This window comes from Salimicrobium salexigens, from assembly GCF_900156705.1.
Classification (GTDB): Bacteria; Bacillota; Bacilli; order Bacillales; family Halobacillaceae; genus Salimicrobium; species Salimicrobium album.
The window spans coordinates 56,752-281,775 of the sequence record NZ_FTOK01000003.1 but is presented as its reverse complement, the minus strand read 5'-3'; the positions used below and the strand labels follow the sequence as shown (position 1 = coordinate 281,775).

Annotated in this window: 230 protein-coding genes and 1 pseudogene (1 of these 231 only partly in view); 68 read left to right on the top strand and 163 right to left on the bottom strand. The window is 45.3% G+C overall.

Annotated elements, in window-relative coordinates:
- Positions 1 to 977 precede the first annotated feature (977 nt).
- The 7 genes from BW931_RS05595 to BW931_RS05565 all read left to right on the top strand — a co-directional run bounded on the left by BW931_RS05595 (position 978) and on the right by BW931_RS05565 (position 7,038).
- Complete coding sequence (locus BW931_RS05595; RefSeq protein ID WP_076570634.1) at positions 978 to 1,916, top strand: ABC transporter ATP-binding protein; 939 nt, start codon at positions 978 to 980, stop codon at positions 1,914 to 1,916.
- A complete protein-coding gene (locus BW931_RS05590; protein WP_076570631.1) occupies positions 1,909 to 3,153 on the top strand; it encodes an ABC transporter permease in 1,245 nt (414 codons plus the stop codon). Before BW931_RS05595 ends, BW931_RS05590 begins: the two co-directional genes overlap by 8 nt.
- A 291-nt stretch (positions 3,154 to 3,444) precedes the next feature.
- Positions 3,445 to 3,792 carry a hypothetical protein gene (locus BW931_RS05585; protein WP_076570668.1) on the top strand — a complete coding sequence of 116 codons (348 nt, stop codon included), beginning with the start codon at positions 3,445 to 3,447 and terminating at the stop codon, positions 3,790 to 3,792.
- A 568-nt stretch (positions 3,793 to 4,360) separates the two neighbouring features.
- The gene (locus tag BW931_RS05580; protein ID WP_076570628.1) at positions 4,361 to 4,870 is read left to right on the top strand and encodes a GNAT family N-acetyltransferase; all 510 of its coding nucleotides are present in this window, start codon (positions 4,361 to 4,363) and stop codon (positions 4,868 to 4,870) included.
- A gap of 122 nt (positions 4,871 to 4,992) precedes the next feature.
- Positions 4,993 to 5,514 (top strand): DUF4269 domain-containing protein, encoded by a 522-nt coding sequence (locus BW931_RS05575; protein WP_076570666.1) that lies wholly within the window; start codon positions 4,993 to 4,995, stop codon positions 5,512 to 5,514.
- 179 nt (positions 5,515 to 5,693) lie between these two features.
- A complete protein-coding gene (locus BW931_RS05570) occupies positions 5,694 to 6,116 on the top strand; it encodes an RDD family protein (protein WP_076570625.1) in 423 nt (140 codons plus the stop codon).
- Positions 6,117 to 6,711: 595 nt separating this feature from the next.
- Complete coding sequence (locus BW931_RS05565) at positions 6,712 to 7,038, top strand: hypothetical protein (protein WP_076570623.1); 327 nt, start codon at positions 6,712 to 6,714, stop codon at positions 7,036 to 7,038.
- Between the two features lie 66 nt (positions 7,039 to 7,104).
- On the opposite strand, the gene BW931_RS05560 is transcribed toward BW931_RS05565, so the two are convergent.
- Complete coding sequence (locus BW931_RS05560; protein ID WP_143541860.1) at positions 7,105 to 7,278, bottom strand: IS3 family transposase; 174 nt, start codon at positions 7,276 to 7,278, stop codon at positions 7,105 to 7,107.
- Between the two features lie 122 nt (positions 7,279 to 7,400).
- Between BW931_RS05560 and istA the strand changes: the two genes are divergently transcribed.
- Both istA and istB read left to right on the top strand, forming a co-directional pair.
- Positions 7,401 to 8,954, top strand: coding sequence for an IS21 family transposase (gene istA, locus BW931_RS05555; RefSeq protein WP_076570620.1), 1,554 nt, complete (start codon positions 7,401 to 7,403; stop codon positions 8,952 to 8,954).
- The gene (istB, locus tag BW931_RS05550) at positions 8,944 to 9,687 is read left to right on the top strand and encodes an IS21-like element helper ATPase IstB (protein ID WP_076570617.1); all 744 of its coding nucleotides are present in this window, start codon (positions 8,944 to 8,946) and stop codon (positions 9,685 to 9,687) included. The genes istA and istB overlap by 11 nt, the downstream gene beginning before the upstream one ends.
- Before the next feature lie 225 nt (positions 9,688 to 9,912).
- Here the strand turns inward: istB and BW931_RS13840 are convergent.
- The 10 genes and pseudogenes from BW931_RS13840 to BW931_RS05505 form a co-directional block, all read right to left on the bottom strand.
- A pseudogene (locus BW931_RS13840) lies at positions 9,913 to 9,963 on the bottom strand (hypothetical protein); the annotation flags it as partial.
- Positions 9,964 to 9,969: 6 nt separating this feature from the next.
- Positions 9,970 to 10,401 carry an IS3 family transposase gene (locus BW931_RS05540; RefSeq protein ID WP_159435669.1) on the bottom strand — a complete coding sequence of 144 codons (432 nt, stop codon included), beginning with the start codon at positions 10,399 to 10,401 and terminating at the stop codon, positions 9,970 to 9,972.
- Between the two features lie 131 nt (positions 10,402 to 10,532).
- Positions 10,533 to 10,850 carry a helix-turn-helix domain-containing protein gene (locus BW931_RS13760; RefSeq protein ID WP_076570611.1) on the bottom strand — a complete coding sequence of 106 codons (318 nt, stop codon included), beginning with the start codon at positions 10,848 to 10,850 and terminating at the stop codon, positions 10,533 to 10,535.
- A 150-nt stretch (positions 10,851 to 11,000) separates the two neighbouring features.
- Complete coding sequence (locus BW931_RS05530; protein WP_076570608.1) at positions 11,001 to 11,591, bottom strand: hypothetical protein; 591 nt, start codon at positions 11,589 to 11,591, stop codon at positions 11,001 to 11,003.
- 88 nt (positions 11,592 to 11,679) lie between these two features.
- Positions 11,680 to 11,931, bottom strand: a complete 252-nt coding sequence (locus BW931_RS05525; RefSeq protein ID WP_076570606.1) for a hypothetical protein — start codon at positions 11,929 to 11,931, stop codon at positions 11,680 to 11,682.
- Positions 11,924 to 12,097 carry a YvrJ family protein gene (locus BW931_RS05520; RefSeq protein ID WP_076570604.1) on the bottom strand — a complete coding sequence of 58 codons (174 nt, stop codon included), beginning with the start codon at positions 12,095 to 12,097 and terminating at the stop codon, positions 11,924 to 11,926. Before BW931_RS05520 ends, BW931_RS05525 begins: the two co-directional genes overlap by 8 nt.
- Positions 12,090 to 12,488 carry a sigma-70 family RNA polymerase sigma factor gene (locus BW931_RS05515; RefSeq protein WP_076570602.1) on the bottom strand — a complete coding sequence of 133 codons (399 nt, stop codon included), beginning with the start codon at positions 12,486 to 12,488 and terminating at the stop codon, positions 12,090 to 12,092. The genes BW931_RS05520 and BW931_RS05515 overlap by 8 nt, the downstream gene beginning before the upstream one ends.
- Complete coding sequence (locus BW931_RS13490) at positions 12,482 to 12,637, bottom strand: hypothetical protein (RefSeq protein WP_159435668.1); 156 nt, start codon at positions 12,635 to 12,637, stop codon at positions 12,482 to 12,484. The genes BW931_RS05515 and BW931_RS13490 overlap by 7 nt, the downstream gene beginning before the upstream one ends.
- A 235-nt stretch (positions 12,638 to 12,872) precedes the next feature.
- Positions 12,873 to 13,439, bottom strand: a complete 567-nt coding sequence (locus BW931_RS05510; RefSeq protein ID WP_076570600.1) for a hypothetical protein — start codon at positions 13,437 to 13,439, stop codon at positions 12,873 to 12,875.
- Between the two features lie 769 nt (positions 13,440 to 14,208).
- Positions 14,209 to 14,640 carry a hypothetical protein gene (locus tag BW931_RS05505; protein ID WP_076570598.1) on the bottom strand — a complete coding sequence of 144 codons (432 nt, stop codon included), beginning with the start codon at positions 14,638 to 14,640 and terminating at the stop codon, positions 14,209 to 14,211.
- Positions 14,641 to 15,113: 473 nt separating this feature from the next.
- On the opposite strand from BW931_RS05505, the gene BW931_RS05495 reads away from it, so the two are divergent.
- From BW931_RS05495 to BW931_RS05460, 8 genes are all read left to right on the top strand, one after another.
- Positions 15,114 to 15,782, top strand: coding sequence for a UPF0489 family protein (locus BW931_RS05495; RefSeq protein ID WP_076570594.1), 669 nt, complete (start codon positions 15,114 to 15,116; stop codon positions 15,780 to 15,782).
- Between the two features lie 236 nt (positions 15,783 to 16,018).
- Positions 16,019 to 16,351 (top strand): YolD-like family protein, encoded by a 333-nt coding sequence (locus BW931_RS05490; RefSeq protein ID WP_076570593.1) that lies wholly within the window; start codon positions 16,019 to 16,021, stop codon positions 16,349 to 16,351.
- A 107-nt stretch (positions 16,352 to 16,458) separates the two neighbouring features.
- Positions 16,459 to 17,316: a GIY-YIG nuclease family protein gene (locus BW931_RS05485; RefSeq protein ID WP_084193857.1), complete on the top strand. Its 858-nt coding sequence runs from the start codon at positions 16,459 to 16,461 to the stop codon at positions 17,314 to 17,316.
- Between the two features lie 159 nt (positions 17,317 to 17,475).
- Positions 17,476 to 19,488 carry a type I restriction-modification system subunit M gene (locus tag BW931_RS05480; protein ID WP_076570591.1) on the top strand — a complete coding sequence of 671 codons (2,013 nt, stop codon included), beginning with the start codon at positions 17,476 to 17,478 and terminating at the stop codon, positions 19,486 to 19,488.
- On the top strand, positions 19,485 to 20,843 hold the full coding sequence (locus BW931_RS05475; RefSeq protein ID WP_076570589.1) for a restriction endonuclease subunit S: 1,359 nt from the start codon (positions 19,485 to 19,487) through the stop codon (positions 20,841 to 20,843). The genes BW931_RS05480 and BW931_RS05475 overlap by 4 nt, the downstream gene beginning before the upstream one ends.
- Positions 20,840 to 23,830: a type I restriction endonuclease subunit R gene (locus BW931_RS05470; protein ID WP_076570586.1), complete on the top strand. Its 2,991-nt coding sequence runs from the start codon at positions 20,840 to 20,842 to the stop codon at positions 23,828 to 23,830. Before BW931_RS05475 ends, BW931_RS05470 begins: the two co-directional genes overlap by 4 nt.
- Before the next feature lie 165 nt (positions 23,831 to 23,995).
- The gene (locus BW931_RS05465) at positions 23,996 to 24,919 is read left to right on the top strand and encodes a Kiwa anti-phage protein KwaB-like domain-containing protein (protein WP_076570584.1); all 924 of its coding nucleotides are present in this window, start codon (positions 23,996 to 23,998) and stop codon (positions 24,917 to 24,919) included.
- 23 nt (positions 24,920 to 24,942) lie between these two features.
- Entirely contained in the window at positions 24,943 to 25,473 is a 531-nt protein-coding gene (locus tag BW931_RS05460; RefSeq protein ID WP_076570582.1) for a hypothetical protein, read from the top strand.
- Positions 25,474 to 25,575: 102 nt separating this feature from the next.
- Here the strand turns inward: BW931_RS05460 and BW931_RS05455 are convergent, their stop codons facing one another.
- Positions 25,576 to 26,139 carry a recombinase family protein gene (locus BW931_RS05455; RefSeq protein WP_076570578.1) on the bottom strand — a complete coding sequence of 188 codons (564 nt, stop codon included), beginning with the start codon at positions 26,137 to 26,139 and terminating at the stop codon, positions 25,576 to 25,578.
- A 391-nt stretch (positions 26,140 to 26,530) separates the two neighbouring features.
- On the opposite strand from BW931_RS05455, the gene BW931_RS05450 reads away from it, so the two are divergent.
- The 25 genes from BW931_RS05450 (at position 26,531) to BW931_RS05335 (ending at position 47,677) form a co-directional block, all read left to right on the top strand.
- Positions 26,531 to 26,809 (top strand): YesK family protein, encoded by a 279-nt coding sequence (locus BW931_RS05450; protein ID WP_084193856.1) that lies wholly within the window; start codon positions 26,531 to 26,533, stop codon positions 26,807 to 26,809.
- Between the two features lie 73 nt (positions 26,810 to 26,882).
- The gene (locus BW931_RS05445) at positions 26,883 to 27,104 is read left to right on the top strand and encodes a hypothetical protein (protein WP_076570576.1); all 222 of its coding nucleotides are present in this window, start codon (positions 26,883 to 26,885) and stop codon (positions 27,102 to 27,104) included.
- Positions 27,105 to 28,064: 960 nt separating this feature from the next.
- Positions 28,065 to 28,196: a hypothetical protein gene (locus BW931_RS13755; RefSeq protein ID WP_268794161.1), complete on the top strand. Its 132-nt coding sequence runs from the start codon at positions 28,065 to 28,067 to the stop codon at positions 28,194 to 28,196.
- Positions 28,193 to 28,492: a DUF4269 domain-containing protein gene (locus tag BW931_RS05435; protein ID WP_076570572.1), complete on the top strand. Its 300-nt coding sequence runs from the start codon at positions 28,193 to 28,195 to the stop codon at positions 28,490 to 28,492. Before BW931_RS13755 ends, BW931_RS05435 begins: the two co-directional genes overlap by 4 nt.
- Before the next feature lie 75 nt (positions 28,493 to 28,567).
- Positions 28,568 to 29,101, top strand: coding sequence for a GNAT family N-acetyltransferase (locus BW931_RS05430; RefSeq protein WP_076570569.1), 534 nt, complete (start codon positions 28,568 to 28,570; stop codon positions 29,099 to 29,101).
- Between the two features lie 118 nt (positions 29,102 to 29,219).
- On the top strand, positions 29,220 to 29,684 hold the full coding sequence (locus tag BW931_RS05425; protein WP_076570567.1) for a GNAT family N-acetyltransferase: 465 nt from the start codon (positions 29,220 to 29,222) through the stop codon (positions 29,682 to 29,684).
- Between the two features lie 193 nt (positions 29,685 to 29,877).
- Positions 29,878 to 30,021: a hypothetical protein gene (locus BW931_RS13605; RefSeq protein ID WP_200802036.1), complete on the top strand. Its 144-nt coding sequence runs from the start codon at positions 29,878 to 29,880 to the stop codon at positions 30,019 to 30,021.
- 219 nt (positions 30,022 to 30,240) lie between these two features.
- Positions 30,241 to 30,453, top strand: coding sequence for a hypothetical protein (locus BW931_RS05420; RefSeq protein ID WP_076570565.1), 213 nt, complete (start codon positions 30,241 to 30,243; stop codon positions 30,451 to 30,453).
- Entirely contained in the window at positions 30,440 to 31,027 is a 588-nt protein-coding gene (locus tag BW931_RS05415; protein WP_076570563.1) for an ATPase, read from the top strand. The genes BW931_RS05420 and BW931_RS05415 overlap by 14 nt, the downstream gene beginning before the upstream one ends.
- Positions 31,028 to 31,972: 945 nt before the next feature.
- Positions 31,973 to 32,461 (top strand): YdhK family protein, encoded by a 489-nt coding sequence (locus BW931_RS13835; RefSeq protein ID WP_084193863.1) that lies wholly within the window; start codon positions 31,973 to 31,975, stop codon positions 32,459 to 32,461.
- Between the two features lie 169 nt (positions 32,462 to 32,630).
- Positions 32,631 to 32,957, top strand: a complete 327-nt coding sequence (locus BW931_RS05405; protein ID WP_076570561.1) for a four-helix bundle copper-binding protein — start codon at positions 32,631 to 32,633, stop codon at positions 32,955 to 32,957.
- Between the two features lie 148 nt (positions 32,958 to 33,105).
- Positions 33,106 to 33,372 (top strand): SHOCT domain-containing protein, encoded by a 267-nt coding sequence (locus BW931_RS05400; protein WP_076570559.1) that lies wholly within the window; start codon positions 33,106 to 33,108, stop codon positions 33,370 to 33,372.
- A gap of 14 nt (positions 33,373 to 33,386) precedes the next feature.
- The gene (locus BW931_RS05395) at positions 33,387 to 34,880 is read left to right on the top strand and encodes a multicopper oxidase family protein (RefSeq protein ID WP_076570556.1); all 1,494 of its coding nucleotides are present in this window, start codon (positions 33,387 to 33,389) and stop codon (positions 34,878 to 34,880) included.
- A 14-nt stretch (positions 34,881 to 34,894) separates the two neighbouring features.
- Positions 34,895 to 36,922 carry a heavy metal translocating P-type ATPase gene (locus BW931_RS05390; protein WP_076570554.1) on the top strand — a complete coding sequence of 676 codons (2,028 nt, stop codon included), beginning with the start codon at positions 34,895 to 34,897 and terminating at the stop codon, positions 36,920 to 36,922.
- Positions 36,923 to 37,122: 200 nt separating this feature from the next.
- Positions 37,123 to 37,857: an urease accessory protein UreH domain-containing protein gene (locus BW931_RS05385; RefSeq protein WP_076570551.1), complete on the top strand. Its 735-nt coding sequence runs from the start codon at positions 37,123 to 37,125 to the stop codon at positions 37,855 to 37,857.
- An 89-nt stretch (positions 37,858 to 37,946) separates the two neighbouring features.
- Positions 37,947 to 38,888 carry a F510_1955 family glycosylhydrolase gene (locus tag BW931_RS05380; RefSeq protein ID WP_076570659.1) on the top strand — a complete coding sequence of 314 codons (942 nt, stop codon included), beginning with the start codon at positions 37,947 to 37,949 and terminating at the stop codon, positions 38,886 to 38,888.
- A 64-nt stretch (positions 38,889 to 38,952) separates the two neighbouring features.
- On the top strand, positions 38,953 to 39,498 hold the full coding sequence (gene resA, locus BW931_RS05375) for a thiol-disulfide oxidoreductase ResA (RefSeq protein WP_076570549.1): 546 nt from the start codon (positions 38,953 to 38,955) through the stop codon (positions 39,496 to 39,498).
- Positions 39,499 to 40,209 (top strand): cytochrome c biogenesis CcdA family protein, encoded by a 711-nt coding sequence (locus BW931_RS05370; protein ID WP_076570547.1) that lies wholly within the window; start codon positions 39,499 to 39,501, stop codon positions 40,207 to 40,209. It begins immediately after the preceding gene.
- Between the two features lie 15 nt (positions 40,210 to 40,224).
- A complete protein-coding gene (locus BW931_RS05365) occupies positions 40,225 to 41,622 on the top strand; it encodes a sensor histidine kinase (protein ID WP_076570545.1) in 1,398 nt (465 codons plus the stop codon).
- A complete protein-coding gene (locus BW931_RS05360) occupies positions 41,597 to 42,262 on the top strand; it encodes a response regulator transcription factor (protein ID WP_076570543.1) in 666 nt (221 codons plus the stop codon). Before BW931_RS05365 ends, BW931_RS05360 begins: the two co-directional genes overlap by 26 nt.
- Positions 42,263 to 42,372: 110 nt before the next feature.
- Complete coding sequence (locus tag BW931_RS05355) at positions 42,373 to 43,686, top strand: APC family permease (RefSeq protein WP_076570541.1); 1,314 nt, start codon at positions 42,373 to 42,375, stop codon at positions 43,684 to 43,686.
- Positions 43,687 to 43,771: 85 nt separating this feature from the next.
- Entirely contained in the window at positions 43,772 to 44,653 is an 882-nt protein-coding gene (locus BW931_RS05350) for a multicopper oxidase family protein (protein ID WP_076570539.1), read from the top strand.
- A 293-nt stretch (positions 44,654 to 44,946) separates the two neighbouring features.
- The gene (locus tag BW931_RS13485) at positions 44,947 to 45,093 is read left to right on the top strand and encodes a hypothetical protein (RefSeq protein ID WP_159435667.1); all 147 of its coding nucleotides are present in this window, start codon (positions 44,947 to 44,949) and stop codon (positions 45,091 to 45,093) included.
- A gap of 1,711 nt (positions 45,094 to 46,804) precedes the next feature.
- Positions 46,805 to 47,344, top strand: a complete 540-nt coding sequence (locus BW931_RS05340) for a histidine phosphatase family protein (RefSeq protein ID WP_076570535.1) — start codon at positions 46,805 to 46,807, stop codon at positions 47,342 to 47,344.
- 96 nt (positions 47,345 to 47,440) lie between these two features.
- A complete protein-coding gene (locus BW931_RS05335; RefSeq protein ID WP_008587621.1) occupies positions 47,441 to 47,677 on the top strand; it encodes an indolepyruvate ferredoxin oxidoreductase subunit alpha in 237 nt (78 codons plus the stop codon).
- 57 nt (positions 47,678 to 47,734) lie between these two features.
- Here BW931_RS05335 and BW931_RS05330 read toward each other — a convergent pair whose 3' ends face one another.
- A complete protein-coding gene (locus tag BW931_RS05330; protein WP_234972578.1) occupies positions 47,735 to 48,007 on the bottom strand; it encodes an acylphosphatase in 273 nt (90 codons plus the stop codon).
- Positions 48,008 to 48,078: 71 nt separating this feature from the next.
- On the opposite strand from BW931_RS05330, the gene BW931_RS05325 reads away from it, so the two are divergent.
- Both BW931_RS05325 and BW931_RS05320 read left to right on the top strand, forming a co-directional pair.
- A complete protein-coding gene (locus BW931_RS05325) occupies positions 48,079 to 49,044 on the top strand; it encodes a P1 family peptidase (protein ID WP_076570533.1) in 966 nt (321 codons plus the stop codon).
- A gap of 12 nt (positions 49,045 to 49,056) precedes the next feature.
- Positions 49,057 to 52,575 carry a dynamin family protein gene (locus BW931_RS05320; protein ID WP_076570531.1) on the top strand — a complete coding sequence of 1,173 codons (3,519 nt, stop codon included), beginning with the start codon at positions 49,057 to 49,059 and terminating at the stop codon, positions 52,573 to 52,575.
- A gap of 29 nt (positions 52,576 to 52,604) precedes the next feature.
- Here the strand turns inward: BW931_RS05320 and BW931_RS05315 are convergent, their stop codons facing one another.
- Positions 52,605 to 53,387 carry a SurA N-terminal domain-containing protein gene (locus tag BW931_RS05315; protein WP_076570529.1) on the bottom strand — a complete coding sequence of 261 codons (783 nt, stop codon included), beginning with the start codon at positions 53,385 to 53,387 and terminating at the stop codon, positions 52,605 to 52,607.
- A gap of 169 nt (positions 53,388 to 53,556) precedes the next feature.
- Between BW931_RS05315 and BW931_RS05310 the strand changes: the two genes are divergently transcribed.
- The 4 genes from BW931_RS05310 (at position 53,557) to BW931_RS05295 (ending at position 57,514) form a co-directional block, all read left to right on the top strand.
- Positions 53,557 to 53,763 (top strand): cold-shock protein, encoded by a 207-nt coding sequence (locus BW931_RS05310; RefSeq protein ID WP_076570527.1) that lies wholly within the window; start codon positions 53,557 to 53,559, stop codon positions 53,761 to 53,763.
- 79 nt (positions 53,764 to 53,842) lie between these two features.
- Positions 53,843 to 55,456 carry an ABC-F family ATP-binding cassette domain-containing protein gene (locus BW931_RS05305; RefSeq protein ID WP_076570525.1) on the top strand — a complete coding sequence of 538 codons (1,614 nt, stop codon included), beginning with the start codon at positions 53,843 to 53,845 and terminating at the stop codon, positions 55,454 to 55,456.
- Between the two features lie 135 nt (positions 55,457 to 55,591).
- Positions 55,592 to 56,416 carry a LysM peptidoglycan-binding and 3D domain-containing protein gene (locus BW931_RS05300; protein ID WP_076570523.1) on the top strand — a complete coding sequence of 275 codons (825 nt, stop codon included), beginning with the start codon at positions 55,592 to 55,594 and terminating at the stop codon, positions 56,414 to 56,416.
- Between the two features lie 105 nt (positions 56,417 to 56,521).
- Complete coding sequence (locus BW931_RS05295) at positions 56,522 to 57,514, top strand: zinc-binding dehydrogenase (RefSeq protein WP_076570522.1); 993 nt, start codon at positions 56,522 to 56,524, stop codon at positions 57,512 to 57,514.
- Between the two features lie 375 nt (positions 57,515 to 57,889).
- On the opposite strand, the gene BW931_RS05285 is transcribed toward BW931_RS05295, so the two are convergent.
- Entirely contained in the window at positions 57,890 to 58,492 is a 603-nt protein-coding gene (locus BW931_RS05285; protein ID WP_076570518.1) for a recombinase family protein, read from the bottom strand.
- Between the two features lie 266 nt (positions 58,493 to 58,758).
- On the opposite strand from BW931_RS05285, the gene BW931_RS05280 reads away from it, so the two are divergent.
- From BW931_RS05280 to BW931_RS05235, 9 genes are all read left to right on the top strand, one after another.
- On the top strand, positions 58,759 to 59,493 hold the full coding sequence (locus BW931_RS05280; RefSeq protein ID WP_076570517.1) for an SDR family NAD(P)-dependent oxidoreductase: 735 nt from the start codon (positions 58,759 to 58,761) through the stop codon (positions 59,491 to 59,493).
- A 108-nt stretch (positions 59,494 to 59,601) separates the two neighbouring features.
- Positions 59,602 to 59,793, top strand: a complete 192-nt coding sequence (locus BW931_RS05275; RefSeq protein ID WP_076570515.1) for a hypothetical protein — start codon at positions 59,602 to 59,604, stop codon at positions 59,791 to 59,793.
- 793 nt (positions 59,794 to 60,586) lie between these two features.
- Positions 60,587 to 60,703 (top strand): DUF3953 domain-containing protein, encoded by a 117-nt coding sequence (locus BW931_RS13665; protein WP_076570513.1) that lies wholly within the window; start codon positions 60,587 to 60,589, stop codon positions 60,701 to 60,703.
- A 76-nt stretch (positions 60,704 to 60,779) separates the two neighbouring features.
- The gene (locus BW931_RS05265; protein WP_076570511.1) at positions 60,780 to 61,064 is read left to right on the top strand and encodes a hypothetical protein; all 285 of its coding nucleotides are present in this window, start codon (positions 60,780 to 60,782) and stop codon (positions 61,062 to 61,064) included.
- A 138-nt stretch (positions 61,065 to 61,202) separates the two neighbouring features.
- Positions 61,203 to 61,523 carry a cupin domain-containing protein gene (locus BW931_RS05260; RefSeq protein WP_076570509.1) on the top strand — a complete coding sequence of 107 codons (321 nt, stop codon included), beginning with the start codon at positions 61,203 to 61,205 and terminating at the stop codon, positions 61,521 to 61,523.
- A gap of 288 nt (positions 61,524 to 61,811) precedes the next feature.
- Positions 61,812 to 62,402, top strand: a complete 591-nt coding sequence (locus tag BW931_RS05255; protein ID WP_076570655.1) for an ankyrin repeat domain-containing protein — start codon at positions 61,812 to 61,814, stop codon at positions 62,400 to 62,402.
- Positions 62,403 to 62,892: 490 nt separating this feature from the next.
- Positions 62,893 to 63,273, top strand: coding sequence for a PadR family transcriptional regulator (locus BW931_RS05245; RefSeq protein WP_008587686.1), 381 nt, complete (start codon positions 62,893 to 62,895; stop codon positions 63,271 to 63,273).
- Between the two features lie 15 nt (positions 63,274 to 63,288).
- Positions 63,289 to 64,293: an LLM class flavin-dependent oxidoreductase gene (locus BW931_RS05240; protein WP_076570507.1), complete on the top strand. Its 1,005-nt coding sequence runs from the start codon at positions 63,289 to 63,291 to the stop codon at positions 64,291 to 64,293.
- Between the two features lie 22 nt (positions 64,294 to 64,315).
- Positions 64,316 to 65,161: a CvfB family protein gene (locus tag BW931_RS05235; RefSeq protein WP_076570505.1), complete on the top strand. Its 846-nt coding sequence runs from the start codon at positions 64,316 to 64,318 to the stop codon at positions 65,159 to 65,161.
- 245 nt (positions 65,162 to 65,406) lie between these two features.
- Here BW931_RS05235 and BW931_RS05230 read toward each other — a convergent pair whose 3' ends face one another.
- The 7 genes from BW931_RS05230 to BW931_RS05200 form a co-directional block, all read right to left on the bottom strand.
- Positions 65,407 to 66,522 carry a glycosyltransferase family 4 protein gene (locus tag BW931_RS05230; RefSeq protein WP_008587692.1) on the bottom strand — a complete coding sequence of 372 codons (1,116 nt, stop codon included), beginning with the start codon at positions 66,520 to 66,522 and terminating at the stop codon, positions 65,407 to 65,409.
- Positions 66,523 to 66,534: 12 nt separating this feature from the next.
- On the bottom strand, positions 66,535 to 67,683 hold the full coding sequence (locus tag BW931_RS05225; protein WP_008587693.1) for an NAD-dependent epimerase/dehydratase family protein: 1,149 nt from the start codon (positions 67,681 to 67,683) through the stop codon (positions 66,535 to 66,537).
- Positions 67,684 to 67,766: 83 nt separating this feature from the next.
- Positions 67,767 to 70,202 carry a DNA topoisomerase IV subunit A gene (gene parC / locus BW931_RS05220; protein WP_076570503.1) on the bottom strand — a complete coding sequence of 812 codons (2,436 nt, stop codon included), beginning with the start codon at positions 70,200 to 70,202 and terminating at the stop codon, positions 67,767 to 67,769.
- 15 nt (positions 70,203 to 70,217) lie between these two features.
- Complete coding sequence (gene parE / locus BW931_RS05215; RefSeq protein ID WP_076570501.1) at positions 70,218 to 72,173, bottom strand: DNA topoisomerase IV subunit B; 1,956 nt, start codon at positions 72,171 to 72,173, stop codon at positions 70,218 to 70,220.
- A gap of 172 nt (positions 72,174 to 72,345) precedes the next feature.
- Positions 72,346 to 72,759, bottom strand: a complete 414-nt coding sequence (locus BW931_RS05210) for a CoA-binding protein (RefSeq protein ID WP_076570499.1) — start codon at positions 72,757 to 72,759, stop codon at positions 72,346 to 72,348.
- Between the two features lie 11 nt (positions 72,760 to 72,770).
- Complete coding sequence (locus tag BW931_RS05205; protein ID WP_076570496.1) at positions 72,771 to 74,297, bottom strand: ABC transporter permease/substrate-binding protein; 1,527 nt, start codon at positions 74,295 to 74,297, stop codon at positions 72,771 to 72,773.
- Complete coding sequence (locus BW931_RS05200; RefSeq protein ID WP_076570494.1) at positions 74,294 to 75,322, bottom strand: ABC transporter ATP-binding protein; 1,029 nt, start codon at positions 75,320 to 75,322, stop codon at positions 74,294 to 74,296. The genes BW931_RS05205 and BW931_RS05200 overlap by 4 nt, the downstream gene beginning before the upstream one ends.
- A gap of 190 nt (positions 75,323 to 75,512) precedes the next feature.
- Between BW931_RS05200 and plsY the strand changes: the two genes are divergently transcribed.
- The 4 genes from plsY to BW931_RS05180 all read left to right on the top strand — a co-directional run bounded on the left by plsY (position 75,513) and on the right by BW931_RS05180 (position 77,636).
- Positions 75,513 to 76,094: a glycerol-3-phosphate 1-O-acyltransferase PlsY gene (gene plsY / locus BW931_RS05195; RefSeq protein WP_076570492.1), complete on the top strand. Its 582-nt coding sequence runs from the start codon at positions 75,513 to 75,515 to the stop codon at positions 76,092 to 76,094.
- Positions 76,095 to 76,181: 87 nt separating this feature from the next.
- On the top strand, positions 76,182 to 77,114 hold the full coding sequence (folE2, locus tag BW931_RS05190; RefSeq protein WP_008587709.1) for a GTP cyclohydrolase FolE2: 933 nt from the start codon (positions 76,182 to 76,184) through the stop codon (positions 77,112 to 77,114).
- Positions 77,114 to 77,344 carry a membrane protein insertion efficiency factor YidD gene (yidD, locus tag BW931_RS05185; protein WP_008587711.1) on the top strand — a complete coding sequence of 77 codons (231 nt, stop codon included), beginning with the start codon at positions 77,114 to 77,116 and terminating at the stop codon, positions 77,342 to 77,344. Before folE2 ends, yidD begins: the two co-directional genes overlap by 1 nt.
- Positions 77,345 to 77,348: 4 nt before the next feature.
- On the top strand, positions 77,349 to 77,636 hold the full coding sequence (locus tag BW931_RS05180) for a HesB/YadR/YfhF family protein (protein WP_008587713.1): 288 nt from the start codon (positions 77,349 to 77,351) through the stop codon (positions 77,634 to 77,636).
- Positions 77,637 to 77,659: 23 nt separating this feature from the next.
- On the opposite strand, the gene BW931_RS05175 is transcribed toward BW931_RS05180, so the two are convergent.
- From BW931_RS05175 to acnA, 5 genes are all read right to left on the bottom strand, one after another.
- Complete coding sequence (locus BW931_RS05175; RefSeq protein ID WP_008587716.1) at positions 77,660 to 77,983, bottom strand: hypothetical protein; 324 nt, start codon at positions 77,981 to 77,983, stop codon at positions 77,660 to 77,662.
- Entirely contained in the window at positions 77,983 to 78,405 is a 423-nt protein-coding gene (locus tag BW931_RS05170; RefSeq protein WP_008587717.1) for an acyl-CoA thioesterase, read from the bottom strand. Before BW931_RS05170 ends, BW931_RS05175 begins: the two co-directional genes overlap by 1 nt.
- 1 nt (position 78,406) lies before the next feature.
- Complete coding sequence (locus tag BW931_RS05165) at positions 78,407 to 80,653, bottom strand: AAA family ATPase (RefSeq protein WP_076570490.1); 2,247 nt, start codon at positions 80,651 to 80,653, stop codon at positions 78,407 to 78,409.
- A gap of 109 nt (positions 80,654 to 80,762) precedes the next feature.
- The gene (locus BW931_RS05160; protein WP_076570653.1) at positions 80,763 to 81,353 is read right to left on the bottom strand and encodes a TlpA family protein disulfide reductase; all 591 of its coding nucleotides are present in this window, start codon (positions 81,351 to 81,353) and stop codon (positions 80,763 to 80,765) included.
- Positions 81,354 to 81,497: 144 nt separating this feature from the next.
- Positions 81,498 to 84,206, bottom strand: a complete 2,709-nt coding sequence (acnA, locus tag BW931_RS05155; protein ID WP_076570488.1) for an aconitate hydratase AcnA — start codon at positions 84,204 to 84,206, stop codon at positions 81,498 to 81,500.
- 204 nt (positions 84,207 to 84,410) lie between these two features.
- On the opposite strand from acnA, the gene BW931_RS05150 reads away from it, so the two are divergent.
- Positions 84,411 to 84,839 carry a DUF2621 family protein gene (locus BW931_RS05150; protein WP_040609069.1) on the top strand — a complete coding sequence of 143 codons (429 nt, stop codon included), beginning with the start codon at positions 84,411 to 84,413 and terminating at the stop codon, positions 84,837 to 84,839.
- A 15-nt stretch (positions 84,840 to 84,854) separates the two neighbouring features.
- On the opposite strand, the gene BW931_RS05145 is transcribed toward BW931_RS05150, so the two are convergent.
- From BW931_RS05145 to BW931_RS05110, 8 genes are all read right to left on the bottom strand, one after another.
- The gene (locus BW931_RS05145; RefSeq protein WP_076570486.1) at positions 84,855 to 85,343 is read right to left on the bottom strand and encodes a CcdC family protein; all 489 of its coding nucleotides are present in this window, start codon (positions 85,341 to 85,343) and stop codon (positions 84,855 to 84,857) included.
- A gap of 11 nt (positions 85,344 to 85,354) precedes the next feature.
- A complete protein-coding gene (locus BW931_RS05140; RefSeq protein ID WP_008587730.1) occupies positions 85,355 to 85,801 on the bottom strand; it encodes a Na(+)/H(+) antiporter subunit B in 447 nt (148 codons plus the stop codon).
- 138 nt (positions 85,802 to 85,939) lie between these two features.
- A complete protein-coding gene (locus BW931_RS05135) occupies positions 85,940 to 86,350 on the bottom strand; it encodes a hypothetical protein (RefSeq protein ID WP_076570485.1) in 411 nt (136 codons plus the stop codon).
- Between the two features lie 238 nt (positions 86,351 to 86,588).
- The gene (locus BW931_RS05130) at positions 86,589 to 86,765 is read right to left on the bottom strand and encodes a hypothetical protein (protein ID WP_200802035.1); all 177 of its coding nucleotides are present in this window, start codon (positions 86,763 to 86,765) and stop codon (positions 86,589 to 86,591) included.
- 150 nt (positions 86,766 to 86,915) lie between these two features.
- Positions 86,916 to 87,143, bottom strand: a complete 228-nt coding sequence (locus BW931_RS05125) for a YneF family protein (RefSeq protein WP_008587736.1) — start codon at positions 87,141 to 87,143, stop codon at positions 86,916 to 86,918.
- 352 nt (positions 87,144 to 87,495) lie between these two features.
- The gene (gene tkt, locus BW931_RS05120; RefSeq protein ID WP_407690198.1) at positions 87,496 to 89,508 is read right to left on the bottom strand and encodes a transketolase; all 2,013 of its coding nucleotides are present in this window, start codon (positions 89,506 to 89,508) and stop codon (positions 87,496 to 87,498) included.
- Positions 89,509 to 89,618: 110 nt separating this feature from the next.
- Entirely contained in the window at positions 89,619 to 89,852 is a 234-nt protein-coding gene (locus BW931_RS05115; protein WP_008587740.1) for a DUF896 domain-containing protein, read from the bottom strand.
- Positions 89,853 to 89,900: 48 nt separating this feature from the next.
- Positions 89,901 to 90,569 carry a YneB family resolvase-like protein gene (locus BW931_RS05110; RefSeq protein WP_076570481.1) on the bottom strand — a complete coding sequence of 223 codons (669 nt, stop codon included), beginning with the start codon at positions 90,567 to 90,569 and terminating at the stop codon, positions 89,901 to 89,903.
- A gap of 300 nt (positions 90,570 to 90,869) precedes the next feature.
- On the opposite strand from BW931_RS05110, the gene lexA reads away from it, so the two are divergent.
- Positions 90,870 to 91,493 (top strand): transcriptional repressor LexA, encoded by a 624-nt coding sequence (gene lexA, locus BW931_RS05105; protein WP_008587744.1) that lies wholly within the window; start codon positions 90,870 to 90,872, stop codon positions 91,491 to 91,493.
- Between the two features lie 134 nt (positions 91,494 to 91,627).
- Here lexA and glnA read toward each other — a convergent pair whose 3' ends face one another.
- The 6 genes from glnA to miaA form a co-directional block, all read right to left on the bottom strand.
- Positions 91,628 to 92,959, bottom strand: a complete 1,332-nt coding sequence (gene glnA, locus BW931_RS05100; RefSeq protein ID WP_008587746.1) for a type I glutamate--ammonia ligase — start codon at positions 92,957 to 92,959, stop codon at positions 91,628 to 91,630.
- Positions 92,960 to 92,977: 18 nt separating this feature from the next.
- The gene (locus tag BW931_RS05095) at positions 92,978 to 93,382 is read right to left on the bottom strand and encodes a MerR family transcriptional regulator (RefSeq protein ID WP_008587749.1); all 405 of its coding nucleotides are present in this window, start codon (positions 93,380 to 93,382) and stop codon (positions 92,978 to 92,980) included.
- A 121-nt stretch (positions 93,383 to 93,503) separates the two neighbouring features.
- Complete coding sequence (locus BW931_RS05090; protein ID WP_076570479.1) at positions 93,504 to 94,724, bottom strand: methionine gamma-lyase family protein; 1,221 nt, start codon at positions 94,722 to 94,724, stop codon at positions 93,504 to 93,506.
- Positions 94,717 to 95,967 carry a GTPase HflX gene (gene hflX / locus BW931_RS05085; protein ID WP_076570477.1) on the bottom strand — a complete coding sequence of 417 codons (1,251 nt, stop codon included), beginning with the start codon at positions 95,965 to 95,967 and terminating at the stop codon, positions 94,717 to 94,719. Before hflX ends, BW931_RS05090 begins: the two co-directional genes overlap by 8 nt.
- Before the next feature lie 191 nt (positions 95,968 to 96,158).
- Positions 96,159 to 96,383 (bottom strand): RNA chaperone Hfq, encoded by a 225-nt coding sequence (gene hfq / locus BW931_RS05080; RefSeq protein ID WP_076570476.1) that lies wholly within the window; start codon positions 96,381 to 96,383, stop codon positions 96,159 to 96,161.
- A 40-nt stretch (positions 96,384 to 96,423) separates the two neighbouring features.
- Positions 96,424 to 97,362: a tRNA (adenosine(37)-N6)-dimethylallyltransferase MiaA gene (gene miaA, locus BW931_RS05075; RefSeq protein ID WP_076570474.1), complete on the bottom strand. Its 939-nt coding sequence runs from the start codon at positions 97,360 to 97,362 to the stop codon at positions 96,424 to 96,426.
- Positions 97,363 to 97,585: 223 nt separating this feature from the next.
- On the opposite strand from miaA, the gene BW931_RS05070 reads away from it, so the two are divergent.
- Complete coding sequence (locus tag BW931_RS05070; protein WP_076570472.1) at positions 97,586 to 97,942, top strand: helix-turn-helix domain-containing protein; 357 nt, start codon at positions 97,586 to 97,588, stop codon at positions 97,940 to 97,942.
- An 85-nt stretch (positions 97,943 to 98,027) separates the two neighbouring features.
- On the opposite strand, the gene mutL is transcribed toward BW931_RS05070, so the two are convergent.
- The 96 genes from mutL to smc all read right to left on the bottom strand — a co-directional run bounded on the left by mutL (position 98,028) and on the right by smc (position 196,660).
- On the bottom strand, positions 98,028 to 99,848 hold the full coding sequence (gene mutL / locus BW931_RS05065) for a DNA mismatch repair endonuclease MutL (protein ID WP_076570470.1): 1,821 nt from the start codon (positions 99,846 to 99,848) through the stop codon (positions 98,028 to 98,030).
- Between the two features lie 13 nt (positions 99,849 to 99,861).
- Positions 99,862 to 102,399 carry a DNA mismatch repair protein MutS gene (mutS, locus tag BW931_RS05060; protein WP_076570468.1) on the bottom strand — a complete coding sequence of 846 codons (2,538 nt, stop codon included), beginning with the start codon at positions 102,397 to 102,399 and terminating at the stop codon, positions 99,862 to 99,864.
- Between the two features lie 187 nt (positions 102,400 to 102,586).
- Positions 102,587 to 103,006, bottom strand: coding sequence for a YlbF/YmcA family competence regulator (locus tag BW931_RS05055; protein ID WP_008587765.1), 420 nt, complete (start codon positions 103,004 to 103,006; stop codon positions 102,587 to 102,589).
- Positions 103,006 to 104,562 (bottom strand): tRNA (N6-isopentenyl adenosine(37)-C2)-methylthiotransferase MiaB, encoded by a 1,557-nt coding sequence (gene miaB, locus BW931_RS05050; protein WP_076570466.1) that lies wholly within the window; start codon positions 104,560 to 104,562, stop codon positions 103,006 to 103,008. The genes BW931_RS05055 and miaB overlap by 1 nt, the downstream gene beginning before the upstream one ends.
- Positions 104,563 to 104,813: 251 nt before the next feature.
- Positions 104,814 to 105,611, bottom strand: a complete 798-nt coding sequence (locus tag BW931_RS05045) for a TIGR00282 family metallophosphoesterase (RefSeq protein ID WP_076570464.1) — start codon at positions 105,609 to 105,611, stop codon at positions 104,814 to 104,816.
- A gap of 69 nt (positions 105,612 to 105,680) precedes the next feature.
- A complete protein-coding gene (rny, locus tag BW931_RS05040; protein WP_076570462.1) occupies positions 105,681 to 107,243 on the bottom strand; it encodes a ribonuclease Y in 1,563 nt (520 codons plus the stop codon).
- 182 nt (positions 107,244 to 107,425) lie between these two features.
- The gene (recA, locus tag BW931_RS05035; protein WP_008587773.1) at positions 107,426 to 108,478 is read right to left on the bottom strand and encodes a recombinase RecA; all 1,053 of its coding nucleotides are present in this window, start codon (positions 108,476 to 108,478) and stop codon (positions 107,426 to 107,428) included.
- Positions 108,479 to 108,635: 157 nt separating this feature from the next.
- Entirely contained in the window at positions 108,636 to 109,889 is a 1,254-nt protein-coding gene (locus BW931_RS05030) for a competence/damage-inducible protein A (protein ID WP_076570460.1), read from the bottom strand.
- Complete coding sequence (pgsA, locus tag BW931_RS05025; protein WP_008587777.1) at positions 109,886 to 110,464, bottom strand: CDP-diacylglycerol--glycerol-3-phosphate 3-phosphatidyltransferase; 579 nt, start codon at positions 110,462 to 110,464, stop codon at positions 109,886 to 109,888. The genes BW931_RS05030 and pgsA overlap by 4 nt, the downstream gene beginning before the upstream one ends.
- Before the next feature lie 116 nt (positions 110,465 to 110,580).
- Complete coding sequence (locus tag BW931_RS05020; RefSeq protein ID WP_076570457.1) at positions 110,581 to 111,474, bottom strand: helix-turn-helix domain-containing protein; 894 nt, start codon at positions 111,472 to 111,474, stop codon at positions 110,581 to 110,583.
- A 15-nt stretch (positions 111,475 to 111,489) separates the two neighbouring features.
- Entirely contained in the window at positions 111,490 to 112,293 is an 804-nt protein-coding gene (locus BW931_RS05015) for a DUF3388 domain-containing protein (RefSeq protein ID WP_008587782.1), read from the bottom strand.
- Between the two features lie 161 nt (positions 112,294 to 112,454).
- Positions 112,455 to 113,150: an elongation factor P 5-aminopentanone reductase gene (gene ymfI, locus BW931_RS05010; RefSeq protein WP_076570455.1), complete on the bottom strand. Its 696-nt coding sequence runs from the start codon at positions 113,148 to 113,150 to the stop codon at positions 112,455 to 112,457.
- Entirely contained in the window at positions 113,147 to 114,433 is a 1,287-nt protein-coding gene (gene yfmH / locus BW931_RS05005) for an EF-P 5-aminopentanol modification-associated protein YfmH (RefSeq protein ID WP_076570453.1), read from the bottom strand. Before yfmH ends, ymfI begins: the two co-directional genes overlap by 4 nt.
- A gap of 1 nt (position 114,434) precedes the next feature.
- On the bottom strand, positions 114,435 to 115,718 hold the full coding sequence (yfmF, locus tag BW931_RS05000; protein WP_076570451.1) for an EF-P 5-aminopentanol modification-associated protein YfmF: 1,284 nt from the start codon (positions 115,716 to 115,718) through the stop codon (positions 114,435 to 114,437).
- 107 nt (positions 115,719 to 115,825) lie between these two features.
- Positions 115,826 to 116,782 carry an ABC transporter permease gene (locus BW931_RS04995; RefSeq protein ID WP_008587792.1) on the bottom strand — a complete coding sequence of 319 codons (957 nt, stop codon included), beginning with the start codon at positions 116,780 to 116,782 and terminating at the stop codon, positions 115,826 to 115,828.
- Positions 116,783 to 117,829: an ABC transporter permease gene (locus BW931_RS04990; protein WP_008587794.1), complete on the bottom strand. Its 1,047-nt coding sequence runs from the start codon at positions 117,827 to 117,829 to the stop codon at positions 116,783 to 116,785.
- Positions 117,829 to 119,355, bottom strand: coding sequence for an ABC transporter ATP-binding protein (locus tag BW931_RS04985; protein ID WP_008587795.1), 1,527 nt, complete (start codon positions 119,353 to 119,355; stop codon positions 117,829 to 117,831). Before BW931_RS04985 ends, BW931_RS04990 begins: the two co-directional genes overlap by 1 nt.
- Positions 119,356 to 119,472: 117 nt before the next feature.
- Positions 119,473 to 120,591, bottom strand: coding sequence for a BMP family lipoprotein (locus BW931_RS04980; RefSeq protein ID WP_076570448.1), 1,119 nt, complete (start codon positions 120,589 to 120,591; stop codon positions 119,473 to 119,475).
- A 108-nt stretch (positions 120,592 to 120,699) separates the two neighbouring features.
- Positions 120,700 to 121,425: a GntR family transcriptional regulator gene (locus BW931_RS04975; RefSeq protein ID WP_076570444.1), complete on the bottom strand. Its 726-nt coding sequence runs from the start codon at positions 121,423 to 121,425 to the stop codon at positions 120,700 to 120,702.
- Between the two features lie 186 nt (positions 121,426 to 121,611).
- Complete coding sequence (locus tag BW931_RS04970; protein WP_076570442.1) at positions 121,612 to 123,828, bottom strand: DNA translocase FtsK; 2,217 nt, start codon at positions 123,826 to 123,828, stop codon at positions 121,612 to 121,614.
- Positions 123,829 to 124,138: 310 nt separating this feature from the next.
- Complete coding sequence (gene dapA, locus BW931_RS04965) at positions 124,139 to 125,008, bottom strand: 4-hydroxy-tetrahydrodipicolinate synthase (protein ID WP_076570439.1); 870 nt, start codon at positions 125,006 to 125,008, stop codon at positions 124,139 to 124,141.
- A gap of 13 nt (positions 125,009 to 125,021) precedes the next feature.
- A complete protein-coding gene (gene dapG / locus BW931_RS04960) occupies positions 125,022 to 126,242 on the bottom strand; it encodes an aspartate kinase (protein WP_008587806.1) in 1,221 nt (406 codons plus the stop codon).
- A gap of 25 nt (positions 126,243 to 126,267) precedes the next feature.
- On the bottom strand, positions 126,268 to 127,314 hold the full coding sequence (gene asd / locus BW931_RS04955) for an aspartate-semialdehyde dehydrogenase (RefSeq protein ID WP_008587808.1): 1,047 nt from the start codon (positions 127,312 to 127,314) through the stop codon (positions 126,268 to 126,270).
- Between the two features lie 413 nt (positions 127,315 to 127,727).
- Positions 127,728 to 129,860: a polyribonucleotide nucleotidyltransferase gene (pnp, locus tag BW931_RS04950; RefSeq protein ID WP_076570437.1), complete on the bottom strand. Its 2,133-nt coding sequence runs from the start codon at positions 129,858 to 129,860 to the stop codon at positions 127,728 to 127,730.
- A 112-nt stretch (positions 129,861 to 129,972) separates the two neighbouring features.
- Complete coding sequence (gene rpsO, locus BW931_RS04945) at positions 129,973 to 130,242, bottom strand: 30S ribosomal protein S15 (protein ID WP_008587812.1); 270 nt, start codon at positions 130,240 to 130,242, stop codon at positions 129,973 to 129,975.
- Between the two features lie 124 nt (positions 130,243 to 130,366).
- Positions 130,367 to 131,137 carry an FAD synthetase family protein gene (locus tag BW931_RS04940; protein ID WP_076570435.1) on the bottom strand — a complete coding sequence of 257 codons (771 nt, stop codon included), beginning with the start codon at positions 131,135 to 131,137 and terminating at the stop codon, positions 130,367 to 130,369.
- A gap of 22 nt (positions 131,138 to 131,159) precedes the next feature.
- Positions 131,160 to 132,035: a tRNA pseudouridine(55) synthase TruB gene (gene truB, locus BW931_RS04935; RefSeq protein WP_076570432.1), complete on the bottom strand. Its 876-nt coding sequence runs from the start codon at positions 132,033 to 132,035 to the stop codon at positions 131,160 to 131,162.
- 53 nt (positions 132,036 to 132,088) lie between these two features.
- Positions 132,089 to 132,442, bottom strand: a complete 354-nt coding sequence (gene rbfA, locus BW931_RS04930) for a 30S ribosome-binding factor RbfA (protein WP_008587819.1) — start codon at positions 132,440 to 132,442, stop codon at positions 132,089 to 132,091.
- Between the two features lie 18 nt (positions 132,443 to 132,460).
- Positions 132,461 to 132,739 carry a DUF503 domain-containing protein gene (locus tag BW931_RS04925; RefSeq protein ID WP_076570429.1) on the bottom strand — a complete coding sequence of 93 codons (279 nt, stop codon included), beginning with the start codon at positions 132,737 to 132,739 and terminating at the stop codon, positions 132,461 to 132,463.
- Positions 132,736 to 134,793, bottom strand: coding sequence for a translation initiation factor IF-2 (gene infB, locus BW931_RS04920; protein ID WP_076570427.1), 2,058 nt, complete (start codon positions 134,791 to 134,793; stop codon positions 132,736 to 132,738). Before infB ends, BW931_RS04925 begins: the two co-directional genes overlap by 4 nt.
- A 4-nt stretch (positions 134,794 to 134,797) precedes the next feature.
- Complete coding sequence (locus BW931_RS04915; protein WP_008587825.1) at positions 134,798 to 135,115, bottom strand: YlxQ family RNA-binding protein; 318 nt, start codon at positions 135,113 to 135,115, stop codon at positions 134,798 to 134,800.
- Positions 135,108 to 135,383, bottom strand: coding sequence for an RNase P modulator RnpM (gene rnpM / locus BW931_RS04910; protein WP_008587827.1), 276 nt, complete (start codon positions 135,381 to 135,383; stop codon positions 135,108 to 135,110). The genes BW931_RS04915 and rnpM overlap by 8 nt, the downstream gene beginning before the upstream one ends.
- Before the next feature lie 21 nt (positions 135,384 to 135,404).
- On the bottom strand, positions 135,405 to 136,511 hold the full coding sequence (gene nusA / locus BW931_RS04905; protein ID WP_040609073.1) for a transcription termination factor NusA: 1,107 nt from the start codon (positions 136,509 to 136,511) through the stop codon (positions 135,405 to 135,407).
- A gap of 17 nt (positions 136,512 to 136,528) precedes the next feature.
- Positions 136,529 to 137,002: a ribosome maturation factor RimP gene (gene rimP, locus BW931_RS04900; RefSeq protein WP_076570424.1), complete on the bottom strand. Its 474-nt coding sequence runs from the start codon at positions 137,000 to 137,002 to the stop codon at positions 136,529 to 136,531.
- 200 nt (positions 137,003 to 137,202) lie between these two features.
- Positions 137,203 to 141,492, bottom strand: coding sequence for a PolC-type DNA polymerase III (locus tag BW931_RS04895; protein WP_076570650.1), 4,290 nt, complete (start codon positions 141,490 to 141,492; stop codon positions 137,203 to 137,205).
- A gap of 57 nt (positions 141,493 to 141,549) precedes the next feature.
- Entirely contained in the window at positions 141,550 to 143,250 is a 1,701-nt protein-coding gene (locus tag BW931_RS04890) for a proline--tRNA ligase (RefSeq protein WP_076570422.1), read from the bottom strand.
- Between the two features lie 90 nt (positions 143,251 to 143,340).
- Positions 143,341 to 144,597: an RIP metalloprotease RseP gene (rseP, locus tag BW931_RS04885; RefSeq protein WP_076570420.1), complete on the bottom strand. Its 1,257-nt coding sequence runs from the start codon at positions 144,595 to 144,597 to the stop codon at positions 143,341 to 143,343.
- A 15-nt stretch (positions 144,598 to 144,612) separates the two neighbouring features.
- On the bottom strand, positions 144,613 to 145,758 hold the full coding sequence (gene dxr, locus BW931_RS04880) for a 1-deoxy-D-xylulose-5-phosphate reductoisomerase (RefSeq protein WP_008587838.1): 1,146 nt from the start codon (positions 145,756 to 145,758) through the stop codon (positions 144,613 to 144,615).
- Between the two features lie 14 nt (positions 145,759 to 145,772).
- On the bottom strand, positions 145,773 to 146,564 hold the full coding sequence (locus BW931_RS04875; protein ID WP_008587839.1) for a phosphatidate cytidylyltransferase: 792 nt from the start codon (positions 146,562 to 146,564) through the stop codon (positions 145,773 to 145,775).
- An 11-nt stretch (positions 146,565 to 146,575) separates the two neighbouring features.
- Positions 146,576 to 147,343 (bottom strand): isoprenyl transferase, encoded by a 768-nt coding sequence (locus BW931_RS04870; RefSeq protein WP_008587841.1) that lies wholly within the window; start codon positions 147,341 to 147,343, stop codon positions 146,576 to 146,578.
- Between the two features lie 133 nt (positions 147,344 to 147,476).
- Positions 147,477 to 148,034, bottom strand: a complete 558-nt coding sequence (gene frr, locus BW931_RS04865; protein ID WP_008587843.1) for a ribosome recycling factor — start codon at positions 148,032 to 148,034, stop codon at positions 147,477 to 147,479.
- A gap of 1 nt (position 148,035) precedes the next feature.
- Complete coding sequence (pyrH, locus tag BW931_RS04860) at positions 148,036 to 148,758, bottom strand: UMP kinase (RefSeq protein WP_008587846.1); 723 nt, start codon at positions 148,756 to 148,758, stop codon at positions 148,036 to 148,038.
- Positions 148,759 to 148,841: 83 nt separating this feature from the next.
- Positions 148,842 to 149,726, bottom strand: coding sequence for a translation elongation factor Ts (gene tsf, locus BW931_RS04855; RefSeq protein ID WP_008587848.1), 885 nt, complete (start codon positions 149,724 to 149,726; stop codon positions 148,842 to 148,844).
- A gap of 95 nt (positions 149,727 to 149,821) precedes the next feature.
- Entirely contained in the window at positions 149,822 to 150,577 is a 756-nt protein-coding gene (gene rpsB / locus BW931_RS04850; RefSeq protein WP_008587850.1) for a 30S ribosomal protein S2, read from the bottom strand.
- Positions 150,578 to 150,737: 160 nt separating this feature from the next.
- Positions 150,738 to 151,184, bottom strand: coding sequence for a hypothetical protein (locus BW931_RS04845; protein WP_076570418.1), 447 nt, complete (start codon positions 151,182 to 151,184; stop codon positions 150,738 to 150,740).
- Between the two features lie 73 nt (positions 151,185 to 151,257).
- Positions 151,258 to 152,031 (bottom strand): FliA/WhiG family RNA polymerase sigma factor, encoded by a 774-nt coding sequence (locus BW931_RS04840; protein WP_008587854.1) that lies wholly within the window; start codon positions 152,029 to 152,031, stop codon positions 151,258 to 151,260.
- Positions 152,032 to 152,062: 31 nt separating this feature from the next.
- Positions 152,063 to 152,782 (bottom strand): MinD/ParA family ATP-binding protein, encoded by a 720-nt coding sequence (locus BW931_RS04835; protein WP_076570416.1) that lies wholly within the window; start codon positions 152,780 to 152,782, stop codon positions 152,063 to 152,065.
- A complete protein-coding gene (locus BW931_RS04830) occupies positions 152,775 to 153,830 on the bottom strand; it encodes a flagellar biosynthesis protein FlhF (RefSeq protein WP_008587859.1) in 1,056 nt (351 codons plus the stop codon). Before BW931_RS04830 ends, BW931_RS04835 begins: the two co-directional genes overlap by 8 nt.
- A complete protein-coding gene (flhA, locus tag BW931_RS04825) occupies positions 153,827 to 155,857 on the bottom strand; it encodes a flagellar biosynthesis protein FlhA (RefSeq protein WP_008587861.1) in 2,031 nt (676 codons plus the stop codon). The genes BW931_RS04830 and flhA overlap by 4 nt, the downstream gene beginning before the upstream one ends.
- A 21-nt stretch (positions 155,858 to 155,878) precedes the next feature.
- Positions 155,879 to 156,961, bottom strand: coding sequence for a flagellar biosynthesis protein FlhB (flhB, locus tag BW931_RS04820; RefSeq protein ID WP_076570414.1), 1,083 nt, complete (start codon positions 156,959 to 156,961; stop codon positions 155,879 to 155,881).
- A gap of 4 nt (positions 156,962 to 156,965) precedes the next feature.
- Positions 156,966 to 157,745 carry a flagellar biosynthetic protein FliR gene (fliR, locus tag BW931_RS04815; RefSeq protein ID WP_040609076.1) on the bottom strand — a complete coding sequence of 260 codons (780 nt, stop codon included), beginning with the start codon at positions 157,743 to 157,745 and terminating at the stop codon, positions 156,966 to 156,968.
- A gap of 4 nt (positions 157,746 to 157,749) precedes the next feature.
- Positions 157,750 to 158,019, bottom strand: coding sequence for a flagellar biosynthesis protein FliQ (fliQ, locus tag BW931_RS04810; RefSeq protein WP_008587867.1), 270 nt, complete (start codon positions 158,017 to 158,019; stop codon positions 157,750 to 157,752).
- Positions 158,020 to 158,029: 10 nt separating this feature from the next.
- Positions 158,030 to 158,695 (bottom strand): flagellar type III secretion system pore protein FliP, encoded by a 666-nt coding sequence (fliP, locus tag BW931_RS04805; RefSeq protein ID WP_008587869.1) that lies wholly within the window; start codon positions 158,693 to 158,695, stop codon positions 158,030 to 158,032.
- Positions 158,688 to 159,179: a flagellar biosynthetic protein FliO gene (locus BW931_RS04800; protein ID WP_159435666.1), complete on the bottom strand. Its 492-nt coding sequence runs from the start codon at positions 159,177 to 159,179 to the stop codon at positions 158,688 to 158,690. The genes fliP and BW931_RS04800 overlap by 8 nt, the downstream gene beginning before the upstream one ends.
- 89 nt (positions 159,180 to 159,268) lie before the next feature.
- Entirely contained in the window at positions 159,269 to 159,631 is a 363-nt protein-coding gene (locus BW931_RS04795) for a response regulator (RefSeq protein ID WP_008587872.1), read from the bottom strand.
- Positions 159,632 to 159,652: 21 nt separating this feature from the next.
- Positions 159,653 to 160,819, bottom strand: coding sequence for a flagellar motor switch phosphatase FliY (fliY, locus tag BW931_RS04790; RefSeq protein WP_076570412.1), 1,167 nt, complete (start codon positions 160,817 to 160,819; stop codon positions 159,653 to 159,655).
- On the bottom strand, positions 160,809 to 161,813 hold the full coding sequence (gene fliM, locus BW931_RS04785; protein ID WP_076570410.1) for a flagellar motor switch protein FliM: 1,005 nt from the start codon (positions 161,811 to 161,813) through the stop codon (positions 160,809 to 160,811). Before fliM ends, fliY begins: the two co-directional genes overlap by 11 nt.
- Before the next feature lie 27 nt (positions 161,814 to 161,840).
- Positions 161,841 to 162,257, bottom strand: a complete 417-nt coding sequence (gene fliL, locus BW931_RS04780; protein WP_076570409.1) for a flagellar basal body-associated protein FliL — start codon at positions 162,255 to 162,257, stop codon at positions 161,841 to 161,843.
- Positions 162,257 to 162,469 (bottom strand): flagellar FlbD family protein, encoded by a 213-nt coding sequence (locus BW931_RS04775; protein ID WP_008587881.1) that lies wholly within the window; start codon positions 162,467 to 162,469, stop codon positions 162,257 to 162,259. The genes fliL and BW931_RS04775 overlap by 1 nt, the downstream gene beginning before the upstream one ends.
- Positions 162,470 to 162,519: 50 nt before the next feature.
- Entirely contained in the window at positions 162,520 to 163,425 is a 906-nt protein-coding gene (gene flgG / locus BW931_RS04770) for a flagellar basal body rod protein FlgG (RefSeq protein ID WP_076570407.1), read from the bottom strand.
- Positions 163,426 to 163,503: 78 nt separating this feature from the next.
- A complete protein-coding gene (locus BW931_RS04765; protein ID WP_076570406.1) occupies positions 163,504 to 163,863 on the bottom strand; it encodes a TIGR02530 family flagellar biosynthesis protein in 360 nt (119 codons plus the stop codon).
- Entirely contained in the window at positions 163,853 to 164,323 is a 471-nt protein-coding gene (gene flgD, locus BW931_RS04760; protein ID WP_234972577.1) for a flagellar hook assembly protein FlgD, read from the bottom strand. The genes BW931_RS04765 and flgD overlap by 11 nt, the downstream gene beginning before the upstream one ends.
- Positions 164,324 to 165,727 (bottom strand): flagellar hook-length control protein FliK, encoded by a 1,404-nt coding sequence (locus tag BW931_RS04755; protein WP_234972581.1) that lies wholly within the window; start codon positions 165,725 to 165,727, stop codon positions 164,324 to 164,326.
- Positions 165,728 to 165,756: 29 nt separating this feature from the next.
- Entirely contained in the window at positions 165,757 to 166,332 is a 576-nt protein-coding gene (locus BW931_RS04750) for a MotE family protein (RefSeq protein ID WP_076570400.1), read from the bottom strand.
- 4 nt (positions 166,333 to 166,336) lie between these two features.
- Entirely contained in the window at positions 166,337 to 166,783 is a 447-nt protein-coding gene (fliJ, locus tag BW931_RS04745; protein WP_008587892.1) for a flagellar export protein FliJ, read from the bottom strand.
- A gap of 54 nt (positions 166,784 to 166,837) precedes the next feature.
- A complete protein-coding gene (fliI, locus tag BW931_RS04740) occupies positions 166,838 to 168,154 on the bottom strand; it encodes a flagellar protein export ATPase FliI (RefSeq protein ID WP_008587894.1) in 1,317 nt (438 codons plus the stop codon).
- Position 168,155: 1 nt separating this feature from the next.
- A complete protein-coding gene (fliH, locus tag BW931_RS04735) occupies positions 168,156 to 168,884 on the bottom strand; it encodes a flagellar assembly protein FliH (protein WP_076570398.1) in 729 nt (242 codons plus the stop codon).
- Positions 168,877 to 169,884 carry a flagellar motor switch protein FliG gene (gene fliG / locus BW931_RS04730; RefSeq protein ID WP_008587899.1) on the bottom strand — a complete coding sequence of 336 codons (1,008 nt, stop codon included), beginning with the start codon at positions 169,882 to 169,884 and terminating at the stop codon, positions 168,877 to 168,879. Before fliG ends, fliH begins: the two co-directional genes overlap by 8 nt.
- 12 nt (positions 169,885 to 169,896) lie before the next feature.
- Positions 169,897 to 171,492 carry a flagellar basal-body MS-ring/collar protein FliF gene (gene fliF / locus BW931_RS04725; protein ID WP_076570396.1) on the bottom strand — a complete coding sequence of 532 codons (1,596 nt, stop codon included), beginning with the start codon at positions 171,490 to 171,492 and terminating at the stop codon, positions 169,897 to 169,899.
- A gap of 49 nt (positions 171,493 to 171,541) precedes the next feature.
- Positions 171,542 to 171,835, bottom strand: a complete 294-nt coding sequence (fliE, locus tag BW931_RS04720) for a flagellar hook-basal body complex protein FliE (RefSeq protein WP_008587903.1) — start codon at positions 171,833 to 171,835, stop codon at positions 171,542 to 171,544.
- Positions 171,836 to 171,846: 11 nt separating this feature from the next.
- Positions 171,847 to 172,302, bottom strand: a complete 456-nt coding sequence (gene flgC, locus BW931_RS04715; protein WP_008587905.1) for a flagellar basal body rod protein FlgC — start codon at positions 172,300 to 172,302, stop codon at positions 171,847 to 171,849.
- Positions 172,302 to 172,688, bottom strand: a complete 387-nt coding sequence (flgB, locus tag BW931_RS04710; protein WP_076570394.1) for a flagellar basal body rod protein FlgB — start codon at positions 172,686 to 172,688, stop codon at positions 172,302 to 172,304. The genes flgC and flgB overlap by 1 nt, the downstream gene beginning before the upstream one ends.
- Before the next feature lie 361 nt (positions 172,689 to 173,049).
- A complete protein-coding gene (gene codY, locus BW931_RS04705; protein WP_076570391.1) occupies positions 173,050 to 173,829 on the bottom strand; it encodes a GTP-sensing pleiotropic transcriptional regulator CodY in 780 nt (259 codons plus the stop codon).
- 16 nt (positions 173,830 to 173,845) lie between these two features.
- Positions 173,846 to 175,240, bottom strand: coding sequence for an ATP-dependent protease ATPase subunit HslU (gene hslU, locus BW931_RS04700; protein ID WP_076570389.1), 1,395 nt, complete (start codon positions 175,238 to 175,240; stop codon positions 173,846 to 173,848).
- A 13-nt stretch (positions 175,241 to 175,253) separates the two neighbouring features.
- Entirely contained in the window at positions 175,254 to 175,799 is a 546-nt protein-coding gene (gene hslV, locus BW931_RS04695; protein ID WP_008587914.1) for an ATP-dependent protease subunit HslV, read from the bottom strand.
- Between the two features lie 11 nt (positions 175,800 to 175,810).
- Positions 175,811 to 176,719 carry a tyrosine recombinase XerC gene (gene xerC / locus BW931_RS04690; RefSeq protein ID WP_076570387.1) on the bottom strand — a complete coding sequence of 303 codons (909 nt, stop codon included), beginning with the start codon at positions 176,717 to 176,719 and terminating at the stop codon, positions 175,811 to 175,813.
- A gap of 147 nt (positions 176,720 to 176,866) precedes the next feature.
- The gene (locus BW931_RS13480) at positions 176,867 to 177,025 is read right to left on the bottom strand and encodes a hypothetical protein (protein WP_159435665.1); all 159 of its coding nucleotides are present in this window, start codon (positions 177,023 to 177,025) and stop codon (positions 176,867 to 176,869) included.
- Positions 177,026 to 177,043: 18 nt separating this feature from the next.
- The gene (topA, locus tag BW931_RS04685; RefSeq protein ID WP_076570385.1) at positions 177,044 to 179,128 is read right to left on the bottom strand and encodes a type I DNA topoisomerase; all 2,085 of its coding nucleotides are present in this window, start codon (positions 179,126 to 179,128) and stop codon (positions 177,044 to 177,046) included.
- Positions 179,129 to 179,225: 97 nt separating this feature from the next.
- Entirely contained in the window at positions 179,226 to 180,086 is an 861-nt protein-coding gene (dprA, locus tag BW931_RS04680) for a DNA-processing protein DprA (RefSeq protein ID WP_008587920.1), read from the bottom strand.
- Positions 180,087 to 180,170: 84 nt separating this feature from the next.
- Complete coding sequence (gene sucD, locus BW931_RS04675; RefSeq protein ID WP_008587922.1) at positions 180,171 to 181,073, bottom strand: succinate--CoA ligase subunit alpha; 903 nt, start codon at positions 181,071 to 181,073, stop codon at positions 180,171 to 180,173.
- Between the two features lie 15 nt (positions 181,074 to 181,088).
- Complete coding sequence (gene sucC, locus BW931_RS04670) at positions 181,089 to 182,249, bottom strand: ADP-forming succinate--CoA ligase subunit beta (RefSeq protein ID WP_008587924.1); 1,161 nt, start codon at positions 182,247 to 182,249, stop codon at positions 181,089 to 181,091.
- Between the two features lie 241 nt (positions 182,250 to 182,490).
- Positions 182,491 to 182,781 carry an EscU/YscU/HrcU family type III secretion system export apparatus switch protein gene (locus BW931_RS04665; protein ID WP_076570383.1) on the bottom strand — a complete coding sequence of 97 codons (291 nt, stop codon included), beginning with the start codon at positions 182,779 to 182,781 and terminating at the stop codon, positions 182,491 to 182,493.
- On the bottom strand, positions 182,778 to 184,736 hold the full coding sequence (locus BW931_RS04660) for a hypothetical protein (RefSeq protein ID WP_076570381.1): 1,959 nt from the start codon (positions 184,734 to 184,736) through the stop codon (positions 182,778 to 182,780). Before BW931_RS04660 ends, BW931_RS04665 begins: the two co-directional genes overlap by 4 nt.
- Positions 184,737 to 184,751: 15 nt before the next feature.
- Complete coding sequence (locus tag BW931_RS04655; RefSeq protein ID WP_076570379.1) at positions 184,752 to 185,510, bottom strand: ribonuclease HII; 759 nt, start codon at positions 185,508 to 185,510, stop codon at positions 184,752 to 184,754.
- Between the two features lie 106 nt (positions 185,511 to 185,616).
- Positions 185,617 to 186,456 carry a ribosome biogenesis GTPase YlqF gene (ylqF, locus tag BW931_RS04650; protein WP_076570377.1) on the bottom strand — a complete coding sequence of 280 codons (840 nt, stop codon included), beginning with the start codon at positions 186,454 to 186,456 and terminating at the stop codon, positions 185,617 to 185,619.
- A 13-nt stretch (positions 186,457 to 186,469) separates the two neighbouring features.
- Positions 186,470 to 187,018, bottom strand: coding sequence for a signal peptidase I (lepB, locus tag BW931_RS04645; protein ID WP_008587932.1), 549 nt, complete (start codon positions 187,016 to 187,018; stop codon positions 186,470 to 186,472).
- 151 nt (positions 187,019 to 187,169) lie between these two features.
- Positions 187,170 to 187,514 (bottom strand): 50S ribosomal protein L19, encoded by a 345-nt coding sequence (gene rplS, locus BW931_RS04640; RefSeq protein ID WP_008587934.1) that lies wholly within the window; start codon positions 187,512 to 187,514, stop codon positions 187,170 to 187,172.
- Between the two features lie 129 nt (positions 187,515 to 187,643).
- Positions 187,644 to 188,369, bottom strand: a complete 726-nt coding sequence (trmD, locus tag BW931_RS04635) for a tRNA (guanosine(37)-N1)-methyltransferase TrmD (RefSeq protein ID WP_076570376.1) — start codon at positions 188,367 to 188,369, stop codon at positions 187,644 to 187,646.
- Positions 188,369 to 188,887 carry a ribosome maturation factor RimM gene (rimM, locus tag BW931_RS04630; protein ID WP_076570374.1) on the bottom strand — a complete coding sequence of 173 codons (519 nt, stop codon included), beginning with the start codon at positions 188,885 to 188,887 and terminating at the stop codon, positions 188,369 to 188,371. The genes trmD and rimM overlap by 1 nt, the downstream gene beginning before the upstream one ends.
- Positions 188,888 to 189,277, bottom strand: coding sequence for a YlqD family protein (locus BW931_RS04625; protein ID WP_076570647.1), 390 nt, complete (start codon positions 189,275 to 189,277; stop codon positions 188,888 to 188,890). It lies immediately after the preceding gene.
- Between the two features lie 58 nt (positions 189,278 to 189,335).
- On the bottom strand, positions 189,336 to 189,563 hold the full coding sequence (locus tag BW931_RS04620; protein WP_076570372.1) for a KH domain-containing protein: 228 nt from the start codon (positions 189,561 to 189,563) through the stop codon (positions 189,336 to 189,338).
- A gap of 15 nt (positions 189,564 to 189,578) precedes the next feature.
- The gene (rpsP, locus tag BW931_RS04615) at positions 189,579 to 189,851 is read right to left on the bottom strand and encodes a 30S ribosomal protein S16 (RefSeq protein ID WP_076570370.1); all 273 of its coding nucleotides are present in this window, start codon (positions 189,849 to 189,851) and stop codon (positions 189,579 to 189,581) included.
- Positions 189,852 to 189,936: 85 nt separating this feature from the next.
- Positions 189,937 to 191,277 (bottom strand): signal recognition particle protein, encoded by a 1,341-nt coding sequence (ffh, locus tag BW931_RS04610; protein WP_076570368.1) that lies wholly within the window; start codon positions 191,275 to 191,277, stop codon positions 189,937 to 189,939.
- Between the two features lie 13 nt (positions 191,278 to 191,290).
- The gene (locus BW931_RS04605) at positions 191,291 to 191,611 is read right to left on the bottom strand and encodes a putative DNA-binding protein (RefSeq protein ID WP_076570366.1); all 321 of its coding nucleotides are present in this window, start codon (positions 191,609 to 191,611) and stop codon (positions 191,291 to 191,293) included.
- 75 nt (positions 191,612 to 191,686) lie between these two features.
- Complete coding sequence (ftsY, locus tag BW931_RS04600; RefSeq protein ID WP_076570364.1) at positions 191,687 to 193,084, bottom strand: signal recognition particle-docking protein FtsY; 1,398 nt, start codon at positions 193,082 to 193,084, stop codon at positions 191,687 to 191,689.
- Positions 193,085 to 193,099: 15 nt separating this feature from the next.
- Positions 193,100 to 196,660: a chromosome segregation protein SMC gene (gene smc, locus BW931_RS04595; RefSeq protein WP_076570362.1), complete on the bottom strand. Its 3,561-nt coding sequence runs from the start codon at positions 196,658 to 196,660 to the stop codon at positions 193,100 to 193,102.
- 146 nt (positions 196,661 to 196,806) lie between these two features.
- Between smc and BW931_RS04590 the strand changes: the two genes are divergently transcribed.
- Positions 196,807 to 197,034, top strand: a complete 228-nt coding sequence (locus BW931_RS04590; protein ID WP_008587955.1) for a DUF1128 domain-containing protein — start codon at positions 196,807 to 196,809, stop codon at positions 197,032 to 197,034.
- A 176-nt stretch (positions 197,035 to 197,210) separates the two neighbouring features.
- On the opposite strand, the gene rnc is transcribed toward BW931_RS04590, so the two are convergent.
- The 9 genes from rnc to sdaAB form a co-directional block, all read right to left on the bottom strand.
- Entirely contained in the window at positions 197,211 to 197,894 is a 684-nt protein-coding gene (gene rnc / locus BW931_RS04585; RefSeq protein ID WP_008587957.1) for a ribonuclease III, read from the bottom strand.
- 83 nt (positions 197,895 to 197,977) lie between these two features.
- Positions 197,978 to 198,211, bottom strand: a complete 234-nt coding sequence (gene acpP, locus BW931_RS04580) for an acyl carrier protein (RefSeq protein WP_008587958.1) — start codon at positions 198,209 to 198,211, stop codon at positions 197,978 to 197,980.
- A 100-nt stretch (positions 198,212 to 198,311) separates the two neighbouring features.
- Positions 198,312 to 199,052 carry a 3-oxoacyl-[acyl-carrier-protein] reductase gene (gene fabG, locus BW931_RS04575; RefSeq protein WP_076570360.1) on the bottom strand — a complete coding sequence of 247 codons (741 nt, stop codon included), beginning with the start codon at positions 199,050 to 199,052 and terminating at the stop codon, positions 198,312 to 198,314.
- On the bottom strand, positions 199,049 to 199,984 hold the full coding sequence (fabD, locus tag BW931_RS04570) for an ACP S-malonyltransferase (protein WP_076570358.1): 936 nt from the start codon (positions 199,982 to 199,984) through the stop codon (positions 199,049 to 199,051). Before fabD ends, fabG begins: the two co-directional genes overlap by 4 nt.
- Positions 199,981 to 200,979, bottom strand: a complete 999-nt coding sequence (plsX, locus tag BW931_RS04565) for a phosphate acyltransferase PlsX (protein ID WP_076570356.1) — start codon at positions 200,977 to 200,979, stop codon at positions 199,981 to 199,983. Before plsX ends, fabD begins: the two co-directional genes overlap by 4 nt.
- Before the next feature lie 15 nt (positions 200,980 to 200,994).
- A complete protein-coding gene (gene fapR, locus BW931_RS04560) occupies positions 200,995 to 201,555 on the bottom strand; it encodes a transcription factor FapR (RefSeq protein ID WP_076570354.1) in 561 nt (186 codons plus the stop codon).
- An 82-nt stretch (positions 201,556 to 201,637) separates the two neighbouring features.
- Positions 201,638 to 203,674 carry an ATP-dependent DNA helicase RecG gene (gene recG, locus BW931_RS04555; protein ID WP_008587969.1) on the bottom strand — a complete coding sequence of 679 codons (2,037 nt, stop codon included), beginning with the start codon at positions 203,672 to 203,674 and terminating at the stop codon, positions 201,638 to 201,640.
- Positions 203,675 to 203,695: 21 nt separating this feature from the next.
- Positions 203,696 to 204,565, bottom strand: coding sequence for an L-serine ammonia-lyase, iron-sulfur-dependent, subunit alpha (gene sdaAA, locus BW931_RS04550; RefSeq protein WP_076570352.1), 870 nt, complete (start codon positions 204,563 to 204,565; stop codon positions 203,696 to 203,698).
- A gap of 13 nt (positions 204,566 to 204,578) precedes the next feature.
- Entirely contained in the window at positions 204,579 to 205,241 is a 663-nt protein-coding gene (gene sdaAB, locus BW931_RS04545) for an L-serine ammonia-lyase, iron-sulfur-dependent subunit beta (protein ID WP_008587974.1), read from the bottom strand.
- A gap of 214 nt (positions 205,242 to 205,455) precedes the next feature.
- Between sdaAB and BW931_RS04540 the strand changes: the two genes are divergently transcribed.
- Positions 205,456 to 206,730 (top strand): NCS2 family permease, encoded by a 1,275-nt coding sequence (locus BW931_RS04540; protein WP_076570350.1) that lies wholly within the window; start codon positions 205,456 to 205,458, stop codon positions 206,728 to 206,730.
- Positions 206,731 to 206,797: 67 nt separating this feature from the next.
- Here BW931_RS04540 and BW931_RS04535 read toward each other — a convergent pair whose 3' ends face one another.
- Together BW931_RS04535 and BW931_RS04530 are read right to left on the bottom strand one after the other, a co-directional pair.
- The gene (locus BW931_RS04535) at positions 206,798 to 208,453 is read right to left on the bottom strand and encodes a DAK2 domain-containing protein (protein WP_076570348.1); all 1,656 of its coding nucleotides are present in this window, start codon (positions 208,451 to 208,453) and stop codon (positions 206,798 to 206,800) included.
- A gap of 36 nt (positions 208,454 to 208,489) precedes the next feature.
- A complete protein-coding gene (locus BW931_RS04530) occupies positions 208,490 to 208,855 on the bottom strand; it encodes an Asp23/Gls24 family envelope stress response protein (RefSeq protein ID WP_008587979.1) in 366 nt (121 codons plus the stop codon).
- Between the two features lie 187 nt (positions 208,856 to 209,042).
- Between BW931_RS04530 and rpmB the strand changes: the two genes are divergently transcribed.
- Positions 209,043 to 209,231, top strand: a complete 189-nt coding sequence (gene rpmB / locus BW931_RS04525) for a 50S ribosomal protein L28 (RefSeq protein WP_008587981.1) — start codon at positions 209,043 to 209,045, stop codon at positions 209,229 to 209,231.
- Positions 209,232 to 209,265: 34 nt separating this feature from the next.
- On the opposite strand, the gene BW931_RS04520 is transcribed toward rpmB, so the two are convergent.
- The 12 genes from BW931_RS04520 to remA all read right to left on the bottom strand — a co-directional run bounded on the left by BW931_RS04520 (position 209,266) and on the right by remA (position 221,249).
- Positions 209,266 to 209,925: a thiamine diphosphokinase gene (locus BW931_RS04520; RefSeq protein ID WP_076570346.1), complete on the bottom strand. Its 660-nt coding sequence runs from the start codon at positions 209,923 to 209,925 to the stop codon at positions 209,266 to 209,268.
- A 12-nt stretch (positions 209,926 to 209,937) separates the two neighbouring features.
- The gene (gene rpe / locus BW931_RS04515; RefSeq protein WP_076570344.1) at positions 209,938 to 210,588 is read right to left on the bottom strand and encodes a ribulose-phosphate 3-epimerase; all 651 of its coding nucleotides are present in this window, start codon (positions 210,586 to 210,588) and stop codon (positions 209,938 to 209,940) included.
- Positions 210,589 to 210,591: 3 nt separating this feature from the next.
- A complete protein-coding gene (rsgA, locus tag BW931_RS04510; protein WP_076570342.1) occupies positions 210,592 to 211,458 on the bottom strand; it encodes a ribosome small subunit-dependent GTPase A in 867 nt (288 codons plus the stop codon).
- Between the two features lie 12 nt (positions 211,459 to 211,470).
- Positions 211,471 to 213,378, bottom strand: a complete 1,908-nt coding sequence (gene pknB, locus BW931_RS04505; protein ID WP_076570340.1) for a Stk1 family PASTA domain-containing Ser/Thr kinase — start codon at positions 213,376 to 213,378, stop codon at positions 211,471 to 211,473.
- Complete coding sequence (locus BW931_RS04500) at positions 213,378 to 214,139, bottom strand: Stp1/IreP family PP2C-type Ser/Thr phosphatase (protein ID WP_076570338.1); 762 nt, start codon at positions 214,137 to 214,139, stop codon at positions 213,378 to 213,380. Before BW931_RS04500 ends, pknB begins: the two co-directional genes overlap by 1 nt.
- A gap of 9 nt (positions 214,140 to 214,148) precedes the next feature.
- Positions 214,149 to 215,492, bottom strand: coding sequence for a 16S rRNA (cytosine(967)-C(5))-methyltransferase RsmB (rsmB, locus tag BW931_RS04495; RefSeq protein WP_076570645.1), 1,344 nt, complete (start codon positions 215,490 to 215,492; stop codon positions 214,149 to 214,151).
- Positions 215,485 to 216,432 (bottom strand): methionyl-tRNA formyltransferase, encoded by a 948-nt coding sequence (fmt, locus tag BW931_RS04490; protein WP_076570336.1) that lies wholly within the window; start codon positions 216,430 to 216,432, stop codon positions 215,485 to 215,487. The genes rsmB and fmt overlap by 8 nt, the downstream gene beginning before the upstream one ends.
- A gap of 16 nt (positions 216,433 to 216,448) precedes the next feature.
- Positions 216,449 to 218,854: a primosomal protein N' gene (gene priA, locus BW931_RS04485; protein WP_076570334.1), complete on the bottom strand. Its 2,406-nt coding sequence runs from the start codon at positions 218,852 to 218,854 to the stop codon at positions 216,449 to 216,451.
- Positions 218,851 to 220,047, bottom strand: coding sequence for a bifunctional phosphopantothenoylcysteine decarboxylase/phosphopantothenate--cysteine ligase CoaBC (gene coaBC / locus BW931_RS04480; protein ID WP_076570331.1), 1,197 nt, complete (start codon positions 220,045 to 220,047; stop codon positions 218,851 to 218,853). The genes priA and coaBC overlap by 4 nt, the downstream gene beginning before the upstream one ends.
- 80 nt (positions 220,048 to 220,127) lie before the next feature.
- Positions 220,128 to 220,355 (bottom strand): DNA-directed RNA polymerase subunit omega, encoded by a 228-nt coding sequence (gene rpoZ, locus BW931_RS04475; RefSeq protein ID WP_076570329.1) that lies wholly within the window; start codon positions 220,353 to 220,355, stop codon positions 220,128 to 220,130.
- Complete coding sequence (gene gmk, locus BW931_RS04470; RefSeq protein ID WP_008589803.1) at positions 220,352 to 220,972, bottom strand: guanylate kinase; 621 nt, start codon at positions 220,970 to 220,972, stop codon at positions 220,352 to 220,354. Before gmk ends, rpoZ begins: the two co-directional genes overlap by 4 nt.
- Before the next feature lie 13 nt (positions 220,973 to 220,985).
- Positions 220,986 to 221,249 (bottom strand): extracellular matrix/biofilm regulator RemA, encoded by a 264-nt coding sequence (remA, locus tag BW931_RS04465; RefSeq protein ID WP_076570327.1) that lies wholly within the window; start codon positions 221,247 to 221,249, stop codon positions 220,986 to 220,988.
- A gap of 216 nt (positions 221,250 to 221,465) precedes the next feature.
- Here remA and BW931_RS04460 point away from each other — a divergent pair, with 216 nt between their 5' ends.
- Entirely contained in the window at positions 221,466 to 223,205 is a 1,740-nt protein-coding gene (locus BW931_RS04460; RefSeq protein WP_076570325.1) for an Rqc2 family fibronectin-binding protein, read from the top strand.
- A gap of 109 nt (positions 223,206 to 223,314) precedes the next feature.
- On the opposite strand, the gene pyrE is transcribed toward BW931_RS04460, so the two are convergent.
- The 3 genes in view from pyrE to BW931_RS04445 are tightly spaced (at most 1 nt apart) and all read right to left on the bottom strand, a layout consistent with a single transcriptional unit that may run on beyond the window.
- Positions 223,315 to 223,923 carry an orotate phosphoribosyltransferase gene (pyrE, locus tag BW931_RS04455; RefSeq protein WP_084193850.1) on the bottom strand — a complete coding sequence of 203 codons (609 nt, stop codon included), beginning with the start codon at positions 223,921 to 223,923 and terminating at the stop codon, positions 223,315 to 223,317.
- A 1-nt stretch (position 223,924) separates the two neighbouring features.
- A complete protein-coding gene (gene pyrF / locus BW931_RS04450) occupies positions 223,925 to 224,611 on the bottom strand; it encodes an orotidine-5'-phosphate decarboxylase (protein WP_076570321.1) in 687 nt (228 codons plus the stop codon).
- Positions 224,608 to 225,024, bottom strand: the final stretch of a protein-coding gene (locus BW931_RS04445; RefSeq protein WP_076570319.1) for a dihydroorotate dehydrogenase. It continues 486 nt past the right edge of the window; 417 of the gene's 903 nt are visible here — the last part of the coding sequence; the start codon falls outside the window, past its right edge; it ends in the stop codon at positions 224,608 to 224,610. Before BW931_RS04445 ends, pyrF begins: the two co-directional genes overlap by 4 nt.

The window sequence follows — 225,024 nt, the reverse complement described above, 5'->3', positions numbered from 1 at the left end:
TTCAGCATACTTTACGAAGATATAAATCCTTCTGCAACTAAGGGCAGTTATCTTGAGACCGAGTCTTCAAGTAAAGGGCAGGATAGTTGAAGACTCAGTTTCGAGGTAAATGGATGATTTAACTTATTTTTGAAACTTCATATAGGTTTATACGTAAATTACATAAAGAGGAATTTCTTCAACTTCTAATTTGAGCTTTTAGGTAGGTGATTAAGTATTTTATTGTTCATTGCATTCCTGTTAATATGTGCTACTTGGGTTTGGTTTGTTTATAACCACAAAAATAAAAAAACTCACTTACTATTAGCTATAGTTACAATTGGGGCACCCTACTTATTTCACTTCGTAGGCTCACGATATGCTGCCTATATTGGTAGTCAAGGTACGGCATTTGCATCAGCATATCTTGTGTTAGTTTTATTCGCTAACAGTGCAATACTAATTATATTTATGGCAGTTAGCACTGCTAAGAAAAATAGAGGAATTCAATAGAGATGTAATCTGAAGTTTATTGATACGAAGTCGTTATCTAATAAAACTTTAATTCAAGAATTATACAATCGGGGGCTATTTTTCAATAGAGAGATTTACTCATGCCACTGGGTACGAATTTTATAAGATAGTCTTCAAAAAATGATTACATTCGTGAAATGGCAATACATAAAGGAAAGAAGGGAACGAATTGCAATTACTGATTTTGTTACTATTATTTGCTGGTATATTTGCGATATATGACGCAATAAAAAAGGTCAACAATAATATTCTTGAGCAGACCGAGGAACTAAAAAAGATACGTGAAGAAGCAAAGGAGAGCAGTGAAAAGTAGATTTTACTATTGATGTACCGGGTGAGTTAGTTAAAGATCAACTACAAAGTGTCACGAATTCGAGTCTTCCTGTATCGGGGGCAATTGTGGAAAATCACATTAGACTCATCACACTTACTAATAGATAGTGACAAAAGAGAGGAAGAGCAGAATGAACCAGACATTACTTACCGTAGAGAAACTCGGCAAGTCTTATAAAGACAAACAGATTGTGAAAGACATCTCTTTCCGTGTGAAGAAAGGGATGATTACGGCGATTCTCGGTCCGAACGGTGCGGGTAAATCGACGACGATCCGAAGTATGATGGGAATCATGCAGCCGGACGAAGGGAGCGTCCAGTATCAGGATCATATGGAACAGGGGGTGCCGCATCAGAAGGTCGGCTATCTTCCTGAAGAGCGCGGCTTGTACAAGAACGTGAAGATCATGGATATCATTCTATACTTTGCGGATTTGAAAGATTATCCGAAGAAGAAGGCGAAAGAGCGTGCTCTGGAGTATTTGAAGAAGTTTGGCTTAGAAGGGAAAGACAAAGTGTCGGTTGAAGAGTTATCCAAAGGGATGGCGCAGAAGGCTCAGTTCATTGCTTCCATCATTCATGAACCGGAGCTCTTGATATTGGATGAACCATTCTCTGGGCTTGACCCAGTCAGCCAAGACGTGTTTAAGCGGGAGATCAGGGAGCTTGCTGATAAGGGAACAGCTATCTTGCTTTCCTCTCACCAGATGAATCTTATCGAAGAGATTGCGGATGACTTGCTACTCATACATAAGGGGGAAACAGTTATTCAAGGCAGTATGGAGGGGGTCAAGGAACAGTATTCGAATTACAAATGCACGCTCATCGGTGAAAATGAGGCCTCTCTTTTCGCAAATCTTCCATCAGTCCAAAACGTCGAGCAGGACGGGAGTAAAACGGTTCTTTATTTGGAAAAGAATGTTCACATTCCGACATGGGTCACATATATGCCCGAGGATTGTATCATTCAAGAGATGACGATCGACCGTATTTCGTTGCATGAAATATTCGTAGGTATTGCTACAGACAAGGATTTGATGAAGAGCGGAGGGGGAGCGGATTATGCGTAATACGTGGAAAGTTGCTAAGTGGGAGTTTAAGCGGAATGCGACGAACAAGTCGTTCATCATTTCCACATTGCTGACTCCTCTCATTTTTCTTTTGTTTGCGTTTCTACCATCTCTGCTTTCAGGATCTGATAGTACGAATGATTCAGAAATGATGAATGTGTATGTGCAAGACGAAGTTGGCGTTGCGCCGCGAATCGAAGCATTTGTGGAGAATCAGGAGTCCCTCAATTGGGAGATTGAAGTTGTACAGGGGGATGATCAGACTGTAGCGAATGCCATCGATGATAGAGAGAATCAAGCGCTCCTGTCATTAACGGAGGATGCGATCGAGCGTGGGGTGATCGAAGTGACAACGAGTGAAGAAGTAACTGAGTCATTCTTTGAGCAGTTGCAGCTTCTGAGTCAACCGATTCAAGCCTATCAATTCGAACAGTTGGGTCTTACAGAGGCTGAGCTGCAGCAAATCACCTCGGGTATTGCTTTTACTAAATCGGAAACAGCAGCTCCTTCATCAGAAGGGGGCACAAGCAATCAATCAAGTATTATAGAAGGAGAACTGATTGTCCCGGGAATCTTTTCCTTGATTGTTCTATTTGCCATTGTCTTCACAGGGATGATGATTTTCCAAAGTGCTTCACAGGAAAAGAAAGAGAAGGTGTCAGAGATCATCTTATCTTCGATGACACCAGGAGAATTGATGCAAGGGAAGATAATAGGTTACTTCGGGCTAGGATTGAGTCAGGTTGTTGTCTGGTTAGGATTTGGAGTGCCAATCGCAACATGGCGACTAGAAGATGTCCCTGTTCTTGATTCTTTGTTGGTGCCTGAGCTGCTGATTATGGTGTTCATCGCCATTCTTGGATACCTACTGTTCGCTGCCTTGTTCGTAGGGTTCGGAGCTACAGTCGAGGACATCAGTTCCTCAAGCAACTTCCAAGGGTTCATTATGATGCTGCCGTTTCTTCCGTTCGTCTTCATCGGACCCATATTGAATGACCCGAATGGTATCGTTGCGACTATCGGCTCGTTCATTCCTTTTACATCACCAGCCGTGTTGATCATGAGGATGGCTATGCTTGGAGAACTGCCATGGGTGGAGATTGTCATCGCGGTTGTCGTGCTTATGATCAGTGTTTGGTTGATGATCAAATTGGCTGGCAAGATCTTCGAGGTCGGCATTCTGATGTATGGAAAGAACGCGACGCCTAAGGAAATTTGGAAGTGGATTCGGGCGTAAGATACAGTGATTTGCTCGTTAGGGTATTGCAATGCGACTTGACTGTTCGTGGTTCCTTACATCTATTCATTTTCTTTTTCTATACGAAGAAATGGGGAAGGTTCTGGATAAAAAGCTTGATAGAAGTCCCTTAAACAAATCAAATCGCCACCCATGTTTATGGATGAATTTAAGTAAATAATAGTAAATAATTGCTACAATTTCCAACTAATGTGCGTAATACTTATTTATTTTGAGTCTCCAACAATCGGAGGAAATAGATGAGGAATGAAGTTAGGTAGGGGGCTGTATTTGAACATAGATACTGATTCATTGGTTACTTTCCTTATTACATGGGGAATACCAACTTTTATGGTTGTTAGAACTTATTTAAAAATGGATTCAGATGATAGGAACTCTGCAAAGAAGGATTTTAAGTCGGTACATTTTGTTTTCACAATCGGCTCACTTGTAATAGGTTATTTTTTCGCTTCTATTGGAAATCTACTGACACTAAATATCATAAAGTTACCTGGAATTTTCTTAATGATCGTAGCAGGTATTACGATTACGGTGGATATGTGGAGAAAAAATAAAGCTAAAAGTATGTTAACACCAATGCTTATTGCAGTTGCAATCTTCTTCTTGATTAAGCCATAGGGACACAGTATTCATTTTTGTGCTAACGGGGCTATGGCATGTAAAACACATTATGTAAAATTATCGAAAAGCGAAATGCATCACGCATTGTCGCTTCTCGTTTTCTTCATACCTAAAGTGAATATAATAATGCCTAAGAATCCTGAGATTAAAAATATGTAGTTAACAGTGATAGTAATGCTTGAGAGTTCATTAGAAGTTAGAGTCCACAAACTTCCTGAAAACAGTAAGAAACTGCAAATAAAACTGATCATGTGTCTAGTGAACTTTTTCATCTGAGAGCCCCTTTCTAATGTATTCAAAAGTGTTAACTTTATTTGAATTTTTAAGTTAACACATTTAGGTTTTTATTCATAGTACGACGATTATGCGCAGGTTATCTTGATTTCAAGTCTTCATGCATCGGGGGCGATTGTTCATTATGGACAATTGCTTTTTCACTAATAGGCAAAATATTGAGAGACTGAGTTTCATTATTTTCTGTGAAGAGTTATTTTATTTTAGGAAATTTAATTTTCCTGTATTACTCTGAGCATCTAACTTATGATTTGTGGAAGGGAGAGAAAGTATGATTGAAGTGAAAAAAGGGAATCTTAGCGATGTTGCTGGAATCTCAAAAGTGTGCAGAGAAGGTTATTGGGCAACATACAGTGAATTACGAAGTGAAGAATATATTGAAAGAGTTATCAAGGAATTTTATAACCATGAAAGAATAGAAAGGGAAGTTATAGAAACGAGTAGATATTGGGGAGGGTATTTTGTTGCAATTGAAAATGCCCAAGTAATTGGCGCAGCGGGTGGAGGTATGATCGATCAAAACATTGGTGAAATCTTTGTTTTATATTTGGACTCGAGCAGAAGAAATGAAGGGATTGGAACCTTACTGTTAGATGCATTAACTCAACAACAAAAAGTAGAATTTGGTGCAAGGGAACAGTGGGTCTCTGTTTCAAAGGGGAATGATAAAGGTATTCCTTTTTATGAAGCAAAAGGATTTATTTTCGATAGTGAGCAAATAGACTATGGAAATTCTGAGGAAGAAAACTATATATCACTTCGATACTTCCGGAAAATTTAAGTGATTATTATTTCTATAAGTATCATATAGATTCAGCCTCTATTGCTAACAGTTGGCTTTTATATCCTATAGTAAACGTGCATTCATAGGTGGCGAATAAATTGTATGATCTTTTCGAAAAGATGAAAAAAGGTAATAAGAAGCAAAAAGATGCTTATCACACTATTAAAGAACTGTGTATATTTGATGAATTGAGTATCTATAACCCTGTGCTTTGTGGGACTATCCCAATTGGTATTGATTTAGATAATTCAGATCTGGATATTGTTATGGATGTAAAAGACTTAAAGCTCTTTGAAAAAAGATTAGATGATCTTTATGGGAACAAGCCTGGGTTTACCATGAAAAGAATAATTATAAGAAATCGTGAAGTTATTAAGGCCAATTTCTTGTCAAACAACTTTGAGGTAGAGTTGTTTGGGCAGGACCAATCTACTTATTGTCAGAACGCTTATTTACATATGGTTATTGAATACGAACTTTTAAAAGATAATCCTTCTCTTAAAGGTAAAGTAATTGAACTTAAAAAACAGGGATATAAAACTGAACCAGCTTTTTGTGAGCTATTTGGTATAACTGGAGATCCTTACGAAAGTTTAGTCCAATATGGACTCAAACAAGGAATTATAAGTTTGGATTGCTGAAGTTTTCAGATGAGATACTTATTGAGAGTGGGGTTGTCTTGATTTCAAGTTTTCCATAAACGGGGGCGATTGTTCAATAAGGGGATACTACAACTTTATTGATATAACGTTCGAGCAGAGATAGTGAGTCGTTTCTGGTTGTGTAATGTTTTGAACTAAGGTTCAGAAGGGGTGGTGAAATGGGGTTTGATTTAGATAGAGCAGGTTTTGGGATGAGATTGTTTGCTGGTGTGTTAGATACATTAGTTATTGTTATTCCAATCGGAGTTTTTGTTTATCTTTCTACAGGTACACCGTCACTAAATTGGACACAAGGTGTCACTTGGAACGTCTTGTATATCATTTATTCCATCATCCTTCCTGTAATCTGGGGAGGCTACAACGTAGGAAAAAGGTTAGTAAACATAAGGATAAATAAAGCTAATGGTAAGCAATTAAATATAGCGGATATGTTTTTTAGAGAATTCATCGGCAAGTTTCTTATAGGGTATTCAACTGTTGGTTTATCCACGCTGGTGAGTGCGTTAATGATTGTATTTCGCAAAGATAAAAAAGCAATTCACGATTTTGTAGCTGGAACTTTTGTTTCAAATGAAGTATGAATTTTCCCTGAGTTTATCTTGAAATCAAGTCTTTCGCTAATGGGGGCGTTTCTTGAAGATAAGATCAAAATAAGGCCACACATTTTAGATATGTCTAATATGTGTGGTTCTTTTAATACCAAGCGTAAAAGCCTCTAACCTAAATATAACATTGGTGAATGCCCAGTACTCCCGGTCGCCGTAGCCGATATCTACAACAACGCGGGGAGCACGATCGCCACTCTGATCTCCGCCGTCCACGTCGATACGTTCATAACCGGAAAACAGATCTTCGTTGGCTTCATTGGAAGATGGTTGGGTTTCGGTCTCCGGGGTTTCGGATGCGGTCGTCGTTTCTTGAGAAGGGGCTGATTCTTCCGTTTCCTTGTTTTCTTCTTGGGTTTCCGGTTCTTCCTCTGTCGTGGTCTCGTCGGCCGCGACTTCTTCGGTTTCTTCAGACTACAAAATTAGAAAAGGGAAAAGGACGTTTCGATGGAATTAATCGATGAAATAAACCGCGTAATTCAGATTATGGTTGTTTTTTTATTTAGTTATTTCCCTTTATATAGTGAAAGGCGGTAATCATCCACCTTTCAAAAAACAAGGAGGGATTTTAATGCCATATCAACCATGTCCGGTGCATGGAACGCACCAAATGTATCCAGGAGGAAGAGCAGAAGTATCCGACAAAACGGGTGAAAGCATGAGTAGTAAATATGATATTATTCAATATTATGAATGTGACTGTGGAGCACGACACGTTACTGAGGGACAGCCTCATGAACAACGCTCTATACTTTATCACATCTACAACGGTTATTTGAAATTCCTTGGCAGCACTAGTGAGCAAGCCGATGTCTATAGCTTTGAAGTAGATGAAGATAATATTTCTTATACTACCGCGACTAGCTTGTCTGGTTTTGAATTTAAAGAACTATACTAATCACCCCCTAGTTAACTTAAGATGTGGTCAAGCCCCAAAACTGTAGACATTGAAAAAACACCGGGGTTATGCAACCGCCTGATTTCTGTATTCAACAGGGGTCAGGCGGTTTAGTTTTCTCTGAGCACGTTGGTGATTATAGAAATAGATATATTCTTCCGTTATTCTTTGAGCTTCATCGATAACTGCGATTGGATAATAGTAGTGTAGACAGCCATCGAATTGATCCAGCCATGCCATCTTTTTGATCCACTTCGGACACAAAATGGACCCAATTAAGACAAAGCTGATCCACCCTTCTATATATAATTAAAGAGTACCTGAACGGTACTACTTTATTATAAAATGGGAGGTCTTTTTGTGTGGTTAAGTATCGAGAAATCTTAAGGCTTCAAGCGCAAGGGGTTACACAGAGGGGAATCGCTTCGAGCTGTGGTCATTCACGTAACACAGTGAGGGAAGTTCTTAAACGAGCTGAAGAAAGAGCTGTCCAGTGGCCGTTAGAAGATGAGGTCACAGATGCTGATTTAATGGGTATATTGTTTCCGGAGAAACAAATCCCTTCTGACCATCGTCGTAAACCGGATGGAGATTATATTCATAAGGAATTGGCTAAATCAGGGGTCACATTGTCCTTATTGTGGGATGAGTATTCGCACCAATGTCGATCGAATGATGAGATTCCTTATAGTTACCGTCAGTTTTGCAGGTTCTATAACGATTATGCAAGAAAAACAAAAGCTACTATGAGGATTAAAAGAAAGCCTGGAGAACAGTTAGAAGTAGATTGGGCAGGAGATACGATGTATCTCACAGATCGTTATACCGGAGAAAAGACACCCGTTTATGTCTTTGTATCTGTACTACCGTGCAGCCAGTATGCTTATGTAGAGGCTTTCTTATCCATGAATATGGAAAGTTGGATTTCAGCCCATATACACGCCTTCCAGTTTTACGGGGGAACTCCAAGAATTATCGTACCCGATAATTTGAAGACGGGAGTAACAAAGTCATCACGCACAGATCCGGTCATTAATAGAGTGTATCAAGAAATGGCTGAACATTATCAGACAACGATAATACCGGCTAGAGTTAGCCGTCCGAAGGACAAGCCAAATGTAGAGCTTGCCGTCAAGCACATATCAACGTGGATTATCGCTTCTCTCAGACACCGAAAATTTTTCACTCTGATAGAAGTGAACGAAGCTATACAAGAGAAATTACAAGAATTCAACGATAAAACTTTTCAAAAAACAAGTGGAAGTAGGCAGCAAGCCTTTGAAGAAGAAGAGAAGTTCGCTTTAGCTCCCTTACCTACTTCCGCCTATGAAATGGCGACTTGGACAACAGCAACTGTCCAACCTGACTACCATATCAAAGCTGATACAAAGTTTTACTCTGTACCCTACGATTATATCAATTGTACCGTAGATATTCGAATAACGAGAAACATCGTAGAGGTTTTTTATAAGCATTCTCGCATCGCTTCTCACAAGAGACTGAAAAAAGGTGAAGGAGAATATCACACAATCCCTGATCACATGCCTGTGAAACATCAACAGTATCTAGAATTTGATAAAGATTATATTCTCAATTGGGGAGAAAAGGCAGGACCTTCCACATCTTTAACTATTGAAAAGATTTTGGAAAGCTACCCTTCAGAAAAGCAAGGTTTGAAGGCAACCTTCGGTTTAATGAAATTAGCTGATAAATATTCCATTGAGCGAATTGAAAGTGCTTGTAAGAGGATTTTAACGTTCACTCCACGACCTAAACTGAAAAGTATTCAAACCATTTTAAAAACGGGTCAGGATAAACTACCAATAGAAACAGAAACCAATAAATCAAATAATGAGAGCACGTACGGTTTCACACGTGGTGCAGCCTACTACGGAGGTAAAAAACATGACAATTGATAACACATTGACTAAGTTACAAGATATGCGTATGACAGCAATGGCAGATACTTTTAAAGAACAGCTGAACAATCCTGACTACCACGATCTCTCCTTCGAAGACCGTTTCGGTTTACTAGTGGACATGGAATGGGCTCGGAAACAAAATAGCAAACTCGAAAGACTGATCAAGGCGGCTGAATTAAGAGACACTCAAGCGTGTATCGAAGATATACATTACCACTCTGACAGAAAATTAGATAAAGCTTTGATCTTACGTCTTGCGACGGGTACTTATATCGAAGAACGCCATAATATCATATTAATGGGTGCTTCCGGGAACGGAAAAACATACTTAGGGTGTGCGTTTGGGAACGCAGCCTGTCGGCAGTTTTATAAAGTTAAGTATACGAGATTGCCGGATTTACTTGATGAATTGGCTATTCCCAGGGGAGATGGGACCTATCGAAAAATCATGAAGAAATATAAAAAGGTCAACCTACTCATTTTAGATGAATGGCTTTTAACATCTCTTAATGATACTCAAGCAAGAGACCTATTAGAGATTGTGGAATCTCGTCATCAACAAGGTTCCACCATTTTCTGTTCGCAATTCGATCCGCGAGGATGGCATGAGAAGATAGGAGAAAGCACACTCGCAGACGCTATCTTGGATCGTATCGTTCACGATTCCTATAGCATTGTCATCGACGGTGAAACTTCTATGAGGGAACGTTTTGGATTAAGACAATAAAAAGGTGAGCCATTATTTATAAGGTAGTGGCTCACTCTTGTCATAAGTGGATCAATTTTATGTCCGATATGGATTAAAAAGATGGCAGAAGTGGATCTGAGCGATGTCTTTCTACAAGTAGAGAGCTTCGAACTTCAAATGGGAAAAGAAGCTTTCGATACAGGCATTATCAAAACAATTGCCTTTACCTGACATACTGGGCATGATGTGGTGGTCAGCCAGTATGTTATGGTAATCTTCAGACGTATATTGGGTTCCTCGATCACTGTGAAGGATCGGGGGTCACATTGCGTCTGTTTCTTTATGAACAGCTTCTTTTACGGTATGCAGCACAAAGGTTAAGTCATAGGAATCACTGATTTGATAAGCAATGATTTCCCTGATGTATAAATCCATAATCGTGGATAAATAACGGTGTTCCCGTCCCACAATAATATAAGTGATATCGGTGACCCGTTTTTCGTTCGGTTTCTCCGCATGGAAATTCTGAGCTAAAACGTTGTCGGCGATATAAGGCTTCATCACTTTTTTCATGCGAAGCTTCGTGCTGCGTTTCCTGCGTATTTTAGCTTTTAAGTTCATTTCATCCATCAGACGATATACTTTTTTATGGTTCACCTTCCATTGATCCTGTCGGATTAATTCATCTTGAATTCGTCGGTACCCAAAACAGTGATCAAAAACTTTATAAAGTTCCCAAATTCGGTTTCGCAAGAAACGATCCTTATCCGGGTGTTTTCTGCATGCACGGTATTTGTGGGATCCACTCCTGGAAACGCTAAGGTAAGCACACAATTCTTCGATCGTGTAGGTTCCCCGTAAAGCATCAATTACTTGATAGGCCGTTAACGCTTCTCCCTTCCTAGAATCTCTAAATATTTTTTTAATACCTCATTCTCTATTTCCAACGAACGGATATACCTTTCTTGATCCGTATATTCCCCATGCTTCTTTGACCCTCGACCACGCCTGTCAACCAAACCATAAGCGCCCTGCGCTCGGTATTTCCTTGCCCAAGCCTTGATTAAGTCCTTATCATGAATATCTAATTTATTGGCAATCCACCGTTTCGTCCAACCTTTTTTCTTTTGACCTTTTAAAAGCCATAAGAATGCACCCCTTAAAAATCGTACGTTGTACCCAGGGGTTTTTTCAACGTCTATTTTAAGGGGTGCACACTAATGACTAGGGGGGGATGAATTTTTCCATTATCAAGCCTAGATGTTAAAAACAATCATGAGAGGTTCTCCCTTTTACCAAGACCAGTAGAGCAGCTTTATGAAGCTGCTCTACTGGTCTTGGTTTTCGTATACTTATTGTTCCATAGCACTTCGAAATTCGTCTACATTCATATACTCAATGCTCGTAAGTTCACCTTGTTCATTTGTATAAGCTGTACCTTCAACATCTATTGTTTTAGTTTCTTCACTTTCTTGATCCGTATAAGCAACTGTGACAGTGAAATTGTAATCACTACCATCTTCTTCAATAACAATTTCCTCAACTTCCATTACGTAGTTAGGTTGAGCGATTAGTAAAAACATTAGTGGACCATTAGTATTCACGAACTTTTCAAAGAAACTTTCACTTAAATGTGGCTCGAAATTTTCTTGACGATACTCGTTGAGTTTTTCTCCTAAATTTTCTACGTTACCCGTCATCAGTTCTTCTTGTTCTTCGCTAGGTCCAGTAAACAGATTCTCCAAAACGGCCTGCACATTTTCTTCCCCCTTGCTTTGACTTTCCTCATCATTTCCATTTGAATTATTATCAGTTTCTCCGGAATTTGAGCAACCTACAGCAAGTAATAAAATTCCTAGAAACATTAAAAGCTTCAAATATTTAATAGACTTTTTAATAATAAACTCTCCCCACTCTCCCCATTTTACTAGTAATTTTAACATATTAATCCAAATCTCTCTAATATATTTCTATAATTTAGATGTACAGTTTCAAACTGATAGACAATTTAGAAATTATTTACAAAAAATACTAAAACTCTTTAATATCATGATGTTCTGAAAGTACAGATATTGTTTTTGCTTCTTCCTTCGAAGAATTTATCATCTCAAAAAAATCTGGCACTTTTTCTACATCTTCCTTTAAAACCTTAATTATGATTTTTTTGTGCAATTCTTGCCGTAAGTCCTCTCTATTTTCAGGAGTAGTTTGGGCAAGAGCATTTGTAATTACTGGTTGTAGTAGTTCTATTAATTCTTCTGCAATTAGTTGCTTATCAACCATCGTTTTCCTCCTCACCTTTTGCTACTTGAACCACTGTTTCAGACAAATTAATTATAGCTTGTTCCAGTTTTTCTAACCGTTTTTCAAACTTATGAAGTAAATAGATAGTCACAGCTATAGGAAAACCTACGTTCCCTACCATTTGAACGATATTTAAATCAGCCATGGTTCATATCTCTCCTTAATTTCTTAATGACCAAACGTCTAGTTTTCGATACTGATTGTTGAGAAATCCCTCTTTTCTCTGCGATTTCACTATCTTTCAAGCATCTAAAGAAATAATCTCTAATAGTATTTTGTTGGTACTCCGAGAGATTTTCTATTAAAGAACGAAGATTATCATTTTCGATTTCATCCTTCCAAGTCTGATAAGGTGATTTTTCAGTGTTCTGTCTCTCATCAATGATGTAATCTTTTAAAATTAAAGAATCATCATTAACAAGAGACGAATCTAAAGTGGCAGGATAACGATTGGCTAGTTTCCTTTTCTTTTTATCGAAATCTTTAGCCTCGTAAACTATCGTTTTAGAAAAATACGAAATATTTTTCGTTAACATATAGTGTCTTCTAAAAGCGTCCCTAACCTTATTTTCATTTTTTTAGAAGGTGTATTTAGATATTCATTAATAATTACTCTTTCTCTTTCTAAAAAATTTTTAATGATAGGATTTTTCAATATTAACTCATCTTGGTTTTTACCTTGCATAGCAAAAACACTCCTTAGAAATAGCTCCCAAAAAAGCAAACATACGTTCCTTTTTCAAGTAAAAAAAATAAGCACTTTTTTCTCCTATTACATATTAAAGGGAACTGAGAAAAGAAAAAAACAACCACTACATGTAAATTTTCTTATTTTTCAGAACTAAGAATGCGATCTAAAAACTTGGTTTCAATTTACAATTTACTTCCACTAAAAAAATTACAAGTTTTCCACACACTAATTAGAACATATGTTCCGACATTTTTCCAAAAAAAGAAAAAAACTGAAGGGCACACACCCGCCTGCCTTTAATAAAAACACATCTTGAATCCACGACATCTTCAAAACGAAACCACAACCCTCGCCTGCGTCGCCTCTGACTCCTTGGGATTTGATGATGGTCCACCACCATCATCAAATCAAGCGAAAGAACCTTTAGATTTTTGTAAGTAAGACAATTACGAAAGTTCAAGGTCAAGTAAAGAGGGGACGACCTAAGTACTAATATAGGGACGACAATTTTTTCCGCTTTTTTTATATACCGAATTTTCTCTTCTCGATAGATGAGATCTTGCCACTCTTCGTAAGCTAAGACATCGACCTTCTCCAATCGAAAAAGTAAAATATCATTACTTTTCTCGACCAGTTCTAAAATCTTTTTGTCCTCTAGCGTTTCTAAGTATTCTTTATGGAAATCTTCACGCTGCACCTGCTCTTCGTCTTCGCTCTTATGTTCCTGTTTCCATTCTTTGAAGTTATCGTATTCGATAGCCTGTTGGAAAGCAGAATATAAACTTTTCGATTCCATGCGAACCCCCTCCCGAGAGAGATTTCACAGAAAAACGGCCAATTCCTCGTCCAGTTCCGAGCGACGCAAAAGAAGAAAAGAAGCAAAAAAAGAAAGAAGTCAGACCCTACCGCGTCTCTGCGCTCCTTGCTTTTCAATTAAAAGAATATCCTCGATACCTCGGAATCTTCGAAATACCAAAAGTCAAAACCACGCCTGCGGCAGCAAGATGCCTTGGGATTGATTATTGGTGCAACCCCACCACCAACAATCAATCTTAACCAACTATTATTTAAGATTCCGGAATGAAGCCTTTTCGTAAGAGGAAGATAAAGTCAAGGTCAAACCAAGAGGGGTTGGAAGACCTTATAGTTCTAATATAGAGGCGAGAATTTTTGCAGCACCTATTTTTTCCAATTCAGCAGTCTACTTACCGTTGATTTGTGTACTTCTAGTTCCTTCGCAAGCTAGCTTAAATTTGCTTCAGGGTGTTCTTGCAGGTGTTTATTTATCTACTCTATTCTCTGTTCCTTCTGTTCCCTTTTGGTTTGCTTCCCTTGTTCGCGAAGCTTCTTCCTATAAGGACTACCGTTATTGTCGTTTCTTTAAGATCCTCAAACTATCGTTTCTGCGGAGTGCTGCCATCGCACCAAAGCTACGCCCTCAAAAGACAAACAAACGTTCCTGTATATTGTTTTACATTTTATACTTATTAAACCCTATATTCAACCATTATTTATTCAATTAATTATGTAAAAAAAAGGGGTAAGTAGCCTTCATAATAGACTGATTACCCAATGGAATAGTATCTTAATTTAACATTCGTGAATGCCCAGTACTCCCGGTCGCCGTAGCCGATATCTACGACAACGCGGGAAGCACGATCGCCACTCTGATCTCCGCCGTCCACGTCGATACGTTCATAGCCGGAAAACAGATCTTCGTTCGCTTCGTTGGAAGATGGTCGGGTCTCGGTCTCCGGGGTTTCGGATGCGGTCGTCGTTTCTTTTTCCTTTTCTGTCGTTTCTTGAGAAGGCACTGGGTCTTCCGTTTCCTTGTTTTCTTCTTGGGTTTCCGGTTCTTCCTCTGTCGTGGTCTCGTCGGCCGCGACTTCTTCGGTTTCTTCAGGTTTCTCAGGGGTCGAGGTCGCTTCGTCCTCCGCACACCCTAACGTAACGAGCATGGTCAGAAGCAAAAGAACGTACATAATCATATTTTTCATGGGAAGGCTCCTCTCGGGATGATAGATGAATCACAGGGACCTCGGGACCTTCCCGGGGTCGTTGTAGTTGTAGTATACCATCTTCGGTTCGGTTGGGGGAAAGAGGGAGAAAAAGGCCCTTTCAACATATGTACGGATGCAGGGGCGTGTCGGACTCTATATCTCTTCGTTCAGGGAAGAGAAAAAATGGAGATCGTTTGGAGGAATAGGGGCGGATTCTTTAGGGGAAGAGAAGCAAAGGAAAGTGAAGAAAAAGATGGCACCTATTGGTGAAGAGAGGGAGGCTGCTACAAATTTTTGTGTCCCTTGAAGGTACCAAAAAGAAATGTGTGCTTCGGGCTGAGTTCTCCCGTTACAATAAAGAAAGGGTAAGAATAGAAATTAGAAGTCTATTCTAAAAATTCTTCATTGCCATTGTAACTTTTAACTTGCACCGATTAATTTTGCTAAAAGGTAACATGGAGGTATATGTAATGAAAAAAGTACAAGATATGGAACATAATTGGAAAATTAAATACCCACGCCGAAATGTATATTTGATGAGAAACCACAATTGGGCTTTTTCGGCGTGGGAAATAGGGAGAATTAATAAAGAAATAAAACCAGGTGCAAAGTTATTGCATGTTGATTTTCATGATGACTATTCTGAACCTTCTCAAAGGTTAAATGAGATTGAAACAAAAGAAGAAGCCATTCGTATTGCTGAAACCTTAACTATTACTGAATTTATAAAAGCAGCTGAAAAGACTGGTACCATAAAAGAAGTGTTTTCGATTGGGGATTATGAGAAACCTTCAGATGAAATTTGTCATTCTTATACTTACAATCAATTTGAATATGAGTATCGAAAAGAATTTTTCAGAACGGAAGGCCAGAGTTTTATATTGGATTTAGATTTAGACTTTTTCAATTTACACGCTCATAGATTTATTGATAACAATCACGATAATAATCCTTATCGATTTAGTGATGAGTTTATTAGAAAGCAATTAGAATTCTTGAAGAATTACGAGGACGAGTGGAGTCTAGTTTCTGTATGTATTTCTCCAGAACATTGTGGTGGTTCTGAAAATGCTCAACAAATACTTGAGATTTTTCTCGATACTTTTGATTTAAATAATGAGGATTATATCTATTGGTAAAGGTGGTTCGGTACATTTTTAAAAGATTAGTGTATTTTTCCGTTAGTTACTACGTATCTAAATTTTATATAACAAGTAGTCAACTGTAACAGAGGGGTTCCAATTAGTTGGATCCTCTCTTCTTGCATAGTGAAGCGCGAAACAAAAGAGGACAGAGTTCTTGTGTTCTTTTCTAATAACAAGTAATAAGTATGTTAATATAAGAACAAATGTTCTTGCATAGTGAGGGAAAAATTATGGGCGAACCGATGGATCGCGGCTCGAAAAAATGGCAGGGCCTAATGCTGCCGGAACATGTGGAGATGCTGAAAGAAGCAGAGCGGGAGCAGTACCGCAAAGAAAAACCCATCCTCGACGAACAGGAATGGGACGAGATTGGACAGAAACTTATGGAAGCCCTGGAGACCGGAGAATCGGTTTGTGTCACCTATTACAACGGTTTTGACTTTACGACGATTCCTCTTCTCGTGAAGGATGTCGATGACCAACGGAAAGTTCTGCATGGAAGGGGTGCTGCTACGAAAGAGTCCTGCACGTTATCCTTTTCCTCCTTGATAGATGTTCAGTAAGCTGAAAAAGATAATCATTTTTTTAACACCCCTTAAATGATCAGAAAGAAATACGTGTTTTTGACCTATGACACCCGTTACAATGAAGAAAAGGGAAAAAGTGGGGAATGAACATGAAACCTGTCGGACGCACCATTCAGATATTCTTGCCGTTTGGATCACCGCGTGGCGTGAAAATCGCAGAAATCACCAATCGCACGGTCCAAGCTATTTACATACCGCGGCATGAACTACATAAAGCAGCGGAACGACCTGAAGTGCAAAACGTCGGTCTGTATTTCCTCTTCGGCCAGAATGCCGAAGACTCGAAGCCGCAAGTCTACGTCGGCGAGGCGGAAAACTGTATGAAACGTCTCGAGCAGCACCACAAACAGAAAGAGTTTTGGGATGCGGCGGTTGTGTTTGTGACGAATAACCATCAGAATCAGTTCACGAAAACAGATGTAAAGTTTCTGGAGCACTTGGCGTACCAGGAAGTCGGAAGGATCGGACGTTATAAAATCGATCAGACGATCCCGACCTTATCTTTCGTACCGGAATGGCGTCAGGTGGACCTGGCGGATATTTTTGATACACTGAAAATCTTACTTTCGACTCTCGGGTACCCGTTGTTTGAGGAAATGCGAAAAACGACGGCTGAAGATGAACAAGACGTGTTTTATTGCAGAGCCAAAGGTATGGAAGCCCGAGGTGAATACAACGATGAAGGATTTGTCGTATTCAAAGGTTCTCGAATGAGTGCGGAAACCACGAACAGTACGCATCAACATTTCAAAGTGATTCGGGAGACCTTGATCAAGGATGGCATCGTAACTCAAAATGTGGACGGGGGCTACGTGTTTGCCGAAGACTATTCGTTTCCGTCTCCGAGTCAGGCGGCCGCCATCGTATTAGGGCGCAATTCAAATGGATGGAAAGAGTGGAAGAGCAAAGAAGGAAAGACATTGGATGAGTTGAGAAGGTAAAATCTATGTAGAGCACAGAGAAGTTGCCTATATGCTATTGCTAATCAATAGTAAAATAGAGAGTGACTCAGGAATATAGGAGTCTTCCGTATCAACCACGAACGTACTTTTGAGCTAGATTATAGAAATTAAAATGTTGTATACGAAGGAGAATAAGACATGGTGAATTTTCAGGATAAAGTAAACTTTTTATGGACCATCGCAGAAATATTGAGAGGCCCCTACAAACCGGAAGACTACGGAAAAGTCATCTTACCGATGGCGGTCTTACGTCGCTTTGATAACGTATTGGAAGATACGAAAGAGGAAGTATTGGAAAGTTACCAGCAATTCAAACACCTTCCGGAAGACGCTCGCGAGGAAATCTTGAACCGGAAGTCCAAGGAGCGTTTTCACAATACAAGTAATTACGACTTCCAGAAGCTGTTGAATGATTCCGATAACATTGCGGAGAACCTTCGGGACTATATCAATGGGTTTTCCAAAACAGCGAGGGATATCATCGAGTATTTCGACTTTGATAAGCAGATTGAAAAAATGGATCGGAATGACGTTCTTTATCTTACGGTGAAACGATTCGCAGAGGTCGATCTTCATCCAGATACCGTATCCAACCTGGAAATGGGTTATATCTTTGAAGAACTGATTCGTCGGTATTCAGAGCATGCCGAGGCCGGGGATCATTATACACCACGGGAAGTGGTGCGTCTGATGGTCGGACTCATGTTCAATGAGGATGACGAAATTCTGACGAAACCTGGGATTACCCAGACCCTCTATGATGGCTGTGCCGGTACCGGAGGTATGGGGTCCATCGCCCAGGAATACCTGAACGAATTGAACGAATCGGCAGAGTTAGAATTTTTCGCGCAAGAGATCAACGAGGAATCATTCGCCATGTGTAAGGCGGATACGTTAATCAAAGGAGAGAACGCGCAAAATATCCGTTTCGGCAATACGCTCACCAAAGACGCTTTCCCTACACAAAAATTCGATTACCTGATTTCAAATCCTCCCTATGGCGTCGAGTGGAAACCATCGGAAAAGGTCGTGAAGGAAGAACATGCAGATTTAGGGATGCAGGGGCGTTTCGGTGCGGGATTGCCTCGCATCGGGGATGGCCAGCTGTTATTCCTGCAGCACCTCGTATCCAAAATGAAGCCAGTGAACGAAGAAAACCCGCAAGGGTCACGCTTGGCGATTATCATGAACGGGTCTCCGTTATTTACGGGAGATGCCGGTAGCGGGGAAAGCGAAATACGAAGGTATATGATTGAAAATGACCTGGTCGAAGGAATCGTTGCGATGCCTCCGAGCCTTTTCTACAATACGGGGATTTCCACGTATGTCTGGATTTTGACCAATCATAAAGCGGCGTGGCGGAAAGGAAAAATCCAGCTGGTGAATGCCGTCGATTATTACGAAAAGATGCGGAAGAGTCTCGGAGAAAAGCGGCATCAGATTTCTCCTGACCAAATCAATGAAATTATCCAGATGTACGGTGCCTACAAAGAAAGTGATAACGTGAAGATTTTTGATAATGAAGACTTCGGTTATCAAAAAATCGTTGTCGAGCGCCCGTTGAAGCTGAACTTTAAAATCGATGAGGAACGAATCGAGCGGTTATATGAACAAAAAGCCTTCCAAAACCTTGCAACATCGAAGAAAAAAGGGGAGGCCGGAGCCCAGGAGGAAGAAGCCGGAAAGAAAAAACAAGAGGCTATCATTGCTACACTGCAGCAACAGAAAGACGGCACGCTTTATAAAAATCGCGAAACGTTCACCGAGAAAGTAAAAACCGCATTTGTGGATGCTGGCATTGATATGAAAGCTCCGTTGCAAAAAGCAGTGCTGGCAGCGCTGTCCGAGAAAGATGAGACGGCCGACGTATGTGTGAAGAACAAGAAGGGGGATATTGAACCGGACCCCGACTTGCGCGATACCGAAAATGTGCCTCTCACAGAGAATATTCATGACTATTTCAAGCGTGAAGTAATGCCACACGTGCCGGATGCATGGATTGATGAAGAGAAGACGAAAATCGGTTATGAGATTCCGTTCACAAGGCATTTCTATAAGTATGAGGAACTGCGATCATCAGAGGAAATCAAGGCTGAAATCCAAGATCTTGAAGAGAGCATCTTAGAGAAGTTGAAGAAGGTGATGGTGTGAGTAGTGTTACAGAAAAATTTGAGGATTCTGGAGTTCATTGGATTGGAAGTGTTCCTGATCACTGGTCCGTGAGTAAAATAGGTTATTTTTATGAAGTGCAATTAGGTAAAATGGTACAACCTAATAAAAAGTCAGAAACTGATAAACTAGTTCCCTATTTAAAAGCAGTGAATGTTCAAGACTCCGGCTTAAAATATAATGATGAGAATAAAATGTATGCCTCATCAACAGATTTGGCAAAGTATGATGTAGAAAAAGGAGATCTGTTAGTTTGTGAGGGTGGAGAAATTGGGAGATCTGCGTTAGTTGACAAAGAGTACAAAGGATTTGTTTTTCAAAACTCACTTCACAGAGTTAGGTCAACTTTTAATAATGTGCAGTTCTTGCATTATATTATGCAAGCAATTAGAAATTCTGGTTATATTGATGTGCTAGTTAATAGGTTAACGATTGCTCATTTGACTAGAGAGAGATTAATTGGGGTCAAGATAGCTATACCTAACAAAGGTGAACAAGATGTAATAGTTCAGTTTTTAAATCATAAAACCTCGGAAATCGACACCTTAATAGCAGACAAACAGAAACTGATTGAACTGCTCGAAGAAAAGCGGCAAGCGGTGATTTCAGAAGCCGTCACGAAAGGGTTGGATCCGGATGTTCCGATGAAAGATTCTGGGGTGGCATGGATCGGGGAGATTCCTGAGCATTGGGGATTAAACAGATTGGGTACTATTACCGACAAATTATCCAATGGTTATGTAGGTCCTACAAGGGACGTTTTAAGAGATCACGGAATTCGCTATTTACAATCCCTGCACATAAAACAAGGGAAGGTTTTGTTTGATAAGAAGCCATATTATGTTGATGAATCTTGGGGTAGTAAACATGAAAAGTCAAAATTGAAAAAAGGTGATTTAGTAATTGTTCAAACAGGAGATATAGGTCAATGTGCAGTTATCACTAGGGAATTTGAAGATACTAATTGTCACGCTTTAATTATTGTTAGATTAAAAGAACATGTAGGATTTGGTGAGTACCTTAATTGGTATTTTCAATCTAATTATGGTTTCTTTTCTCTTCTTTCTTTTAAAACTGGAGCACTACATCCCCATCTGGATCCCGGTAGAATTAAAAATATGAAAATCTTGTTACCTCCAAAAGAAGAACAAGAAAACATAATAAACTATTTAAATAGAGAAATTACTGATATTGAATCAATTATAAATATACAGAAAAAAATCATAAATAGATTTAAAGAATACCGCCAATCCCTTATTTATGAAGCAGTTACGGGAAAGATTGACGTGCAAGAGATGGAAAGGAAGATAGAACAGGAGGAGGTGTCGTCCTCGTGAGTATTGACAAAAGTGAAAAGGGGTTTGAGGAAAACATTGAACAAGAACTCTTGCAGGCAGGGTACAAAGAGCGTGTGCTGACCGGGGAGGCGCTTGCCACATTTCAGAAGTGGGCTATCGATCAGGAGTTGCTGTTCTCCTTTTTCGAAGCGACGCAACCAAAAGCCATGGAACGGTTGAAAAAAGTATATAAAGACGATTATCAATACAAAGTGATGGATCGTATTGATAAAGAACTGAAAAGTCGGGGGATCATCGACTGCTTGCGCCACGGGGTGAAAGACTACGGGGTCACGCTTACTCTTGCTTACAACAAACCGCCGACGGACATGAATCGAACACTCGTCGAAAACTATGAACAGAACATTTTCACGGTGAGTCGTCAGGTCTATTACAGTGCAGCCAACCGTAACTCCATTGATATGATGATTTCGTTGAATGGCCTACCCCTGGTGGTGATGGAGCTGAAGAATCAGTTGACCGGGCAGACAGTAGAACATTCCATGAAGCAATTCCGCAAAGATCGGGATCCTAACGAGCTTCTGTTTCAATTCAAGAAACGCGCGGTCGTGTTCTTTGCCGTGGATACGGATGAGGTGTACATGACGACCCAACTGAATAAAGGGAGCACCTTCTTCCTTCCTTTCAACCGGGGAAATGAAGGAGGCAAAGGGAACCCTCCCATAGAAGGTAATTACCGTACGTCTTACCTCTGGCAGGAAGTACTGGACCCGGATAGCCTTCTGGACATTCTTTTCCGATTTGTTTACGTTCAGAAAGAGAACATTCGGGACAGCAATGGAGACATCATCGATGAGAAAGAGATCGTCATTTTCCCCCGATATCACCAGTTGGATGCGGTACGTAAAATAGAAGCTGATGTCAAAGACCACCGGGCCGGGAAGAATTACTTGATTCAGCACTCGGCGGGAAGTGGGAAGACCAACAGTATCTCCTGGCTGTCTCACCGTTTGGCGAAGACCCATGATGAGGAAGACAATCCCGTCTTCGATAGCATCATTGTTATCACAGACCGTAGGGTATTGGACAGACAACTGCAGGACGCGATTTACCAACTGGAACACAAAGCGGGTATGGTGGAAAAAATCGATGAGGACTCGGACCAATTGGCAAACGCGATTCGCAACAAGACCAAAATCATCGTGACGACCTTGCAGAAGTTCCCGTTTATCCTTGATAAGGTCGGTGAATTTAACCGGGGCACGTATGGCATCATCATCGATGAAGCCCATAGTTCTCAAGGTGGGAAAGCTTCCTCTGCCATGACGGCTCTTCTATCGAATAAGACGCTAGAGGAAGCATATGAACAGAGCATGCTGGAAGAAGAGGAAGCGACGGATGCGGAAGAACAAATGATCAAAGAGATTGCGAAAAGCGGGGATCAATCGAATATCTCTTTCTTTGCTTTCACAGCGACTCCTAAGCCAAAAACTGTGGAGCGCTTCGGGACCCAGAACGAAGATGGCACGTACGAACCGTTTCATCTTTATTCGATGCGCCAGGCCATTGAAGAAGGGTTTATTCATGATGTGCTGCGAAACTATGTGACGTATGAGACGTTCTACCAGGTTGAAAAGAATATCGAGGAAGATCCGGAAGTTGCCAAGAGCAAGGCAAGCCGGCAGATTGCCCGGTATGTAGCTCTTCACCCTCATAATATTGCGCAGAAAGCGGAAATTATGGTGGAGCACTTTCGGAAGGTCACCCGCCATAAAATTAATGGTCGAGCGAAGTCGATCGTTGTCACAGGGAGTCGTCTCCACGCCGTACGGTACAAGCATGCGTTTGATAAATATCTGAAAGCGAAAGGTTATAACGATTTGCAGACCCTTGTAGCTTTCTCAGGTACAGTCGAAGACGGTGGGCTGTCCTATACAGAAGCGGACATGAACGGCATAAGTGAGAACGAATTGCCGGAGAAATTTCATTCCGATGATTATCAGGTATTGATCGTGGCAGAAAAATACCAGACCGGCTTCGATGAACCGTTGCTTCATACAATGTATGTCGACAAGCCTTTGGATGGCATCAAGGCTGTGCAAACCCTGTCCCGATTAAACCGGACATGCAAAGGGAAAGATGACACCTTCGTTTTGGATTTTGTCAATGATCCGGAAACTATCCAGAGTGCGTTCCAAACCTACTATGAAGTGACAGGACTGGGAGAAGCGACGGACCCGAATATCCTATACGATCTTCAACACGAACTGGATGCCATGCAAGTGTATACGGGCGAAGAAGTAAATAGGGTTGCGAACTTGGAATACAGCGATCAGCCTTCGAAGAGTGCTCGCTTCCAGGGGCAGTTGAATGCTGCGTTAGATCCTGGTGTCCAGCGATTCAACAGTGAGTTGGAAGAAGAAAGGCAAGACCATTTTAAATCTTCCGCCATGAAGTTCGTACGGACGTATGCGTTCGTCTTGCAGATTGGTCCTTTCTCCGATGTAGAGTTGCACAAACGGTTTATTTATTTCAGTTCTCTGCTGAAGAAGCTTCCGAAAAAGCCCGAAGACCCGGTCTATCTTTCCGATGACGTGGCACTGGAATACTATCGGAATGAAAAGTCTTTTGAAGGAAGTATTTCGCTTGATTCGACGGGAGGAGAACATCTGTCGCCTTCCCAATACGGGAGTGCCGGGAGCGGAGAAGAAGAGAAAGAACGTCTTTCTTCTATTATTGAACGGATGAATGAACGGTTCGGCACAGAATTCACCCAGGCGGATAAGTTGTCGAGAGACCAGATCATCGAAGACATGAAAGCTGATGAGGAGCTCATACAGAAAGCACAGAACAATACGAAAGATAACTTTAAATTCAGTTTCAACCGGACCTTTATGGATTTTGTCGTGGACCGTATGCAGAGCAACGAAGAGTTCTTTATGAAAATCCTCGAGGACCCAGAGTTCAAGGAATATCTCATGGACGACATGGTGGATGAAGTGTATGAAGGTTTAAGGAAAGAGTGAGGACTATACCTCTAGTTTTAAACAACGGCTTGAGTACTTAACTATTATGAGATTTAGGTATGTGAGTGTGGAGCCTTAATTTAATTAGAGCCGATTGATGATAAAAGCATACAAGGTGGGTTCACACCATTCTGGCAATAAGGTTATTCAAGGGGGAGGGGTAGAATGGAATTACAAGATGTCCAATTATTACTTGAGAGATTCACTGAACCGAATGGAAGACTTACTGCTTTATTTGTAACTAAAACGGGTACAAAATACAGTGCTTTTCAACCACAAATATCAACTAACTTGCAGACTGAGATAATAAGACTTTTTAAAGAGACAATAAATTCTAAGAGGGATGATGAAAATTTAAGTAAAGTTCCTTTTAATCCTAGTGGCCAAGAGCAGGATGAATATTCAGAGTGTAGCACAGACTATGTTGGAAATTATGGAGAGGTTATTAATTTATTTGATAGTGCTAATAGTGAAATTGAACCTGATGATATTAGTTTTATAATTTTTAGACTTAGAGTAAATGACGATACTGAATCGCCGCGGTACATCTACTTTTTTAGAAAAAACCACAAACTCAAAACTATTCGTAAAGGATTTTGGATGAGAAAAGTAGATCATACATTTCGAAAATTAGAAGGCAATAAACTTGTAGCTATAGACGGAGCAATCGACGCGGTTTCCTTAGATGATAGTATTCTATTCTTCAGCCATATTTCTGCTGAAAGAATATTCAATCTTAGAGAAAAGTTCAGGGAGAACGCTTCATTAGTATTGAATGATGACAGGGTGGTTGAAAGGATAGATAACTTTGAGGAATTTCAAGATGACTGTTTAAATGACGCTCGAATTATAAGGCGTCTTACAAAAATTCAATCTAACCCCGCAATAATTGATCTGTTCCATGAACATTTCGGTAACGCCCCTGAAGTTGTAGAATTATTTGACCTAAACATCACATTTAATGACGAAGAGAGCAGTATCATTTACGAAAATAAAGAACAATTAACCCATATTACCATGCTGATGAGAGATGCTTATTATAGAACTATATTGGCCGATAGGAAAGGAATAGACGATTTTAACGTATGAAAGCATAAGGAGGCAGGGTAAGTATGTTAACTAACTTTTATAAAATATTGTTGTTTGTTTCATCATTTATGCCTCTTTATGTAATACTTATGGTTAAATTTTACGATTTTGAAGAAGCCTTCTTTAAAAATATTAAAGACAACAGTACAGCTTTTGTTTTTTTACTTACTTTAATATTGATATCTGTTCTGACTTTTATGTACTTTTACTTCTGTGAACTAAACTCAGAAACAAGTTTTTCACGGATAGAGAATAAGAATAGTGAAATTCTGACTTACTTCATTACTTATATCGTTCCTATTACCACTTTAAATGTAGATGAAATTAATTCCATCATAATCAACTTTTTACTGTTCTTTGTGATAGGGGTATTTTATGTGAAAAGTGATCTTTTCTATTTAAATATTTTATTTACCCTCACCGGATTCAATGTCTATATAGATGTGAACAATAAAGTGGTGTTGTCAAAAAAGAGTGCTGATAGAATCAATGATCAAGGTCCGATTAGTGTAAGAAAAGTCGGAGAGAAAATTTACATTATTAACAAAAAATGAGATACAAACTATAAAATAAATTAATCTGCTTTAATCTTTTATAAAGTAATGTCTCGAAAAACTGATAAATAAGTTGTTACACTTGAGAGAAATTAAACTAGACTATTTTTCACTGTCTTTTGTTCTTTTAGCTCGCTTCAATGTGCTCATACTTATTCCCGTTAACTGCTCCACTTCTCGATAAGATTGGGTTTCCAACAACTGAAGCGCGTGATCAATCTGCTTCTTATTATATTTTTTCGGCCGGCCTTCGCGGAAGTCCGGTCGTTTTTTGGCTAGGGCTTTTCCGTCCTGGGTTCGTTCGACGATCATGTCACGCTCGAATTGGGCGAAGGAGGTCATGATGTTAAAGATCAGTCGTCCGGTCGGCGTATTTTCGATAATCCCCATATTCAACACGTGCACTCGTACCCCTCGCTCGAATAAATCCTCAATGATACTCGTTGCATCATTTGCGGAACGCGCAAACCGGTCCAGTTTTGTCACGGCCAAGGTATCTCCTTCATCTAACCGATCAATCAATTCATTGAACTCTTTTCGCTTTTCTCGTTTCGTCCCCGTCACAAATTCCTGGTAAATTTCTTCGCATCCTTCTTTTTTTAGTGCCTGGATCTGTCCTTCCAAATCTTGGCCTCTCGTTGACACTCTCGCGTACCCAAATTTCATGAAAAATCACCCTCACTTTTGACCATAAGTTATGACACTGTTCTATCTACTGATTTAATCACATCAGCTCATCGGTGTCAAAACTTCAAAGTTTTGACCAATAATTATTCGAAATAGATTACTGAATATTTAATACTCTAATGATCCTTAGTGTTCGAATTGATAAAATGTAATATATAACCATTTGAAAGAATTACATTACTTGCAAGCCAAATTCTTTTTTAATGGGAATTATCTCGAAACTGAGTTTTCAAGTAAAGGGCAGGATAGTTGAAGACTCAGTTTCGAGACAATAGAGAACTTGAAACTAAATTAGATTGTTGTCGTATGTGTATAATGAGCAGCTTTTTTAGTAAAGGGTAAATAGAAATTGAAAGGAGCCATTCTTATCATGCTTAACGGACCTTTATTAGTATCATTAATTCCTGGAATAATTGTATTGGCGCTTACGTGGTGGTTCAGTAGAAGGGGGCTCCCCCTATATATTAGGATTTTACCTGGAGGTCTATTAACTATTGCTGCTGTAATCCTCTTTTATATTGGTTTTGTTAACATTAGGGGGTTTGAAGGTGCAGCTTATGGCATTCTTTGTTTCTTTTTAATCCTTTTCTCTATTACATCTTTTGCAATTGGATTTAAGGTAAACATAGATCAATCAAAAAATAATTGATTAATCATCTTTTCAGGTAACGTTTCAGAATCGAATCTGCAGTATAGGTAATTCTCTTAGGGAGGTGAATTATTTGAACTGGTCAGTAATAAAAGACAAAAGATGGCTGATATTTCAATCAGCGTCGATTCTTTTAGCAATCATTGCAGTAGTAATGGCGGTAAATAATAATAGTTACTGGGTATTATTTGTTGCTCTTTCAATGTTACTAATGGTTGTGGGTACAAACAGAGCGGCTAAAGTAACACATGGGAAACCTGAAATTGCAGAAAATAAACAGCCTCCTAAGAAATAGTGAGTAAATTTGAGTACTTAATTGAGATTAAGTCTTTCGTTATTCGGAGCTAACCTTTAATAAAGGAGTTAAGGTAGATGAAAACTTTAGCGGTGGTGGTATCATCAGAGTAGCAATTCATACAACAAATATTGTATTACTGGCTGGATTATTAGTACTAGGATTTTTTGCGTTCTTAGGATTACATTTCGTCCCTCAACAAGAGCCCTATACAGCCGAACACATACATATTATACTTATTTACATATTATGGGGTTTGGGTTATTACCTACAAGTAAGACAATCAAAGGTAAGAAACTTTATTTTTATTTTGGTTTTTTTCTTAATAATTCAAGCAATGAACTTCTTCCTTGGTTATTACGTCATTACGTTTTTGGAGTTCTTATTAGAATGAAGTCTTCCTAATTTTTCAGAGTTTCACTAACAGGCAAGATAGTATCGAGATAAATATTAGTTTTGAAACTAAATTAAAAATGGTTTCGTATTTTTATTAGAAACGGGGGAGCCTGTGAAAAAGCAATTATTTATAAAATGAGGTGTTCTCTTGAATGAAATTATCTTTAAATCTCTAAATTACTTAGTGTTGATTGTTCTAATTGTTTTTAATTTTCTTGTGTTTATGGGGTATTCCATAGGAGAAGGAGCGATATTATGGAGTGATTGGCTACTTCTAACTCTCCCTTTTGTTTTATGGGGGGCACTTTATTATGTTCAGAAGAAGCAAAAGACATATGGAATGGCATATATCTGGTTTTTTATTATGGTTATATTATTGTATTTTTGGGAGTCTGGGTTTGGAGTACAGTTGATAAGCTATATTTCGTAATTAGTATAATTCAACATCAAGTCTTTCATTATTGGGGGCTTAATAAAGAGAAGCAATCATCCATGGAGTTCTCGTAATAGTACATAATTAGGAAAGTAGATTAAATTAGTTCGAAATTGAGGTGAATGATATTGATGAAATTAAAAATAACTACATTCGTGTTAATCGGTGCATTTATAGGATTGATGACTGATGGAGTAATGATAGGCGTTGGCGCGGCAGCACTTGTGTTTATAGCCTATCAACTGGAAAAAGCTTTACCATGAAAAGAACGATTGTAAGAGATCGTGAGGTGGTTAAGGCGAATTTCTTCTCTAACAACTTTGAGTTAGAGTTGTTTGGTCAAAACCAACCTACTTGTCTTCAGAAAGCTTATTTACATATGATTATTGAATACGGAATTCTAAGAAGGAATCCATCGCTTAAAGGTAAAGTAATTGAACTTAAAAAACAGGGGTATAAGACTGAACCAGCTTTCTGTGAGCTATTAGGTATTAAAGGAGATCCTTATGAAGGCTTAGTTCAATATGGGATTAAAGAAAGAATAATTAATTGGGATTGATGAATTTATGTTGGTTAAACGGAAGCGGGTGAATTCTTAAAAGAGAAATCTCTGCTGCAGAGAAAGGAGTAATTAATGTTTAAATGTATCGTAAACAAAGATACTGAACTTCGTCTATTGGAAGTAAGGCACGCTGAAGAACTATTCCAACTTACTGATGCTTCAAGAAGTAGTTTACGCAAATGGTTACCTTGGATTGATAGTACAAAGACAGTAGCGAACACCAAGGAATTTATTGAGGAGTCACTAAAGCAATTCTGTAACAATGACGGCTTCCAGGCGGGGATTTGGTATAAAGGAGAATTAGCTGGGGTTGTTGGCTTACATACTATAAATTGGCCGAATAAATCTACTTCCTTAGGTTATTGGCTCGGGGATTCTTTTCAAGGAAAAGGATTGATAACAAAGTCGTGTCAAGAAGTCATAAAGTATTGCTTTAATGAACTTGAATTAAAGCGCATAGAAATACGAGCGGCAGTTGGTAATGAAAAGAGTGTAGCTATTCCACACAGGTTAGGCTTCAAAAAAGAAGGATGTCTAGCGAAATCTGAATTACTTAATGGTGAATATGTGGACCATTATGTCTTTGGTTTAATTAACGAAACTTAAAAAGATATCTTGATTCCGAGTATTCATGAATTTGGGCAATTGTTCAGTATATACTATCGCTTTTTAACTAACGGAAGAGAATAATTAAACAATGGGAACAAGACGAAAGGAGATATTTATGACTTATAAGTTTGATAGTATGACTCAGGCTCAAGCAGAGGAAATTGCCTTTAACTGGCACTATGATGGTGAATACTCTTTTTATGATATGGAGGCTGATAAAGAGGACCTAGAAGAATTTTTAGACCCAGAAACACGTGGGGATTCAAAGTATACTGTTTTTAATAATAGTGAATTAGTTGGTTTCTTTAGCGTTAATAAAGTAGACGAGAATACTTTAGATATTGGCTTAGGGATGCGACCTGATCTAACAGGTAAAGGTAATGGGGTAGAATTTCTAAAATTTGGCTTAGAGTTTGTAAAAAAAGAATATAAACCAGAGAAAATAACATTATCAGTAGCCACCTTTAATCAAAGGGCGATAAAGGTATATAGAAATTTGGGATTTCAGGATGTTAATACTTTTATGCAAGACACCAATGGCAGTACATATGAATTTTTAAAAATGGAATACCAATGTTAATGTTTTTTGCTTATTGTGCTAACGGGTACTTTAGTAATTCTGAATGATATCTCGAAACCAAGTCTTCCGTTATTTGGGGCTATTCTTCAATAGCGAACTTAATGATGCCACTGGGTACAAAGTTTATAAGGTAATTTTCAACAAACGGATACATTCGTGAAATGTTAATACATAAAAGAAAGAAGGGAACGAATTGGAATTACTGATTTTGATACTGTTATTTGCTGGTTTATTTGCAATATATGACGCAATAAAAAAAGTCAACAATAATATTCTTGAGCAGACCGAGGAACTAAAAAAGATACGTGAAGAATCAAAGGAGAGCAGTTTAAAGTAGATTTTACTATTGAAGTAACGGGTGAGTTAGTTAAAGACCATCTACAAAGTGTCTCGAATTCGATTCTTCAGGAATCGGGGGCTATTACCCAAGTAAATACCGTCCTTTTTTTACTAATTGAACTACCCTCGTCTCTTTAGCGTAAGAGTTAATGGGAGGTAGTTCAACGTATGATATAATAGAAAGAAGAAAAACAATGAGCTAGGTGGTGTGTTTATTATGCTAGAACATAACGAACGCTCAAGTAAAGGGAAGTATGGTTGGGTTCATCAATGGGCTAAAATGACGGGAGAAAGAGCCAAAATAGATGCAAAAGTAAACAACACGTACATTGTTTATGCGACCAAAAATGGCTTAGTAAAAGAATTTCCAAATGGTGAAGTGAAGCCATATACAGAAGAGGGACAGGAAGACACAAATGAGTTCCAGTGACAAGCCGATCATGTACATTTTTGCAGGTAACAATGGCAGCGGAAAAAGTACAATACGTAATTTAATTATAGACAAAATTGGCATTGAAACGAATATAGATCCAGATGGTATTGCAAGACACTTAGATTCATTTAATCCAGAGTCGAAGAGGGCAGAAGCTGGACGATCAGCGATTAAATTGGCCAGAGATTGCATCAAAAATCAAAGGAGCTTCTCTGTAGAAACGACACTTGCAGGGAAAACATTTTTGAAAAGAATCAAAAAGGCTCGAGAAAATGGTTTCGAAATAACGATGTTTTATCTTGGATTAGAGGATGTTCAACAGAATATTGAACGAGTTGCTTTGCGAGTTCGAAACGGTGGGCATCATATTCCTAAAGAAGACATCCTCAAAAGACATGTAAAGTCAAAAGAAAACTTGCTACAAAATTTGTCATTAATAGACAATTTAATAGTGATGGACAATAGCCATTATAATGGTGAAGTCGTCTTGGAGGCTTATAATAATTCCATTTCGTATGAAAGCAACGAGCTACCGAAATGGGTTGTTCCCATTAAAGAACATTTGAAATAATAATAAGAAGCTCCATGAAACTGGCCGGCATTTGGCCGGTTTTTATATACCTTGAACTCGAATATTCGAGATTAGGGGGTTTTAGTTGAATAAGTCAAATACAAAAAAGGAACTTCCATGAAATTGGAAGTTCCTTTTTTGTAGTAATATCAACACTAAACTTTATCAGAGCATAATTTTAAGAAAAATAATCTCTTTATCAATGTTTTGGTTTAGGCGCCTTCAACATTACAAAAAGATGAGAATCAATATGTTATAAAAATTAAGTGGAACTATTATAAAAACTGCACATTAATTGCACAAGTCATGGGCACATTTTTAGAGCCTATTATGTAAGAGGTGATTATAATGAGCGAATATAAAAAAGTCAGCTCATCTCTGACTGGACTGATTAAATCCATTTCGGGACAAAGGAGGATGTCATGGTTGTAAAAAGAGAGCATGCTTTTCCAAGAAGAGGGATCAATAGAAATTTAGAATGAGTAGAAGGCACTGAGAGATTGAATCACCTACTCTGTTCAAGGCAAATACCTTTCAGAAAAATATAAGGAGGAATATAAAATGAATAACAGATTTATAAAAATAGTTGTTACACTCGCCACCGTTACCGGAATCAGTTTCTCAGTGGGACAAGTCTCGGCAAATTCTATCAATGCAGCTCCCCAAGCCAATGGACAAGCACAAGGGGAAGCAAAAGTTGAAAAGAGACTAGGTAAGATTGAAAAGAAAACTAACGCTGTCCAAACGGAGTTGGAGGCGATTGAAGGATCTATCGAAGGTGCTCCTATAACGGTGGATGAAGTACAGCTCTATAAAGAGTATTTGGACAAGCTAGATTCCTTATTGAATCGTTTAAACGCTACTGAAAACCAGTTGGATGCTGCAGCTAAAAAGTCAGAAAGCCAGGATGCGTCGATTGAAGAAACTGAAGCAGAAATCAGTGATATCCGCGCCAGTGTTTTAGAGGTGCAGGAAACGATTCACTCCATTTTTGCTGAACAGATGGCCAGTACTGGTGTAGTCCCTGACAGTCTGGAAGAGGCAGAAGATCCAACTTATGAAGTGGGCAGCCAAGCCATTATCGAAGCAGATCATATGCCAGGTATGTATGGTGCCGAAGCAACAATTGCAGGTGCCTTTGATACTGTCGCTTATAGTGTCACTTATAACCCCACAACTGGTGGAGACCCAGTGAAGAATCATAAGTGGGTCATCCATGAAGAGTTGGAAGGGTCAGGAGAAGCACCACTGGAGCCCGGAACTGAAGTGACTTTAGATGCGGAGCACATGAAAGGCATGGACGGGGCTACTGCTGAGATAGAATCTGCTGTAGAAACAACTGTATATATGATTGACTTCACAACAACAACTGGTGGAGACACAGTGGAGAATCATAAATGGGTAACAGAAAGAGAATTGTCCTCTGTTGAATAAACTCAGATGATATTATGGTAGAAAATATCACTATCTTTCGTTTAAGAAATCTTTTCTTCACAATTTCTGCACATTTGCTGGGCACTCTACTGCATAAGCGTCCGTTATGATTTTCCACTTATCGTAAGAACTGCACGGACGACATACTATTTTTCAGGAGGTATGAAAGATGGCTCATCAACAACACCAGGAAACATTGAACGTATTGCACGAATGCATGGAGGCTTGTAACCACTGTTTCGACGCTTGTCTCAAAGAAGACGACGTGAAGATGATGGCAGGATGCATCCGTCTCGACCGTGAGTGTGCAGATATCTGTGGGTATCTTGAAGCGGCGATTACACGAGGTAGTGCTTATGTATCTGAACTCGCTTCCGTTTGTGCGAAAATCTGCGATGACTGCGCAGAAGAATGTGCTAAACACGATCATGACCACTGCCAGGAATGTGCAGAAGCTTGCCGCAAGTGTGCAGATGCCTGCCGTAAAATTGCTTAATAAGGAAAAGGTCGGCAAAGAGCCGATCTTTTTTCTTTTTTCCACAGATATTCATAATTTCTGCACAATTCGGGGAACAGGAATAGTGCAGAAAAAATTTTAAGGCAATGAAAACCATACCCGGCATGGGTAAAAGGAGATGAAAACCATGGGTGGAATGATGAACGGAAGTGGCATGGGAGGCGGATTCTTCGGAAATTTTTTCGGATTCGGTCTGATTTTTCTGCTACTTATCGCAGCGATTGTCGTCATCGTGATCTGGATGGTGAAACCCGGGGGAGGGAACTCGAACAATAGGAACACGAACACCTCCTCTCCAGAGAATCACGAAGACACACTGAAAAACCGGCTAGCCCGGGGAGAAATTTCTGAAGAAGAGTACGACCGATTGAAAAAGAAACTGAAGGAAAAGTAGTGGAGGCGAAGAATATGAAACGGTATATAACAGGTTCCATCATGATTCTTCTTCTGCTTGGAATCGGGGGATGGGTCTTTGTCCAGTCCCCTTTCATGCAGGAGTCCGGAGATGGAGAAATCAATACAGATGAAAACGGGAGGAGTATCTTGGATCTGCCGGCTGTCGAAGCGGGGGAGCGTCCGGTAAAGGAATTTGATCTGACGGCAGAAGAGACCTCCTGGACGATAGAAGGAGAAGAGTCCGTCGATGCTTGGACGTACAACGGAACGGTTCCGGGTGAGCCGATCCGAGTAGAAAAAGGGGATTTCGTCCGAGTGGAATTGACGAATGAACTGGATGTGCCGGTGACGATTCACTGGCATGGAGTGGTTCTTCAAAACAGGATGGATGGAGTCCCGGGAGTGACACAGGATGCAGTAGAGCCCGGAGAGTCTTTCACGTATGAGTTTGTGGCAGATAACCCGGGGACGTATTGGTATCACTCCCACCAGCACAGTTCTCTTCAGGTAGATAAAGGTCTGTATGGCCCTCTTGTCGTTGAAGGAGACGGTCCATCGGTTGATGAGGATAAAACGTTCATTCTTGATGAATGGGCCGTGAATCAGGACCGGGAAGACTGGACGAACATGGCCGGAATGATGATGGGATCCATGAACGGGGATGGAGAAGCGGATACGAAACAGATGTATGACACATTCACCGTCAATGGAAAAGCTGGATCGGCTATTGATCCCCTCGAGATGGAAGAAGGAGAAACAGCGAGACTGCGTTTTGTGAATGCGGGATATCAGCTGCACCGCCTCGTTTTTCCTGAAGGGTCGATGGAAATGCTAGCGGTGGATGCCGAGAAGGTGGAGAGTTCATCTGGTCGAAACGTGTTGCAAATTGCCCCCGGAGAAAGGATTGATGTCTTATTCACGAAAGGAGAGGGGGCAGAGCAGATTGCTCATACCACAGACGTGGAACATGCAGCGGATATGAAAATCCCTGTCCTTTCCCCGGGCGGGGAGCAGACAGCCTCTTCTGCTCCAGAGACGGATACAGAAGCTGTGAAAGGTACATCTTATGAAAGTGAAGAACTGCTTTTTGAAGATATACCGAAAGCGGACGTCTCCTACGACATGGATTTGAGTATGGGCATGAATATGGGAGAAGGAATGACGTGGCAGATCAATGAAGAAATTTTCCCGGATACCCCTCCGATCCAGGTGGAAGAAGGAGATATCGTCAAAGTGGAGATAACGAATGAGGGACGACTCAACCATCCGATGCACCTTCATGGGCACCGATTCCAGGTACAGTCGGAATCTGGCGGTGGCGTCGTCAAAGATCTGATTAACGTGAAACCCGGGGAGTCCTACACCATTTATTTTGAGGCGAACAACCAGGGAGAATGGCTATTCCATTGTCATGACAACAACCATGCGGATAGAGGAATGGTGACGATTGTCGACTATGAAGGGGTTTATTCCCCGTTCGAACTGAATGATGTCAATAATCCATAGAAAGGAGTAGAGCTATGGCACATGAACACCACCAACATGAGCATGAAGAACAGGAACATCACGACCATGACGGGCATGATGGCCACGATCATGGGGGACATGACCACGGAGCGATGGTAGATGATTTCAAAAAGCGATTTTATATTTCCCTGATCATCACCCTTCCGATTCTTCTATTGTCACCGATGATCCAGGATCTGTTAGGATTCAGTATTACGTTTCCTTTCGATAAATACGTCCTCTTCGGTCTGGCGACATTCGTATTCTTCTACGGCGGATGGCCGTTTCTTACAGGAGCCATCGACGAAGGGAAGAACAAAAATCCAGGCATGATGATGCTGATAGGTCTTGCCATCGTTGTAGCCTATGTCTATAGTTCCCTGGTCGTGTTCGGCTGGGAAGGACGTAATTTCTTCTGGGAACTGGCGACGCTGATCGACATCATGCTGCTCGGCCACTGGATCGAGATGAGATCAGTGATGGGAGCTTCCAATGCCCTTCAAGAGCTCGTGAAACTGATGCCGGATAAGGCTCATAAAGTAAAAGAAGACGGATCGACGGAAGAAGTGAAAGTGAACGATCTTGACTCCGGAGATAAAGTACTTGTGAAGCCCGGGGAAAAGATTCCGGTGGACGGAACAATTGTAGAAGGAAAATCCGCCATCGATGAATCGATGCTTACCGGAGAATCGGTACCTGTTGAAAAAGGAACGGAAGAAGAAGTGATCGGTGGCTCCATCAACAAAGAAGGAAGCTTGACGATTGAGGTGAAGAAACTCGGGGAAGATTCCTACTTATCTCAGGTCATCACGCTCGTCGAGGAAGCGCAGAATTCCAAATCACGGGCGCAGGATTTTGCGAACCGGGCAGCGAAGTGGCTTTTCTACCTGGCTCTCAGTGCTGGTATCATTACGTTCATTACTTGGCTTGCACTCGGATATCCGGTGGATATGGCGGTGGAACGGATGGTTACCGTGATGGTCATCACCTGCCCGCACGCACTCGGGCTCGCAGCACCGCTTGTCGTCGCTGTCTCCACTTCTTTATCTGCGAAGCAGGGGCTGCTTATCCGGAATCGTACCCAGTTCGAGAATGCGCGGAATGTGGATGCCGTCATCTTCGATAAAACAGGAACCCTCACCAAAGGAGAATTCGGTGTCACGGATATTGTCCCGGAAAACGTGGAGGAGACGGACCTTCTTTATTGGGCAGCGAGTCTTGAACAAAAGTCCGAACACCCGTTGGCACGCGGGGTGCTGGAACAAGCGGAAGAACGAGGGATAACCCTTGGTCAAGTAGAAGATTTCGAATCAGTCACAGGACGTGGCCTGCGCGGCAATGTGGATGAGAAGAACGTTCAGGTCATGAGCCCTGGCTATATGAAAGAAAATGACATCGCGTATGATTCCGAAGCTTTCGGACGTATGTCCGAGGAAGGGAAAACGGTGGTATTCGTACTCGTGAATGATGAATACATCGGAATGATTGCCCTCGCTGACATGGTACGTGACTCCGCCAAAGAAGCTGTGGCGGAGCTGAAAGAACAAGGAATCCGATCTGTCATGCTTACCGGTGACAATAAGAAAGTCGCCGACTGGGTGGCCAAACAGATCGGTATCGATGAAGTATATGCAGAAGTTATGCCGGATCACAAAGCGGATCAGGTGAAGAAAGTGCAGGGAGAAGGACTGAAAGTGGCGATGACCGGGGATGGCATCAATGATGCGCCTGCCCTTGCTACTGCGGATGTCGGAATCGCTATCGGGAGCGGAACAGATGTTGCAGTCGAAACGGCTGACATCGTTCTCGTGAAAAGTGATCCGAAAGATATCGTTTCCGTCGTGTCTTTATCTGATAACACGTATAAGAAAATGGTACAGAACCTTTGGTGGGCGGCTGGCTACAACATCTTCGCCATCCCACTCGCAGCTGGTGTTCTGGCACCTATCGGTATTCTGCTCAGTCCGGCAGTGGGTGCAGTGCTGATGAGTTTAAGTACTGTAGTTGTTGCAGTCAATGCTAAATTATTGAAGGCTTCGTAAGAGAGAGGGGAATCCCTCTCTCTTTTTTTGTCCAGCTCAGCGTATATGGGCACTCATAATGAAAAGACATTAGCTGTTACTGTAAAGGATGACCAGAACCAAGAGACGCATAATTACAAAAGTCGGACTCCCACCACCTCGTATACACAAAATCTGCATAATTCCCTTGTACACTAACAAATAGAGATAGGGGGGGAGGTATGTATCAGTTGTTTAATGAAGTAAGCAGATTTTTTAGTCAACCTTTCATGGAACTGGCAGCCCAACAGGAAGGGGTTCCATTACTAGGAGCTTTTTTTCTGGGACTTGTCGGAGCCGTGGCTCCGTGTCAAATGACGGGGAACGTAGGGGCGATGACCATTTATGGAAATCAGACGTTCAAGGATAAAGTTCCGTGGGGGCATGTCACTTATTTCATGCTTGGAAAGGTGCTTGTCTTCTCTGTTCTTGGCCTGGCCGTATGGCTATTCGGAAAGGAGGTCCAGGGGGAACTATCTTCCTGGTTTCCTTATCTCCGCAAAGCTATCGGCCCGATGCTTATCGGAATCGGACTGTTCATGATAGGAGTCTTTTCTATGAAATGGACGCTATCGCTCGGAAGCAAACTCCTTCCGTCTATAAGGAACAGCAAAACAGGAAGTTTTCTTCTCGGCGTTAGCATTACACTTGCCTTCTGTCCGACGATGTTTGTTCTCTTCTTCATGACATTGATGCCCATGGTGCTCACAACTTCTTATGGGGCAGCGTTACCGCCGATTTTTGCGATAGGTACTTCTATGCCTCTCTTGTTTTTTCTGTTTCTATTTACCTGGTTCGGTATCGATAAGAAGTCATTGATGAAGAATGGAAGAAAAATAGGTGGCCGTATCCAGAAAATAGCCGGAGCACTTCTTTTGCTGATTGGCATCATGGATACGCTCACGTATTGGTTTTAAAAATGATCTGAAATTAGGGAGGATATCTGCAGAAAATCTCGACAATTTTCTGGCAGAGTGGAAGAAGCTCAATGGAGGGGGAATGGACAGTGAAACATAAAAAAACAGCTCTTGCGTTCAGTGGCTTGGTACTAATTTTGGCGGCTTGTAGTGGAGACGAAACGGAAGAGACTACAGAAGAAAATCAAGGAAGCTCAGGGACAGGGAACGTCCAGCTTGAAGAAATGGAAGGCACCATTGAACACGTGCATGGCATCGGTTATACCGATGCGGAAGGGGTGACATTTGCGTCCCATGACGGTTTGAAAGTGTACAAGGATAATGAGTGGATGGAGAGTCCGCACCATAAAAATGATTACATGGGATTCAACGCAACAGAAGAAGGGATGTATGTGTCCGGCCACCCGGGGGCATCTTCAGATTTGCCGAATCCTCTTGGTCTTCAGAAAGGTAAAGTGAAAAAGCAAGAACTCGAATCCCTCAGATTTACAGGAGAGAGTGATTTTCACCTTATGGGTGTCGGGTATGAAAATGAAGCCATCTATCTCCTGAATAGCCAGCCGGATGACAATCTCGATACAGGGTTCCACCGGAGTTTCGATGGAGGGGAAACCTTTGAAGCGATGGCAGCTGAAAATCTTCCTGAAAAATTATTCCAATTAGCTGTACATCCGAGCGATGAGGAGATGGTAGCTGCTGCCGCGGAATCCGGTGTGTTCCTGAGCACCGATGCCGGAGAGACGTTCGAGAGGATTTCTGAAACGGGGCAGGCGTCCGGTCTTACTTTTACAGGTAATCAACTATATTTTGGACTGCTTCAAAACGAAGCATCGTTCCAAACCTATGACCTGGAGTCGGAGACGATCACCGATATCCCCCTTCCGGATTTCGGGCAGGACGCGGTCCTGTATTCAGCTGTACATCCGGAGAAGGAAGAACTTACGATTTTTACGATGAACGGAAGCAGCTACATGACGGAAGATGAGGGAGAAACGTGGAAAAGCATACTCACGGAGGGAGAGCCAGGGTAACGATTCCGCGCAGCTTTTGTCTTTATTTTACGTACATCCTAGTGCTAAGTAAGGGGGAAGCAACATGTCAAAAACTAAGAAAAGGCGTCTGTGGATGCGAACAGCGGTGCTTCTTTTATTCGCTGGACTCGCAGGTTTTGTTGTTTATCAGAGTATTTCCGGAGAATCTGTCGTTGTCGAAGCTGGAGATAAGGCTCCGGATTTTGAATTAGAGACCCTCGAAGGAGAAACGGTTCGTTTGAGTGACTATAAAGGAGAAGGGGTATTTCTGAATTTCTGGGCGACCTATTGCAAGCCTTGCGAAGAAGAGATGCCTTATATAGAAAGGCAGTCTAAAATCTTCGAAGATAGAGGTGTGCAAGTACTTGCGGTGAACGTTGGAGAGACGGAAATGACGACCAGAGGGTTTGTGGAACGGAAAAACATGACATTTCCTATACCTATGGATACAGGAGAAGCTCTCCTGAACACGTATGGCATCGGTCCTATTCCTGTCACTTTCCTCATTGATGAGAACGGATACGTCGTGGACAGAATTACTGCAGGCATGACGGAACAGGAGATAAACGGATACATGGAACGTATCGTCCCAGAAGGGGAGGGCGATTAGATGGCTGATGTGAATATCGTGCTTGCATTCGGTGCAGGCTTCCTGTCGTTCATTTCTCCATGCTGCCTCCCCCTTTATCCTGCTTTTCTTTCTTATATTACTGGAATGTCTGTGGACGACCTGAAAGGGAAGCGAACCTTTTTTCAAAAACAACCGATGCTTCACACGCTATTCTTTTTAATAGGGTTTTCTATCATTTTCATCGCCATCGGTTTTTCGACTTCGTGGATCGGAAGTTGGTTTCTGAGATATGATGACCTATTACGTCAACTCGGAGCTATTTTCATCGCGCTTTTGGGACTCGTGGTTATCGGTTTTTTCAAGCCGAAACTCTTTTTTCGTCAACGACAGGTGACATTGAAGAACCGGCCGCCGGGATACATAGGATCAAGTGCGGTAGGGATGGCATTCGCTGCAGGATGGACCCCGTGTACAGGACCTATCCTGGCTGCTGTCATTGCTCTCGGGGTTTCCTCGCCGGATGAAGCGGTTCTTTATATGGTGAGTTATGTCCTTGGGTTCTCTATTCCGTTTTTTGTGATGGCTTCCTTTATCGGGAAGATGGAATGGCTGAAGAAATATAATCATCGCATTGTCACCTTCGGAGGGTATATGATGATTCTAATGGGAGTATTCTTGTTTTTCGGCTGGATGTCGGATCTTACTTCCTTTCTCACGTATCGTTTCTTTAACGGGTGGACCGGCTTTTAAATTCGGAGGGGTGCTATGAGACGGAAACTTTCGGTGAAACTCGGACTTCTGTTTTTCATTCTGATGCTTTTGATTGAACTATCTTTGTTTTTTATTCTTTATACGTCGATTTCCACTCAGCGAATCACAGAAGTGATGGATGGCCTTCTTGCAAGGGGAGCGGGGCACAAGGACGTTCTGGAAAATAATTTTGACGCTTCAACGCTTCGACACGTCACTCTCATGGAAGCGGAGGCTTCTACCGATGTGATTATTGCGAACACAGAGGGAGATATCATCCATCGTTCGTCGGAAGGGAAGCCTTTTCAGGAGGAAGTGGTGAGACGCACTACTGCTGCTCCGGAGAGCGGGAGTAGAATTATCGAAGACAATTGGAGAGAGAATCCTTATGTAGCCACGCTTTCTCCTATTATGATTGATGGAGAATATAGAGGGAGTGTATATATGTTTTCGCCTTCCGAGACCATCCGGGATATTTTGTCTCAATTGTCGAAACAATTCCTCATAGTCATGGGAATGATCACATTTATTACGCTTGTGCTTGTGTTTGCACTCTCTCAAATCATCACCAGACCCCTCATACGTATGCAGCGGGTCACGGAGAAATTGAGCGAGGGAACGGCGGATATGGAACTTGATGATCGATATAACGATGAACTTGGTACTCTGGCTTTTTCTATTAATCGTTTATCGGAAGATCTGGAGCGGTTGAAGAAGGAACGCAATGATTTTTTGTCTTCCGTGGCTCATGAACTCAGAACTCCTCTCACTTATGTGAAGGGGTATGCGGATGTAGCCTCCAGACGGGGGATATCCGAGGCGGAACGGGAAAAATACCTCACTATTATCCGGGAAGAAGCGGATCAGTTAACCTCGATGGTAAGGCAGCTTTTCCAATTGGCCAAAATGGAAGAGAATGCTTTTGTCATCGAGCCATCTGTAACCCATCTCTCTTCTTTGCTCGAGGAAGTGGCGACCCAGGTCGAACCGTTCATCGAGGAAAAGCAGGCACAACTGACCATTCATGTGCCGGATGATTTATACGTGACTGCTGATCGAACCCGTATGAAGCAAGTCCTGGTTAACATTATTCAAAACGCGCTGCTTTATGGAGGGGAACTTCCGGTTATTCAAGTCGAAGGAGAGAGAACGGAGCAAGGAGTGAGGGTGTGTATTTCTGATCAGGGACCGGGAGTACCAGAAGAGTCTCTTCCTCATTTATTTGAACGCTTATATCGGGTAGATAAAGCGAGGTCCCGGGAACAGGGAGGTTCAGGCCTAGGTCTGGCCATCGTGAAAGAAATTGTCGAGATGCACGGAGGTACAGTGAAAGCATTTAATGAAAATGGATTGACGATTCTTATAACACTGCCGGAGGAAGATGCTAATGACACACATTCTCATCGTGGATGATGAGCAACGAATGCTCGATTTGATCGAATTGTATTTGCTGCCCTATGGATACCAAACAACGAAAGTCCGGAGTGGAGCAAAGGCCCTGGAAGTAGTGAAGACCACCCCTTTTGACCTTGTCATCCTTGATATTATGATGAAGGAGATGGATGGTTTTGAAACGTGTCAACGCCTTCGCACGTTCAGCGATGTTCCTGTCCTTATGCTGACGGCGAAAGACCAGAAAAAAGACGTGATCAAAGGCTTGAAGACAGGAGCGGATGATTATGTGACGAAACCATTCGACGAAGATATTCTTCTTGCGCGGGTTGAAACGCTCCTCCGCCGCAATGCTCCTTCTGCCATGGAGGTCAATGGATTACGATGGGATGAGAGTACGTATGAGTTATCCTATCAGGACTATGCTATCGCACTTACCCCTAAGGAGTTCCGATTGATTGGGCTTCTCTTGAAGCGACCAAACCATGTGTATGATCGCCATGACCTTTTGGACCTTGTGTGGGGGTTCGAATCCGATACAGGGGGGCGTACCGTTGATTCCCATGTGCGTAATATCCGGGAGAAGATCCGACGCTCCGGATTTCCAGTGGATGATCATTTGAAAACAGTGTGGGGCGTGGGGTATAAGTGGATGAAGTAATAGAACATAGAGGTTTTTTTGTGAGAAAAAAGTTTGATAGGTAGCAATCATGCATACTTTCTGCATATTTCCGGGGATACTGTTTTACAGACAAAAAGGAGGTAAGAGCGATGAGTGAATATAGAAAGAACAGCTTGACACTGACTGGTGCTGTCGGTCTTGGTACCGGCGTTATGATCAGCGCCGGGATATTTGCCCTGCTTGGTCAAGTCGCACAACTGGCGGGGGTATGGTTTCCACTTATTTTCATCATAGGAGGAGTGGTCACCGGGTTTAGTGCTTATTCCTACGTGAAGATGAGTCAGCAATACCCATCTGCCGGAGGCGTTGGAATGTTCCTCGTGAAAGCATATGGAAAAGGGACCATCACTGCTTCAGCTGCCATGCTGATGGCGATTTCGATGGTCATCAACCAAAGCCTCGTGGCTCGTACGTTCGGAACCTATACGTTACAGATTTTTGGAAGTGAGTCATCGGGATGGTTAGTAGCTTTACTTGCGGTGGGACTTTTACTATTCGCTTTTATAGTAAATATATCTGGGAATGAGTTCATTCAGACCTTTACATCTATTGTCTCTTTGTTGAAAATTCTTGGCCTTCTTGTGTTTTCCGCCGGTGGGTTATGGGTGGCTGGGTTTACACTTGATCCTGCCGGTACTACAGGAACTAACGCAGCGGATACAGGGATTGCTTCGATTATTGCTGCTGTCGCCCTTACGATTTTGTCATTCAAAGGATTTACGACTATCACGAACAGTGGATCGGAAATCAAGAATCCGAAGAAAAATGTGGGACGGGCGATTGTCGCCTCCATTTCGATAAGTTTGTTCGTCTACCTGATGATCGCCTGGGCCGTTTCATCCAATCTTCCTATCGATCGTATTATCGAAGCAAAGGACTATTCGCTTGCAGAAGCCGCGAGACCTGCGTTTGGAGAATACGGGGTATGGTTCACCGTTGCACTGGCGATCATTGCGACTATTTCAGGGATCATTGCTAGCGTCTTTGCTGTATCACGAATGCTTGCGATGCTGACAGATATGAGTCTTATCCCGCATCGTCATTTCGGAATGCCCGGACGTATTCAGAAGCACACGCTCGTGTATACCGTCGTTCTGGCCATGGCTCTTGCCGTGTTGTTTGATTTAAGCAGAATTGCATCGGTAGGTGCGATATTATACCTGGTCATGGATATGATCGTTCATTGGGGAGTGTGGAAACACCTCAAAAAAGAAACCGGAGCAAACTCAGCAATTGTGGTTACGGCATTGTTGCTGGATGCCATCGTACTTGGAGCCTTTGTTTACGTGAAAATTCAGTCTGATCTATTAATTGTTATTGTGTCTCTTCTATTTATCTTAGCTACTTTCGGTGGGGAACATTGGTTTTTGAAGAGAAATAAAGAAGCAGAGTCTTCCCATTGAATGCAATGAACTTTGCTCATTGTAGAGAGGTTGAGGGTGCCTTGTACGAACTACAAAACATACTTCGAAAGGGAGGAGAGTCAAAATGACAACAGGAGAGGAAAATCAACTTTTTGGCGTGAAGAAAAATGGGAGGAAACATTTTGAATTAATTGCAGAGCCCGTACAGCAAGAAATATTAGAAGGAGTGTTCATAGAAGGGTGGGGATACAATGGCTCCATACCGGGACCTACCCTCGTGGTAAATCCGGGAGATGAAGTGAACATCCGTGTATATAACAATCTACCAGAATCAACGAGCGTGCACTGGCATGGGTTGGATATACCTGAAAAAGTGGATGGCGGAATCAGTGTGCAACCTTCCCCTCCTATAGAGCCGGGGGACTATTATGATTATCAGTTCACCATTATTAACGCTCCTGGGACTCACCTCTACCATACTCACTATAATTCAATGAAACAGCAAATGATGGGGCTTGCAGGTGGATTGGTCATCAAAGAAGAGAATGATCCAATCGATCATGACTATTTTTTATTGTTGCAAGAATTTGCGTTGAAAGATGTAGAGCATGGCAGTGTGGAAAAAGGAAGCTTTCAAGTGGATCCTCACTCTCATGGTTTCAATTATTTTACGATAAACGGAAGATGCTTCCCTGATATTCCTTCTCTTGAAACAACAAAGGGGGATACGGTAAGGATTCGTCTTGAAAGTATTGGCCATAGTCCTCATCCGATGCATCTTCATGGTCACCAATTTGAAATCGAAAATCAGGATGGAAACCCCCTTCCGGAAGCTATGAAAATGCAAAGAAATAGTATCACCTTGTCTCCTGGGGAAACATTTGATGTACTAGTCAAAACCAATAACCCAGGGAACTGGCCTCTGCATTGTCACACTCCTCATCATATTGCGAACAATGGGACAGAGGGGCATGGGGGAATGATGATGTCCCTTAATTACAAGTGAGAGAAAGGGGGAGCCTCCCCTGTTTGATAAACGAACGTAGAAAGTCGGTTCCTGAACGTTACAAAGGAACCGACTTTTCTATGTATTTGCCTTGGTATGTAGGATGGCCACCTTCTATATACATCGTATCAAGCTGGAGTGAATTTTCGCATAATCAACTATGCGTAGTATAATTAAGATAGAAAATCCAAGAAACAAAGAAATTATTTCCTCGTTTCCCGGAGAAAGTGTGTATGTGAAAGAGGGAGAGCCTTAATAATTGTATAAAAGCAACGGTAAGGAGGAATGGGGATATGGCTCAAGGACCTAGGAAAAAGTCGCGCCGTATAGCTATATCTAACAAACGTCAAATCGCCGTCTCGAAAGAATATTACGATTATCTTGAAATAGAGCGCGAAGTAGGGGTAGTACCAGCGAAGCTGTCACCAGGTGCAAAGTAAGTTGGTCAATAAACAATAGGGGGGGATCGTAGACATTCCCGGTATGAAATAAACAAAATCTCATAAAAAATAAGCTACTCCGATTTGATATAAAAAAAGGATATGCCTTAAAGACATATCCCAAATTAACTTATAATTCTCACTTTCTATTGAGTTGAGGATTTTATGGACCGAGTATAAGTTTTCATTTTAAAGGCTACTACTAGTGCAACCAACAACGTTAGAAAACCAATACCATAGAAAACCAGAGCCCACGTGCTATTGAAGAAGACTAATCCCAATGAGTTTGAAGAAATGCTTACAAATATAAAGCTAATTACTTCATTCGATTTTTTCTTTTTGTAATTCTTATTCTTTAAAGTTAAGACACTTACTGCGGCGATTAAAATAATAATAAACGCTAAAAGCGATACTACTAACATTAGACTGTGCCCCCCCTTTATTAGAAGTCTACGTTACCTCCGACATACGCAGCTACAGTACCGGTTCTAACCCTTCAATGCCATTCTTAACAACTCGCTCTCGTCCTATATTATATTCATTATAGAACAGGAGTTCGTTTTATTCAAATATCAACAGAGTTATTTAACCTAGCTTTTATTAAAAGAGCCCTACACAGCTAGGTGACGACCTCGGTATTGAACCGGGGTCATCTTATATAATAACTACTGACATCTCTTGTTATTTTATTTATCTACATAAAGATTAATTTTTTCTTAGGTCTTTCTCAGAACTTATGGTTTGCAACATTTTCCAGGTATTCAAAGAGTGGCTCTATAGAAGTGTTATCCCGAGAGTTTCCTTTTCGGGATAAGCAATGACGTAGGTCAGCTACTTTCTCTTTCAACAGAAAGGGAAAGTAGTAAAAACCTTTGGTCGGAATGAAGCATGTCTTCCTGATAAAAACATTCAACGGTATCTTCAAGTTTATTTAGAGTTCGATAAACAATCTCCATCCCTAAAAGGCTTGGGTAGATAATGAGCGAAAATTCCCTTGGTAGTACTAACTTTGATGTAAGGAAAATAAGCTTATCCTGCACATAGTCCGTATAATTGATATCGGTCAAGAGTACTCTGTCTGCTCGCCGTTAATTTAAGTTATTGGTTTAAATAATTCGGTTTTCTAAAGTGCTTCTAAATATCTTTCATAACCGCTTGCAATGTTTCGTATAAGCAAAAAAATTTTGTGTTTTACAATTTCTCTATAGCTACGTTCAAGTATCGTTTTGTTTTGAATGACTCATGCTTTCCTGATTTTGTATAAAATAGCTCGAATAATTCCTACCTGTTTCCCCATTGCTGTATCTTATCTGTCTTTCAACCCTCTTTTTCTTCTACGAATAAATTAGGTGCCTATATGAGGGTCGCTAGTACAAAATATACAGGTTTTAAGAGTGAAATAATTTTATAAGCGCTCTATTTGTCCGTTTTACAGACTCCAGTGCGTTTTCCGGGCTTTTCTTTCAAAAATTACTTAAATTCAATTTTGAAAAATAAAGCTGATGCGTTTAAACTGTAACCACACAATTTTTTAATTGTGATTTCATCCCGGAGCAGCTATTCTCCCGGGGGATCCAAAAGTGAATGTATGAATTTGCCCGGCACCTTCAGTGAATACTTCAGAAGATTTTGAAAAATAAGCGAATTCACGTGTAAAGATGAAGGATACAGGGAATAACCGAAGTATCCCGAGCAAAGTGAGGTTTTGCAGATGGATCGTGTAATGCTCGTACGACATGCGGAAGCTGAAGGGCAGCACCGTGATTCCCCGTTAAGTCGCCGCGGATTGAAGGAGACTGCTGCTCTTGCTGAGGAGCTTAATAACTGGAGCTGCTGTGAAGCTGTTTTTTCCAGTCCTTTTTTACGTGCGATTGAGACTATCAAACCTTTTGCTGAAGGACACGGACTTTCTATCCGGAGCGATGAGCGACTGGAGGAAAGGGTGTTGAGTGACGTTCCCCTTGAAGACTGGGAAGAGTATATCGAAGACAGTTTCCACGACAGGGAAATGAAAGTCTCCGGCGGAGAGTCTGCCCGTGATGCTAAAGAGCGCGTCCGGGAATTTCTGGAGGACATCGACTCCTTTACGTATCCACTGCTCGTCACCCACGGGGAGATATTAGTATATATTCTTGAACATTTCGGGATGGAAGTATCATTTGAAGACTGGCTCAGTTTCTCATATCCGGATGCCATTCTTCTTGAGAAGGACGGCGATAAATGGAAATTCAGGAGAATTTGGCATAAGTAATTGCCAGGTTTCATTATAGTAGGTATGATGGAAGGTAGTGCTTCTTTCTAATTAAGATAGAGGGAAGAGTTTATCTTATAAAAAGGAGGAATAGAAATGGCATTTGTTATAACGTCTCCGTGTAAAGACGAAAAATCAGGTGAATGCGTAGAAGTATGCCCTGTTGATTGCATAGAAGAAGGAAAAGATATGTTTTATATCGATCCGGCTATCTGCATCGACTGCGGGGCCTGTGAAGCGGTCTGCCCGGTAGAAGCGATATATATCGAAGACGAAGTACCGGAAGAAGAGACGCCGTACATTGAAATGAACCGTAAATTCTTCCAGGAATAGAGGACACATAGGAAAAGCTGCCTGTTCAGAGGCAGCTTTTTTTACTGAAAGGACGTATCATCCTACAACTTCAAAATCCTGAAAATTACCCGGACCATCCAGGTCGGTAACGTCCGTTTTTGTGACGTGCGCAGCCGGAGCAGGACCGTTCTCGATTTCCTCTATGAATTTCTGCATGTCTTCCTCACTCCCCTGGGCGATTATTTCCACCGTTCCGTCCGCTTTATTCTGTACCTGCCCTGTGATGCCATACCGGTCTGCCACCTGTTTGGCAGACATACGGAAACCTACTCCCTGGACTCTGCCATGTACTGTAATCTGTTTAAGCATACGCTCACTCCTTTCCTTCATCATCATTATGTACCTTTTTCCTATCAAATTTAAACGTGGGAGGAATCACTATGAAAAGTATAGATATACGCGAAGTCACTCCTTTCCTTTACGGTCACTGCACAGACGAAGAGAACGGCACAGGAACTACCGTCATTATCCATGAAACAGGCGCTGTGGGCGGTGTGTCCGTCCAGGGCAGGGCTCCCGGGACGAGAGAAACCGATCTTCTGAAATCGGAGAATACCGTACAGAATATCCACGCCGTCACGCTCAGTGGTGGCAGTGCTTTCGGTCTTGAAGCTGCAGGGGGAGTGATGAACTACTTGTCGGAAAGAAAAATAGGTTTCGAACTGCTGGGCAATACAATCCCTATCGTGCCGGGGGCTATTTTATTCGACTTTCTTCCTTTTTCGGGGGATGCCTGGCCTGATTCTTCCTACGGTTATGAGGCAGCACATCAGGCATTTCATCGGGGAAACTTCGCTTCAGGCAATGCAGGGGCAGGGACCGGAGCGGCTGTCGGGAAAATGAAAGGCTACGATTCCGCTATGAAAGGCGGATTCGGGTCCTGCGCCGTAGAGGTCAATGGTTTGAAGGTAGGCGCCTGTATTGCAGTGAACGCGTTCGGTGATATAATAGACCCTGAAACCGGACGAATCATTGCCGGAGCCCGGGAAAACGGTTCCTTCTTAGATACTGCAAAATCTATCCGGGAAATGGATCCTCCGGACGGAGCGGGAGGGATGAATACGACAATCGGCTGTATTACTACGAACGCGAATATCACGAAGTCTGAAGCTAACCACATCGCCTCCGCCGCTCATGACGGCCTGGCAAGATGCATACGTCCGGTACATACGGTGATGGACGGCGATGCTCTGTTCGTCATGGCCGGCGGTGAAGTGGATGTTTCACTCCTGCAGCTGTCTGCGCTTGCCGTACACGTCGTGGAACAGGCAGTACTTACTGCCGTTCGCAAGGCGACAGGCGCGTATCAGCTGCCGGCCTTTCAGGACTTATTTAAACAAGAATAAAGGAGATCGACTATGACTACCGTTCAAACATCTGCACATACGATTAAACAACTGTATACGTTCCTTTTGGAAGAGGGGCTTACCGAACAGGCTGAAAAAGTTCTTGATATATATGAAAAGGAGATTGAACAGACGTTCATCATCGGATTCGCCGGCCATTTTTCCGCCGGAAAATCGTCTCTGATCAACTATCTCGCCGGGACGGATGTACTTCCTTCGAGCCCGATTCCAACCAGTGCCAATATCGTCCGTCTTCAGAAAGGCGAAGAGATGGCGGTTGCTTATAATCAGGAAAAACGACCGATTGCCAAAGAGGCTTCCCGCGATCTTGAGCGTCTGCAGGCTCTCTGTAAAGATAACAGGCAGATCGCTTCCCTTTCCATTTATAAGTCAGATGTCGACTTTCCTGAAAGCATCATGTTCATCGATACTCCGGGCGTCGATTCCACGGACGATATGGATCGTACAATTACGGAAGGATCTCTTCACATCGTCGACCATCTGTATTATGTCGTCGATTATAACCACGTCCAGTCGGAAGTGAACAGCAGCTTTTTGACGGAGCTTGAGAATCAGGGGATTCCCTACACGCTTGTCATTAACCAGATGGATAAACACCAGGAAGAGGAAGTGACTTTCGATGATTTCAGCTCCTCGGTCCGGGTGTGGCTGAATGGTTACGAACTACACCCGCAGGACATCTTTTACACGTCGATGCACCAGGAGCACCTGAACCGTCTTGAAGGGAATGCGCTGCTGGGTGAAGACGTAAAGGAAAGGATAAGGGAGAGGGACGGGGAGAACCACATCCAGTCAGTACTTAAGGAATGCGAACAGGCTCTTCGGCAAAAATATGATATAGATGCTTACGAAGCCGAACTGGAAGCATACAGTACGTCCTCGCTCGAAGAAGCCGGGGAACGGATAGAAACGATCAAGCACAATTTTATGGAAAAGAAGAACTCACTTGAAGAGCAGTATAAGAAAAGAGTACGCGGTTTTCTGAAGAATGCCTATATCACCCCCGCTGTCCTGAGAGATGATGCACAGCAGTATCTGGAATCGATGCAGCCGAACTTCAAGAAGGGACTTATATTCACGAAAGATAAAACCAGTGAAGAGCGGAAGAGACGGCTGGATGTTTTTTATGAAAACCTGTCCGCGATTCTTGAAAAAAACCTGGAGTGGCCTCTGCGTGATCGTATGCGGGAACTTGCCGACACCCATTCGCTGACCGATGAACATCTTGAGAAACGGATACAGCAGTTTCACGTTCAGGTACCGGAGCAGCTGCTTGAAGATGTGATTGCGAGCGGGGCTAACGTTACCGGCGAATATGTACTGAGGTATATGGACGACCTCAGTAAAGAAATATTGAAACTGTACCAGCAGGAGACGGAAGATATCTACAAACAGATGAAAGAACAGCTGGACGCCCAGCAGGAAAATGAGCTCGCTCTTTCAGGTGATGAGGAAGAAGAGCTGAATGAGAAACAAAGGGTCGAGGAACAGCTGAATGGACAAAAAGAAAAATGGGAGGGGAAACGGAAACTTCTGTATCAGGTGCATAACGGAGAGATAGAACAAGATGAACAGCAGGCCGAGGCGGCACTTGCGGCCAGAAAAGAAACCGATTTTGAAAATGATCTGGAGCTGGAATACGACCAGCGACTGCAAAAAGAAGAACAGCCGGAGGCATCGGATAGCGGGCCGTCCGGCTCAAAGACCGAAATCAGAAGAAAAGCCGAAGAAGTGCTGCCGGTGCTTGGGGAGTACGAATTCCTCGAATCCTACGCCCGCTCCATCAAAGATAAATTGAGCCGCGTGGATCATCAGCAGTTTACGGTAGCTTTATTTGGAGCATTCAGTGCCGGAAAATCTTCGTTCATAAATGCGTTACTGGGTGGGGACTACTTACCGACGTCCCCGAACCCGACGACCGCTTCCATCAACCGGGTAGTACCTCCGGAGGATAACCACCCTAATGAAACAGCGACTGTTCACTTTCTTACTGAAAAGGAACTCATCGAATCGTTCGATTTTCTTGACGTTTCCGGTCCGGAAGAAATTTTACGAACGAAAACCGATGAACTGGAAACGAGAAAACGAACGATGGTGCAGGCTTTTCAGAACGGTTATGAGGAACTTAAAGGACACATCGGAAGCCGCCTTGAAGTCTCTCAGAAAGAATTCGTAACATACGTCAGAGATGAATCGCACTCTGTGTTCGTAAAAGCGATAGACTTTTATGTCGATTCCGTTTATGCAAGGGAAGGGATAACATTTGTGGATACTCCCGGAGCCGACTCCGTTAACGACCGCCACACGGACGTATCGTTCGGTTATATAAAAGAAGCGGACGCTATCCTTTTTCTGACTTATTATAACCACGCCTTCACGAAAGCGGACGCCGGCTTTTTGCGTCAGCTCGGCCGGGTAAAAGATTCATTCGCCGTAGATAAAATGTTTTTCATCATCAATGCCAGTGATCTTGCCCAGAGTGAAGAGGATCTTCAGTCCGTACGCTCTTATATCGAATCCCAGCTCACCTTCTACGGAATAAGAAACCCGAGGATGCACGCCGTTTCCAGCCTTAAAGCAAGGCAGGGAGAGAAAGAGGAGAGCAACCTCCCCGCGTTCGAACGCGATTTCCGTACGTTCATTCATGAAGATTTGCAGGCTATGGTCTTTCAGTCGGTCCATTCCGATCTCGAAGAAACCGTGGAAGTGACTTCCCAGCTGCTTGATTTTGCTGCCGGAAATGAAGAAGAGCAGAAAAGACAGTTGGATAAATGGGAAGAGGAAGAGAGACGGATATCCGAAATACTTCTCGAAGAAAAAGGGAAGAAAGAAGCCCCTGCTGTGGGTCAGAAGGTGGACAAGCAGTTCCACTACCTGGAGGAGCGGCAGATTCTGCAGTTATCCGATTTCTTTAAAGAGGAAATCAACCCCGGGTATATACAGGGAGAGAAATCAGAAATAAAACCACAGCTGGTGAGAGCACTGGATCGTCTTTTGAACAGATATGAGAAGGAGCTTTTCGACGAAGTCAGAGCCATCAGTCTTCGTATGGAAAGTTTCGTCGGCGACCTTCTCCGGGAAAGAAGCCGGAAAACGGTGGAACAGGTAAAAGCCGTGACGGACTCCAGACCTTTCAAGGAAGAAAAGGAGGAAGTGTCGGTGGAAACCCCATCGTTCACCGTCGAGATAGAGGAAACGGCCGAAGATCTGGATATCTCGCTGCAACGGTACTCGAGTGCCAAACAGCTCTTTGAAGGGAACAGAAAAGAAGAGTTACGCGAAGAAGTGAAAGAACAGCTACCCGGAATTTTCGGGAAAGTACTTACTCCGGTCGAGGAGAGTTTCGCGGAGTATTACAAGGAAGCCTATCTTGATGCCGTCAGCGATCTGATGGACAGGTATGAAGAGAAGGTGAAAGAGTACTACAGGAAACTCCGTAATAACGGAGAAGATGCCGTAAGTACGGAAGAGCTGCAGGAACTTAAAGAAAAGCTGACATCTTCCATCTAAAAAAACCCCCGGATTTCCGGGGGTTTCTTTTATACATTAACTTTAACGTCGGCTTTCTCACGAAGGGATTCAATGTGTTTGTTGACGGCTTCGCTCTGTTTCTGGGAAGCGAGCTGCTGTTTGATCTGGTCTTTCATCTCTTTGAAAGAGCCGAGTTGCTGCTGCTGTGCTTTCTGACCGTCTTTGTTGCCTTCTTCTTTCTGTGCATCCTGCTGTGCTTTCTGACCGTCTTTGTTGCCTTCTTCTTTCTGTGCATCCTGCTGTGCTTTCATCTGTTCCTTCATTTTCTCATACTGTTCTTTCGCTTCTTTATCCGTAACTTCCGGAACGTCTACGTTTTTGTCCACGTATTTCTGTGCTTTTTGACTTTTCTTCATTTCCTGTTTAATTTCTTCCTGAGACATATCATTTTTTTCAAGGAATTTTTCCCACTGATCGTTTTCTTTGTACTGTTTCTTCATTTCCTCGAACTGCTTGTTTATTTCTTTATCCGATACTTTAATATCCATTTCTTCCGCCTTCTGCATCACAAGCTCTGTGCCGATCAGCTGATTGATGGCGGTTTTATTGATCTGATCTTCCTGCTTGGAAGCGTCCATGCCGAATTGTTTATACTGCTGCTTGACGCTTTCCACATTGGATTCGAATTCCTTCTGGGTAATTTCTTCCCCGTTTACGACTGCTGCCGCTTTGCCTGAATTGTCTTTATTTTCTTTGGAATCCCCGCTGCTGCTTTTTCCGTCATCTCCGGAAGAACATGCTGCCAGAAGAGTGACTGCTGCAACCAGAACGAGTAATAATACTTTTTTCATTGAAAAGCTCCTTTTCGTAAAAACGTTAATTGGAGTGTAGCACACAGGTATGGCGGTGTAAAACCTCCGGCGCGATTTACACATTTGTGCCATATAATTTTGACTTAACCGGAAAAAAGTAGTAAAATTAAAACAATTGTTTATTCTCTAGAATAAGAGGTGAGATAGTATGGCATTCGGAAGACAGAATCAGGAGAAAGCACCAGAGGAAGAAACATCCGTTTGGGAATGTACCGCGGAAGGTTGTAACTGCTGGATGAGGGACAACTTCAAAGATAAACAAGTTCATACATGCCCCGTCTGTGACAGCGAAATGAAACGCGCTACAAGAACGATTCAGGTCGTTGAGAATAAAAGCTTATACTATAATCAGTAGAAACGCGGATGCCCGCGTTTTTTATTTTGTGATTTCCTGATATAATAAATGAGAATTTTTGAATGGAGGATTAGTTACTATGCTACAAGTACAAAACGTAAGTCTGCGTTTCGGGGATAGAAAACTGTTTGAAGATGTGAATATCAAGTTTACGGAAGGGCACTGTTACGGATTGATCGGGGCCAATGGTTCCGGTAAATCGACATTTCTTAAAATATTAAGCGGCGAACTGGATGCACAAAGTGGAGAGGTCGCTCTCGGCAAAGGGCAGCGTCTCGCCGTTTTGAAACAGGATCACTTCGCTTATGATGAATACAATGTTCTTGAAACAGTCATTATGGGATACGAACGACTGTATGAAGTAATGGAAGAGAAAAATGCGATCTATGCGAAAGGTGACTTCACGGAAGCGGACGGTATGCGTGCTGCGGAACTCGAAGGTGAATTCGCCGAGATGAACGGATGGGAAGCGGAATCCGAAGCTGCACGACTTCTTACGGGTCTCGGTGTAGATGATGCTCAGCACGATAAAAAAATGAGGGAACTTCCGGCAAACGATAAAGTTAAGGTGCTTCTCGCCCAGGCACTGTTCGGTAATCCTGATGTACTGCTTCTCGATGAGCCGACCAACCACCTTGACATCCACGCCATCCGCTGGCTGGAAGAGTTCCTCATCGAATTCGAGAATACAGTGGTAGTCGTTTCCCACGACCGTCACTTCCTTAATAACGTATGTACCCACATTGCGGATCTGGACTTCCAGAAAATCCAGGTATATGTAGGGAACTACGATTTCTGGTACGAATCCAGCCAGCTTGCCAGAAAGATGGCAGAAGAACAGAACAAGAAAAAAGAAGAGAAAGTCAAACAGCTGAAGGAATTCGTAGCCCGTTTCAGCGCCAACGCTTCCAAATCGAAACAGGCTACGTCCCGGAAGAAAATGCTTGATAAAATTACGCTGGATGACATCCAGCCGTCTTCCAGGAAATATCCTTATATAGCTTTTCAGGCGGAAAGGGAAATCGGTAACGATTTGTTGACGGTGCAGAATCTTTCCAAGACGATAGATGGAGAAAAAGTGCTGGACAATGTAAGCTTCACACTCAATAAAGACGACAAAGTCGCTCTTGTCGGTTCTTCCGAGACGTCCAAAACGGCCCTTCTCGAAATACTCGCCGGGGAGATGGAACCGGATGAAGGTACGTATAAATGGGGGGTCACGACATCCCAGAGCTACTTCCCGAAAGATAACACGGAATACTTTGAAGGGAACGAGAAAACGCTAGTCGAATGGTTGAGACAGTATTCACCGGAAGACGAGACGGAGACATTCCTGCGCAGTTTTCTCGGCCGTATGCTTTTCTCCGGGGAAGAAGCACTGAAGAGCCCGAATGTTCTGTCCGGGGGCGAAAGAGTCCGCTGCATGCTTTCGAAAATGATGCTCTCCGGAGCTAACGTTTTGATTCTGGACCAGCCGACCAACCACCTGGATCTGGAGTCGATCACGTCCCTGAACAAAGGAGTGGCCAATTTCAAAGGTTCGGTCATTTTCGCCTCGCACGACCACGAGTTCATACAGACGGTGGCGAATCGTATCATCGAAATCACTCCTAATGGAATAGTGGATAAAGAAATGAGATATGATGAGTATCTCGATGACCCTAAAGCTCAGGCGGAAGCTCAACAAATCTAAGCTTTGTAATGTCTGTGCAATGTGAATGTTAATATTGCAAACAAACTGTTAGCTCCTTGTTCTTAAATTATTCTGTACACCTGTTATTATGGATATTGTGCAGATGAGAGATAACCATCAAGGAGGAATTAACAAATGAAAAAACAAATCGTTACACTAGCAACTACAGCAGCCCTTACAGGAGCATTCGCTACTACAGTAAGTGCTGAGGATCACAACGTAAACAGTGGAGATACACTTTGGGGCATCTCCAAACAATATAATGTGTCGGTAAGCCAGCTGAAATCCGTCAACGGCCTTAACTCCAACATCATTTACCCTGGACAGTCGTTGAGCGTGGACGGTAAAGCGGCAGAAAAAACAACAACAAATTCCAACGTCTATACCGTAAAATCCGGAGATACACTTCACAAAATCTCCAGCAGCCATGGCATCAGCGTGTCTCAGGTGAAAAGCTGGAACAATCTATCCAGTAACCTGATCCACCCTGGAGATGAATTGGCGGTAGGAAGTAAAGCGGCAGTTAAATCAGCTTCTGACTCCAAACAGGAAGAGAAAGCGGCTTCCAGTGCAAGCAGCAGCTCTGCATCCGAGCAGAAACAAAGTAGCAGCACAGCATCTGAAAGCAGCAGTGCCAGCTCTTCTGAAAGCAGCTCCCAGGGAGATGTACAGAAGCAGTTCACAGCTGAAGCTACAGCATATACAGCTTATTGTGCAGGATGCAGCGGTGTTACAGCTACAGGTCAGGATTTGAGAGCCAACCCTGGTCAGAAAGTCATCGCAGTCGATCCTGACGTCATCCCGCTCGGTTCCAAAGTATGGGTCGAAGGATACGGAACAGCTATCGCTGGTGATACCGGTGGAGCTATTAACGGCAACCGCATCGATCTCTTCATGCCTAGCCAGGGTGACGCCCTTGACTTCGGACGTCAATCCGTAACTGTCAAAGTACTTGACTAATATATTTTAAAACGAGAGTCCATCCTTAAAAAGATGGACTCTTATTTTATTTTCCACAGATTATTGGTAAGCTGAAGGTAGTCTTAAAAGAAAGGGGACAGTAATATGAAAGCGATTGTACATGAACACAAGCAGGGAATCTCCGGACTTACATACAGGGAGATGGACGTAAGGACGCCCGGTGCCGAAGAAGTGCTTCTGAAAGTGAACGTGGGTGGACTGAACCGGAGAGATGTGGCGGTCGTCGAGAACAAACATGACCCGGAATCAGGACCTTTCATTCCGGGATCCGATGCTTCTGCTACGATTGAAGAGACGGGAGCGGACGTCAAAGATTTTCAAAACGGGGAGGAAGTCATTATCTATCCAGGTCTCGGCTGGAAAGAGAAAAGTGATGCTCCGCCGGAAGGATATGAAATCGTAGGGTTCCCGAAAGACGGGACATTCGCCGAGTATATCGTCATGCCAGCGGAGAACGTGCGTAAAAAACCTGATCACCTTACGCTGGATGAATCGGGAGTGCTTTCTCTTGCAGCATTGACAGCTTACCGGGTAATGTTCACCCGTGGAAATATATCTGAGGAAGATACGATTCTTCTGCCTGGTATCGGGAGCGGTGTACTGACATATGCACTGAAATTCGCAAAAGCAGTCGGCGCACGTGTCATCGTTACCTCACGTTCGGAAGATAAGATGAAAGAAGCTCTTGATATAGGAGCGGACCGGGCCGTTTTCACCTATGATGATTGGAATGAAGTTCTTCATGACGAGACGATTGATGTAGTAGTCGAGAGTATCGGCGGCGAAACATTCCAGAAGTCCATCGATGCCGTAAGAAGAGGGGGAACTATCGTAACGTTCGGTGCTACAACGAAGGACACTTTCGAACTGGATATCAGAAGTTTCTTTTATGGCCAGTATAATCTTCTCGGTTCAACGATGGGGAGTATGGAGGAATGGGTGGACATGCTTCAGTTCATAGAGAAGCACGACATCCACCCTGTTGTAGACAAGATGTTTTCAGCAGAGAACTGCCAGGAAGCCTTTACGTACATTAAGGAGTCCAAAAACTTGGGTAAAATAGGCATTAAATTTTAATCTAGTTCTACTTTAAACTTAGTAGTAACTCCGAAATAAAATTTAATACCGGTTAAACAACCAGAAGAGAGTAATTATCTTATATAGAGAAGGAAGCTGATTTTTTCAGCTTCCTTCTTCTAATTATACGTAGTGCATACTGAGAATGATGATATAGGGACTGATTAAAAGCATGAAACTTAACGTAACTAATTTATAGTTCCGTAATAACAGTGCTACCATCCCTCCGAACAGACCACATATAAATGTAAAAAAAACTGTATAAATCACTCCGTAATCCACAAAGAAAAATTGCCAATAAGAGTGAAGCCCCAAGAGAAAGAGGAACCAATAAACAATATAGGGGAATTTTTCTTTCATTACAGCAGGACTCCTTTACATATCATCTTCTACTTGCCGGACGAGTTTGTAAAAGGTCGTTTTTTTCACTTCCGCCTGTTTCATCGCCTGCGTCGCTGTAATATTTCCTGACTTCCATTCATTGTACGCTTCCAGGAAAGCATCTGTAATCTCAGCTTTCGGGCGACCCAAACGTTTGTAGGAATTGTTCACTTCGCTTTCTTCTTCCTTCTGCAACTCGCTCTCATCGTAATCATTTTTGGCCATCCAGGAAAGCATTTGTGAAACGAGATCGGCAATAAATGTCCCCATGCTGTCTTTATACTTTGTCGTATCCAGAAGAGGCATGTCCAGTACGACAACATCTACTTCAAGCTCTTTCGTAACAGTGTGCCATTCCTGCATAATCTCTTCTTTACTACGCCCCAGATGATCAAGGGAATAAAGGTAGAGAACATCTCCCGGGTAAAGAATCCGTTTAAGAAGCTCATAATTATCTTTTCGCACGCTTTCATCAGTATTCACATCTGTAAAAATGTCCCGCTCCTGAATGTTTTTTTTCTTTAGACCGGTAATCTGTTCATTATTATTTCGTTCATTATTGTCGGTATATATGTATCCGTATTTTCTGTGTTCCATCGTACAGCCCCGCTTTTCTTAAGTATTATTCATTCATATCATAACACAAACGTTCGCAAACTTTCATCACTTAACTTACAAATTATCTTAACCTGAATCAAAGAAAGCGTGCTAAATTATTTACGAACGTTCATTAATTAGTTGGTTGATGGAATACTACCAGTCTTTTTTAGGTTTCGTTTAACATTGCTGTACCTGCTTGTATAATCAGAAGTGACTGTTTCGAAGAGTAACCCACTGGATTGTATGATAAGGAGGTTTTCATTATGAGACGTTTTGAAAACAAAGTAGCACTGGTGACAGGTGGACGAAAAGGAATCGGCCGCGCCATAGCCAGACGCCTGAGTGAGGAAGGTGCAACGGTCATAACTGCGCAACGGAGTGAGGACGAAGCATTCGACTCTATTACCGCGGACTTCTCCGATCCGGAAGCACCGGGGAGAATTATAAAAGAAGCCATCGCCCGTACTGGTCGACTGGATATACTGGTCAACAATGCGGGAATGATGAAGGAGAGTTCCATTGAAGAAATGAGCCTTGAAGATTGGGAGAGGAATCTCAATGTGAATCTGACAGGTCCATTTTTGATGATTCGTGCCGCTTTGCCATATTTGCGCAGGACGAAAGGCAACATTGTCAATATCGGGGCGGTGGAAGGGCTGGCAGCGAACCCTGGACACGCAGCATATAGTTCCACGAAGGCTGCCATACATGGATTGACTCGTGCGGTAGCTGTAGATCACGGACATGAAGGGATCCGTTGTAATGCAGTAGCACCCGGCTGGATTGATACCGAATTGAATCTTGATTTCATCAAAAGCACACTAGATCCTGCAGCATTCCAGCGGGATATAGGAGACATCCACCCTGTGGCTCGCACAGGTACGCCTGAAGAGGTGGCGTCTCTTGTGGCTTTTTTGGCAGCGGAAGAGGCCGGTTTTATTACCGGGCAGGTCTACCAAGTCGATGGTGGACGAACAACAAAACTGAGTTTGCCATAACGTTAAATCGTGTCTGTCGTTTTTTCAGTCCAGTGATCGGTAAAAGACAGTCTATATCTTGAAGAAGTGGATTGTTTTATAGTCTATTCTGTGAAAGGGAGGCTTTCGATGAGTGAAAGACTCAAAAACGGTCTTCTCTCAGCTGTGGTTTTCGCAGTTGTTTCTATGTCCTTTAGTTACTTTGCTGAAGGAGAGATAAGGTGGAATAACTTTATAGGCTTGGCCATAGGGGGATTTGTTTCCTGGTATTTTATTATACCCAGGATTAATAAGAGGAGAGCTGACAAAAAGAAGGGGTGAACCGTAAATTCAAGGCCGGCAAAAGGACAGACACTGTTAGTATTGTTAGGAATTTTAATATTTTGAAAGGGAGGGCCGGATTATCGTTAAGTATTTTTATGGGATACTGGTAAGCATAATCCTATTCACAGGTGTTACAGGTTTAATTTCCGGAAGAGTAGGCGTACCGGGTTTCGTTTTCGGTGTGTCGGCTTTTGTTATTTTAGAATCATTAAGAAGAAGCGGAAAGAAGTCCGACAAAACGGAGGAGTGGGGAGAAGTAAACGGAAAAATTTATAAGGTTTCATTACTGGTCTTTTTGGTGTCGACTATAATATTAACGGTAATTCTGACCATTAATAGTTATTTATTAGGAATGAACACTGTAAAAGCTGATTACATCCTTTTGTATCTTATGGTTACTTTTTATATTGCGTTGTTTTTAGGTCCTTCCATCATAAAAAATAAATAAATATCTGATAGTGGTTAAAAAACAGTCGACAGGTACTACGTGTTCCCGGTCGATCAGTATAAGATAAAACATTTTATATAATACTAAGTAGCTACTCAGAACATAATAATAAACAAAAAATAAGTATAAAAATTCAATAACTATTATAAAGAAGGAAAATCGTATCTTAAAATACAAGCGGAATACTAGTCGGAAGAGTTACCACGTACATATGATGTTACATAGTGGGGGAGCTGTCAGTGAAAATACTTCAAATAGTGTTGGGCGTCGTTGTAACCACCTTGGCCGGGTATAGCCTCATAACCGGAACGGCTGATTTCGGACCTTACCTGCTGTTGTTGATTGAGCGGGTTGGTTATCATATTGGGGATTAACGAATATCAAAACCGAAAACCGGCTGCCTTCACACTCTTTCTTTCAGCCGGTTTTACTATCTTTGTAGCAGTTTATATTTTATAGACCACCTGCACCTTCAGAAGGGAAGTCACACTTTGTAATTGAATAGTTGGAGCCCGTTAAGAAGGAGGATGTTACTTTGAAAAAACTTTATGTTCACATTTTGAATGTAGCTGGCTTGGTTTTGTTAACTGTTTTTAATCTTTTTGCTTATCTTGGATTGAATTTCACTCCGTTAGATGAGCCTCTTACAGCTGAATATACTCATCTGGCCAGTTTTTATGTACTTTTGGGAAGTTTTTATTATTTACAATTACAGCAAATTTCCTGGGTGAAATTTATAGTCATTATCACTATTGAATTTCTTTGTATTTATACGTGGGCTTTGTTTGGGGAAGGTGTACTGGAATCTTTGATTGAGTAGTACTTCCCGTTTTTTTGCCCGGGTATTCTTTAAGCGCTCCATTATGCTGTCAGCCGCTATAGAACCTCTATGCATGGACCGTATGGTATAATCGATTTAGGTCCATACTATTATATCTTTAAAAAGAAGGTGACTACTATGCATGTTTATTCAATTGAAGACGCAAAGCAGTTCAATGATGAACGATTTACCAAAGTCAATCTGATTAAAAATGACCACAGTACCGCATTCGTGCTGAACTTTTTACCTGGACAGCATATGAAAGCGCATAATCATCCCCATCGTGAATTGTATTTGTACGTTATCGACGGCGATGGAATCTTTTTAGTCGACGATGAAGAAATGGCGGTATCAGCTGGTGATGTGATTTATTGTAACTCCAAGCAGCAGCTCGGCTTTACCAACACCAGTGATGCGCGCGTTTCGATTTATGCAACGATGACAAAACTGCAGGATTGAAGAAGCGGGGGGATGCCGCAAAATTAAAAACTGAATTCCATGTATGTTAACTGTTGGAGGTGGAGGAAAGATCCCCACCTCTTTCTTTATGGATATAAAAAATTTCACAACGCAGAAGCTGGCACACTAGTTCAGAGCTGAATAAAGTGATAAAAGAGGAGGGAGAGTAAGGGGGTTATGAAGGTAGGACAAATGTTAGTCAGTCTGCTTCTTTTGTTTTTGCTTACCGCTTGTCACTTAACCTCTGACTCCTCGGTAGACGTGTCAAAAGAAAAGGGGAAAGATACTATGAATCAACAATTAATCGACTCCGCTCAATGTGCGGACACGAAGAACGTCCTGGAGCTTCTGGAAAAGGGTGCAGATATCGATGCTACGAATGAACATGGAATGACCACTGTAATGGCCGCAACCCGTGAACATCACACAGGTACTGCAGATGCCCTTATTCAACGAGGAGCGGATATTGATATACGGGATAACAACCAGGGTAATGTGCTTTTATATGCAGGGGCAGAAGGGTTTCTTGACATTGTAAAACTTGCAGTTGAAGGAGGAGCTGATACGACGCTCACGAACCGGTATGGCGGAACGGCACTTATACCTGCTGCAGAAAGAGGTCATGTTGACGTCGTGAAAGAGCTTTTAAACAATTCTGATACAGATGTTAATCATATTAATAATCTGCACTGGACAGCATTATTGGAAGCGATCATTCTAGGGGATGGCGGCAGGGATTATCAAAAAATTGTACAAATATTGGTGGACTACGGGAGTGATCTCAGTATTAGTGACAGGGAAGGTGTAACGCCTTTGCAGCACGCCAAGAATAATGGATATCAGGAAATTGTAAGTATACTAAAAGAATCGGGAGCCTGATGTGCTCCATTGGAATGAAGCTGCACGATAGAAAAGGGGTCCGTGTTTTTAAGGGTTACTTTACGTATTAAATGGAGAAGGGATAGGTCAAATATGAGTTCCACTTAAGGTGCGGACTTTGAAGCGATGACAGTGTCAACCGGATCTGCCAATGAGCCCGCAGTCAATTTTTATTTGAAACACGGGTTTGTAAAAACAGGGGAGTCCAAAATAACAAAGGATTTTTCAATTACTTCTTTTAAAAAAATGCTATAAGTGAGTTCGTTTTCAAAGTACGTACGTAGAAGAAGCAAGTTTCCTCAAACATTGAAAAGGAAAAGCATATTCGCTTAATACTTAGTAGCAACTCCTAACATAAATTAAAAACCTATTCTCTAAGCAAACTTTTTCAAAAATATACGATACGAAGCACGAGAGATTGAACAAATGTTCTTATTCATTTAATTACCCTCGTCTCTGAGGTAAAATGATAGAGAGGAGGGGTGTTTTCGTGAGTCACAAAAATAATCCTAAAAAATTCGCATTGAATATGAGCGCAGCTCAGTTTACCAAGTTTTATATTATGCATCTGCTTCAGGTGAAACAGCCGATGATCAGCGAACACTTCAAAAAGGAATTCAAAACCTTAACAAAAAACTGGATACCGGCACCTTCCACGCTGCTGGATACTTTACATGAGATGACGGAAGAAGGGCTTCTGGCAAGGAAGGAAGACTATAAATCCCATGACAAGAAGCGGCAGAAGGTGTATTGGTACTATTTGACCGATGCCGGGAGAGAAGAGTTCGAAGTTCTTAAAAAGAGATATAAAATTCTCTTTGAAGAGCAGCAGCAGATTTTAGACAAAATAATGCGGGACGTGTATAAATAAACAGGAGGATGTACAGTGATACTTAGTGTGTTGGATCAATCACCGATTTCGGACGGAGGTTCGCCAGGGGACGCGTTAGCACAGACGACAGAGCTTGCACAGTTCACGGAATCCCTCGGTTATCACCGGTACTGGGTGGCCGAACATCACAATACGAACGGGTTAGCCAGTGCCGCTCCGGAAGTAATCATAAATACGATTTTAAGTAAAACGACGAACATAAAAGTAGGGTCAGGGGGAGTGCTGCTGCCACAGTACAGCCCGTTGAAAGTTGCCGAAGTGTTCCGTACACTTGAAGTCTTCTACCCGGGTCGGGTGGATCTCGGTCTCGGAAGATCTCCGGGAGGAGGCCAGAAGACGAGGGCGGCTCTGACTGATGGAGTGAACAAGCCGCTCAGTTCTTTTCAGCGGCAATTGAAGGAACTGCAGCATTTCCTTTACGACGACCTTCCAAAAGGCCACGATTATTATGGAGTAAAAGCAAAACCGGCATCGCCGACGATTCCTGACATGTGGGTGCTCGGTCTCTCGGAGCGGGGTGCCCGGCATGCGGCGAAGCAGGGGACGGGCTTCACTTTCGGGTATTTTATCAGCCCCGATGCGGTGGAAGAGGCCCTGCAGACTTACCGCGATAAGTTTGAGCCATCTCTGCAGCTCAGCGAGCCTTCCGTGAATATGTGCGTCTTTGCTGTATGCGCGGATACGGAAGAAGAAGCGGAGTATCTGGCCAGGAGTCAGGATATGTGGTTACTCCAGGTGGAAAAAGGACTCGATACGAAAGTATATGCGCCTGATGAGATTGATTTTGATAATCTGACCGGGGACGAAATAGACAAAATACAGAAGAACAGAAAACGAACCATCATAGGCACCCCTGAAAAGGTGGCAAGGAAATTACAACAGTTATCCGAATCGTACCAGGTGAACGAGTTTCTTCTTATAACGAATATTTACGATTTTGAAAAAAAGAAAGCATCTTATCAAAAAATCAAAACGGCTGTCGATCGTCTGTATCAGTAAAACAGCCCGAAAGGAACTAGCTATGAACTTATCTATTATCGGAACCATTCAAAAAGCGGAAGTCACCGGTGACGCTGAGGTTACCGTACACGGAGAGACACTCCCGCTGGAGACGACTGATGGCGCTCCGGCCCTGAATACAGAAATAGAGGTATTCTGCTACTTGAATAAAAACGGGGATCTCGTCACGACGGATTCATTACCGGCAGCTACCGCAGATGCTTACGGATGGGCGGAAGTTGTCAGTATCCTGCCGCATCTCGGAGCATTCGTCCATATTGGAGTGGAAGGCAAAGACATCCTCGTTTCCAAAGATGACCTGCCTCTGATGAAGGCTGTGTGGCCGAAAGAAGGAGACTTCCTGTTTGTTACGCTGGAGACGGACAAGAAAGGAAGACTCGAAGCTAAACCCATTTCGGAAGACGAAGTAATGGCAGAACTTGATAAGGCTCCTGAAGATATGCTGAACAAAGAAGTCGGAGTACGTGTGTATAAAGCTGTAAAAGCCGGTTCTGCTGTACTGACGGAAGAAGGATATCGCGGGTTCATTCATCCGACGGAGCGGATCGCGGAACCGAGGCTCGGGGAAGACTTAACAGCAAGAGTAATAGCCGTTAAAGAAGACGGCACTTTGAATTTGTCCTTGAGACCCGTAAAAGCGGTCAGCCAGAAAGAAGATGCGGAAGTGATCTACGAGTATTTAGAAGAAAATGACGGCGTTATGTTCTTTACGGATAAAAGCGATCCGGAAGATATCCGGGCAACATTCGGCATCAGCAAAGCTGCATTCAAACGAGCATTAGGAAAGCTTATGAAAGACAATAAAGTGATCCAGCAGGAAGACAAAACAGTCATTAAACATTCATGAACAGGACGGGATCAGCGGGGGCGATAGATATTCTGCTGATCTTGTCTGTATATAAAAGAGGGGAGTATTAACAATAAAAAGATAAAACCCCTCTCTTATTAACAAAATTACTTAGTTTACATAATATATATTATAGGAAGTTAAGGGGAATTACTTTTCTATGTCTCATAAACTAAGTATACTTATGATAGTGAGACAAAACATAATTTAACAGCTCCCTGATACATACGTAACGGGAGCTGTTTTTATTTGGCTATAGCAATCGTCTTCTTATAGATCTCAAGAATTTGTTCGGAAGGTTTCTCCCAACTGAAATTCTCAGCTTCTTTTCTGGCGTTTTCGCTGAGATGTTCCAGCAGTTCGGGGTCTTCCAGTTGCTCTACAGCATCTATCATGCTTTGAGTGTTCTCGTTTTCGAACAGTATTCCGGTTTCGCCGTCTACTACCTGTTCTTTCGTAGGACCACTCTCAGCTGCTATTACCGGCAGTCCGGATGCCATAGCTTCCAGTATAACGAGTCCAAGCGTTTCCGTCACCGATGGAAAAATCATCGCGTCCCCACTTGCAAACGCTTCTCTGAATTCTTCTCCGTGCAGATTACCGGTAAATACCGTTTTCGTCCCCTCAAACTCTTTCTCAAGCTGCTGACGGATCGGTCCGTCCCCTATGATGGCCAGAGAGACGTCTTTCCGCTTTTCCAGCAGAGGTTTTATTTTATGGATTTCTTTTTCCGGAGCAAGACGTCCGACGAATACCAGCAGTTTATCCCCCGGATTCCCGTTGGATAATCGTTCTCTCATACTCGTGCTTTCGTGCTTCGGATGGAAATGGTCGATAGCCACGCCCCGTTTCCAGACTTCAAGATTGTGTATGCGCTTTTGCTGCAGTTCTTTCAATATCGTTTGCGATGTACATACGTTTGTATGGGCATAGCTGTGCAGTTTCTTGAAATATGCCCAGAAAATCGGTTTAAAAGGATAAAGGTTATAGTAATCCAGGTATTTCGGCACGTGTGTATGATAGGAAGCCACGAGCGGAAAACCTAATTTGTTGGCATAATATACCCCGGATACCCCTACTAAAGCAGGGTTGACGACGTGAACCACGTCAGGGTTATGTTTTTCCAGCAGGTCCTTTACTTTTCTGCTCGGAAGGGAAAAGTACTTGGAAGAGTAAACGGGTAGCTTTGCGGGTTTTATGCCCTCCACAATCGCTCCGTCGAATTCTTTCACCCCAAGATCAGGGGCTATAATGACCACTTCATGCCCTTTTTTATGAATATAAGTAATAGCCTCCTTCAGACGGGTGACCACCCCGTCTGTAGAAGGCAAAAAAGTTTCTGTAACAATAACGATTTTCATAAAGGTCCTCTATTACTTCCAGGTGACAGACGGAAGAACGTTGTCTTTAATGACACGGTCTTTATGATCAATCACCGTCTGGAGCATGTCTTTGATGACTTCGTCTGTCAGAAGGTGTGGTTCCAGTCCGAGATCACGAAGTTTCGTATTGACTGCACTATAGTAATGGTCTTCTGCTTCCACCCTTGGGTTCTCCATGTTATCAATGGAAACATTGATACCTTCTTCTTTGGCTACCTTCTGAACTTTGTCTGCGAGCTCTTTGACAGAGAACCACTCCGTAAACTGGTTGAATACGCGGAATTCACCCGGTTCGGCAGGGTTTTCGGCCGCAATCTCTACACAGCGGACCGTGTCCTCGATGTTAAGGAAAGCACGCGTCTGTTTACCGGAACCATAAACGGTCAGGTCATGTTCGATGGCTGCCTGGTTGATGAAACGGTTAAGAGCCGTGCCATACACCCCGTCGTAATCCAGTCGGTTGTTCAAAACAGGATCCTGCTTCGTTTCTTCGGTATGTAAACCGTAAACGATTCCCTGGTTCAGATCAGTGGCACGGATACCCCAGATTTTACAGGCGAACTGGATGTTGTGGCTGTCATGAACTTTTGACAGGTGATAGAAGGACCCCGGCTGTTTCGGGTAAGGAAGAGTGTCTTTTCTTCCTTTATGTTCGATTTCAATATACCCTTCTTCAATATCGATGTTAGGCGTGCCGTACTCACCCATCGTCCCGAGCTTAATAAGATGACAGTCCGGTGCCAATTCTTTGATAGCGTAGAGTACGTTCAGGTTCCCCATAACGTTGTTCGTCTGAGTGTACACCGCATGTTCACGGTCGATCATGGAATAAGGCGCAGAACGCTGTTCGGCGAAGTGGACGAAGGCATCCGGCTTGAACTGAGTAAAAACCTGCGTCAGGAAGTCATGATGGTTCAGATCACCCACGAACGTTTTGATTTCTTTACCGGTAAGCTCTTTCCACTTATTCACCCGTTCTTCGAGTGTGGCGATAGGTGTTACCGAGTTCGAATGCAGTTCATTATCGATTTTACGTCGTACTAAATTGTCGAGGATTGCTACGTCATGACCCTGCTTGGATAAATACAAAGCAGTAGGCCATCCACAGAAGCCATCTCCTCCGGCTACAATGATTTTCATAAATATCTTTCCCTCCTAAATCAACATACATCTATAGAATAACATTTTCTTCAGTATAAGCGCTATTATTTTATGGAAGATTATTATTCCAGCGGACTTTCATAGCCCACTTTTCTCCAGGCCCCCGTCACATCCCCGTTCTGTTCGGTGTCTATAACGAATGTTCCGTTGCTGTAACTGTCCTTCGAACGGTACTGCTTCGGTTGGACCTCAATCGCTTCTTTGTCAGTGACGATACGGATATGGCTCTCTTTATCAACGACGAGCATTTGTATGAGTGTATGAGGGTTTTTCTTCAGAGCCCGGAATACGACGTTTCCTTTTTTCGCTCTCGTCGTCGATTCAAATTCCCTGAGATCCATCCGTTTCACCGCACCTCTATGAGATACGACGAGAACAGTTCTTTGAGCTTCCGGGTCGAATACTTCCCCGGAGACAATGACTTCATCCGTTTTTAACTGCATGCCTTTAACACCCGCAGCCCGGGCTCCCACGATATTGACTTCATTTTCCGGAAAACGGAGGCAGTAACCTTTGTTGGAGGCCAGCATAATATCTTTACGGCCGTCGGTGCGGTGAACAGCTACGACTTCATCATCTGCTTTCGTATTTATACCTACGAGAGGTTTGGAGTAGCGCTGCGCCTGATAATCTTTCAGCAGCGACCTTTTCACCATCCCATTTTTAGTGACGAATGTCAGGTAGTCATCCGTTTCGAAATTTCGTACAGGGATAGCTTCTATGATTTTTTCACCGGCTTCGACCGGTACCAGGTTCGTTACGTGCTGACCCAGTTCCTTCCATTTTATGTCCGGTAACCGGTGCACCGGGAGATAAAGATACTTCCCTCTATTTGTAAACAGTAATAAAGTATCCGTCGTATTGAGTTCCATGAGGCTTAAAAGATAATCTCCTTCTTTCAGAGGCGGAGATTCTTCCTGTGAAGCTCCGTAGGAACGGAGACTCGTCCGTTTGACGTAGCCGTCTCTCGTAACAGAAGTCAGTATGTCTTCACTCGGAACCATGACTTCCAGGTCCACCTTCAGCTCCTGAACCTGCTCTTCGATGACCGTCAGTCTGTCATCTTTATAGGTTTTCTTTATGGAGCGGAGATCTTTCTTAATTTCTTTCAGCAACAGTTTCTCATCCGAAAGAATACTCTCAAGGTTTCTGATCGTCTCTTCCAGCTCTTCTGCTTCTTCCTGAAGGGCTGTGATGTCCGTGTTCGTCAAGCGGTAAAGCTGAAGATTGACGATAGCTTCCGCCTGAGCCTCGGAAAACGTATAGGCAGACTTCAGTTTTTCTTTGGCATCGCTTTTATCACTGGAGGAGCGGATCGTACTGATCACTTCATCCAGGATCGAAATAGCTTTAATGAGTCCCTGGACGATGTGCGCACGATTTCTCGCTTTTTTCAGGTCGTGCATCGCCTGGTTCCTTACAATGTTTTTCTGATGACTGATATAGGCATCGAGAATCATCGGAAGAGACATAAGTTTCGGTTTCTGATCGGAGATAGCTACCATATTGAAGTTATAGGATACCTGAAGATCCGTGTGTTTATATAAGTAGTTGAGTATCCCTTCACTGTTCGACTCTTTCTTCAGTTCGATCACAATTCTCAGACCCGTACGGTCCGTCTCGTCGCGGACTTCTGCGATCCCTTCCACTTTCCGGTCGATGCGAAGCTCATCCATCCGTTTCACAAGTGTGGATTTATTCACATCATAAGGAAGTTCATCAATGACGATCTGTTCCTTACCGCCTTTGATCTGCTGGATTTCCGCTTTTCCGCGGACGATGATTTTTCCTTTCCCGTTTTCATAAGCTTCTTTGATGCCCTGAGCACCCTGGACGATGCCTCCGGTAGGGAAGTCAGGCCCCGGTAATTTAGTCATCAGTTTATCTACTGAAGCCTCGGGATTATCGATCCTCATAATAACGGCCTCGATTACTTCCCCAAGCCGGTGAGGAGGGATGTCGGTGGCATATCCGGCCGAGATTCCGGTAGAACCGTTAACGAGAAGGTTCGGGAACCTTGCGGGCAATACGGTAGGTTCTTCTATCGTGTCATCGAAGTTAGGGATATGTTCCACCGTATCTTTCTGGATATCACGCAGAAGTTCCGTGGATATCCCGGAGAGCCTTGCTTCTGTATACCTCATGGCTGCAGGCGGATCGCCGTCAATACTTCCGTTATTCCCGTGCATCTCCACGAGCGGATAGCGGACTTTCCACGTCTGACTTAGTCTTACCATGGCTTCGTATACCGAAGAATCCCCGTGCGGGTGGTAATTACCGATTACCGTACCGACAGTTTTTGCAGATTTCCTGTACGGTTTGTCGGCCGTGTTTTTTTCCTGCTGCATGGCATAAAGAATACGGCGTTGTACGGGTTTGAGCCCGTCCCTGACATCAGGCAGGGCCCGTTCCTGGATAATGTACTTGCTGTAGCGGCCGAATCTGTCTCCCAGTACTTCCTCAAGCGGCAGATCCAAAAGTCTTTCTGTTTCAGACATGAGAACTTCCTCCTGTTAGTCGTGCAATTTTTCATTTTCTAAAATATTTTCGCCTTCATCAAGACCGAAAGTAACGTGCGATTCAATCCATTTCCGGCGTGGAGGCACTTTGTCCCCCATCAGAGTTGTCACCCGTTTTTCGGCGGTTGCGATATCATCAATCGTTACGCGAATCAGCGTCCGGGAAGACGGATCCATCGTAGTCTCCCACAACTGATCGGCGTTCATTTCCCCGAGTCCTTTGTAACGCTGGATGGTATAGCCATTCTTAAATTGTTTCAGTACTTCTTCAAGACCGTCTTCATCCCATACATACTCCTCTTTCGCTTTCTTACCTTTCCCTTTGGAAATCTTATAAAGCGGAGGCAGTGCAATGAATACCTTACCTTCCTCAATGAGCGGTTTCATATACCGGTAAAAGAAAGTGAGCAGCAGTACCTGGATGTGAGCGCCATCTGTATCTGCGTCCGTCATGATGATTACTTTATCATAATTACAATCCTCAATGTCGAAATCGTTCCCGACGCCTGCGCCGATCGTGTGCACAATCGTTGATATCTCTTCGTTTTTAAATATATCATCAATCTTCGCTTTTTCCGTATTAATGACCTTACCTCGAAGCGGGAGGACGGCCTGGAACCGGCGGTCCCTCCCCTGTTTGGCAGACCCGCCTGCCGAGTCCCCCTCGACCAGGTACAGTTCATTCTTATTGGGATTACGTGATTGGGCCGGTGTAAGTTTACCACTTAGGAGGGAGTCCTTTTTCTTACGCTTTTTCCCACTGCGGGCATCTTCTCTGGCTTTTCTTGCCGCCTCGCGAGCAGCCTTGGCTTTGATGGCTTTTTTTACAAGCATAGCAGCCGTCTCCGGGTTCTCCTCGAGAAAGTAAGCAAGGCGCTCAGCAATGACGTTATCTATAGCCGAACGGGCTTCCGGTGTGCCGAGTTTGCTTTTAGTCTGACCTTCAAACTGAAGCAGATCTTCCGGTATACGTACGGAGATGATGCACGTAAATCCTTCGCGTATATCGTTCCCTTCCAGATTTTTATCTTTCTCTTTCAGCATCTGTGTCCGACGGGCATAGTCGTTAAAAACGCGAGTAATGGCCGTTTTTGCTCCGGATTCATGCGTTCCGCCGTCTTTTGTCCGGACGTTGTTGACGAAGGACAATATGTTCTCCGTGTACCCGTCGTTGAACTGAAAAGCGGTGTCCACTTCAATGGACGTATGTTTCCCTTCGAAGGAAATAACCGGGTGGAGCGTCTCTTTCTCTTCGTTTAAGTAGGCTACAAAAGATTCGATTCCATCTTCATAGTAGTATACTTCTTCCTGTTTTTCATCTCCACGTTCGTCTACCAGTTTGATTTCCAGTCCTTTCAGAAGGAAAGCGGCTTCTCTTAAGCGTTCCATCAGCGTCTCGGTGTGAAAGTTGATCGTGGAAAAGATGGACGTATCCGGTTTAAAGGAAATAGTGGTTCCCATTTTCTTCGTATTACCTATCTCCTCAAGCGTGGTGACCGGCAGCCCGCCGTTCTCGAAACGCTGCCTGAAATGGGTACCTTCTCTGAATATATCGACGACGAGCCATTCCGAGAGCGCATTTACAACACTGGCCCCGACGCCGTGCAGACCGCCGCTGGACTGGTAACCTCCCTGACCGAATTTACCGCCGGCATGCAGTACGGTCATTATAACTTCAGGGGTAGGTTTGCCGGTCTGATGAGTCCCGGTAGGCATACCTCTCCCTTTATCACTTACAGAAACGCTATTATCTTTCCGGATCGTAACTGTAATAGTTTCTCCATATCCGGCTAAAGCTTCATCTACCGAATTATCGACAATTTCAAAGACAAGATGGTGAAGCCCCCGGTGATCCGTAGATCCAATATACATCCCCGGGCGTTTCCTTACAGCTTCCAGTCCCTCCAGCACCTGTATGGAACTGTCCGTATAAGTTTGTTTCGACTTCATTTAAATCGTCTCCTTCCGTTCCAATATCACCTTACTATCTATATTAGAACAAACGTTCGTGTTTGTAAATTCAAACTTATTCACTCGTATCATTGTAGCTTTTTTTTTCGTATAAAAAAAGTTATTTATGGACAAACAAGAAAAACCCCCTTGTGAAAAAGGGGGTCCGTTTCTATAGAAGAGTTGCATGAGCGACTTTGATGCAGGAATCCATGATGACTTCCTGCTTACTGTCTTTCAGTTCTTCGTACGCTTCCGGGTGGAAGACTCCCTGCTGAGCCCAGAAAGCTTCGGCATCTATCGCTTTTGCCTCTCTGGCCACTTCCGGGAGAAACTCGGAACGCCGGAATACGTTGATGATATCGATCTTCTCTTCAATATCCTGAAGAGAAGAAACTGCTTTTTCTCCTAAAACTTCCGTCACTTTCGGGTTTACGGGGATGATTTTGTACCCCGCTTTCTGCATCGCCTCACTGATCTGAAAAGAAGTCCTGGCGGGATTGTCAGAAAGGCCCACTACAGCAATAGTCGATGAATTTTTCAAGATTTCTGCGGTCGCCTGTGGACCGGGATTGGTAAAACTCATTGAAATTCCTCCTATTTATCGAGCAGCCCTTCTTCTACAAGATAGTCTCTTGCGACTTCCGAAGGAGCTCTGTCTTTTACATCCACTTCATAGTTCATTTCCCGCATTTGATCTTCGGTAATCTTCCCGCCCAGCTTATTCAGTACGTCCTCCAGCTCCGGATACTTCTCGAGCGTTTCCTGTCTCATGAGCGGAGCGCCCTGATACGGAGGGAACAGATTTTTCGGATCATCGAGAGTCGTCAGATTAAGTTCGACCATATAGCTGTCTGTCGCATACGCATCGATAATATCCACTTCTCCGTTTTTAATCGCTCCCTGGCGCAGACCGGGGTCCATCGTTTTCACTTCGCCGAATTCCAGATTATACAACTCTTTCATCCCCTGATATCCGTCTTCCCTGTCATTGAATTCAAGAGTGAAGCCGGCCGTTACTTCGTCATCTATCGGAGCAAGATCACCGATGGTTTCAAGATTATTTTCCTGTGCATATTCTTTCGTCGTAGCCACAGTGTAAGTGTTGTTATACTTCATCGGTTCCAGGTAAGCCATATCGTACTCTTCGGCCATGCCCTGTTTGGCCTGCTGGTATACCTCTTTCGATTCGTAACTGTCCGGCTGACGATCGAGAAGGGATACGAGTGCTGTTCCGGTAAATTCCGGATAAATGTCGATACTTCCTTCCTGCAGGGCACTGAAGACAAGATCTGTTTTTCCGAGGTTCGGTTCAAGACCTACTTCAAGATCCGTCTCTTCTTCGATAAGCAGTTCATACATATTGATAAGGATTGTCGGTTCAGCGTTCAGTTTGGCACCGATGGTAATATCGTTCCCTGCTTTTCCGGTGAAAATGATCGGAGTAACGACGATCAGCAAAGCTACAATGATAAGGATAAACAAGGATTTCATCCCGGTTTTAGCAGAAGTTCTCTCAAAGAACCGCAGAACGACATCGAGAAGAATCGCAAGAAGAGCCGCAGGAATAGCCCCGAGAAGAATAAGGTTGACGTCTCCTCCGCGGTCAAGTCCGAGAAGAATCAGATCCCCCAGCCCCCCGGCTCCTATTAATGCAGCGATAGTGGTTGTTCCGACAATCAGTACCATAGAGGTACGGATGCCGGCCATAATGACCGGCATAGCCAGAGGAAGCTCAACTTTCGAGAGACGCTTGAAAGAGTTCATCCCCATTCCGGTAGCGGCCTCCAGTAAAGAATTGTCGACTTCGCTGACTCCGGTATATGTGTTCCTCAATATCGGCAGAAGACCGTATGCAATCAATGCGATGATCGCAGGTGTCTGTCCGATACCGAAAAAAGGAATAAGAAATGCCAGAACGGCCAGACTCGGAATTGTCTGAAGGATCGCCGTCACCTGGATGATCGGTTCGGCCGTTCTTTTATATCTGGTTAGTATCAGCCCGAGCGGGACGGCTATCAACGTTGCTATTATTAAAGATATAATGGAAATCTGCAGGTGTTCCCACAGTTTGATCCAGAATTCATCCTGACGCTGCTGGAAGATATCAATAAATTCATTCATTGCTGTACGACACTCCCTTCACGTTCAGCGGATGCTTTTAAGTAATGCACGATATGCTCGTACGTAATGTGCCCGAGAAATATGTTATTTTTCGTTACCGGGAGTGTTTCTTCAGGAGTCGATTCCAGCGTTTCTACAGCTTCTTTTAACGTAGTGCTGTTGCCGAGAACCGGCACTTCCACTTCTCTTCCTTCTTTTTCGGCGTATTTATACTGTCCTTCTTCATCTGTCACAAAAGTCATGCCCGCAGGAGTTGTCGCCTCTTTCTTCATTACGACGTCCACGGCAGTCTGCCAGGGACTCTTTCTCTCGCCGATGAAATTCTTCACAAAGTCATTGGCCGGGTGCAGGATGAGTTCCTGAGGGGTGTCCACCTGTACAATCTCGCCTTCTTTCATCAGGCAAACACGGTCTCCCAGTGCAAGGGCTTCATCCATATCGTGCGTAACGAACACTATCGTCTTTTTAATTTCTTTCTGGAGCGTTTGGATATCTTTCTGAAGCTGTTCTCTACTGATCGGATCAAGAGCACTGAAAGGTTCATCCATCAAAATGATGTCGGGGTCAGCAGCGAGTGCACGCACTACTCCTACTCGCTGCTGTTCACCACCCGAGAGCTCCGAAGGTTTTCTCTTCCTGTATTTCTTCGCATCCAGTCCTACCATGTTCATAAGTTCGTCTATTCTCGAGGAAATATTCTCCTTTTTCCACTTTTTCATCTCAGGTACAATAGCTATATTTTCTTCCACGCTCATATGAGGAAATAAAGCTATCTGCTGCAAAACGTAGCCGATGTTCCATCTCAGTTCATGAATGGAATAATCTTTGACTCTCTTGTCGTTTATGTATATGTATCCATCCGTAGGTTCGATGAGTCGATTAATCATTTTCATCGTAGTGGTCTTTCCGCAGCCACTGGGACCTATTAACGTTACGAACTCCCCTTTATTCACCTGTAAATTAAAATTCTTTACTGCAGTAGTGCTGTCGGGGAAAGTTTTGCCGACATTTTCAAATCTGATCATATAATCCCTTCTTTCTGTAATTAAGAAGTAACTTTTTGACTATTCCCTAATTATATGGTTATAAACTTTCTTTATGTTAATATATTGGAGTTACTACTAAGTATAAAACTATGTACTTTATCCATTCTTTTTTTAATCGACACGTGATAAACTGAAACTATCATTTTTTTTGTGAATGGAGGTCGTGCTTTTGGAATTTATCAAATTTGCTGCTATTGCATACCTTCTGGGTTCTATCCCCACCGGTCTGCTTGTAGGTAAACTCTTTTACAATGTTGATATCAGGGAACATGGCAGCGGCAACCTGGGCGGCACTAATGCGTTCCGTGTGCTCGGTGTCAAACCGGGGCTATCCGTTACCGTCGCCGACATTCTGAAGGGAACCGTCGCAGCTGCCCTCCCCCTGTGGATGGGTACGGAACTTAACGGCGTAATCATCGGTATTTTTGCGGTGATCGGCCATATGTACCCCGTTTTCGCCAGATTCAAGGGCGGCAAAGCTGTTGCGACTTCCGGTGGAATCATTCTCGGAGTGAACCCGCTTCTGTTCGGTATTATGCTCCTCACTTTCTTTGTCACTCTGTATATAAGTAAGTACGTTTCGTTATCCTCCATGGTGACGGGTGTCGTCACCGTGGCCGTTACTATCATCCAGCAGGAGTTCTTACTGACGGCTGTCGTCTCTGTTCTTACAGCATTTGTCATTTATCGGCACCGTACGAACATCATACGCATCAAGAACAGGGAAGAGCCGAAAATAACGTGGATGTAACCGGCACGGGATAAGCATTTAGTTGTAAATTAAAATTTATATAAGGTATACTTCTTGATAGAAAAGTCGTTGAAAGGAGCCACGGTTATGAATAAAATAGAATCTCATATCACTGATACAATGCCTTCAAAAGATGAACGTCACAAATTATTCGGGTCTGTACCTCCCGGACCGAAAACCAAACCAGTGGAAAAGGATCAGATGGCTGATCTTCAGAATTCCAGACAGGATTTTCTTTTCGACCTGGATGTCGTCGGAATCAACAACGTAAAACATCCCATTACTATTGAAAGTTCGATGAAGCCGTCCACTCAGACCACCATAGGAACCTTCACCTTTTCTTCCTCGATTGCCAAAGGAAGCAAAGGAACGAACATGAGCCGCTTCACGGAACAGTTGACCAGTTATTACGAGCAGGGCTTTACGGTCACGATCGAATCGCTGAAGCAGTTTGCAGAAGAACTCGCAGGCCGGCTGAAGCGGGAAGATGCATTTATAAAAGTCGAATTCCCGTGGTTCTTTGAAAGAGAAGGACCTTCTTCGGGTCTAGCCGGCATGAATCACGCGGATGCCTTCATTTCCGTAACATGGTCCAAAGCGGGCGGTTTCGATATTCAGACCGGGCTGACCGGTAAAATCACCACCCTTTGTCCCTGCAGCAAGGAAATCAGCGAATACAGTGCGCACAATCAGCGCGGAAATGTCTCGATGGCAGTAACGCTTACGGAAGATTTCAACGAAGATATGGTGGACTGGAAAGAAGTTCTGCTGGAGGCTGCCGAGAGCAACGCCAGTGCACGCATTCACCCCGTCCTGAAACGGCCGGATGAGAAGATGGTCACGGAGCAGGCTTACGAAAATCCGAGATTCGTCGAGGATATGGTCCGTCTTGTAGCTGCAGACCTGTACGAAACTCCGTTCATTCACGCTTTTGAGGTTTCGTGCCGTAACGAGGAATCGATTCATCTGCACGATGCTCTCGCCTCCCTCCGCTTCGACAAACGTACGGATGAGCGCTGATGCTGAGGAACGCCATGATAGGACTGATCCGCTTCTACCGGAAAGGCATCAGTCCCTTCACTCCTCCGACGTGCCGCTTCTACCCGACCTGCTCGGAGTACGGTCTCGTCGCTTTTCAGAGACACGGGTTCGTAAAAGGGATGTACCTCACCTTGAAAAGAGTACTGAAGTGTCATCCCCTGCACCCGGGCGGTGTGGACGTCGTACCCGAAATAAAAGAAAAGGAGTGATTATGTGAATATCACTGTATCGGAAGAAGCCGCGCAATGGTACAAAGAAGAACTGGATTTGACAGAGGGGGACGCTATCCAGTTCTTCGTAAGATACGGGGGATCCGGAGGACTTCAGCCCGGATTATCCCTCGGTATGAAAATAGAAACCCCCTACGAACCGGTCGTCGAAACGAATGTCGAAGGGATCCTGTTCTTCGTTGAAAAGGCGGACGAATGGTACTTCGATACCTATTCCCTTAAAATTACTTATGACGAGAGCCTGGAAGAAGCCGCTATCGGCTACGAATGAAGACAGTCAAAAAGCAGCCGCGCCTAAAGGTAGCGGCTGCTTTTTTGATGCAGACGGAATCTTTCAATATGATCATTTCTGTTCTCGGCCTTAAGAATGGTGAACTGATGTCTTCCGAAAAGATCGTAATGGGGGAACCCTTCCTTACGGTCGATCCACTCTTTTTTCAATCCGTACTGTTGCCCCCACTCCGCCAGCTTTTCTATGTCGCTGCATCCGACTTTTGTCACCGTGTCACACCCCGGAAATCTGTCATCCAGCCAGTAGTGGGTCAGGATAGCTATATTCCCGGCACGGACGTCCCGCTTCCATTTCCTCAGTTCTTCCTTACCGATGCCGAAAGCCATCAGTGCTGCCCCGCTGCTTCTTTGTACACGGCGTGCCAGGCGGGAAAGGCTTTCCGCAGGGAAGTCGGGCGGAAATCCTCTTTTCTTACAATGACGTGATCGGAGGTGCCGGTTACAGCTACCGTTCCATCCTCATGGACCACTTCGTAGGCATACGTCGTTTTGACTCCCGTGTATGCCTGGATCCACGTCTTCACAGCTACTTTATCCCCGTACCGGACCGGAGTCCGGAACGAAACCTGTACATCCGTAACCGGGGATACCACCCCTGCATCTTCCATATCTTTATAATCGAAACCGAAACTTTCTATTAAAGAAGTCCGACCGATTTCGAACCATACGAGATAATTGGCGTGATAGACGACGCCCATCATATCCGTCTCCTGGTATCTTACCTGTATATCTTTCACATCTAATTTCACTCTAAATCTCCTTTCTTACGGCTTTCCATGCTTCCTCAATATCTTCCCGGGAAAGAACCGGGTCTTTGTATTCCCCTTTATGGTGCCAGGCATGGTACTGAACGGCTTCATCCATCAGGTTTCCGATGAACCTTCCGTTTCCCTGCACCTTCGTTTCCAGCAGCTGCACTTCCAGGTACTCCCGGGCCGCGGGGGACAGAGAATAGTTATATGCCCCTGCAAGCGTGACCATCATTTCCAGCAGCTCTCCGGCCGAATAATCCGGGAAACGGAAAAATTTCTTGAATCTGGAAACGAGTCCCGGATTACTGTCTATCAGGTCTCTCATCTCCCTCTCGTACCCGGCCAGAATGACTACGAGATTCTCGTTGTGCCTCGTCATTTCATCCACCAGTGTTTCCACTGCCTCTTTTCCGAAATCGTCTCTCCCTCCGCTCTGAAGGGCGTAGGCTTCATCAATGAATAAAACCCCTCCGAGGGCTTCTCTTATTTTCTTCTTCGTCTTGATAGCCGTCTGGCCCACATACCCCGCCACAAGATCACTGCGGGAGGCCACTACGACGTGTCCTCTTTTCAGAAGCCCGCATTCTTTCAGTATCGTCGCATACACTTCGGCCACCGTCGTTTTTCCGGTGCCCGGGTTTCCGCTGAATACCGAATGCAGCTGAATGGGAACAATAGGGTCCCCTTCTCTCTTCCGCTGCTGCTGCATCTGTACGAAGGAAGATAGCTTTTCCACCTCGCGTTTCACCGTATCAAGACCGATCAGGGAATGGAGACGTTCCACCCCGGAAATGGCGTCGTCTGCAGAATCTTTATCCCAGTGCAGATCATCTTCCGTAATACGCATGTGATGGAACCAGTCGTCATGAGGTTGTATGACTTCCCGGGAACCCTTGTAAAATATCGTTTTCATGACGATGTTCCGCACGCTTCTCGCGTTCCCGAACGATTCGTCCACCTGTTCCTTCTCAATCAGCGTACCGAGTCGTCTCCGCGCCTCTTTCGTAAAGAAAAAGTCATTGTTCAGCGCGATATATTCTCCGATATCCTCCAGTTCACCGATAGAGTAATCCGGCAGATCGAGGCGGTTCTGCTCCGGTATCCGGCTTCTGAGGCCGGGATTCGCCCACAGAAACTGGCGCATTTCTTCCGGGTACCCCGCCAGTATAAGAGCGAAAGTACCGCCGTGTTCGGTGCTGGTGAGAGCGGAAACGAGCGTATCAATCACTGCCTGTCCGTAATCGTTTCCTCCCTGACCTTCGCGTTTCAGGCTGTACGCTTCATCAATGAATAATATTCCGCCCCGCGCTTCTTTTATATAGTTCATCGTATTTTCCTCACTCTGCCCCATGTAGGACCCGACCAGGTGGGAGCGGTTCACTTCCACCACTTTGCCCGTCGACAAAAGGCCGAGTTCCGTATATATTTCAGCCAGGAGACGTGCGAGAGTCGTTTTACCGGTCCCAGGGTTCCCCGTCATAATCATGTGCAGCGACGGTTCGTCAGGCATACGAAAACCGAACGATTTTCTTTCCTGTTCATACCTCAGAAAGTGATAAAACTGATGGATGTACGTTTTTACGTCACGAAGACCTATCATCTCCTCCAGTTTATCTAGAGCATGACGCCTCTCCTTCCGGGAAAAGGAAGGAGGAAGATAATCCTCCAGTTCCTCTCTCTCCTCGTCCAGTTCCCGCACCGCGGAATTGATATCACTCACCGGCATTTTGATACGTTTGGATTCCCTCGTCTCCAGGGCGTAATCGATCGTCTCCTTCGTCTTCAGAAGATATTCGTACAGCCGCTGGTACGTCCGCCATCTGGAACCGGCGTCCACGACTGTCTGATTGACGTAGTTATCATCAAACAGATGCAGAAGAAGACTCAGTTCTTCCTGAATATCAGATATTTTTTTGACTTTCTGGGTAATGTGATCCGTTTCATGCAGCACGGGAATCCGGCCGGATACGTCTTTCATATAATAAATAAGGCGAAGGACATGCTGCAGTTCCTCCGTCTCCCTGATGAGCTTCAGGGAAGGGTCAAGCATTTTCGCTGTTTCCAGTATGTAGGGAGTAAGAGTATCGCCCTCCGGTACTCTTTTCATTCTGTAATAAACTAAAGCGACCTGGAGCAGGGCCCTTTCTCTGTCCTCCCGCTCCTCTTCCTGCAGCAGACGCAGCACCTCCGTTTCCTTCCACGGCGGCGTCGTGTAGAGAGAGGTCCAGGTTTCGAGCTTATCCATCGTTTCACTTCCTTCCTGTCCCCAGTTTACCACAGCTTTAAGCCTTTAAAAAAAGACTGCTACAGGCAGCAGCCTTTGAACACTTACCAGGAGCGCGGGAAACCGGAGATTATTCAAGTTCTTTCATTTTTTCGATCATGTACTCGTACGTCATAGGTCCGAATTTGCGGGAATGGATCGTCCCGTCGCTGTTGATGAAATAGGACGCCGGTACAGAGAACGTCTGGTACTTTTCGGAAAGCTGGTCGTCACTGTCCAGTACCGTTTCAAAAGTGAAGTTTTCTTTGTCTACAAAGTTTTTCGCATTTTCCGGTGAGTCTTCGGTGGAAGTTGCGTTTACGGCTAGAACCGTGACGTCCTCGCCGTACTTTTCATGAAACTTCTGCATCTCCGGCATTTCTTCCTTGCAGGGCGGACACCACGTCGCCCATATATTTAAAATGACCGGTTTTCCTTTGTAGGCATTAATATCCGTTTTTTCCCCTTTGAGCGTCTCGACAGGCATGTTCGGTGCCTCATCACCGATTTCAATCCCTTGGTGTGCTCCCTCGGGCACGATGGACGTCCCTTCCTGCGATGTATTACCCGAAACATCGTATTCCCCGACTGTCGACTCTTCCTCTCCCGTCAACTCGAACACGCTGTACAGCAGCAGTGCCAGAATCAGGGAAAAAATAGCCATAGTACCGATTTTTTTCATATCCGAGGAATCTCCTTTTTTCATTTCTTCTTTAAGAAGTGTATCACAGAACCCCCTATCTCAGGTATCCCCGGCACCTGAATGTCGTAATAATGACAAAAGAGGCATGCACCCGGGGGTGCATGCCTCTTTCCTGTACATTATTTATTTTTTCAGCTTGTTACGAAGAACCATCTGAAGGATTCCTCCGTGACGGTAGTAATCGATTTCCACATCGCTGTCAAAGCGGGCAATAACTTCAAATTCTTTCTTATTGCCGTCTTCGTCCGTAGCAGTGACTTTAACGAAATCGTGCGGCTTCACGTCTTCGCCGATTTCCACGTCGATCGTCTCCCGTCCTGTCAGTCCGAGGGACTCGATAGTTTCGCCCTCCTGGAACTGGAGCGGAAGTACGCCCATCATAACAAGGTTGGAACGGTGGATACGTTCAAAGCTCTGAGCGATGACCGTTTCGATACCGAGCAGATCGGTACCTTTGGCAGCCCAGTCACGTGAACTTCCCATACCGTAGTCATCACCGGCGATAACAGCAAGCGGCGTATTATCTTCTTTATATTTCATAGCGGCCGTATAGATTGGCATAACTTCTTCTGTAGGCCAGTATGTCGTATAACCGCCTTCTGTACCCTGAGCCAGCTGGTTACGGATACGGATGTTTGCAAACGTACCGCGCATCATCACTTCGTGGTTTCCGCGACGGGATCCGTAGGAGTTGAAGTTTCGCGGTGAAACGCCTTTCTCCTGCAGGTACTCACCTGCCGGCATGCTGCTGGCGATGGCGCCCGCCGGGGAAATGTGGTCAGTGGTGACCGAATCTCCGAATTTACCGATAACGCGCATGCCATTCAATGGTTTGACCGGGTTGGAATCTTTGGACAACCCTTCGAAAAACGGCGGGTTCTGAATGTACGTGGAGTCTTCGTCCCAGTCGTACAGCGGCTCATCCGTTGTTTCGATTTCGTTCCATTTTTCGTTGGAGTTGAACACGTTTTCGTATTCCTTACGGAAGATCTCAGGCGTTACGACGCTTGAAATCTGTTCTTTGATTTCTTCCTGGGAAGGCCAGATATCATCGAAGAAAATATCATTCCCCTGCTGATCTTTGCCGATCGGTTCATTTCTCAGATCGATGTCGACCGTGCCGGCAAGGGCGTAAGCTACAACAAGCGGTGGTGAAGCCAGATAGTTGGCCTTCACGAGCGGGTGAATCCGTCCTTCAAAGTTACGGTTACCGCTCAATACGGAAGAAACTGTCAAATCTTCATCTGCAATCGCCTGTTCGATTTCAGGAAGCAATGGACCGGAGTTACCGATACATGTCGTACAACCGTAACCGACCAGGTTGAATCCGAGCTGGTTCAGGTAGTTCATAAGACCTGAATCTTCCAGATAGCGCGTTACAACCTTGGAGCCGGGAGCGAGTGATGTCTTCACGTATTCCGGTACTTCGAGACCTTTATCCACAGCTTTTTTAGCTACGAGCCCGGCACCAAGCATAACGTGCGGGTTCGACGTGTTCGTACAGGAAGTGATGGCAGCAATCGCCAGGGCTCCCGTCTTCATTTCCGCTGTCTCGCCGTTAGTGAATTCAACTGTCGCTTTTTTGTTGAACTCGGATTTATCGAGACCGAAACCCTGGTTTCCTTCCGGAGCCGTGATGGAGTTATTGAACGACTCTTTCATTTCGGAAAGCGGGATCAGATCCTGTGGACGTTTCGGTCCGGACAGGTTCGGTTCCAGTTCTTCCAGGTTGATTTCGATCAGCTGAGTGAATTCCGGATCTTCGAGTGAAGGATCGTACCAAAGATTGTTCTCTTTACAATATTTTTCGACGAGATCGATCTGTTCTTCCGTTCTTCCCGTAAGTCTCATATAGTCGAGAGACTCTCCGTCTACCGGGAAGAAACCACACGTCGCCCCGTATTCAGGAGCCATATTGGAAATTGTGGCACGGTCTGCCAGCGGCATTTCCTGAAGACCGGGACCGAAGAATTCGACGAATTTACCGACGACGTTCGCTTCGCGGAGGCGCTGCGTCACTTTAAGTGCAAGGTCTGTCGCGGTCGTTCCCTGAGGGAAGCTGCCCTGCAGTTTCACACCGATCACTTCCGGTGCCGGGAAATAGGACGGCTGTCCAAGCATCCCTGCTTCCGCTTCAATTCCGCCAACGCCCCAGCCGAGTACGCCAAGACCGTTGATCATAGTCGTGTGGGAATCGGTACCGACAAGTGTATCCGGGTATGTATCCACACTTCCGTCAGCGTTCTCCGTAGCATGAACGACGTTAGCGATATATTCCAGGTTCACCTGGTGAACGATTCCTGTAGCAGGCGGAACGGCACGATAGTTATCGAACGCTTTCTGTGCCCAGTGAAGGAACTCATAACGCTCCTGGTTCCGTTCGAATTCAAGTTCCATGTTCGCCTGAAGCGCTGTACTTGTACCATACTGATCCACCTGAACAGAGTGGTCGATGACGAGATCGACAGGTACTTCCGGGTTAATCTCCTCCGGCTTACCGCCCATGTCCACCATTGCTTTACGTAGGCTCGCAAGATCCACAACGGCAGGAACACCTGTGAAGTCCTGAAGAATGACACGTGACGGCTTGAAAGGAACATCTTCCTGTTTGCTGTCACTCTGGCCCCATTTAGCGAGACTTTCTACGTGTTCATCCGCTATTACCCGTCCATCGTGCTGACGAAGGAGTGATTCAAGTAAAATACGGATGGAAAAAGGCAGGCGCGAAATCTTTCCGATTCCTGCATCTTCCAGTGATTTCAGATCATAATAGTTGTACGTTTTGCCATTTGATTCAAACTGCTTTTTAGCATTGAATGGATGGTCTGCCATATCTCATATCCCCCTTATCATTCTTGCTGTGAAAGTATTACTTGTTCCTTCACATACTTATAATACTATAATTCGCTATTTACATTGTAAATGAAAACGATTTTAAAGTAAATTCATTATAGTACTTTTTACTAAAGGGAAATTCGTTGTTTTTCCTCCGGTCACCTTTTATAATAAAGGTAATATCAAAGAATAGGTGATGACATGTCTTTAGGGTTTTCGCTATTTATCGTAGGTTGGGTCGTCATTATGGTGGTGCTTATGGGCATCGGAGGTTTCTTCATGTTCCGTAAATTCCTAAAAAGCATGCCGAAAGAAGACGGGAACTCCACCATCGACTGGGAAGAATACTATATTGAACAAACGAGGCACATGTGGAGTGAAGACCAGAAACACTTTCTGGAAGAACTGACCTCCCCCGTACCCGAACTGTTCCGCAGCGTTGCTCAGCAGCGGATTGCAGGCGAAATCGGCAGGATCGCCCTTAAAAGGAAGCTTCGGCACATGACGCAGGATACGATTATCGAAGGGTACATTTTGGCTACTCCCAAACGTGACCACAAGTTTCTCGTGAAGAAACTGAACGAAAAAGAAATCGATATAGATCCGTACAGGGACTACCTGGAGATATAGAAGAAGCACCGCTTTTTATAGCGGTGCTTTTGTCGTTTCCAGACTTTTTTGTATGCGGAGATATTTATAAAGCATAGCAATACGCCAGGATACGATCATTCCGAAAGCAAGAACGAAAAACATCCCGCTCGTCTCCCCGAAAGAAATCGTCTGTCCGATGATCAGCTTAAATACCACCCGGAATGCGAGCAGACCGAACAGAACTCCTATGAAAAGTCTGGACGGTTTAAGATAGATTTCCCCTCCACGTGTTTCAAAACGGGAGGTAAGTATGAGAAAAACCGAAAATACCACTCCGACGCTGAGGGCCTCCAGTACCTGGGACAGACTGATCCGGAAGACCGGAAACAGAAACATCAGCGCCCCCGAGCTCATAAACAATGGAGGGAGCACGATCTTTTTAATACTTGCAGGTCTTTCCGCGACTTTCTTCCGTACGAATATCATCGTTACCGCCATAAAAGCACCGACTATCGTAGAAGCTATTAATAAAAACGTATTCATCGAATAACCCCTTACTCCGAGAGTTCTTCTTTGTGATCCTCAGCGATCGACAAGATGATTGTCATCGTAATCCCGATAACAGTGAGATAAACCCCAAGATCAAACAGCAGTGCCGTGGCCAACTCGGTACGTCCGAGCACGGGAAGCTGAAAGTAGGCGAATGTCTGACTGAGAAACGGTTCATTGAATAAAAACGACCCCATGCCTGTCGCAAGAGCGATCAGCAGTCCCAGTTTAAACAGAAAACGGAAGTTGATCGGCAGGGAGCTCTTCATTGCCTCCTGTCCGTAAGCCATATTCATCAGTACGATGGCAGCGGACGTCATAAGACCGCCGATAAACCCTCCTCCGGGAGCATTGTGCCCGGCAAAAAATAAATATATCGAGAATCCTAGCAGAATAAAAGCGATGATGGAAGTCATCGTTTTCAATATCAAATCATTACTGTTAATTTTCATCGCAAAAAAATCCCCCTGTGACCTTTCAATTACATAGCTGAATACATTCTATCAAAAATTATCATAAAAGACGAACGACATCGTTAATAATTGTTTTTTTAATATTTCGGAGTTGCTACTAAGTTTCAAGTTAGAATGTTAACGCTTCGTATCTTTGATCACTTTTTCACTGTTTTTGAGATATCTGTACTGTTCGCTTGGTGTTTTACCACGTAAGTTCTCATCATTGGAGGCTTCCGCGATCAGTTCACTGCAAATCATCTGGTTCGGATCGTTCCATGGTTTTCCGTATTTAATGCCGTACCAGAAAAACAGTCTGAGATCGTAGCGTTTTTCAATGTGTTTCAGAGCTTTACGCGGGTCTCCTTCCACTTCGAGTACTTTGTAATCTTTCAAATCAAAGTGCCTTATCCGGACGCCTCCCGGAAAACGGGAATCGATAATGTGGTAATCCCCCACTTTAATAGCGTTATGACTCCACTTTCCTTTCGTGAAATACTGAATCAGTCGGGACAAAGGAGATGTGTTGCGCGAGAAATACAGTTCCATCCGGATTCCTCCTTTACGTAGTTTCCGAAAACGTCAACAATGTCATTGGAGATGCAGGCATCATCCCGCTTCAGTTTGAAACTTTACAGGTGTATCATACCACACCCTTTATTTGAAAAGCAGAGATACCTTCTTCATTTTTTATCACTATCCTCCAGTTTAACGAAAACCATAAAACAGGCAGAACCCTCATTTGGGCCCTGTCAGTTTTATCCACCGAGCATTTAGACGAATGTTTTTATTTCTGCTGAAAAAGACTCAGTTTCCCCCGATCATGCACATAAGGAGAGATAATCCCCTGAAGGAGTGTATCAGTAAGCTGTTCTTCGTTAGAAAACATATCTTCGTAAGCTTTTGTGAAAAATCCTTCGATTTCTTTTAAGGATCTATTCTTTTTCGAAGGATGTCCCATCATAAGTCTCCACTGATTTCCCCTCCATCCCCCTCAAGAAGACATTTAAATGTAATTTATGTTACTTGCCAGCGTCTTCTCTGACAAAACACAAAAAAACCTGCCCGCCATACCGGATAACCGGCAGGACAGGCAGGGAAGATGGAGCGGCGCTTACTTGTCCATCTGGTTGTTCATCTGTTTCATCATCTGGTTGATCTTCTTCTGTGAGGGTTTCTGACCCATTTGCATCATCAGTGTCCGCAGCATCTGTTCATTGATTGGAGGGTTTTTCTTCAAATAATTCATCATATATTTTCTGGCGATGAAAAAGCCTAAAGCCGCTCCTGCTATTAACGCGACTAATGCAATCAGAATAATCCATATAATTCCTAATTCCATAATAAGTTTCCCCTTTCATAATATATCCCATAACAGTATAGTAAATTGAAACGGGGATTACAATAGACGGGTGAACAGATGTACACAATATTTATGACTCAATAGTTTCGATCATAATTTCCGGCACCCGCCGATCACGTTTGAAAAATTTCAAAACTGTACCCGGGACCCGTTGCCGGACTGCTGTTCCCCAACGTTTCTCTACCTGTATTATACCATATCGTTCCTCCGGGCTTAAAACTCAAGACCTCGGACACCGGCTAAGTCTTCCGCCCTTAAAACTGCGGAAGTGAAGAGCCTTATGTAATAAACAGGAACTCCGGATAGTTTTCCGAAGTCCCCGATTCTTGTCCTACTTCACATAGCTTTCTACGTGCTTCACAACATTTTCGACAGTAAAACCGAAGTTTTCAATAACGGTCGCTCCAGGTGCCGAAGCTCCGAAGCGGTCAATACCCACTACTTTACCGTCAAGACCGACGAAACGCTCCCAGCCAAAGGAAGAAGCCATTTCAATAGCTACGCGATTACGTACACTGTTCGGCAATACTTCTTCTTTATAGGCATCATTCTGAGCTTCGAAACGATCGAAGGAAGCCATGCTGACAACGCGGGCATCTACGCCTTTGCTCTTAAGCTCTTCTTTGGCTGCCATAGCCAGCTGCACTTCCGATCCGGAAGCCAGAAGAATGGTATCCGGTGTGTCTTTGTCGGAGTCACTGAGTACGTAAGCTCCTTTTTTCACACCTTCATAAGCTTTCTCTTTCGTCCCTTCCAGCGTCGGCAGTCCCTGCCTGGTCAACACGAGAGCTGTCGGGTTGGACGTGGATTCCAGTGCCAGTCTCCACGCCGCACTGGATTCGTTCCCGTCTGCCGGACGAATGACCGAGAGGTTCGGAATAGCCCGAAGTGCAGCCAGATGTTCTACAGGTTCGTGAGTCGGGCCGTCTTCCCCTACAGCAATAGAGTCATGCGTGAACACATAATTCACCGGAAGATTCTGAATAGCTGACAAACGGAGAGACGGGCGCAGGTAGTCACTGAAAACGAAGAATGTGCCTCCGTATACTTTAAGGCCTCCGTGTAAAGCCATTCCGTTCAGAGCCGCTGCCATAGCGTGTTCACGGACACCGAACCAGATGTTTCTTCCTGCATAGTTATTTTTTGAAAAGTCTTCCTGCGCCTTGACCGTCGTCTTGTTGGAACCTGCAAGGTCGGCACTTCCGCCGAAGAAGTAAGGGATTTTATCGGAAAGAGCGTTGATCGCTTCCCCGGACGTTGCACGGGTGGCCGCTTTGTCACTGGACGTGTCGTAAGCAGGGAGAACCTGCTCCCAATCTTCCGGAAGTTCACCTTTGATGGCTTTTTCAAGTTCTTCGGCCAGCTCAGGGTTAGCTTTTCTGTATTCTTCGAACTGCTTATTCCATTCTTCCTCTTTCTTCTCCCCGCGTTTTTGGATCTTTTCCTGGAAGTCTTCATAAACTTCATCAGGCACATAGAACGTTTCTTCATATTCCCAGCCATAGTAGTCTTTCGTCTGCTGCACTTCGTCTTCCCCAAGAGGTGCTCCGTGCGCATCCGCTTTACCCGATTTGTTCGGTGCACCGTAGCCGATGACGGTTTTCACTTCGATCATCGTCGGCTGTTCGGTATTTTTCTTCGCTTTATCGAGTGCATCGGTGATAGCTTTCGTATCATTTCCGTCTTCTACACGCAGAACCTGCCAGCCATAGGCTTCGTATCTCTTCTCTACGCTTTCACTGAACGCACGGTTCAGCTCCCCGTCAAGAGAGATGTCATTGGAATCATATAGTACTATGAGTTTTCCGAGACCGAGGTGACCCGCAAGAGACGCGGATTCCTGAGATACACCTTCCATAAGGTCTCCATCACTGCAGATGACATACGTATTATGATCAATGATTGAATGTTTATCTGTATTGTAGTTGGCCGAAAGATGGGCTTCCGCCATCGCGAACCCGGTAGCCATGGCAATACCCTGGCCGAGCGGTCCGGTCGTCGCTTCCACGCCATGCGTATGCCCCACTTCCGGATGTCCGGGCGTTTTGGAGTCCCACTGGCGGAAATTTTTGATATCATCCATCGTTACGTCATATCCGGAAAGATGAAGCAGACTGTACTGCAACATGGATCCGTGGCCTGCCGAGAGTACAAACCGATCACGGTTGAACCAGTCGGAGTTCTTCGGGTTGTGCTCCATATACTCCGTCCAGAGTTTGTAAGCCATAGGCGCCGTGCCCATCGGCATACCAGGATGCCCCGAACTCGCTTTTTCCACTGCGTCGATCGTCAGTGTACGAATAGTATTAATAGACTTCTGTTCAATATCTTTAGTCAATGCCATTCCCCTTTCTGATGCGGAATATGTAACAAGTATAATCCTATAATGAAATAGGTTTCGTAGCAAGTCAGTAAACCGCTTTCACACAAAAAACCTGCGATTCCCGCAGGTTTTTAATGTTTTTTCTCATTCTGCTGCATACGTTTCACTTTCTCCGGGGTAACGTCCTGTCCTTCCGGATCGATGACCGTCATGCCTTTTAAATGGTTCTTAAAAGATTTTCTCACGTTCTGTAAATATTCCTGACGCAATTCATGCTGTTCGTTCTGCTCTTCAGAAGAAAGGCCCTGCTCTTTTTTCTTATTAGCTAAAGCGTTTATACGATCAAGCTTGTGTTGTGCCAACATGTTTTGTCACCTCTTTACTTACCCTGTATATACTGAAGGGTATTATCTTTACTTATGATAACGCGACGTATTTTCATTTTCAAATGTTTGGCTTTCTTTATATCTGCGATGCACCGTCGCTTTGGAGACATCATACCCCATACCGCGGAGAGTAGCCGCAATTTCCTGAAACGTGAGCTTCTTTTCCCGGAGACGTGCCACTTCCGTCACAGGGAAATCAATACGTTCCCGCCCCCTGGCCTGGTCGATGTTCTTCAAATTTTTGGAAGGGTCATAACCATCTTCCACCGCTTTTTTCATCCCTCGTCGAATTTTCATGTTATGAAGATAACGCTGATACTCTTCCACCACTCCGACGATCTGCAGAACCATGGAATCAGACTCGGAAATCTCCATTTCCCCGCTCCCCGTCACCGTATAGATCGTCACATCGAGCTTTTCGAGCTGGTGTAAAAGGGCGATCTTCGTGTTCCCCCTGCCGAGTCTCGTCTCATCCTGAATCAGGAGTGCTTCCGCTTTTTTCGAGGAGAAAATATCAAGTGCACGAAGTATACCTTCCCTTTCGATGGAGTACCCGCTGGCTTTTTCTTCGATAACTTCCACAATATCCATACTATGGTTCTCCGCAAGTTTTTTAAGTTCTTCCTTCTGTCTCTGTATAGACGTAACCTGGGTTTCTTTTTCCGTACTTACTCTGCAATACAAGACCGCTTTCATCCTTACCACCTCTCCCACAGAGAAATGATACAGGATTTAAACACTGGAAACCATTGCAATGTATAGGAAAACCAGACTCAGAATGAACAGAACGATATGAGTAAGATCCTGCTTGGATAATTTATGAAACATGGAATACCTCCCGATAGAACTATTGTTCCTTAGAACTTATGTTCGTGTAAATATCATTATATACGAACTATTGTTCCTGTCAACACAAAAGTTCGAACGCCTGTTTGTATTCCGGCATCCTACGTGCTACAATATATGTAATAAATTTTCTATACAGGATGTGACATTATGACTAACCTATCCAAACGACAGCAGGAAATATTGAATTTCATAAAACAGGAAGTGATCGACAAAGGATATCCCCCGTCCGTCAGGGAAATCGGTAAGTACGTAGGTCTTGCTTCCAGTTCTACCGTACACGGCCACCTCGCGAGACTGGAAAAGAAAGGTTTCATTCGGAGAGACCCGACGAAACCGCGGGCGATCGAAGTGATAGACCTGGAGGAAGGTACTAAAATCCCTAAAGGGGAAGCGACGTTCGCTCCCGTGATCGGTAAAGTAACCGCCGGTGTTCCTATAACTGCAGTAGAGAACATCGAAGAATATCTTCCGGTGCCGGATACGATAAGCAGCACGGAGGAAGATACTTTCATACTCGTCATCCAGGGAGAAAGTATGATAGAAGCCGGCGTTCTTGACGGAGACAAGGTAATCGTCCGTAAGCAGAACACCGCTCAAAACGGAGATATCGTTGTCGGTATGACAGACGAGGGTGAAGCTACAGTGAAGCGATTCTTCAAAGAAGCGGATCACGTACGCCTTCAGCCGGAAAACTCCTCCATGGAGCCTATCCTTCTCGATGACGTCACCATTCTCGGAAAAGTGGTCGGCTTATTCAGGAACGTACACTGAACCGCTCCCCCTGTATACACTTAAAAATCCTCCATTACCGGCCGGTAATGGAGGATTTTTAATTTAGTTTTATGGTTTTATGGTCATGTAAATCTAAACGTTCTCAACGGAAATTCCCCTGAGAGAGGTTCCCATTAATACGTCTGCAGATACTGCTCCCTCTCCCAAGGGTGTACCTGGGTACGGAACATGTTCCACTCGATTTCTTTCGCTTCGATAAAGTGCTCATACAGGTGTTCGCCCAACGCCTTCACCATCACATCATTCTTCTTAAGTTCCTGAAGTGCATCATACAGTGTAGCCGGAAGATCGGTCACTCCCGCTTCTCTGCGCTCTTCCTCATCCATCACGTAAATGTTGCGATCCACCGGTTCAGGTACCTCCAGTTTGTTCTCGATACCGTCGAGACCCGCAGCAAGCAGAGCGGCCATCCCCATATACGGGTTGGCAGCCGGATCGACACTGCGTACTTCGATACGTGTACTCACTCCACGGGACGTCGGAACGCGGATGAGCGGACTTCTGTTCTGGGACGACCAGGCTACATAAGAAGGAGCTTCGTATCCCGGAACGAGACGCTTATAGGAATTCACTATCGGGTTGGTTATTGCCGTGAAAGCCATGGCATGCTTCAGAATACCGGCAGTAAACTGGTAAGCTACATCCGAGAGCTGTTCTTTGCCGTTCTCATCGAAGAAAGCATTTCCTTCTTCCGTGAACAGAGACATGTTTGCGTGCATACCGGAACCGTTCACTCCGAAGAGAGGTTTAGGCATAAACGTTGCATGCAGACCGTGTTTACGGGCGATGGTTTTAACAACGAGTTTAAACGTCTGGATATCGTCACAGTGCTTCACTGCTTCCGAATATTTGAAGTCGATTTCATGCTGCCCGGGAGCGACTTCGTGGTGGGAAGCTTCAATTTCGAAACCCATCTCCTCAAGCTCCAGTACGATATCCCGTCGACAGTTCTCCCCGAGGTCGGTCGGAGCAAGGTCGAAGTAGCCGCCTTTATCGTTCAGTTCAAGGGTAGGATTCATGTTTTCATCCATCTTGAACAGGAAAAATTCCGGTTCGGTACCAAGGTTAAAAGCGGAGAAACCGAGCTCTTCCATTCTTTTCAGGTTGCGCTTCAGGTTATAGCGGGGGCACCCTTCGAATGGAGTACCATCCGTGTTGTAAATGTCACAGATGAATCGTGCCACTTTCCCTTTCTCGGAAGTCCATGGAAGTACGAGAAAAGAATCGAAATCCGGTACCAGATACATATCGGACTCCTCGATTCGTACGAATCCTTCAATGGAAGAACCGTCGAACATCATCACTCCATCCAGAGCTTTGTCGAGCTGACTGAACGGGATCTCCACGTTTTTAATAATACCGAGCATATCCGTAAACTGCAGACGGATGAATTTGACGTTCTCTTCCTCGATCTTCTTGTAAATTTCTTCTCTTGTTAAGCCCATGCGTGTGCCTCCCATAATTTAGTGAAAGAATCTTGATAATTCTCCCTGTCTGAGTCCAAAATTTCCTTTTCCTGCATCATTCTCAATTTCCTTACGAAGCATTTTCCGTAACTCTTTTTCGCTGAGCTGATGGTAGACTTCCTGTACTTCCCCGGGTTTGTAATCAGGGCGGGGCGTTTCCTGTTTCAAATCGAACACCTGCCTGATACCCGCAAGATTGACCCCTTTTTCTACAAGTGATTTAATCTCAAGAAGCCGGTCTACATCATTAAACGAAAACAGTCGCTGATTCCCTTTGGAACGGGCCGGAGTCACCAGCCCATTCTGCTCGTAATAACGAATTTGCCTCGGAGTGAGGGCAGTAAGGGATTGGACGATTCCCATAGAAAACAGCGGCATGGAACGTCGTACTTCATCACTCACTTCTGCCACCCCCTCCAAGAATTCTTACTATTATTATAATTCAAAACAAACAATTGTCAAGCGATGTCAGGAAAGTTGACATGAAAAAAGCCGGAGTATTCCGGCTTCCTTTCGTAGTTCCCTATGACGTAACAGCATTTACGGCACGCCGCACTGCTATTTTCACGTGTTCCGCCGTTAGTCCTCCCTGGACAAAAGCCATGTAGGGAGGCCGGAGCGGGCCGTCTGCTGTCAGTTCAAGGCTCGCACCCTGAATAAACGTGCCGGCCGCCATAATGACGTCGGAATCATATCCCGGAAGCGGGCCCGGTTCCGGAAGGGCGAAGGCATTTACCGGTGAAGCTTTCTGGATCTCCCGGCAGAAATCGACCATCTGCTCCGCATTGTCGAAGTACACTGTCTGAATCAGGTCCGTACGGTATTCATCATAGGACGGTTTTGTCCGGAATCCGTAACTATCCAGATATTTCGCCGTGTAAACCGCTCCTTTCAGAGCTTCCCCGACTACGTGGGGGGCGATGAATATACCCTGGTACATCTCCTGCAGAACGGAAAGCGTGGCACCCATTTCCTTGCCGAGTCCTGGAGCCGTCAGCCGGTGTGCACAGGCAGTAATCAGTTCTTTCCGCCCGGCTATGTATCCGCCCGTACGTACAATACCGCCGCCGGGGTTCTTGATGAGGGAGCCTGCGATCAGATCGGCTCCCGCTTCCAGTGGTTCCGCTTTCTCTACAAATTCCCCGTAACAATTGTCCACAAAAACAATCGCATCAGGTTTCACTGTTTTTATTTCCTTTACCATTCCTTCAATATCCTCAATAGTAAAAGAAGGTCTGTCTGCATACCCCTTGGACCTCTGGATGGCTACCATTTTCGTTCGTGAAGTGATGACTTCCCGGAAACGCTCTGCATCCACCTCCCCTTCTTTTAAAGGTAAGGCACGATAACTGATGCCGAAGTCGTGCAGGGATCCGTGGTCTGCTCCTTCCCCGGCAGGTACAATTACTTCACGGAGAGTGTCATAGGGTTCGCCCGTCACATACAGAAGCTCATCCCCCGGACGGAGAACACCGAAAAAAGCGGTGGAAATCGCATGGGTACCCGAAACGAGCTGAGGTCTGACAAGCGCATCTTCAGCTCCGAATATTTCCGCATAAACTCCTTCGAGCGTATCTCTTCCTTCATCGTCATAGCCATAGCCTGTCTCCGAATGGAAATGACGATCCGCTACGTTCTGATTTTGAAAAGCATCCAGCACTTTTTCCTGATTATGCAGCACAACGTCCTCGATCTTTTCTTTGTAAGGACGGACTTCCTCTTCTATATTCACAATATCATTCATCTTTATGCTCCTTCGGTATTACTTTATCCCTCAAAGGGTGCAGAGGGTCAATATATCCGTGCACTACGTACTCCCCGCGCTCTTCAAGGAAGTCGCGTACGTAAACGAGCGTGTTAAGCTCCAGTGTTTTTAAGAATTTACCTTCTTCCGCTTTCACATACGTATGGTAGGGATCCCAGTTTTCCGATAGTACTTCTTCAATTGCCGATAATACGTCCCCGACTCCTCTGTCATCTTTAAAGGAAGTCTGGACCGACGGCTTTTCCATCGGTGTAAATGGTCCCTCCACCTTATCCTGCTTATTATAAACGGTAAGCCGTGGCAAATTCTCGGCTCCAAGTTCTTCAAGAAGAGAGAGGACCGTTTTTTCATGCTGGTCATGATCGGAGGCCGAGGCATCCACGATGTGCAGAATGAAGTCGGCTTCCGTCACTTCTTCGAGAGTGGAACGGAAGGCGGCAATCAATGTTGTAGGCAGGTGCTGTATGAAACCTACCGTATCGGACATGAGAACTTCGAGCCCCGATGGGAGCTGGGTCTGCCGCGTCAACGGATCGAGTGTAGCGAACAGCTTATCCTCCTGCAGAGAATCGGCGGAAGTTATTTTATTGAAAAAGGTCGTCTTTCCGGCGTTCGTATATCCGACGATCGCCACCTGAAACGCACTGTTCTCTTTCCTTCGTTCTCTGTATTGCTTCCTGTGCTCCACGACCTGATCGAGTCTCGTCCTTACATCACGGATCCTCCTTCTGATGTGGCGGCGGTCCGTTTCCAGCTTCGTTTCCCCAGGGCCTCGCGTACCTATTCCGCCTCCAAGTCTCGACAACTGAACGCCCTGACCCGACAGTCTCGGGAGGAGGTATTGTAACTGGGCAAGTTCCACCTGCAGTTTACCTTCTTTAGTTTTGGCCCTATATGCAAAAATGTCCAGAATCAGCTGGCTTCTGTCTATTACTCTGACTTCCAGTCGGTTCGTAATGTTTCGGAGCTGAGTCGGTGACAGTTCATCATTGATGATTACCAGTTCAATATCATCTTCCTCTATAACACCTCTCGCTTCTTCCAGCTTCCCGTCGCCAAGATAATGAGCTTTATGAGGTTTTTCCAGCTGCTGGACAAGTACACTCACAACTTCGCCCCCGGCAGTTTTTGTTAAATCTTTCAGTTCTTCCAGTGAATAATCGAATGTTTCTTTTTTTCTCGGGTCTTTTCTTGCTAAAATCAACGCCTTCTCTTTATCCAAAGATAAGCATCCCCCTTTAATAAAAGTCTTTATTACTGCAGTCTTCCCGCTGTGGACCGATTTCATCCCTCCGGGAACGGATTCTTTCTGCCTGATATCCTCTCATACTGTATCATCAGGGAAAAAGGAAGCAAATTAAGTTCGAAAGGCAGACTTTTTTCAATAATAAAACCGGGCCAAAAGCGCCCGGTTTACATGTCTTCTAATGTAACATTTTTATTCGGAGAAAAAGTGGAAATCGCATGTTTGAAGATCAACTGCTGCTTCCCTTCAGTTTCAACGAGCACTGTAAAGTTATCGAAAGCTTTAATAGTTCCCTTTAACTGGAAACCGTTCAGCAGGAACAGCGTCAATGGAATCTTATCCTTACGCAACTGATTCAAGTAATTATCCTGAATATTCACTGTCTGGCTCATAAAATGATCCTCCTCCATTCTATCTCTCTAGCTTAACAGTTTATTTCTCCGGCAACATCAAAAATCCTTCTAAATCTGACAAAATTAAAGAAACTTTTTCTGCAAAATTCTCCTCGGTCACTTCATACCAATCTACGGGAAGCTTATTTTTGAAATACGTATACTGTCGTTTGGCGTATCTCCTTGAGTTTCTCTGCAGAAGTGCTACCGCTTCCTCCAACTCCTCCCCCCCCTCCAGATAAGGGATCATTTCTTTGTAACCGATAGCTTTCATCGCCTGGGTCTCTTTCGGATATTTTTCCAGCAGATTGCTGACTTCTCCCGGAAGTCCGTCTTTGACCATGGAATTGACTCTTTGGTCAATTCTGTTATACAACATACTCCTTTCCATCTCGAGACCGATCATTCTGAAGTTGTAAAATGGAGGCTGTTGCAGTGACTCATGCTCGGATTTCGTCTTTCCGGTGACTTCATAAATTTCTAAAGCTCTAAGTACGCGTTTCGTATTATTGGGGTGAACTCTCCCCGCTTCATCCGGATCGATCAAGGTAAGCCGTTCATGCATCTTCTCTTTGCCTTCCTGTTCGAGTTCACATGCCAGCCTTCCGCTTTTCACAGGATCCCGCGGAGTGTCGGAAAAGGAATAATCATATAGGAGGCCCTGAATATACATACCTGTACCCCCTACTATCACCGGCACTTTCCCTCTCGAAAAAATGTCTTCGATCAGCTCTCTACCCCGGTCCTGAAACTCCGCAGCCGAAAACGTGTCATTGGGGTACTTGATATCGATCATGTGATGAGGCACGCCTCCCGCTTCCGAATGCGTGATTTTCGCCGTTCCTATATCCATTCCTTTATAAATCTGCATGGAATCCCCGCTGATCACCTCCCCGTCAAATGCTTTACAGACTTCTACTCCCAGTTTCGATTTCCCTACCGCAGTGGGTCCCACAATGGAGACAACTTTTCTATTCATTAAAAAAATCCCCGCTTTCTAATCTGTATTTTACACCATTCCCATCCCGAACTACAGAGGTAACTGAAAACGTTATGTGTTTGTATCTGAATCCGTTACTTAAAACTAACGTTTTCGGTTACACAAACTAAACTTTGGCGTTAGTTTTTTTAAAGATTTTCGTTAGTTCCTCTTTCCAAATCCGTTATACTGTAGTACTATAGCATTTAGGAGCGTGATATCGATGCTTAACGAGAGAATCAAAAAGTTAAGGAAAGAAAATCGTTATACACAGCAGGAACTGGCCGAAGAAATTGAAGTCACCTCCCAAGTAGTGTCCAACTGGGAGAGGGCCTACACCTTTCCTGATGTAAATGACGTCAGAAACTTAGCCAAAGCTTTACATACAACATCCGACTACCTGCTTGGTCTCTCCGATTATTCGGTGGATCAATATTCGAGAATACTTCGTCACCTGGAAGAAATAGACCTTTCCTGTCCACTGTTTCTCCAATATGACAAATTGACGGAGCTGGATGCACAAAATATCCATCAGCTGGAAAACTACTTTCAGTTTTTACTGCAGCAACAGCAGAACTGAAGCCCCTTTTCCGGCATATATTTTCACATAAGAAAAAGGATGACGTTAAGATTACTTTAACGTCATCCTTTTTACGTATCCGAAATTAATTCATGACTCTTTTAAACATTTTCTCAATATCATATTCGGAAAAGAAGACGATGATAGGACGGCCGTGAGGGCATGTAAAAGGATCTTCGGCAGCTGCAAGATCATCAAGTAACACTTCCATATCCCTCATCGTCAAGTGGTGGTTAGCCTTTATTGATCCTTTGCAGGACATGAGCGCCGCCGCATCATTCCGGAAGCTTTCAATGTTAATGTTGTTGGACTGTTCCAATTCCTCTACAATCTCTTCGATAATCTCCCCTTCATACCCTTTCGGAAACCATTCAGGATGAGAACGGACAATAAACGTATTCGTTCCGAACGATTCGAAGAATACACCGATGTTTTCGAGTATGTGACTGTTTTCTTCAATTTTCAAAGCGGTTTTGGCAGGAAATGTGAAGGTCAACGGGACAAGAAGTTCCTGCACTGTCTGATCCGGTTCCCCCAGCTTTTTTTTGAAACGTTCGTATTTGACCCTTTCCTGTGCAGCATGCTGATCTATCATGTACATGCCTCTTTCATTCTGTGCAATAATATAAGTTCCGTGGAGCTGACCGACCGGATACATATGAGGAACTCTTTGCGTGTTCTTCTCTTCTTCCTGCCGGATATCTCCGGAGTCTTTCACTGTTTCTTCTGCCGGCTCAGGTTCCAAAGGGAACGGATTTTCTTTCTCCGGCCCGGGAGTACTTTCATCTGTACGTTCTGTTTCGTAACTTTGATTGCTGTTGGCTGTAATCTCAGAAACCCGCGGTTTTTCAAAAACCATGGAGGTCTGTTCACTTTTATCTTCTTTTTTGTTGATCGTCGAAGTCCCTTCCGGTATCAGCGTTTCTTCCCGGAAGGCTTGTTTAATCGTATTCTGAATAAGTTCGAAAAGTTCCTGTTCTTTGCTGAATCTGACCTCGAGTTTGGCGGGGTGAACGTTCACATCCAGAAGGGAGGGATCCATATCAATATTAATAAGGGCTACGGGGTATTTCCCTAAAGGAAGCAGCGTATCATAGCCTTTGAGAATCGCCTGGACGAGTTTAGGGTTACGGATAAACCTTCCGTTCACTATCAAAGACATATAAGCCCTTGAAGCACGGGTGATTTCCGGTCTTCCAATCAGCATCTCAAGCTTGAAATCTTTATCTTCGGCAGACGTTCTCTTCATCTTTCTTGCTACGTTACTTCCATATATTTGAGAAAGGACCTGCAGCTGATCTCCACGTCCGCTCGTCTGGAATAACGTTTTCCCCTGATGCTCCAGACTTACTTTTACGTGCGGGTTAGCGAGTGCCATACGATTCACAACGTCAGTGACGTGCCCGAGTTCAGTATGGATAGTTTTCATATACTTCAGCCTTGCAGGCGTGTTGAAAAATAATTCCTCCACTTTTATTTCCGTACCCTGCCGTGCATCGCTTGCTTCATGGTTCCTGACTTCTCCTCCCTCAAGATAAAGACTGATTCCGGAGGTGTCACCGGTGGAAGTTTTTACGCTGAGCTTACTGACAGCCGCTATACTTGCGAGAGCCTCTCCCCGAAAGCCCAATGTTTTCACATGAAACAAATCACGTTCATCTCTGATTTTTGACGTGGCGTGCCGCTGAAAAGCTCTTACCGCATCCTCTTTTTCCATACCTTTGCCGTTATCAGCGATACGGATATATTCAAGTCCGGCTTCTCTCAGTTCTACATTAACCACGGAACTTCCGGCATCTATACTATTTTCCATCAGTTCTTTAACGACGGAGGAAGGCCTTTCCACCACCTCTCCGGCAGCTATTTTATTTGCCAGCGCATCTGGCATAACGTGAATATTATCCATATATATCCCCCCTTCATTTCACCATTTTTTGCAGTCTGTACAAGGCGTTCATCGCTTCCATAGGCGTCATTTCCATCAGTTCCAAGCTGGAAAGTTCTTTTTTCACTTCGCTATCCCCTTCATCCTCCTGTTTCCGGGGTGTCTCAGGTTCAGGGTGAAATAAAGACAGCTGGGTCTCTTTTGTATCATGACTTTCAAATTCCTCCAGAAGCCGCTCCGCTCTTGTTATCACTTCCGACGGGAGCTCAGCCAGTTCCGCCACGTGGATTCCATAACTTTTATCCGCTGCCCCTTCTTTCACCTGATGGAGAAAAACCACTTTCCCGTCCACCTCTTCCGCACGGACGTGTACGTTCTTCAGGGAACCGAGCTCGGATTCAAGTGTGGTCAGTTCATGGTAATGAGTTGAAAAAAGCGTTTTCGCTTTAATATTTTCATGGATATATTCGACAATCGACTGCGCCAGCGCCATACCATCGTACGTACTTGTTCCGCGCCCGATTTCATCAAACAGGATCATACTCCTGTTCGTAGCATGAGTGATGGCGTTATTAGCCTCCAGCATTTCCACCATGAATGTACTCTGACCGGAAATAAGGTCATCCGCTGCTCCAATTCTTGTAAATATCTGATCGAAAACAGGCAGTACTGCTTCTTCACAGGGCACGAAGGAACCGATTTGCGCCATGACGGATGTGAGCGCCATTTGTCTCATGTAAGTACTTTTCCCGGACATGTTAGGGCCGGTAATAAGAAAGATATTCGTGGACTCATCCATATAAATATCATTGGGTACGAACTCGTCCTCCATCACTTTTTCAACTACCGGGTGACGGCTATTGACAAGATGCACGGTCCGTTTTGAAGAAAAAGAGGGTCTCTCATACCCGTTCATTTCAGCTGCGTAACTGAATCCCTGCAGCACATCCAGTTCACTGATGTCTTTTGCCAATTGCTGAATCTTGTTAACATAATCTTTTACCAGTTCCCTTATCTCCAGAAACAGCTCATACTCAAGCTCAATACTTTTCTCTTCCGCCTGTAAAATAGTCGTTTCCTTTTCTTTCAATTCCGGAGTTATAAATCTTTCTGCGTTCGCGAGCGTCTGCTTCCTTTCGTACCGTTCAGGTACGTGTGTAAGATTAGCGCGGGTCACTTCTATAAAATAGCCGAATACTTTATTATATTTGATTTTCAAAGACCTGATCCCCGTCAGCTCTTTTTCTCTTTTCTCTAAATCTGCAATCCATTTCTTCCCGTTAATCTGGGCATCCCGATATTCATCCAGACTTTCGGAATATCCGCTCTTAATAATGTTCCCTTCACGGATAGTCAGTTTCGCATCCTCATGAACGCTGTTTTCAAGAAGCTGTGCAAGTTCCTCCATAGGATCCATTCGTTGAACAAACGTTTGAATAACTGACACTTCAAGGGTTGAGAGCGATGAAAGTATGGATGGGACTTTTTGTAAAGAACGCTTAAGCTGAAGCATATCTTTCGCGTTAATATTACCAAAAGCGACTCTTCCTGCCAGACGCTCCAGGTCATAAACAGAAGTCAGGTCTTCCCGGAAGGCATCCCTGTATAAGAAATTATCCATGAAACCCTGAACGATTTCCTGACGTTTCTGAATAAGTGATTCGTCAAGAAGAGGACGGTCAATCCATTTTTTCAAAAGCCTGGCTCCCATAGCTGTCACAGTGGAATCGATGACTGAAAGCAGACTTCCTTTCTTTCCTTTCTTCATCAGTGTTTCTGTCAGTTCAAGATTTCTTTTGGAATACATATCCAGCCTCATGTAATCTTTTGTTTCAATGTACTGGACGGGCTGCAGGTGACTCATCGCCCTTTTCTGAGTACGATTGATGTAATTGTATAATCTTCCGAACACGGGGGTGAGTTCTTCACTCAGATTTCTGACAAGATGATGAGAATCCTCCGGGATATGTGTCTCCTCTTCGAAAGAGACAGTACAGTCCAGTTTTTCCCGCGCTTCTTTCTGTACATTTTCGGGAATTTCCCGGCTCATTACAATTTCTTTTACCGGCTGATGATACAGTTCGCCGATCAGAGAATGGGAATCTCTTCCGATATAAGAAGCGCTGGTCTCTCCCGTAGTAAGATCTGCATAACTTAACCCGAAGGAATGATCTTCGAGCAGGGAAACCGCTGCTAAAAAGTTGTTTTCTTTCTCTTCAAGCATCGAGCCTTCCATGACTGTGCCTGGTGTAATGAGTTGGACTACCTCCCGTTTGACTACGCCTTTCGCCTGTTTCGGATCTTCCACCTGTTCGCATACGGCAATTTTGTGCCCTTTTTCCACGAGCTGTTTAATGTAATTTTCCGAAGAATGATATGGGACGCCGCACATTGGTATTTTATCACCGCCTCCGTCTCTTGCGGTAAGGGTGATTTCGAGTTCCTGAGCTGCCTTCAAAGCATCATCAAAAAACATTTCATAGAAATCTCCCAGTCTGAAGAACAGAAAAGAGTCTTTGTAATCAGCTTTTATTTTTAAATATTGTTGCATCATCGGGGTGTATGTAGACATATATCTTCCTCCAGCACGTACTTATATTCGATCTAATTATAGCATAGTTGTCATTTCCTTTAAAAAGGTCATTGTTTCGTATCCATCAGATATTTACAGTTTTTATTTCATACTTTGGAGTTGCTACTAAGTAATTATATGAAACAAACACAAAAAAAGAAGTCCCGATTAAAGGACTTCTTTCTCTTTAACATCCGCCGCTTGCCTGCTTGGAGCCGGTCTCTCCGCTAAGGATATTCCCTCCGGTGGACTTGATCACTTCGTTCGTAACTTCTCTTGAGATGGTACGTGAAATCATTTGCAGCAGGTCATTCACTACTACCTGGGAATGCTTGAATTCCGCGACGACCGGAATTTCATCCAGTTCATCCTGAAGCCTGTCGATTTCTTTTTCCACTTTCTCAAGAGCTTCCGTTTTTCCGTAAGCCTGGAAATTCACCGCCTGCTTCTGAAGAGCTTTGATTTTCTTGATATACAGCTGTACTTTATCGTTTTCGTTAAGTTTCGCTTCCAGCTGCTTGAAGCGGTCGATCTCCTCCAGTTCGGAAATCATCTTCGCCAAATCTTTCGCTTCCCCGAGCACCTGTTCTCTAGTATATTCTGCCATTATTCTTTCACTCCTACTGTTGTCTCTGCCATTTCGCCATCCAGAGACCAAGTTTTTGCTTTCGTGATCCTTACGGGTACAATGTTTCCAATAGCGGACTCAGGACCTATAAAGTTAACGAGCTTATTCCTTTTCGTGTAGCCTGCGAGAACGTCCGGGTTATTTTTACTTTCCCCTTCAACGAGGACGTGAACTATTTCATTTTCGTACGTTTCCATCGTTTCTCTGGCCTGTTTATTGATAAGAGCATTCAGACGCTGAAGACGCTCTTTTTTCTCTTCCATAGAAACTTTATCGCGCATTTTAGCTGCAGGCGTGTTCTCTCTCGGTGAAAAGATGAACGTGTAAGCCGCTTCAAAGCCTACTTCTTCCACAAGGGAAAGAGTTTCCTGGAACTGTTCTTCCGTTTCGTTCGGAAAGCCTACGATAATGTCCGTCGTCAGTGTGGCATCTGGCATGGCCGCCCGGATCTTCCGTACAAGTTCCATGTAGTCTTCGCGGGAATATTTCCTTCCCATTATCTTCAGAACGTCACTGCTTCCGGACTGGACAGGCAGATGGATATGATCCAGCATGTTGCCTCCCTTGGCCAATACCTCAATGAGACGGTCGTCGAAGTCCCTCGGGTGGGAGGTCGTGAATCTGACTCTCGGTATATCGATTTTGTGAAGGTCATCCATCAGATCTCCGAGCCCATAATCCAGATCGAGATCTTTCCCGTAGGCGTTGACGTTCTGTCCAAGCAGCGTCACTTCCTTATACCCCTGGGCTGCGAGATGCCGCACTTCCTGGATGATATCTTCGGGGAGGCGGCTTCTTTCTTTGCCGCGTGTATAAGGGACGATGCAATATGTACAGAATTTGTCGCATCCATACATTACGTTAACCCAGGCTTTAATTTTACCTTTTCTGGAACGGGGGAGGTTTTCGATAATATCCCCTTCTTTGGACCATACATCTATGACCATTTCCTTGCTGAACATCGCTTCCTTCAACAACTCAGGTATTTTGTGAATGTTATGGGTACCGAAAATCATATCGATGAATGGGTGTTTCTGTAAAATACGGTTAACAACCCCTTCTTCCTGTGCCATACAGCCGCACACACCGAGGATAAGATCGGGATTCTCACGCTTCAGCGATTTCAAGTGACCGATTTCGCCGAAAACTTTGTTCTCTGCATTTTCACGGATCGCACACGTATTCAGAAGAATGATGTCCGCTTCCTCCGCCTGTTTCGTCGGTTCATATCCCATCGTCTCAAAAATTCCCGCCATGACTTCGGTGTCGTGTTCGTTCATCTGGCATCCGTAAGTACGAATTAAATACTTCCGGTCTTCCCCGACTCCCTCCATTTCCTCAGGAATCGTGAAATCATAATGAACATCAACATCTTTTTTGCGTCGGCGCTGGGCGTCCCTCATGTTCGGGGGCTGGTATGTCGTTTCGAAATATTTCATGAATTCATCCGTGCTTTTATCTTTAATCCGCTCAAGATTGTTTTTCGGATCTTTCTGTCGAACCTGATCCATCTCTTTTCTTTGTTGTTCGTTCATAATTATCCCCTTTCCACCGTGCAAATCAACTACATAATTATAACAGGTTTTTCAAGATATGATAAGCGACTATAATTAGATGGTGCAAAAAGCGACAGAAATACAAAAGGAACTGGATCTTCGCCTCGAAAACAGCCCGGGTGGAAATGAACGGACACCACACCTTTTTCTTCAGGTACGACACGATTGTAACATCCACTGCAAAAGCTGCTTTCTTCCATCGTGAGGGAATAATTTTAATTATTCAAGTTTCAACTGAAGAACGGGTGATCATCATTTATCATAATACGTCTGATCTTTTTAGCTTTCCCTGTTTTTTCGTCCACGTCCACGACGACCCCACTGAGCTGCGTCCGTCCATCCTTAGGTACTTCGAATCTCACCGGAAGCTGTGTCAGAAACCGTTTCATTACAGCCTCTCTTTCCATTCCGAGAATACCGTCATAAGGTCCTGTCATTCCGACATCCGAAATGTAAGCGGTTCCCTGAGGAAGAATGCGTTCATCTGCCGTCTGTACGTGGGTATGGGTTCCTACGTTAACGCTTACTCTTCCGTCTACATACCAGCCCATAGCCTGCTTTTCACTGGTAGCTTCCGCGTGAAAATCGAGGAATATGATATTCGTTCTTTTTTTCGCTTCGTTAATCAGTTCATCTATTTTCCGAAAAGGATCATCCAGAGGAGCCATGAACGTACGGGCCTGGAGGTTGATCACCGCAACTTCCGCATGAGGCGTTTTGATGAATGCCAGTCCTTTCCCGGGAGTACCTTTGGGCATGTTAGCAGGTCTCACCAGATAATCAGCGTCATCTATAAATTCAAAAATCTCCTTTTTATCCCAGGCATGGTTTCCCAGTGTGACTGCCTGAGCTCCCTTCTCAAGGAAACGTCTGTAGATCTTTTCATTGATCCCTTTACCGGATGCTGCATTCTCCCCGTTTATCACGGTCATTGTAGGCTGATATTTCTGCTTAAGTTTCGGCAAATATGTATCTATCGTCTCCCGGCCCGGAGAACCTACAACATCTCCTATAAACATTATCCTCATCTTCCCACTCCTATCTTCCAATTTAAGGTTAAACATAAAGAAAAGCGGCAAGAGCCGCTTTTCCCAGGTTTATTTTGCATACTCTACTGAGCGTGTCTCCCGAATCACGGTGACTTTGATATGCCCAGGGTAGTTCAGTTCATCTTCTATACGGCCACGAATATTTCTGGCCAGTTTCGTTGCCTCTAAATCATCAATTTCATCAGGGCTTACCATGATTCTGATTTCACGACCGGCCTGAATTGCAAAAGATTTTTCTACACCATCATATGATTCCGAAATTTCTTCCAGTCTTTCCAATCGTTTAACGTAGTTTTCCAGAGTCTCGCTTCTTGCTCCGGGTCTTGCGGCAGACAATGCATCTGCAGCCGCTACCAGTACCGAGATGATCGAAGTAGGTTCTTCATCTCCATGGTGTGAAGCGATAGCATTGATCACTGTGTCGTTTTCCTTATATTTCACTGCGAGTTCCTTACCGATTTCCACGTGACTTCCTTCCACTTCATGGTCGATCGCTTTACCGATGTCATGAAGAAGACCGGCACGTTTCGCAAGCGTCACGTCTTCACCGAGCTCGGCAGCCATAAGGCCGGATAAATGCGCCACTTCCGTCGAGTGTTTCAAAACATTCTGACCGTAACTGGTACGATACTTCAGACGTCCGAGAACTTTAACCAGGTCCGGATGAAGACCGTGGACACCTACTTCAAAGGTTGTCTCTTCACCGATTTCCCGAATGTAGTCGTCTATTTCTCTTCTCGATTTCTCGACCATTTCCTCGATACGGGCCGGATGGATACGACCATCCTGTACGAGTTTTTCAAGAGAAATACGTGCAATTTCACGGCGTACCGGATCGAACCCTGAAAGAATAACCGCTTCCGGTGTATCGTCTATAATCAGATCGATTCCTGTAAGGGTCTCCAGTGTCCGGATATTCCTTCCTTCTCTCCCGATGATTCTGCCTTTCATTTCATCGTTAGGAAGATTTACGACAGATACCGTAGTTTCAGCTACATGATCGGCAGCACAGCGCTGCATAGCCAGGGAAAGAATGTTTTTCGCCTTCTTATCGGCCTCTTCTTTCGCCTTATTCTCAGCTTCCTTAACCATGAGCGAAGTTTCGTGGGAAAGATCATTTTCCACACGATCCAGGATTACCTGTTTTGCCTGATCCGCAGTCAGACCCGATATACGTTCAAGCTCCGACTGCTGTTTCTCCACGAGCTGATGCATATCCTTTTCTTCCTGTTCCAGCTGTGTCTGTCTCTCACCCAGCATATCCTCTTTCTTCTCTACAGAAAGTTCACGCTGATCGAGAGTGACACTCTTACGGTCCAGGTTCTCTTCTTTCTGGTTCAAACGATTTTCAAACTTTTGCAGTTCCGTACGCCGTTCCCTTATCTCATTTTCCGCTTCCTGACGAAACGCCTGATTCTCTTCTTTCGCTTCCAGAAGAGCCTCTTTTTTAGCTGATTCTGCATTCCTTCGACCTTCTTCAACAATTTGCTTCGCAAGATCCTCTGCGCTCGAAATCTTCGCTTCGGCAATCGACTTCCGGACGAAATAACCTGCAGCCAATCCGATGATCAGGGCAAGCAAGATGAAGATGATCGTGGATACAATACCCATAGTTTCACCTCCTCGTGCTTCTAGAGCCCATTATTAGTTTTAACCATCATTACTTTTTTGTCTGTTTCGTATCGAAATCATAAGTAACATAAATGGAATGATACACGTCTATTTTATGCCTGCCTATAAAGGATGTCAAGATAGTACAATAAAAGCAGGACTCTGTGGAGTCCTGCTTTGTATTAAACGTCCAGTGATTCCTGATCTTCCTCGGAGGATTTCTCCTCTTTTTCAGGCGCACTGTTCTCTTCGTCCATGCCATAGTGCTCACGGATCAGACGTTTCAGCTCACTGTAAACTTCCGCGTTCTCTTTCAGATACTGCTTCGCATTTTCGCGGCCCTGTCCCAGACGATCACCGTTATAAGAGTACCAGGAACCGCTCTTATTGATGAGATCGAGTTCCGTAGCTATATCCACGAGCTCTCCTTCACGGGAAATACCTTCCCCGTACATGATATCCACTTCCGCTTTACGGAAAGGAGGAGCCACTTTGTTTTTGACCACTTTAATTCTCGTTTTATTACCTATCATATCGTTACCCTGTTTCAGCGTTTCCGCCCGGCGTACTTCCAGACGTACGGAGGAATAGAACTTAAGGGCACGACCGCCCGGTGTCGTTTCCGGACTTCCGAACATTACACCCACTTTTTCACGGATCTGGTTAATGAAAACAGCTGTCGTGTTCGATTTACTGATAGCTCCCGAAAGTTTACGAAGGGCCTGGGACATGAGTCGCGCCTGGAGTCCCACGTGTGCATCTCCCATTTCACCTTCGATTTCCGCTTTCGGTACCAGTGCTGCTACCGAGTCGACTACAATCATATCTACTGCACCGCTGCGTACCAGTGCCTCCGCAATTTCAAGTGCCTGTTCCCCGGTATCAGGCTGGGAGAGGAGCAGCTCTTCAACGTCTACTCCAAGAGCTTTGGCGTACGTAGGATCGAGAGCATGCTCGGCATCGATGAAAGCCGCCTGCCCTCCTGCAGCCTGAGCCTCTGCGATAGCGTGCAGAGCCACGGTGGTCTTACCGGAAGATTCCGGTCCATAAATTTCCACGATTCTTCCGCGCGGGTATCCGCCCACTCCGAGAGCGACATCCAGAGCGAGTGATCCACTCGGAACGGTGCTTATACGGCGACCGGCCTGATCCCCCATTTTCATAATCGATCCTTTACCGAACTGCTTCTCTATCTGTCTTAACGCCGAATCTAAGGCTTGTTTGCGTTCACTCATCAAATTCCCCTTTCCTCTTTTCTATACCCATCATAACTCTTTTCAGTCTGTTTGCCAACTAAAACGCGAATAAATGTTCCCGTTTTTTTAAGACAAAAACATATAGAAAACGAGGAAATCTGAAGGAGAAAATCCTGTTTCTATATGTTTTTCGTTCTTAAACCCCATTATTCAATGTGTGGAATAAAAGTTGATATGCTTTTTTTACTGCTTTGTTCTGTACCTGCTCCCTTGATCCCTGGAGATGTATAAAACGGTGCCACGCTCTGTCTCCCCCTATTTTCACGCCTATATAAACGCTTCCGGGATCCTGGTTTTCACTCTTGGAGGGGCCGGCCACTCCCGTAAAACTTATGCCCACGTTGGAGTTGAAAATATGCTGCGCCCTTTCGGCCATAGCTTCTGCGCATTCGGCACTGATCGTTCCGTAACGGTTCGTCACGTAAGGAGAAACGCCGAGGGCTTTTTCTTTCGCTTCTTTGGTGTAGGAGACCATTCCTCCTGTACAGACTCCAGAGGCCCCAGGGAGACTGATCATCTGATTGATGAACTGCCCCCCTGTTAAACTCTCAGCAGCCGATATTGTCCATCCACGTTCTTTCAGGAGTTCAAACACTTTCTGTTCGATGGTGATGTCATCACTGCCGTAGTAGTAGTCCCCGACTATTTCGAGAATACGCTCCCTTTCTTTTGCAAGGAGGTCATCCGCTTCTTCTAATGAAGCTCCGGAGGCCGTCAGACGGACACCCACTTCCCCGAGGGAAGCCAGCGGGGCGATAGTAGGGTTGGTCTGATTACTGATACGTTCCGAAAGAAGGTCTTCAAGAGCCGATTCCCCTATCCCGATGAACCTGAGCATTTCGGATTTGATTTCTGTACTCAGCACGTATCTCTCCCTGAGATATGGGAATACACCATCTCTCATCAGCTGCTTCATCTCTACCGGAACGCCGGGGAGAAAGACCCACACTCTGCCTTCGTGTTCCACAATCTGCCCGGGAGCCATCCCCTCTTCATTAGTAAGTATATGCGCCTGTTCAAATACCTGAGCCTGTTTATAATTATTCGATGTCATCGATTGACGATTTTTCTTATAAAAGTTCTCTATTTTTTCTTTTGCTGTCTCATCCGTCCGAAATGGCTGGCGAAAAAGAGTGTTTACCGCTTCTTTCGTAAGATCATCTTCGGTAGGACCGAGTCCTCCGGTCACTATGATGAGATTAGAACGATCATGGGCCGTACGGAAAAGAGCAGCCAGCCGGTCCTGATTATCTCCGGCGGCCGTATGATAATACACTGATATTCCGTGAAAGGCCAGCTGCTCGGAGATCCACTGCGCATTAGTATTTGCAATCTGACCGAGAAGCAGTTCTGTTCCCACACCTATTATTTCCGATTTCCACTGTGTCATTTGGAATCCCTCATTACATGCCAGTTTTTCTTAAAGTAATCATATCCTGAGTAAGCCGTAATAATCATAGCCAGGTATAGGGCGATGATACCGAGAGGAAGCCCGACGAACGCAAAGGGAAAATTGTGCAGAAGCATCAAAGATACTGCTACAATCTGAATCCACGTTTTCAGCTTGCCCATCTGACTTGCAGCAAGAACCGAACCTTCCCCGGCAGCGACCAGACGGAGACCCGTTACTGCGAATTCCCGGCTGATGATTATAATAACGATCCAGGCAGGTGCAATTCCTGCTTCCACGAGAACTATGAGAGCCGCACTCACCAGCAGTTTGTCGGCGAGAGGGTCAAGAAATTTCCCGAGATTGGTTACGAGATTATATTTACGGGCTATGTAACCGTCCACCCAGTCCGTGGTGGAAGCGATTATAAATAAGATCGCCCCCAGAAGATGGGATACCGGCAGTTCTCTTTCTCCCATATCGAATGATCCCCAGCCGAACGGGACGGAAACCAGAATAATGAAAATCGGGATCATTAAAATACGGGCTAACGTAATTTTATTGGGCAAATTCATACAAATACTCCTTTTCTGCCCAGTACGAGTACACGCCACCGGACAGTAAAATTTTATAAATACCGTTCGTGTCACCTACTAACAAGAAGCTGCCCTGTAAGGGGACAGCTTCTCATTCAGTTGAAGTTGATAAGCAGCTTCTGTGTGGATACCTCAGCAGGGAATTCAAGCTGTTCCCCGTCCACTGTAACTTTGGTTACGGCAGCGTTTCCGGTTTTCAGATATAGCTGATCTTTCCCCGATACGTCAATCTCGAGCGGACTTTCCTCTTCACTGTAAGGAATAGGATCGATAAGACCCTCCCCGTCCTCGGAAGCAGCGGCTTCCAGATAAGCAGTTCCCGAGAGTTCCACTTTCACCTTTTTATCCGAAGCGCCCTTCACGTTGTACGTGTGCTCCGGAAAGTCCCCGCTTCCTTCCTGCTCCAGCTCAACTTCAGCCGTCGGCTCGCCGGTATCTTCTCCGGAGGAGCCATTTTCCGAGTCACCGGAAGCTTCCGATGCTTCGTCATCCGAGGCCTTTTTATCGTCCTGCTTCCCGTTTTTATCTTCGGAAATGACAACTTCATCCTGCGGACCCTCATCGGCAGGGTTCGTTTCATCAGTAGTTGTGATCTGCTGAGTAAAGAAATAAACGATAAAAGCTATCAGAACTACCAGCACCCCGGTTATAACTGCCGGAAGAATTCTGGAGGTGCTGCGGGAACTCCCGCTCCCCGCAGCTGCACGTACCTCTGTTTTTTTGGATCGCGGATAAACAGCGGCACTTCTCTCATCCACGACGGGCAATTCATTCTCATGCTCATTCATTACCTCTTCCGGGTCGAGACCGACAGCAGAGGCGTACTCCCGAATGAAAGCCCGCGTATAAAATTTTCCCGGAAGAAATTCGAAATTATTTTCTTCCATGGCCTGTAAATATTTCTGCTGAATCTTTGTGGAAGATTCAATTTCTTCCTGGGAGAGGCCCTTTGCCTGCCGGGCTTCCTTCAACCTTGAACCAAGTTCCATTCTTTTCACCAACCTTTAAAAATCAAACATATTGAAACCGTCACCGAAATCCCCGAATCCGTGCTGCTTCTGTTTTTCTGCCGTTTCATAGGTGATTTCCTGATCTTCATGACTCCTCAACTCGATAATATAATCGAAGTCATCCATCTTATATTCCGTCTCCTGCACGAATATGTCCGGATGCTCAATCACTTTCATAGCCGGGAGCCTCATGATTTCGCGCACCAGCTGCCAGTGTTCTTCATCAGCACTCCTTGCGGAAACCATCCCGTCAATAATGTACACATTCTCCGGATTGAACTCTTCTTTAATCAACTTGTTGCGCACGGTCTGTTTCAGCAGCGTGCTGGAGAGAAACAGCCATCTTTTATTCGCACTGACACTCGCAGCTACGATCGATTCTGTTTTACCCACTCTCGGCATCCCGCGGATTCCAACCATTTTGTGACCTTCTTTCATAAACAGTTCAGCCATAAAGTCGACAAGAAGCCCGAGATCTTTCCGGACGAACCGGAATGTTTTACGGTCGTCTATATCGCTATGTATATATCTTCCGTGACGAACCGCCAGCCGATCCCTTAATTTGGGTTTTCTCAGTTTTGTTACTTCTATCGTATCCATCGTATGTAATATCGATCGCAACCGGCTGATCTGCACTTCATCTTTACACAAAAGAAGCATGCCCCGGTGCGAATTTTCCACTCCGTTAATGGTTATGATATTGATGGACATCATGCCGAGTAGTGAAGCAATGTCTCCCAGAAGACCAGGCCGGTTGTATTGAATCTGATATTCGAGATACCATTCCTGTTTTTCCATAATTAGAAGCTCCTCACTGTGCCGGATAATGAGACGGCTTGGACTCACTTACTATCATATATGATTTTCCCCCAATAGGAAAGAATATATGCCACAAAAATGGCAGGAACCAACCGGGGGTTTCTGCCATTTTTCACTATTAAAGATCATGCAAATCGCCATTATTTCCATCCGCCCGAGACATTGAGGATTTCTCCCGTTATATAGGAAGCCTTCTCTCCGAGTAAAAAAGAGGCGGCCGATGCAACTTCTTCCGCCCGCCCCTGCCTTCCAAGCGGAATCTCCTCCTCGATTTCCAGAACGTCCTCGTCACGGAGCAGATGGTTCATTTTTGTATCGATCATCCCGGGAGCGATACCGTTCACCCGGACACCACTCGGACCGACTTCTTTGGCTAACGCGTTGATAAAAGCCCGCTGGGCGCCTTTCACCGAGCTGTAAAGCACTTCCGTACTCGCACCCGTCTCTCCCCAGATCGACGTAATAACGAGGATATTCCCCTGCTTATCCGTTATCATGGAAGGAAGTATGTGTCTCGTAATCTGCCACATCGATTTCACATGTACATGGTGGAGATAATCCATCATTTCCTCTTCGCTGTCCTGAAACAGTCCCTGCAAAGAAATGCCCGCGGCAAACACGACCGCATCCCAGTCCCGCGAAAGACCGGAAAGAAAACTGTCGATCCCCTCCGATGAGGACAGGTCACCCTGGACAGAACAGCTTTCGTCAGGCAAAACAAAATCAGGGGGGGTGGAGTTATAGTGGACGCCGAGAGACCATCCTTCATCGAGAAGTTCCTTACAGATGGCCTTCCCTATGTCCCCGCTTCCTCCGATAACCAGACACTTGTTCATTCCTTTGGTTTCACCTGGAACGTAGTCATCTGACTTTCCTGGATCCAGTTTTCAATAAACTCTTCCATATCCTCTTTTTTCAGTGACTCGATTTCAGGTAATACATTGAACAGGTTCACACCGAGCATGTGGTAATGAGTGTACTGATTCGCGATGAATTCCAGGGAGTTGAGTGCTCTCATGAATTCCCCGATTTTTTTTCGCTTCATTTTCTCGAAATCTTCCGCGCTGATTTTTTCTTCCTTTATGGAAAGCAGCATCTTTTTCAATCTCTTGAGAAAAGCATCAGGCTTGCGGGAGTCCCCTCCAAGAATGGTGAAACCGAATTCTCTTTCCCATTCCGTTTCAAAATGAAAACTGTCATCCACCAGTCCGCTCTGGTACAGCTCATCATAAAATTTCCCGCTCGTGGAAAAATAATGGTCGAGCAGCATATCCGACAGCAGTTCGTTATGCAATATCTCTTCCCCGGACAGACCGTCCACCTGTTCTTTCAGACCTACGTAGGCTTTCGGAGTCGAAACAGCCATTTCAATAGCCTCTTCCGATTTGAACGCGGAGACTGGCTCCCGTGGGAATCTCCGGTTGATTTCGGGTGCTTCCGGAAACTCTTTCCGCTGCTGATTTTCGCGGATGAAATCCATCATCTGTTCAGGTTCGAAATTGCCCGCGATAAACAACACCATGTTCGAAGGATGATAGAACGTTTCATAACAAGTGTACAGATCATCTTTTGTAATGTGCTGGATCGAATCCACTGTACCTGCAATATCGATTTTCACCGGATGCTTATGATACAGACTTCCTATCGTCCCGAAAAATCCTCTCCAGTCAGGCTGGTCATCGTACATGCGGATTTCCTGACTGATGATCCCTTTTTCTTTTTCGACAGACTGTTCGGAAAAATAAGGATCCTGGACAAAATCGACTAACGTTCTGACATTCTCATAGACGTGAGAGGTGGCAGAGAATAAATAGGCGGTTTTCGTGAACGACGTGAACGCGTTCGCCGAAGCCCCGAGTTTCGTAAAATCCTGAAAAACGTCCCTGTCCTCTTTTTCAAACAGCTTATGCTCGAGAAAGTGGGCAATCCCCTCCGGCACGGTTACTTCTTTATCTTCGCCCAGTGGAGTGAACGTCTGATCGATCGACCCGTAGTCCGTAGTGAATATCCCGTATGTTTTCACCATTTCGGGTTTCGACAGTAGAAAAACCTGAAGTCCGTTATCCATTTTTTCTTCGTGTATCGTCTCATTGATCTGATGGAATTCCTGCGTTTTCATTTTAGGCGTCCCCTTTCTCTAAGCTGGTCAGGAAATATACAGTGTCGAGCTCTATCTTCTTCGCAATCCGCACAACATCTTCACGGCTCACTTTTTCCAGACGTTCAAAAAGTTCAGATGCTTCAATCTGTCTGCCACTCAACTGCTGATGGTAAAGAATCTCGATAAGTCCATACGGATGCTCCATCGTTTCTTTAAGCTGGTGAATGATCTGCTGTTTGGCTTCTTCAACATCCTCATTAGTAAAGTCGCCATCTTCTATAGCCTTTTTCTGATCAAGAATGATCGTTTTCGCCTGATCGTAGTCAGCCGGATCGATGCCGCTGAATACGAACATAAGGCCTTTATGACTTTCAAATCTGGAAGCCGCGTAATATGCCAGGCTATGTTTTTCGCGAACGTTCATAAATAATTTCGAACTTGGAAATCCGCCAAATATTCCGTTGAACACCTGAAGTGCATAATAATCTTCTTCTCCAAAGAAGGTGTGGGTACGGAAGCCGATATGGAGTTTCCCCTGACTCATTTCTTCTCTTTCTATGATTTCGCGTGGCTCCTCTACCTGCATATCGCTTACAGTAGTTGCAGGCGCCGGTTCAGCAGCGTGACGTAGGAAATACTCATTAAATAAAGGGATCATTTCTTCCTGTGAGACATCTCCTGTAATGTACACGTCCAGCTCGTCTTTCTGCAGCATATTTTTATAGTAGGAATAAAGTTCTTCATTCGTCAAAGGTTCCAGATCTTCCAGATGGCCCTGCGCATGTACCCCGTAGGCTTCATCCTCACACATGTGATCGAGGAGACGGGTGTTGGCGTAACTCATCTTATCGTCTTTTATGGAACGGATTCTTTGAGCAAGCGTCTCTTTCTCCCGCTTGAATACGGAAGCCGAAAACCCTTCCCCTTCCGATTTCGGATGGAAAAGAACGTCATTCAGGATGTGTAATGCTTTCTTAAGGATGGAGTCTTCGTCTTTCAAGTAACGGTCATTCACAACTTCCATGCGGAACGTAATTACGTGATTTTCCCCTTTTTTCGAGGCGTCTGCACTTAAAGCGGTGCCGTATAAATCCTCCAGAGCCCCCTGAAGTTTACGGGCGGAAGGAAAATTTTCCGTAGCTTTCTCCATAATGCTCGGTAACAGAGCCCGCCTGGTAATCGTTTCTTTCTCAAGAGGAGCTTTCCACTTCACTACGATGGAAACTGTCTTATATTTATTAGTGGGAAGTACGTGCAGGCGGTATCCCTGCTGTTCTTCTGTGTATTGTTTGGCTGTCTTCATTTTCTTCCTCCTATACAACAACGGTAAGTTATTTCTCCCTATCCTATGCTAAATGATGATTATCCAAAAGTAAAAACATATAGCCCGGATAATACCGGGCTATATGTTTAACGACTTCCTTTAATATAAGGTGTGCCCAGAGATTTCGGAGCTTCGGCCCGGCCGATGAACCCTGCCAGCGCTAAAATGGTGAGCGCATAAGGGAGGATCAGCAGAAACACCTGAGGGATATTGGCGAATAACGGCCAGCTCGCCCCGTTAATGCTGATGGCCTGCGCGAATCCGAAGAAAATTGCTGCTCCGAGTGCGCCAAGCGGATGCCATTTCCCGAATATAACGGCAGCAAGGGACATGAAACCCTGACCGACGATAGTAGCCTGGGAAAAAGCCTGAGCTACTGTCAGAGCGTATGCAGCGCCCCCAAGACCACCCATGGCTCCTGAGATCATGACTGCAATATAGCGCATACGGTACACTTTAATACCGTTTGTATCAGCTGCCATAGGGTGCTCCCCTACAGCCCGGAGTCTGAGCCCGAAAGAGGTCTTGAATAAAACGAACCAGCCTAACAGAGCAACAGCGATAGCGAGATACGTGGAGGGATAATTCTCAAAAAACATCCTTCCGAGAACCGGAATATCCGACAGGAACGGCACGTCCCACGTATAGAACGGGTTACTGATGATATCCGTCTGACCGCGGTCATAAAACTCGCGGGTCAGGAACAGTCCGACACCGAGCGCCAGAAAGTTGATCGCCACCCCGCTTACCACCTGGTCTGCCCGGAAAGTTATCGAAGCTACGGCATGAACGAGTGCAAATATCGCCGAGAGTACCATAGCAGCAAGCATCGAAATCCACGGGGTCATTGATCCGAACATATCCGAAAATGTGAGGTTAAACACGATTCCGACGAAAGCACCCATTACCATCAGACCTTCAAGTCCAATGTTGATAATTCCGGAACGTTCACTGAACACCCCGCCTATAGCCGTAAAAATCAGAGGAGCAGCAAATACAAGTGCAGAAGAAACCATTATAGCCAAAGCGTCTAGAAAGTCCATTTATTTACCCTCCTTACTGAATTTCAGGAACACCCAGCGGATAATGTACCCGGATGCCACGAACAGAATAATCAATGCGATTACGATATCTACAAGTTCGGTAGGAACTCCGGCCTCGGTCGGCATATTCAGGGCCCCTATTTTCAGCGTACCGAATAAGATAGCCGCCAATATCACCCCGATGGCCGTATTCGCCCCGAGCAGAGCAACCGCGATTCCGTCGAACCCGATGTTCGTAAATCCGGAACTGACAGATGCGTACTGGAATGTACCGAGACCTTCCATGGCACCCGCAAGACCCGCAAAACCTCCTGAAATCACCATGGCAACGATAATATTTCTGCCGACTTTCATTCCGGCATATTCCGATGCAAAGGGATTACTTCCGACTGCGCGGAGCTCAAAGCCCCGAGTCGTTTTGTTAAGCAAAAACCACATGGTGAATGCCATTACCAGAGCAACGATAAAACCGTAGTGGATCCGGGAATAGAAAGTCAGTTCTCTCAGCCAGGGAGCAGCTAAAGATGCCGTTTCGGCTACGTTGCTCGTCCGGTCCTCTCCGTCCGTCAGTACACTCCGGATCACAGAGTTGGAAAGATAAAGAGCTATATAGTTCATCATAATGGTTACGATGACTTCGTGGACTCCGAGTTTCGCTTTCAGCAGTCCCGGCACAAAACCCCAGATTCCACCGGCTACAGTGGCTGCGAGCAGAGCAACCAGTACGTGGACGACCGGAGGCATACCAAAAGAAGAACCTATCCAGACAGCTGCCAGCCAGCCCACAATCACCTGTCCTTCCACTCCGATATTCAGAAGGCCGGCTCTCATTGCAAAAGCAACTGCCAGTCCCGAAAGTATGTATGGTGTTACCTGTCGAACCGTCTCACCGAGGAAGTAGGCATCTCCGAACGCCCCGTTCCACATGGCGGCATAACCGGCTACCGGATTGTAGCCGAAAGCCACCATAATAACAGCTCCTGCCAGCAGGCCGAGTAAAACAGATACGATAGGTACGACTATATTAAACGTCCGATTACTGAACATTACGCTTCCCCCTGCTTTTCTGACTTTCTGCCGGCCATCAACAGGCCGAGTTCCTGCTCATCCGTTTCTTCCGGATTAACTTCCTCGATAATTTTACCATCGAACATTACGGCTATACGATCACTGACGTTCAAAATTTCATCAAGTTCAAACGATACGAGCAGAACCGCACGACCTTTGTCTCTCTCTTCGATCAATTTATTGTGTATAAACTCGATCGCTCCTACATCAAGACCCCGTGTCGGCTGCGAAGCGATCAGAAGATCCGGGGAGCGGTCAACTTCCCGTGCAATAATCGCTTTCTGCTGGTTTCCTCCTGAAAGGGAACGGGCTTTCGTGTACTCATCCGGTGTACGGACATCATATTCCTCGATCAGGGATTTCGCTTTTTTATAGATATTCTTGAAATTCAGAATTCCTCTTTTCGAGTTGGGCGCCAGATAATAGCTCTGCATCACCATATTTTCCCCTATCGGAAAGTCCAGAAGAAGTCCGTGTTTGTGCCGGTCCTGAGGAATATGTGCAACCCCTGCTTCCGTCACTTTTCTCGGTTCCAGGTTATAGATGGAACGGTTGTTAAGCGTTATTTCTCCTGAACTGCTTTTCTTCAGTCCCGTAAGTGCTTCCACGAGTTCAGTCTGCCCGTTCCCATCCACACCCGCAACACCGACTATTTCGCCCTGCCTGACGTGAAGGTTCAGATCCTTTACCATTTCCACTCCACGGGAGTCTTTAACTTTGAGATTTTTGACACTTAAAGCATTCTCTCCCGGAGTCGCTTTCGTTTTCTCCGTTTTAAACGTAACTTCTCTTCCTACCATCAGGGAGGCCAGTTCCGTCGCATTCGTATCCTTTACATCCACCGTGCCTATGCCTTTCCCTTTACGGATTATGGTACATTTATCACAAACCTGCATAATTTCTTTCAGTTTGTGGGTGATCAGAATAATCGACTTTCCTTCATTCACAAGGTCTTTCATAATTTGAGTCAATTCTTTAATTTCCTGCGGGGTAAGTACTGCGGTAGGCTCATCCAGAATAAGTATTTCCGCACCCCTGTAGAGCGTTTTCAATATTTCGGCTCTCTGCTGCATACCGACGGAGATATCCCTGATCTTAGCAGTCGCATCCACATTCAACCCGTACTTTTCAGAAAGAGCCTGCACTTCTTTTTCGGCTCTTTTTATGTCGACGGTACCGGCTTTATTAGGTTCACTGCCGAGTACGATGTTCTCAGTGACGGTAAACGTATCAACCAGCATAAAATGCTGGTGTACCATGCCGATCCCGAGAGCGTTCGCAACGTTCGGATCTTCCACATTCACTTCTTTCCCCTGAATCCTGATGCTTCCCTTTTCAGGTTTATAAAGTCCGAACAGAACGTTCATCAGAGTCGATTTCCCTGCTCCATTTTCTCCTAAAAGTGCATGAATCTCCCCTTTTTGTACCTGGAGCGTAATGTCGTCATTTGCTACTATACCCGGAAACTCTTTCCTGATATTAAGCATTTCTATTACGTAGTCCATGAAATCCTCCCCCACTCATGCTTATTTCTATTTCCAGATCATCCAGAGAAGAGTTTCCCTGAATGATCTGAAGATAGAAGGAGGCCGGTCATGGAAACCGACCTCGTAAACTTCCATCTATTTCAGAGAAGAAACATACTCTTCTGTTTCATCACGGGTCATTGGCACTTCGACCTCTCCGTCAATGATTTTTTGTTTCCACTCTTCCACTGTAGATATAATTTCTTCTGTCATAGCTTCTTCATTAGTGCGTGCAAGACTTACACCTTCATCTTCGAGTCCATACTCCACGACTTCCCCTCCAGGGAATTCGCCTTCCATCGCCTGTTTGGAAACGTCCTGAACAGCGATATCGACTCTCTTAACCATGGAAGTCAAAGTAACGTTCGTGTCATCGATGGCACCTTCTTCATGCTGGTCACGGTCTACCCCGATCACCCATACTTTTTCGTCACCGCCGCGAACGCGGTCTTTCGCTTCAGAAAACACTCCGTTGCCTGTACCTCCGGCTGCGTGATAAATTACATCAGCACCCTGGGAATACATGTTGGAAGCAATCAGTTTACCCTGATCGGCGGAGTTGAAGCTTTCTGCATATTGCACGTCGATTTTAATATCGGGATTTACTGTTTTCGCACCGGCACGGAAGCCGGATTCGAATTTGTTGATAAGTTCACTATCGACACCGCCTACAAAACCAAGGTGATCCGATTCGGTTTTATTAGCTGCAGCCACTCCTGCAAGGAAAGATCCCTGATGTTCTTTAAAAGTGATGCTTGCAATATTATCTCCCTCCGCTACTGCATCAACCAGTGAGAAGTTCGTTTCAGGGAATTGCGAAGCTACTTTTTCAACGTCGGGCTGTAAAAGGAAGCCGATACCGAAGATCAGATTGTAATCTTCGCGTACGAGACGGTTCAGGTTTGTGGTATAATCCGCATCACTTTCCGATTGAGCATAATCATAACCTTTATTTTCTTCAAGGTTGTTCTCTTTACCGAATTCCTGCAATCCTTCCCAGGCTGACTGGTTGAAAGATTTATCATCCACTCCTCCGGTATCCGTAACCATCGCCACGGTGAAGTCACTGTTGCCGCCTTCACCGGAACCTTCCTCTTCGGATTTCGAATCGCTTCCGGAACTTTCAGAATCCCCTCCGCTGTCCGAAGAACCGCAAGCTGCAAGAAAAAGTCCAAACGTAAGTACCAGTGTCAGCAAAAATAACGTACGACGCATAATAATTCCCCCTTAATTTTTTAAACATTCAATCTTCATCAATAAGAAAGGTACATCCACCCCGAAGTCTCACCTCCTTAAAAGATTATACTATACTATTGAAACCCCTTACACTCTCCGGCGCAAAACGTGAAAGCTGAACTTATCGGCTCTGAAGTAGTTTAACGATAGAAGCAGTGGTTCATCATCTGCAGTATAATGCATCTGTTTTAAAAGAAGAAGTGCTTCCTCCGGATCGGTGTTCAAAACCGGGGAAACTATCTCATGGTATCCGACAGGTTCAATATACGTCACGGCATAAGCGATCGGCTTCTGAGTATATTCTTCGATTAATCTGAACATAGATCCTTTTTCCTTCACATCCTGCAAAGATATGACGCCCTCCGGCAGTTTGTCCACACAATAGACTACCGGTTCCCCGTCCGCAGTCCGGACCCGTTCCAGTTTGGCTATTTTATGTAACTCTTTCGGGTGAAATCTCTCCCGGTCTTCTTCCGTAGGCTCTACGAGATCCGCGGATAAATACTGGGTACCCGGGCTCATTCCGGAACTTGTAATCATACCGGTAACGCTGTCCAATTCTTCGATTCCGGCTGAAAACATCGGTTTGGGGTTAACGAAAGTGCCCACCCCGTGCCTGCGGGTCACCAGATTGTCTTCTTCAAGAATTCTTAATGCTTCTCTTAAAGTCGCACGTGATACGCCCAGTCTTTTTGAAAGCTGGAACTCGGAGGGTAATTTTTCTCTTTCTTTGTATACTTCCTCCTGTATATCCTTTTTCAACTGCTCAATCACCTGCAGATAAAGATGTCTCGGATCTTGTTTTATTGCCATATGCGCACCTCCTGCTCCTGGAAATTCGTTTCGAATGTTGGAGATCTGACCTCTGACGTTCGACACATATTATTGAAATAAATATAACACTTTTTTCCCAATAAATAAATACTATTGTTGCAACTCTAATAGTTTTTTGAATTCGAAAGGAATTCCCTCCGATATACTCCATATCGAAGGGGCTTTTTATGATTCCCTGTTTTCCTCATCCACTCCGGAAACCAGAACCGTACGTGGTTTACTGCCCTCGGAAGGTCCCACTATCCCGTTTTCTTCCATTGAATCCACAAGTCGTGCTGCTCTTGTGTAACCTACACGGAATCTCCGTTGAATCATCGAAGCACTTGCACTTTGCATCTCTACTACCATCTGAACGGCTTCCGGATACAATTCGTCGTCCACTTCCTGCTGGACTTCCGTTTCTTCTTCAGGGATCATCTCTTCCTGATATTGCGCTTTCTGCTGTTCCACACAAAAGTCGACGATATTTTCCACTTCCTCGTCAGAAAGGAAAGCTCCCTGTACTCTCGTCGGTTTATTTGCGCCAACCGGCGTAAAGAGCATATCCCCCCGGCCGAGAAGCTTTTCAGCTCCTCCCGAATCAAGGATAGTTCTCGAATCAGTCTGGGACGACACGCTGAAGGCTATTCTCGAAGGGATATTCGCTTTGATCACTCCCGTAATGACATCTACCGATGGACGCTGCGTAGCAATAATCAGATGTATTCCTGCAGCTCTCGCCATCTGAGCCAGTCGCGTTATGGAATCTTCCACTTCATTTGAAGCTACCATCATCAAGTCCGCGAGCTCATCGACGAGAACGACAATGTAAGGAAGCGTAGGCTGGTCATCATCTTCCAGTTCATTATGTTTCTTAATATATTCATTGTACCCTTCGATGTTTCTCGTGCCGCTTTCCGAAAACAGGTCATACCGCCTGTCCATCTCACTTACTACTTTCTTCAGTGCCCGGGATGCTTTTTTCGGATCGGTGACGACCGGTGATAACAGGTGAGGAATGCCGTTGTAGACGTTCAGCTCCACTTTCTTCGGATCGATCATCATCATTTTCACTTCATGTGGCTTGGCACGCATAAGTATACTGGTGATGATACCATTTATACACACGCTTTTCCCACTGCCTGTGGCTCCTGCCACGAGCAGATGGGGCATCTTGTTCAGCTCGGCCATGACAGCTTCCCCGGAGATGTCTCTGCCCAGCGCAAAACCTAATTTCTGATCTTTTTTGAGAGAAGCCGACTCCAGCACCTCTCTGAGTGTGACCATGGAGATCTCCTGGTTCGGGACTTCAATACCGACAGCGGATTTACCCGGAATCGGGGCTTCAATACGTATATCATGGGCAGCCAGTGACAGAGCCAGATCATCGTGCAGGTTAACGATCTTACTTACTTTAACTCCTGTATCGGGATTCACTTCGTATTTCGTGACGGAAGGACCGACATGTACTTTCGTCACTTTCGCCTTCACTCCGAAACTGTCGAAAGTGGCTTCCAATTTCCTGACCGTCTCCTGAATATGGCTTCTGTCTTGACTTTGCGGGGTCCCCTCCGGTGCTTTCAGCAAATCGAAGCCGGGGAGTTCATAATCATGGTTTTCCGTTTCCCCGGTAGCTAACGATACGTCTTTCGTCTCTTCTCCCGTTTCTTTTCCCGATTCCTGAACCGCAGGCACGGGTCTGTTCTTAGTCTGTTCCGTAAAGTCCTGAATAATCGGATGTTCCGTTTCTGTCTCCGGACTTTCCGGCGGAGCAGGTTTCTGCTCCTTACGCTCAGGCTCCACCGATGATTTGGAAGAAGTCTTTTTCTTCTTTCTTCCGGAGACCTTTTTCTTCCACTTTTTGAAAAATTTACTGATTTTCTCTGCAGGCGACCATTCCCTGATCATCATGCTTCCTATGACAATCATAAATACGGAAACTATAATCGAACCCGCCTGTCCAAAAAGAAAGTCAGTTATGCTGTAGAGGACAGCTCCACTGAAACCCCCGCCCATCTCAATGAAGGATACATCGCTTCGATAAATCCCCCAGGTGGCAGAGAACACACCTCCGTTCGACGGGTATAACGCCTGGACGTGCGAAAGAAGCAGTACTCCTGCAACGACAAGGAATGTACCTCCGGGTTTCTTAATGATCGGCCACGACCTCTTAAGCATGACGTATCCGCCAAGCACCAGCAGACCGAGCGGTATCATAAAATACCATAATCCAAAAATCAGCTGGAAAACGAAAGTCAGGAATTTCGGGACTGCTCCCGTTTTGAAAAAGGGCAGTCCGCTCCCAAATATTGCTGTAATAACAAACAGCAGACCGAACAATTCATAACGTATACGATTATTTATCTTTGATTTCTTTTTTCTGTTTCTCTTTCTTTTAGCCATGGAAATCCTCCTACTTTGACGAAAAAACAGGATGCCGTGGTTATCCGGGGCATCCTGGAAGGTTCATTCTATAATTATAGCATATTCCTTTCTTATACACCTATACCCTCCGGTCACAAAAACAGAAGAACTCTGATGAATTTTGCGGAGTGAAACGACTGGAGAATGCTTGAAAATACGTAACGACCGGTCTTTCGAAAAAGACCGGTCGAACATATAATTTCCCTCAACTGACAGATTGGGCACCGGAAATGCTGCAGGTACCGGCAACAGGACGTCAGGGAGATGTTGATGGAGAAGGACAGCCGGGTTACAGGTCGTCCACCAGGTTGTGGATGAATGTTTCTTCCTCCTTTGTAAGAGGCACCATCGGGAGACGTACACCTCCGACATCGAGACCTTTCCTTTTCAAAGCCTCTTTGATCGGTGCCGGCGAAGGAGCTATAAACATCCCTTTGCAGACCGGTACGAGCTTACGATGTATGGCGGCAGCTTTTTTTATTTCACCCTGGTCAAATAAATCAAGCATTTCCTGCATCGTTTTACCGGCTACATGAGAAGACACCGACACCACACCACGACCACCGATAGCGTACGTAGGATATGTCAGATGATCATCGCCGGTATAAACGTTAAAATCATCGGAGGCCCCCTCTATGATTTCAGCCATGGCGCTCAGGTCGCCGGTAGCTTCCTTAACGGCTGCGATATTGGGGATTTCGGAGAGCCATACAATAGTCTCCGGATTCAAGCGTACGACTGTGCGACCGGGAACGTTATATACCATTATCGGTACGTCCACTTTCTCAGCAATCGTTTTAAAATGCAGATACAGGCCTTCCTGATTCGGTTTGTTGTAGTAAGGAACGACCAGCATCAGACCGTCGACTCCTGCATTCTGAGCCAGAAGGGACAGTTCCAGAGATTCCTGGGTTCCGTTAGTACCTGAACCGGCAAGGACAGGGACCCGTCCGTCCGCTGCGTAAACGGTCCTTTCCCATACTTTCACTTTCTCATCAAAAGAAAGAGTGGCAGATTCCCCGGTCGTCCCGGCTACCACCAGGCCGTCGCTTCCATTATTAACTAGATGGTCGACAAGTTCATCAATTTTCGGAAAATCCACCTGCCCGAAACTGTCAATCGGAGTTGCCATAGCAGTCAGTACCCGTCCGAAATCCATATTCATCTCCCCTTTATATATCTTCGCTCAGTTGAAATATCGAATGAAGAGCATTAACGGCTTCCTTAATGTCCTCTTCCTTGATCAGCATCCAGATGGTCGTATGAGAGTCTGCGGACTGAAGAATCTGCACTCCGGCACTGCTTAACGTATTAACTATCTTGGAAGTAACACCCGGGACCCCTGAAATTCCGGCCCCTACAGTCGATACTTTGGCACAGTTACGTTTTATTACCGGAGAAAACCCTTCCTGTTCGAAAAGCTCTTTCGCCTTCTCCGTATAAGGTTCGGCAATGGTGAATACAATCGAGTTCGGTGAAATATTGATGAAATCCACCGAGATACCCGCTTCTGCCATCATACCGAAGACTTTTGCCTGAACATTGCCGTTTTCCTCTTCCACCGGAATTTTTATTTGCGTAATTCCCGTCATATGGGCGATACCGGTAACGAGTCTGTCATCGATATCACTGCCATTCTCCCCATCCGTGGAAGCAGAAACGAGCGTGCCCGGTAAGTCCGAATATGTAGACCTTACCCGTAACGGGACTTTTGCGTGCATGGCGATTTCTACAGCTCTCGGATGTATCACTTTGGCTCCCTGATAAGCAAGGTTACTGATCTCATTATACGTAATCTGCTTCATCGTACGGGCCGATTCGACAATTCTCGGATCTGCAGTCATAATACCTTCGACGTCCGTAAAGATATCCACGTATTCTGCATTTAAAGCTGCACCGAGTGCGGCAGCAGTCGTATCACTGCCTCCGCGTCCGAACGTCGTGACATCCCCCTCTTCGGTTTTCCCCTGAAAGCCTGCCACTACTACTACATCTAAATCTTTGAGTTCCTGCAATATTCTGTCCGGTTTCATATCGACTATTTTAGCTTTGGTGAAATCACTGTTAGTGAAGAACCCTGCCTGAGCTCCGGTCAGAGCTGTCGATGAAACACCGGCCTTCGATAATTCATCCGAAAACACGACGGATGATATCACTTCTCCGCAGGACATGAGCAGATCCTGTTCCCTCGAAGACAAAGTTGTATTCGGATGATCCACGAGACTTAACAGAGTATCTGTCGCATAAGGTTCACCTTTTCTCCCCATCGCGGAAACCGCTACTACTACTTTGTATCCTTCTTTCACTGCTTTCTCAATGTGGGACATGGCCCGGGCACGGCTTTCTTCGTCCCGGACCGATGTTCCTCCAAATTTCTGAACTACGATATCCATTCCTTACACCTCTATAGTCATTGGATTACAACCAGTTATTTGTCACGACTCTTTCTGCTATCTGTATGGAGTTCCAGGCCGCGCCTTTGAGTAGATTATCCGAGACGACCCACATGTGAAAACCGTAATCGACATCCGGGTCTTTACGTATCCTTCCGACAAATACATCTTTTTTGCCGGCTGCCGACAGCGGCGTAGGATAATCCTGCTCGGACGGATTGTCCTGAAGTGTCAGACCTTCTCCATTACTGATGACTTTTCTGAAATCACTTACGCTTACTGCTTCTTTATCGATTTCGACATATACACTCTCCGCATGGGAAACCGCAAACGGTAGGCGTACACACGTCGCTGAAACGGGAAGTTTGTCCATATGCATAATCTTCTTCGTTTCGTTGATCATTTTCTTTTCTTCGAAGGTATAGCCGTCTTCTTCGAATACGTCGATTTGCGGCAGAGCGTTAAAAGCTATCGGAAAATGTTTTTCGTCTCCTTTGACAGGAAGTATATTTGTTTCGTACTCTTTCCCGTCGAGCATCGCTCTCGACTGTTCATTCATCTCATCAACCGCATCGTTTCCGGCTCCGGAAACTGCCTGATAAGTAGATACAAGGACCCGTTTCAGTCCATACTTGTCATCAATCGGCTTAAGAGCAGCGACCATTTGAATTGTGGAACAGTTAGGATTCGCTATTATCCCTTTGTTTTCTTTAATATCTTCTTCATTCACTTCCGGTACTACGAGAGGGACTTCCGGGTCCATCCTGTACGCGCTTGTATTATCAATAACAAGAGCACCGCGTTTCACCGCTTCCGGCGCAAGTTTTTTGGAAATCGATCCTCCTGCGGAGAACAATGCGATATCTACATTTTCAAAGCTTTCCGGTTTTGCTTCTTCCACTGTATATTCTTCACCTTTGAAAGAAATCTTTGAACCTGCAGAACGGCTTGAAGACAACAGCTTCAGTTCTTTAACAGGAAAGTCTCTATCTTCCAGTGTTTCGATCATTTTCTGTCCGACCGCTCCGGTAGCACCGAGAACGGCTACATTAACTTTTTTCTGCTCGCTCATAATTATCTTCCTTTCCCTGTAATTGATTTTGAAAATTAATTACAGTCTCACTATTTTGTTATTTTATCACATTCCCTGCTTTCCGTCATAAGGAACAATACTCATTATACCCGGAACAGCAGTGCCGGTCAGCCCTGAAGAACGTATGGTGACTGCGCGCGAACTGCCGGTAAACCACACATGTAAACTCACACTACCCAATCGTAACCTAATACTTCGCCGGAATGCTAATACAATAGATGAGCCGATTCGGTAACTAACCTTCTCAATGGAGAACTAAGTATATCCTGGAGGCATATTCTCCGATTTCCTCCCGAAAGTTCTGAACTGCTTCGAAAACATGGGAAAAAGCCCGATTGTGCTATAGATTTTTAATTAAAAAAAGGAACTGGAATTATCCAGTTCGCTTTTCTTTACTCCGTCTCCTGTCCTTCTTCACTCTGCTCTTTTTCTTTCTGTTCCACAAGGATCGCTTTTCTGGAAAGGTTTATCCGTCCCTGTCTGTCGATCTCTTTCACTTTTACTGTCAGCGTATCCCCTACATTGGCTACGTCTTCAGTTTTTTTAATGTGTTCTTCCGCCAGCTCGGAGATGTGTACGAGGCCTTCTTTGCCTTTGAACAGTTCCACGAAGGCTCCGAATTTCTCCACCCGTTTCACTGTACCATCATATACTTCTCCCACTTCTACGTCACGAACGATATCTTCGATCACTTTTTTGGCGTTTTCATTCATTTCACTGTTTTGAGAGGAAATGAAAACAGTTCCATCCTGCTCAATATCGATTTTCACTCCTGTTTCTTCGATGATTTTATTGATCTGTTTACCGCTCGGACCAATGACATCACGAATTTTATCAGGGTTGATCGACATTTTCATAATTTTAGGAGCGTAGGAGGACAGTTCACTGCGTGTGGAAGGCATTACTTCAAGCATGTGACCGAGTATGTCCATTCTTCCTTTTTTCGCCTGTTCCAGCGCCTCTTTCAAAATATCTCTTGAAAGACCTTCAATCTTAATGTCCATCTGCAGGGCAGTGACACCCTTTTCGGTACCGGCTACTTTAAAATCCATATCTCCGAGAAAGTCTTCCATTCCCTGAATATCTGTCAGAATCGTATAATCGTCCCCTGATTTCACAAGGCCCATGGCGATACCGGCTACGGGTGCTTTGATCGGCACACCGGCATCCATCATTGCAAGAGTACTGGCACATATACTGGCCTGGGAAGTGGAACCGTTGGATTCAAGCACTTCGGAAACGAGCCGTATAGTGTACGGAAATTCCTCTTCGGATGGAATGACCACTTCAAGCGCTCTTTCCCCCAAAGCTCCGTGGCCGATTTCACGACGGCCCGGACCGCGTATCGGTCCTGTTTCACCGACGGAGAAGTTCGGAAAATTGTAATGGTGCATGAAGCGTTTTGATTCTTCCAGGTCCAGGCCATCCAGAATCTGGACTTCACCCAGTGCCCCAAGTGTACATACGCTGAGCGCCTGGGTCTGACCACGGGTGAACATCCCCGACCCGTGTGTACGTGGCAGCACATCCACTCTTGAGGTAAGAGGTCGGATTTCACGCGGACTTCTGCCGTCAGGTCTTATTTTCTCTTTTGTAATCAGCCTGCGTACCTCGGCTTTTACAATATCGTCAAGGATGGACTTGATCTGACTAATCTCTTCTTCTTCCAATTCCTCTTCGGCGACTTTATCCAGGTAGTCGTTCTTAGCCTTATCGATCGCTTCTTCCCGCGCTTTTTTATCATTAATCTGGATAGCTTCGACTATGGAAGCCGTAGCTTCCCTTTCCGTCTTCTGTTGAAGCTGTTCATCATTTGAAAGAAGTTGCACTTCCATTTTTTCTTTTCCGGCAGCTTTAATGATCTCTTCCTGAAATTCCACCAGGCGTTTAATCTCTTCATGCCCGAACATTATCGCTTCAAGCATATCCGCTTCCGGAACTTCAAGTGCTCCTGCCTCTACCATGTTGACAGCGTCTTTCGTTCCGGCCACTGTTAAATCGATGTCACTCGCTTTCTGCTGTTCGACGGTCGGGTTGATGACGAATTTTCCGTCCACCCGTCCGACGATAACCCCGGCGATCGGTCCCGCGAACGGGAGATCGGAGACACTGAGTGCAATAGAAGAACCTATCATCGCTGCGATTTCGGAGGAACAGTCCTGATCTACACTCATCACAGTGTTGATAACCTGGATATCGTTCCGGAATCCGTCCGGGAACAGCGGTCTGATCGGGCGATCAATCAAACGAGCAGTCAAAACCGCTTTGTCGCTCGGACGCCCTTCGCGCTTAATGAAACCGCCCGGTATTTTCCCTACGGCATATAGACGTTCTTCATAGTTAATAGTCAACGGGAAAAACGGAAGGTCTTTCGGCTCTTTGGAACCGGTCGCTGTGGAAAGAACCGATGTATCACCATAGCTGATCATCGCTGCTCCATTCGCCTGCTTTGCCATTTCACCTATTTCCACCGACAGCTTCTGACCGCCGATATCAATAGAAAACACTTGTTTATTATCTGTCATAGAAGATTGTACTCCTCTCTAATTTGCAATACCGATCAGTGTCACTAAACTTATACTTATAAATATGTAAACATACAGAAAAAGCGGGATCCCTCCCGCTTTTACCTGTACGTTAGCGACGCAGACCAAGACTTTGGATCAACTCACGGTAACGTTTAATATCATTATTACGTAGATAGCTCAACAGATTACGACGTCTACCGACCATTTTCAACAGTCCGCGACGGGAATGATGATCATGTTTATGATAACGCAAATGGTTGTTCAGTGTAGTGATTTGCTCTGTTAAAACTGCGATTTGAACTTCCGAAGACCCTGTATCATTTTCGTGAGTCTTGTACTGTTCGATAATTTCGTTTTTACGTTCCTTAGTTAAAGCCATTACAGCTCCACCTCCTAAAATTAATTCATTCCCTTGCCCCAAGCGATCGTCGGTGAGTCGAAGCGCCTAGCGAAGGTTCAATTTAAATCATACAAAACTGAAAGAAAAAATGCAACCTTTTGGGTCATTTTCGCAATTCTTTAAGAAAACGGACAGGCACATCCCCATTGCTCTTGTTACGTCCGTCTTTCCATTCAATTCTGCTTCCTTTCACCATTACCTTCCCTCTCTCACCATCAACCTCTGCTTCATATTCTCCGTCTTCGGGATGATGATAATAGAGGGGTATCTCCAGTTCCCCTGCCCCGGCCGGCTTTGCGTATATTACGTAGCTGCGACCGAGAAGTTCATTGGCCGCAATCACCTCTCCTTCGTCCAGCAGTTTTCTTATCCGGGTGGAACTGACCTTTTCGCTATCTTCCTGGAATTCCTCGACGGTGGAAGATGTAAATCGGCCATCAGCCAGCTGATCGATGATTTCCATATTACCTTTTCCTTTATGCCCGAATGAAAAATCGAATCCTGCTACTACATGAGCGATACATAGTCCTGCAAAATACTCATCCACAAACGTTTGCGGACTCAAAGATGCCAGTTCCTTCGTAAATGGTACAATGAACAGGTAATCGGCTCCCAATTCTTCTATTAGCTTTTCTTTCACCGGCAAAGGGGTTAAGTATTGGGCATTTTCCACTCCCTTCAATACTACTGAAGGGTGAGGATCGAAAGTCATCACTCCCCACTTCCTGCCTTCTTTCTCTGCTATTCCTTTCGCTTTCATCATTACTTTGCGGTGACCTGTATGCACACCATCGAAAAAACCGACAGCTGTTACGCTGGTCTCCACCTGTTCTTTCACACTACTGGTACGGTTATCCAATCGAAACACTTTCATACTTTCTCACCTGCTTCATTTATTACTGTTTAAGTACGCGGATCGGCTTTATCAGGCCCGGTTTATCAGGGTGGTCATGATACAGAGCAAGCAGCTCTCCCTTATGAACAGCGACGTGAATTTCTCCTGCACTCCAGTTGGCCGGGCGATCAAATCTCTGACCATTTCGGATAAGAGATGCCTCTTCTTCCGTGACCTCCCACTCAGGCAAATGAGGGACGGCTTTCTTCATCGGAAGCAGCCCATTGTTCAGTTTATCTCTGTCCAGATCTTCGAGTCTTACACAGTCGATTTCGGTAAAATCCCCGGTACCGGTCCTCGTTAATTCCTTCATGTGTGCAGGCAGCCCGAGAGCTTTTCCTATATCCACGCAAAGCGTTCTTATGTAAGTTCCCTTGGAGCAGACCACTTTCACTCTGAACGATTCCCTGCTCACTCTCTCCATCCAATGCAGTTCGTGAATCGTCACCTGCCGTTCAGGTCTTTCCACTTCCATACCTTCCCTCGCATATTCGTACAATCGCCTGCCATTTACTTTAACCGCCGAATACATGGGGGGCACCTGCGTAATGTCTCCCTGAAAATCCTTCAGAACCTTCTGTATATAGTGATCGGAAATATCGGGTACTTCAGCCGTGTCGATCACTTCTCCCCAGGCATCTTCTGTCTCCGTAGCCGTGCCGAGAGAAATAACTGCCTCGTAAGTTTTTTCTGTATCAGTAAGAAAAGGAACGAGCTTAGTCGCTTTGCCGATACACAGCGGTAATACCCCTTCGACTTCAGGGTCCAGCGTACCGGTGTGACCGATTTTTTTCGTTCCGGCTACTTTTCTTACCTTCACTACACAGTCATGGGAAGTTAACCCTTTGGGTTTCCATAATGGAAAAATACCATCCATATTCCTGTTCCCCTCCAATTATAAATGTAACCCCGGTTTTTGAGAACCCGGGGTTACGTGTTATTCGTGTCGTTCAGATTGTTCAACAGGGACTCGATGCGGTTTCCGCGTTCTACTGCTTCGTCAATTTCGAAAGTAATTTCCGGTGTTTTCCTCAAACGGATCCTCTTTCCAATTTCAGAGCGTATGAACCCTCTGGCTTTGCCCAGTCCTGCAAGCGTATCCTGAAGTTCAGGTTCACCACCGAGCACGGTAATGTATACAGTTGCCTGCTGCAGGTCTCCGGTTACTTCCGCATCTGTCACAGTCACAAAACCTATACGCGGGTCTTTTATCTTTTTACTGATAATGTCCCCGAGTTCTTTTTTGATCTGCTCTGCTACACGATTCGCTCTCATTTCACTCATCTTTCTTCACCCGCTTTCCTAAAGACGTTCCAGAAAGGTATCCATTCGTTCAAATTCCGGAAAAGAATCAATAAAGTGTAACACTTTCTGAATGGTCTGTTCCGCTTTTTTATAATCGTACGAGATGGTGACAACTCCAATTTTGGTCCGTTGCCAGAGATTCTGGTGATCGATTTCGCTCACAGAGACGTTAAATTCGTTTTGAATCCTGGATTGCACACGGCGCAGAACCGCTCTTTTTTCTTTGAGCGATTGGGCACCGTGTATCATTCCATCAATCTCTGCACTTACAATCACGTTCGTTCTACTTCTTCCATGACGAATGGTTCAATGATATCTCCGATTTTTATATCGTTGAAGTTTTTGACGGTTATACCACATTCATAACCCTGCACTACTTCTTTAGCATCATCTTTGTACCGTTTCAGCTGGTCAATCTCACCTTCGAAGATTACGACACCGTCACGGATGACGCGTACGCCAGCGTTCCGGTTGATTTTACCGTCCGTAACATAAGAACCTGCGATGGTACCGATTTTTGAAACTTTAAAGATTTCGCGGACTTCCACCTGACCGATTATTTTTTCTTCGAATTCAGGATCGAGCATTCCCTTCATAGCGGCCTCAATTTCTTCAATAGCTTTGTAAATTACATTATGGAGTCTGATTTCAACGTTTTCGCCTTCGGCAGCCTTTCTTGCGTTACCGTCCGGTCGAACGTTGAATCCGATAATAACTCCGCTGGAGGCGGCAGCGAGGGAAACATCAGACTCTGTGATGGCTCCTACTCCGGTATGGATGATGTTAACTTTCACATCCTCAACTTCAATCTTTTCAAGAGAACTGGCCAGAGCTTCGACCGATCCCTGAACATCGGCTTTAAGGATAAGATTGATCTCTTTCAACTCACCCTGCTGGATCTGTTCAAAAAGATCGTCGAGACTGACTTTCTGGGTCGATCGTCTTTCTTCTTCAATTTTTTGCTGTTTACGTGCCTCACCGATAGACTTGGCTCTCTTTTCATCTTCAAAGACGAGGAAACGATCTCCTGCATGAGGTACGTCATTAAGTCCCGTCACTTCCACTGGTGTAGAAGGAGCAGCTTCTTTCACCCGGCGGCCGATATCGTTGACCATGGCACGCACGCGGCCGTAAGTGTTACCTACAACTACGGAATCTCCGACGTTGAGAGTTCCATTCTGTACAAGAAGTGTTGCGACAGGTCCTCTCCCTTTATCAAGTTCGGCTTCGATGACTGTTCCGAACGCAGGACGTGCAGGGTTGGCTTTAAGTTCTTCCATTTCGGAAACTAATGTAATCATTTCCAGCAGGTCTTCTATTCCTTCTCCTGCAAGCGCGGACATCTTCACAAAAATCGTCTCTCCGCCGTAATCTTCGGCAACCAGTTCGAACTGCATTAGTTCCTGCATGATACGATCAGGATTCGCACCTTCCACATCCATTTTGTTAACGGCAACGATAATCGGTACTTCAGCTGCTTTAGCATGTGAAATTGCTTCTCTCGTCTGCGGCATTACGCCGTCATCAGCTGCAACGACAAGAATCGCTATGTCCGTTACCTGCGCACCACGGGAACGCATACTTGTAAATGCCGCGTGTCCAGGCGTATCTAGAAATGTAACTTTTTTATCGTTTTCTTCGATCTGGTACGCTCCGATATGCTGCGTAATTCCCCCTGCTTCTCCTGCAGTGACCTTCGTATTACGGATCGAGTCAAGGAGAGTAGTCTTCCCGTGGTCAACGTGACCCATTATGGTTACAACGGCAGGACGTTCTTCAAGGTCTTCCGGGTTATCTTCGAAGGTGAGGTTTTCGATATCGGTTTCGTCCACCGCTTCTTTTTCTTCGACCTCCACACCGAACTCGTCACCGATCAGTTCAATCGTATCGCTGTCGAGAGTCTGGTTCTTATTGGCCATAACTCCCATAAGGAGAAGTTTCTTCAATATTTCGGAAGAATCCTTGTTCAGCTTCTCCGCAAGTTCGCTCACCGTAAGTGTGCCTTCGTAAAATACTTTTGAAGGGGTCTCGTTTTTACTTTTTGGTTTTCTCTCCTGCTGTTTGTGAGCTTCCTGCTTATTTTTCGCTTTTTTATTATTGCTTTTCTTTTTCTTAGGCTTTTTCTCTGTGCTTTTCTGCTTATTCTCAGCAGGCTTTTCTTCCTGACCGGAAGAAGGGTTGAACGTTTTATCCAGTTGCTGCTGGGTTTCTTCCGTTATGGCAACCATGTGGTTCGTAACGTCCATCCCCATTTCATTAAGTGTTTCGATCACTTTTTTATTTTCTACATTGTTCTTTTTGGCGTATTCGTAAATTCTCATTTTACTCATACTTTCACCCCCGATTAATTTCCTCGAGTAACGACTGCATTTTTTTGGCGAAACCTTTCTCCGTAACTGCGATCGCAACTCGTCCCGATTTCCCTATTGCCTGCGAGATCGTCTGACGATCGTCCACTTCGAAAATCGGGATTTGATAATAGCTGCATTTGTCATTCAGCTTTTTCTTTGTCTGTTTCCCGGTATCTGCGGCAACTAATACTAGTTTCGCACGTTTCGACTGGATGTCTTTTACGATGGATTCTTCCCCCACCGTTATTTTACCGGCTCTCATTGCCAGTCCGAGAAAATCCAGATAGGTACCTTTACTCAATTTCGGTCACTTGTGTTCTTAACTGTTCGAACACCTCGGAATCGATGCCCGTGTTCAAATGCCTTGCGAGCATTCCCTGTTCTTCTGCGGTATTGATTACAGACAGATCTTTAGAAATGTAGGCACCTCTGCCATTCTTTTTACCGGTCGGGTCTACAAAGACCTCTCCCTCTTTATTGCGAACTACGCGAATCAACTGCTGTTTCGGCTTCATTTCCTGGGTTACTACACACTTTCGTAAAGGTGTCTTCTTTTTTTGTTTAGGCATGAATATTCCCCTTTCTCCTTATCACTCTTCCAAAGGATCAGGATTATCCGCCGCCTCTTCCTCCAGGTCGCTGTCATCATCAAGAAGGCCGTTTTCGAGAGCTTCCGATTCACTTTTAATGTCAATCTTCCACCCGGTTAATTTAGCCGCCAGTCTGGCGTTCTGACCTCTTTTACCTATAGCAAGCGAGAGCTGATAATCCGGCACGATCACCGTCGTTGCCTGTTCCTCTTCATTGACGATGACTTTACGTACTTTGGAAGGACTGAGTGCATTAGTGACATATACAACCGGATCTTCCGACCACTGTACAATGTCTATTTTTTCGCCTTTAAGCTCATCCACTATAGTCTGTACGCGCTGACCGCCCTGACCGACACAGGAGCCGACCGGATCGATTTCCGGATCTTCCGCATATACGGAAATTTTAGAGCGGTCTCCGGCTTCACGTGCCACAGACGTCACTTCTACTGTCCCGTCGTATATTTCCGGCACTTCCATTTCAAAGAGACGCTTCAGTAAATTCGGATGCGTTCTCGAAACATAAACGTGTGGACCCTTATTATTGTTTTCCACTTTTGTAACATAAACTTTAAGACGTTCATGGACGTTGTACGTTTCTTTCGGCATCTGTTCTCCCTCGGGAAGCCGGGCTTCCACTTTACCGAGATTTACGTAGACGAACCGGTTGTCTTTCCTTTGGATAATGCCGTTCATAATATCTTCTTCGCGATCGACATACTCTCCGTAAATAATTCCGCGTTCCGCTTCCCTGACTCGCTGGGTCACTACCTGTTTGGCAGCCTGAGCGGCTATTCTTCCGAAATCTGCGGGAGTCACTTCCACTTCCACAACATCTTCGGCTTCATAGTTAGGGTTGATTTCCTTTGCTTCTTCAGTGGAAATTTCCTGCTGGTTATCTTCCACTTCATCCACTACTGTTTTTTGAGCAAAAACTTTCATAGCGCCTTCTTCTTCATTTATACTTACGCGAACGTTTGTAGCGGCATTAAAATTCTTTTTATATGCTGAAATCAAAGCAGCTTCCAACGCCTCGAGCAGAAAATCCTTATCGATGCCTTTTTCTTTTTCCAAATAATTCATGGCATCAAACAATTGCTGACTCACCTGAATCCACCCCTTTATTAATTAAACGTAACTGCCAGTCGTGCTTTGGCTATCTTATTAAACGGCACTTCCAGCGTCTTTCTTCTCGTTTTTATTCTTATTTCAACCTCAGCAACTTCATCATGGAAACTTCTGAGTGTTCCTTCAAATTCTTTTTCCCCTTCTACGGGCTCATAAAGCTTCATGTAGACGTATTCTCCGACATACTTCTCGAAATCCTCTTTCTTCTTAAGCGGTCTTTCTGCACCAGGAGAAGAAACATCGAGGAAGTAAGGGGACTCAACAGGGTCTTCTTCATCAAGTTTTTCACTCAACTTCTCGGAGACGATCCCGCATTCTTCAATATCAATACCATTTTCTTTATCAATAAAAACGCGTAGAAACCAGTTCTTTCCTTCTTTTTCAAATACTACATCGACTAATTCTGCATTAAGATCCTGTAAGATCGGCATGACTAATTGTTCTGTTACTTTAATTACGTCCTGACTCAACCACACGACCTCCTTACGCTATATTTTCTTTTTCTCATGAGAAACCGCTATGATCATTATCATAGCGGCAGCAATAAGCAGGGAGAAGCTCATAAAAAATAGAAACAAAAGAGTGGGCGTATCCCCACTCTTTTCCCTGCTTGCTATCACGTTTCCAACCATAATTAATATATCATAATTGGCTCCGGTACGCAACTTGCCTAGAACAGAGAGAGCTGGTTCTCATCAGGCATGTCTGATAAGCATCCATGATCGTCCAAATACTCAAGTACCGTTTTGGAGATACGGCTCCTTTCCCTCAAATCCTGTTTCGATAAAAATTCACCGTCTTCTCTGGCTTTCACAATATTGATCGCCGCGTTTGTTCCAAGGCCGTCGACCGCATTAAACGGAGGAACGAGGGTGTTCCCGTCGACGATGAATTCCGAAGCGGTGGAGCGGTAGAGATCCACACTCCCGAAGTTGTAACCACGTTCACACATCTCAAGTGAAATTTCGAGAACTGTCATAAGATTCTTTTCTTTAGGAGTCGCATCCAGCCCTTTCTGCTGAATGTCTTCTATACGGCTCCGGATAGCTCCGGAACCTTTAACCATTGTATCCAGTTCAAAATCACTCGCTCTCACTGTGAAATAAGCAGCGTAGAAATAAACGGGATAATGCACTTTGAAGTATGCGATACGAACTGCCATCAATACGTAGGCAGCAGCGTGTGCTTTCGGGAACATGTACTTGATCTTCTTACAGGACTCGATATACCAGTCCGGCACGCCGTGCTTCTTCATTTCCTGGATCCATTCATCTTCAAGACCCCGACCCTTACGTACGAACTCCATAATCTTGAACGCAAGACCCGGTTCAAGACCTTTGTGCATAAGATAGACCATTATATCATCACGGCAGCCGATCACTTCCGGAAGTGTGCATATGCCGTCGCTGATCAGCTGTTCAGCGTTCCCGAGCCAGACATCAGTGCCATGGGAAAGTCCTGAGATGATAACAAGTTCCGCAAATGTTTTCGGTTTTGTATCTTCAAGCATCTGACGTACGAATTTCGTTCCGAACTCCGGCACGCCAAGAGTCCCCGTTTTACAGTTGATCTGCTCGGAAGTGACACCTAAAACATCAGGACCGCTGAAAATTTTCATCACTTCTTCATCATCCACCGGTATATCGTTCGGGTCGATGCCTGATAGATCCTGAAGCATACGTATAACGGTCGGATCATCGTGACCGAGGATATCGAGTTTCAACAGGTTATCGTGAATAGAGTGAAAGTCGAAATGAGTGGTACGCCAATTAGAATCGGTATCATCCGCCGGGAATTGGATTGGTGAAAAATCATAAATATCCTTGTCATCAGGAACCACTATTATACCTCCGGGGTGCTGTCCGGTAGTTCTCTTCACTCCTGTACATCCCTGAACGAGTCTGTCGACTTCGGCATTTTTATACTGCAACTGATGATCCGACGCGTACCCTTTCACAAATCCGTAAGCCGTTTTTTCAGCTACCGTGCCGATAGTACCGGCCCGGTATACTTTCTCCTCCCCGAACAGTTCTTTCGTGTAATCGTGAGCTCTCGGCTGATACTCCCCGGAAAAGTTCAGATCAATGTCGGGAACTTTATCGCCTTTGAAACCGAGGAATGTTTCGAAAGGTATGTCCTGACCGTCTTTGACGTATGGAGTTCCGCATTCGGGACAGGCTTTGTCCTCAAGATCAAAACCACTGCCGACACTGCCGTCCGAGAAGAACTCATGATGTCTGCAGGACGGACATACGTAATGCGGAGGGAGCGGGTTGACCTCCGTAATGTCTGTCATGGTAGCCACGAATGAAGAACCGACAGACCCCCTCGACCCTACGAGGTAACCGTCGCTGAGTGATTTAGTCACCAGCTTTTGAGAGATAAGGTAAATTACAGCAAATCCGTTTCCGATAATACTTTCGAGTTCCCTTTCCAATCGGTTTACGACAAGTTCGGGCAGCTCATCTCCGTAAATACTTCGAGCCTTATTGTAGGACATATCCCGAATTTCCTGATCTGCCCCTTCAATATTAGGTGTGTACAAATTTTCTTTCACAGGGTGGACTTCTTCCATGAGCCCCGCTATTTTGTTCGTATTGGTAACGACAACTTCTTTCGCTTTCTCTTCACCCAGAAAAGAAAATTCTTCAAGCATTTCATTCGTCGTTCTGAAATGCACCTCAGGAAGCGTCTGCCTGCTCAGCGGGTTTCCGCTTTGGGAAGAGATGAGAACCTGTCTGTAAATTTTATCGCGCTCATTAATATAATGGGTATTTCCGGTAGCCGCTACGGGTTTATTCAGTTTTTCACCGAGGGCGGTAAGCTTTTTCAGAATGTCGTACACCTGAGCTTCCGTCTGAAGAATATCTTTTTCTATGAGATGGGCGTAATTACCCACCGGCTGAATTTCTATGTAATCATAAAATTCAGCCACCTTCTCGGCCTCCTCTTCGGATTTCTGCATCATCGTTTCAAAAAGTTCGCCTTTGTCGCATCCGGAACCTACAATTAGGCCTTCCCGGTGCATAGTGAGCCGGGAACGGGGGATGCGGGGGACTCTGTAAAAATAATCGATATGCGATTCCGATATGAGACGGTAAAGATTCTTCAGTCCGGTATCATTTTTAGCAAGTATGATGCAGTGGCTCGGTCTCGAACGCTGATAAGCTTTTCCTTCCCCCATATAGTCGTTTAAATTTTTGTGGTTATATATTTCTTTTTCGTCCATCGTCTTTTTAACCAGCTTCCACAACAGGTATCCTGTTGCTTCCGCATCATAAATAGCCCGGTGATGCTGGGTGAGTTCAATATCAAACTTTTTGCACAACGTATTCAGCCGATGGTTCTTAAGATCCGGGAGCAGGAATCTGGCCAGCTCGAGCGTGTCGATGACCGGGTTCTGAGATTTACTGATTCCCACCGATTCGTATCCCGTATTCAAAAATCCCATATCGAAACTTGCATTGTGAGCAACGAGAATATCTTCTCCGGCCCACTCTTTGAAATCATTAAGTACTTTTTCAATTTCAGGAGCATCGTTTACCATATCGTCGGTAATCCCGGTCAGTTCCACAGTGGTCTCCGACAATGGCTGATGCGGGTTGGCGAATGATTCGAACCGATCCACAATCTCGCCTTCCTCGATTTTCACAGCAGCAAGTTCAATGATTTTATCGTAAACGGCTGAAAGCCCCGTAGTTTCCACGTCGAACACCACATATACCGAATCCTTCAACGGACGGTCCCTGGGCTCATAAGCAATGGGGACCCCGTCATTAACGAGATTCGCTTCCAGCCCATAAATGACCTGGATATCGTTCTTCTCCCCGGCAGCGTGCGCTTCAGGAAAAGCCTGGGCTGCGGCGTGATCCGTAATGGCAACCGCTTCATGACCCCAGTCTGCCGCCTGCTTAATGAGTGCGGAAGGAGAAACAGGGGCGTCCATTTGACTCATCGTCGTGTGAGCGTGCAGTTCCACCCTTTTTTCTCCTTCAGGGGCTGTATCTTCACGTTCCTTCACTTTGATCTGAATGATGTCGTTCGCCATCATAGTAAGTTCGTTTGTAAAGTTGTCAGTCTGGATCCCCCCGCGCATTTTCACCCACATTCCGGCTTTCACCTGTTTGAAGATTACAGCCTGGTCGTCTCCGCGGGAAAACATTTTCACAGAAAATGAATCGGTGTAATCTGTCACTTTCAGAAGAAGAAGATGACGGCCGGACCGCAATTCTTTTACTTCAGCGTCAAAAATATATCCCTGAAGCACAATACGGCGCTCCTCTTCTTCAATGGAAGACATCGGTACGGCCTCTTCCTGTATTTTATAACCGATTTCCACCGGACCTTTGGGACCCTCCGACTCTTTGACTTTCTCTTTCTCCTCTTTTTCTTTAACAGCTTTCTGGACGAGCAGCTGATCTTCCTGCTTTCGCTCTTCTTTAAATTTCGTTACCGCTTCTCCCTGCTCTTCGAGACGAACGCTGATCTGACACGAAGGGAGGCCTGCCTCTTTACAGTACTCCTGAAACGCTTCCTGAAGTTTCTTCTTCATCGCTTCCCCTTCTGCTTCATTTCTGCATGTTAACATAATTCTGTTACCGTTAACTTCCGGTTTTTGTTCGCATACATAGTCTTTATAAGCAGGAGAAAGCTTTGTCATTTTATTCGTGAATAATTTCCAGTAGTCAAGGATGGCCTCCTCATCGAAAGAGGCTTCCACCTGTGTTTCCCAGCTTACGTGAGCCAGTGAACTGAACGTCGATTGAAGAGTTGAAGTGAATAAATCATATACTGTCGCAGGCAACGGGGTCGGAAAGTGAAAGTGGAAATGCCAGCGCTTTTCTTTTCTGTAGACAGAAAGTTTCACCAGTTCACTATCCCTGAAATAACTCCGTATATCCTCCGGCAGCTGCAGCTGTTCGATCAGGTAATGCATTTTCTCCTGATTATTGACGCTCAAATTTTCTTCCTCCCTCACGGCAACAATACCCCTGCCGGATGAGCAGGGGTATTCATTTTATGCCAGCAGATTTTTAATTTCATCCATAAGCGAGGAACGGGCAATTTCCGTTTTGCTTTCCTCATTTCTCATTTTCACTTCCACGATTTCTTCACCTGCCCGTTTCCCTACAATAATTCTCAGGGGAATACCGATAAGGTCACTGTCTGCAAATTTTACTCCGGCTCTTTCCGGACGATCATCGTACAGTACCTCGATCCCCTCATCAAGAAGATCTGCGTAAATATTGTCGGCAAGCACGCGCTGTTCTTCTTTTTTAGGATTGAGGGACAGGATATGAACCAGGTATGGAGCTGCCTGTTTCGGCCATACGATGCCTTTGTCGTCGTGGAATTGTTCCACCATGGCAGCCAGCGTTCTGGATACGCCGATTCCGTAGGAACCCATCACCATCGTCCGGGACTTTCCGCTGTTATCCAGGAAAGTGGCGCCCATGTTCTCGGCGTAAAAGGAGCCCAGCTTGAACACATGACCGACTTCAATACCGCGGGCGAACTTGATTACCCCTTCCCCGTCAGGAGAGGGATCACCTTCCTCGACAAAACGCATATCAGCATACTTATCCGGCACGAAATCTTTCCCGGGAGTTACATTTTTATAATGGTACCCTTCTTCATTCGCACCACAACTGACGTTTACAAGAGGTTCCACTGCATAATCCGCAACCACTTTCACTTCTTGCGGAGCACCGACGGGGCCGAGGGAACCGAAACCTGTTCCCATAAGCCGGACCGTATCTTCTTCCGTAGCCAAATCTACCACTTTCGCATCCATGAAGTTTTTCACTTTAACGTCATTTACTTCATGATCCCCCCGGGTGACTACGAGAACATACTCGTCATCCACTTTAAACATAATGGACTTCAATCCCCGCTCCAGTTCATGACCGAGATAATCAGCTACTTCCTGCATCGTTTTCCTGTCAGGTGTAGAAACCTTTTCCATTTCTCCGGGAGTTTCCACAGATTTTTCATACACTTTCGTTACCGGAGCCATTTCTACGTTAGCGGCGTATTTGGAAGTATCCGAATAGGCTATAACGTCCTCTCCCACTTCAGAAAGAACCATAAATTCGTGAGTCTCTTTTCCGCCCATGGCCCCCGAATCGGCTATTACTGCCCGGTAGTTCAATCCAAGCCGTTCGAAAATACGGCAGTAGGCATCATACATGTTCTGATAACTCTGATCCAGGCTCTCAAAGGACTCATTGAATGAATAGGCATCTTTCATTAAAAATTCACGACCGCGTAACAGTCCGAATCTTGGTCGCTTTTCATCCCTGAATTTATTCTGAATCTGATACAAAGTCATCGGAAGTTTTTTGTAAGTGCCCACCTCATTACGTAAGATGCTTGTCATCGCTTCTTCATGAGTTGCACCAAGGGCAAATTCCCGGTCATGACGATCTTTCATTCTCATCAATTCAGATCCGTACGTATACCATCTCCCGCTTTCCTGCCAAAGTTCGGCGGGCTGTAAAGCGGAAAGCAGCATTTCCTGGGCCCCTGCGCGATCCATTTCTTGCCTTATGACAGTCTCTATTTTCGTCAACACGCGTTTACCTAAGGGTAAAAGCGTATAAATGCCCGAGGCCAGCTGCCTTATGTAACCTGCTCTTACCAGAAGCTGGTGACTTGCTATGTCAGCTTCAGCCGGATTTTCTTTTAACGTGGGAACTAGCATTTTACTCTGTCTCATTCCTGACACCTCTCCTCTTTTTAAAAAGGGAAAAGGCGCGAACGCCCTTTTCCCGCTTCTTTTATGTGATTACTGCCTAATATCCGATACTTACAGAAACAGGCGCTGAATATCGTTCCACGTCACCACAATCATAAGCAGAAGCAGTAAAGCGAAACCGAAAAATGTGATTGCTCCTTCTTTCTGAGGGTCCACCGGCTTCCCGCGGATCAGTTCCACGCCGATGAACAACAGCCGCCCTCCGTCGAGCGCCGGGATAGGCATAAGGTTTACAATCCCGAGGTTTACACTCAATACAGCTGTCCACATAACGAAATTCGTAAGCCCGGTCTGCACAACCCGGTCTGTAGCATCATAGATTCCGACTGGACCGGACAGCATATCTATAGAGAACTGGCCAGTAATCAGTTTCCCGAGGTTCGTCAGTATGAGCGTGGACCATTCGTACGTCTGCGTAAATCCGAAGGTCGCTTTCTTCGCGAAAGAATCTTCGAAGGCTCTCGTCACTCCAACCTGACCAATTTCTCTTTCCTGAGCTTTTACGGATCTCGGGGTCACTTCTACCTCTTCTGTTGTACCGTTCCTCGTAAGCGTAACGGTCATCGTTTCTTCCGGATGTTCCTGTACAATTTTTGTGAAATCTTCCCAGGACTCCACCTGCTGCCCTTCGGCCTGGATAACTTCATCCCCGGCCCGGAAACCTGCTTCACTTGCAGGAGAATTGTCCTGTATCTCCCCGAAACGTGCTTCATCTGATGGGATACCCTGGACGAATCCCAGTATCGTAAATAAAATAAGTGCAAGCACAAAATTCATCATGGGTCCGGCGAAAAGCTGCATAGCTCTTTTTCTTTTCGGTTTCGAAGCGAACTGCCGATCATACGGGGCAATCTGGGTTTCTTTTTCGTCCATTACGAACATCGCTTCCGGATGTACATTAAATGACAGTTTCTCTTCTTCCCCGGGTTCATACCCATTTATGGTAAGAGTGTGATCGAGGTCTGCGTGCTCCACTTCGACAATGCGGGCATCGGGATGCCTCGATTTATTGTTTACAACTATTTTATTGACGAGACCGGATTCATCGAACTCGAGACCGATGTGGTGTCCCGGCTTAAGATCTATGATTTCCGGGTCCTCCCCGGCGACTCTTACATATCCCCCGGCAGGTATAAGCCGAATCGTATACAGCGTTTCATTTTTGGTAAACGAAAACACTTTTGGCCCGAACCCGATAGCAAATTCACGAGCAAGCATACCTGCACGCTTTGCAAAGATCAAATGCCCCCACTCATGCACAAACACCAGGAGACCGAACATGAGTATAAACGCAATAACCGTCGTCACATGAAGCACCTTCCTTTATTTAACGTAACGTTCCACACGTTTTCTCGTTTCTTTATCAATCTCTATTATATCTGATAATGAAGGTTCAGAAACAGAATTATGCTCTGTAAGCGCCCGTTCGACAAAAGCTTCTATATCCAGAAAAGAGATCTGTTCATTCAGAAACATAGCCACTGCCTGTTCATTGGCAGCGTTCAATACTGCCGGCATGGACCCTCCCTGCCGGCCGGCCTGAAAGGCGAATTTCAGGCAGCGGAACCGTTCCATGTCCATCTTCTGGAAATGAAGTTCAGCTAAATCCTCAAGTTCCAGTGATTCGCTGCCACTGAGAGGAATTCTCTCCGGATAACTGAGGGCGTACTGGATAGGCACTTTCATATCCGGAGACCCCAGTTGGGCCATGACGCTGCGATCCTGAAACTCCACGAGCGAGTGGATGACGCTTTCTCTGTGAAGCAGGACGTGTATCTTGTCATACGGCATATTGAAAAGCCAGTGGGCTTCAATTACTTCCAGCCCTTTATTCATCATCGAAGCGGAATCCACGGTAATTTTAGCTCCCATGTTCCAGTTCGGGTGATTCAGAGCATCTTTTACATTGACCCCCTGAAGTTCTTCCCTCGTTTTATCGCGGAAACTGCCTCCCGAAGCGGTTATAATCAGTCTGCGTACATCTTCATTTCTTTCCCCATTCAGCGCCTGAAAAATTGCCGAATGTTCACTGTCCACCGGAAGGAGAGGAGTATCATACTTTCTTGATTCTGCCATAACGAGATGGCCGGCTGTAACGAGCGTCTCTTTATTCGCGATAGCTATCCGTTTCCTTGACCGGATAGCTTCAAGGGTAGCCGGAAGGCCGATACTTCCCATCACCGCATTGACGAACACATCGGCACCGGGATCTTTCGCAACCGCAACCATGCCTTCTGAACCGACCATGATGTTTTTGTGGGTAGTAGCTTCGAACACCTTCTGCCGTGTTTCTTCGTCCGCGGTCACCACCGCTTCGGGTTCGAACTCCCTTATCATAGGAATCGCTTTACCGGCATTCGTTCCAAAAGCTAAAGCGAAAACGGAAAACTTATCTTTGTGCTGCCGGATCACTTCCAGTGTCTGTTCTCCTATTGACCCGGTGGCTCCTAAAAGTGCAATATTTTTCATAACAACGCTCCTAATTATGGTATAAAGTTAATCAGATGCAAAACCGGAAGCATAAAGATGAGGCTGTCGAAACGATCCAGCACTCCTCCGTGGCCCGGCAGAATATTCCCCGAATCTTTGACTAAGTAATGACGTTTGAAAGCTGATTCCACCAGGTCGCCGATCTGACCGGCTACAGAAATGAGAATCGTTACGGCGATAAGTACAAACATGGATGAATGGAGTGGATGGAAGATCTGAAAAATGACTGCAGTGATGCAGGCAAGTGCTACTCCTCCAAGAGCGCCCTCCACCGTTTTTTTCGGACTGATCTTGGGCCATAACTTCCTTTTTCCGAACATACGTCCGAATACGTATGCCCCGGTATCAGTAGCCCAAACGACAAACAGGGCATAAAATACGTAATCAAGTCCTCCCTCGATTCTCGTCTCGATCAGGTAATAAAATCCCATTCCGACATAGACGGCGGAAATAAGAAGAAACCCTGCATCATCGAATGTAAATTTATTATTTACAAGGACGGTGTAACTCAAAAGAAGCAGGACCGTCACCAGCGATAGCTCAGCCTTCGTTACAAAAGAGCTCAGTTCATAGGAGTTTATTTCCGGTAACATAAGTGCCCACATAAATAGCAGTATAATGAGCGAAGATACGGAATACCTTGCAATTTTCTTCATTCTCATAAGTTCGAATATAGCTATGCTTGCCAGTAAATATACAAACAAAGTAAATAAAGTTCCGCCAAGCAGAACGATAGGTATAAATATCAAACCTGCAATAATCGCTGTTACAGTACGCTGTTTCATTTAATCACACCTTACACGCCGCCGTACCGACGCTTTCGATTTTGATAATTGATAATGGCTTCGTTCAACGTATATTCTGTGAACGAAGGCCAGTAAACCTCCGTGAACCAGAACTCCGCATAAGCCAGCTGCCACAGCAGAAAATTACTTAACCGCTGTTCCCCGCTCGTCCGGATGAGCAGATCGGGCTCACAGAGATGGGAGGTGTATAGATAGGAGTTGAACGTTTCTTCAGTGATGCTGTCGGCCGCAAGTTCCCCTTCCTCCACTTTGGACGCAAGCATCCGCGTCACTTCCACGATTTCATTTCTGCTCCCGTAATTCAACGCGAAGTTAAGCACCATGCCTGAATTGTTTTCCGTGCGATGAATAGCTTCATCGACAGCTTTTTGAGTATGTTTCGGAAGAAGATCTTTTGTGCCGATCGTCTGGACCCGTATGTTATTTTCAACCAGTTCCGGAAGATACGTCTGTAAAAAATCGACCGGAAGTTTCATAAGAAAATCGACTTCTTTTTTCGGCCGCTTCCAGTTCTCCGTGGAAAATGCATAAAGGGTCAATACTTCGACGCCAAGATCCGAAGCATGCCGAACCACTTTCTTAACAACGTCCATACCTTCTTTATGACCGGCAATTCTCGGCAACCCTTTATCCTTTGCCCAGCGGCCATTTCCATCCATTATAATTGCTATATGTTTTGGTATATTTGTCGTATCGATTTCTGTTTCTGCTTCCGGCTTCGGATCTCTCCGATTTATAAATGGAAGATTTAGTGGCATGGATACCATCCTTTTCTTAATTCACTATATGTAATTCGGATAAGCGCTATCCCTTCCTAACAAAACTACCACATATGATAGCAAAACAAAAGCCGTACTGCCAAACAAATACAGCACGGCTTCCCCTTTAATTTTATACTTCCAGCATCTCTTCTTCTTTCTGTTTCGACAGGTCATCTATTTCTTTTACGTACTCATCTGTAAGTTTCTGTACGTCATCCTGATAAGAACGGAGGTCATCTTCCGTAAGTTCCCCGTCTTTCTCATTCTTCTTAAGAGCGTCGTTCGTTTCACGACGGATGTTTCTGATCTGCACTTTTGCTTCTTCTGTATATTTCTTGACGAGTTTTGTCAGGTCTTTACGTCTCTCCTGCGTAAGTGCAGGGATATTGATACGGACCACGTTACCATCACTCGAAGGGGACAGGCCGAGGTCGGCTTTCTGAATAGCTTTTTCCACTTCCGAAATAGCTGATTTATCGTAAGGTGTGATCACAAGGAGTCTCGGCTCCGGAGCTGAAACCTGGGCCAGCTGCTGAAGCGGAGTGGAAGCTCCGTAGTAATCGACATATACCGGGTCGAGAATCGACGGGTTTGCACGTCCCGCCCGCACGGTAGCCAATTGTTTCGAAAAAGCCTGGGTAGCTTTTTTCATCTGTTCCTTCGTTTCTTTGATAAGTTTGTCAGACATGTTATTTCCCCCTCACTAACGTTCCAATATCCTCACCGAGGACTGCTTTTTTAATATTTCCTTCTTCCATAATCGAGAATACCAGTAAATCGATATCGTTGTCCATACATAATGATGAAGCAGTAGAATCCATCACTCCAAGACCTTCATTCAATACTTCCATGTAAGAAAGACGATCATACTTACGTGCATCGTCATTCAGTTTCGGATCGGATGTATATACCCCGTCGACGTTATTTTTAGCCATAAGGATAACGTCCGCTTCCACTTCGGCAGCGCGGAGAGCAGCTGTTGTATCTGTGGAGAAATAAGGGTTACCGGTTCCGGCTGCGAAAATCACTACCCGTTTTTTCTCCAGATGGCGCATGGCCTTCCTGCGAATATAAGGTTCTGCCACCTGGCGCATTTCGATGGATGTCTGTACACGTGTAGGAATACCGATGTTCTCAAGACTGTCCTGGAGAGCAAGGGAATTCATAACCGTTGCCAGCATACCCATGTAATCAGCGTTTGCACGGTCCATGCCCATCTGGCTTCCTACTTTCCCGCGCCAGATATTTCCGCCTCCCACAACTACTGCAACTTCCACTCCCAGTTCAGCCACATCTTTGATCTGCTGTGCGACCGACTGGATGATACTCGGTTCTATTCCAAATCCTTCTTCCCCACTTAATGCTTCCCCACTTAATTTCAGCACGATTCTGTTATATCGGGTTTTATTCATAATAACCTCCATGGCAGTATTCAACTAAAGTTTCACTTTTAAAATAGGGAACACAGCGTGTCCCCTATTTTAAGTGAATGTTATTATTTTTTAACCTGACTCATCACTTCGTCAGCGAAGTTCTCTTCACGTTTTTCCATACCTTCACCAACGCCGAAACGTGTGAATTCGTTGATTTTTCCACCCTTGGATTCCACGAACTGTTTCACTTTCTGATCCGGGTCTTTAACGAAGTCCTGTTCAAGCAGGCAGATTTCCTGTAGAAACTTGTTCAGGCGGCCTTCCACCATTTTCTCAACGATATTTTCAGGCTTTCCTTCATTCAGCGCCTGAGTTTTCAATGTTTCACGCTCTGTATTAAGTTCTTCTTCAGGTACCTGCTCACGGGAAGTGTAGCGGGGATTAACGGCTGCGATATGCATAGCTACATCTTTTGCAGCAGCTTCATCCGTAGAACCTTCAAGTACTGTCAAAGCACCGATGGAACCGCCCATGTGAAGATAAGAACCGAAAGCGTCGTTATCTGTTTTTTCTTTCACGACGAAACGGCGAAGAGAGATTTTCTCACCAATCTTCGCGATGACATCAGTGATGTAATCGCCGACCTTCTGTCCTTCGCCGTGAAGCGGCTGTTCCAGTGCAGTTTCTACATCGGAAGGGTTCTCGGAAAGAATGTGGTTCCCAAGTTCCTGAAGGAGGTGCTGGAACTGCTCATTCTTAACTACGAAGTCTGTTTCGCAGTTCACTTCGATCATAGCTGCTGTATTTCCGGAAGTAACGATATGAGCGGAACCTTCCGCTGCAATTCTGTCAGCTTTCTTGGCTGCTTTCGAAATTCCTTTTTCGCGAAGCCAGTTCTGAGCTTCTTCCATATCACCATTTGTTTCTGTAAGAGCTTTTTTACAATCCATCATTCCTGCACCTGTAATTTCGCGCAGTTCTTTAACCATTTTTGCATTAATAGCCATGTAATTTTCCTCCTTGGGATTAAGTTTGGACGAAGCGCCCTCCTCTGTAAAAAAGGTGATAAAAGGTTTCCCTCTTATCACCCCCTGAAACCTGCCTACTCTTCTACAGTTTCCGTCTCTTCTTCTGTCTCGCCGGATTCTTCTTCACCGGCTGCTTCAGCTTCCTCTTCACCTTGTTTAGCTTCAAGGATGGCGTCAGCCATTTTTCCTGTAAGAAGTTTAACGGCACGAATAGCATCGTCGTTTGCAGGAATTACATAATCAATTTCATCCGGATCACAGTTGGTATCCACCATACCGACGATCGGAATATCCAATTTATGAGCTTCCGCAATCGCGATACGCTCTTTACGAGGGTCGATTACGAAAAGTGCATCCGGCAGGCTCTCCATATTACGGATACCGCCGAGGAATCTTTCGAGTTTTTCTCTTTCTTTATTCAGTTCCATAACTTCTTTCTTAGGAAGAACATCGAATGTTCCGTCTTCTTCCATACGCTCGATTTCTTTCAAACGACCGATACGTTTACGGATTGTTTTAAAGTTAGTTAGTGTACCACCCAACCAGCGCTGGTTGATGTAATACATACCGGCACGGTTCGCTTCTTCACGAACTGTGTCCTGTGCCTGTTTTTTAGTACCTACAAATAGTACTGTACCGCCGTCTGCAGCAAGATCACGTACATAGTTGAACGCTTCATCGACTTTCTTTACAGTTTTCTGAAGGTCAATGATGTAAATACCATTACGCTCCGTGAAAATGTACTTCTTCATTTTAGGGTTCCAGCGACGTGTCTGGTGACCGAAATGAACTCCTGCTTCGAGCAGCTGCTTCATTGAAATAGCTGACATAATAAAATCCTCCTGTTTGGTTTATTTAGTATCCTCCATCCCCTTCTTTTTTCATTGCAAACTCCCTGTCTAATAGGAAGCAACCTACAACGAAATCCGGAGACGTGTGTATTGACACCGGAGGTTACTATACCATACATGAGAAAAATTAGCAACCTCCTTATTGCTGTCTTCGAATCAATTTCATCATCATCTCCACTTCTGTTTTTCCCGTACCCAGCAGTTTTGCCATTTCCTCCAGGCTTTTCCCCTCTTCTGCCATCTTTTTCACTTTCAGTTCTTCCGAAAATTCCACTTTTTCTCTGCTTTCAGTAACCGCCGGTTGAAACTCTATAGGGTCTTCCGACTTCGTCCGCCTGTTTCCGGACACTTCTTCTTTCTTTTCGGTGAGAGAATCTGACCTTCGGGAGACGGTATTCTGTTCAAATTTCCTGTTCTCCTCTCTGATTTCCTCCAGGTAGGATTGGAAGGTTCCTTCTATTTCTCTTGCTATCTGCTTTTGTTTCTGCATTTCCTCCCTGGAAGGGTCTTTCATAAACAACAGGAACATCCCGATAAGGATGATCCCGTCCACGATAAAATTGATTATCAGCAAGTACATCGTCATTTCGTTTTCACCAACTTAATTCTCTGCTTCATAAGCCTGTGCAACTTCAGTCCGCCCCCCGGCAATTCACAGATCAATTCCGATACTTCCCGAGCGCTTCGCGCAGTTTGAATATTGCACGTCCATGAATCTGGGATATTCTCGAAGTAGTTAGATTCATCACTTCTCCTATCTCGGTGAGGGAGAGTTCCTCTTCATAAAACAGACTCAACACCAGTCGTTCCTTTTCATTGAGCATTTTAATCTCTTCAGTAAGCTCCCGGATATTTTCACCTTTGACTGCCTGTTCATCCGGAGAATTTTCCAAATCCTCAGGAACCAGATATCCTGCCCCCTCTTTGTAATCGCCGCCGTCGTCATGTGGTTTTTCTTCCACAGAGAGTACATTTGAGAAATAGACGTCCCTTGTCGTTTCTTCTACTTCTTCGGGTCTCATATTTAAAACTTCGGCAATTTCCTCCGGTGCCGGTTGTCTGCCGAAATTCTGTTCCAGCTGCTCCGCGGTCTTTTCGATCTTTTTTGCCTTATCCCTGACTGTACGGGGAAGCCAATCTTCTTTTCTGAGTCCGTCAATAATACTGCCCTTGATTCTGAAGGAAGCATACGTGACGAATTTCAAATTACGGGACAGTTCGAACTTCTTCAGTGCGTCGTAAAGCCCGAAATATGCTAAACTCCTTATTTCTTCCCTGCTTACACTTTGAGGCAGGTGCTGGGATACACGCTGGACCTGATAATTGATGAGATACTCATATTGAGCTACCAGTTCATTGGCAGCATTTTTATCGTTATGTTCGATCCACCTGTGCCACAATTTCTTTTCTTCGGGAGAAATTGGATTAGACATAGTAGCCCTCCTTTAGTACTGATGGTTCTTTTCAGATTTCTGCCATTAATTTTTTCAGCCTGATCAGAAACGAATCCCCGGTTCTCCTTTCCTTTTTAAGCTCGTTTACAGAAGCGGAAAATACGGATTGACTTCCGCCCGTGCCAGGGAGTGGAACCGGCAGATTCACCTCTTTGCCGAGAAAATCGGCCGTCACCTTTTTGACCCTTTCGAGAGCTTTTCTATCATTACGTTCATCCGAAATCCTGTTAGGCAATAGAGAAATGCGCTGTTCTCGAGAAGCGGAGTGTAACTTCTTTATCATTGCATACGCTTTTTTAAGGGAAACATCACTATTTTCCATTATAATGAACGTTTCGTCGGCACATGCGGCTAATCCGGCTTCTTCCCGTAATATTCCACTTCCCAAATCGAGGAATATATAGTCATGTTTGAACAGCATCTTTTCGAAATCCGGAAAAGAATAGGGAAATGAAGTCGTTTCCACCTGATACGGAGCTTCTTTATACACTCCGGAAGCTGTATGAATGGCTGCCTCTTCCGATAAAATCCCTGATGATGTACGTCTTTCTCTGCCTCTTCCGATGATGAGAACTTCCGAACCGGTCAAGCTTAATTCCATCGCAAAATCTGCAGCTATATCAGTACACTTCTCCGTGCTTTCGGCATTGAGGATAGAAATGACTCCCGCTTTGGTCGTAACGTGCCGAGCCTCCAATTTTCTTCTGAGATTTTCGGCCTGGTCACTCACTCGTTTCTATCTCCTTCAGCATTTGCTCCGTGAGTTCCGACAATGGGAGTGTAGTTATATCATCAGGAACATTCTGACCGGTAGTAACGAAGGAAACAGTTTTTTTATATTTAACAGCTAAGCTTACCGCTGCACCGAAGCTTCCGGATTCATCCATCTTTGTGAAAATCAATGAGTGAAGAGGCACTTCTGAAAATCGTTTATACACTGCCTCTATATCTTTAAATTTACTTGTCATCGAAAGGACAAGGATGGTATCTGCCTCTTCATCGAAGTCAATTATCTTCTGCAGCTCGCTTACGTAGGAAGAATCTTTGTAATTTCTTCCTGCCGTATCAACGATTACAAGATCTTTATCTTTCATTTCCTCCCTCGCTTTCCTGTAATCCTCCAGATTGTAAACAACCTCCATCGGGATGTTCAAAAGCCTGGCGTAGGTACGCAGCTGCTCGATAGCTGCTATCCGGTACGTGTCTGTGGTAATGAAACCTACCGACAAATTATCATCCAATATTGCATTGGCGGCCAGTTTAGCAGCCGTAGTCGTCTTGCCGACCCCTGTAGGTCCAATAAGATGGATGTATTTATTATTCCCCGGACGGGAGGTGGCCGGGATTTCTGTGATTCCTTTGTGTAAATGATCTCTCACCCTTCCCCAGAAGGGATCCGTACCATTTTTTTCTCGTCTGATTTCCTGAAGGATCTCCGGATTAAGCTCGTGTTCTAAAAATGCGGAAATTTCCGTCTGTTCTTTTGCAGCCTTCGCTGAAGCTGAAGAGAGGGGCCGGACTGTTTCTTTACGCTGCTGTCCCCCCGCTTCGGGGGAAGTGCGTGGGGGAACGTCTTTCTCACTGACTGTATGACCAGTTTCCGGAGGTTCGGATTCTATAGCAGCCGTTATTTCTATCCGAATCTTTTTGAACAGCCCGAAGACCCCTTTCGTTTTCTTTTTCCTGGAATTTAGAATAATCGCCTGGACACCCATCTCTTCTTTAACTTTTTTCATGACCAGAGGCATCGTTTCCGCCTCAAACTTCTTTACGATCATCCCAGACTCACCGCCCCGACGCTCTGCACTTCTACATTCGGGTCGATTTCATTGTAGGAAAGAACGATTACCTGAGGTAAGAAACGGTTGAGTAATTGTTTCACGTACATTCGTATTGCTGGTGAGCAGAGAATGATGGCGTTTTCTTCCTGCAGGGATAACTTTTCCACCTTATTCGCCACACTCTCCGTAATCTGCTGCTGTCTTTCCGGATCAAGGGCGAGGAAACTCCCATGTTCCGTCTGCTGAACATGATCTGCAATTAATTTTTCTACCTGCCCTGAAATCGTAACCACTTTAATTACACCTTCTTCTTTTTTGTACTGATTCGTTATTTGTGTAGCCAGCGACTGACGTACATATTCGGCCAGAAGATCCGTGTCGCTCGTCATTTTGGCAAAATCGGCGAGAGTTTCGAAAATGACCGGCAGGTTTTTGATTGACACATTTTCCTGCAGCAGTTTAGCCAGCACTTTCTGCACCTCTCCAATCGCCATCGGCTCCGGTGTAACTTCTCCGGCAAGCACCGGGTATGATCCCTTCAGGTGATCGATCAGTTGCTGGGTCTCCTGATGTCCAAGAAGTTCGTGAGCATGCCGTTTAATCGTTTCAGTTACGTGAGTGGAAACGACCGAAGGAGGGTCGACGACTGTATAGCCCAGTAACTCGGCTTCGTCTTTCATATCTTCCTCCACCCACTTGGCCGGCAATCCGAAAGCAGGCTCCACCGTATCTATACCTTCCACCATTCCGTCGTCCTCCCCTGGTGTCATCGCCAGATAATGATCCAGCAGAAGTTCTCCTTTCGCCACTTCGTTCCCTTTTATTTTCAGCCGATATTCATTCGGATTAAGCTGAATATTATCCCTTATTCTCACTACGGGTATGACAATTCCAAGTTCGATCGCAATCTGCCTGCGTATCATGACTATTCTGTCCAGCAGATCCCCTCCCTGATTTGCATCAGCGATAGGAATGAGCGCATAACCGAATTCAAATTCAATCGGATCCATACTGATGAGATCCACTACATTTTCCGGAGCCTTCATCTGCTCACTCTCGTTTCTCTCTTCATCCTCCTCTTCGATATCAAGCTCGCCCGTTTCTCTCGACAGCCAATATCCTCCGAATATCATAACTGAGGAGATTAACATTGTAAGTGTAAACGGGATGGGAGTGAGACCGAGCAGAAAAATCGCTCCGCCGGCCACGTACAGGAGTTTCGGAAAACGAAATAATTGATCAGTCAAATCGTTACCCAGGTTCCCTTTGGAAGCTACTCTTGTAACCACTACACCCGTTGCCGTGGAAAGGAGAAGGGCGGGGATCTGACTTACAAGCCCGTCTCCGACCGTAAGTCTCATATATGTATCAATTGCTTCCTGAAACCCGAGCCCCATCTGAACCATTCCTATGATAAGCCCGAATATGATGTTCATTAAAACGATGATGATTCCGGCAATAGCGTCTCCTTTTACAAACTTACTAGCCCCGTCCATCGCTCCATAAAAATCAGCTTCCTGCTCCACTTTATCTCTACGTTCTTTCGCCTGATGCTCATTGATCATACCCGCATTCAAATCAGCATCGATACTCATCTGTTTCCCGGGCATGGCATCGAGAGTGAAACGGGCAGCAACTTCCGATACCCGCTCCGCCCCTTTCGTGATGACGAGAAATTGAATGATTACCAGGATGATGAAGACGACGAAACCGACCAGAGGATTTCCCCCGATGACAAATGTACCGAAAGTTTCGATCACCTCTCCCGCTCTGGCTTCAGAAAGGATGGACCGGGTCGTCGACACGTTCAAACCGAGCCGGAAAAGAGTCATTAGTAAAAGAAGAGTGGGGAAAACCGCAAACTGCAGCACGTCGTCCATATTCATCGAAACGAGAATAACAAGAAGAGCCAGAGTGATGTTCACCATGATCAAAAAACTCAATAACCACCCGGGAAGAGGTATAACCAACATGACTATAATTAATATAATTCCTAATAATACAGATAAGTCCCTCGCTGACATCTTCGTCTCTCCTTAATGAATTCAAACTTTTTTCTGCAATTTATATACATAAGCCAGAACTTCGGCCACCGCCTGAAAAAATTCTTCTTCAATCGGTTCATTGATTTCCGTACGACTGTAAAGCCCTCGGGCGAGCGGGCGATTCTCAACTGTGATAACGTCATGCGCCCTGGCTGTTTCCTTAATTTTAAGAGCGATGAAATCGACTCCTTTCGCCACCACAAATGGAGCGTCCGATTTCTGTTCGTTATACTTGAGAGCCACGGCGTAGTGGGTCGGGTTAGTAATAATTACATCCGCTTCCGGAACTTCACTCATCATTCGTGCAGCAGACATCTGCCGCTGTTTTTCCTTGATTTTAGCCCGGATCTGAGGGTCACCCTCCATATTTTTATATTCATCTTTTATATCTTTTTTGGACATTCGAATGTTTTTTTCGTGATCATACTTCTGATAGGTGTAATCGATCACGGAAAGAAGCAGCAGGGCCATAGCCGAAGCAAGTCCCATTATCATAGTCGTATTTCCGAAAAAAGAGAGAGCCGCATCCAGGGATTTCTGAGCCGACATGATCATATCGTTTTTATTGGTCCAGATGACCGAAAAGGTTATGACACCGATCACAGTTATTTTCAACAGTGACTTCACCAGTTCCACCAGTGCCCTCGCGGAAAAAATACGTTTAAAACCCTGGATGGGGTTCAATTTCTTCAGGTCGACTTTCAAAGGTTCTGCCGTAAACATCACCCCGACCTGGATAAGGTTGGAAGTCAGCCCGGCCACGATCGCTATCCCCATGACAGGGGCCAGTACCTTGGAAATCTCGAGCGACATTTTGTTGAGTACGTGACTTACAGTCTGTTCGGTTATGTCCAGATGTATGTATTCCGTAAAGGATTGTTCGTACATCGTCAGCAGCGTGTCTTTGAGCATGGGACCGATAAGGTAAAGAGTACTGAACGTAAGCAGCAGAAGAAATCCGGTGTTCACATCCTGACTCTTTGCCACCTGCCCCTTTTTACGGGAATCCTGTTTCTTCTTGGGCGTAGCTTTTTCCGTTTTCTCATCAGCAGCGAAGTATTGCAGATCAAGTTTCAGTCGCATTCCTCTAAGACCTCCCCAGCACATCGATAAAGCCGCGCATAGTTTCAAGAACGAGATCGAAAATCTCTTCGATCAGAAGCACATAAAAGCCCATTACGATTGTTAAAACTGCCAACGCTACAAATATTTTCAGAGGCAGCCCCACTACAAATACGTTCAGCTGCGGTACGGTACGGGCGATAATCCCAAGTGCCACATCCACGAGAAACAGACAGCCGACCAGTGGAAGAGCCATAAGAAAAGCTGAGATGAACATTTCATTGAATGTATAAATGACGAATTCTATCCAGGACTCGTTTTGAAACTGCAGGAACTGATCGATCTCTATGGCTTGATAGCTGTAAAAGATACCGTCAATCATTAAATGATGGCCGTCCGTTACGAGAATGAACAGAAGAGTCACCGTATATAAATACTGACCGATCAAAGGGCTTTGGGCACCCGTCTGGGGATCGACGACGTTCGCTATGGCAAAGCCCATCTGGAAGTCGATGAATCCCCCGGCCACCTGGACTGCAGTAATGGCAACGTATGCCAGTAATCCTATGAAAAGACCCGTAATCGCTTCTTTCAACATCAGCATAAAAAACATTTCATCCAGCGAGAATTGAGGAGGTTCAATAGAAATATATAATATTAGTGCAAGAAAAAATGAGAAACCCACTTTATATTGTGCAGGAATTGTCCGATATGAGAATAGTGGGAGAGTCGCAAAAAAAGCGGTGATTCTTATAAAAACCAGTAAAAATGCGGGGACGTTTGCAAGTGTAGCCCATTCCGCCACGGGGTTACCCTACCAGCATGTTCAAATTCCTGAACACTGAAGCCGTAAATTCCACCATATTGGTCAACATCCATGGACCAAAAAACACAAGACCGATCAGAACCGCTACAATCTTCGGGACGAAAGCGAGCGTCTGTTCCTGAATTTGAGTAGTAGCCTGAAAAATACTCACAATTAACCCGACTGCCAGAGCGAGAATCAGCAAAGGACCTGTCACGATCAAAACAGTATACACCCCATCTTTGGCAAACTGTATAACCATTTCACTATTCATTTTTTTCCTCCTAGAAACCTTCCAGTAAAGAATGTGTAATCAAATACCAGCCGTCCACAAGAACGAACAATAAAATTTTGAACGGAAGAGAAATCATAACCGGTGGAAGCATCATCATCCCCATAGACATAAGTACACTGGCGACAGCCATATCAATGACAAGAAAAGGTACAAAGATCATGAAGCCCATCTGAAAAGCAGTTTTCAATTCACTGATGGCATAGGCCGGCACGAGAGTAGTCATCGGAATTTCCTGTACAGTTTCCGGAGCTTCGGCACCGGAGTAGTTAAGGAACAGTTCCAGATCTTTCTGTCGTGTATGGGAAGACATAAATTCTTTCATCGGTTCGCTCGCGTTCGTATAGGCTTCTTCGAGTGATATCTCTTCTTCGAGGAGTGGTGTCAGAGCATTCTCATTCACCTCATTGAAGGTAGGCGCCATTATAAAGAACGTAAGAAACAGCGCCAGACCGATCAAAACCTGATTGGGAGGCATCTGTTGGGTGGCCAGTGAAGTCCGGACAAATGAGAGTACAATGATGATCCTCGCAAAACTTGTCATTAAAATGAGAATACCCGGAGCTATCGACAATATTGTCAAAAGCAGAAGCAGCTGAACGGAAGTCGATATACTTTCAGGGTCAGCCCCCGAAAACAGGTCTACAAATTCACTCATCTGTATGATCCTTTCCGCGGCCGTTTCTCATCCTGTTCTCTTTCATAAGAGAAAGCTGCTTATCAAAGAGCTGGTGAAACTGCTTGCCGGAATTTTCATTGTCGCCCGAAAGATCGGACTCACCGTTTAATAACTGTTTCCTCGTTTCCTCATCGGTGATTTCCGTTAGCATCTCCACTGTGTCTCCCACTCCGATAATATAGACGTGTCCCCCGATTTTCACTGCCTGTACGGAGCGATTCTGACCGAGAGGTACTCCGCCGAGATTGTGCATCTGTCGCGTATTGGAAAAGAGATTATTCTTTTTCTGTATGAACTTCAGCACACCATATATCAGTCCGAGTACGAACACTAAAGCGAGAATCAGCTTGGTTGCACTCCACCATAAAGGTTCGGCAGCAGGCTGCTCTTCATTTTCCTCTTTGCTTTCCCCTCCTTCTTCGCTGCATCCGTCGATTCCCGGATTCTTCGCACATTCACTCACGCTGGGGCTTGAACTGTAAGCGACTGCCGGACTCAGACACAGAAAAGAAAACATGATAATAATAAGGGTTATGAACTTTTTCATAAAACCTATTTCAGAGCTTTTTGGATCGCTTCGATCATACGATCCGCCTGGAATGGTTTTACAACGAAATCCTTTGCCCCTGCCTGTATGGCCTCCACGACCATCGCCTGCTGCCCCATAGCAGAACAAATCACTACCCGGGCTTCCGGATCCGACTGCCTTATCTCTTTCAGAGCCTGTATCCCGTCTTTCTCCGGCATTGTTATGTCCATCGTTACGAGGTCAGGTTTGTATTCGTGATACATATCTACAGCCATCTGCCCGTTTTCTGCTTCCGCTTCCACTTCGTATCCATTCTTCGCTACAATATCCCGGATCATCTTCCTCATAAATGCAGCATCATCCACGATCATTATTCGCTCGCTCATTCTTACAGTCACTCCCTGGTTCTACCTTAATTTTTTCAGTCTGTCCTGCTGGCTTAAAATGTCGGTCACTCTTACTCCGAAGTTTTCATCAATCACTACTACTTCTCCAGTGGCCATCAGCTTTTCATTTACGAATATTTCTACCGGTTCCCCCGCAAGTTTATCAAGTTCCAAAATCGACCCGGAACTCAGATCAAGTATTTCTCTGATGGATCTTTTCGTCCGTCCCAGCTCGACCGTAACGTTCAGCGGGATGTCCAGCAGCATATCAAGATTATTCCGACCGGAAGGAGCGGCATGGTGGTTGTGGAAATTTTCAAACTCTACCGATTCTGCATGACTTTCTCCGGTCGAGTGCCTGCCGAGCATTTGAGGTTTTCCGTTTTCGGCAGAAGAAAAAGAGGCAGTTTCCTCCGGGTTCTGTTCGTGTGCCGCCGGCTTTTTGACGTCCGAATATTTCGCTGTACTATTCGAACGATTTTCATTCCTTTGTTCTTGTTCATTCTCAGGACTCATCAGCTGCTCTACAAGCCCCTTCGAGAAATCAACGGGAAGCAGCTGCATAATTTCGGAATCGACTACCTCTCCGATTTTAAGGCGAAAAGATATTTTCGTCAGCAGATCCTCCGTGGGGATGTAATCAACACCTATTTTATTATCAATATCGAGCATCGTTATTTCCGGCGGGGATATATCAATTCTCGTGCGGAACATCGAAGACATGCTTGTGGCGGCGGAACCCATCATCTGGTTCATCGCTTCCTGAACGGCACTTAAATGAATGTCTCCAAGCTCCTCTTCCGGAGAAGTTCCATCCCCACCGAGCATAAGATCGGCTATAATTGCAGCGTCTTTCACCTTCAGGACGAGCAGATTGTCACCGGAAATACCGCTCGTATATGTAACCAGAACCGCCACGTAAGGTTCGGGGAAGGTATCCTCCAGTTCTTTACGTAAAATCGTAGTCGTCTCGGGCGTAGTGATTTGAACTTTCTGATTTAAGAGTGCAGAAAGCGCCGTTGTGGAATTGCCGAAAGAAATATTACCTATTTCCCCGAGCGTATCTTTCTCGACTTCGGAAAGTCCCGGCTGTTCCTCGTCATTCACAACGTTTTCCGCTACTTCTTCATCATCACTCTCATTTAATAGTGCATCGATTTCATCTTGAGACAGCATATCATCCTTCATCGTCTTTCTCCTCCCTTTCCAGGGTTTCTAAAACCTGTACAGCTATTTTATTTTTCACTTTACCGGGCTGCACCAGGAACTTGTCCTCTCTTCCCACTTTCAGCTGCAGCGGTTTGTCCACCGGCTGGTTCAGCTGGATCGTATCTCCCTTTTTCAAATGCAGAAACTCATCTATACTGATGTCTGTATTACCGAGTTCAGCACTTACATCGACCTTCGTCTTTTCCACCGTTTTCGTCAGTGCCTGATACTCTTTCGGGTCTCTTTCCTTCAATTGTTTCTGCTGCATCCAGTAGTGGACGGACAAATTAGGAACGATCGGTTCAAGTACTACCTGAGGAATGCATATATTCAGCATCCCGCTTGTCTCCCCTATCGTTGTATTCAGCGAAACGACAACTACAGTCTCATTGGGAGAGACCATCTGAAGAAATTGTGTATTCACTTCAAATTCTTCGAGAACCGGTTCGATTTCCATTATGGAGCCCCATGCTTCCTGATAGTTTCCGAGCGCCCGTTCGAACAGTTTAGACATAAGAGTGGTTTCTATCTCTGTCAGATTCTCCACTTTGTTTACACTTTCCCCACGGCCGCCGAGGACCCGGTCAAGCATGGCGTATGCTATATTCGGGTTCGCTTCGAGCAGGATACGTGACTCGAGCGGCTGCACACTGAATATATTGAGTATAGTCATGGAGGGAATGGAACGGATGAACTCTTCGTAGGGCAGCTGATCGACAGAAGCTACACTGATATTCACATACGCTCTCAGTTGAGCGGAAAAATAAGTCGTCAGAAGTCTCGCGAAGTTTTCATGTATCCGTGCGAGTGACCGGATCTGATCCTTGGAAAAACGGAGGGCTCTTTTAAAATCATATACCCTCACTCTTTTTTTCTCTTTATCGTTCCTTAACTCCTCTGCATCCATTTCTCCGGTGGAGATGGCCGATAGTAAGGAGTCGATTTCACTTTGTGATAATATATCTTCCGCCACTGTTCCGCCTCCTTCTGCCAATCTGCTTTACTGCAGAACTTTACTGATTGTATACACCTTTGTGACTTTCCCCTTCTTCATAACCTCATTAAGTTTTGAACTTATGGAATCTTCAAGGGTGGTTAAATCAGCTTTGAAATCCTCTTCGTTCATCCGGGCCAGCTGTTTGAGGATTACGTTCTTCATTTGAAAATCACGTTTCTCAAGTTCTTTTAATGAATCTTTACTATCCGTTACAATACGAAAGCTGATACGGACAAAACCTCCATCTTTAAGATCCGTCGTCATCTCTTCTGTCTCCAGAGAAGCATTCCTTATGTCGTCGATACTTCTTTCTCCATCAGCTTTTGTGTCGTTCATGTTGAGCACGAGAACTATCGCTCCTACCCCCAGTACTGTTAATACGGAAAGTATGATAAGTGTAGTTTTCATCAATTTCGACATTATTCTTCACCTGCTTTACTGACTACCTGCCACAGACCGATCTCCCTGTAGAAACGTTTTATTTTTCCTACGACTTCTTTCTTCTCCTCTTTCACTACAAACGTTTTCCCCCTGGTAGTCGTAATGGTCGTATCCGGCGTCGATTGAACCTGCTCAATGTAAATAGCATTGAAAACAAACTGTTCTCCGTTAAATCTTGTCAGCTCAATCATAGTATGTATGGAGGGCGATACGCCCTCCTTCTCCTTCCTGTTGATGATAATTAACGCTTAAGATTGATCAGTTCATTCAAAATCTCATCCGACGTAGTAATGATTCTCGTGTTAGCCTGAAATCCTCTTTGTGCCGTTATCATTTCCGTAAATTCTTCAGCCAGATCAACGTTCGACATTTCAAGAGTACCTGATACGAGCTGACCGGCTCCGTCCTCGCCGGCTATACTCAAGTTATCGATACCAAGAGGCCCGCCTGCCGGACCGTTCACCCATCCGGCGTTGGCCGTTTCCTGAAATTCATTGTTACCGATTTTCCTGAGTCCGGACGGGTTGGAGAAATTCGCCAGCATCACACGTCCCGCTACCTCTGTTTCCCCCTCCGGGTTCACGTAGTTAATGGTTCCGTCACTTTGTACACTGAAACTCTGGGCGTCAGAAGGAATGGTCAGCGCACCTGCCCGGCCCGTCAATCCGGTTCCATTCCCCTGATCTCCGATGATATACTTACCATCTCCATTCACAAGGACACCGTCACTGTCGAGGTAAAAATTTCCGGCTCTTGAAAAAGCGACATTCTCATTCCCCTGCAGGCCTCCACCCGTAGCTGTTCCATCCCCGCTTTCATACATGGCGAACATTCCGTCCCCTTCTATGGAAAGGTCCAGAGGCCGGTTAGTTGTTTGTCTGTTTCCCTGGGTGTGCAGGTTATCGATGGTGCCTACTTTGGAACCGAGACCGACCTGTTTAGCATTCACTCCGCCGAGCGTACGCCCGGGGCCGCCCCCAAGCGGGCCCTGAGCATCCTGCATCGTCTGACTCATCATCCCCTGGAACGTCGTTCTCCCTTTTTTGAAACCGAAAGTATTTACGTTGGCAATGTTATTTCCTATCGTATCAAGCTTCGTCTGAAAACCTTTCATTCCTGAAATCCCCGAGTACATGGATCGTAGCATGTTATTCATCCTCTCTTTAATTCAATCGCTTCTGTCCATCCGCGATTGGAAGGCTTCCTTTATAAGGTCCGGCCTTTGTTACATAATTATCGTCCCGTCGATGTTGGTGAAAAGACGGCTGTTCGCCGATTGTTTATCCATCGCGGTGACTACGGTATTGCTGTTCGTGTTTACCACCAGCACAGCTTCCTTCGTAAGTACAAGCGAATCACGTACGCCTTTTCGTTTCGCTTCGGTCAATTTCTCCCCGATTTTATTCCACTGTTCGGAGGGTATTTCTATATTTCTTTCTTCCAGTCTCTGTCTGGCATGTTTACTTAACGTAAGCTGCTGACCCATCACTTCCTGAAAGGAGCGGTCCGTTTCTTTCGGTTTCGACCTTTCACGATTCACATCCAGTGGCATCGGGTGATAGGACCTGTGGATTTTAGGTTCCATGTTGGTCGCCATCCCTGTTATTTCTCACTTCCTGGATGCTGCTCACGGGTACACGGGCTCCATCATCTAATTTAAGGAAAACCTCTCCTTCTTTCAGACTCACGGCTTCCACAACTCCGCTTTTCAGTTCTCCCCGGTCCCCTTCACTTTGCTCTTCCGGGAAATACGCAATCTCTTTAGCAATCATGTGACTGTATTCGGCTACGGAACCTTCTGATTTATTAAAATACTTTTCGAATGTATTACTCATATTCGTCATCTGTTCCAGTTGAGTAAATTGTGCCATTTGAGCAACGAAATCCTTGTCTTTCATCGGATCAAGCGGACTCTGATTCTGCAGCTGACTCATAAGTATTTTCAGGAAATCATCTTTTCCGAGAGTGCCGGCTTCCTGATTATCTCTTTTATTTATGTGGTTCTCGAGATAATACGTAGAATCGATTGTGTTCAATTCGACCACCTAAACTTTCTCATTTAGTATTTCGGAAAAAGAGAGTTCTTCCGTTTTCAATTCTTCGTCTGTCTCTTCTTCAAAAGTCGGGGTGCGAGCTTCTTCTTCCCTCTCTTCTCTTCCATCCGGAGAGTCTCTTTCGTAAAGGAACTGCTGATTAACGTTCGGTTCGACTTTTTCAACGACTACCTGATGGGGAGCGAACATGGAACGTAGTTGATGCATGTTGCTTTCGAGTGTTTCCTTCGCCGCCTGCGTACTCACTATCATCCTGACAGTGGTCTCACCGCCTGATTGGGAGAATTTCAGAATCATTTCACCGAGAGACGACGGTTTCAACTTAATCAGCATACGCTGATTCCCCGCTTCATCATGAAAAATCCGGCTGGTAGTAATCATTTCCTGGATCTGTTTAAGGAATTTCTGCCGTCCCGGGTTTTGCGAATCCGTGGAAACGTTTTGGACCGTCATCTGCTCCGCTTTACTCATGGGCATAAAAAAACCGGGGAGGACATTTTTCTCTGTTTTCACTTCCGATACTGCAACGGGATGGTTGGAGCGACTTGAAACAGCTTGCGTTCCCCATTTTCCCGTTTCTTTTACGGGTAACTTCCCCCTCTCCCGTATTGGAGCAGGCAGAGATGTTTCCTCTTTTATAATGTTCACCAGTTTCCTGAACAGCTTTTTCTCTTCTTCAGAACCTGTTGTTTCAGCTGCCGGAACGGTGCCGGTCCGACCTTCCGGAGTTGCGATGAATTTTTCAAGCAGACTTTTAAGAACTTTCACATCTTCTTTATTTACTCTTCCGGCTGCTTTTAGCGTGTGCAGAAGAGTCCGGAAGGTCTGAAACGTATTTTCTTTTTCCTCTCCGGAAACGCGCTCGCCTCCTTTACTTTGTGGCGGCGGTTCTGAAGCTAAAAGGTTCATAAGCAAAGTGAGAACAGTAGATGTCTCACCGGAAGGTACTCTGTTCAGCAGGTCCGTCAATTCACCGATCGTCGTTCCGTCACTTTCGTGCGTTGCTTGCAACGGCGATTCAGGGATGACCGTATTCTCTTCAATCGTTTTCAAGACTTTGTTTATCATTTCGATTTCCGCGGATAAATTTCCGCTTACCGCTTCTTCACTTAAAAACAGCCCTGGTTCCACTTCCGCCTCTGTCGCCTTTATATAAAACATATCTGTAACTGCCTCTCCGTTTGTCCGCGAAGGCTCGGGCAAGAGCACATACTCTTCAATCGCTTTCATGATTTTGCTGATTATTTTATTTTCCGAGGATGCTTCCATTCCATCATTGGCTGATTTCATGTTCAAAATCAACTCGGCAAACCCGCCTGAAGCCGACTGCGATACGGCTTTTCCTGTGAAGGGAACGGATTTCTCCGATAAATTAACGGCTGGCAAAGGTCCCATTATTTTCAACACTTTCACCTCCTTTCCATTCAGTCAGACGCCAGAAGCTCCGCTACAGTTGCTCCGGTTTCCGGCTCCATTGCGGCAAGTATTTCTCCTCTGGCTTCACTTTCCGTTTCTCTCAGTACTTCTACAACAATAGCCAACTCCATATTTTCGGATATCGAAGCAGCTTTCTCAGGATCCATTTCTTCAAAGGAACCCGCCAATTCTGTAACATTCGTATTTTGTTCATTTTCTTCCTTATCTTCTTTATCGGTTGCACTGCTTTCCAATGTAGCTATTTCCTGTTTCATATCTTCAATTTTACTGTCTTTTGCTTTAACGGTACCTTTAAGCTCCTCGATTTCTTTTTTGTAGTTTTCCACATTTGATTCGAGCTCGGCATTTTTCCGCTCGTTCCGCTTTTCTTCTTCCGCATTATCCGTTTCAGTGAATCCCGGAATTTTCCGGCCAACTTCAGCAGCTTCCTCCATTACGTTCATCCCCATCATCTTCATTACAACAATAGTAAAAATGCCCACAAAAATGAGGGGGACTACTATAACGAAAAAGAACCATTGTAATTTTCCGGCCTTCTGTTCCTCATTGTTTTTCCTGCTCATCTCATCACCTGTTCACTCTGTTTGAGTATTGCTGTAGAGATATCTCGTCCATTTCCCGGGCTTCCTCTTTTTTCAGCCAGCTGCTGTGTTCCTCTATTTTCAACTCAATCAACTTCTCATATTTTTTTACTTGTTTAAACGCTTCATTACGCTGATCTTCCAGCTCATTCATTTTGAATCTTGCTTCCTGCACCCGGGGATGGAGCTGTTTCACTTCATCTTCTACCATTTGCACCGCATACTGATGATGCTGGATGGACGAAAGGTCCACCATCCCCCCGGAAAGATTATCATCAATTTTCATCTCCAGTTCCTCCTTTTCTTTCAGGAGGTTGTACAGAGACGTCGCTTTTTCTTCAAAAGTATCAACGGCTGCCTGATAGTTCTTCTGCATCTGATCTTTTTCCCGTTCCTTGAATTTCTTCAAATTCAGAAAAGCATTTATGTTCACTATTATTCCACCTTCTACAGACGCTTCTTTTATCTGTGGGCTATGTCTTTGAAATTATCCATCTGTCAGAAACAATTCTTCAAGCTCTGCTACTGTCAGCTCGTAAGGTGCTTTTTCCATAGTTTCCTGCGAAAGGAAATTAATCAGTTCCGGGTACTTGCCGATGGCCGCATCAATACTTTTGCTGCTCCCTTTTTTATAAGCGCCGATCTGGATTAATTCTTTATTCTCTTCGTACGTCGACAGCAGGGAGCGGAACTGCTTCGCTGTCTGCAGATGGCGTTCGGTGACAATCTGATTCATAACTCTGCTTACTGAACTGAGTACGTCCAGTGCAGGATATCTCCCCTGCTCCGCTATTTTACGGTTAAGGATAAAATGGCCGTCCAGTATGCCCCGGACAGTGTCCGATATAGGTTCGTTGAAGTCGTCTCCGTCCACGAGTACAGTGTAAAAAGCAGTGATAGTACCCTCTGCACTGCTCCCGGTCCGTTCCAGCAGCTTTGGAAGCATAGCGAATACGGAAGGGGTATACCCTTTAGTGGTCGGCGGCTCTCCTGTAGCGAGGCCGATTTCCCGCTGAGCCATTGCGACCCTGGTCACCGAATCCATCATTAAATTTACGTCGTACCCGAGAGATCTGAAATATTCACTGATGGCTGTGGCCGTATACGCTCCCTTTTGCCTGAGCAGAGCCGGCTGATCCGAGGTAGCCACGACAACGATTGAACGTTCAAGCCCTTCTTCTCCGAGATCGTTCTCCAAAAATTCCCTTACTTCTCTTCCCCGCTCCCCTATAAGGGCTATGACGTTAATATCTGCCGAGCTGTTACGCGCTATCATACCGAGCAGCGTACTTTTCCCGACGCCACTCCCAGCAAAAATACCTATTCTCTGCCCTTTCCCGACGGTCAACAGGCTGTCTATGGCCCTTACCCCGAGTTCAATCGGCTCTCTGATTCTCGGACGGGAAAGAGGGTTCGGAGGAGACTGGTTCGTTTCGAATTTATCGAGTCCGAGAGGGTGGGCGCCTCCATCCATCGGCTCTCCGAGCGCGTTCAGTACCGAACCGATGAGGCCCCTGCCGACTTTAATATTCAAGGGGCTGTGGGTAGCTTCCACAAGACTTCCCGGTCTGATTTCAACCATCTCCTGATAGGGCATCAACAGTATATTTTCTCCCTGAAATCCCACAACTTCCGACAGGATCATCCCGTTTTCCGCTTTCGGACAATGGATATAGCACACATCACCTATGGAAGCTTCCGGTCCTTTCGATTCCACCATCAGTCCTACCACTCTGTGAATCCTCCCATAATGCTTATACCTTTGCACCTGAGATATTTCTTCGGTGACTGCCGTTATATCCATTTCATTCTCCTTCCTTCACAAGCTCAATGACCGCTTTTCTGATCAGATCCAGCTGACTGTCGACACTTGCATCTATTCTTCCGAAAGGTGATTCGACATAGCAATCCAGTGGATCGTCAAAATGCTTAACATAGACGGAGACACGGGCTTCGGAATTAATCGTTTTTCTGAGCTCCTCCCGGTATACAGCTACCTGTTCATAAAAATCGGGATGCACATAAATAGAAACAGCCGGCTGATCGGCCACTTCTTTCACGGCTTCAGCGACCAGATGCTGGAACTGTTCAGGATGGTCCTGAAGTGATTGCCCGAGTATGTTTTTGGCTGCGTTCATGGCAATATGCAGCACATCCATTTCGGCACTTTTAATTTTATCCATCCGCTCTTTTTCTGCCTGATTGATAAGATTGTTCAGTTTTGCAATTAATGAGTCGTACCTTGCTTCGGCCTGCTGCATCCCTTCGGTGTAACCTGACTCGTATGCCTCTTCTCTGGCTGCTGCAAAAACGATCTCCCTTTCTTCCTCAAGGGCCTTTCTTTCTTTTTCTGCCCTGGCCTTCGCACCGTTCAGCAGCTTCTCTGACTGCTGTTTTCTTTGTTCAAAAAAAGACTCTGCTTCCTCTTCTCTCTGCATGATTTCTTCGTTTTTTGCCGGCAGCCGCTCTTCACTTCCGCGTGAGTGTCCTTCACCCGCAGAGAAAGAGCGGATGGGTATGATACGTTTAGACAATGATGTCATCTCCTCCTCCGCGGGCGATGACAATCTCACCTATCTCTTCAAGTTGTCTGATAGTGCCCACCACTCTCGTCTGGGCTTCTTCGACATCTCTCAGGCGGACAGGGCCCATAATTTCCATTTCTTCTCTGAAATTCTCAACCATTCTTTCCGACATGTTTTCAAACACCACTTCCTGTACTTCGTCACTCGCAACTTTGAGAGACAGCTGTAAATCTTCGCCGTTAACCTCTCTGATCACCCGTTGTATCCCACGGTTATCGAGCGTTACTATGTCTTCGAAGACAAACATCCGTTTCTTAATTTCTTCTGCAAGTTCAGGGTCCCGGGCTTCAAGTGCATCCAGAATTGTTTTCTCCGAACTTCGATCCACCCCGTTCAGCACTTCCACTACAGCCTCTATACCGCCGGTTTCGGTATAGTTATTCGTTAACGTAGCCGACAGCTTATTTTCAAGTATCTGTTCCACTTCATAAATAACTTCCGGCGAAGTGGAATCCATCGTGGCGATTCTGCGCGCAATGTCCGCCTGTACTTCCTGCGGTAGCTCGGATAGAATCTGACCGGCCTGAGATGCATCCAGATATGAGAGAACTAAAGCTATAGTCTGAGGGTGTTCATTCTGGATGAAGTTGAGTACCTGGGCAGGTTCCGCTTTTCTGGCAAAGTCAAAAGGTTTTACCTGAAGGGAGGAAGTAAGTCGGCTCAGGATATTCGAGGCCTCGTCAGTCCCCACGGCTTTTTCCAGAACTTCTTTCGCATAAGAAATCCCGCCCTGTGAAATATAGTCCTGGGCGAGGGCGATCTGGTGAAATTGTTCGACTATCTCTTCTTTCTGAGTGCTGTCCACTTTCTGTACGGAAGAGATCTCAAGCGTCAGCTGTTCCATTTCTTCTTCACTCAGGTGTTTGTAAACCTGGGCGGCTACGTCCGGACCGAGCGATATAAGTAAGGCAGCCGCCTTCTGTTTACCCGAGAGTTTTTTCTGCGGCATTCAGCCACCTCCTTAATCTTCCGAAATCCAGGTTCGCAATAACTTAGCAAAATCTTCCGGATTTTCTTTTGCCATGAGTTCAAGCTGCTTTTTCCTTCTGGCTGCTTCATCATCCCGATCTTCCATGTCTGGTAACGGTTCGGAAACGGTCGTTGCTGGTGCTGTTTCTTCATAATATTCTTCTTCGGTTCTGCGATTGCGGATAATTCTGAATACTAAGAAGATAAGACCAAGGATAAGCAGACCTCCGACGATGTATATCCACAACGGAATCTTCTTCGATTCTTCTTCTGTGAAAGAAGCACCCTGGAATTCCTGGAAAACGATGGACACACTGTCTTCCGGATTTACGTTCTCTTCATATTGAGTATTTATTGAAGTATTGATCATCGAGTTAAGCAGGGTATCGATTTCCCCGGAAACCTCTTCCTGTTCGGCTTCCGTCAAATATTCGAGTTCCCCGTTTTCATTCTGGCCGCTGGCAGTATCCACCGCTACCTGTATACCGAGATCCCGGATTTTGAAGGGACTTTCCTCTATATCCTTATAAATGCGATTGAACTCATTATTAACCGTTTCTTTCGTCATTTCATAATCACCCGGTCCCTCTCCGTCTTCTCCGGGGTAATTCTGCACGTCTTCATCGCCTGATCCTGCCACGCCCCCGGGGGCTCCTCCTCCGGTATAGGCTTCTTCGATCTTTTCTATACTGACAGGAAGCCCTTCCATTTCATCCGGATTTACGGATTCGACAAGTTCTTCCTTACGCTTTTCCTGAGTGAAGTCGATATCCGCAGTGACACTGGTCACCGCTTTCCCGGGACCCATCATGGCTCCGAGCATTTTCTGCACACGCTGCTGTATGTCCCGTTCTATCTGCTTTTTAGTTTCCTGCTGCTGAGTATAATCTGCAGCTCCGGCTACTGCATCAGAACTTTCGGGATCATAATATTCGAAATTCTGATCCATAATAGCTATATTTTCATTAGTAAGATTGGGTACGGATTTCGATGCCAGGTTATACAATGCTTCGACCTGTCCTGCCTCAAGGCGGTACCCGGGTTCCGTGTTCACTACAATGGAAGCCGACGTCTGCTGCTGATCGTCCGAGACGAATACTTCTTCTTCCGGAATGTTGATCATCACTTTTGCATCATTGATCCCCTCGATGCTGCTCATGAGGGCGGCGAGTTCCGTCTGCATGGAGTCGACACGTATCATATCGAATTCATTATCCGTCATCCCCCAGGATACGTTGTTACTGAAGAAACTGTAATCGATGTTTCCGCTTTCCGGGATCCCGGCCGCTGCCAGGTCCACAAGAAGAGACTCTGCGTTCTCGGCGGGTACGCTGATGGTAGTACCCCCGTCCGTTATCTCATATTCTATTCCCCGGGCTTCAAGTTCCCCTTTCACCTGCCCGACTTCCGACTGGGAAAGCTCCTGATAGAGCGGGACCATATTCGTTCTGGAAGCAAAAATACTAATAACTACTATAATGAACAAAAGAGCAAAAACTGATCCGACCATCAGTCTTTTTTGCCCTTTTGACCTATCTTTCCAGTAAGCAGTCGCTTTATTTTTAAAATCGTTAAATTTCTCGTTCATATTAGCCCCCACAAAAAACAACCATATATTCGTATTTGTTTGTCAGAATCTACACTTGCATTCTCATCACTTCTTTATAGGCCTCAATCACTTTGGACTGAACTTCCGTGGCAGTAGACATCATGATACTTGCTTTCTGAGAAGTGATCATTACGTTGTGCAAATCGTCCACCTCACCGCGGGCCAGCGCTTTAGTCATTTCATTGGATTCAACCTGCGCATTATTTACTCCGTCGATAGCGTTCTTCAAACTATCCCCGAACTTCGAGTGGACCTCGGAAGCTGACGGTCCGGAATTATCGCGTACTGCTATCTGGGGCAATCCGTTAATCGGGTTCACCATATCTCCCCCTCCTATCTTCCTATTTCAAGAGCTTTCATCAGCATGCTTTTCGACGCGTTCATGGAAGTGACGTTAGCCTCGTATGACCTCGTAGCACTCATAAGTTCCGTCATTTCCCTTAAAGGATCGACGTTGGGCATCTGTACATACCCGTCCCCGTCTGCATCCGGGTGCTCCGGCCGATATACGTTTTTGAAAGGTTCATCATCTTCCGTTATTTTTGTGGCACGCACGCCCGTTCCCTGCCCTGGAGTTTTCCCCGAGGCGTGATTCAGGTAAGACCGGAAAGATTGTTGACCTGGTTCAAGGACGGCCATTTTACGACGATACGGCTCCCATTCCCCCTGTTCATTGAGGGTCGCCCGTGTAGAATCGGCGTTCGCTATGTTGGAAGAAGCCAGATCCATCCGCAGCCTCTGCGCCGTCAGACCACTGGCACTGTTATTGATGGAATGGAATATACTCATCAGGCGCTTCCTCCTTTGATAACATTTTCAAGGGAGCGGAATTTACCGCTCATCCGATCGACAAGCGCCTGGTAATAAATTTGATTATTTGCAAGCTCCGTCATTTCCTTATCTATGTCCACATTATTCCCATTATGGTTATATGTAGTGCCGGATCGTTCGAATTTGTGATAGCCTGCTTTTTGTCCTTCGCTGAACGAAAGATGTCTCGCATTGGTACGCTCGGCTTCAAGTGCTCCATTCAGAACATTTCCAAATGAAACATCCTTTGATTTATACCCGGGCGTATCCACATTGGATATATTGTTTGAAATTGCCCGGTTTTTTGCCGTGGCGTAATTCAATGAATTTTCTAATACGTTGAAAGTATTATTGAATAACTGCAATTTTTCACCCCACTCAATTTTATCAGCCCCATTCACCGCCGTTATTTTTAAAACCGGGGCAAGAGACTTTTTAACCGTATGATTTCAAACATGACCGAATTATTTCGCTTAGTTAAGACCTCATCTTAAAAGCAAACCTTCCTTATCGTCATTTTCCCACAATTATTAATAATAATAAACGTTTTTTTGTAATTTTTTTCAAAATAGCTTAAATTAGCAATTTTCATCGGTTATTTTATTTCTAAAAACAGGCATGGAAGCTGCTTTATATACAAAAAAAGCCACAAAACAGATGTTAACGTCTGCTTTGTGGCATTCAGTGGAATGAATCGTCTTTAATTGTTCGACCGTAGTATATCTATCAGTCGGTTTTAAGTCTTTGCAGTTCGAGCAGGAAATTATCATTCAGCACTTTAATATAAGTTCCCTTCATTCCGAGAGAGCGTGACTCGATTACCCCGGCACTCTCAAGTTTACGGAGGGCATTTACGATAACGGAACGGGTAATACCGACCCGGTCTGCAATTTTACTGGCAACGAGCAGGCCTTCTTTCCCTTCAAGTTCTTCGAAGATGTGCTCAATTGCTTCAAGTTCACTATAGGAAAGAGAGCTTACAGCCATCTGGACGACGGCTTTGTTCCTGGCATCTTCCTCTATTTCTTCCGTTTTTTCGTGCAGAATCTCCATGCCCACTACGGTGGATCCATATTCAGCGAGCAACAGATCGTCTTCATTGAAGCTCTGATCAAGTCTGCTGAGAATCAACGTTCCCAGACGCTGGCCGCCGCCGATAATCGGACAAATGGTCGTCAAACCTTCTTCGAACAGATCTTTGTTCTCCTCCGGAAAAGCTGTGTAGCGGCTTTCGATATCCAGGTTCGACGTAGTCTCCTGGATATTGAAGAGGCTGTCCGTATAGTCCGCAGGGAACTGACGGTTGAAAAGCATGGAATTCATGCGTTCGTTTTCGATTTCCTGTTTGATTGCAAAACCGAGCAGCTTTCCTCTCCGGCTTACCACGAAAATATTAGCTCCGATTACGTCTCTGAGCGTAGCGGACATATCGTTGAAGTCCACTGATTTCCCTGTAGTAGTTTGCAGCATAGCGTTTATTTTTCTCGTACGTTCTAGCAAGTTCATTTTCATTCCTCCAGTCCTAAAGTATAAATCTGCTTAAATCTTTGTCATCTACAATCGCAGACAGTTTGCTGTCTACGTACTGCGGTGTGATTTCAATGGTTTCCATCGTTACTTCGGGAGCTTCAAAGGACAGATCCTCGAGAAGCTTTTCCAGAATAGTGTGGAGCCGGCGGGCCCCTATATTATCTGTGTCCCTGTTAACAGTAGCCGCAATCTCCGCGAGTCTCGTAATCGCTTCGGGAGTAAAGTTGATTTCGATACCTTCCGTCGAAAGAAGTGCTTTATACTGCTTTAACAGTGCGTTGTGCGGTTCCTTCAGAATATTCTCGAAATCCTCGACGCTCAGTTTGTGCAGTTCCACGCGAATCGGGAAGCGTCCCTGTAATTCCGGTATCAGATCCGACGGCTTCGACATATGAAAAGCACCGGCAGCGATAAACAGTATATGATCGGTGGAAACCGCTCCGTGCTTGGTCATAATTGTGGAGCCTTCGACTATCGGAAGGATATCTCTCTGTACACCTTCCCGGGAAACATTACCCTGGGATTCTCCCTTTGCAGCCACTTTATCTATTTCGTCTATGAAGATCATTCCGGACTGCTCCACCCTGTTCACAGCTTCCTGATTCACTTCATCCATGTCGATCATTTTCTGGGCTTCTTCCTGGGCAAGCACCTTTCTGGCATCCTTTACTGCCAGCTTACGCTTTTTCTTTTTGTTTGGCATGAACTGACTGAAAGCATCCTGCATATTCATTCCCATCTGGTCCATACCCGAACCCTGGAACATGTCAAACGCCCCCGCCTGGGACTCTTCCACTTCAATAGTAACCATTTCATCTTCCAGTTCGCCGTTTTTCAGTTGTCTTTCAACGGTCTGACGCTTGTTTTTCGTATCATGGGCTTCGTCTTCTTCTTTCTCTTCCTCTTCACTGTCCTGATTGAAGAGCATTTCAAACGGATTTTTCATCGATGGTCCCTGCTTCTCCGAAGAAGAAGGAACAAGAAGTTTTACGAGACGCTTGTCTGCCTGTTTTTCAGCTTTCTTCTGCACGCCTTCTGTCTTCTCTTCTTTCACGACCCGGATGGAGGCTTCTACGAGATCTCTGACCATCGATTCCACATCCCGGCCTACGTAGCCCACTTCCGTAAACTTTGTAGCCTCCACCTTGATGAACGGGGCGTTCGTCAATTTGGCCAGACGTCTTGCCACTTCGGTTTTCCCGACCCCGGTCGGTCCAATCATGAGGATATTTTTCGGGACTATCTCTTTGCGCATATCTTCATCCAGCTGCATTCTCCGGTATCTGTTTCTCAGCGCAATCGCCACGGATTTCTTTGCTTCTTTCTGACCGATGATATACTGATCCAGTTTTTCTACGATCTTCTGTGGTGTCAAGTCTACAGACATATTCTGGCCTCCTTTATTCAAGTACTTCCAGCGTCAGCTGGTCGTTAGTGAACACACATACTTCACCGGCGATTGTGAGTGCAGCTTCAGCGATTTCTGCAGCCTGTTTTTCCGGCGCATATCTCATCAGCGCACGACCCGCACTCAGGGCGAAGTTTCCGCCGGACCCGATAGCCAGAATGTTGTCATCCGGCTCGATGACTTCGCCGGTACCTGATAAAAGGAACATTTTTTTATCGTCCATCACGATGAGCATAGCTTCAAGTTTGCGGAGCATGCGGTCGCCCCTCCACTCTTTAGCCAGCTCAACGGATGCACGCGCCAGGTTACCGTCAAAAGCTTCAAGTTTAGCTTCGAACTTTTCGAATAGAGTGAATGCATCGGCTACGGAACCTGCAAAACCGGCAAGCACCCGGCCTCCGTACAATTTTCTTACCTTCGTCGCTTTATGCTTCATGACTACCTGGTTCCCCATTGTAACCTGACCGTCTCCACACATGGCACTTTTCCCATTATGCCGGACGGCAAATATAGTTGTTGCGTGGAATGTATTTTCCATTGCTCTGACCCTCACTTTCTGGCTCTCGGATGACTGTTTCTGTATACATCCTTCAGTCTGTCTTTTGAAACATGGGTATATATTTGAGTGCTTGATAAATGATCATGACCGAGCAATTCCTGAACGGAACGTAAGTCCGCCCCTTCATTCAGCAAATGCGTAGCAAACGTATGCCTTATTTTATGGGGATGGATGTCAATTGTCATAGCAGCATCTTTGACGAGTTTGTCCAGTACTACTCTGATCCCCCTCGGGGTTATCGGATGCCCCCGGTTGTTAAGAAATACTTTGGAGGAGGCGGTGCCACTTTTATTCAGCAGCTGTACACGTCCCTCATTCAAGTATCGTTCGAGAGCGTTTTTGGCATATTCACCGAAGGGAACATATCTTTCCTTCCGCCCTTTCCCTGTGACCAGAATCGTCGACAGAGAAAAATCTATTCGATCCACATCCAGACCGGCACATTCACTCACCCGTATACCGGTACCATACAGCAATTCGAGAATTGCCATATTCCTCTGTCCAAGCGGTGTTGAAGTCTCCGCTGCTTTGAATAATTCATTTATTTCCTCTTCATAAAAGAATTGAGGAATGTATTTGTTTTCTTTGGGCAGGTGCATTTCCATTACAGGGTTCTTTTCAATCCCGCCTTCTCTTTCTATGAATCGGAAGAATCCCCGTAAAGAGGAAAGCTTTCGGGAGACCGACCTTCTTGAGAGACTGTTGTCATATAATTGCGACAAATATAAACGCACAACCCCCATATCGATATGTACGATGCTCTGGATGACTTCCTGTTGAAGAAATTGTTCAAATTCCTCAAGATCTCTTTTATACATTTGTATGGTGTTAGATGAAGCATTTTTTTCAATCTGCAAATATTCCATATACTGACGCAACCACTCTTCGTATCCCGTCATTCACTTCACCTCACAAAACGACTAAATGATATCATTGAAAACAAGTAATTACAACATATTTAACAAAATTGTAACAAAATTCAGAATTGTCACCGACATCAAACATTTTACCACAAGCGCTTATTATATAGAAGCGTTTTGCTACTGTCAACGATTAGCTTCCGCAGAGAATGAAACGGAAACAAAATTGAACAGACCCGGCAAAACCGCACAGTGATATACGGGTTCGCCGGGTCTGTTATTTATGGAACAATCGTGGAAGAACATGGTGCCGAATTGAACATCCGGTTTTTGTCCTTTCGTCATCAGCTTCGTTTCACATACTCATTTTTCCTGAAGTTCCTCTTTGTAATCACATTCCGTACACTGTATCTGATTACCCTTTTTCAGTCTTTTCTCTACGAGAAGGGACTCACATTTCGGACATGGCCTGCTGATCGGTTTGTCCCAGGAAATGAAATCACAATCAGGGTATCGTTCACAGCCATAAAATTTCCTGTTCTTCTTACTTTTTCTTTCTACAATCTCTCCCTTTTCACACTTAGGGCAAGTGACATCTATTTTCTTCAGAATAGGCTTTGTATTTCTGCAGTCAGGGAAGTTGGAACAGGCGAGGAACTGACCGTATCTCCCCATCTTGTAGACCATTTCGTGACCGCATTTTTCACAGGCGATCCCTGCCGGTTCATCTTTTATCTCGATTTCTTCCATTTCTTTCTCAGCAGTAGTCAGTCTGGGTTCGAATCCTTTGTAGAACTCCCGGAGAACGCGTATCCAGTCTTCCTCCCCGTCTTCAATACTGTCCAGATCATCCTCCATCTTCTTCGTGAATTCCACATCGAGGATTTCCGGAAAATATGCGAGCAGCTGCTCCAGCACTATTTCTCCAAGCTCTGTAGGAATAAACCGTTTATTGTCGAGAGACACGTAGCCTCTTCGCTGTATCGTATCCAGCGTAGGAGCAAAAGTGGACGGACGGCCTATACCGAGTTCCTCAAGCGTACGTACGAGCCTTGCCTCCGTATACCTCGGAGGCGGTTGTGTAAAATGCTGGCTGGGTTCGACAGTTTCTGCTTCGACCGTCATCCCTTCCTCGAGGTGAGGCAGCTGTTTATTCTTATCTTTACTGCTATCATCTTCTCCCTCTACGTACACTTTCATGAAACCTTTAAATTTAATATCCGATCCCGTTGCTCTGAATTCCACTCCTTCATTATACAAATGAACCGTCATCGTATCCATGACAGCAGGGGCCATCTGGCTGGCTACGAAACGTTCCCAGATCAGTTTATATAATCGGTACTGATCTCTCGAAAGGATCTTTTTAAGAGAAGAAGGTTCTTTCAGCGTGGAAGTGGGACGAATAGCTTCGTGAGCGTCCTGGGCCCCTTCTTTTTTCTTTTCCTTCTTTTTCTCTGATGCGCTGAACTCCTCCCCGAATTCTTCCACAATGTAATCGAGCGCTTCCGATTTGGCCGTTTCGGAAATACGGGTGGAGTCGGTACGCATATACGTAATAAGACCTGCCGTCCCCTGTTTTCCTCCAAGGTCGACACCTTCATAGAGCTGCTGGGCAAGCATCATCGTTTTCTTCGCCCGGAAATTGAGTTTCCTTGCAGCTTCCTGCTGAAGTGATGACGTAGTGAACGGGGGGGCCGGATTTTTTCTTCTTTCCCTTTTATTCACTTTCTGTACTTCGAATTTGTCTCCCTGAAGACGCTTCGTAATGGCTGTGACGTCTTCTTCGGAATTTAAATTCTGTTTTTTGCCATCTACTCCGTAAAAGGAACCTTCGAACGATTCTTTACCTTTTTTGAAGTTCCCTTCAATGGACCAGTATTCTTCGGGTGTGAAATTATTTATTTCTTTTTCCCGATCGATGATCAGTTTCACAGCAACCGACTGCACCCGTCCGGCACTGAGACCTTTTTTAACTTTCTTCCATAAAATCGGACTGATGTTGTAACCGACGAGACGGTCAAGAATACGACGCGCCTGTTGTGCTTTTACAAGATCTTCGTTGATGGTCCTCGGATTTTTGAAAGATTCCTTGACGGCATCTTTCGTGATCTCATTAAACACAACCCGGCACTCACTTCCCCCGTCTATATTAAGAGCGTGGGCCAAGTGCCAGGCGATCGCCTCTCCTTCACGGTCGGGGTCGGCAGCCAGATATACTTTTTTCGCTTTTTTTGCAGCAGTTTTAAGTTCTTTCAATACGGGTCCTTTACCGCGTATCGTTATATATTTCGGGCTGAAATCTTCCGCTTCCACATCTACCCCCATCTGACTCTTCGGCAGATCACGGACGTGTCCGAGAGATGCTTTCACTTTATATTTCTTGCCCAGATACCTTTCAATTGTTTTAGCTTTAGCAGGTGATTCGACGATTACCAGATAGTCTGCCATGTACAAGCCTCCCATAGAGGTTTTTATAAATTAAATCTTACTCATTATTGAATAGATACAATCACTTTGTCAAACCGGTTAAACTTTTTTCTTCCATTTAAGGGTTCAGGATATCCCGATGAGTATGGACTATTTTCGCTCCCTGGTCAATGATGGCGTGACAGCCTTCGCTCGTTTTGCTGCCTACCGGTCCCGGGAACGCATAGACATCTTTTCCCTGCTCGAGAGCCTGATCCACCGTAATCATCGTACCGCTCCTCATCCGGGCTTCCACTACTACAGTAGCCTCACTTAATCCTGAAATGATCCGGTTCCTTTCCGGGAAATGAAATTTTCGGGGCGTGACGTGAGGTGCATACTCCGTTATGACGAGCTCTTTATTCATCAATTCCTGATAAAGAGCAAGATCGTTCACCGGATAGACATTGTCCAGACCGGAGCCGAGAACAGCGACAGTCCTCCCCCCGTTCCGGAGAGCAAGCCGGTGAGCATATTGATCAACTCCTGCGGCCATTCCACTTACGAAACAGATGTCTTCTTTGATCAGGGGGAGAAGAACTTTCTTCATAGCCGGCAGAGCGTATGAGGAAGGCTTTCTCGTACCGATTACGCTTATACTCCGTTTATGACCGAGAAGGGCGGTGTCTCCGGATGCGTAAAGTACAAGCGGCGGATCGGGTATACATTTCAGCTGTTCCGGATAAACGGTATCTGAAATGATAATGGCGTGGTACCTGTTCAGAGCTTTCTCGAGGGACTTATTGGTGTGGGGGAGAGAGACGTGTCTGCTTATTTTTCTTGCACGTTCCAGAGGAATATTAAGCTGTAGATACCAGCGTTCGGGGGGAAGGTGAATATATGTAGTAAGATCAGGGTCCCGGGCAATCATTTTTCTTAGCAGATTCCGGGTTACGTTCGGAGAACTTTGCAACAGTAACAAATTCCATTTATCGTCCATTTTACACCTCATCCGATCTATTCGGTTTTTTGTTTTTTATAAAGATAGAGAAGGAGGCGGACCTCCTTCTCTATCTGAAAATGATTAATGTGTTTTACATTTGTCGTAAAGATCGCTTGATTTCAGTACGTTAATAAGAGTTTCGCCCATTACAGAAGGCGTTTCAGCAACTTCAATACCACATTCGTTCATGACGCGGATTTTTTCGTCTGCTGTACCTTTTCCGCCGGAAATGATGGCTCCTGCGTGACCCATTCTCTTGCCTGGAGGTGCCGTACGCCCTCCGATAAAGCCGACGACAGGTTTGCTCATATTGGCTTTCACCCATTCTGCAGCTTCTTCTTCTGCCGTACCGCCGATTTCACCGATCATAATAACAGCTTCCGTATCTTCATCTTCTTCGAATGCTTTTAGTACATCGATAAAGTCCGTACCGTTAACCGGGTCTCCTCCGATTCCTACAGCTGTGGACTGTCCAAGACCTGCTTCTGACAGTTGATGAACAGCTTCATAAGTCAGTGTACCGGAACGGGAAACAACGCCGACGTGGCCTTTTTTGTGGATATAACCGGGCATGATACCGATTTTACATTCATCCGGAGTAATGACACCCGGGCAGTTCGGACCTACGAGACGTGTCTTCTTACCTTCCATGTACCGTTTAACCTTGACCATATCCAGTACCGGAATGTGCTCTGTGATACAGATGGCCAGATCCAGTTCAGCGTCCGTCGCCTCCATAATTGCATCAGCTGCGAAAGGAGCCGGAACATAAATGACAGAAGCGTTCGCTCCTGTAGCTTTTACAGCTTCCTCAACAGTATTATATACCGAAATACCTTCAACTTCCGTACCACCTTTTCCAGGAGTTACTCCGCCCACAATCTGTGTCCCGTATTCAAGCATCTGTTTAGCGTGGAACAATGCTGTGGAACCGGTGATCCCCTGGACAATTACTTTTGTATTCTTATCAACATATACACTCATCCTATTCCCGCCTTTCTACTTCACAAATTCTACGATTTTTTGTGCACCGTCAGCCATGGAGTCTGCTGCTGTAATATTCAATCCGGACTCGTCGAGAATCCTCTTACCTTCTTTTACGTTCGTACCTTCAAGACGGACAACGAGAGGCAATTCGAGGCCGATTTCTTTGGATGCTGCTACAATTCCTTCTGCAATTACGTCACACTTCATGATTCCTCCGAAAATGTTCACGAAGATTCCATTAACGTTTTCGTCGGAAAGAATCAGTTTGAAAGCTCCGGTAACTTTTTCTTTGCTGGCCCCTCCCCCTACGTCAAGGAAGTTAGCGGGCTCTCCGCCGTAGTGTTTGATGGTGTCCATAGTTGCCATGGCAAGGCCTGCGCCGTTGACCATACAACCGATGTTTCCATCAAGTGCAATATAGCTCAGATCATATTTGGAAGCTTCGATTTCTTTCGGATCCTCTTCATCTAGGTCTCTGAGATCAGCGATATCCTTTTGACGGAAAAGAGCGTTGTCATCGAAGTTCAATTTGGAATCAAGTGCAAGAACTTCTCCCTCTCCTGTCGTTACCAGCGGGTTGATTTCCGCAATGGAGCAGTCTTTTTTCATAAATACGTCATACAGCCCAAGCATGAACTTGACCGCTTTTGAAAGAGACTCTTTCGGAATATTGATATTAAAAGCCAGACGGCGTGCCTGAAAAGGTGTGAGGCCGACAACCGGATCGATGACTTCTTTGAAAATCTTCTCCGGTGTTTCTTCAGCTACCTGCTCGATTTCTGTTCCACCTTCTTCAGAGGCCATCATAGTGACCCGGCTCGTATTTCTGTCAAGCACAAGACCTACGTAATATTCATTTTTAATATCGCAGCCTTCTTCGATCAGTAAGCGCTTAACTTCTTTCCCTTCTGAACCGGTCTGATGCGTTACCAGAGTTTTCCCCAGCAGTTCCTCCGCATATGTACGTACGTCATCCAGACTTTTGGCGATTTTTACACCGCCGGCGTTTCCGCGTCCGCCTGCATGAATCTGCGCTTTGACGACGGTTACGTCAGTACCGAGTTTTTCTGCTGCTTCTACTGCCTCATCGACATTATATGCAACGTGTCCATTCGGTACGGCTACGCCGAAATCACGCATGATCTGTTTTCCCTGATACTCATGAATGTTCATGTTTCATCCTCCCATCAATTTCTACTGCATGTCTTATTGTATAAAAGTTTAACTCCCATTGTCCACCGTTATACAAGCAATGACAAAAAAATTCAGACCACCGGCCTCTGCAGAAAGAAAGCGCATCCCTCCTCTTCCGGTGTTTTTGTACGATGAAATCAAAAAGCGCAGTTACTTTCCGCATAAGAAAAAAGAGCGGTTCAGTACCATTACTGTAACACATGAAGCTCAATGACTTGTCCTACATGGAGTCTTTTCTATTTTTCATTTCCCGGTCAGACCGGTAAATGAATGCAAATACTTCCGCAACTGCCAGATATAACTCTTCAGGTATTTCTTCGTTGATATTTATTTCGGACAAAAGGCTGAGCAACGTAGGGTCTTCCTGCACCGGCACCCCTGCCTCCTGCGCATTTTCCAGAATCCTCTCGGCAATATACCCCTGCCCTTTTGCGGTGACGCGGGGAGCTCCACTCTCTTCTGAATCATAGCGGAGCGCCAGCGCTTCTTTTTTAATTTTATTTTCTCTCATATACGAAAATCCACTCCCTTTTCCTTCTTATGAAAGGAATTCGACTCTGCCGCGTCGTTCTGGCCACGATCCTGCTTTATCTGCAGATCACCGAGTGAGTATCCGGCTTTATCCATTCCTTCCTTAAGGTCGTTCTTCAGCTCTTCGGCAATCCGGGGAAGCGCTTCTTCGCCGTTGTAAACGGTAACATATACTTTCCGATTTTGTACCTGCATGTCTATTACGGTCTCATTCAAGGACTGAAGGTCGAGATAGAAAAGAATGTGACAATTATCAGGGCTGATCGCCCCTGTTTCTGTTTTTTCACTTTCCAGAAGCACGTGTGCATCTTCGCGGGCACCCAAAAGTTGACCCGGGAATTGCAGGGTAAGCTGAAGGGAGAGTGCACTGTCCTGTAAAGAGGTGAGCTGCATGGAATTGAACATCTGCAATAAATTTCTCGCTGTCTCCGCACGCTGCCCTCCGCTTTCCGTTATCAACCGGACCAGGCTCGATTTAAGGGAGATGTCCGATGTGTTCCGGCTCTGGTTCAGAGTTGCTTCATCGTCCATTCCGCTCAGTTGCTGAAAAGCTTTCATCTGAAGGAGAATCCTTTCCTGAAGAGGTAAAGGTAGCTCCTTTTGGGATAAGATAGTCCATTCGCTCAACAGTTTCGCGAAATGGGGGGGCACCTGTCTGCTTACAGAACGCTCTACTGTCCTGATGGCTTCATTCATCACTGAAGACCGGCACTGCTCAGAAACGCTGCCGGGGCGCTTCTCCAGCAAATTAGCCACCTCACGTGGAATTTGTTGGATTATCCTTCGGAAAGATGACTCTTCCTCTCCTGAAAGCTTTCCTGTCACCTTTTGGAAAACCCCCGCTGTTTCAAGTTTCCGGTGATTGGTGACGAAAGCTTCCAGCAGAGCCCGGGACGGAGGTTCTTCCGAATGGACTATTTTATTAAGCTGTTCTTTCCACCCCTTCATCTGCTGGAATTGCTTCGAAGAAACGTGAAGCTGGCCGTTGAACAGCTCCTGAATTTTACCGGCATTCTTCCCTGAAACCACTTCATGATTCCCGGAAGCATGGACGGCTGATAAAGAATTTTTTCCTGAAATGGGAAGGAGTCTGTTCATGTCGCTGACGATATGGGGGGAAATCTGTTTCCCCGTCCCTGAGGCTATCGTACTTTTTCCGTCAGGCCCTCCCATTACGGAAAGCAGCACCTTCTTTTTAAACTGAGCGTATGTTTCAGTTTCCGGAAGGATTCCGGCCTGTTTAAAAAGCTGGAACGATTGCCGGCTGTTGCTTTGAACTTCCTGAAGCAGTTTCACCTGTGCGGCTTTCTCGAAACTGGCGTCTGCAGCGGGAGGCATTATGGAATTTACCAGCAGGGATGCCCGGGACCCGGGTGAAAAAGGTGCACCTCCTTCTCCAAGGGCACGGAAGAGTTCACTTAGCTGGTGCTGTTTCCCTGCAGCTAAAGCTTGAAAAACCGGGGTTCTTATCGGAAGCTGTTTTTCAAACATATCTTCAATGACTGACATAGCCGGACCGGATTTTCCGTTTTGAAGAATGGTGACGGCCTGTCTCAGTTCCTGGGGAGTGAAAGGAATCTGTTTGTTTAACAGCGTTTTTATAAGCGCCATCGTTTGCCTGTTCGTCTTTATCCCCCGCTCATTCATCCACGTTTGCAAAGGGGTGTCCTTCCCTGCCCCTGTCTGTTCCGATACAACTTTCAATCGGACGGGGGTAGTGCGGGCATCCACCTGAAAAAGATACCTTCCTCCTTTGGTGAGAGAAGTTTCCAGACGGGTGTTTATCTGTTTTCGTCCAATGTCCACTACGGCACGATTTCCGGGTAAAAGGTCGATCACCCTCCCGTTAATCACTTTCCCGTTGTTCAGGGAGAGCGGGGCCTGTTTATGTATTTTTTGAATCGATTGGAACAAATTATCCATGATAGAACTCATCCCGTCTCTCCTCTCTCATTTTATACCGTCAGGAACAAAGCTTTTTCTGTGATAAGGGGTAATACCTTTTTCTTTTATAGCTTCCATATGTTCTTTCGTTCCGTACCCTTTGTTCTTCAGAAAGTTATATCCCGGGTACTTTTTATCCACTTCTTTCATAAAGCGGTCTCTCGTAACTTTAGCTATTACACTTGCAGCTGCAATCGATACGCTCCTTTCGTCTCCTTTGACGAACGACTCCTGTTTGATCGGCACCGGTACTTCCATTGCGTCCACTAATAGATGATCCGGTGTTTCCCGCATATTCAAAACAGCACGTTTCATTGCGAGCTTCGTCGCCCTGTATATATTCCATTCATCTATTTCTTCGGCACTGGCCGCTCCGACACCCACATCAGCACGGGCCATAATTTCATTATAGAAGTGATCTTTGTCTCTCTCGGACAATTTTTTCGAGTCATCCAGTCCATAAAGTACAAAGGATTCCGGCAGACGCACAGCTCCAGCCATTACGGGGCCTGCTATCGGTCCGCGGCCCGCTTCATCTATTCCTGCAACGTATGCGTGCCCGCGGTCCTTCGCATCTTCTTCGAGCCCGTTCATCCGGTCCCATTTGTCTTTTAACTTAAGCTTTTTCTCTTCCTTTGTTCTTATCCGTTTCACGATTTGCTGGACACCTTTGCGCTCATCTCCATACAGTTCATGAAGATTTGCAAGGGTGAGCAGCCCTGTCTGTTCTTCTTCTTTTAACTTCTGAATAGACTTTTTTTCCATGACATTATCCCTTCCTTTCTTTTGTATCGGATGACCGGTATCTTTATAAACTACGCCTTCTTTCGATCCCCATAAAAAAACGCGTCACGGACTGAATCCATGCGCGTTACGGTCGTTCGAAGCTGATTCTGCCTATGCGGTTACTTCTCAGGTCCTGAATTATGATTTCAGCCACTTTTTCATAATCGACTACACCCCCGGCTTCAAGTGCTCCTCTTTTCTTTCCAATTTTATCGAACGCCTCTACCACATCTTCGAAGTCCGAAAATCCGAACCTCTCTTCAAGCTGTTCCGGGTAACGTTCTTTTAAATGATTCAAAATAAAGATGGCTACTTCATCCTGGGGCAGAATCTGATCTTTGATGGTTCCGATGGCGGCTAGACGGAAGCCGGTCACTTCCTCTTCGAATTTCGGCCAGAGAATACCCGGGGTATCCAGCAGTTCAAACTCGTTCTTGACTTTAATCCACTGCTGTTTTTTAGTAACTCCCGGCTTATCTCCGGTTTCCGCTTTTTTCTTATGAGCCAGGCGGTTAATGAGGGAAGATTTACCTACGTTCGGTATACCTACGATCATCGCCCTGGGATTCCTAGGATTGATCCCTTTGGCCCTTTGTTTCTCCAGTTTTTCTTCGGTTATCTGCCTTGAAGCTTCAGCGATTTTTTGTATATTTTTAGGATTATTTACATCTACAGCCACAGCATGGGAAAACGTTGAATCGAAGTAGTCGATCCATTCCTTCGTCACGCCGGGATCGGCCAGATCCTTCTTCATCATTACGACAAGTTTCGGTTTATCCTGGATTTCTTCCTGCAACATGGGATTCTGCGATGAAAGAGGGGCTCTTGCATCCACCAGTTCGATGACGAAATCCACAAGTTTGAGGTTCTCCTTCACTTCACGTCTGGCTTTGGCCATGTGACCCGGATACCACTGTATACTCATTTGTCTGCCTCCTTTAGTCCAGCCACTGAATACGCCCGGGAGGCCAGTAAGAAATGACCGCTTCTCCTACGACTTTGTCCAGGGAGAGCATGCCGAATGCACGGCTGTCCGTAGAGTTTTGCCTGTTGTCTCCGAGAACGAGTACGGAATCTTCCGGCACTTCTTCAAAATTCCCTTCGAGCTGCTCCAGTGTGAAGTCCCTTGTATAGTTCATGTTGTCCCCCATGGACGCCACCTCGTTTTCAAGAAACGGTTCTTTAACCGGTTCCCCGTCTATCAGAAGCTGATCATCTTCTACCGCTACGTGTTCTCCCGGGAGCCCGATAACCCTTTTAATATAATCACGTTCTTCGGTGGCATGGAAAACTATAATATCAAAACGATGCGGTGAGCCGATGGTATAGTTCAGTTTGCTCACTATCAGATGATCCCCATTATGTAAATTAGGAAGCATGGAAGGTCCTTCCACAATTACCGGAGTAAACAGAAAGAAGCGCACAAAAATAGCAAGTAAAGCTGCGACCGTTAAAGCTTTTACCCAATCAATAATCTGTTTTTTCATTTCAGACACCTTCTTCAAAAATCTATAATGCATGGCAAAGTCCTGGCAGGTATCCAGCCGGGAATTCTTCCAAGTTCACAGGTAGGGGTAATCGAATGGTTTCTGTCCAGTTAGAAAAAAGGAGCTTGACGGTGCAAGCTCCTTTTCCCTATTAGATGATTTCTTTAATACGCGCTGCTTTCCCGCGTAGATTACGTAGATAATAAAGCTTAGCCTGACGTACTTTACCACGACGGGTACGTTCGATTTTTGCGACTCTAGGGCTATGAAGCGGGAAGGTACGTTCCACGCCTACACCGTAGGAAACTTTACGTACAGTGAATGTTTCACTGATTCCTCCGTTTTGACGTTTAATGACGACCCCTTCGAATACCTGGATACGCTCACGAGTCCCCTCAACAACTTTCACGTGTACTTTAAGAGTATCTCCTGCACGGAAAGTCGGATGATCGGTACGAAGCTGATCTTTAGTGATTTCATGAAGTAGTTCCTGCATTGTTTTCACTCTCCTTTTAACTAATGCTCTTCCCTCTATGAGTGAGCGGAACATCGTTTCTTTGCTTAAACCGAATGTTTAAACACAACGTTTAATATAGCATAATTCCTCTTGAGGTACAAGGGTTTATTAACTATTTTTCCATTTGTCTATCTGCTTTTTATCGCCTTTGGACAGCTCGATCTTTTCAAGAAGATCAGGACGTCTCAGGGCCGTCCGTTTCAGAGACTCTTTGTGGCGCCACTCCTCGATTTTTGCGTGATTACCCGAGGTGAGGACCTCCGGCACTTCCATCCCCCGGAAATCCTGGGGTCTCGTGTAATGAGGATGCTCCAGCAGCCCATCCGAAAAAGAATCTTTGGGGGCCGATTCCTCGTTCCCGAGAACTCCGGGCACCAGTCTTATGACTGCATCCATCGTTACCATAGCCGGCAACTCTCCTCCGGTCAGCACGTAATCTCCGATTGAAATTTCATCTGTCACGAGATGCTCTCTTATCCGCTCATCATAACCTTCGTAATGCCCACACAAAAAAACGAGATGCTCTTCTTCGGAAAGTTCTTCCGCCTTAGCCTGAGTGAACGGTTCTCCCTGTGGACACATGAGTATCACTCTGGCTTTTTTTTCAGAGTTAATCGACTCCATAGCATCAAACATCGGCTGAGGGGTGAGGACAAGCCCTGCCCCTCCTCCATAAGGATAATCATCCACCTTGTTGTGTTTGTTCGTTGAATAATCACGGAAATTAATGAATCTGTGTGTGAATGCCCCGCTATCCTGAGCTCTTTTCAGTATGGAAGAGTTCAGTACACCTTCGAACATTTCCGGAAAAAGGGTGAGAATATCGATATGCATCAGTCCAACAGCCCTTCCATCGGTTCAATTATGATCGTTTTTTTCGACACGTCCACCTGTACCACTACCTCTTCGATATAAGGGATGAGTGCATCTCCTTCTTCTTTCCTGTCGATCACCCATACGTCATTGGCCCCCGGGGTTATAATCTCTTTCACTTCCCCGACATAATACCCTGCGGTCGTGTATACGTGACAGCCGATGATTTCATGAAAATAGTATTCCTCCGCTCCGAGAGGGGTCGTATCTTCTTTATGAATCATCAGTATACCGTTTTTTAACGGCTCCACTTCATTGATAGTAGGGTAGCCCTGGAACTTCAGCAGGTCGAATCCCTTGTGAATACGGTGGGCTTCCACTATCAATCTGGTCACCTCTCCGGTTCCTCCTGGGGACCAGTAAAGAATGTTTCCTTCCCGGAAACGTTCCTCAAAATCCGTGATTCTTTTTATTTTCACTTCCCCTTTAATTCCGTGTGTATTAATAATCCGCCCTACATTAAGATACTCTGTCTCCATTTATTCATCCCTCACTCGCTTTACATGTCCGTCTTCGATTACAATTTCCCTCTCCTTCACCGTCTGCCACTTCATTCCTTCTAAGACCTCCACTACGCTCTCGACCTCATCAATCGTCAGCTCGTAGAATTCGGGCAGAAGCTGCATCTGTTCCATGTGATAGTGAATACCTTCTATTTCGGCTTTTCTCTTTCTTATCTCTTTATTGAGGCGGTCATCGATGTTGGAAGGAAGGGATCCATGCTTCTTTTCCATTTTCTTCCGCTCAAAATGGAACTGTTCGACTTCTCTTTCCAAATCACTTTCTCTTGTCTCCCATTTTTTTATCTGGGCTTCTCTTTCTTTCTCCGTAAGAACCACTTTAACCGGAACTTTCTTAATGATTTTCAAGGAAGCACCTCTTTTCGGATGCAAAAAGAGGGAAAGGCCTATGTCCCTCTCCCTCTTCTTACATAATATCAACATAAACCTTCCTGGTTTTGTCTCTATTAGCCGCATATACGACTGTACGGATCGATTTTGCTACACGTCCGTTTTTACCGATTACACGCCCCACGTCATCCTGATGTACTATAACGTGATAGACTGCCTTGTCCGGCTCTTCTTTCACATCAATGTTCAGATATTCAGGATATTCAATGAGTGGGGTGATCATCGTTTCAAGTAATTCTTTCATGTAATCACACTACTTTTACTTTTTGTTTTTCTTCTCGTGGAACTGTTTCATAATACCTTCTTTGGAGAAAAGGTTACGAACCGTGTCGCTAGGCTGAGCACCGTCACTCATCCACTGCATAGCTTTCTCCGCGTCGATGTCGACTGCAATCGGGTTAGCTACAGGGTTGTATGTTCCGATCTGCTCAATGATACGACCGTCACGTGGAGCACGGGCGTCAGCTACTACTACACGATAGAAAGGGTTACGTTTTGCACCCATACGTTTCAAACGAATTTTTACTGCCATATTTGTTGCACCTCCGAATTAATTTAATGACTCATACAGATAGAAATTGTAGCAGAAGTTATAAACTGTGTAAAGTATTTTTCCATTACATAAAAGGAAAATTCATTCCCTTTCCTTTCTTGCCTTTCTGGTTACTGAACTGTTTCATCATTTTTTTCATTTCATTGAACTGTTTTAAGAGCCTGTTCACTTCTGATACGGAAGTCCCGGACCCTTTCGCAATACGCTTTTTACGGCTCGCATTCATTACGGAAGGGTCATTTCGCTCCTTCTTCGTCATTGACTGGATAATCGCTTCTACGTGTACGATCTGCTTGTCATCGAAGGATGCGTTTTTCAGGCCTTTCATTTTACTGGCCCCCGGTATCATTTCGATGATTTCATCGAGCGGCCCCATATTTTTCACCTGGGCCATCTGTTCAAGAAAATCATCGAACGTAAAAGAAGCACTCCTCATCTTGGCTTCAAGTTCTTTCGCCTGCTTTTCATCCACCTGAGTTTCGGCCTTTTCGATAAGGGAAAGCATATCTCCCATACCGAGGATACGGGAAGCCATACGTTCGGGGTGGAATACTTCAAGTGCATCGAGTTTTTCCCCCATACCGACGAACTTAATAGGTTTACCGGTTACGGCTTTGATGGATAACGCAGCACCACCCCTGGTGTCTCCGTCAAGTTTCGTGAGGAGCACACCGGAGATATCCAGCTGTTCATCGAAACTCTCGGCAACGTTTACTGCATCCTGTCCCGTCATGGCGTCCACAACGAGAAAAATCTCATCCGGGTTGACTGCTTCTTTCACGCGACCAAGTTCTCCCATCAATTCGCCGTCGATGTGAAGACGTCCGGCCGTATCTATGATGAGATAGTCATGGTTCTGTTCCTTCGCTTCTTCCACTGCCTGTCTGGCTATATCAACCGGATCTGCATCCGTTCCTTCGGAATAAACCGGGAAATCAAGTTGCTTCCCGATCGTCTCCAGCTGATCGATTGCTGCCGGACGGTACACATCGGCTGCAGCCAGCATCGGTTTACGGTTGTAGCTCTTTCTTAAAAGATTTGCAAGTTTACCGGCTGTAGTCGTTTTACCGGCACCCTGAAGACCTACCATCATGATGACGGTAGGAGGCTTTTTAGCTACGGCTATCCTGCTTTCATCCCCGCCCATCAATTCAGACAGTTCCTCTTTGACAATCTTAATTACCTGCTGACCTGGTGTCAGACTCTCCATTACTTCCTGGCCGACCGCCCGTTCACGGATTTTTTTTATGAAATCCTTGACGACTTTGAAGTTTACGTCTGCCTCAAGCAATGCCAGACGGACTTCTCTCGTCATTTCCTTTACGTCCTGTTCGTTGACTTTCCCTTTACCTTTGATCTTCTGAATCGTTCCCTGTAAACGGTCCGAAAGCCCTTCAAAAGCCATCTCCAAGACCCCCTTATTCTAGTTCCCGCAACTCATCAATATATGACCTGAACGGGTCGCTCTCTTCAAGCGATTGTGACATCATTTCCAGCAGCTTCTGCCGCTTACTGAATTTATCGTATAAAAGTAATTTTTTTTCGTATTCTTCAAGCATCATTTCTGTACGCCGGATGTTGTCATAGACAGCCTGCCGGGATACATCGAATGTCTCCGATATTTCACCGAGGGAATAATCTTCCAGAAAATAGAGCTCCATATAATTCCTCTGTTTCGGAGTTAAAAGAGACTGGTAAAAATCAAATAAAAAATTAACTCTCGTAGTTTTCTCTAGCATCCTTAAAACTCCTTGTTAAGTGAAATGCCTTTACAAAATTCAATACTAACGGAGATATTTCTGTACTGTCAAGGATTATTCCTTTTCTTCCGGCTCCTCATATTCATCAATCATGTCCGCAAACAGTCCGTAGACGAAGGCGTGAGCATCGAATGGTTCCAGATCATCGACACTTTCCCCGAGCCCCACCAGCTTCACGGGAATCTCCAGCTCTTTTCGTATGGCAAGAATGATACCGCCTTTGGCAGTTCCGTCCAATTTCGTCAGAACAATCCCGGTAACATCCGTAGCTTCAGCAAACGTTTTAGCCTGGCTCATCGCGTTCTGGCCGGTAGTGGCATCCAGAGTCAACAGAACTTCATGAGGTGCTTCAGGTATTTCTCTCGTTATCACTTTTTTCACTTTAGAGAGTTCATTCATCAGATTGACTTTATTTTGAAGTCTGCCGGCAGTATCACATATGAGGACGTCCGCCTTCCTCGACTTAGCGGCTTTGATGCCATCATATACTACTGCCGCCGGGTCGCTTCCCGCACTATGTTTCACAACATCTACACCGACTCTGCTTCCCCAGGCATCAAGCTGTTCGATAGCACCGGCCCGAAATGTATCTGCAGCGGCCAGCATCACTTTTTTGCCATCCTGTTTCAACTGATGAGCCAGTTTACCAATAGACGTCGTTTTTCCGACGCCGTTCACTCCGACGAAGAGATAGACAGTCAGCCCGTCTTCCACTTCCTTCAGACCTTCCACTTCTTCTTCGTCTTCATCCCCGTAATAAAGCTCCACGAGTTTCTCTGAGATTACTTCCCGCACTTCCTTCGTATCTTTTATATTGCGGCGCTTCACTTCCGCTTCAAGTTCCTCAATCAGATCCATAACGGCATGGACCCCGACATCGGCTGAGATCAGTACTTCTTCAAGCTCCTCGAAAAAGTCTTCGTCGACTTCCCGATATTTTGCTACGAGTTCGTTGATTCTCGTCGAAAATGAATTACGGGTTTTGGTGAGCCCCATTTTGAATTTTTCTGCAAGGGAGACCCGCTTCTGTTCTTCCGTGAGTCCCTCCTCAGGCTCTGAAGTTTCCGTTTCTTCCGGCTCCAGCAGAGGCAGGGCTTCCCCGGTTTCAGATTCAGGGGCTTCGAGTTCCTGCTCGGGTTCCGTAACTTCCGGTGGCTCCAGCTCTGCCTGATCCGGTTCTTCCGTCTCTTCCGGTTCCCGGTTTTCAGTAACCGGGTCCGTCTGCTCTTCTTCCGTTTCTGCCGGCTCTTCAGCAGGCTCCTCACTTACTTCTCCGGCTTCTTTCGCCCGTTCTTCTTCCCCGGTCTTTTCTTCCGGCACAGCTTCCGACCGTTCAGCTTCCTGATGATCTCCTTCACTCTCCCCCGTATCGGCGACCTTATCGTCATGATCTACAGGTTCTTCCACTTCAATAGGTGTGAACTTTTCCTTCAATTTCTTAAAAAATCCCATATAATCTTCCTCTCTTTACACTTCTAGTAGTGATTCCGATTCCTCCAGCCTGACCGAAACTACGCTCGAGACGCCGGACTCCTGCATCGTGACTCCGTAAAGAACATCAGCATGTTCCATCGTGCCTTTGCGGTGGGTAATTACGATAAACTGTGTATCGGTACTGAACTCCGTAAGGAATCTTGCAAATCGGTCCACATTGGCTTCATCCAGAGCCGCTTCCACTTCGTCGAGTACACAAAACGGAACGGGGCGAATTTTCAAAATGGAAAAAAGCAGGGTAATGGCCGTTAATGCACGTTCTCCCCCGGAGAGAAGGCTCATATTCTGAAGTTTCTTACCCGGAGGCTGGGCGATGATCTCCACCCCGGTCTCCAGCATATCATCAGGGTCGGTAAGTTTCAGATCGGCTTTCCCTCCGCCGAAGAGCTGGTTGAACACTCCGTTGAACTCTCCCCGTATCTGTACAAATGTCTCTTCGAACTTGCGTTTCATTTCGTCATCCATTTCGTTCATTACGTTACGTAAGGTTTCTTTAGCGGATATGAGATCCTCTTCCTGGTCTTTGAGGAAATCAAAACGTTCTTTCACTTCCTCATATTCATCAATAGCCGAAAGATTCACATTTCCGAGTTCATCGATCCCGCGTTTGATAAGTTTTACTCTCGTAACAGCTTCATCTGTGTTGTCTACGCGATGATAGATGCTTTTCGCTTTCTCAAACGTCATTACGTATTCTTTTTCTAAATACCGCAGTGAATTTTCGAGTTCCACATCAAGACGATTCGCCTTCACTTCTTTGTCCTGAAGATTCTGCAGATAATTCGAATGGATTCTGTGATCCTCCCGCAACTGTGTATCGAGTTCTTCCATTTCCTCCTGGTAGGAACGACGCTTTTCTTTCAGGTTGTTGAGAGTGTCTGACAGTGTTTTCTCCTGTTCTTTCTTAACAGTGATCTTCTTTTCTATCTCTTCTTTCGTCTCTTTGTTATCAAAAAATTCCATGAGCTCCGTGTGATTCTTCTCGACTTCTTTGAGAGCATTCTGCTTCTCTTCGTATGCTGAAGTAACCTGAGCATAGTGATCTTCCGCATTTTCCGCTTCTGCTTTCTGAGTGGCAAGAGCAACTTTCAGCTCCTGTTCCTTCGCAACGAGCGTTTCCCTGTTCTCTTCCTTCTCCTTTTTCACGAGAGTGAGGCGATCCACTTCCTCACTCGTACGGCTGATTTTGTCTTCCAGATCTTTTAATTCCAGTTCAATTTTTTTTCCGTCTTCTTCCGTTCTGACCTGCTCCTCTTTCTGCTGGGAGTATTCCTTATCCAGGAAAGAAAGGCGCTCTTCATAATTAGAGAGGGAGAATTGCAGCTCTTTTTCTTTTTCCCGGCATCTGCGTGCCTGCTCTTTGATGGAGTCATTTTCCTCTTCCAGCTCACGAAGGGATTTTTCTTTTTCATTCATACTTTCCTTGAGGTTTTTCACTTTTTTCTCGGCATTTTGCATCTTCCGGTCGTAATCCGCCACCTTTTTCCGGAGTTCTTTAAGCTCCTGTTCCTGAGTGAAAAGAGAAGAGGATTTCCCTGATTTCGCCCCTCCGGACATCGATCCTCCCGGGTTCACTACGTCTCCTTCAAGCGTTACAGCCTTGAATTTTCTTCCGGTAGCCTTTGCAATAGCGTTTGCGCTCTGAAGATCCCGGGCAATTATTATATGACCGAGCAGATGGTCAGGAATGACGCGGTGTTTCTCCTCGGCCTCAACAAGAGCGCTCGCCACTCCTATGAAGCCGTCGAGAGTCCGGAGGTTCTCGATCGTCCTTTCCGGAACGAAACGTTCTTTCACAGCATCGAGCGGCAGAAAAGTAGCCCGTCCCTGATTGGTTTTTTTCAACCATTCGATAGCATTGCGGGCAGATTTTTCATTTTCGGTTATTACGTGCTGAGCCTGAGCGCCGAGAGCCGTTTCGATAGCCGTCATATACTCCTCGGGTATAGACAGAGCTTCAAGCACAGAAGCTTCTATTCCGCTTATCTTTCTTTCTTCACGCGCTTTCAGCACGGCTTTCACGCCCTGAAAATAACCGGCGAATGATTCTTTCATCTCCTCAAGAGCGTTTTTACGGGACTTGAAACTTTCCATATGCTGATAACCCTGGTAAAGCTTCTGACGCCATTCTTCATAGGAGTTCTTCGTCTCTGTCCACTCTTTCGACTTCACGTCACAGGCGTCCTTGAGCCGTTGCTCCTCTTCTTCCAGAGGGCGCAGTTTCTCAGAAACCTCCTTAAGCTGATTCTTCACATCTTCGAGTTCTTCCCGAAGTTTTTTCGTTCTGGTATCGGAGTGAGCGGTATCTAGCTGATGAAGACGTTTGTTCAAATGCTGTTTCTCATTTCGTTTTGCAGCCTGCTCGTTAAGCAAATCGATATAATCGGCTTTCAGGCTTTCAATCGTTTCATCGATGGTTTCGATTTCTTCGTAGAGCACACTTGCCGTCGTCTTAAGTTCGGCTTTCGTGTTCTGCACTTTCTGTTTTTTCTCCGTCCTGGTCTGTTCCGCTTCCCGGGAAAGGTCCTCAAGCTCTTTCAGTTCTTCACGTAATTTACTCTGATTATGCTCAAGGGCTTCTTTTTTCTCTTCATAATGTTTCTTCTTCTCCTGGAACAGTTCGCGCTTCCCGGTAAGACTTTCCAGTTCTTTTGTACATTGAAGCAGCTGCCCGTGCGTCTCTTCAATGGAGTTATCCGTATACGAGGATTTCTCGCGGATTTCAGCGATTTTCTGTTCCTGTCCGGCAACTTTTTCAGCAAGTTTCCGCTCCTGCTGACGCTGATTTTCAATCGTTTCTTCCAACATCTTCCATTCTTCATCCATGTCTTCAATCTGAGTTACTAATAAAGCCACTTCTTCTTTCTTCAGATCTTCTTTTTTCTCAAGATAGTCGGAAGCTATCGAGGCCTGCCTTTTTAAAGGTTCGACTCTTCCTTCGATCTCAGAAAGAATGTCTTTCACTCTGTATAGATTGGCTTCCGTTTCTTCAAGTTTTCCTTCCGCCTTCTGCTTACGCTGTTTATATTTCAACACGCCGGCAGCTTCTTCAAAAATAACACGGCGATCTTTCGGTTTGGAGTTCAGAATCTCCTCAACCTTTCCCTGACTGATGATGGAAAACGTTTCTTTACCAAGCCCCGAATCCATAAACAACTCCACAATGTCTTTAAGTCTGCATGGTTCTTTGTTTATCAGAAATTCACTTTCCCCCGTACGGTACACTTTTCGACTCACCTGAACCTCATCATATTCGAGCGGCAGTGTTTTATCCCGGTTATCAAGGGTGAGACTGACTTCAGCATAACCCTGGGAACGCCTCGTCTCGCTGCCGGCGAATATCACATCTTCCATTTTGCTTCCTCTCAGTGAGCGTGCCGACTGTTCTCCGAGCACCCAGCGAATGGCATCCGTAATATTACTCTTTCCACTTCCGTTCGGCCCTACCACTGCTGTGACCCCGGGCACGAACTGTACATCTATTTTATCAGCGAAGGATTTGAATCCTACAGTTTCCAAGTTTTTGAGGAACATTTATTAATCCTCCTGTATGTGAATACTTACTCTAACCCGTACATTTTATCATACAACAAAGACGTCGCGCACCTGTCATTTGGGGGTTTTAAAATCGTGGATAATCCTCTATCATGGACATTAGTAAAATTAAAGGGAGAGAGACTATGAATCTTGAGGAAGCAAACAGAGAGAATCTGGATTACATGATTGAGACACTCGCAGATAAACTACAGCTCGTCAACCGGAGTATGCTTAAGTCGGAAGATTTCGACATGGATCATTACTATGATATCAAAGAGCTGTACGATGTCGCCGAAATGAAAGGCCAGCTCAGCGTGCCTGAAATCCAGGCTTTCGTCTCCGAAATGTCGCAGTACAGAAAAGCACAATAAATCAGCAATTCCCGCTCCGCCCCTCCCGGTTTACAGAACCGGTCTGAGAGGAACCGAAAATTGACCACTAATAAAAAGACCCTTTGCACCGCTGCATCCGGAAGCAGGATTTCTTTTTTGAAATCCGTCCAGGTATAGCGTGTGCTCGGGTCTTTTTTCGTTGATTGTGACTTATATTACTGTAATTTGTCCAGAGCTTCTTCAGCAGCTCTCTGTTCTGCCTCTTTCTTCGTTCTTCCTACTCCGATGCCCGCAGTATCCCCGTGAATATGGACGTGAGCGACAAACTCCCTGTTATGGGCCGGCCCTCGCTCATCCACTATTTCATAGTCAATGTCCGCCTGTTTTTCACGCTGGATATGTTCCTGCAGCTGACTTTTATAATCCATCGCATGAGAAAAAGCACCACGCTTGATTTTAGGGTAAATATAGTAGCCTAAATAAGATAATACCCGGTCAAACCCCTGATCCAGATAAAGAGCGCCGATGAATGCTTCGAACACATCAGCCAAGAGAGCCGGTCTGTGACGTCCGCCGGTCATCTCCTCCCCTTTACCGAGAAGTACGTATTCCTGGAAATTGAGATCATTGGCAAAGTCTACGAGTGATGCTTCACATACGATAGAAGCCCGCAGCTTGGTCAAATCTCCTTCTTCCATGTTCGGGTATTTTCTGTATAAGTACTGGGATACCCCGAGCTCAAGTACGGCATCTCCGAGAAATTCGAGACGCTCATTGTCCTTGCGCTCCGTGTGCCGATGCTCATTCACATAAGATGAATGGGTGAAAGCCTGTTCAAGAAGCTTTACATCAGAAAATCGGACGTTCATTTGTTTCTGAAGTTTGTTAAAATCCCCCATGACTCACCCGTCCCTTTACTTTGTTCTTGTACTAACCCGTTCTTTACAGGAAAGGCTGCCTGTGGTTCAGGCAGCTCTCTGTTTTAAGACTGACTGTCTATGTAATTGACAGCGTCTCCCACTTTATTGATTTTTTCAGCTTCTTCATCGGAAATTTCCATATCAAACTCGTCTTCAAGTTCCATTACAAGTTCGACTACGTCAAGTGAATCAGCTTCCAGGTCTTCCTTGAAAGACGCTTCCATCGTTACTTTGGATTCTTCAACATCCAGACGATCTACAATGATTTCTTTCACTTTTTCAAATGTCTCTGCCATTGGAGCTCACCTCCCTTCAGATATTATAGTAAATTTTCCCCTAAAAAACCATATGTTTAAGATCTATTTATAAATTTTTCTTAAACATTCGTCTTTCCGGCTACATAACCATACCGCCATCCACATGGAGGGTCTGTCCGGTCATATAGTCGGAGTCCGAATCCAGAAGAAAACGGACGACTCTGGCTACTTCTTCTCCACTTCCAAGACGATTAAGGGGAACGAGAGAAAGCATCTGTGCTTTTTGTTCGTCCGTCAGTTCGTCCGTCATATCAGTTGCTATATAGCCGGGTGCTACGGCATTGACACGGACGTTTTTAGCAGCCAGTTCTTTAGCATTTGATTTCGTAAGACCGATAACCCCTGATTTTGCAGCTACGTAGTTAGCCTGACCCGGATTCCCGGACACTCCCACTATCGAGGAGACATTCACAATACGTCCGAATTTCTGACGCATCATTTGTCTTGTCACTGCTTTTGTAGTTAAAAATACACCTTTCAGATTCGTATCGATAACCGCTTCAAAATCTTCTTCTTTCATTCTCATCAGCAGATTATCCTTAGTGATCCCGGCATTATTCACGAGCAATTCCAGACTGCCGAAGGTATCCACCACTTCTTTAATCATCGCCTTCACATCTTCCCCGTTTGAGACATCCGCCCTGATCTTAATTGCTTCCCCACCTGAGGATTGGATCTCTTCGACGACTTCCTGAGCTTTCTGTTCGTTTCCGGCATAGTTCACCGCAACTTTTGCGCCGTGTGAGGCGAGCTCGAGGGCTATCGCTCTGCCGATTCCGCGGGATGCCCCTGTTACGAGTGCAGTTTGTCCATTTATCATTTTTCTCCCTCCCTGTACCAGTTGATGAATGTTTCAAGGCTTTCTTCATTATTGATCTGGAAAGTTTTCATTCTTCGGGCCACTTTACGGACAAGCCCTGACAATACTTTCCCTTCCCCGATTTCCACTACTGCATCCACACCTTCGTTCACAAAAGCTTCAACCGTCTCCTGAAACCGTACCGGAGAATACAGCTGCTCTACGAGAAGGCGGCTTATTTCGTCTTTTTCCGTGACAGGAGCAGCAGTCACGTTCGCGTATACCGGAATCTCTGCATCCCTCACAGTAGCTTTGTGCAGATGATCCTCGAAGTCATCCGCAGCCGGTTTCATAAGATCGGAGTGAAACGGTCCGCTTACATTCAGAGGCATCACCCGTTTCGCTTTGTCCTGCAATATCTCACCGGCACTCTGTACCGCAGGTTTATCACCGGAAATCACTATCTGTCCGGGACAGTTGATATTCGCCACGTTCACAACTCCATCGACTTGCTCCAGCTTCTCCTGTATTTCTTCAACGGAAAGACCAAGTACAGCACTCATGGCGCCTTTACCTGAAGGATACGCTTCTTCCATAAGCTTTCCGCGGTTATGTACCAGACGAAGAGCTTCAAGACTTCCGAGAGAGCCGGAAGAAACGAGAGCACTATACTCCCCAAGACTGTGCCCTGCAGTCATAGCCGGTCTGATTCCTTCTTCCTTCAGCAGCTGATCTATAGCCACACTCACGAGCAGCAGTGCAGGCTGCGCATTTTCCGTCTTTGTAAGCTCCTCTTCCGGCCCTTCGAACATAAGCGATGTAAGCGAGTAGCCGAGAGCTTCATCAGCTTCGTCGAATAACTTTTTTACCTGGGCAGAGGAATCATACATCTCTTTCCCCATACCCACTTTTTGAGATCCCTGACCGGGAAAAACAAATGCAACTTTTTTCATTCTTCTTCGCCTCCTTTTTGTTCAAGAGTAGTTTTGATCGTTTCGGAAACATTATTCTCCACCATGTCACGGGCCTGCCGTACAGCGTTGACCACCGCTGTACGATTCGAAGAACCGTGTGCTTTGATAACAGGGGCGGAAAGTCCAAGCAGGCCTGCCCCGCCGTACTCGGAATAGTCCATCTTATTTTTCAGCCCTCTCATGTCATTCTTCACGAGCGAAGCGGCGATTTTCGTTTTGGCATTCGACATGAACGTTTCCTTTATCATCGAAAACAGGTTCATGGCTGTACCTTCGATGGTCTTAAGTGCTATATTTCCAGTGAAACCATCCGTTACCACCACGTCCGCAGCACTGCTCAAAAGATCCCTGGCTTCCACATTGCCGATAAAATTGACAGGGGCCTCCTGTAAGAGCGAGAAAGCCTGTTTCGTCAGTTCACTGCCTTTACCGTCTTCCGTACCGACGTTCAGAAGTCCTACTCTCGGGTTTGCGATGCCCCTGACCTTTTCGGCATAAATGGAGCCGATGATTCCGTATTGAAGGAGGTGTGCCGCTTTTGCATCGGTGTTGGCACCGACATCAAGCATGAGGAATCCGCGGCCATCCAGTGTCGGCAGAGTTGGACTGAGCGCCGGACGGTCCACCCCTTTGATCCTGCCGATGACAAAAAGCCCCGCGCTCATGAGCGCTCCTGTATTACCCGCTGATATGAAAGCCTGCGCTCTCCCCTGCTTCACTTCTTCTGCAGAAAGGACGAGGGAGGACTGTTTCTTCCTTCTTACCGCCCTTACAGGTTCATCTTCATTCGTTATCACTTCCGGGGCATGAAGGACCTGCAAACGGTTGTGAGGAGATAAAAATCTGTTTATTTCCTTCTCATCCCCGACAAGTGTAATCTCCACGTCTTCGTATGTATTGACGGCTTCCATTGCTCCATACACCATCTCTTCCGGAGCGTGGTCTCCGCCCATAGCATCCAGTACAATCTTCATCCTGTCTCTCTCCTTCTACTCCTCAGAACGATACATATAAAAAGTACCCTGAAACACTTTTTCCTGACCTACATAACTGTCCACTTCGACTATCGTTCTGTTTTTATCGTCTGTACCACCTACGCGTGCTTTTGCTACCACCCGTTCCCCGCGCTTCACCTGTCTTGTGAATTTAAGGGTGGAGCGGGCTGTAAGCGCCAGTTCGTCATTTATAACTGCAACAGCAAGTGAGTTGGCCTGAGCAAACAAGTGGTGCCCGCGGGCGATATCATTTCTCGAAAATACGTGTTCTTCCCTGATGTCCATAACGGAAATAGCTTTGGATTCAAGTTCAAGGTCGATCACTTCTCCGATTACATCGTCTATAGCAAGCGCCTTAACCGTTTCCGTCCACTCGTTAGTCGCAACGGACTTGATCCGTTCGCGGACCTCAGGTATTTGAAGTTCCATTCTGTCGAGCCGTATCGTCTGAATACTCACTGAAAATTTTTTCGCGAGTTCGTCGTCCGTTACGAACGGGGTGGCCTCGATTGTCTCCTGGAGCTCCTGCTGTCTTATCTGTTTTCTTTTTTTCATCTTATCTTATCCACCGTCCATTTTATGACTAGGTACTAACAGTAATATATTATAGTACGGGCTTAAACGCAACAATTGAGTGCTAATCGAGTGATTCGTCCAGTTTCTCCATATCTCTTCTCAGCATTTCTTTCAACGGCTCAAAACTCTGATTCCGGTCGAGCCAGCCGTTTTCAATGATTTCGGCGGCATCTTTTCTCGCCGTCTCGAGCGCCCTGTAATCGTGTACCATATCCGCAACTTTGAATTCCGGCAAACCGCTCTGTTTCTTTCCGAAAAAATCACCCGGTCCCCTTATTTTCAGATCCTCTTCCGAAAGACGGAAACCATCCGTCGTTTCGGTCATGATTTTCATTCTCTCTTTCCCGGTCTCCCCTTTGGGATCGGCCAGTAAAATACAGTGGCTCTGCCGTTCCCCTCTTCCGACGCGACCGCGAAGCTGGTGAAGCTGCGAAAGGCCGAAACGATCGGCATCATAGATAACCATAAGGCTGGCGTTAGGAACATCCACTCCTACTTCCACCACTGTCGTGGACACAAGGATTTGTATCCGGTTATCAGAGAAACGGTGCATTATTTCCTCTTTCTCTTCATTGGACAATTTCCCATGCATTAAACCGACAGTAATGTCCGGGTGGTATACTTCCCTGAGCTGTTCGAAGAGCTCTACGGCATTCTGGATATCGAGTTTGTCCGACTCCTCGATCAAAGGACAAATAACATATGCCTGTCCTCCGTCCTCCACTTCCTTACGAATAAATCCCAGTACCCGCTCCGTCATTTTACCTTTTACCCAGTAGGTTTCTATTTCTTTTCGGCCCGAGGGCATCTGATCGATGGAGGATACGTCCATGTCCCCGAATGCAGTAATCGCCAGCGTACGCGGAATCGGAGTCGCCGTCATAAATAAAACGTCAGGTTTCATCCCTTTCTCGCGGAGCGTTCGTCTTTGTTCGACCCCGAACCTGTGCTGTTCATCAATAACAATAAACCCGAGGGAGTTGAATTTCACTTCTTCCTGAATAAGGGCATGGGTGCCTACGAGCACATCAATCGTACCGTTCTCCATTTCCTCCATGATGTCTCTTCTCCGCTTCCCTTTTACGGACCCGGTCAGCAGAGCGATAGTCAGTCTTTCTCCGAACATCCGGCGGAGAGATGCCGCATGCTGTTCAGCAAGAATTTCCGTAGGGACCATCAGTGCAGCCTGTTTTCCAGACGTTACTGCTCCATACATACTGATAGCTGCAACTACCGTTTTTCCTGAACCCACATCTCCCTGCAGGAGGCGGTTCATCCGGTGCGGTGACTTCATATCTTTCAATATTTCTGCCAGAGATCTCTTTTGTGCTTCCGTAAGCGTAAACGGCAGTGATTGCACGAATTCCGTCAAAAGTCCGTTATCGTAGTGGAGCGACGTGCCGGAGGTCGCTTCCTTGTACTTCTTCCGCAACAGTTGCATACGCAGTTGAAAAACGAGGAATTCCTCATACGTAAACCTTCGCCGGGCATGTTTCAGCAAAATACGCGATTCCGGAAAGTGCATATGACGGACCGCTTTTGACCGCGCCGGCAATTTATACATGTCGAGATAATCCGGAGGGAGCACCTCCTCAATTTCCGATCCATATTCTTCCACCGCCTGTTTCATCACTTTCCGCAGTGCGGCTATTTTCACATTTTCATTTACGGAATATACCGGCTGTATAGGTTCTTCGGATTTCGCTTCTCCCTTTTTAAAGTGGGTAGCCGTCAGCTGCAGACGGTGCATGTCAAATTTACCGGTGACAGTTACAACATCTCCGGTTTCCAGGTTCTTCTTGGCAAATGCCCTGTTAAACATGACGACTTTAACCGCAAACTCCCCCACCTGCATCGTAAACGTCAAACGTGACTTTTTCTTTCCATAATAAGCAAGGGAAGGCTGCGTGGCTACCTTCCCCTCCAGTGTGGCTGTTTCATTGTGTACGAGCTCCGTCAGCGGTTTCACTTCAAACTCATCATATCGGAACGGAAAATAAAACAGCAGATCACTTATCGTATATATTCCCAGTTCATTCAAATAAGAGGCCAGTTTCTCACCGACACCTTTTATTTGCTGTACCGATTGCTCCAACAATTCTTCTCACTCTTTCCCGGTTCAAGACCCATAAATTTTCTTCTCCAGTGCTTTGCCGGTAGGTGTTGCTGCAAGACCTCCTTCAGCTGTTTCACGAAAAGCCGAAGGCATGCGCTGGCCGACCTTGAACATAGCATCTATCACTTCATCGCACGGAATTCTGCTGGTAACTCCTGCAAGAGCCATGTCCGCAGAGACTATAGCCTGAGATGCCCCCATCGCATTTCTTTTAACGCACGGAACTTCAACCAGTCCGGCCACGGGATCACAAATTAATCCTAGCATATTTTTCAGAGTGATAGCCATAGCTTCAGCTGTCTGTTCAGGAGTCCCTCCTGCCATCTCGACGATAGCTGCCGACGCCATACCGGCAGCCGAACCGACTTCAGCCTGACATCCTCCAGCAGCCCCGGAAATGGAAGCATTGTTTGCAACCACGAATCCGTAAGCACCTGAAGTGAATAAATAGCGGAGCATGTCCTCCCGGGAGGCGTTAAGTCTGTCTTTCACTGCGAAAAGGGTTCCCGGAACACACCCGGCGCTTCCCGCCGTCGGAGTAGCACAGATCCTCCCCATCGCAGCGTTCACTTCGTTCGTTGCCACCGCCTTGCTTACTGCATCAAGGAGAAGACCTCCCGATAACGGCTGTTTTTCTTTCATGTACTTCTGAATAAGTACAGCATCCCCACCAGTGAGTCCACTGTGAGATTGTACTCCTTTGAGTCCTTCTTCCACCGCTTCCTCCATTACAGTAAGGTTCTCTTCCATCTGAGCCATCACCCTATCCCGGCTCAGTTCTTTCGCTTTCATCTCCTGTCTGATCATCACTTCGGATACAGGGATATTCTCTTCTTTTGCTTTTTTAATCAATTCTGATACATTACGAAACATGCCGTTCTCCCCTTTATTCTGAAATACGTGCAGCTCTCGAGATATGATCAGCTTCCTGAAGTTCTTCCATAACCGAATCCGTCAGGTTCTGATCCACTTCGATAATCATTAAAGCCTTAGCACCTTCTGCTTTCCGTGAAACTTCCATTCTTCCTATGTTTATCTTTTCTTTAGCCAGTATGGCGGTAGCCGAAGCTATTGCACCGTAGCGGTCATCATGCAAAAGAACGACTGCGGGATGTTCGCCTGTGAGATGAAGAGGGAAACCGTTCAGTTCGGTGATTTCAATTTTTCCTCCCCCGATGGATATACCTGTAAGTTCAAGCTCTTCAGTACCGCTTTTCAGGCGCAGCCTGGCAGTGTTCGGATGTTCCGGTTCAGCTTGTTCTTCGTGTATAAGTACTTTAATCCCTTCTTTTTCCGCAGTTTCAAGAGACGTTTTAATCCGGTCATCGAACGTCTCGTACCCGAGCACACCTCCGACAATCGCCACATCTGTCCCGTGACCTTTAAACGTAGACTTGAAAGAACCGTAAAAATGTATATCGATTTCTTCCGGTGTCCTTCCGAATAAATCTCTGGCCGCTCTTCCGATACGTGCGGCTCCAGCCGTATGAGAACTTGACGGACCTATCATAACCGGACCAATTATGTCGAACACAGACCTGTACTTCATCCTACCCTTCCTCTCTCCATAAATCATCTATTGTCATTTTATCACAAAAATCTCATTCCCCCTACTTTCATCCGTTAATGTAATGCTGATATGACAGCATAGATAGCGCTTACAAATTCCCTGTTTGCTATATTATCCCGTAACGGGTACAATAATAAGCTGTGGGTTCCTACGAAACCGGGCGGGAGAGGGACAATTTCATAAGGAGATCGAAATGCTGAATAAAAACGGAAAGCAAAATTCCTGGAAACAGGAACTGATCGCCGGATTTATCGGTTATTTCACGACCGTATACATCGTTGCCGTTAACAGTCAAATACTCTCTGATGCAGGCCTTCCCCTGGAAACAGGAATGGTGGCCACCATAGCAGCAAGTGCACTCGGGTGTCTTCTTATCGCCCTGTATGCCAATGCTCCTATGGTACTCATACCGGGTATGGGGATTAACGCACTATTTGCTTACTCCATTGTCGAGGGTGCGGGATTCACTTATGAACAGGGTCTGGCTGTCGTTGTCGTCGCCTCCCTGGTCTTCCTGATTACTGCTTTCACTTCTCTTGGAGCCTGGCTGAGCAGGGCACTGCCTGTATCGCTTATACATGCGATTACGGTAGGTATCGGGTTTTTCCTTGCTCTTCTCGGTCTTGAAAAAGGCGGTATAGTAGTGAAAGGAGAACAGTCGCTCATTGCTCTCGGGGAACTGTCTTCGCCGGTCGTTCTTACCAGTGTTGCGACACTGTTTATTGCGATTTTTCTCTTTGCGAAGAATGTTCCGGGCAACTTCCTGATCACCCTTGCAGTCGGCACAGGGATAGCCTATTTTGCCGGAATATTGGGCGAACCCCAGCCTTCCCTTAATTTCAGGGAACAGCAGTGGGTTTTCGCGCCTGATTTTTCCGTGGTCACTGAGTTCGGCTTCTGGATGGGAGTCTTCCCATTAGCTCTTGTGCTTATATTCGAAAATATGGGACTGATACACAGTCAGCTGGATATGGTCGGAAATAAAACCGATACGAAATTCCATAAATCCTACCAGGCTACCGCTTTTTCTTCTTTTACCAGCGGATTTCTCGGCACATCCCCTACCGTCTCTTCGGCAGAAAGTGCAGCCGTAATTGCAGCTGGCGGGAAGACCTGGCGCGCCTCTTTAACAATGGCGATACTTTTCATCGCCACACTGTTTCTTATTCCGTGGATATCTATTGTTCCGTCCACCGCCATCAGCCCGATTCTCATTATCGTCGGTTCCCTGATGGTTCAGGAAATCAAGCACATTCCTTTCGATGACTTATCAGAAGCACTCCCGGCATTTCTTATGATAGCGATGATCCCTTTCACTTACTCCATTCCCGATGGGTTGGCATTCGGATTTATCGCCTATCCTCTCGTTAAAATAGCGATGGGAAAACAGAAAGAGCTGACCGTGCCGATAATTCTTATCGCCTCGGCCTTTCTCATAGAATTACTGCTCAGGGCTCTATCTCTGTAGTATAAGAATGATTAAACTGTTATATTTTTCCATAATAAAAAGCGCACCTTTTGTGGTGCGCTTTTTATTATTCAACAGAGAATATATAAGAGTAGATGGGCTGACCGCCTTCATGCACCTCTATTTCCACATCTTCGAATTCCGCTTCAATAAATGATTTCAGATCGGTCAGTTCCTTCTCTGACACTTCCTCTCCGTATATCACCGTCAGAATTTCGTCTTCCTCAGCAATCATATCGGAAAGCAGTACCTTGGCCGTCTGCAGACGGTCAGAATCCGAAACCGCTATATCACCATCATGGATCCCCATGAAATGATCTTTCTCTATCGAGACTCCTTCTATTTTTGTATCCCGTACTGCATAAGTTACCTGGCCGGTCTTGACTTCTCCAAGCAGCCCGTCCATCGCTTCCTTATTTTCCTCAAGACTCAATTCAGAGGAGAATCCAAGCATAGCGCTCATCCCCTGGGGTATGCTTTTGCTCGGAACTACAGCCACCTCTTCTTCTGCAAGATCGGCTGCCTGTTCTGCAGACATTATAATATTCTTATTGTTAGGGAGAATAAGTATGTGTTTCGCATGAGCTTTTTTGATAGCTTCCGATATATCTTTCGTAGACGGATTCATCGTCTGTCCGCCTTCGATAACTACCGATACGCCGAGGCTTTCAAAAAGTTTCTTCACCCCGTCACCCATAGCAACTGTTACGATGCCTAATTCGCTTTTCTCACGGGGAGGGGACGCTTTGTCACCTACAATAGACGTGTGCTGTTCCCTCATATTTTCTATTTTAATATTCGTCAGACTTCCGTATCGCTGACCAAGACTCAGGGCTTTGCCCGGGTCTTCCACATGAACGTGGACTTTGATAAGCTCTTCATCCGATACTACGAGAAGAGAGTCGCCGAATTCACTTAAATCTTCGCGAAAAGCATCTTCATCATAAGCGGTTTCTTCAAGCTTTGCTTCTTCGAACTTCACCATGAACTCCGTGCAATATCCATAGTGGATATCTTCCGTATTCATAAAATCCTGGTTCAATTTATGGTGTTCGGCACTGACCATGTCTTCCATATCAATTGAAGTATCTTCTTCCTGCACCTCTTCTCCTTTGAGATTGGCAAGAAACCCTTCATAAATAGTCAGAAAACCCTGGCCCCCGCTGTCGACGACTCCTACTTCCTTCAATACAGGAAGCAGTTCGGGTGTGTTTTCCAGAGACTTTTTCGCAGCTGTTACTACCCGTTCGAGAAACGGGATGAACTCTTTTTCCTCTTCCGCGGCCTTCTGAGCTTCTTCACTTGCCTCGCGGGCCACCGTAAGAACCGTGCCCTCCACCGGTTTCATAACTGCTTTGTAAGCCGTTTCCACCCCTCGGGCCATGGCGGTGGCATAGTCTGTGGTCGTTACTGTCCGTTTCGTTTCCATCGATTTTGAAAATCCGCGGAACAGTTGGGACAAAATGACACCCGAGTTGCCCCGTGCTCCCATCAGCAACCCTTTGGCTAAAGCTTTGGAAACCTCTCCGGTATGATCACTCGTAATACTTTTAACTTCTTCCTGACCTGAAGTCATGGAAAGGTTCATGTTTGTACCCGTATCCCCATCAGGAACGGGAAACACGTTCAGAGCATCAATCATTTGAGCATTCTTCGACAAGTAGCGGGAACCCTGAAGCACCATCGCTGCGAAGGTCCGCCCATCCAACTCCTGTAAACTCACGCTTCTTCCTCCTTTAGCTGACTTTCTCAGTTTGATCTAATCGTCACTCGTCACTCGTACGCCCTGTATATAGATGTTAACGGAGCTTACCGTGAGTCCGATCGTTTTGCCTAAAGTATATTTAACCTGAGATTGTACGTTGTGGGCTATCTCGGAAATTTTCGTACCATAACTCACAATGATGTACATATCAATATGTACTTCTTCCTCTTCCTGACGCACTACCACTCCCCGGGAGAAGTTCTCTTTCTTCAACATTTCCGACAGTCCGTCTCTCAGCTGATTTTTCGAAGCCATGCCTACTATACCGTAGCATTCTACTGCAGCCCCACCGGCGACTGTGGAAATAACTTCGGTGCTTATTGTAATTTGACCATTATTTGTATTCATTTCTACCGACATTCGGATCCTCCTTTAACATGTTCTCCATGCCCAGCAATTATAACACAGGACGACCTTCTTCCCTATAATACTCTGTAACAATTGAATCGTTCTGTCAAGAGGAAATTCTTGATATAATGGATTGCATTACGTTTTTGACTATGATAGAGTAATTAAGTATCTAAATTGTAAATTGGAGGGATTCGATATGGCACGTCGTTGTGTCGTTTCTGGACGTAAAACCCGGAGCGGGAACAATCGTTCTCACGCTATGAACGCAAATAAACGTAAATTTAAAGCTAACGTACAAAAGGTTCGCATCCTCGTTGATGGAAAACCGAAAAAAGTTTACGTTTCTGCCCGCGAGCTGAAATCAGGCAAAGTAACTCGCGTATGATGCTAAAAAGCACCCCTCGGGGTGCTTTTTTTTATTATTCAGGAATGTGTGGAGCTGCATCTCTGCTTTTGATCGTCAGCACGATCCCCTCTTCAAAGGAATAAGTTCCAGTTTCCTTTTCCAGTTCGTTGGAAAGGCACAACGTGGAGCCGATAGGCAGATCCTCCGCTTCCAGATGATACTTGAACCCCTGCAGGGACAAGCTCTTCACCTTAAGGGAAAGGGGGATGAAAGACACGTAAGGGTAATCGTCACTATATTCAACGGTATGCACCCCCGGAAGTTTCACTTCCATTTCGTTTTGACGGTCCACAATCGTCCCTTTAAGATTTTGCTGAATCATGGGGTACAGAAGTTGAATGTTAGCCAGCGTGTGATCCATCCTTCCGCCTGTAACCCCGTAAAACAGAATATGATCCGCTCCTTTCGAAATGGCTTCCTGTACTGCCAGTTCAAGGTCTGTCTCATCTTTTTCACGGGAGTAAACCTTCGTTTCGTAAGCTTCTTCTTTGATTTTTCGAAGCGTGTCGGAAGTGACCGAGTCAAAGTCACCGATTGCCAGATCCACACGCATCCCTCTTTCCAAAAGCACCTGCGCTCCACCGTCTGCTCCTATCCAGAAAGATACATCCTCGTAAAAGTTCTCCGGTATATACTGCGACGGTCCCCCGCCTACAATTGCAATTAAGCTCATATCTGAAAGCCCCTAACTGTCACGAATTTCTGATACAGCTTTTTCCCGGTCCCGGTCGTTGAATATCGCACTTCCGGCCACGAGCACATCAGCTCCTGCCTGTTTGCATAAGCCGGAGGTTTCTTTATTGACTCCTCCGTCCACTTCAATTTCGTAGGAATAATTGTTCATTTCTTTTCTCCACGTATAAAGTTTCTCCACTTTCTCCATGACCTCCGGAATAAACTTCTGACCTCCAAAACCGGGGTTTACGGACATCACCAGTACAAGCTCCACTTCATGCAGAATCGGTTTTAGCATTTCGACAGGGGTTGCCGGATTAATAACCACGCCGGCTTTTGTCCCGCTGTTTTTTATCAGCTGAATGGTTCGGTGCAGGTGAGATGTAGCCTCCTGATGAACAGTAATTATGGATGCGCCCGCTTCGGCAAATGCCTCCACATAATTTTCCGGGTCACTGATCATCAGATGAACGTCCAGCGGCAGATCAGTTACCGGACGAATAGCTTTTACGACAGGTATACCTATAGAAATATTAGGTACGAATTTTCCATCCATAACATCAACATGGATATAATCCGCTCCTGCCTGTTCCACTTCCTTAATTTCCGATTCCAGGTTGGCAAAATCTGAAGCAAGAATAGATGGGGCTATTTTGGTCATAATTCAATACCTCGGCTTTCTGTTTTGTATTTCGTGTAAAAATTCAATGTAATGGTCGTACCTGAACTCATGGATATTCCCATCCTCGACTGCCTGTTTCACAGCACACTTTGGTTCCCTGTCATGTATACATCCCCTGAATTTACAATCGGGAGCGTACTCTCTGATTTCCGGAAAGCACTCTGCCAGACTCACAGATGTTACCGGATCAAAATCGAGAGAGCTGAACCCGGGGGTGTCCGCCACCAGACCTCCATTGATTGAAAACAGCTCGACTCTCCTCGTCGTGTGTTTTCCTCTGCCAAGACTGCGGGATATTTCTCCCGTCTCGAGAAAAAGAGAGGACTGCAGAGCATTCAGCAGAGTGGACTTCCCTACCCCCGATTGTCCTGCTATCACAGTTGTTTTGCTTTTGAAAAGATCTTTGACCCGGGTGAGTGCCTCTTCGTTTCCGGGATCAGTCAAAATGACCTCGTATCCTGCCTGCTCGTAAATCCTGCGGTACTTTGCTATATCTTCCGAAGCGGTAACCCGGTCCTGTTTTGAAATGACAATTACAGGATTTATCATTTTAGCCTCTATTAAAACTAAGAACCTGTCGAGCAGTCGGGAGTTGAACTTAGGTTCCACCGCAGAGACTACCACGATTGCCTGATCAATATTGGCAATAGGAGGACGAATGAGTTCATTCGATCTTTCTTCCACAGAAAGAAGGTACCCTTGTTCAGGGTCGAATTGAACGACATCCCCGACAAGCGGGCTGATTTTTTTGTTTCTGAACAATCCACGACCTCTACAACGGTAAACTTCCTCACCCATCAACACATCGTAAAACCCGCTCAGTGATTGGATAATGATACCCCGAGCCATCCAATTCCTCCTCTAATATTCCGTCTTACCTTCTTTCACAATGTCCCCGTGCTTCTCTACACGGTATACAGCTTCCTCTCCTTCTCTTATCTGCACATCTATTTCCACAGTTTTCTCTTCCGTAATGACTTTTTCCAGGAAAACTTCTTCATCTTTCGTATTGGCATCTTTCAAAAATATCTGATACGTCTCCTCTTCCCCATTTTCCCCGGTGTAGGGCAGATCGAAAGTCAACGTCTTTTCTTTCATCGGTTTCTCCTTCTGGCCCAGTGAAAGACTTATAGTGACCTTGGTACCTCTCTCAATTTCCGAGAAAGCGTCCGGAGACTGGGAGACTATTTTTCCGGCCTCCACTTCCCCCGAAAACTGTTCCTCGACTTTCATCTTCATCCCCTCTCCTTCCAGGTATTCCCGGGCTTTGTCCTCACTCATTCCCCTCAGGGGTCTGAGCAGAACCTTCGGAGGACCGGAGCTTACTCTGAACAATACACTGGTCTCGCCGGGGATCACTTTGCGATCGGCAGCCGGCTGCAGTTGTTCAAGAATTTCACCCGCGGGACGTTCCGAACTGTTATGGATGGAAAACACGGAAGTGAACCCTTTTTCTTCAAGTGTTTTTTTTGCTGCCCTGAAGTCTTCCCCTGTGTAATCCGATATCTTAACAGTCCTTTTCCCCCTACTGGAGACGACTGTGACTTCCGTTTCTTCAGGAACCCTGCTGCCAGGAGAGGGGCTTATCTGAATTACGTCGCCTTCCTCCACGTCATCGGAATAGGCACTTCCTCTTTCCACCTGCAGACTGGAATCGAGAAGAGTGCTGTAAGCATCTTCATATTCCATTCCGGTAACATCAGCCACTTCGACTTCTTTCGGTCCAAGAACCATTGGTACTGCTACAGCCGCCCCTCCACCTATAAACAGAAAAATGATAAATGCGATAATCCAGACTCTGCCCTTTTTCCTCTTTTTCTCCCTCAGAGGTTTGCCGCCTGCATGTCGTAAAGTCTCTTCCGCGCCCCCGGAACGGTAGTCTTCCGTCACCACAGGAATCGCCTTCGTTTCTTCGCCTTCTTCCTCCGGGAGTTTAAAAGGAGCAGGGTTTCTTTCCGTCAGACATCTGCTTAAATCTTCATCCATTTCTTCAACTTCAGAGTAGCGGTGCAGGGGGTTTTTGGCAGTGGCTTTCAATACGATATTTTCTATACTTTGCGGGACTTCAGTATATTTGGATATGGAAGGTGTATCATGCTGGAGATGTTTCAGTGCGACAGATACCGGAGACTCCCCGGAAAAAGGGAGGCGGCCGGTCAATAGTTCGAACAGGACGATACCGAGAGAATAAATGTCTGATCTTCTGGTCGCTGTACCTCCTCTGGCCTGCTCCGGTGATAAATAGTGGACGGAACCGAGCACAGAATTCGTCTGGGTAAGTGCAGTGGAGGAAAGTGCCATGGCTATACCAAAGTCGGTCACTTTCACTGTTCCCTGAGGGCTGATAAGAATGTTCTGAGGTTTAATATCCCGGTGAATCAGACCGTTGGCATGAGCATAATCCATAGCTTCGGTGATCTGTCTCATAATGCCGACAGCTTCAGCAGGGTCGACCGGGGAATGGTACTGTATGTATTTTTTCAGCGTCATCCCTTCTATGAGTTCCATTACCATGTAATAGATGCCCTGTTCTTCGCCCACATCAAATATATTTACGATATTGGGGTGGTTAAGACTTATGGAAGCCTGGGCTTCACGATGGAACCTGGCGATGAACTCTTCATCTTCCCCGTACTCCATGCGAAGCACTTTAACTGCCACTTCCTGCTCGCTGACAGTGTCAAAAGCTAAATAAACATACGCCATCCCTCCGCCGCCAATCATTTCCTTTACAAGATAGCGGTCATTTAGCCATTGATTTTCAAGCATTATCTTTCACCTTCTTTATCAGTAAAAGCAGACCTTTTAATGACGGCAAGAGAAATATTGTCTTCTCCTCCACGCTCATTTGCCAGGTCAATCCAATGTTGTACGAGCCCTTCGTCCTGCTCGCTGAAGTCCTGGAGTTTTGAGAGTTCCGGATCCGATACCTTATCTGTCAAGCCGTCGGAACAAAGCAGAATTCGTGTCTCTCCTTCTGTTGAAGGAAAGTACAGATCAGGTGAAATATTCTTCTCTGTTCCGATAGCCTGGGTAAGAATATTTTTTCTCGGGTGGTCTTCTGCTTCTTCCTCGGAAATCCGGCCGGCACGTACCATTTCATTAACGAGGGAGTGGTCGCTGGTAGCCTGATGGAACCCGTTAACATCAGCTATGTAACAGCGACTGTCACCGACGTTCACTATGCCGATCATATGCGGTGTACACACGGCAGCTACCACCGTCGTGCCCATCCCCTGGTACTCCCTGTGTAGAGAGCCCAGGCGGAGGACTTCCCCGTTGATTTCATGAATTATCTCTTCGAACCAGCCTTTTATATCTTTGGAATCTGTAAAAGACTCCTTTTCGTTAAAAGATGCTTTCATACGATCTACGGCAATTTTGCTTGCTACATCTCCCGCCCGGTGTCCGCCCATACCATCCGCAACGATGGCCAGCCAGAAATTTCCATATGGGTGTTTACTGACAGAACCCGAATCTTCATTGTGAGGTCTTACTTTCCCTTTATCTGTGCGAAAAAGTCCTTCCACACTCTCACCTCATTTCGATTTTTTTCTGAGCAGAGTAACAAAAAATCCGTCGGAGTCCGCATCCTGAGGGAAAATTTGAAGACCGACCCGGGAAACGACCCGATGCTGTAAGTCTTCCGGCACTTTGTCGCCGAAATCTTCCGTTTCAAACGCCGGGTGGCGCTTCAGAAAATCCCGTACTGCTTCGTCATTTTCATGCCGGTCTACTGTACAGGTGCTGTACACCAGCAGACCATTCTCTTTCAACAGTGGTACCACGTGATCCAAAATATGGTCCTGAACTTCCCTCAATCTGTAAATATCTTCTTCTTTCTTACTGTATTTAATATCGGGTTTACTCCGTATAACTCCAAAACCTGAACACGGAGCATCTACCAGTACGTGGTCGAACGTTTCATTGTTATGCTTATCCTGAAGTTTTCTGGCATCGTAATTCTCCGCATGAATGTTCGTCAGCCGGAGAATATTCGCCTTCTCTCTAATAAGACCTGCTTTCTTCTTATGGAGATCGTAGGCATAAACGGTGCCCTCATTCTTCATCTTTTCGCTTATATGAGTGGTTTTTCCTCCCGGGGCGGCACAGGCATCAAGTACTGTCTGTCCCGGCTCGGGATTCATCAGTTCGGCCACAAGCATGGAGCTCTGATCCTGAATAGTCACAAGCCCTTCCCGGAAAAGGCGATGTTTAATGATATTCCCCTCATGTACAATGATCCCCTGGGAGGAAAAGCGGGACTCTTCGACCTCAAACCCGTCCCGTTCAAGTTCTGTTACGGCCTCTGCCCTGCTCAGAAGTAAAGGCTGTACTCTTATGCTTTCCGGCATGCGAAGCTGGTTCGTCATGCACATACTTTCTGTAGTCTCATACCCGTACTGATCGATCCAGCGGTTGACCAGCCAGTAAGGATGGCTCGTTCGTATAGCGAGTCTTTCGGCAGAGTCTTCGATTTCGTCTGCAGAACGGACTCCTTCCCTTTGTACAGACCGCAGAACCGCGTTTGTAAACGAGGCTGTCCCCTTGTGACCTTTTCGTTTGGATATGGATACAGCCTCATTCAACACAGCATGATCCGGGATCCGGTCAAGCATTTCCATTTGATACACGGACATATAAAGGAGCCACTTCACCCAGGGAGTGATTTTCTTCTGCTTTTTCATAAAGGGCTCCAGCCAGTAATCCAGCAGATCTCTGTGCTGAAGCGTTCCATATACGAGTTCGGTGAGAAGACCGGCATCCTGAGAGGAGAATTGGCCATTTTCAATTTCCCGATTGACGAGAACGTGGCTGAACCCGCCTTCTTCTCCGACACGGGTCAAAAGATATAGAGCTGATTCCCGCACTGTATTACTCATCGTTTTCACCCAGCACTTCTCCGATTTCCATCGTCTGGCCGATACCATTGATAAAAGAAGTTCCGTCCATCCGTTTTTTACCGGAAGGCTGCAGTTCTGTAATAACAACGCTGTTTCCGTCCCCGCAGACGACGATTATTCCCTCTTTTGTTTTATCTATCACTGTACCGGGAGCCTGGCTCCCGGTCTGGTCGTACTTTTGTGCAGCCCATAACTTCAGCGGTTTCCCGCCCCAGTAAGTATAGGCGACCGGCCACGGGCTCATTCCGCGTATATGCCCCCACACCACGTCACGGGGTAGGCTGAAATCGACGAGTTCTTCCCCTCTTTTAATGGTAGGAGCGAAAGTAGCTTTGGAAGCATCCTGCTCCTCTGCTTCAATGGTGCCATTTATAAGAGATGGTAAGGTTTCCGACAGCAATTCAGCGCCGGTCTGCGCCAGTTTATCATGCAGACTGCCTACATCATCTTCTTCATTCACATTTATCCTTTTCGCGGAAAGCATATCTCCTGCATCGAGTTCCGGAACCATATACATAATGGTTACACCGGTCTCTTTCCTGCCATCCATCAGCGCATAGTGGATAGGAGCCGCTCCCCGATATTCGGGAAGAAGGGATGCATGAACATTTATCGCTCCAAGTCGCGGGTAATCGAGAAGGCTTTTCGGTAAAATCTGCCCGTACGCCGCAGTGATTATCAGATCCGGGTCATACTCCAATATTTTCTGATATTCTTTCTTCACTTTTTCGGGCTGAAACACCGGGATACCCGATGCTTCCGCCGCTTCTTTCAACGGTGGAGGGGTTAAAATCTTCTTTCTCCCTTTCGGCCTGTCCGGCTGTGTTACTACAAGTGAGATGTTGTATCCTTCTTCTATAAGTCTATTCAAAACCGGAACAGAAAAATCCGGTGTTCCCATAAGTACAATGTTCGTCATAAAAATATCCTTCCCTTTACATAAGCTGGTACGGTTGAAAATCAACGATAATCTGTAAACCGTTCTGCTCTTTCATTTCGCTTTCATAGTAATTCATTATTCTCTGAACATACTTCTGCTGGTCCGGTTCTGATTTGTATTTTACCATTGTTTGATAGCGATATCTATTATTGATCCGTTCAAGCGGGGAAGGAGTCGGCCCCAGCACCTCGGCAGTCTCCGAGAGATTCTGCTTCAGATATTGAGCGATTTTTCTGGTGACTTCCTGCGCCTGGAATGTATTGGGGTGCGAAACAGTGAGCAGCGTCAGGTAATAAAAAGGAGGGTAATGGAACATTTTTCTGTACTTCATCTCCTCCTCGTAGAACCGGTTGAAGTCATACGTACTGGCCAGCTGGATGCTGTAATGATCAGGAGTATACGTCTGAACGACCACCTCGCCCTCTTTCTCGTGACGTCCCGCTCGACCGCTCACCTGGGTTAACAGCTGAAACGTCTTCTCGGACGCACGGAAATCCGGGAGATTCAACAGGGAGTCTGCAGCAAGTACTCCTACAAGCGTGACGTTCCCGAAATCAAGGCCTTTGGCTATCATTTGAGTGCCGAGCAGAATGTCCGCTTCATTGTTTCCGAATTTTGTGAGCAGCTTCTCATGTGCCCCTTTTCGCCTCGTAGTATCTACGTCCATCCGAATTATTCTGGCTTCGGGGATCAGCTGTTGAAGATGCTCTTCCACTTTCTGCGTTCCCGTACCAAAATACCGGATCGTTTTACTTTCACATTCCGGACACTTCGAGGGCATCGGTTTTTCAAAAGAACAGTAGTGGCATTTCAGACGTTCCTGATTCCGGTGATACGTCATGGAAATATCACAGTACGGACATTCGACGACGTGCCCGCAGTCCCTGCACATAACGAAAGTGGAATAACCCCTCCGGTTCAGGAACAATACGGACTGTTCTCCCTTTTGGAGACGCTCTTCAAGTTTTGCTTTCAACGACTGGGAAAACATGGACCTGTTCCCTTCGTGCAGTTCATCTCTCATGTCGACCAGTTCCACTGTCGGCATAGCCTGTTCATTCATACGTTCAGGCAGTTCAAGAAGCCGGTAATTTCCTTTTTGTGCTCTGGCGAAGCTTTCAAGGGAAGGAGTCGCCGACCCGAGCACTACCGGGCAGCCATGTTCCGAAGCCCGCTTCAGAGCTACGTCCCTTGCATGGTATCTCGTCCGGTCTTCCTGTTTATAACTCGTTTCATGTTCCTCATCGATGATGATGAGACCGAGGTTTCTGAAAGGGGCGAAAATCGCCGAGCGGGCTCCTACTACAACCTGAACGTCCCGCCGCTGGATTTTTCGCCATTCGTCGTACTTTTCCCCGGCGGAAAGCGCACTGTGTAATACTGCCACTTTAGATCCGAATCTACCTTTGAATCGTTCCACCATCTGCGGAGTAAGTGCTATTTCCGGCACCAGCATAATCGCTTCTTCCCCACGTGCCAAAACTTCCTGGATGGACTGCATGTAAACTTCCGTCTTTCCACTTCCGGTCACACCATGCAGCAAATACACATCAGGCTTTTCATTCTTCACCGAACCCACAATCTCATCCATAGCCTGCTGCTGATATCGGGTGAGCGGGGGAGGGCTCGTACTCGTAAAGGTATGGCCTTCATAAGGGTCCCTTAAAATTTCCTGGCTGTAGGATTGCAAATACCCCTTCTTAAGAAGGGGGTTCAGTGAAGCATCCGTCGTCTTTACGAAGTTCAGTAAATCTTTTTTCGGAATAGGATCAGGGTAGTCCACAAAAAAGTCGATCAGAGCCCGCTGTTTTTTAGCCTGTGCAGGTATCTCTGCAATCAGTTCCTCTAATCTCACCGGGTCCGCTCCCGGTTCAATTACAGTGATTTTCCGTTTAGTTTCTTTACTTTTCACTTCATAACGTACATCGAGATAGCCATCATCCACCCACTTCTTTAAGTGATGATATTTGAAAGAAGATGCTTCCCATTCTTCGCTCGTAAGCACGTCGCTCCCCTGGAACAGATTTTCCAGCTCTTCGGGAAGGTGTTCTTCTATTCTCCAGATTTCTTTTTTATATTTTGCTTTCAACACCTGTGGAAGCATTACCTGGAGACAGGAAATATAGAAGCTGAGCGTCCGGGAGGCAAGCCATTTCCCCAAACGCAGAAGCTCAGGGGTAAGGACAGGAGTAACATCCAGCACTTCCTCCAGAGATTTGACTTTCTCCACATCGGTCCTCTCTTCAAATCCTACAACATACCCGAGTATTTTCCTCGGACCAAATGGTACAATCACCCGCATACCTATGTCGATAACATGAGTGAATTCTTCCGGGATTAAATAGTCAAAAGGCCGGTTCGTCTGGTTCGTCGGAACGTCGACGATCACTTTAGCGATCATACATCCTTCATCTCCTCGGCGATTCTGTAAAGGATCTCTTTTGCCGTTTCCTGTTTATCAAGAAGAGGGAGGGTCTCCTCATTCCTTTTGCTCATCCAGATAACCCGGTTCGTGTCTGCGGCGAATCCCGATCCTTCTTCGGAAACATCGTTAATTACGACAGCATCCAGGTTTTTGCTTTCCAATTTCTGTCTTCCATACTCTTTCACCTGCTGCGTTTCTGCTGCAAATCCGACAAGGAACTGGGTTTCTTTCCGCCTCCCGAGCTCTTTTAAAATATCGGTCGTACGTTCCATGCTTACTCCTAACGCTTCGTCTTTTTTCTTCATCTTGTGTTCGTAAGTTACGGAAGGCCGGTAATCCGCTACAGCAGCCGTTTTGATCGTCACGTCCTGCCCCGGAAAATGTTCGATTACCGATTCAAACATATCGGAGGCGGAAGTAATATCAATTCTGTTCACACCCGGAGGAGTCTCCAGGTTTACGGGTCCGCTTATAAGGGTCACTTCAGCTCCCATCTCGGCGGCCTGCCCTGCAAGAGCGAAGCCCATCTTACCGGTGGAAGGATTGGAAAAGAAACGCACCGGATCGATTTTTTCCCTTGTGGGTCCTGCCGTAATAAGAATTCTCTTTCCCTGTAATACTTTCGTCCTTTTCATTTCATTCTCGAGTACGGTTATAATCGTTTCAGGTTCCTCAAGCCTCCCTTTGCCTACGTATCCGCAGGCGAGATAGCCGTCCCCCGGTTCTATGAATTTGAATCCGAAGCTGTTCAGCTTCTTAAGGTTGGAGATGACCGAGGGATGCTGGTACATGTGCACGTTCATGGCCGGGGCTATATAAACGGGAGCTTCCGTTGCCAGCAAAGTCGTCGTGAGCATATCATCAGCGATGCCGTTCGCAAGTTTTCCGATAAGGTTGGCAGTAGCAGGAGCCAGCATAAACAGGTCAGCCCAGTCAGCCAGGTCTACGTGCTGCACTCCTTCCGGGTCCTGTTCATCAAAAGTGTCATCGTACACAGGCTGTCTCGACAACGCCTGAAAAGTGGAGGCACCGACAAAGTTTTTAGCGTGATCCGTCATGATCACTTTCACGACTGCCCCCTGCTGCGTTAGCTTACTTGTAAGCGAAGCTGCTTTGTAGGCGGCGATTCCGCCTGAAACCCCAAGTACTATCTTCTTATTCTCAAGCATAAACGGTCCCTCCTCAGGTAAATGGAATCCTCTGCTATAAACAAGAGCCGCGTTGTCCACGCGGCTCTTTCCTGAAACTATTAATCTTTCTCCGTACGCGTGTGCACTTTATCCGAATACGAATAGGAAAGTACCCCTTCTTCGATTTCCTGCAGTGCGACACCGACAGACTGTGGTGACTTCGTCTTTTCAACGAGCGGTTCTGCTCCCTGCTTCAGTTCTCTCGCCCGGCGGGCAGAGAGAGCTACGAGGGTGTATTTCGAACTGATCTGCTTTTGCAGAGAGTCGATGGACGGTTCAAGCATCATGTTAAATCCTCCTCCAGTGCCTGTTTATATTGTTTTGCAACACGGCTTCTTTTGCAATGTTCACTTAGTACAACGGACTGTACTTTAGAGACGGCATGGTCCACATTATCATTTACGATGACATAATCATAATTATCCATCATATCGATTTCGTCTCTTGCAGCTTCCAGTCTCGCCTTAATTTTCTCTTCCGTTTCCGTACCCCTGTTCACGATTCTGTCTTTCAGTTCTTCAAGGGAAGGAGGAATGAGGAAGACGAATACTCCCTCCGGAAAGTTTTCGCGAACCTGCAACGCCCCATTCACTTCGATTTCGAGAAATACGTCCTTACCTTCTTCGAGAGTCTGCTGCACATACGCTTTCGGTGTGCCGTAATAGTTATTCGCATACTCCGCGTACTCTATGAGTTCGCCCTCGGAGATCAGTTTTTCGAATTCGTTTCTCGTTTTGAAGAAATAATCCACTCCGTCTTTCTCACCTTCACGTGGTGCTCTTGTAGTCATGGAGATCGAATATCTGAGGTCAGTATCCTGTTCAAAAAGAGCTTTGCGGACCGTCCCTTTTCCGACACCGGATGGGCCGGATAATACAAATAAGATACCTTTTTCTTTTATCACACCGCTTTTCCTCCTAGTTATCGTCAGAAGTTTCTTCGTGACTCAGCACGCGTTGTCCTACTGTCTCCGGCTGCACTGCAGACAGGACTACATGATCGGAATCTGTTACGATCACGGCACGTGTGCGCCTTCCATATGTAGCATCGACCAGCTTGTTGTTGTCTCTCGCAATAGTAATAATCCGTTTGATAGGGGCTGACTCAGGGCTCACAATTGAAATGATGCGATTCGCTGAAACGACATTCCCGAAACCTATGTTGATTAGTTTTAAACTCAAATCCGTATCCTCCCAACAACTTTTGACTAACACTATATTACCCTCATTATAGGCGATTCCAAGCGTTTTCCTCAAGTGATACGCCGGATAATTTAGATGCTTTTCGTTTTATATTCCACAACCATGCAGTATAGTGTAACAAAATTTTTCGGTTTGTGCGATACTTGAACGTACGTTTGTGTTCCGTGCTATACTGTGACAAGAGGTGAAGACATTATGGCATTCGACGGAATCGTAACACGCGCAACGGTTCATGAACTGAACGAAACATTGCAGACAGGAAGAATCACTAAAATATATCAGCCTACGGAAACAGAACTCGTATTTCAGGTGAGAAAAGACAGGACTAACCATTCGTTACTCGTCTCCGCTCACTCTGTTTACTCGAGGTTCCATCTGACGGAAGACTCGTACGACAATCCTAAGCAGCCCCCTATGTTCTGTATGCTCCTTAGAAAGCATCTTGTAGGAGGTTTTCTTGAACGGGTCGAACAGATAGAGAACGAACGGATTGTACACATGCAAATTCGAACGAAAAACGAAATAGGCGACGAGACACTTAAAACGGTAATTATAGAAATCATGGGCAAGCATTCGAACGTAATGCTCGTGGACCGGGAAGGCGGACACATTCTTGACAGTATCAAACACCTGCCGCCAGCCCAGAATACGTACAGGACCATTATGCCCGGACAACCTTACATCGCACCGCCCGGGCAGGGGAAAATTTCTCCCCTGAACCTCGATGGAGAGGATATCGTGCGTAAACTGGACTTCAATTCAGGGAAGATGGACCGGCAGCTTCTGAATATCGTCATGGGCTTCTCCCCTGTCATTACAAAGGAAGTCGTTTACAGAGCCGGTCTCGGAAACGTATCCGGCTTCAGTGAAGCTTACGATTCATTAAAAGAGCTGATCACGTCCCATTCCTATACACCTGCTGTTTACGACGGGGAGAAAGAAACTTTTCACGTTCTGCCACTTGAACACTTGAATGCCGAGCGCACGGTTTATACCTCTGTCAGCAAAATGCTGGATGCTTATTATTCCGGAAAAGCGGAACGGGACCGGGTGAAGCAGCAGGCAGGGGATCTGCACAGATTCCTTAAAAATGAAATCGACAAAAACCACCGCAAAATTAAAAAGCATGAAGAAACGTTGAAAAAATCAGAGGCTTCCGAGGATTATCAGAAATTGGGAGAGCTTCTTACAGCTCACATGCACATGGTTAAAAACGGAGACGCCGAGGTGACGGTAACGGACTATTACAAAGAAGACCAGCCGGATCTCGTCATCGACCTGAACCCTAATAAAACGGCGAGTCAAAACGCCCAGAACTTTTTCCAGACATATCAGAAACTGAAAAACTCTAAAATATACGTCGAAAAGGAAATCAGGAAAACAGAAGGAGAAATCGAGTATCTGGAAAGACTCCTTCAACAGGTGGAAGCCGCAAGAACCCAGGACGTGGAAGAAATCAGGGAGGAATTGCGGGACGAAGGTTATATGAAAAAACGTGCGAACACCGGAAAAAGAAAAAACAAAAAACAGAAACCTTCGCCGGAGAAGTATACTGCTTCCGATGGCACAGAACTGTACGTAGGGCGAAACAATCTGCAAAATGAGTATGTAACCAGCAAACTCGCTAATAAAGAAGATATCTGGCTGCACGCAAAAGATATCCCCGGGTCTCACGTCGTCATTAAAGACAACGACCCCACAGAGGAAACCCTTACGGAAGCAGCTCAGCTGGCAGCTTACTTCAGTAAGTACTCGGCTTCTTCTTCCGTCCCTGTAGATTACACGAAAATCAAGTATGTAAAAAAACCTTCCGGGGCTAAACCGGGATTTGTGACGTATGATCGGCAGAAAACCCTGTTCGTCACTCCGGAAGAAAAATCGATCAGACAACTGCGACGTAACGCTGAAACCGAAAATCGGTCAACCGGACAGTAAGAAGATAAGATTCTGATAAGTAAAAAACTCATACAGGCCCGGCAGCTCAGGAGATATTCTCCGGTTCTGCCGGGCCTTTTCTGTCATTGCAAAGAGCAGCTTCCGGAACTTACGTGCCCTTTTTCTCCTTCATCGAACTCCGCCAATTTTCCAAAACTCTTTTATTTTCTTCATTCAGATTCAAAGTATCGACCAGTTCCGAATAAGTGAGTAAAGAGCTGAAAGAAAGATCTCCCTCACCGAATGCATCTGCTGATTGTGGCAGTTCGTATGTAAATATACTTAAAACTTCCTTCACTTGGGCTCCGGTATCTTTCAATGCTTCTGCAGCCTGCACCGCCGAACCCCCGGTGGAAATGAGATCTTCGATTACGACGACCCTCTGTCCCGCGGTAATCTCTCCCTCAATAAGATTTTCTTTTCCATGCTTCTTTTTGGACCCTCGCACATACACCATCGGCAGCCCGAGTTCTTCAGCCAGCCAGGCTGCGTGAGGGATGCCTGCCGTGGCACATCCAGCAATCACATCCACTTCCCCAGGCAGTTCTTTGATTCTGGCTGCAAACTGCCTGCATATTTCCTTTCTGACGGATGGGTAAGAAATTGTAAGACGGTTATCACAATATATCGGGGATTCAATACCGGAGGTCCACGTGAAAAATTCAGCGGTGTTAATTTGAATAGCCCCGATTTCCATTAATGCCTCTGCTAACTTCACTTTATCCAATCTCCCTTCGTATCGCTTCGTATATTTCTTTCGGATTATCCGCTTCCGTAACAGCTCTTCCCACTACAATGGCGGTCGCCCCCTCCCGCCTCGCTTCCTCTGGAGTAGCTGCACGTTTTTGATCGTGCTTACTTTCCGTTTCCGTACGGATGCCCGGAGTGAGAGTGAGAAATTCTTTTTTTACACGGGTGTTTATCATCTTAGCCTCGTGGACGGAGCAAACCACCCCGTCCATCCCGCATTCCTGAGCCTGCAGAGCGAGGTTCATTACATTCTCCTTCAGACTCGAAGAAATACCAAGCTCTCTATTCAGCATCTCCTCCGTAACGGAAGTCAGTTGAGTGACTGCCAGCACCACCGTATCACCAGCGGCACGCCCGGCACGCTTCATCATTTCTTTTCCGCCCTGGGCATGGACGGTGAGCACTTCTACATCCAGAGAGACAAGACTTTTCACTGCCCCCTCGGCCGTAGCCGGAATATCGTGAACCTTTACATCAAGGAATACCGGATGCCCCCTCTTCCTCAATTCACGCACAATAGCAGGCCCTTCTTTATAGAACAGCTGCATTCCTACCTTAACAGGAACTTTTTCGAGATTGTGCGCTTCCAGAAACTCGAGCGCTTCCTCTTTCCCGGGGAAATCAAGAGCTATATAAAGCGGACGTAACGTTTTCAATAGTGAGCCCCTCCAATCGCTTCTTCCGCAGAAGAAAAACCGTATTCCCGGAGCACTCCGGGTAAGTCAGCAATTATTTCGGGCATGACGAACGGATTGTGGAAATTCGCTGTACCCACGGCCACAGCGGATGCTCCGGCCAGTAAGAACTCCAATACATCTTCAGCAGACCCGATGCCTCCCATGCCTATAATAGGGACGGAGACGTACGGATAAACTTCGTGGATCATACGGATAGCTACAGGTTTGATTGCAGGCCCTGATAAACCGCCTGTCTGATTATGAAGCAGGGGACGTCTCCTCTCTTTCAAAATCTGCATTCCCGTAATGGTGTTGATCATGGACAATCCGTCCGCGCCTGCCTGTTCGCAGGCTACTGCCATCCCCCTTATATCCGTCACGTTCGGAGAGAG

Excerpts from the sequence above, each read along its gene's own strand:
- BW931_RS05595 (WP_076570634.1), top strand. The coding sequence starts at position 978 with ATGAACCAGACATTACTTACCGTAGAGAAACTCGGCAAGTCTTATAAA.
- BW931_RS05590 (WP_076570631.1), top strand. The coding sequence starts at position 1,909 with ATGCGTAATACGTGGAAAGTTGCTAAGTGGGAGTTTAAGCGGAATGCG.
- BW931_RS05580 (WP_076570628.1), top strand. The coding sequence starts at position 4,361 with ATGATTGAAGTGAAAAAAGGGAATCTTAGCGATGTTGCTGGAATCTCA.
- BW931_RS05575 (WP_076570666.1), top strand. The coding sequence starts at position 4,993 with ATGAAAAAAGGTAATAAGAAGCAAAAAGATGCTTATCACACTATTAAA.
- BW931_RS05570 (WP_076570625.1), top strand. The coding sequence starts at position 5,694 with ATGGGGTTTGATTTAGATAGAGCAGGTTTTGGGATGAGATTGTTTGCT.
- BW931_RS05565 (WP_076570623.1), top strand. The coding sequence starts at position 6,712 with ATGCCATATCAACCATGTCCGGTGCATGGAACGCACCAAATGTATCCA.
- BW931_RS05560 (WP_143541860.1), bottom strand. The coding sequence starts at position 7,278 with ATGGCATGGCTGGATCAATTCGATGGCTGTCTACACTACTATTATCCA.
- istB (WP_076570617.1), top strand. The coding sequence starts at position 8,944 with ATGACAATTGATAACACATTGACTAAGTTACAAGATATGCGTATGACA.
- BW931_RS05530 (WP_076570608.1), bottom strand. The coding sequence starts at position 11,591 with ATGTTAAAATTACTAGTAAAATGGGGAGAGTGGGGAGAGTTTATTATT.
- BW931_RS05525 (WP_076570606.1), bottom strand. The coding sequence starts at position 11,931 with ATGGTTGATAAGCAACTAATTGCAGAAGAATTAATAGAACTACTACAA.
- BW931_RS05520 (WP_076570604.1), bottom strand. The coding sequence starts at position 12,097 with ATGGCTGATTTAAATATCGTTCAAATGGTAGGGAACGTAGGTTTTCCT.
- BW931_RS05515 (WP_076570602.1), bottom strand. The coding sequence starts at position 12,488 with ATGTTAACGAAAAATATTTCGTATTTTTCTAAAACGATAGTTTACGAG.
- BW931_RS13490 (WP_159435668.1), bottom strand. The coding sequence starts at position 12,637 with ATGCAAGGTAAAAACCAAGATGAGTTAATATTGAAAAATCCTATCATT.
- BW931_RS05510 (WP_076570600.1), bottom strand. The coding sequence starts at position 13,439 with ATGGAATCGAAAAGTTTATATTCTGCTTTCCAACAGGCTATCGAATAC.
- BW931_RS05505 (WP_076570598.1), bottom strand. The coding sequence starts at position 14,640 with ATGAAAAATATGATTATGTACGTTCTTTTGCTTCTGACCATGCTCGTT.
- BW931_RS05495 (WP_076570594.1), top strand. The coding sequence starts at position 15,114 with ATGAAAAAAGTACAAGATATGGAACATAATTGGAAAATTAAATACCCA.
- BW931_RS05490 (WP_076570593.1), top strand. The coding sequence starts at position 16,019 with ATGGGCGAACCGATGGATCGCGGCTCGAAAAAATGGCAGGGCCTAATG.
- BW931_RS05485 (WP_084193857.1), top strand. The coding sequence starts at position 16,459 with ATGAACATGAAACCTGTCGGACGCACCATTCAGATATTCTTGCCGTTT.
- BW931_RS05480 (WP_076570591.1), top strand. The coding sequence starts at position 17,476 with ATGGTGAATTTTCAGGATAAAGTAAACTTTTTATGGACCATCGCAGAA.
- BW931_RS05465 (WP_076570584.1), top strand. The coding sequence starts at position 23,996 with ATGGAATTACAAGATGTCCAATTATTACTTGAGAGATTCACTGAACCG.
- BW931_RS05460 (WP_076570582.1), top strand. The coding sequence starts at position 24,943 with ATGTTAACTAACTTTTATAAAATATTGTTGTTTGTTTCATCATTTATG.
- BW931_RS05455 (WP_076570578.1), bottom strand. The coding sequence starts at position 26,139 with ATGAAATTTGGGTACGCGAGAGTGTCAACGAGAGGCCAAGATTTGGAA.
- BW931_RS05450 (WP_084193856.1), top strand. The coding sequence starts at position 26,531 with ATGCTTAACGGACCTTTATTAGTATCATTAATTCCTGGAATAATTGTA.
- BW931_RS13755 (WP_268794161.1), top strand. The coding sequence starts at position 28,065 with ATGAAATTAAAAATAACTACATTCGTGTTAATCGGTGCATTTATAGGA.
- BW931_RS05435 (WP_076570572.1), top strand. The coding sequence starts at position 28,193 with ATGAAAAGAACGATTGTAAGAGATCGTGAGGTGGTTAAGGCGAATTTC.
- BW931_RS05430 (WP_076570569.1), top strand. The coding sequence starts at position 28,568 with ATGTTTAAATGTATCGTAAACAAAGATACTGAACTTCGTCTATTGGAA.
- BW931_RS05425 (WP_076570567.1), top strand. The coding sequence starts at position 29,220 with ATGACTTATAAGTTTGATAGTATGACTCAGGCTCAAGCAGAGGAAATT.
- BW931_RS05420 (WP_076570565.1), top strand. The coding sequence starts at position 30,241 with ATGCTAGAACATAACGAACGCTCAAGTAAAGGGAAGTATGGTTGGGTT.
- BW931_RS05415 (WP_076570563.1), top strand. The coding sequence starts at position 30,440 with ATGAGTTCCAGTGACAAGCCGATCATGTACATTTTTGCAGGTAACAAT.
- BW931_RS05405 (WP_076570561.1), top strand. The coding sequence starts at position 32,631 with ATGGCTCATCAACAACACCAGGAAACATTGAACGTATTGCACGAATGC.
- BW931_RS05400 (WP_076570559.1), top strand. The coding sequence starts at position 33,106 with ATGGGTGGAATGATGAACGGAAGTGGCATGGGAGGCGGATTCTTCGGA.
- BW931_RS05395 (WP_076570556.1), top strand. The coding sequence starts at position 33,387 with ATGAAACGGTATATAACAGGTTCCATCATGATTCTTCTTCTGCTTGGA.
- BW931_RS05390 (WP_076570554.1), top strand. The coding sequence starts at position 34,895 with ATGGCACATGAACACCACCAACATGAGCATGAAGAACAGGAACATCAC.
- BW931_RS05385 (WP_076570551.1), top strand. The coding sequence starts at position 37,123 with ATGTATCAGTTGTTTAATGAAGTAAGCAGATTTTTTAGTCAACCTTTC.
- resA (WP_076570549.1), top strand. The coding sequence starts at position 38,953 with ATGTCAAAAACTAAGAAAAGGCGTCTGTGGATGCGAACAGCGGTGCTT.
- BW931_RS05370 (WP_076570547.1), top strand. The coding sequence starts at position 39,499 with ATGGCTGATGTGAATATCGTGCTTGCATTCGGTGCAGGCTTCCTGTCG.
- BW931_RS05365 (WP_076570545.1), top strand. The coding sequence starts at position 40,225 with ATGAGACGGAAACTTTCGGTGAAACTCGGACTTCTGTTTTTCATTCTG.
- BW931_RS05360 (WP_076570543.1), top strand. The coding sequence starts at position 41,597 with ATGACACACATTCTCATCGTGGATGATGAGCAACGAATGCTCGATTTG.
- BW931_RS05355 (WP_076570541.1), top strand. The coding sequence starts at position 42,373 with ATGAGTGAATATAGAAAGAACAGCTTGACACTGACTGGTGCTGTCGGT.
- BW931_RS05350 (WP_076570539.1), top strand. The coding sequence starts at position 43,772 with ATGACAACAGGAGAGGAAAATCAACTTTTTGGCGTGAAGAAAAATGGG.
- BW931_RS13485 (WP_159435667.1), top strand. The coding sequence starts at position 44,947 with ATGGCTCAAGGACCTAGGAAAAAGTCGCGCCGTATAGCTATATCTAAC.
- BW931_RS05340 (WP_076570535.1), top strand. The coding sequence starts at position 46,805 with ATGGATCGTGTAATGCTCGTACGACATGCGGAAGCTGAAGGGCAGCAC.
- BW931_RS05335 (WP_008587621.1), top strand. The coding sequence starts at position 47,441 with ATGGCATTTGTTATAACGTCTCCGTGTAAAGACGAAAAATCAGGTGAA.
- BW931_RS05330 (WP_234972578.1), bottom strand. The coding sequence starts at position 48,007 with ATGCTTAAACAGATTACAGTACATGGCAGAGTCCAGGGAGTAGGTTTC.
- BW931_RS05325 (WP_076570533.1), top strand. The coding sequence starts at position 48,079 with ATGAAAAGTATAGATATACGCGAAGTCACTCCTTTCCTTTACGGTCAC.
- BW931_RS05320 (WP_076570531.1), top strand. The coding sequence starts at position 49,057 with ATGACTACCGTTCAAACATCTGCACATACGATTAAACAACTGTATACG.
- BW931_RS05315 (WP_076570529.1), bottom strand. The coding sequence starts at position 53,387 with ATGAAAAAAGTATTATTACTCGTTCTGGTTGCAGCAGTCACTCTTCTG.
- BW931_RS05310 (WP_076570527.1), top strand. The coding sequence starts at position 53,557 with ATGGCATTCGGAAGACAGAATCAGGAGAAAGCACCAGAGGAAGAAACA.
- BW931_RS05305 (WP_076570525.1), top strand. The coding sequence starts at position 53,843 with ATGCTACAAGTACAAAACGTAAGTCTGCGTTTCGGGGATAGAAAACTG.
- BW931_RS05300 (WP_076570523.1), top strand. The coding sequence starts at position 55,592 with ATGAAAAAACAAATCGTTACACTAGCAACTACAGCAGCCCTTACAGGA.
- BW931_RS05295 (WP_076570522.1), top strand. The coding sequence starts at position 56,522 with ATGAAAGCGATTGTACATGAACACAAGCAGGGAATCTCCGGACTTACA.
- BW931_RS05285 (WP_076570518.1), bottom strand. The coding sequence starts at position 58,492 with ATGGAACACAGAAAATACGGATACATATATACCGACAATAATGAACGA.
- BW931_RS05280 (WP_076570517.1), top strand. The coding sequence starts at position 58,759 with ATGAGACGTTTTGAAAACAAAGTAGCACTGGTGACAGGTGGACGAAAA.
- BW931_RS05275 (WP_076570515.1), top strand. The coding sequence starts at position 59,602 with ATGAGTGAAAGACTCAAAAACGGTCTTCTCTCAGCTGTGGTTTTCGCA.
- BW931_RS05260 (WP_076570509.1), top strand. The coding sequence starts at position 61,203 with ATGCATGTTTATTCAATTGAAGACGCAAAGCAGTTCAATGATGAACGA.
- BW931_RS05255 (WP_076570655.1), top strand. The coding sequence starts at position 61,812 with ATGAATCAACAATTAATCGACTCCGCTCAATGTGCGGACACGAAGAAC.
- BW931_RS05235 (WP_076570505.1), top strand. The coding sequence starts at position 64,316 with ATGAACTTATCTATTATCGGAACCATTCAAAAAGCGGAAGTCACCGGT.
- BW931_RS05230 (WP_008587692.1), bottom strand. The coding sequence starts at position 66,522 with ATGAAAATCGTTATTGTTACAGAAACTTTTTTGCCTTCTACAGACGGG.
- BW931_RS05225 (WP_008587693.1), bottom strand. The coding sequence starts at position 67,683 with ATGAAAATCATTGTAGCCGGAGGAGATGGCTTCTGTGGATGGCCTACT.
- parC (WP_076570503.1), bottom strand. The coding sequence starts at position 70,202 with ATGTCTGAAACAGAAAGACTTTTGGATCTGCCGCTTGAGGAAGTACTG.
- parE (WP_076570501.1), bottom strand. The coding sequence starts at position 72,173 with ATGAAGTCGAAACAAACTTATACGGACAGTTCCATACAGGTGCTGGAG.
- BW931_RS05210 (WP_076570499.1), bottom strand. The coding sequence starts at position 72,759 with ATGAGTTTTACCAATCCCGGTCCACAGGCGACCGCAGAAATCTTGAAA.
- BW931_RS05205 (WP_076570496.1), bottom strand. The coding sequence starts at position 74,297 with ATGAATGAATTTATTGATATCTTCCAGCAGCGTCAGGATGAATTCTGG.
- BW931_RS05200 (WP_076570494.1), bottom strand. The coding sequence starts at position 75,322 with ATGATCAGATTTGAAAATGTCGGCAAAACTTTCCCCGACAGCACTACT.
- folE2 (WP_008587709.1), top strand. The coding sequence starts at position 76,182 with ATGAATAAAATAGAATCTCATATCACTGATACAATGCCTTCAAAAGAT.
- yidD (WP_008587711.1), top strand. The coding sequence starts at position 77,114 with ATGCTGAGGAACGCCATGATAGGACTGATCCGCTTCTACCGGAAAGGC.
- BW931_RS05175 (WP_008587716.1), bottom strand. The coding sequence starts at position 77,983 with ATGGCTTTCGGCATCGGTAAGGAAGAACTGAGGAAATGGAAGCGGGAC.
- BW931_RS05165 (WP_076570490.1), bottom strand. The coding sequence starts at position 80,653 with ATGGATAAGCTCGAAACCTGGACCTCTCTCTACACGACGCCGCCGTGG.
- BW931_RS05160 (WP_076570653.1), bottom strand. The coding sequence starts at position 81,353 with ATGAAAAAAATCGGTACTATGGCTATTTTTTCCCTGATTCTGGCACTG.
- acnA (WP_076570488.1), bottom strand. The coding sequence starts at position 84,206 with ATGGCAGACCATCCATTCAATGCTAAAAAGCAGTTTGAATCAAATGGC.
- BW931_RS05150 (WP_040609069.1), top strand. The coding sequence starts at position 84,411 with ATGTCTTTAGGGTTTTCGCTATTTATCGTAGGTTGGGTCGTCATTATG.
- BW931_RS05145 (WP_076570486.1), bottom strand. The coding sequence starts at position 85,343 with ATGAATACGTTTTTATTAATAGCTTCTACGATAGTCGGTGCTTTTATG.
- BW931_RS05140 (WP_008587730.1), bottom strand. The coding sequence starts at position 85,801 with ATGAAAATTAACAGTAATGATTTGATATTGAAAACGATGACTTCCATC.
- BW931_RS05135 (WP_076570485.1), bottom strand. The coding sequence starts at position 86,350 with ATGGAACTGTATTTCTCGCGCAACACATCTCCTTTGTCCCGACTGATT.
- BW931_RS05130 (WP_200802035.1), bottom strand. The coding sequence starts at position 86,765 with ATGATGGGACATCCTTCGAAAAAGAATAGATCCTTAAAAGAAATCGAA.
- BW931_RS05125 (WP_008587736.1), bottom strand. The coding sequence starts at position 87,143 with ATGGAATTAGGAATTATATGGATTATTCTGATTGCATTAGTCGCGTTA.
- tkt (WP_407690198.1), bottom strand. The coding sequence starts at position 89,508 with ATGGCATTGACTAAAGATATTGAACAGAAGTCTATTAATACTATTCGT.
- BW931_RS05115 (WP_008587740.1), bottom strand. The coding sequence starts at position 89,852 with ATGTTGGCACAACACAAGCTTGATCGTATAAACGCTTTAGCTAATAAG.
- BW931_RS05110 (WP_076570481.1), bottom strand. The coding sequence starts at position 90,569 with ATGAAAGCGGTCTTGTATTGCAGAGTAAGTACGGAAAAAGAAACCCAG.
- lexA (WP_008587744.1), top strand. The coding sequence starts at position 90,870 with ATGACTAACCTATCCAAACGACAGCAGGAAATATTGAATTTCATAAAA.
- glnA (WP_008587746.1), bottom strand. The coding sequence starts at position 92,959 with ATGGGCTTAACAAGAGAAGAAATTTACAAGAAGATCGAGGAAGAGAAC.
- BW931_RS05090 (WP_076570479.1), bottom strand. The coding sequence starts at position 94,724 with ATGAATGATATTGTGAATATAGAAGAGGAAGTCCGTCCTTACAAAGAA.
- hfq (WP_076570476.1), bottom strand. The coding sequence starts at position 96,383 with ATGAGCCAGACAGTGAATATTCAGGATAATTACTTGAATCAGTTGCGT.
- miaA (WP_076570474.1), bottom strand. The coding sequence starts at position 97,362 with ATGAATAGAAAAGTTGTCTCCATTGTGGGACCCACTGCGGTAGGGAAA.
- BW931_RS05070 (WP_076570472.1), top strand. The coding sequence starts at position 97,586 with ATGCTTAACGAGAGAATCAAAAAGTTAAGGAAAGAAAATCGTTATACA.
- mutL (WP_076570470.1), bottom strand. The coding sequence starts at position 99,848 with ATGGATAATATTCACGTTATGCCAGATGCGCTGGCAAATAAAATAGCT.
- mutS (WP_076570468.1), bottom strand. The coding sequence starts at position 102,399 with ATGTCTACATACACCCCGATGATGCAACAATATTTAAAAATAAAAGCT.
- BW931_RS05055 (WP_008587765.1), bottom strand. The coding sequence starts at position 103,006 with ATGGCAGAATATACTAGAGAACAGGTGCTCGGGGAAGCGAAAGATTTG.
- miaB (WP_076570466.1), bottom strand. The coding sequence starts at position 104,562 with ATGAACGAACAACAAAGAAAAGAGATGGATCAGGTTCGACAGAAAGAT.
- BW931_RS05045 (WP_076570464.1), bottom strand. The coding sequence starts at position 105,611 with ATGAGGATAATGTTTATAGGAGATGTTGTAGGTTCTCCGGGCCGGGAG.
- rny (WP_076570462.1), bottom strand. The coding sequence starts at position 107,243 with ATGGGTATTGTATCCACGATCATCTTCATCTTGCTTGCCCTGATCATC.
- recA (WP_008587773.1), bottom strand. The coding sequence starts at position 108,478 with ATGAGTGAACGCAAACAAGCCTTAGATTCGGCGTTAAGACAGATAGAG.
- BW931_RS05030 (WP_076570460.1), bottom strand. The coding sequence starts at position 109,889 with ATGACACAGTGGAAATCGGAAATAATAGGTGTGGGAACAGAACTGCTT.
- pgsA (WP_008587777.1), bottom strand. The coding sequence starts at position 110,464 with ATGAATTTGCCCAATAAAATTACGTTAGCCCGTATTTTAATGATCCCG.
- BW931_RS05020 (WP_076570457.1), bottom strand. The coding sequence starts at position 111,474 with ATGGAACTTGGTTCAAGGTTGAAGGAAGCCCGGCAGGCAAAGGGCCTC.
- BW931_RS05015 (WP_008587782.1), bottom strand. The coding sequence starts at position 112,293 with ATGGAAAAACAGGAATGGTATCTCGAATATCAGATTCAATACAACCGG.
- ymfI (WP_076570455.1), bottom strand. The coding sequence starts at position 113,150 with ATGAACAAGTGTCTGGTTATCGGAGGAAGCGGGGACATAGGGAAGGCC.
- yfmH (WP_076570453.1), bottom strand. The coding sequence starts at position 114,433 with ATGAAAACGCAGGAATTCCATCAGATCAATGAGACGATACACGAAGAA.
- yfmF (WP_076570451.1), bottom strand. The coding sequence starts at position 115,718 with ATGAAGACAGCCAAACAATACACAGAAGAACAGCAGGGATACCGCCTG.
- BW931_RS04995 (WP_008587792.1), bottom strand. The coding sequence starts at position 116,782 with ATGGACTTTCTAGACGCTTTGGCTATAATGGTTTCTTCTGCACTTGTA.
- BW931_RS04990 (WP_008587794.1), bottom strand. The coding sequence starts at position 117,829 with ATGTTCAGTAATCGGACGTTTAATATAGTCGTACCTATCGTATCTGTT.
- BW931_RS04985 (WP_008587795.1), bottom strand. The coding sequence starts at position 119,355 with ATGGACTACGTAATAGAAATGCTTAATATCAGGAAAGAGTTTCCGGGT.
- BW931_RS04980 (WP_076570448.1), bottom strand. The coding sequence starts at position 120,591 with ATGCGTCGTACGTTATTTTTGCTGACACTGGTACTTACGTTTGGACTT.
- BW931_RS04975 (WP_076570444.1), bottom strand. The coding sequence starts at position 121,425 with ATGGCAATAAAACAAGATCCGAGACATCTTTATCTGCAGGTGATTGAG.
- BW931_RS04970 (WP_076570442.1), bottom strand. The coding sequence starts at position 123,828 with ATGGCTAAAAGAAAGAGAAACAGAAAAAAGAAATCAAAGATAAATAAT.
- dapA (WP_076570439.1), bottom strand. The coding sequence starts at position 125,008 with ATGGATTTCGGACGGGTACTGACTGCTATGGCAACTCCGATTGACAGT.
- dapG (WP_008587806.1), bottom strand. The coding sequence starts at position 126,242 with ATGGATATCGTAGTTCAGAAATTTGGAGGAACATCGGTCCGGGACGAA.
- asd (WP_008587808.1), bottom strand. The coding sequence starts at position 127,314 with ATGAGCGAGCAGAAAAAAGTTAATGTAGCCGTTCTCGGTGCTACCGGA.
- pnp (WP_076570437.1), bottom strand. The coding sequence starts at position 129,860 with ATGACAGATAATAAACAAGTGTTTTCTATTGATATCGGCGGTCAGAAG.
- rpsO (WP_008587812.1), bottom strand. The coding sequence starts at position 130,242 with ATGGCTTTAACTAAGGAACGTAAAAACGAAATTATCGAACAGTACAAG.
- BW931_RS04940 (WP_076570435.1), bottom strand. The coding sequence starts at position 131,137 with ATGAAAGTGTTTCGATTGGATAACCGTACCAGTAGTGTGAAAGAACAG.
- truB (WP_076570432.1), bottom strand. The coding sequence starts at position 132,035 with ATGGATGGTATTTTTCCATTATGGAAACCCAAAGGGTTAACTTCCCAT.
- rbfA (WP_008587819.1), bottom strand. The coding sequence starts at position 132,442 with ATGAGTGAAATGAGAGCGAATCGTGTAGCAGAGCAGATCAAAAAAGAA.
- infB (WP_076570427.1), bottom strand. The coding sequence starts at position 134,793 with ATGAGTAAAATGAGAATTTACGAATACGCCAAAAAGAACAATGTAGAA.
- rnpM (WP_008587827.1), bottom strand. The coding sequence starts at position 135,383 with ATGCCTAAACAAAAAAAGAAGACACCTTTACGAAAGTGTGTAGTAACC.
- BW931_RS04890 (WP_076570422.1), bottom strand. The coding sequence starts at position 143,250 with ATGAGACAGAGTAAAATGCTAGTTCCCACGTTAAAAGAAAATCCGGCT.
- dxr (WP_008587838.1), bottom strand. The coding sequence starts at position 145,758 with ATGAAAAATATTGCACTTTTAGGAGCCACCGGGTCAATAGGAGAACAG.
- BW931_RS04875 (WP_008587839.1), bottom strand. The coding sequence starts at position 146,564 with ATGAAACAGCGTACTGTAACAGCGATTATTGCAGGTTTGATATTTATA.
- BW931_RS04870 (WP_008587841.1), bottom strand. The coding sequence starts at position 147,343 with ATGCCACTAAATCTTCCATTTATAAATCGGAGAGATCCGAAGCCGGAA.
- frr (WP_008587843.1), bottom strand. The coding sequence starts at position 148,034 with ATGTCTGACAAACTTATCAAAGAAACGAAGGAACAGATGAAAAAAGCT.
- pyrH (WP_008587846.1), bottom strand. The coding sequence starts at position 148,758 with ATGAATAAAACCCGATATAACAGAATCGTGCTGAAATTAAGTGGGGAA.
- tsf (WP_008587848.1), bottom strand. The coding sequence starts at position 149,726 with ATGGCTATTAATGCAAAAATGGTTAAAGAACTGCGCGAAATTACAGGT.
- rpsB (WP_008587850.1), bottom strand. The coding sequence starts at position 150,577 with ATGTCAGCTATTTCAATGAAGCAGCTGCTCGAAGCAGGAGTTCATTTC.
- BW931_RS04845 (WP_076570418.1), bottom strand. The coding sequence starts at position 151,184 with ATGACGATGTACTTGCTGATAATCAATTTTATCGTGGACGGGATCATC.
- BW931_RS04840 (WP_008587854.1), bottom strand. The coding sequence starts at position 152,031 with ATGTCTAATCCAATTTCTCCCGAAGAAAAGAAATTGTGGCACAGGTGG.
- BW931_RS04830 (WP_008587859.1), bottom strand. The coding sequence starts at position 153,830 with ATGATCGTAAAGAAGTTTGAGGCGGAAACGATGCCTCTGGTCATGAAA.
- flhA (WP_008587861.1), bottom strand. The coding sequence starts at position 155,857 with ATGTCAGCGAGGGACTTATCTGTATTATTAGGAATTATATTAATTATA.
- flhB (WP_076570414.1), bottom strand. The coding sequence starts at position 156,961 with ATGCGACTGAAACTTGATCTGCAATACTTCGCTGCTGATGAGAAAACG.
- fliQ (WP_008587867.1), bottom strand. The coding sequence starts at position 158,019 with ATGAATAGTGAAATGGTTATACAGTTTGCCAAAGATGGGGTGTATACT.
- fliP (WP_008587869.1), bottom strand. The coding sequence starts at position 158,695 with ATGAGTGAATTTGTAGACCTGTTTTCGGGGGCTGACCCTGAAAGTATA.
- BW931_RS04795 (WP_008587872.1), bottom strand. The coding sequence starts at position 159,631 with ATGAGCGAGCGAATAATGATCGTGGATGATGCTGCATTTATGAGGAAG.
- fliY (WP_076570412.1), bottom strand. The coding sequence starts at position 160,819 with ATGAAGGATGATATGCTGTCTCAAGATGAAATCGATGCACTATTAAAT.
- fliL (WP_076570409.1), bottom strand. The coding sequence starts at position 162,257 with ATGTCGAAATTGATGAAAACTACACTTATCATACTTTCCGTATTAACA.
- BW931_RS04775 (WP_008587881.1), bottom strand. The coding sequence starts at position 162,469 with ATGATTGAGCTGACAAGATTTAACGGAGAACAGTTTGTTTTCAATGCT.
- flgG (WP_076570407.1), bottom strand. The coding sequence starts at position 163,425 with ATGCTACGATCCATGTACTCGGGGATTTCAGGAATGAAAGGTTTTCAG.
- BW931_RS04765 (WP_076570406.1), bottom strand. The coding sequence starts at position 163,863 with ATGGAACCTAAAATCCACAGGTCCTATCACCCGATGCCACTGGATGTG.
- BW931_RS04755 (WP_234972581.1), bottom strand. The coding sequence starts at position 165,727 with ATGGGACCTTTGCCAGCCGTTAATTTATCGGAGAAATCCGTTCCCTTC.
- BW931_RS04750 (WP_076570400.1), bottom strand. The coding sequence starts at position 166,332 with ATGAGCAGGAAAAACAATGAGGAACAGAAGGCCGGAAAATTACAATGG.
- fliI (WP_008587894.1), bottom strand. The coding sequence starts at position 168,154 with ATGGATATAACGGCAGTCACCGAAGAAATATCTCAGGTGCAAAGGTAT.
- fliG (WP_008587899.1), bottom strand. The coding sequence starts at position 169,884 with ATGCCGCAGAAAAAACTCTCGGGTAAACAGAAGGCGGCTGCCTTACTT.
- fliF (WP_076570396.1), bottom strand. The coding sequence starts at position 171,492 with ATGAACGAGAAATTTAACGATTTTAAAAATAAAGCGACTGCTTACTGG.
- fliE (WP_008587903.1), bottom strand. The coding sequence starts at position 171,835 with ATGGTGAACCCGATTAACGGATTGCCCCAGATAGCAGTACGCGATAAT.
- flgC (WP_008587905.1), bottom strand. The coding sequence starts at position 172,302 with ATGAGTATATTCCATTCCATCAATAACAGTGCCAGTGGTCTGACGGCG.
- codY (WP_076570391.1), bottom strand. The coding sequence starts at position 173,829 with ATGAACTTGCTAGAACGTACGAGAAAAATAAACGCTATGCTGCAAACT.
- hslU (WP_076570389.1), bottom strand. The coding sequence starts at position 175,240 with ATGTCTGTAGACTTGACACCACAGAAGATCGTAGAAAAACTGGATCAG.
- hslV (WP_008587914.1), bottom strand. The coding sequence starts at position 175,799 with ATGGAAAATACATTCCACGCAACAACTATATTTGCCGTCCGGCATAAT.
- xerC (WP_076570387.1), bottom strand. The coding sequence starts at position 176,719 with ATGACGGGATACGAAGAGTGGTTGCGTCAGTATATGGAATATTTGCAG.
- BW931_RS13480 (WP_159435665.1), bottom strand. The coding sequence starts at position 177,025 with ATGACGAAAGGACAAAAACCGGATGTTCAATTCGGCACCATGTTCTTC.
- topA (WP_076570385.1), bottom strand. The coding sequence starts at position 179,128 with ATGGCAGACTATCTGGTAATCGTCGAATCACCTGCTAAAGCTAAAACA.
- dprA (WP_008587920.1), bottom strand. The coding sequence starts at position 180,086 with ATGGACGATAAATGGAATTTGTTACTGTTGCAAAGTTCTCCGAACGTA.
- sucD (WP_008587922.1), bottom strand. The coding sequence starts at position 181,073 with ATGAGTGTATATGTTGATAAGAATACAAAAGTAATTGTCCAGGGGATC.
- sucC (WP_008587924.1), bottom strand. The coding sequence starts at position 182,249 with ATGAACATTCATGAGTATCAGGGAAAACAGATCATGCGTGATTTCGGC.
- BW931_RS04665 (WP_076570383.1), bottom strand. The coding sequence starts at position 182,781 with ATGAGAGAAAATAAAATTAAAAAAGAAGCGCTGGCGCTCCGCTATGAT.
- BW931_RS04660 (WP_076570381.1), bottom strand. The coding sequence starts at position 184,736 with ATGAGTTCTATCATGGATAATTTGTTCCAATCGATTCAAAAAATACAT.
- BW931_RS04655 (WP_076570379.1), bottom strand. The coding sequence starts at position 185,510 with ATGGAAAAAAAGTCTATTCAGAAGTTAAAAGAAGAAGAACAGACAGGG.
- ylqF (WP_076570377.1), bottom strand. The coding sequence starts at position 186,456 with ATGAGTATACAGTGGTATCCGGGTCACATGGCCAAAGCCAGACGTGAA.
- lepB (WP_008587932.1), bottom strand. The coding sequence starts at position 187,018 with ATGAAAAAACAGATTATTGATTGGGTAAAAGCTTTAACGGTCGCAGCT.
- rplS (WP_008587934.1), bottom strand. The coding sequence starts at position 187,514 with ATGCAGGAACTACTTCATGAAATCACTAAAGATCAGCTTCGTACCGAT.
- trmD (WP_076570376.1), bottom strand. The coding sequence starts at position 188,369 with ATGCATATCGATATTCTCACCCTTTTTCCGGAAATGTTCGAAGGTGTA.
- rimM (WP_076570374.1), bottom strand. The coding sequence starts at position 188,887 with ATGGAGACAGAGTATCTTAATGTAGGGCGGATTATTAATACACACGGA.
- BW931_RS04620 (WP_076570372.1), bottom strand. The coding sequence starts at position 189,563 with ATGAAAGAATTACTTGAAACGATGATCACCCCACTCATTGAATATCCT.
- rpsP (WP_076570370.1), bottom strand. The coding sequence starts at position 189,851 with ATGGCAGTAAAAATTCGTTTGAAACGTATGGGTGCAAAACGTAACCCT.
- ffh (WP_076570368.1), bottom strand. The coding sequence starts at position 191,277 with ATGGCTTTTGAAGGGCTTTCGGACCGTTTACAGGGAACGATTCAGAAG.
- BW931_RS04605 (WP_076570366.1), bottom strand. The coding sequence starts at position 191,611 with ATGCTAGAGAAAACTACGAGAGTTAATTTTTTATTTGATTTTTACCAG.
- ftsY (WP_076570364.1), bottom strand. The coding sequence starts at position 193,084 with ATGGGATTTTTTAAGAAATTGAAGGAAAAGTTCACACCTATTGAAGTG.
- smc (WP_076570362.1), bottom strand. The coding sequence starts at position 196,660 with ATGTTCCTCAAAAACTTGGAAACTGTAGGATTCAAATCCTTCGCTGAT.
- BW931_RS04590 (WP_008587955.1), top strand. The coding sequence starts at position 196,807 with ATGAATCTTGAGGAAGCAAACAGAGAGAATCTGGATTACATGATTGAG.
- rnc (WP_008587957.1), bottom strand. The coding sequence starts at position 197,894 with ATGGGGGATTTTAACAAACTTCAGAAACAAATGAACGTCCGATTTTCT.
- acpP (WP_008587958.1), bottom strand. The coding sequence starts at position 198,211 with ATGGCAGAGACATTTGAAAAAGTGAAAGAAATCATTGTAGATCGTCTG.
- fabG (WP_076570360.1), bottom strand. The coding sequence starts at position 199,052 with ATGATAAATGGACAAACTGCACTCGTAACAGGGGCATCCCGCGGAATC.
- fabD (WP_076570358.1), bottom strand. The coding sequence starts at position 199,984 with ATGAAAAAAGTTGCATTTGTTTTTCCCGGTCAGGGATCTCAAAAAGTG.
- plsX (WP_076570356.1), bottom strand. The coding sequence starts at position 200,979 with ATGAAGATTGTACTGGATGCTATGGGCGGAGACCACGCTCCGGAAGAG.
- fapR (WP_076570354.1), bottom strand. The coding sequence starts at position 201,555 with ATGAAAAAAAGAAAACAGATAAGACAGCAGGAGCTCCAGGAGACAATC.
- sdaAA (WP_076570352.1), bottom strand. The coding sequence starts at position 204,565 with ATGTTTCGTAATGTATCAGAATTGATTAAAAAAGCAAAAGAAGAGAAT.
- sdaAB (WP_008587974.1), bottom strand. The coding sequence starts at position 205,241 with ATGAAGTACAGGTCTGTGTTCGACATAATTGGTCCGGTTATGATAGGT.
- BW931_RS04540 (WP_076570350.1), top strand. The coding sequence starts at position 205,456 with ATGCTGAATAAAAACGGAAAGCAAAATTCCTGGAAACAGGAACTGATC.
- BW931_RS04530 (WP_008587979.1), bottom strand. The coding sequence starts at position 208,855 with ATGTCGGTAGAAATGAATACAAATAATGGTCAAATTACAATAAGCACC.
- rpmB (WP_008587981.1), top strand. The coding sequence starts at position 209,043 with ATGGCACGTCGTTGTGTCGTTTCTGGACGTAAAACCCGGAGCGGGAAC.
- BW931_RS04520 (WP_076570346.1), bottom strand. The coding sequence starts at position 209,925 with ATGAGCTTAATTGCAATTGTAGGCGGGGGACCGTCGCAGTATATACCG.
- rpe (WP_076570344.1), bottom strand. The coding sequence starts at position 210,588 with ATGACCAAAATAGCCCCATCTATTCTTGCTTCAGATTTTGCCAACCTG.
- rsgA (WP_076570342.1), bottom strand. The coding sequence starts at position 211,458 with ATGGCTCGGGGTATCATTATCCAATCACTGAGCGGGTTTTACGATGTG.
- pknB (WP_076570340.1), bottom strand. The coding sequence starts at position 213,378 with ATGCTTGAAAATCAATGGCTAAATGACCGCTATCTTGTAAAGGAAATG.
- rsmB (WP_076570645.1), bottom strand. The coding sequence starts at position 215,492 with ATGAGTAATACAGTGCGGGAATCAGCTCTATATCTTTTGACCCGTGTC.
- fmt (WP_076570336.1), bottom strand. The coding sequence starts at position 216,432 with ATGACGAACATTGTACTTATGGGAACACCGGATTTTTCTGTTCCGGTT.
- priA (WP_076570334.1), bottom strand. The coding sequence starts at position 218,854 with ATGATCGCTAAAGTGATCGTCGACGTTCCGACGAACCAGACGAACCGG.
- coaBC (WP_076570331.1), bottom strand. The coding sequence starts at position 220,047 with ATGCTTGAGAATAAGAAGATAGTACTTGGGGTTTCAGGCGGAATCGCC.
- rpoZ (WP_076570329.1), bottom strand. The coding sequence starts at position 220,355 with ATGATGCTTGAACCGTCCATCGACTCTCTGCAAAAGCAGATCAGTTCG.
- BW931_RS04460 (WP_076570325.1), top strand. The coding sequence starts at position 221,466 with ATGGCATTCGACGGAATCGTAACACGCGCAACGGTTCATGAACTGAAC.